231 protein-coding genes, 1 other RNA gene and 1 pseudogene (1 of these 233 cut by a window edge) are annotated in these 230,686 nt (G+C 32.2%); 127 read left to right on the top strand and 106 right to left on the bottom strand.

What is annotated here, in order from left to right; all coding sequences use genetic code 11:
• From WNY78_RS09975 to WNY78_RS09960, 4 genes are all read right to left on the bottom strand, one after another.
• A protein-coding gene (locus WNY78_RS09975) for a hypothetical protein (protein ID WP_342873052.1) crosses the window boundary here: on the bottom strand, positions 1-408 show its 5' portion. It extends 195 nt beyond the left edge of the window; only the first 408 of its 603 coding nucleotides appear in the window; its start codon is at positions 406-408; its stop codon lies beyond the left edge, outside the window.
• A gap of 153 nt (positions 409-561) precedes the next feature.
• Positions 562-1,551: an MlaD family protein gene (locus WNY78_RS09970; protein WP_342873051.1), complete on the bottom strand. Its 990-nt coding sequence runs from the start codon at positions 1,549-1,551 to the stop codon at positions 562-564.
• Entirely contained in the window at positions 1,548-2,318 is a 771-nt protein-coding gene (locus WNY78_RS09965; RefSeq protein ID WP_342873050.1) for an ATP-binding cassette domain-containing protein, read from the bottom strand. The genes WNY78_RS09970 and WNY78_RS09965 overlap by 4 nt, the downstream gene beginning before the upstream one ends.
• On the bottom strand, positions 2,315-3,088 hold the full coding sequence (locus tag WNY78_RS09960; RefSeq protein ID WP_342873049.1) for an ABC transporter permease: 774 nt from the start codon (positions 3,086-3,088) through the stop codon (positions 2,315-2,317). Before WNY78_RS09960 ends, WNY78_RS09965 begins: the two co-directional genes overlap by 4 nt.
• Before the next feature lie 122 nt (positions 3,089-3,210).
• Between WNY78_RS09960 and WNY78_RS09955 the strand changes: the two genes are divergently transcribed.
• Together WNY78_RS09955 and WNY78_RS09950 are read left to right on the top strand one after the other, a co-directional pair.
• On the top strand, positions 3,211-3,480 hold the full coding sequence (locus WNY78_RS09955) for a heavy-metal-associated domain-containing protein (RefSeq protein WP_342873048.1): 270 nt from the start codon (positions 3,211-3,213) through the stop codon (positions 3,478-3,480).
• Between the two features lie 38 nt (positions 3,481-3,518).
• A complete protein-coding gene (locus tag WNY78_RS09950; RefSeq protein ID WP_342873047.1) occupies positions 3,519-4,457 on the top strand; it encodes a L,D-transpeptidase in 939 nt (312 codons plus the stop codon).
• Between the two features lie 14 nt (positions 4,458-4,471).
• Here WNY78_RS09950 and WNY78_RS09945 read toward each other — a convergent pair whose 3' ends face one another.
• The 3 genes from WNY78_RS09945 to ssrA form a co-directional block, all read right to left on the bottom strand.
• On the bottom strand, positions 4,472-5,470 hold the full coding sequence (locus WNY78_RS09945) for a 2-hydroxyacid dehydrogenase (protein WP_342873046.1): 999 nt from the start codon (positions 5,468-5,470) through the stop codon (positions 4,472-4,474).
• A gap of 214 nt (positions 5,471-5,684) precedes the next feature.
• A complete protein-coding gene (locus tag WNY78_RS09940; protein WP_342873045.1) occupies positions 5,685-6,776 on the bottom strand; it encodes a formylglycine-generating enzyme family protein in 1,092 nt (363 codons plus the stop codon).
• 371 nt (positions 6,777-7,147) lie between these two features.
• Positions 7,148-7,543: a transfer-messenger RNA gene (gene ssrA / locus WNY78_RS09935) on the bottom strand.
• A gap of 237 nt (positions 7,544-7,780) precedes the next feature.
• Here ssrA and WNY78_RS09930 point away from each other — a divergent pair.
• From WNY78_RS09930 to WNY78_RS09920, 3 genes are all read left to right on the top strand, one after another.
• On the top strand, positions 7,781-7,993 hold the full coding sequence (locus tag WNY78_RS09930) for a DUF2945 domain-containing protein (RefSeq protein WP_342873044.1): 213 nt from the start codon (positions 7,781-7,783) through the stop codon (positions 7,991-7,993).
• A gap of 102 nt (positions 7,994-8,095) precedes the next feature.
• The gene (locus tag WNY78_RS09925) at positions 8,096-9,301 is read left to right on the top strand and encodes an NAD(P)-dependent oxidoreductase (protein ID WP_342873043.1); all 1,206 of its coding nucleotides are present in this window, start codon (positions 8,096-8,098) and stop codon (positions 9,299-9,301) included.
• A gap of 63 nt (positions 9,302-9,364) precedes the next feature.
• Positions 9,365-10,063 carry an SDR family NAD(P)-dependent oxidoreductase gene (locus tag WNY78_RS09920; RefSeq protein WP_342873042.1) on the top strand — a complete coding sequence of 233 codons (699 nt, stop codon included), beginning with the start codon at positions 9,365-9,367 and terminating at the stop codon, positions 10,061-10,063.
• A 133-nt stretch (positions 10,064-10,196) separates the two neighbouring features.
• Here WNY78_RS09920 and WNY78_RS09915 read toward each other — a convergent pair whose 3' ends face one another.
• The 11 genes from WNY78_RS09915 to WNY78_RS09865 form a co-directional block, all read right to left on the bottom strand.
• Positions 10,197-10,694, bottom strand: a complete 498-nt coding sequence (locus WNY78_RS09915) for a hypothetical protein (RefSeq protein ID WP_342873041.1) — start codon at positions 10,692-10,694, stop codon at positions 10,197-10,199.
• Between the two features lie 93 nt (positions 10,695-10,787).
• Positions 10,788-11,495, bottom strand: coding sequence for a hypothetical protein (locus tag WNY78_RS09910; protein WP_342873040.1), 708 nt, complete (start codon positions 11,493-11,495; stop codon positions 10,788-10,790).
• Positions 11,496-11,501: 6 nt separating this feature from the next.
• A complete protein-coding gene (locus WNY78_RS09905; protein ID WP_342873039.1) occupies positions 11,502-12,158 on the bottom strand; it encodes a DUF1361 domain-containing protein in 657 nt (218 codons plus the stop codon).
• Entirely contained in the window at positions 12,146-12,529 is a 384-nt protein-coding gene (locus tag WNY78_RS09900; RefSeq protein ID WP_342873038.1) for a DUF2809 domain-containing protein, read from the bottom strand. Before WNY78_RS09900 ends, WNY78_RS09905 begins: the two co-directional genes overlap by 13 nt.
• Positions 12,526-13,155 carry an ElyC/SanA/YdcF family protein gene (locus WNY78_RS09895; RefSeq protein WP_342873037.1) on the bottom strand — a complete coding sequence of 210 codons (630 nt, stop codon included), beginning with the start codon at positions 13,153-13,155 and terminating at the stop codon, positions 12,526-12,528. Before WNY78_RS09895 ends, WNY78_RS09900 begins: the two co-directional genes overlap by 4 nt.
• Before the next feature lie 5 nt (positions 13,156-13,160).
• Positions 13,161-13,448, bottom strand: a complete 288-nt coding sequence (locus WNY78_RS09890; protein ID WP_342873036.1) for a hypothetical protein — start codon at positions 13,446-13,448, stop codon at positions 13,161-13,163.
• Positions 13,441-13,950 (bottom strand): Coq4 family protein, encoded by a 510-nt coding sequence (locus WNY78_RS09885; protein ID WP_342873035.1) that lies wholly within the window; start codon positions 13,948-13,950, stop codon positions 13,441-13,443. Before WNY78_RS09885 ends, WNY78_RS09890 begins: the two co-directional genes overlap by 8 nt.
• Positions 13,947-14,321, bottom strand: a complete 375-nt coding sequence (locus tag WNY78_RS09880; protein ID WP_342873034.1) for a hypothetical protein — start codon at positions 14,319-14,321, stop codon at positions 13,947-13,949. The genes WNY78_RS09885 and WNY78_RS09880 overlap by 4 nt, the downstream gene beginning before the upstream one ends.
• Positions 14,321-15,724 carry a DUF4153 domain-containing protein gene (locus WNY78_RS09875; RefSeq protein WP_342873033.1) on the bottom strand — a complete coding sequence of 468 codons (1,404 nt, stop codon included), beginning with the start codon at positions 15,722-15,724 and terminating at the stop codon, positions 14,321-14,323. The genes WNY78_RS09880 and WNY78_RS09875 overlap by 1 nt, the downstream gene beginning before the upstream one ends.
• 61 nt (positions 15,725-15,785) lie before the next feature.
• Positions 15,786-16,082, bottom strand: coding sequence for a transcriptional regulator (locus WNY78_RS09870; RefSeq protein ID WP_342873032.1), 297 nt, complete (start codon positions 16,080-16,082; stop codon positions 15,786-15,788).
• Positions 16,083-16,157: 75 nt separating this feature from the next.
• Positions 16,158-16,790 carry a hypothetical protein gene (locus WNY78_RS09865; RefSeq protein WP_342873031.1) on the bottom strand — a complete coding sequence of 211 codons (633 nt, stop codon included), beginning with the start codon at positions 16,788-16,790 and terminating at the stop codon, positions 16,158-16,160.
• Positions 16,791-16,881: 91 nt separating this feature from the next.
• Between WNY78_RS09865 and WNY78_RS09860 the strand changes: the two genes are divergently transcribed.
• Positions 16,882-17,241: a DUF1801 domain-containing protein gene (locus WNY78_RS09860; RefSeq protein ID WP_342873030.1), complete on the top strand. Its 360-nt coding sequence runs from the start codon at positions 16,882-16,884 to the stop codon at positions 17,239-17,241.
• 139 nt (positions 17,242-17,380) lie between these two features.
• Here WNY78_RS09860 and WNY78_RS09855 read toward each other — a convergent pair whose 3' ends face one another.
• The 4 genes from WNY78_RS09855 to WNY78_RS09840 are packed head-to-tail and all read right to left on the bottom strand — an operon-like array spanning position 17,381 to position 20,004.
• Positions 17,381-17,854, bottom strand: a complete 474-nt coding sequence (locus tag WNY78_RS09855) for a GNAT family N-acetyltransferase (RefSeq protein ID WP_342873029.1) — start codon at positions 17,852-17,854, stop codon at positions 17,381-17,383.
• A gap of 3 nt (positions 17,855-17,857) precedes the next feature.
• Positions 17,858-18,718 carry a hypothetical protein gene (locus WNY78_RS09850; protein ID WP_342873028.1) on the bottom strand — a complete coding sequence of 287 codons (861 nt, stop codon included), beginning with the start codon at positions 18,716-18,718 and terminating at the stop codon, positions 17,858-17,860.
• 52 nt (positions 18,719-18,770) lie between these two features.
• Positions 18,771-19,595 carry a 3-deoxy-8-phosphooctulonate synthase gene (gene kdsA, locus WNY78_RS09845; RefSeq protein WP_342873027.1) on the bottom strand — a complete coding sequence of 275 codons (825 nt, stop codon included), beginning with the start codon at positions 19,593-19,595 and terminating at the stop codon, positions 18,771-18,773.
• A gap of 49 nt (positions 19,596-19,644) precedes the next feature.
• On the bottom strand, positions 19,645-20,004 hold the full coding sequence (locus WNY78_RS09840; protein WP_342873026.1) for a hypothetical protein: 360 nt from the start codon (positions 20,002-20,004) through the stop codon (positions 19,645-19,647).
• A gap of 324 nt (positions 20,005-20,328) precedes the next feature.
• On the opposite strand from WNY78_RS09840, the gene typA reads away from it, so the two are divergent.
• The 4 genes from typA (at position 20,329) to WNY78_RS09820 (ending at position 25,273) form a co-directional block, all read left to right on the top strand.
• Positions 20,329-22,128, top strand: coding sequence for a translational GTPase TypA (typA, locus tag WNY78_RS09835; protein WP_342873025.1), 1,800 nt, complete (start codon positions 20,329-20,331; stop codon positions 22,126-22,128).
• 85 nt (positions 22,129-22,213) lie between these two features.
• Entirely contained in the window at positions 22,214-22,429 is a 216-nt protein-coding gene (locus tag WNY78_RS09830) for a hypothetical protein (protein ID WP_342873024.1), read from the top strand.
• Positions 22,413-23,792: a class I SAM-dependent methyltransferase gene (locus tag WNY78_RS09825; RefSeq protein ID WP_342873023.1), complete on the top strand. Its 1,380-nt coding sequence runs from the start codon at positions 22,413-22,415 to the stop codon at positions 23,790-23,792. Before WNY78_RS09830 ends, WNY78_RS09825 begins: the two co-directional genes overlap by 17 nt.
• A 2-nt stretch (positions 23,793-23,794) precedes the next feature.
• Complete coding sequence (locus WNY78_RS09820; RefSeq protein ID WP_342873022.1) at positions 23,795-25,273, top strand: hypothetical protein; 1,479 nt, start codon at positions 23,795-23,797, stop codon at positions 25,271-25,273.
• Positions 25,274-25,279: 6 nt separating this feature from the next.
• On the opposite strand, the gene WNY78_RS09815 is transcribed toward WNY78_RS09820, so the two are convergent.
• Both WNY78_RS09815 and WNY78_RS09810 read right to left on the bottom strand, forming a co-directional pair.
• Positions 25,280-26,431, bottom strand: coding sequence for a glycosyltransferase (locus WNY78_RS09815; protein WP_342873021.1), 1,152 nt, complete (start codon positions 26,429-26,431; stop codon positions 25,280-25,282).
• Positions 26,415-27,722 (bottom strand): hypothetical protein, encoded by a 1,308-nt coding sequence (locus WNY78_RS09810; RefSeq protein WP_342873020.1) that lies wholly within the window; start codon positions 27,720-27,722, stop codon positions 26,415-26,417. The genes WNY78_RS09815 and WNY78_RS09810 overlap by 17 nt, the downstream gene beginning before the upstream one ends.
• A gap of 214 nt (positions 27,723-27,936) precedes the next feature.
• Between WNY78_RS09810 and WNY78_RS09805 the strand changes: the two genes are divergently transcribed.
• From WNY78_RS09805 to WNY78_RS09785, 5 genes are read left to right on the top strand one after another with little or no spacing between them, the layout of a single operon-like run.
• Positions 27,937-28,788 (top strand): FemAB family protein, encoded by an 852-nt coding sequence (locus tag WNY78_RS09805; RefSeq protein ID WP_342873019.1) that lies wholly within the window; start codon positions 27,937-27,939, stop codon positions 28,786-28,788.
• Positions 28,781-29,908 (top strand): DegT/DnrJ/EryC1/StrS family aminotransferase, encoded by a 1,128-nt coding sequence (locus WNY78_RS09800; protein WP_342873018.1) that lies wholly within the window; start codon positions 28,781-28,783, stop codon positions 29,906-29,908. Before WNY78_RS09805 ends, WNY78_RS09800 begins: the two co-directional genes overlap by 8 nt.
• Positions 29,909-31,210, top strand: a complete 1,302-nt coding sequence (locus tag WNY78_RS09795; protein ID WP_342873017.1) for an O-antigen translocase — start codon at positions 29,909-29,911, stop codon at positions 31,208-31,210.
• Between the two features lie 22 nt (positions 31,211-31,232).
• The gene (locus tag WNY78_RS09790) at positions 31,233-32,531 is read left to right on the top strand and encodes an O-antigen translocase (protein ID WP_342873016.1); all 1,299 of its coding nucleotides are present in this window, start codon (positions 31,233-31,235) and stop codon (positions 32,529-32,531) included.
• A 4-nt stretch (positions 32,532-32,535) separates the two neighbouring features.
• On the top strand, positions 32,536-33,102 hold the full coding sequence (locus WNY78_RS09785; protein WP_342873015.1) for an acyltransferase: 567 nt from the start codon (positions 32,536-32,538) through the stop codon (positions 33,100-33,102).
• Between the two features lies 1 nt (position 33,103).
• Here WNY78_RS09785 and WNY78_RS09780 read toward each other — a convergent pair whose 3' ends face one another.
• Positions 33,104-34,243 carry a glycosyltransferase gene (locus WNY78_RS09780; protein WP_342873014.1) on the bottom strand — a complete coding sequence of 380 codons (1,140 nt, stop codon included), beginning with the start codon at positions 34,241-34,243 and terminating at the stop codon, positions 33,104-33,106.
• A gap of 92 nt (positions 34,244-34,335) precedes the next feature.
• On the opposite strand from WNY78_RS09780, the gene WNY78_RS09775 reads away from it, so the two are divergent.
• Complete coding sequence (locus tag WNY78_RS09775) at positions 34,336-35,136, top strand: glycosyltransferase family A protein (RefSeq protein ID WP_342873013.1); 801 nt, start codon at positions 34,336-34,338, stop codon at positions 35,134-35,136.
• Entirely contained in the window at positions 35,126-35,521 is a 396-nt protein-coding gene (locus WNY78_RS09770; RefSeq protein WP_342873012.1) for an FdtA/QdtA family cupin domain-containing protein, read from the top strand. The genes WNY78_RS09775 and WNY78_RS09770 overlap by 11 nt, the downstream gene beginning before the upstream one ends.
• Here the strand turns inward: WNY78_RS09770 and WNY78_RS09765 are convergent.
• A complete protein-coding gene (locus WNY78_RS09765) occupies positions 35,504-36,445 on the bottom strand; it encodes a glycosyltransferase family 2 protein (protein WP_342873011.1) in 942 nt (313 codons plus the stop codon). The genes WNY78_RS09770 and WNY78_RS09765 overlap by 18 nt on opposite strands.
• Positions 36,442-37,329: a glycosyltransferase family 2 protein gene (locus WNY78_RS09760; RefSeq protein WP_342873010.1), complete on the bottom strand. Its 888-nt coding sequence runs from the start codon at positions 37,327-37,329 to the stop codon at positions 36,442-36,444. Before WNY78_RS09760 ends, WNY78_RS09765 begins: the two co-directional genes overlap by 4 nt.
• 249 nt (positions 37,330-37,578) lie before the next feature.
• Between WNY78_RS09760 and WNY78_RS09755 the strand changes: the two genes are divergently transcribed.
• Entirely contained in the window at positions 37,579-39,204 is a 1,626-nt protein-coding gene (locus WNY78_RS09755; protein ID WP_342873009.1) for a hypothetical protein, read from the top strand.
• 8 nt (positions 39,205-39,212) lie between these two features.
• Here the strand turns inward: WNY78_RS09755 and WNY78_RS09750 are convergent, their stop codons facing one another.
• Entirely contained in the window at positions 39,213-39,896 is a 684-nt protein-coding gene (locus WNY78_RS09750) for an ATP-binding cassette domain-containing protein (RefSeq protein WP_342873008.1), read from the bottom strand.
• Positions 39,897-40,287: 391 nt separating this feature from the next.
• Here WNY78_RS09750 and WNY78_RS09745 point away from each other — a divergent pair, with 391 nt between their 5' ends.
• From WNY78_RS09745 to WNY78_RS09725, 5 genes are all read left to right on the top strand, one after another.
• Positions 40,288-43,308, top strand: a complete 3,021-nt coding sequence (locus WNY78_RS09745; protein WP_342873007.1) for a tetratricopeptide repeat protein — start codon at positions 40,288-40,290, stop codon at positions 43,306-43,308.
• A 4-nt stretch (positions 43,309-43,312) separates the two neighbouring features.
• A complete protein-coding gene (locus WNY78_RS09740; RefSeq protein ID WP_342873006.1) occupies positions 43,313-45,031 on the top strand; it encodes a TonB-dependent receptor in 1,719 nt (572 codons plus the stop codon).
• A 110-nt stretch (positions 45,032-45,141) separates the two neighbouring features.
• Entirely contained in the window at positions 45,142-48,078 is a 2,937-nt protein-coding gene (locus WNY78_RS09735) for a T9SS type A sorting domain-containing protein (RefSeq protein WP_342873005.1), read from the top strand.
• A 145-nt stretch (positions 48,079-48,223) separates the two neighbouring features.
• Positions 48,224-49,843, top strand: coding sequence for an amidohydrolase (locus WNY78_RS09730; RefSeq protein WP_342873004.1), 1,620 nt, complete (start codon positions 48,224-48,226; stop codon positions 49,841-49,843).
• A 200-nt stretch (positions 49,844-50,043) separates the two neighbouring features.
• Positions 50,044-50,349, top strand: coding sequence for a GIY-YIG nuclease family protein (locus tag WNY78_RS09725; RefSeq protein ID WP_342873003.1), 306 nt, complete (start codon positions 50,044-50,046; stop codon positions 50,347-50,349).
• Between the two features lie 239 nt (positions 50,350-50,588).
• Here WNY78_RS09725 and WNY78_RS09720 read toward each other — a convergent pair whose 3' ends face one another.
• Positions 50,589-51,293, bottom strand: a complete 705-nt coding sequence (locus WNY78_RS09720) for a class I SAM-dependent methyltransferase (protein ID WP_342873002.1) — start codon at positions 51,291-51,293, stop codon at positions 50,589-50,591.
• A gap of 56 nt (positions 51,294-51,349) precedes the next feature.
• On the opposite strand from WNY78_RS09720, the gene WNY78_RS09715 reads away from it, so the two are divergent.
• From WNY78_RS09715 to WNY78_RS09685, 7 genes are all read left to right on the top strand, one after another.
• Positions 51,350-51,844, top strand: a complete 495-nt coding sequence (locus tag WNY78_RS09715; RefSeq protein WP_342873001.1) for a YkgJ family cysteine cluster protein — start codon at positions 51,350-51,352, stop codon at positions 51,842-51,844.
• 7 nt (positions 51,845-51,851) lie between these two features.
• Positions 51,852-52,751 carry a hypothetical protein gene (locus WNY78_RS09710; RefSeq protein WP_342873000.1) on the top strand — a complete coding sequence of 300 codons (900 nt, stop codon included), beginning with the start codon at positions 51,852-51,854 and terminating at the stop codon, positions 52,749-52,751.
• A gap of 5 nt (positions 52,752-52,756) precedes the next feature.
• Positions 52,757-53,596, top strand: a complete 840-nt coding sequence (locus WNY78_RS09705) for a sterol desaturase family protein (RefSeq protein WP_342872999.1) — start codon at positions 52,757-52,759, stop codon at positions 53,594-53,596.
• Positions 53,596-54,468: a glycerophosphodiester phosphodiesterase family protein gene (locus WNY78_RS09700; RefSeq protein ID WP_342872998.1), complete on the top strand. Its 873-nt coding sequence runs from the start codon at positions 53,596-53,598 to the stop codon at positions 54,466-54,468. Before WNY78_RS09705 ends, WNY78_RS09700 begins: the two co-directional genes overlap by 1 nt.
• 296 nt (positions 54,469-54,764) lie before the next feature.
• Positions 54,765-55,418, top strand: a complete 654-nt coding sequence (locus tag WNY78_RS09695) for a hypothetical protein (RefSeq protein ID WP_342872997.1) — start codon at positions 54,765-54,767, stop codon at positions 55,416-55,418.
• Between the two features lie 161 nt (positions 55,419-55,579).
• On the top strand, positions 55,580-56,005 hold the full coding sequence (locus WNY78_RS09690) for a hypothetical protein (protein WP_342872996.1): 426 nt from the start codon (positions 55,580-55,582) through the stop codon (positions 56,003-56,005).
• 218 nt (positions 56,006-56,223) lie between these two features.
• A complete protein-coding gene (locus WNY78_RS09685; protein WP_342872995.1) occupies positions 56,224-57,057 on the top strand; it encodes a hypothetical protein in 834 nt (277 codons plus the stop codon).
• A gap of 116 nt (positions 57,058-57,173) precedes the next feature.
• Here the strand turns inward: WNY78_RS09685 and WNY78_RS09680 are convergent, their stop codons facing one another.
• Positions 57,174-58,415: a DUF1343 domain-containing protein gene (locus WNY78_RS09680; protein ID WP_342872994.1), complete on the bottom strand. Its 1,242-nt coding sequence runs from the start codon at positions 58,413-58,415 to the stop codon at positions 57,174-57,176.
• 45 nt (positions 58,416-58,460) lie between these two features.
• On the opposite strand from WNY78_RS09680, the gene WNY78_RS09675 reads away from it, so the two are divergent.
• The 4 genes from WNY78_RS09675 to WNY78_RS09660 all read left to right on the top strand — a co-directional run bounded on the left by WNY78_RS09675 (position 58,461) and on the right by WNY78_RS09660 (position 62,294).
• On the top strand, positions 58,461-59,699 hold the full coding sequence (locus WNY78_RS09675; RefSeq protein ID WP_342872993.1) for an FtsX-like permease family protein: 1,239 nt from the start codon (positions 58,461-58,463) through the stop codon (positions 59,697-59,699).
• Positions 59,700-59,934: 235 nt separating this feature from the next.
• Entirely contained in the window at positions 59,935-60,915 is a 981-nt protein-coding gene (locus WNY78_RS09670; RefSeq protein WP_342872992.1) for a cysteine synthase family protein, read from the top strand.
• Between the two features lie 96 nt (positions 60,916-61,011).
• The gene (locus tag WNY78_RS09665; protein ID WP_342872991.1) at positions 61,012-61,641 is read left to right on the top strand and encodes a hypothetical protein; all 630 of its coding nucleotides are present in this window, start codon (positions 61,012-61,014) and stop codon (positions 61,639-61,641) included.
• Positions 61,620-62,294 (top strand): hypothetical protein, encoded by a 675-nt coding sequence (locus tag WNY78_RS09660; protein WP_342872990.1) that lies wholly within the window; start codon positions 61,620-61,622, stop codon positions 62,292-62,294. Before WNY78_RS09665 ends, WNY78_RS09660 begins: the two co-directional genes overlap by 22 nt.
• Positions 62,295-62,510: 216 nt before the next feature.
• On the opposite strand, the gene WNY78_RS09655 is transcribed toward WNY78_RS09660, so the two are convergent.
• Complete coding sequence (locus WNY78_RS09655) at positions 62,511-63,029, bottom strand: NUDIX hydrolase (protein ID WP_342872989.1); 519 nt, start codon at positions 63,027-63,029, stop codon at positions 62,511-62,513.
• Between the two features lie 212 nt (positions 63,030-63,241).
• Here WNY78_RS09655 and WNY78_RS09650 point away from each other — a divergent pair, with 212 nt between their 5' ends.
• From WNY78_RS09650 to WNY78_RS09635, 4 genes are all read left to right on the top strand, one after another.
• Complete coding sequence (locus WNY78_RS09650) at positions 63,242-67,222, top strand: FG-GAP-like repeat-containing protein (protein ID WP_342872988.1); 3,981 nt, start codon at positions 63,242-63,244, stop codon at positions 67,220-67,222.
• Between the two features lie 8 nt (positions 67,223-67,230).
• Positions 67,231-67,833, top strand: coding sequence for a SprT-like domain-containing protein (locus tag WNY78_RS09645; RefSeq protein ID WP_342872987.1), 603 nt, complete (start codon positions 67,231-67,233; stop codon positions 67,831-67,833).
• Positions 67,834-67,864: 31 nt separating this feature from the next.
• On the top strand, positions 67,865-68,947 hold the full coding sequence (locus WNY78_RS09640) for a mannose-1-phosphate guanylyltransferase (protein WP_342872986.1): 1,083 nt from the start codon (positions 67,865-67,867) through the stop codon (positions 68,945-68,947).
• A 79-nt stretch (positions 68,948-69,026) separates the two neighbouring features.
• The gene (locus WNY78_RS09635) at positions 69,027-70,526 is read left to right on the top strand and encodes a DUF389 domain-containing protein (protein WP_342872985.1); all 1,500 of its coding nucleotides are present in this window, start codon (positions 69,027-69,029) and stop codon (positions 70,524-70,526) included.
• Here WNY78_RS09635 and WNY78_RS09630 read toward each other — a convergent pair.
• Both WNY78_RS09630 and WNY78_RS09625 read right to left on the bottom strand, forming a co-directional pair.
• Positions 70,523-71,290 (bottom strand): ATP-binding cassette domain-containing protein, encoded by a 768-nt coding sequence (locus tag WNY78_RS09630; protein WP_342872984.1) that lies wholly within the window; start codon positions 71,288-71,290, stop codon positions 70,523-70,525. The genes WNY78_RS09635 and WNY78_RS09630 overlap by 4 nt on opposite strands.
• A complete protein-coding gene (locus tag WNY78_RS09625; protein ID WP_194508009.1) occupies positions 71,287-72,027 on the bottom strand; it encodes an ABC transporter permease in 741 nt (246 codons plus the stop codon). The genes WNY78_RS09630 and WNY78_RS09625 overlap by 4 nt, the downstream gene beginning before the upstream one ends.
• Positions 72,028-72,228: 201 nt before the next feature.
• Between WNY78_RS09625 and pafA the strand changes: the two genes are divergently transcribed.
• Both pafA and WNY78_RS09615 read left to right on the top strand, forming a co-directional pair.
• Positions 72,229-73,890, top strand: coding sequence for an alkaline phosphatase PafA (pafA, locus tag WNY78_RS09620; RefSeq protein ID WP_342872983.1), 1,662 nt, complete (start codon positions 72,229-72,231; stop codon positions 73,888-73,890).
• Positions 73,891-73,900: 10 nt separating this feature from the next.
• Positions 73,901-74,710 (top strand): DNA/RNA non-specific endonuclease, encoded by an 810-nt coding sequence (locus WNY78_RS09615; protein WP_342872982.1) that lies wholly within the window; start codon positions 73,901-73,903, stop codon positions 74,708-74,710.
• Between the two features lie 75 nt (positions 74,711-74,785).
• On the opposite strand, the gene WNY78_RS09610 is transcribed toward WNY78_RS09615, so the two are convergent.
• Together WNY78_RS09610 and WNY78_RS09605 are read right to left on the bottom strand one after the other, a co-directional pair.
• A complete protein-coding gene (locus WNY78_RS09610; RefSeq protein WP_342872981.1) occupies positions 74,786-75,643 on the bottom strand; it encodes a glycosyltransferase family 2 protein in 858 nt (285 codons plus the stop codon).
• Positions 75,644-75,648: 5 nt separating this feature from the next.
• Positions 75,649-76,476, bottom strand: a complete 828-nt coding sequence (locus WNY78_RS09605) for an FkbM family methyltransferase (protein WP_342872980.1) — start codon at positions 76,474-76,476, stop codon at positions 75,649-75,651.
• A gap of 161 nt (positions 76,477-76,637) precedes the next feature.
• Here WNY78_RS09605 and WNY78_RS09600 point away from each other — a divergent pair, with 161 nt between their 5' ends.
• Positions 76,638-79,808 (top strand): T9SS type B sorting domain-containing protein, encoded by a 3,171-nt coding sequence (locus WNY78_RS09600; RefSeq protein ID WP_342872979.1) that lies wholly within the window; start codon positions 76,638-76,640, stop codon positions 79,806-79,808.
• Position 79,809: 1 nt separating this feature from the next.
• On the opposite strand, the gene WNY78_RS09595 is transcribed toward WNY78_RS09600, so the two are convergent.
• Both WNY78_RS09595 and gcvP read right to left on the bottom strand, forming a co-directional pair.
• A complete protein-coding gene (locus WNY78_RS09595; RefSeq protein ID WP_342872978.1) occupies positions 79,810-80,868 on the bottom strand; it encodes a ketoacyl-ACP synthase III in 1,059 nt (352 codons plus the stop codon).
• 107 nt (positions 80,869-80,975) lie between these two features.
• Positions 80,976-83,828: an aminomethyl-transferring glycine dehydrogenase gene (gene gcvP, locus WNY78_RS09590; RefSeq protein WP_342872977.1), complete on the bottom strand. Its 2,853-nt coding sequence runs from the start codon at positions 83,826-83,828 to the stop codon at positions 80,976-80,978.
• Positions 83,829-83,950: 122 nt separating this feature from the next.
• Here gcvP and WNY78_RS09585 point away from each other — a divergent pair, with 122 nt between their 5' ends.
• The gene (locus WNY78_RS09585) at positions 83,951-84,784 is read left to right on the top strand and encodes a hypothetical protein (RefSeq protein ID WP_342872976.1); all 834 of its coding nucleotides are present in this window, start codon (positions 83,951-83,953) and stop codon (positions 84,782-84,784) included.
• Here the strand turns inward: WNY78_RS09585 and WNY78_RS09580 are convergent.
• From WNY78_RS09580 to WNY78_RS09515, 14 genes are all read right to left on the bottom strand, one after another.
• Positions 84,767-85,018: a glycine dehydrogenase gene (locus WNY78_RS09580; RefSeq protein WP_342872975.1), complete on the bottom strand. Its 252-nt coding sequence runs from the start codon at positions 85,016-85,018 to the stop codon at positions 84,767-84,769. The genes WNY78_RS09585 and WNY78_RS09580 overlap by 18 nt on opposite strands.
• Before the next feature lies 1 nt (position 85,019).
• A complete protein-coding gene (locus tag WNY78_RS09575) occupies positions 85,020-85,571 on the bottom strand; it encodes a sigma-70 family RNA polymerase sigma factor (protein ID WP_342872974.1) in 552 nt (183 codons plus the stop codon).
• 155 nt (positions 85,572-85,726) lie between these two features.
• Positions 85,727-86,332 (bottom strand): DUF2071 domain-containing protein, encoded by a 606-nt coding sequence (locus WNY78_RS09570; RefSeq protein WP_342872973.1) that lies wholly within the window; start codon positions 86,330-86,332, stop codon positions 85,727-85,729.
• 5 nt (positions 86,333-86,337) lie between these two features.
• Positions 86,338-87,237 carry a TIGR01777 family oxidoreductase gene (locus WNY78_RS09565; protein WP_342872972.1) on the bottom strand — a complete coding sequence of 300 codons (900 nt, stop codon included), beginning with the start codon at positions 87,235-87,237 and terminating at the stop codon, positions 86,338-86,340.
• Entirely contained in the window at positions 87,237-88,061 is an 825-nt protein-coding gene (locus WNY78_RS09560) for a hypothetical protein (RefSeq protein ID WP_342872971.1), read from the bottom strand. The genes WNY78_RS09565 and WNY78_RS09560 overlap by 1 nt, the downstream gene beginning before the upstream one ends.
• Positions 88,058-88,396: a hypothetical protein gene (locus tag WNY78_RS09555; protein ID WP_342872970.1), complete on the bottom strand. Its 339-nt coding sequence runs from the start codon at positions 88,394-88,396 to the stop codon at positions 88,058-88,060. Before WNY78_RS09555 ends, WNY78_RS09560 begins: the two co-directional genes overlap by 4 nt.
• A gap of 36 nt (positions 88,397-88,432) precedes the next feature.
• Entirely contained in the window at positions 88,433-88,846 is a 414-nt protein-coding gene (locus tag WNY78_RS09550; protein ID WP_342872969.1) for a hypothetical protein, read from the bottom strand.
• A 15-nt stretch (positions 88,847-88,861) separates the two neighbouring features.
• Positions 88,862-89,227 (bottom strand): hypothetical protein, encoded by a 366-nt coding sequence (locus WNY78_RS09545; RefSeq protein ID WP_342872968.1) that lies wholly within the window; start codon positions 89,225-89,227, stop codon positions 88,862-88,864.
• Positions 89,228-89,268: 41 nt separating this feature from the next.
• On the bottom strand, positions 89,269-89,547 hold the full coding sequence (locus WNY78_RS09540; RefSeq protein ID WP_342872967.1) for a hypothetical protein: 279 nt from the start codon (positions 89,545-89,547) through the stop codon (positions 89,269-89,271).
• 55 nt (positions 89,548-89,602) lie between these two features.
• Positions 89,603-90,106: a MarR family transcriptional regulator gene (locus WNY78_RS09535; protein WP_342872966.1), complete on the bottom strand. Its 504-nt coding sequence runs from the start codon at positions 90,104-90,106 to the stop codon at positions 89,603-89,605.
• Between the two features lie 107 nt (positions 90,107-90,213).
• A complete protein-coding gene (locus WNY78_RS09530; protein WP_342872965.1) occupies positions 90,214-92,247 on the bottom strand; it encodes a M3 family metallopeptidase in 2,034 nt (677 codons plus the stop codon).
• A gap of 3 nt (positions 92,248-92,250) precedes the next feature.
• A complete protein-coding gene (locus WNY78_RS09525) occupies positions 92,251-93,084 on the bottom strand; it encodes a hypothetical protein (protein ID WP_342872964.1) in 834 nt (277 codons plus the stop codon).
• Between the two features lie 185 nt (positions 93,085-93,269).
• Positions 93,270-93,752, bottom strand: coding sequence for a 5-(carboxyamino)imidazole ribonucleotide mutase (purE, locus tag WNY78_RS09520; RefSeq protein WP_342872963.1), 483 nt, complete (start codon positions 93,750-93,752; stop codon positions 93,270-93,272).
• A gap of 2 nt (positions 93,753-93,754) precedes the next feature.
• The gene (locus tag WNY78_RS09515) at positions 93,755-94,912 is read right to left on the bottom strand and encodes a 5-(carboxyamino)imidazole ribonucleotide synthase (protein WP_342872962.1); all 1,158 of its coding nucleotides are present in this window, start codon (positions 94,910-94,912) and stop codon (positions 93,755-93,757) included.
• 173 nt (positions 94,913-95,085) lie between these two features.
• Between WNY78_RS09515 and WNY78_RS09510 the strand changes: the two genes are divergently transcribed.
• From WNY78_RS09510 to WNY78_RS09490, 5 genes are all read left to right on the top strand, one after another.
• Positions 95,086-96,195, top strand: coding sequence for an adenylate kinase (locus WNY78_RS09510; protein WP_342872961.1), 1,110 nt, complete (start codon positions 95,086-95,088; stop codon positions 96,193-96,195).
• Positions 96,196-96,236: 41 nt separating this feature from the next.
• Complete coding sequence (gene obgE / locus WNY78_RS09505) at positions 96,237-97,235, top strand: GTPase ObgE (RefSeq protein ID WP_342872960.1); 999 nt, start codon at positions 96,237-96,239, stop codon at positions 97,233-97,235.
• Between the two features lie 31 nt (positions 97,236-97,266).
• Positions 97,267-97,977, top strand: coding sequence for an ion transporter (locus WNY78_RS09500; protein WP_342872959.1), 711 nt, complete (start codon positions 97,267-97,269; stop codon positions 97,975-97,977).
• Positions 97,978-98,435: 458 nt separating this feature from the next.
• Positions 98,436-98,960: a DUF4136 domain-containing protein gene (locus WNY78_RS09495; RefSeq protein ID WP_342872958.1), complete on the top strand. Its 525-nt coding sequence runs from the start codon at positions 98,436-98,438 to the stop codon at positions 98,958-98,960.
• Between the two features lie 84 nt (positions 98,961-99,044).
• The gene (locus tag WNY78_RS09490; protein WP_342872957.1) at positions 99,045-99,593 is read left to right on the top strand and encodes a DUF664 domain-containing protein; all 549 of its coding nucleotides are present in this window, start codon (positions 99,045-99,047) and stop codon (positions 99,591-99,593) included.
• Between the two features lie 47 nt (positions 99,594-99,640).
• Here WNY78_RS09490 and WNY78_RS09485 read toward each other — a convergent pair whose 3' ends face one another.
• On the bottom strand, positions 99,641-100,039 hold the full coding sequence (locus tag WNY78_RS09485) for a DoxX family membrane protein (protein ID WP_342872956.1): 399 nt from the start codon (positions 100,037-100,039) through the stop codon (positions 99,641-99,643).
• A gap of 560 nt (positions 100,040-100,599) precedes the next feature.
• Between WNY78_RS09485 and WNY78_RS09480 the strand changes: the two genes are divergently transcribed.
• From WNY78_RS09480 to WNY78_RS09460, 5 genes are all read left to right on the top strand, one after another.
• The gene (locus WNY78_RS09480) at positions 100,600-101,358 is read left to right on the top strand and encodes a retropepsin-like aspartic protease (protein WP_342872955.1); all 759 of its coding nucleotides are present in this window, start codon (positions 100,600-100,602) and stop codon (positions 101,356-101,358) included.
• Positions 101,359-101,502: 144 nt separating this feature from the next.
• Positions 101,503-101,802 carry a PDZ domain-containing protein gene (locus WNY78_RS09475; protein WP_342872954.1) on the top strand — a complete coding sequence of 100 codons (300 nt, stop codon included), beginning with the start codon at positions 101,503-101,505 and terminating at the stop codon, positions 101,800-101,802.
• Positions 101,803-102,051: 249 nt separating this feature from the next.
• Positions 102,052-102,561 (top strand): hypothetical protein, encoded by a 510-nt coding sequence (locus tag WNY78_RS09470; protein ID WP_342872953.1) that lies wholly within the window; start codon positions 102,052-102,054, stop codon positions 102,559-102,561.
• Positions 102,562-102,604: 43 nt separating this feature from the next.
• Positions 102,605-103,663: a histidine kinase gene (locus tag WNY78_RS09465; protein ID WP_342872952.1), complete on the top strand. Its 1,059-nt coding sequence runs from the start codon at positions 102,605-102,607 to the stop codon at positions 103,661-103,663.
• Complete coding sequence (locus tag WNY78_RS09460; protein WP_342872951.1) at positions 103,660-104,403, top strand: LytTR family DNA-binding domain-containing protein; 744 nt, start codon at positions 103,660-103,662, stop codon at positions 104,401-104,403. Before WNY78_RS09465 ends, WNY78_RS09460 begins: the two co-directional genes overlap by 4 nt.
• Here the strand turns inward: WNY78_RS09460 and WNY78_RS09455 are convergent.
• Positions 104,400-110,528 (bottom strand): MG2 domain-containing protein, encoded by a 6,129-nt coding sequence (locus WNY78_RS09455; RefSeq protein ID WP_342872950.1) that lies wholly within the window; start codon positions 110,526-110,528, stop codon positions 104,400-104,402. The genes WNY78_RS09460 and WNY78_RS09455 overlap by 4 nt on opposite strands.
• 277 nt (positions 110,529-110,805) lie before the next feature.
• Here WNY78_RS09455 and WNY78_RS09450 point away from each other — a divergent pair, with 277 nt between their 5' ends.
• From WNY78_RS09450 to WNY78_RS09425, 6 genes are all read left to right on the top strand, one after another.
• Positions 110,806-111,759: a hypothetical protein gene (locus WNY78_RS09450; protein WP_342872949.1), complete on the top strand. Its 954-nt coding sequence runs from the start codon at positions 110,806-110,808 to the stop codon at positions 111,757-111,759.
• An 81-nt stretch (positions 111,760-111,840) separates the two neighbouring features.
• A complete protein-coding gene (locus WNY78_RS09445) occupies positions 111,841-113,196 on the top strand; it encodes a Mur ligase domain-containing protein (RefSeq protein WP_342872948.1) in 1,356 nt (451 codons plus the stop codon).
• Between the two features lie 120 nt (positions 113,197-113,316).
• Positions 113,317-114,708 carry a hypothetical protein gene (locus tag WNY78_RS09440; RefSeq protein ID WP_342872947.1) on the top strand — a complete coding sequence of 464 codons (1,392 nt, stop codon included), beginning with the start codon at positions 113,317-113,319 and terminating at the stop codon, positions 114,706-114,708.
• A 117-nt stretch (positions 114,709-114,825) separates the two neighbouring features.
• Positions 114,826-115,467 carry a hypothetical protein gene (locus WNY78_RS09435; RefSeq protein ID WP_342872946.1) on the top strand — a complete coding sequence of 214 codons (642 nt, stop codon included), beginning with the start codon at positions 114,826-114,828 and terminating at the stop codon, positions 115,465-115,467.
• Between the two features lie 13 nt (positions 115,468-115,480).
• Positions 115,481-116,119, top strand: a complete 639-nt coding sequence (locus tag WNY78_RS09430) for a hypothetical protein (RefSeq protein WP_342872945.1) — start codon at positions 115,481-115,483, stop codon at positions 116,117-116,119.
• Between the two features lie 10 nt (positions 116,120-116,129).
• Entirely contained in the window at positions 116,130-116,765 is a 636-nt protein-coding gene (locus WNY78_RS09425) for a hypothetical protein (RefSeq protein ID WP_342872944.1), read from the top strand.
• A gap of 65 nt (positions 116,766-116,830) precedes the next feature.
• On the opposite strand, the gene WNY78_RS09420 is transcribed toward WNY78_RS09425, so the two are convergent.
• Both WNY78_RS09420 and WNY78_RS09415 read right to left on the bottom strand, forming a co-directional pair.
• Positions 116,831-117,424 carry an FMN-binding negative transcriptional regulator gene (locus tag WNY78_RS09420; protein WP_342872943.1) on the bottom strand — a complete coding sequence of 198 codons (594 nt, stop codon included), beginning with the start codon at positions 117,422-117,424 and terminating at the stop codon, positions 116,831-116,833.
• Between the two features lie 31 nt (positions 117,425-117,455).
• On the bottom strand, positions 117,456-117,899 hold the full coding sequence (locus tag WNY78_RS09415; protein WP_342872942.1) for a DUF1569 domain-containing protein: 444 nt from the start codon (positions 117,897-117,899) through the stop codon (positions 117,456-117,458).
• 60 nt (positions 117,900-117,959) lie between these two features.
• On the opposite strand from WNY78_RS09415, the gene radC reads away from it, so the two are divergent.
• Genes radC through WNY78_RS09385 form a run of 6 tightly spaced genes read left to right on the top strand, consistent with a single transcriptional unit; the run spans position 117,960 to position 123,633 of the window.
• The gene (radC, locus tag WNY78_RS09410; protein ID WP_342872941.1) at positions 117,960-118,658 is read left to right on the top strand and encodes a DNA repair protein RadC; all 699 of its coding nucleotides are present in this window, start codon (positions 117,960-117,962) and stop codon (positions 118,656-118,658) included.
• 24 nt (positions 118,659-118,682) lie between these two features.
• A complete protein-coding gene (locus WNY78_RS09405) occupies positions 118,683-119,993 on the top strand; it encodes a polysaccharide deacetylase family protein (RefSeq protein ID WP_342872940.1) in 1,311 nt (436 codons plus the stop codon).
• A gap of 48 nt (positions 119,994-120,041) precedes the next feature.
• Positions 120,042-120,731 (top strand): YjjG family noncanonical pyrimidine nucleotidase, encoded by a 690-nt coding sequence (locus tag WNY78_RS09400; protein ID WP_342872939.1) that lies wholly within the window; start codon positions 120,042-120,044, stop codon positions 120,729-120,731.
• Between the two features lie 57 nt (positions 120,732-120,788).
• Complete coding sequence (locus WNY78_RS09395) at positions 120,789-121,349, top strand: hypothetical protein (protein ID WP_342872938.1); 561 nt, start codon at positions 120,789-120,791, stop codon at positions 121,347-121,349.
• Between the two features lie 3 nt (positions 121,350-121,352).
• Complete coding sequence (locus WNY78_RS09390; protein WP_342872937.1) at positions 121,353-122,765, top strand: DUF5723 family protein; 1,413 nt, start codon at positions 121,353-121,355, stop codon at positions 122,763-122,765.
• On the top strand, positions 122,758-123,633 hold the full coding sequence (locus WNY78_RS09385; protein WP_342872936.1) for a hypothetical protein: 876 nt from the start codon (positions 122,758-122,760) through the stop codon (positions 123,631-123,633). Before WNY78_RS09390 ends, WNY78_RS09385 begins: the two co-directional genes overlap by 8 nt.
• Here WNY78_RS09385 and WNY78_RS09380 read toward each other — a convergent pair.
• Positions 123,630-124,910, bottom strand: a complete 1,281-nt coding sequence (locus WNY78_RS09380; protein ID WP_342872935.1) for a replication-associated recombination protein A — start codon at positions 124,908-124,910, stop codon at positions 123,630-123,632. The two genes, WNY78_RS09385 and WNY78_RS09380, sit on opposite strands and share 4 nt — an antisense overlap.
• Before the next feature lie 81 nt (positions 124,911-124,991).
• Here WNY78_RS09380 and WNY78_RS09375 point away from each other — a divergent pair, with 81 nt between their 5' ends.
• The gene (locus WNY78_RS09375) at positions 124,992-125,741 is read left to right on the top strand and encodes a rhomboid family intramembrane serine protease (protein ID WP_342872934.1); all 750 of its coding nucleotides are present in this window, start codon (positions 124,992-124,994) and stop codon (positions 125,739-125,741) included.
• Here the strand turns inward: WNY78_RS09375 and rlmB are convergent.
• The 7 genes from rlmB to WNY78_RS09340 form a co-directional block, all read right to left on the bottom strand.
• On the bottom strand, positions 125,738-126,472 hold the full coding sequence (gene rlmB / locus WNY78_RS09370; protein ID WP_342872933.1) for a 23S rRNA (guanosine(2251)-2'-O)-methyltransferase RlmB: 735 nt from the start codon (positions 126,470-126,472) through the stop codon (positions 125,738-125,740). The genes WNY78_RS09375 and rlmB overlap by 4 nt on opposite strands.
• Before the next feature lie 62 nt (positions 126,473-126,534).
• Positions 126,535-128,178, bottom strand: coding sequence for an aryl-sulfate sulfotransferase (locus tag WNY78_RS09365; protein ID WP_342872932.1), 1,644 nt, complete (start codon positions 128,176-128,178; stop codon positions 126,535-126,537).
• A gap of 175 nt (positions 128,179-128,353) precedes the next feature.
• Positions 128,354-129,397, bottom strand: a complete 1,044-nt coding sequence (locus WNY78_RS09360; RefSeq protein WP_342872931.1) for a hypothetical protein — start codon at positions 129,395-129,397, stop codon at positions 128,354-128,356.
• Positions 129,398-129,410: 13 nt separating this feature from the next.
• Positions 129,411-130,274, bottom strand: coding sequence for a hypothetical protein (locus WNY78_RS09355; RefSeq protein ID WP_342872930.1), 864 nt, complete (start codon positions 130,272-130,274; stop codon positions 129,411-129,413).
• Between the two features lie 14 nt (positions 130,275-130,288).
• Positions 130,289-131,806, bottom strand: coding sequence for a SusD/RagB family nutrient-binding outer membrane lipoprotein (locus tag WNY78_RS09350; protein ID WP_342872929.1), 1,518 nt, complete (start codon positions 131,804-131,806; stop codon positions 130,289-130,291).
• A gap of 4 nt (positions 131,807-131,810) precedes the next feature.
• On the bottom strand, positions 131,811-134,921 hold the full coding sequence (locus WNY78_RS09345; protein WP_342872928.1) for a SusC/RagA family TonB-linked outer membrane protein: 3,111 nt from the start codon (positions 134,919-134,921) through the stop codon (positions 131,811-131,813).
• A gap of 117 nt (positions 134,922-135,038) precedes the next feature.
• A complete protein-coding gene (locus WNY78_RS09340; protein WP_342872927.1) occupies positions 135,039-136,727 on the bottom strand; it encodes a POTRA domain-containing protein in 1,689 nt (562 codons plus the stop codon).
• Between the two features lie 325 nt (positions 136,728-137,052).
• Between WNY78_RS09340 and rpsL the strand changes: the two genes are divergently transcribed.
• From rpsL to eno, 34 genes are all read left to right on the top strand, one after another.
• Positions 137,053-137,427, top strand: coding sequence for a 30S ribosomal protein S12 (gene rpsL / locus WNY78_RS09335; protein WP_010181934.1), 375 nt, complete (start codon positions 137,053-137,055; stop codon positions 137,425-137,427).
• A gap of 80 nt (positions 137,428-137,507) precedes the next feature.
• Positions 137,508-137,984 carry a 30S ribosomal protein S7 gene (gene rpsG / locus WNY78_RS09330; RefSeq protein ID WP_028871100.1) on the top strand — a complete coding sequence of 159 codons (477 nt, stop codon included), beginning with the start codon at positions 137,508-137,510 and terminating at the stop codon, positions 137,982-137,984.
• A 6-nt stretch (positions 137,985-137,990) separates the two neighbouring features.
• Positions 137,991-140,117: an elongation factor G gene (fusA, locus tag WNY78_RS09325; RefSeq protein WP_342872926.1), complete on the top strand. Its 2,127-nt coding sequence runs from the start codon at positions 137,991-137,993 to the stop codon at positions 140,115-140,117.
• A gap of 11 nt (positions 140,118-140,128) precedes the next feature.
• Positions 140,129-140,434 carry a 30S ribosomal protein S10 gene (rpsJ, locus tag WNY78_RS09320; protein ID WP_007650482.1) on the top strand — a complete coding sequence of 102 codons (306 nt, stop codon included), beginning with the start codon at positions 140,129-140,131 and terminating at the stop codon, positions 140,432-140,434.
• 144 nt (positions 140,435-140,578) lie between these two features.
• Entirely contained in the window at positions 140,579-141,196 is a 618-nt protein-coding gene (gene rplC, locus WNY78_RS09315) for a 50S ribosomal protein L3 (protein WP_342872925.1), read from the top strand.
• A complete protein-coding gene (rplD, locus tag WNY78_RS09310; RefSeq protein WP_342872924.1) occupies positions 141,196-141,825 on the top strand; it encodes a 50S ribosomal protein L4 in 630 nt (209 codons plus the stop codon). The genes rplC and rplD overlap by 1 nt, the downstream gene beginning before the upstream one ends.
• A 6-nt stretch (positions 141,826-141,831) precedes the next feature.
• The gene (gene rplW / locus WNY78_RS09305) at positions 141,832-142,122 is read left to right on the top strand and encodes a 50S ribosomal protein L23 (RefSeq protein ID WP_040278745.1); all 291 of its coding nucleotides are present in this window, start codon (positions 141,832-141,834) and stop codon (positions 142,120-142,122) included.
• A gap of 10 nt (positions 142,123-142,132) precedes the next feature.
• Positions 142,133-142,960, top strand: a complete 828-nt coding sequence (rplB, locus tag WNY78_RS09300) for a 50S ribosomal protein L2 (protein ID WP_342872923.1) — start codon at positions 142,133-142,135, stop codon at positions 142,958-142,960.
• Between the two features lie 10 nt (positions 142,961-142,970).
• Positions 142,971-143,249, top strand: coding sequence for a 30S ribosomal protein S19 (gene rpsS / locus WNY78_RS09295; protein ID WP_028871106.1), 279 nt, complete (start codon positions 142,971-142,973; stop codon positions 143,247-143,249).
• A 5-nt stretch (positions 143,250-143,254) separates the two neighbouring features.
• Positions 143,255-143,662, top strand: coding sequence for a 50S ribosomal protein L22 (gene rplV / locus WNY78_RS09290; protein WP_321225024.1), 408 nt, complete (start codon positions 143,255-143,257; stop codon positions 143,660-143,662).
• An 8-nt stretch (positions 143,663-143,670) separates the two neighbouring features.
• On the top strand, positions 143,671-144,390 hold the full coding sequence (gene rpsC, locus WNY78_RS09285; protein WP_342872922.1) for a 30S ribosomal protein S3: 720 nt from the start codon (positions 143,671-143,673) through the stop codon (positions 144,388-144,390).
• Positions 144,391-144,409: 19 nt separating this feature from the next.
• On the top strand, positions 144,410-144,829 hold the full coding sequence (rplP, locus tag WNY78_RS09280; protein WP_342872921.1) for a 50S ribosomal protein L16: 420 nt from the start codon (positions 144,410-144,412) through the stop codon (positions 144,827-144,829).
• A gap of 12 nt (positions 144,830-144,841) precedes the next feature.
• On the top strand, positions 144,842-145,033 hold the full coding sequence (gene rpmC, locus WNY78_RS09275) for a 50S ribosomal protein L29 (RefSeq protein ID WP_040278737.1): 192 nt from the start codon (positions 144,842-144,844) through the stop codon (positions 145,031-145,033).
• 18 nt (positions 145,034-145,051) lie between these two features.
• A complete protein-coding gene (gene rpsQ, locus WNY78_RS09270) occupies positions 145,052-145,309 on the top strand; it encodes a 30S ribosomal protein S17 (protein ID WP_040278735.1) in 258 nt (85 codons plus the stop codon).
• A 2-nt stretch (positions 145,310-145,311) separates the two neighbouring features.
• Positions 145,312-145,680, top strand: coding sequence for a 50S ribosomal protein L14 (gene rplN, locus WNY78_RS09265; RefSeq protein WP_028871112.1), 369 nt, complete (start codon positions 145,312-145,314; stop codon positions 145,678-145,680).
• A gap of 11 nt (positions 145,681-145,691) precedes the next feature.
• Positions 145,692-146,003: a 50S ribosomal protein L24 gene (rplX, locus tag WNY78_RS09260; protein WP_342872920.1), complete on the top strand. Its 312-nt coding sequence runs from the start codon at positions 145,692-145,694 to the stop codon at positions 146,001-146,003.
• 2 nt (positions 146,004-146,005) lie between these two features.
• Positions 146,006-146,557, top strand: coding sequence for a 50S ribosomal protein L5 (gene rplE / locus WNY78_RS09255; protein ID WP_342872919.1), 552 nt, complete (start codon positions 146,006-146,008; stop codon positions 146,555-146,557).
• A 3-nt stretch (positions 146,558-146,560) separates the two neighbouring features.
• On the top strand, positions 146,561-146,830 hold the full coding sequence (gene rpsN / locus WNY78_RS09250; protein WP_055442873.1) for a 30S ribosomal protein S14: 270 nt from the start codon (positions 146,561-146,563) through the stop codon (positions 146,828-146,830).
• 102 nt (positions 146,831-146,932) lie between these two features.
• Positions 146,933-147,331, top strand: coding sequence for a 30S ribosomal protein S8 (gene rpsH, locus WNY78_RS09245; RefSeq protein ID WP_040278731.1), 399 nt, complete (start codon positions 146,933-146,935; stop codon positions 147,329-147,331).
• Between the two features lie 18 nt (positions 147,332-147,349).
• Positions 147,350-147,892 carry a 50S ribosomal protein L6 gene (gene rplF, locus WNY78_RS09240; protein ID WP_342872918.1) on the top strand — a complete coding sequence of 181 codons (543 nt, stop codon included), beginning with the start codon at positions 147,350-147,352 and terminating at the stop codon, positions 147,890-147,892.
• A 10-nt stretch (positions 147,893-147,902) separates the two neighbouring features.
• On the top strand, positions 147,903-148,259 hold the full coding sequence (gene rplR / locus WNY78_RS09235; RefSeq protein WP_342872917.1) for a 50S ribosomal protein L18: 357 nt from the start codon (positions 147,903-147,905) through the stop codon (positions 148,257-148,259).
• A gap of 6 nt (positions 148,260-148,265) precedes the next feature.
• Positions 148,266-148,790, top strand: coding sequence for a 30S ribosomal protein S5 (gene rpsE / locus WNY78_RS09230; RefSeq protein ID WP_028871119.1), 525 nt, complete (start codon positions 148,266-148,268; stop codon positions 148,788-148,790).
• Between the two features lie 12 nt (positions 148,791-148,802).
• Positions 148,803-148,985 (top strand): 50S ribosomal protein L30, encoded by a 183-nt coding sequence (gene rpmD, locus WNY78_RS09225; protein ID WP_342872916.1) that lies wholly within the window; start codon positions 148,803-148,805, stop codon positions 148,983-148,985.
• Between the two features lie 9 nt (positions 148,986-148,994).
• Positions 148,995-149,447, top strand: a complete 453-nt coding sequence (rplO, locus tag WNY78_RS09220) for a 50S ribosomal protein L15 (protein WP_342872915.1) — start codon at positions 148,995-148,997, stop codon at positions 149,445-149,447.
• A 12-nt stretch (positions 149,448-149,459) separates the two neighbouring features.
• Positions 149,460-150,815: a preprotein translocase subunit SecY gene (gene secY / locus WNY78_RS09215; RefSeq protein WP_342872914.1), complete on the top strand. Its 1,356-nt coding sequence runs from the start codon at positions 149,460-149,462 to the stop codon at positions 150,813-150,815.
• 86 nt (positions 150,816-150,901) lie between these two features.
• Complete coding sequence (gene infA / locus WNY78_RS09210; RefSeq protein WP_027126052.1) at positions 150,902-151,117, top strand: translation initiation factor IF-1; 216 nt, start codon at positions 150,902-150,904, stop codon at positions 151,115-151,117.
• Positions 151,118-151,175: 58 nt separating this feature from the next.
• Positions 151,176-151,292, top strand: coding sequence for a type B 50S ribosomal protein L36 (gene ykgO / locus WNY78_RS09205; protein ID WP_008269159.1), 117 nt, complete (start codon positions 151,176-151,178; stop codon positions 151,290-151,292).
• 2 nt (positions 151,293-151,294) lie between these two features.
• Positions 151,295-151,669: a 30S ribosomal protein S13 gene (gene rpsM / locus WNY78_RS09200; RefSeq protein ID WP_342872913.1), complete on the top strand. Its 375-nt coding sequence runs from the start codon at positions 151,295-151,297 to the stop codon at positions 151,667-151,669.
• Between the two features lie 99 nt (positions 151,670-151,768).
• Entirely contained in the window at positions 151,769-152,152 is a 384-nt protein-coding gene (gene rpsK / locus WNY78_RS09195) for a 30S ribosomal protein S11 (protein ID WP_040278719.1), read from the top strand.
• Positions 152,153-152,366: 214 nt separating this feature from the next.
• On the top strand, positions 152,367-152,972 hold the full coding sequence (rpsD, locus tag WNY78_RS09190; RefSeq protein WP_342872912.1) for a 30S ribosomal protein S4: 606 nt from the start codon (positions 152,367-152,369) through the stop codon (positions 152,970-152,972).
• A gap of 98 nt (positions 152,973-153,070) precedes the next feature.
• On the top strand, positions 153,071-154,063 hold the full coding sequence (locus WNY78_RS09185; RefSeq protein ID WP_342872911.1) for a DNA-directed RNA polymerase subunit alpha: 993 nt from the start codon (positions 153,071-153,073) through the stop codon (positions 154,061-154,063).
• Positions 154,064-154,128: 65 nt separating this feature from the next.
• The gene (gene rplQ, locus WNY78_RS09180; RefSeq protein ID WP_342872910.1) at positions 154,129-154,599 is read left to right on the top strand and encodes a 50S ribosomal protein L17; all 471 of its coding nucleotides are present in this window, start codon (positions 154,129-154,131) and stop codon (positions 154,597-154,599) included.
• A 274-nt stretch (positions 154,600-154,873) separates the two neighbouring features.
• Positions 154,874-155,977, top strand: coding sequence for a glutamine-hydrolyzing carbamoyl-phosphate synthase small subunit (carA, locus tag WNY78_RS09175; RefSeq protein WP_342872909.1), 1,104 nt, complete (start codon positions 154,874-154,876; stop codon positions 155,975-155,977).
• Between the two features lie 200 nt (positions 155,978-156,177).
• Positions 156,178-157,470, top strand: coding sequence for a phosphopyruvate hydratase (gene eno, locus WNY78_RS09170; RefSeq protein WP_342872908.1), 1,293 nt, complete (start codon positions 156,178-156,180; stop codon positions 157,468-157,470).
• Positions 157,471-157,633: 163 nt separating this feature from the next.
• Here the strand turns inward: eno and WNY78_RS09165 are convergent, their stop codons facing one another.
• Positions 157,634-158,386: a DUF481 domain-containing protein gene (locus tag WNY78_RS09165; RefSeq protein ID WP_342872907.1), complete on the bottom strand. Its 753-nt coding sequence runs from the start codon at positions 158,384-158,386 to the stop codon at positions 157,634-157,636.
• A gap of 204 nt (positions 158,387-158,590) precedes the next feature.
• Between WNY78_RS09165 and WNY78_RS09160 the strand changes: the two genes are divergently transcribed.
• Positions 158,591-159,877 (top strand): citrate synthase, encoded by a 1,287-nt coding sequence (locus WNY78_RS09160; protein ID WP_342872906.1) that lies wholly within the window; start codon positions 158,591-158,593, stop codon positions 159,875-159,877.
• Between the two features lie 165 nt (positions 159,878-160,042).
• Positions 160,043-160,957 (top strand): arginine deiminase family protein, encoded by a 915-nt coding sequence (locus WNY78_RS09155; protein ID WP_342872905.1) that lies wholly within the window; start codon positions 160,043-160,045, stop codon positions 160,955-160,957.
• Position 160,958: 1 nt separating this feature from the next.
• On the opposite strand, the gene WNY78_RS09150 is transcribed toward WNY78_RS09155, so the two are convergent.
• Positions 160,959-161,870: a hypothetical protein gene (locus WNY78_RS09150; RefSeq protein ID WP_342872904.1), complete on the bottom strand. Its 912-nt coding sequence runs from the start codon at positions 161,868-161,870 to the stop codon at positions 160,959-160,961.
• A 71-nt stretch (positions 161,871-161,941) separates the two neighbouring features.
• Here WNY78_RS09150 and WNY78_RS09145 point away from each other — a divergent pair.
• Positions 161,942-162,079 (top strand): annotated as a pseudogene (locus tag WNY78_RS09145) (amidinotransferase); the annotation flags it as partial.
• A 277-nt stretch (positions 162,080-162,356) separates the two neighbouring features.
• On the opposite strand, the gene WNY78_RS09140 reads toward WNY78_RS09145, so the two are convergent.
• The 13 genes from WNY78_RS09140 to rsfS all read right to left on the bottom strand — a co-directional run bounded on the left by WNY78_RS09140 (position 162,357) and on the right by rsfS (position 174,914).
• Positions 162,357-163,619, bottom strand: a complete 1,263-nt coding sequence (locus tag WNY78_RS09140; protein WP_342873180.1) for a serine hydrolase — start codon at positions 163,617-163,619, stop codon at positions 162,357-162,359.
• Between the two features lie 193 nt (positions 163,620-163,812).
• A complete protein-coding gene (locus WNY78_RS09135; RefSeq protein WP_342872903.1) occupies positions 163,813-165,027 on the bottom strand; it encodes a hypothetical protein in 1,215 nt (404 codons plus the stop codon).
• 102 nt (positions 165,028-165,129) lie between these two features.
• Positions 165,130-165,969, bottom strand: coding sequence for a LytTR family DNA-binding domain-containing protein (locus WNY78_RS09130; protein WP_342872902.1), 840 nt, complete (start codon positions 165,967-165,969; stop codon positions 165,130-165,132).
• A gap of 192 nt (positions 165,970-166,161) precedes the next feature.
• Positions 166,162-166,935, bottom strand: a complete 774-nt coding sequence (locus WNY78_RS09125) for a hypothetical protein (RefSeq protein WP_342872901.1) — start codon at positions 166,933-166,935, stop codon at positions 166,162-166,164.
• 137 nt (positions 166,936-167,072) lie between these two features.
• Complete coding sequence (locus WNY78_RS09120) at positions 167,073-167,642, bottom strand: hypothetical protein (RefSeq protein ID WP_342872900.1); 570 nt, start codon at positions 167,640-167,642, stop codon at positions 167,073-167,075.
• Between the two features lie 174 nt (positions 167,643-167,816).
• Positions 167,817-168,896, bottom strand: coding sequence for an NADH:flavin oxidoreductase (locus tag WNY78_RS09115; RefSeq protein WP_342872899.1), 1,080 nt, complete (start codon positions 168,894-168,896; stop codon positions 167,817-167,819).
• Between the two features lie 13 nt (positions 168,897-168,909).
• Entirely contained in the window at positions 168,910-170,070 is a 1,161-nt protein-coding gene (locus WNY78_RS09110) for a M28 family peptidase (protein ID WP_342872898.1), read from the bottom strand.
• Between the two features lie 28 nt (positions 170,071-170,098).
• Entirely contained in the window at positions 170,099-170,365 is a 267-nt protein-coding gene (locus WNY78_RS09105; protein WP_342872897.1) for an acyl-CoA-binding protein, read from the bottom strand.
• Positions 170,365-171,015, bottom strand: a complete 651-nt coding sequence (locus WNY78_RS09100; protein ID WP_342872896.1) for a phosphatidylserine decarboxylase family protein — start codon at positions 171,013-171,015, stop codon at positions 170,365-170,367. Before WNY78_RS09100 ends, WNY78_RS09105 begins: the two co-directional genes overlap by 1 nt.
• Positions 171,005-171,826, bottom strand: coding sequence for a phosphatidate cytidylyltransferase (locus WNY78_RS09095; RefSeq protein WP_342872895.1), 822 nt, complete (start codon positions 171,824-171,826; stop codon positions 171,005-171,007). Before WNY78_RS09095 ends, WNY78_RS09100 begins: the two co-directional genes overlap by 11 nt.
• Positions 171,827-172,432 carry an LUD domain-containing protein gene (locus tag WNY78_RS09090; RefSeq protein WP_342872894.1) on the bottom strand — a complete coding sequence of 202 codons (606 nt, stop codon included), beginning with the start codon at positions 172,430-172,432 and terminating at the stop codon, positions 171,827-171,829.
• Between the two features lie 111 nt (positions 172,433-172,543).
• The gene (ftsH, locus tag WNY78_RS09085) at positions 172,544-174,508 is read right to left on the bottom strand and encodes an ATP-dependent zinc metalloprotease FtsH (protein WP_342872893.1); all 1,965 of its coding nucleotides are present in this window, start codon (positions 174,506-174,508) and stop codon (positions 172,544-172,546) included.
• A 34-nt stretch (positions 174,509-174,542) separates the two neighbouring features.
• A complete protein-coding gene (gene rsfS, locus WNY78_RS09080) occupies positions 174,543-174,914 on the bottom strand; it encodes a ribosome silencing factor (protein ID WP_342872892.1) in 372 nt (123 codons plus the stop codon).
• A gap of 96 nt (positions 174,915-175,010) precedes the next feature.
• Between rsfS and WNY78_RS09075 the strand changes: the two genes are divergently transcribed.
• A complete protein-coding gene (locus WNY78_RS09075; RefSeq protein ID WP_342872891.1) occupies positions 175,011-175,742 on the top strand; it encodes a biotin--[acetyl-CoA-carboxylase] ligase in 732 nt (243 codons plus the stop codon).
• 32 nt (positions 175,743-175,774) lie between these two features.
• Here the strand turns inward: WNY78_RS09075 and WNY78_RS09070 are convergent, their stop codons facing one another.
• A complete protein-coding gene (locus WNY78_RS09070) occupies positions 175,775-176,170 on the bottom strand; it encodes an SRPBCC family protein (RefSeq protein ID WP_342872890.1) in 396 nt (131 codons plus the stop codon).
• A 122-nt stretch (positions 176,171-176,292) separates the two neighbouring features.
• Complete coding sequence (pyrE, locus tag WNY78_RS09065) at positions 176,293-176,937, bottom strand: orotate phosphoribosyltransferase (protein WP_342872889.1); 645 nt, start codon at positions 176,935-176,937, stop codon at positions 176,293-176,295.
• Positions 176,938-177,060: 123 nt separating this feature from the next.
• On the opposite strand from pyrE, the gene WNY78_RS09060 reads away from it, so the two are divergent.
• A complete protein-coding gene (locus WNY78_RS09060) occupies positions 177,061-177,642 on the top strand; it encodes an NUDIX domain-containing protein (RefSeq protein WP_342872888.1) in 582 nt (193 codons plus the stop codon).
• An 18-nt stretch (positions 177,643-177,660) separates the two neighbouring features.
• Here the strand turns inward: WNY78_RS09060 and WNY78_RS09055 are convergent, their stop codons facing one another.
• From WNY78_RS09055 to WNY78_RS09045, 3 genes are read right to left on the bottom strand one after another with little or no spacing between them, the layout of a single operon-like run.
• On the bottom strand, positions 177,661-178,344 hold the full coding sequence (locus tag WNY78_RS09055; RefSeq protein WP_342872887.1) for an N-formylglutamate amidohydrolase: 684 nt from the start codon (positions 178,342-178,344) through the stop codon (positions 177,661-177,663).
• A complete protein-coding gene (locus WNY78_RS09050) occupies positions 178,341-179,567 on the bottom strand; it encodes a glutamate-cysteine ligase family protein (protein ID WP_342872886.1) in 1,227 nt (408 codons plus the stop codon). The genes WNY78_RS09055 and WNY78_RS09050 overlap by 4 nt, the downstream gene beginning before the upstream one ends.
• A 2-nt stretch (positions 179,568-179,569) precedes the next feature.
• On the bottom strand, positions 179,570-181,015 hold the full coding sequence (locus WNY78_RS09045) for a RimK family protein (protein ID WP_342872885.1): 1,446 nt from the start codon (positions 181,013-181,015) through the stop codon (positions 179,570-179,572).
• Between the two features lie 193 nt (positions 181,016-181,208).
• Here WNY78_RS09045 and WNY78_RS09040 point away from each other — a divergent pair, with 193 nt between their 5' ends.
• Positions 181,209-181,646 carry a hypothetical protein gene (locus WNY78_RS09040; RefSeq protein ID WP_342872884.1) on the top strand — a complete coding sequence of 146 codons (438 nt, stop codon included), beginning with the start codon at positions 181,209-181,211 and terminating at the stop codon, positions 181,644-181,646.
• Between the two features lies 1 nt (position 181,647).
• On the opposite strand, the gene WNY78_RS09035 is transcribed toward WNY78_RS09040, so the two are convergent.
• Positions 181,648-183,369, bottom strand: a complete 1,722-nt coding sequence (locus WNY78_RS09035) for a M14 family metallopeptidase (protein ID WP_342872883.1) — start codon at positions 183,367-183,369, stop codon at positions 181,648-181,650.
• A gap of 139 nt (positions 183,370-183,508) precedes the next feature.
• Here WNY78_RS09035 and WNY78_RS09030 point away from each other — a divergent pair, with 139 nt between their 5' ends.
• Both WNY78_RS09030 and WNY78_RS09025 read left to right on the top strand, forming a co-directional pair.
• Positions 183,509-183,895 carry a hypothetical protein gene (locus WNY78_RS09030; RefSeq protein WP_342872882.1) on the top strand — a complete coding sequence of 129 codons (387 nt, stop codon included), beginning with the start codon at positions 183,509-183,511 and terminating at the stop codon, positions 183,893-183,895.
• Positions 183,896-183,942: 47 nt separating this feature from the next.
• The gene (locus WNY78_RS09025; RefSeq protein WP_342872881.1) at positions 183,943-184,875 is read left to right on the top strand and encodes an arginine deiminase-related protein; all 933 of its coding nucleotides are present in this window, start codon (positions 183,943-183,945) and stop codon (positions 184,873-184,875) included.
• Here WNY78_RS09025 and WNY78_RS09020 read toward each other — a convergent pair.
• The 3 genes from WNY78_RS09020 to WNY78_RS09010 form a co-directional block, all read right to left on the bottom strand.
• Complete coding sequence (locus WNY78_RS09020; protein WP_342872880.1) at positions 184,872-185,504, bottom strand: chromophore lyase CpcT/CpeT; 633 nt, start codon at positions 185,502-185,504, stop codon at positions 184,872-184,874. The two genes, WNY78_RS09025 and WNY78_RS09020, sit on opposite strands and share 4 nt — an antisense overlap.
• A gap of 64 nt (positions 185,505-185,568) precedes the next feature.
• Entirely contained in the window at positions 185,569-187,623 is a 2,055-nt protein-coding gene (locus WNY78_RS09015) for a tetratricopeptide repeat-containing sensor histidine kinase (protein ID WP_342872879.1), read from the bottom strand.
• 341 nt (positions 187,624-187,964) lie between these two features.
• On the bottom strand, positions 187,965-189,098 hold the full coding sequence (locus WNY78_RS09010) for a glycosyl hydrolase 53 family protein (RefSeq protein ID WP_342872878.1): 1,134 nt from the start codon (positions 189,096-189,098) through the stop codon (positions 187,965-187,967).
• Positions 189,099-189,263: 165 nt separating this feature from the next.
• On the opposite strand from WNY78_RS09010, the gene argS reads away from it, so the two are divergent.
• The gene (gene argS, locus WNY78_RS09005) at positions 189,264-191,048 is read left to right on the top strand and encodes an arginine--tRNA ligase (RefSeq protein WP_342872877.1); all 1,785 of its coding nucleotides are present in this window, start codon (positions 189,264-189,266) and stop codon (positions 191,046-191,048) included.
• 1 nt (position 191,049) lies between these two features.
• Here the strand turns inward: argS and WNY78_RS09000 are convergent, their stop codons facing one another.
• The 4 genes from WNY78_RS09000 to WNY78_RS08985 form a co-directional block, all read right to left on the bottom strand.
• Positions 191,050-191,595 carry a YfiT family bacillithiol transferase gene (locus WNY78_RS09000; RefSeq protein ID WP_342872876.1) on the bottom strand — a complete coding sequence of 182 codons (546 nt, stop codon included), beginning with the start codon at positions 191,593-191,595 and terminating at the stop codon, positions 191,050-191,052.
• 10 nt (positions 191,596-191,605) lie between these two features.
• Entirely contained in the window at positions 191,606-193,921 is a 2,316-nt protein-coding gene (locus WNY78_RS08995) for a TonB-dependent receptor (protein ID WP_342872875.1), read from the bottom strand.
• Positions 193,914-194,810, bottom strand: coding sequence for a FecR family protein (locus WNY78_RS08990; RefSeq protein WP_342872874.1), 897 nt, complete (start codon positions 194,808-194,810; stop codon positions 193,914-193,916). Before WNY78_RS08990 ends, WNY78_RS08995 begins: the two co-directional genes overlap by 8 nt.
• A gap of 343 nt (positions 194,811-195,153) precedes the next feature.
• A complete protein-coding gene (locus WNY78_RS08985; RefSeq protein ID WP_342872873.1) occupies positions 195,154-195,669 on the bottom strand; it encodes a sigma-70 family RNA polymerase sigma factor in 516 nt (171 codons plus the stop codon).
• Positions 195,670-195,979: 310 nt separating this feature from the next.
• On the opposite strand from WNY78_RS08985, the gene ffh reads away from it, so the two are divergent.
• The 4 genes from ffh to WNY78_RS08965 all read left to right on the top strand — a co-directional run bounded on the left by ffh (position 195,980) and on the right by WNY78_RS08965 (position 199,449).
• The gene (gene ffh / locus WNY78_RS08980; protein ID WP_342872872.1) at positions 195,980-197,308 is read left to right on the top strand and encodes a signal recognition particle protein; all 1,329 of its coding nucleotides are present in this window, start codon (positions 195,980-195,982) and stop codon (positions 197,306-197,308) included.
• 71 nt (positions 197,309-197,379) lie between these two features.
• On the top strand, positions 197,380-197,763 hold the full coding sequence (locus WNY78_RS08975; protein ID WP_342872871.1) for a four helix bundle protein: 384 nt from the start codon (positions 197,380-197,382) through the stop codon (positions 197,761-197,763).
• A gap of 29 nt (positions 197,764-197,792) precedes the next feature.
• Entirely contained in the window at positions 197,793-198,668 is an 876-nt protein-coding gene (locus WNY78_RS08970; RefSeq protein WP_342872870.1) for a bifunctional 5,10-methylenetetrahydrofolate dehydrogenase/5,10-methenyltetrahydrofolate cyclohydrolase, read from the top strand.
• A gap of 61 nt (positions 198,669-198,729) precedes the next feature.
• A complete protein-coding gene (locus tag WNY78_RS08965) occupies positions 198,730-199,449 on the top strand; it encodes a TIGR02206 family membrane protein (RefSeq protein WP_342872869.1) in 720 nt (239 codons plus the stop codon).
• On the opposite strand, the gene WNY78_RS08960 is transcribed toward WNY78_RS08965, so the two are convergent.
• The 8 genes from WNY78_RS08960 to WNY78_RS08925 form a co-directional block, all read right to left on the bottom strand.
• Positions 199,435-199,860, bottom strand: coding sequence for a VOC family protein (locus WNY78_RS08960; protein WP_342872868.1), 426 nt, complete (start codon positions 199,858-199,860; stop codon positions 199,435-199,437). The genes WNY78_RS08965 and WNY78_RS08960 overlap by 15 nt on opposite strands.
• 10 nt (positions 199,861-199,870) lie before the next feature.
• The gene (locus tag WNY78_RS08955; protein WP_342872867.1) at positions 199,871-200,437 is read right to left on the bottom strand and encodes a hypothetical protein; all 567 of its coding nucleotides are present in this window, start codon (positions 200,435-200,437) and stop codon (positions 199,871-199,873) included.
• Between the two features lie 77 nt (positions 200,438-200,514).
• Positions 200,515-201,267, bottom strand: coding sequence for a pseudouridine synthase (locus tag WNY78_RS08950; protein ID WP_342872866.1), 753 nt, complete (start codon positions 201,265-201,267; stop codon positions 200,515-200,517).
• Between the two features lie 17 nt (positions 201,268-201,284).
• Complete coding sequence (locus WNY78_RS08945) at positions 201,285-202,112, bottom strand: alpha/beta hydrolase (protein ID WP_342872865.1); 828 nt, start codon at positions 202,110-202,112, stop codon at positions 201,285-201,287.
• A complete protein-coding gene (locus WNY78_RS08940; protein WP_342872864.1) occupies positions 202,113-202,475 on the bottom strand; it encodes a cupin domain-containing protein in 363 nt (120 codons plus the stop codon).
• Between the two features lie 101 nt (positions 202,476-202,576).
• Positions 202,577-203,548: a YitT family protein gene (locus WNY78_RS08935; RefSeq protein ID WP_342872863.1), complete on the bottom strand. Its 972-nt coding sequence runs from the start codon at positions 203,546-203,548 to the stop codon at positions 202,577-202,579.
• Between the two features lie 62 nt (positions 203,549-203,610).
• Complete coding sequence (locus tag WNY78_RS08930) at positions 203,611-204,168, bottom strand: hypothetical protein (protein ID WP_342872862.1); 558 nt, start codon at positions 204,166-204,168, stop codon at positions 203,611-203,613.
• Positions 204,169-204,205: 37 nt separating this feature from the next.
• Positions 204,206-205,744 (bottom strand): helicase HerA-like domain-containing protein, encoded by a 1,539-nt coding sequence (locus WNY78_RS08925; protein WP_342872861.1) that lies wholly within the window; start codon positions 205,742-205,744, stop codon positions 204,206-204,208.
• A 268-nt stretch (positions 205,745-206,012) separates the two neighbouring features.
• On the opposite strand from WNY78_RS08925, the gene WNY78_RS08920 reads away from it, so the two are divergent.
• Positions 206,013-206,645, top strand: coding sequence for a 7-carboxy-7-deazaguanine synthase QueE (locus WNY78_RS08920; RefSeq protein ID WP_342872860.1), 633 nt, complete (start codon positions 206,013-206,015; stop codon positions 206,643-206,645).
• A gap of 94 nt (positions 206,646-206,739) precedes the next feature.
• On the opposite strand, the gene WNY78_RS08915 is transcribed toward WNY78_RS08920, so the two are convergent.
• On the bottom strand, positions 206,740-207,285 hold the full coding sequence (locus WNY78_RS08915) for a DUF2911 domain-containing protein (protein WP_342872859.1): 546 nt from the start codon (positions 207,283-207,285) through the stop codon (positions 206,740-206,742).
• Between the two features lie 271 nt (positions 207,286-207,556).
• Between WNY78_RS08915 and asnB the strand changes: the two genes are divergently transcribed.
• From asnB to WNY78_RS08855, 12 genes are all read left to right on the top strand, one after another.
• Positions 207,557-209,227 (top strand): asparagine synthase B, encoded by a 1,671-nt coding sequence (gene asnB / locus WNY78_RS08910; RefSeq protein ID WP_342872858.1) that lies wholly within the window; start codon positions 207,557-207,559, stop codon positions 209,225-209,227.
• 82 nt (positions 209,228-209,309) lie between these two features.
• On the top strand, positions 209,310-210,326 hold the full coding sequence (locus WNY78_RS08905) for a dipeptide epimerase (RefSeq protein WP_342872857.1): 1,017 nt from the start codon (positions 209,310-209,312) through the stop codon (positions 210,324-210,326).
• A gap of 112 nt (positions 210,327-210,438) precedes the next feature.
• Positions 210,439-211,008 (top strand): helix-turn-helix domain-containing protein, encoded by a 570-nt coding sequence (locus tag WNY78_RS08900; RefSeq protein WP_342872856.1) that lies wholly within the window; start codon positions 210,439-210,441, stop codon positions 211,006-211,008.
• A 117-nt stretch (positions 211,009-211,125) separates the two neighbouring features.
• Complete coding sequence (locus WNY78_RS08895; RefSeq protein ID WP_342872855.1) at positions 211,126-211,836, top strand: CPBP family intramembrane glutamic endopeptidase; 711 nt, start codon at positions 211,126-211,128, stop codon at positions 211,834-211,836.
• A 309-nt stretch (positions 211,837-212,145) separates the two neighbouring features.
• Entirely contained in the window at positions 212,146-214,095 is a 1,950-nt protein-coding gene (gyrB, locus tag WNY78_RS08890) for a DNA topoisomerase (ATP-hydrolyzing) subunit B (RefSeq protein ID WP_342872854.1), read from the top strand.
• A gap of 231 nt (positions 214,096-214,326) precedes the next feature.
• Complete coding sequence (locus WNY78_RS08885; RefSeq protein WP_342872853.1) at positions 214,327-215,340, top strand: DUF6588 family protein; 1,014 nt, start codon at positions 214,327-214,329, stop codon at positions 215,338-215,340.
• Positions 215,341-215,486: 146 nt separating this feature from the next.
• Positions 215,487-216,413, top strand: a complete 927-nt coding sequence (locus WNY78_RS08880; protein ID WP_342872852.1) for a malate dehydrogenase — start codon at positions 215,487-215,489, stop codon at positions 216,411-216,413.
• 129 nt (positions 216,414-216,542) lie between these two features.
• Positions 216,543-217,460, top strand: coding sequence for a hypothetical protein (locus WNY78_RS08875; RefSeq protein WP_342872851.1), 918 nt, complete (start codon positions 216,543-216,545; stop codon positions 217,458-217,460).
• A gap of 33 nt (positions 217,461-217,493) precedes the next feature.
• Positions 217,494-218,108, top strand: a complete 615-nt coding sequence (locus tag WNY78_RS08870) for a hypothetical protein (protein WP_342872850.1) — start codon at positions 217,494-217,496, stop codon at positions 218,106-218,108.
• A gap of 196 nt (positions 218,109-218,304) precedes the next feature.
• Positions 218,305-221,286, top strand: coding sequence for a protein translocase subunit SecDF (gene secDF, locus WNY78_RS08865; protein WP_342872849.1), 2,982 nt, complete (start codon positions 218,305-218,307; stop codon positions 221,284-221,286).
• Positions 221,287-221,412 (top strand): hypothetical protein, encoded by a 126-nt coding sequence (locus WNY78_RS08860; RefSeq protein ID WP_342872848.1) that lies wholly within the window; start codon positions 221,287-221,289, stop codon positions 221,410-221,412.
• 104 nt (positions 221,413-221,516) lie between these two features.
• Positions 221,517-222,041, top strand: a complete 525-nt coding sequence (locus WNY78_RS08855) for a hypothetical protein (protein ID WP_342872847.1) — start codon at positions 221,517-221,519, stop codon at positions 222,039-222,041.
• An 8-nt stretch (positions 222,042-222,049) separates the two neighbouring features.
• Here WNY78_RS08855 and WNY78_RS08850 read toward each other — a convergent pair whose 3' ends face one another.
• The 6 genes from WNY78_RS08850 to folE all read right to left on the bottom strand — a co-directional run bounded on the left by WNY78_RS08850 (position 222,050) and on the right by folE (position 226,467).
• Positions 222,050-222,556, bottom strand: coding sequence for a DUF192 domain-containing protein (locus WNY78_RS08850; protein ID WP_342872846.1), 507 nt, complete (start codon positions 222,554-222,556; stop codon positions 222,050-222,052).
• A gap of 2 nt (positions 222,557-222,558) precedes the next feature.
• Positions 222,559-223,383 carry a prolipoprotein diacylglyceryl transferase gene (lgt, locus tag WNY78_RS08845; RefSeq protein WP_342872845.1) on the bottom strand — a complete coding sequence of 275 codons (825 nt, stop codon included), beginning with the start codon at positions 223,381-223,383 and terminating at the stop codon, positions 222,559-222,561.
• A 184-nt stretch (positions 223,384-223,567) separates the two neighbouring features.
• Positions 223,568-223,804, bottom strand: a complete 237-nt coding sequence (yidD, locus tag WNY78_RS08840; protein WP_342872844.1) for a membrane protein insertion efficiency factor YidD — start codon at positions 223,802-223,804, stop codon at positions 223,568-223,570.
• Positions 223,805-223,807: 3 nt separating this feature from the next.
• Positions 223,808-224,152: a hypothetical protein gene (locus WNY78_RS08835; protein ID WP_342872843.1), complete on the bottom strand. Its 345-nt coding sequence runs from the start codon at positions 224,150-224,152 to the stop codon at positions 223,808-223,810.
• 49 nt (positions 224,153-224,201) lie between these two features.
• Positions 224,202-225,683 carry a cysteine--tRNA ligase gene (gene cysS, locus WNY78_RS08830; RefSeq protein ID WP_342872842.1) on the bottom strand — a complete coding sequence of 494 codons (1,482 nt, stop codon included), beginning with the start codon at positions 225,681-225,683 and terminating at the stop codon, positions 224,202-224,204.
• Positions 225,684-225,789: 106 nt separating this feature from the next.
• Complete coding sequence (gene folE / locus WNY78_RS08825) at positions 225,790-226,467, bottom strand: GTP cyclohydrolase I FolE (protein ID WP_342872841.1); 678 nt, start codon at positions 226,465-226,467, stop codon at positions 225,790-225,792.
• 226 nt (positions 226,468-226,693) lie between these two features.
• Here folE and WNY78_RS08820 point away from each other — a divergent pair, with 226 nt between their 5' ends.
• Both WNY78_RS08820 and WNY78_RS08815 read left to right on the top strand, forming a co-directional pair.
• Positions 226,694-227,155 carry a hypothetical protein gene (locus WNY78_RS08820; RefSeq protein WP_342872840.1) on the top strand — a complete coding sequence of 154 codons (462 nt, stop codon included), beginning with the start codon at positions 226,694-226,696 and terminating at the stop codon, positions 227,153-227,155.
• Between the two features lie 30 nt (positions 227,156-227,185).
• Positions 227,186-230,686 (top strand): PKD domain-containing protein (locus WNY78_RS08815; RefSeq protein WP_342872839.1); only part of this gene is annotated, 3,501 nt, incomplete at its 3' end.

Genomic DNA, 230,686 nt, shown 5'->3' with positions numbered 1-230,686 from the left:
AATTTCTAGACTAATTCTAAATTGTTCTATTTCAATCAAGACTAAAGCATACGCACGTTTAAATGTTTCGTTTGTTTTGATTTCTACTTCAAGTTCATGCATTGTTTTTAGCAATTGTTTTTTTTGAGCATTGAACTTTTCTAATGTTTCTGCCTTACCTAATGATAGTTGTACTCGGAGTTCGTCAAATTTAGTGTGAATAGCATCAATTTTTTCCTTCCCTGACTTAATTTTGGTTTTGTTATTGTGAATAAATAAGTTGAATTTCTTTTTAATTTCCTCATACTTATCTTGCGCCTCGGCTTTACCCAATGCTGCAGTTACTTGAAATTCCTCTAGTTCAATAGTTGTTTTTTTTAGAGCTTCTACAACCTTATCAATAAAATGAGTGTTTTGTGCTGTTTCCATAATAATTAAGATTTTTTTTATTCAATATAAATATCAACACAATTCTTCAAAATTTCTATGATATATATCAATAAGCAAAAGTTTTAAGCTTCTTTTTAAAATTTTGGTAATCTAAATTTTCTATGAAACGAGGTAGGTATAAAGATTTAAAGTTTAATTTTTCTTTTCAGCGTCTTTTTTCTCTTGTCTCTCTAATTTTCTAAAATATCCACGAGTTAAAAAATTATGCTTCAAAGCTTCCATGTTTTCATCAAATTTCTTCGTGCCTTCATTGATGTTGTTAAGCGTAGATTTTAAGCTATTTACAAGAGTCGTATCTCTTACAATATAATTATAAGTGCCTTCGCTAGAATTAAAATCATCAACGACAGAGTTAATATTCTTTAGGACACTTTCAATTTCAATACTTGATGCCTCTAGGTTGGTTACTAAATGTTTTAGTTTGTTGCCAGAGATAGAATCATTAAGTAGCATGCCCAGAACCGTATCATCATTAGTTTTAACAGAAGAGACAATGTCGTTTAATTCACCAATAGTACGTGAAGCTCCATAACTAGCGTTTTTTAGATTTATAATAGACTGTTTTAAATCATTTGCCATTATAGTATCATTGAGTAAAACACCAATCGTGCCTTTTCCTTTGGTAATGTTATTTGTGATTTTTAATAAATCGGAAGTCAATATCGCAGCATTTTCAGTACTTGTATTTAAGGTGTTTAAAATATCATCAGTTCCAATTTTACTGTAAGATTTGATGATATCTCCATTACTTATAACTTCGGAAATTCCTTTTCCCGGAACAATATTTACAATCATATTACCAACCAATCCATCGGAACCAATTGTTGCAATAGCATCTTTTTTAATATGGGTAATAATCTTTTCATCGATATTCATATCTATTTTAATGGTAGAATCATTGACCATAGTAATGTCTTTAACCGTACCAATATCAATACCTGCATAACGTACATTATTACCTTTTTGTAAGCCATTTATATTTTGAAAAAAAGCGCTGATTGTAAATGTTTTTTTAAACATATCTTGACGTTGCCCAATAAGATAAACCGCAGCTATAAAGAGAATAGTTCCTATGATAACAAAGAGTCCTAAGTTGAGTTTTTGTGAATTTGTTTGTTTCATAACGATTTATTTTTAAAGAATGCCTTTATTTTTGGGTCTTCATGAGTTGATAATTCAGCAAACGTACCAGTTGCATAATCGATACCATCAATAAGTAAAATCATACGGTCTGAAATAACTCGAGCACAATCTACATCATGTGTTATAATGAGTGATGAAGTTCCATATTTTTTCTGAATAACCTGCATGAGCATAATAATTTCTTTTGCTGTAATAGGATCTAAACCACTTGTAGGCTCATCATAAAGCATTATTTTCGGTTTTAAGATGAGTGCTCTTGCCAAGGCAACTCGTTTTTGCATACCACCAGATAATTCCGCAGGCATTAAATCGATAGCATCTTTTAACCCTACATTCTCTAAAGCTTCTATAACTATAGCTTCTCTATTGGTGTCATTCTCAAATTTTTTAGAATGTCTTCTTAGCGGAAATTCTAAATTCTCTCGTACTGTCATAGAATCATACAAAGCGCTACCTTGAAATAAAAAACCAATATCTGCACGTAAAATATCTAAAGCTTGTTGATCTAATTTTGTTATATCATTATGCATCACAGAGATAGAACCACTATCGGCTTCCATTAAGCCAACCAAACATTTTATCATTACAGATTTTCCAGAACCTGATTTACCCATAATCACCAAGTTTTCACTTTGATGAAGCTGTAAATTGAAACCGTTGAGTACATGGTTGTCTCCAAAGCTTTTGCGCAAATCTTTGATTTCTAGAACGATATCTTGTGCAGGTATTTGTTTGTTATTTGTCATAAATCAAAGAAAATATCAGTTACAAAAACAGCGATGAAATCAATTATAAATAATAATAAAGAGGTGAAAACTACAGCGGAATTTGCTGCTTTTCCAACACCAGCTGTACCTTTTTTGCAGTAATACCCTTTATAACAACCTACGAGTCCTATTGCTAAACCAAAAAAGAATGATTTAATAGTCGCTGGCATAATATCTCCAAACTCTAAAGAATTAAACACTTGATTAAAATACAATACAAATGATACATTTCCTTTTATATTTTCTACTAAAAATGAACCAAATAAAGCAACTGCATCACCAATTATAACTAATAATGGAAGTGTAAGTGTAACTGCTAGAACTCTAGTAACAACGAGAAATTTAAAAGGATTAGTACCAGAGACTTCCATGGCATCAATTTGTTCTGTAACTCGCATTGAACCAATTTCGGCACCTATACCAGACCCAATACGACCTGCACAAACTAATGCAGTTAAAATAGGTCCAATTTCTCTAACTATTGAAATACTTACCATAGATGGCATCCATGAAACAGCGCCAAATTCCATAAGAGTTGGGCGTGTTTGTAAAGTTAAAACTAAACCAATAATAAAACCAGTGATGGCTACCAATAATAAGGATTTGTTTCCCATACTGTAGCATTGGTTTAATAATTCTTTAAACTCAAATGGACGTTTAAATGTTTCCTTAAAAAAGCGACTAGTAAAATAGGATAAATCTCCTATTTCAATTAAAAACAAATCTAATTGAGCTTTAATTTTTCGCATACCTGATAACTTAATTAAAAAAGTCTTATCAAATGTATAATAATAGGGTTTTTAAAAAAATGATATATATCATTACATATTCAGGGTGTTACAGCTAACTTTATATACTAAAATAGTACGTTATGAGAACTAAAGTTCATATACAAAATCTTAAATGTGGTGGTTGTGAGAATACAATTATTAATAGACTTTCCGAAGTAAAAAATGTTAGTGATGTTGAAATTAATCAAGAAGAATCTACTGTAGCTTTTGATTATCATACAAGTCATGATTTTGAAGCAGCAAAACACTTATTATCTAGAATAGGTTATCCCATAGTTGGCAAAGAAAACAAACTAAAAACTAGAGCACAGTCTTATGTGAGTTGTGCTATAGGTAGGATTAAAAAATGATAGAATAATAATTAGAATAGAATTTAATCACAATTAATATGCAAAAAATAGGTTTAAGGATTTTTGTTGTAATCATTCTATTAGCGGTATTTAGTCTTTATAGTTTTAAAGATAATAAAGTGATAATATCTTCAAATCTAAAGAATACTCCAGTTTTAGCTCATATAGTATTACCAGATAGTATTGAAGTCACAAAGGATGTTACTATTGCAAACTATTTTGAGTATTTAGATTCTATCGTTTTTAAATATGATTCTTTAACATCCTATAAATTGACAGAACATCTTTTGGTGAGGAGAAATCCTTGGATTATAGATACCTTACAAAATACAGATTATTATAGAATGATGGCTAGAGATTCATTTGTTTATGATCAAAAAAAGTTGATTGCTTTAGCAAAGGGGAGTTTAATAGTAATTCCAGATTCAATACAAGCCAAAACATTATTTAGCGTATTTCAGAAAACAACGATTGATATTAATATTCCTGAATTTAAACTTCGTATTTATGAGGATACCATTCAACTTTATGAATTTCCAATAAGAGTAGGAAGGAATGAAAAAAAATATTTGAAGATGTCAGACAGAGTGCAGGACTTAAAAACAAAAATAGGTGAAGGTTATATAGTAAACTATGTGCGTGATGCGAGATACGCGAATCCTGTAAATAACCATGAGTATTTTGTAACCAATAGAGATGATAAAAAAGTAACTAAGTTACCTCGTATCCCTTTTATTGAAACTGAAATTAATGGGTTACGTTATGGTCAATTAATACATCCCACAACAAATCCAGAAACTTTGGGTAAAGCTTATTCTAATGGTTGTATTGGAACTAGGGAAGGAGATGCTTGGGTTATTTATTATCATGCCTCTATTAATACTAAAGTGAAAATTAGATACGATTTAAATGTAGTAAATGAAGAAGGTGATACCATTATTTTGAAAGATATTTATGGATATAATAAGAAAAACTAGTTTATAAATAGTCTTTAATTTATTTCTGTCAATTCGTTTTCCGTTTCCTTTTTTAAATCCCAACAATCCAGGTTGTATATAGTTGTCTCTGCAATATTTGAGAGTGCTTCTTCAGTTAGAAAAGCTTGATGGCCTGTTATAAGTACATTTGGCATTGCATTTAATTTCAATAAAAGATCATCATCTATTAAATGTTGAGAGTGATCTTTAAAAAAGACACCTTTTTCATTTTCATAGACATCAATACCCAAAGCTCCAATCTTACCTTTTTTTAGACCTTTAATAACATCTTCTGTGTTAATAACTGAGCCTCTTGCTGTATTAATAAGTATAACATCATCTTTCATTTCATAGATTAAATCTTCGTTAATCAATTGATAAGTTTCTGTATTTAAAGGGACGTGAAGAGAAATAATATCTGCTTTGTTGCATAAATCTACTAAAGTTGTATACTTCATATCATATGTATCAACCAAGTCGCTGTTTTCTTCAATATCATAGCCTAATAATTTACAACCAAAGCCATTCATTATTTTACTCATTACTGAGCCAATTTTCCCTGTACCAATGATACCTACAGTCTTTTTGTTTAGATCAAAACCAACGAGGTTATCTAAATTGAAATTATAATGACTCACTCGAAAATTAGATTCGATTAATTTTCTGTTAACAGCTAACAATAAAGCGACTGCGTGTTCAGCAATAGCATGAGGAGAATATGCTGGAACATTTGCTACTCTAATGTTTAACCTAGAGGCACTTCTTAAATTGACATTATCATGTCCAACGGATCGTAGTGTAATATATTTGACACCAAAATCTTTAAGTTTTTCAATAGTTATAAAATCGGCTTCATCTGCCGAAAACATTGATATAGCATCATAACCTACAGCTTTCATAGCTGTGTTAGAAGATAAGGCATCTTTAATATAATCAAGTTTGTGCTTTTTTTTGTTAGCCTCTTCTAAATACGGAATTTCAAAATCTTTGGCGCTGTAGACGAGTACTTTCATGTTGATTACTGATTATAGTTTCTATTTAAGTAAATCTATTGAAAAGGATTTGTTTTTTTTATGATATTGCTCATCTATAGTGTCAAAAGAATTCTCTTTTGATAGATTAAGAGTTCTAATAAATTGCTAAGCTATATATTTAGTACTAATAGTATTATATAAAAAAAAAGGGAACATTTATTTTTCCTTTTTTAGTTATTAATATGAATGCTTTTTATTCTTTAGAAGTTAACATGTCTGGTGTAGCAACCGTTCTAAAACCCATATGGTCAGACCCTGAATCTACCGATACACCCATTTTTGCTGAAATTCTAAAACTAGCACAGTAAGAAGCATGACATAAAAATGAACCACCTTTCATGACGTGTTCTACTTGATATGGATTATTAGGATTGAAATGTGTATCAGCGCCTTTAGGGTTTACAATAAGATTAGATGTGTCTAATTCACTATAATATTTTACACTGAAAAAATCACTCGTAATTTCCCATACATTTCCAGCCATATCGTATAATCCTATACTGTTTGGAGGATACGATTTAACCGGAGAAATAAATTCAAATCCGTCTTGAGACTCATTATTTGTAGGAAAGACACCTTGCCAAGTGTTGGCATTCGCATCTAATTTTGTTGTATCATTTCCCCAAGTAAAGATGGTGTTTGTGTTATTACCTTGGGCAGCAGATTCCCATTCCGCTTCGGTAGGTAAACGTTTATTAGCCCATTTGCAATACTCTAAAGCATCTTGGTAAGCAACATGAACTACAGGGTACTCATCTTTACCTTCTATTGAAGATTCTGGACCATCAGGATGTCTCCAATTAGCTCCAGTTTTCCATGTCCACCATTGACCATAGTTTTCCATATTTACAACAGTGTTTACATCTTTATTAAAAATTAAACTACCAGGTTGTAAAATAGAATCATGTGGTTTTGGTGTGTTTGGAGGTAATTCTTTTTTCATTTCCACCCAATCAATCTGGCCTTCAGCAATGGTCATATAGTTTGTAGCATCGACAAATGCTTTAAATTGCTTATTTGTAACTTCAGTAATATCCATATAAAAGCCATCAACAGTTACCCAATGTGCTGGTTTTTCTCTTGGCATAGCATAATTGTCAGATTGTTTAGCACCTTGCAAAAAAGTTTTTTTCTCAACCCAAACCATACCTTCAGGAGATTTAATTTTTAAAATTGGTTTAGCTTCGGGTTCAGACGATTTTTTCTCTTCTTCGTTTTTACAGGTTGAAACTAATGAGAAAAGTAATAAAACGAGAGCCAAATAAGCGAATTGTTTTTTTTGCAAACTATTTTAATTTTAAATATAATTATTCAGAATCTTTTTCTTGTTATAATAATGGATTAATTGAAAAGTAGCTCGTCAAATATTTATAATATTTATTTTTTTTATTGAAACTTAATGATGAGTAAAGGCTAAGTGGAATGCTCTAAGATAAAAAAAATATTTTTTTAAAATATAAAGATTTTTATGCATAAAGCTGTTTTTAAGCTATGCTCAATTGTAAGTCGGAGAGATTAACTTCGTTGTTCTCTAGTGCATCCAAAGTTGCAAATACAACTGTTTGAATCTACGATTCAAGTACCTAAAAACAACAAAATCCGTTCAAGCAAGCTTGACGGATTTATTTTTTCTCATTCACAGTACAGTTGTGAGTGTTGTGGAGTCGGAGAGAATCGAACTCTCGTCCAAACAAGCTATTAAAGAGCCTTCTACACGTTTAGTCTTTCATTAGGTTTTCGATTATAAGCTGGCAAAAGACAACCCACTTATAACTTATCTTCTTAATCTCGAAAGTGCGTCAAAGCGCCACACGATCTAAGTTAATATTTTCGATGCCTCTAATAAGAACGCCATTAACCAAGGCTTTCTGGAGACATTTAGCACTCCTACCTAGTAGGACGAGGCTTAATCTTACTGTGATTCAGATTATGCAGCTAAAGCGTAGTTATTCTCGCCGATTAAAAAGTTGACCTAGCCTTTTACGTGTTTCAATGTCATTACACGACGTGCTTACCATTCAATGAGTCTCGCTGTCAAAACCAGTCGACCCCATTTTAGTAATTATTTTGGCGTTCCCTTTCAGGTCAGGCTTTCGGTAGTCGCTCTCTGCGAGGAGCTCCAACAATACCTCAATCCTTAACGCACTCACCCAATGAACTGTAATAACAGTAAAAAGGTGTGCGAAATTACTAAAAATAGTAATGCAAATGCCATACCAAACCCGTTTTATAAAACTATTAAGAAAAATTGTCAGTTCTAATTCTTAATTTTAAGTAAAACTCAATAGAATGATCAAAAAAGGAACACAAGTTAAATGGAAATGGGGAAACGGAACAGCCTCAGGAAAAGTCCAAGACAGCTACACTCAAAAAGTTACTAAAACCATAAAAGGAACTCAAGTTACTAGAAGCGGAGAAGAAGGTAACAAAGCATTATATATTCAGCAAGAAGATGGAGATTATGTCTTAAAATCTGAAAGTGAAGTAGAACGTATAGATTAATCTCTTAATGCTATAATTGACTTGCTAAAACGGTAAAATCAGCTTATTTTCGTGGTCTATAAACTACGTTTCCCATTTTCGTGGGAATGAAAATAAATTTTCATGAAATTCGCTATAATCAAAGAACGTAAAAACCCACCAGATAGACGTGTGGTTTTCTCACCCGAAAAATTAAAAGAAGCACAATTACAATTTCCAGAAGCGCAATTTGTGGTTGAGTCTTCAGATATTCGCGTGTTTTCAGATGAGGCTTATAGAAAAGCAGGATTTACGGTTACAGATGATGTGTCAGACTGTGATGTGATGATTGGAGTTAAAGAAGTTCCGTTAGAGGCACTCCTTCCGAATAAAAAATATTTTTACTTCTCACATACCATAAAGAAACAACCTTATAATAGAAAGCTATTGGTAGATATGCTCAATAAACATATTGAGATGTACGATCATGAAACTATCGTTAAACAAAGTGGAGCAAGACTCATAGGTTTTGGTCGTTATGCTGGCTTAGTTGGAGCTTATAACGGTTTTAGAGCTCTAGGATTAAGAGACGGATTATTCAAACTCCCTAAAGTAGAAACGCTTGCAGATTTAGATGCCGTCAAAGCTGAGCTAAATAAAATCAAATTACCAAACATAAAAATATTACTCACTGGTACTGGGAAAGTTGCATTTGGAGCAAAAGAAATTCTAGACCATTTAAATATTAAAGAAGTTAGTGATGCATTATACTTAACATCTCAATTCACTGAGCCTGTTTATGTGATGGCTGATGTTATGGAATATGCCAAACGTAAAGATGGTAAAGTAGGAGATAAGTGGGAATTCTATAAAGATCCAACAGGTTACGAAAGCAACTTTATGCCTTACGCTAAAGAAACAGATTATTTTATTGCAGGACATTTCTATGGTAATAATGCACCTTATTTATTCACAAGAGAAGATGCTAAACATCCCGATTTTAGAATCAATTTAGTAGCAGATATTTCATGTGATATTGATGGTCCTGTGGCTAGTACAATAAAACCATCAACAATTGCAGATCCTTTTTATGGATATGATCCTCAAACCGAAAAAGAAGTTGCTTTTGATGCAAAAGGAGCAATTACAGTAATGGCTGTTGATAATTTACCTTGTGAATTACCAAAAGATGCGAGTGTAGGTTTTGGAGACATGTTTTTAGAGCATGTGATTCCTGCCTTTTTTAATGATGATGCTCGCGGAATATTAAAACGTGCTAAAATCACTACTTCAGATGGTCAATTAACTGAACGTTTTAAATACCTTCAGGATTATGTAGATGGAGAATAACATAAAAACCGCTTTAGTAACAGGAGAGCTGCCTCTGGATTAGGATTTGAGTTAGCGCTTTTGTTGGCTAGGGATGGTTATCATCTTATTTTAATTGACATCGATTCAAAAAAATTAGAAGAAGCAAAAACCAATATCCTACACATACATCATATCAAAATTGCCTTGTTGGTAAAAGATTTGAGTCTTGTGAATATTGCCCAAGAGATTTATGATGAGATTAATAATACTGAAATAGACATTATCATAAATAATGCTGGTTTTGGTATGTTTGGTACATTTTACGAAACAGATTGGGAGCGCGATTTGGAAATGTTGCATTTACATATCTTAACAACTACACATTTAATAAAACTAATTTTACCTGATATGGTAGAACGCAATGCTGGTAAAATATTAACAATATCCTCATTAGCAGCTTTTCAACCAGGTCCTATGATGGCCTTGTATTATGCTTCTAAGGCTTACCTTTTATCTTTTTCACAAGCCATTTCAAACGAATTAAAAGGTACAGGAGTTAGCGTTACTGTATTATGTCCTGGCCCAACAAAAACAGCATTTCAAGATGTGGTTTCAGAAGGCTGTAATGATAATAAGATTGGTTTTAATATGGCTTGTCCAAAAGCCGTTGCTGCTCATGGATATAAAGCAATGCATAAAGGTAAAGTTGTTGCAATACCTGGTGTTTTTAATAAGTTTCTTTCCATTTTGCCAAGAATGCTGACTAGGAATAGGACGACAAAAATTGTAAGGAGGATATAGGATAAAAATAGAGCGTCTTAAATAGAATGTAAAATATTGACTAAATTTGAGTAAAGCACATTTCCGAAGAAAAAAGAAAACATAAAAAAAGGCTTCCTATTTAGGAAGCCTTTTTTCTTTTAATGTCAAAATCTTAGTCTTCACCAAAAGTAATTAATTGTCCAGACCATTGACCTGTAATAACTGTATCATCAGTTGCAACAAGATTAAATGTCATTGATGTTGTGTCTCCACTAATAGCAATAACTACAGTGCCTTCTTGTACATTGTAGTCTGAGTCCTCATTAGTGTAAACTTCAAGATCAACATATGTAAATTCTGCTCTTGAATCAGAATACGTATACGTACCAGCAACAAGGCCATCTGCAGAGTTTGTGTTTAAGTCAAAATAAATATTAATTCCATTTTCTGTTGCAGATGTTAGTGTTACATCCCAATCAAAACTTCCATCTCCATTTTCTCCATAAGAAACTAAGCTACCTGTAGTACTTAAACTAGAAATAGTTCCTGCTATAGATACTTCATTAGATAAATTGTTTCCAGGATCATTACTGTCATCATCACTGTCACAAGATTGTAATGTTGATAATGATACTGCTAGAAATAAAATTGAGTAAATTAATTTTTTCATTGTTTTGGGTTTTAAAATTGTAGGTAAATATATACATTTTTAGTTAAAATCAAAATGACGTTTTTTTAAATTAAAATGGTTTTTATATTGTGACTAAATAGGATCATATTCAATAACCTTAGAATTAGGTACACTTAAGTCTAAATAGAAATAATGCATTTTGTCTTTTTTGTCAAATTCTCCATTACCATCTATGTCTTCTATGGTTTTAAAATAGAGTTTGTTAGCCTCTAAAATTGTTTTCCATGTTACTAAATCTTGACCGTTAGGTGATAGCTTTCTAAATCCTGTTCCGTTTAAACTACTAATGTATAGAGTCTCTAAATCATTATAATCGAGATCTCCATCTGCATTTGTGTCTTTATCTGTGAGGTTATATACAAAATAACCGTTTTCTGTTTTTTTATAAAGGTCACGAAGAAAATTCATGGAGTGAATTTTGAGTATGTTTTTAGTTAACGATTTTAATTCGTTAGAGTCTATATGTTGAAATTTTACATTTGAAATACTTCCACTAATCCTATTTTTACTAAAATTAGTAAATGAAATATTGTCTGATGTATAACTACCACTAGATCCTATATATTCAGATCTACTTTTATGAGTTGTATAATTCCCAATGGGATGAATCATATATGTAGTGCTATCTATAACAAAGGGTAGATCTGCGATAGCTACAGTTTTGCTTTCTTTTTTTACTTCGGAAACATCTTTAGTGTCATTTACTACTTTTCTATTGTCACGTTTTGTACATGCAATAAATGAAATTATAATAACGAGAAATATAATATAGTTTTTCATGAGTTTTTAAATTTTAGAGTTAGAAAAAGCCTTAAGCATCCAATAAGAAATTGCCAGAAAGCTCCCGAAAGTTAGAGTAAATATCCAAGCTTCTATATTAGGTTGAAATATGATATTAAAAATGTCTGAGAAAATATTTAATGGATTATTAATGATTTCCCAAGAGTTATGTCTTAAAAAACGTCCAAGATAAATACCAAAAGCTGTGAGTCCAAAAATTGAGAGCATCAATGGCATGATCATATTAGGTTTTAAATATCGTTTTAGGAGTTTTTCCATATCTGATAACGATAAGAAAAACAATATCAAACCATTAAAAGCAAATGACATAATCACCAATATATCTAACCATAAAAAACTTTGGTCTGTTCTTGTAAGGTGCATTAAATCTGTCACTAGATATGGAGCGTTTGGGAGAAAGAGGAGCCAAATTCCGAAGAAAATAAACAACGATATTTTATTAATTTTTTTAGGGCTTGTTAATCCTGTTGTTATGGCAAAAGGGATGATGGCAAGAAATAAATTCCACACTAAAAATAATAAGTAAAATGATTGGTGTAATTTCATTCTAATCATTAATAATACTATGCTTAGTGCCATTGAAATGGTTAATAATGAGATGATTTTAAATCTATTGAATATTAATGTTTTTATAGTTTCCATGAGCTATTTGTTTTTATGTCGATTAAAAAAATGGTGATGATGCCTAAGCTATAAGCCATAAGATCAGAAATGCTAAAAGTGCTTCCTAAAATTATAACTGCAAGCTTGTGTTCTCTAAGATTTAAATAATCTAAAAGATTAAAGAGTTGTAAAAACTCAACGCCAAAAGCAAAAATTAAAACGGCAAAAGCTACATAAATAGGTTTGACTTTTATAAAACTTCTAATAGCGCAATACAATAAAATGACCGACAAATAATCACCAAAGGTGTGTCTAATAAAACCTGTGGTTAAAAATGCTGCTATGCAAATTTCTGTAGATAATAGCAGCATGCTGGAGGCAAAAAAGGATTTGTTGAATTTGAAGGTCATTTGATTTCTATTTTATCGCCTAAAAATTTAGGTTCTACATTAAACAATACATCTATTGATGCTTTTGCTCTTGCGAGATATTCTCGAAGTTGTACTCTTAGTCCGTAACGACCAGACACATCTTTCGCATTAAAAGCTACTGCTTTCATGTCATTGTGAGTTGCTAAATAAATGGCACGTTCGTTATGAAATTGTTGTGATATGATTGTAATTGAACTCTGTCCAAAAATTTCTTTGGCTCTTATAACAGAGTCTAAAGTTCTAAATCCTGCGTAGTCTAAAAAGATGTTTTCTTCAGGAATTCCTTTTGCGATGAGGTCGTCTTTAAAGGTAGTAGGTTCGTCATAATTTGTGCTTCCGTTGTCACCACTTATGAGCACAAATTCTATTTTTTTGGCGTTGTAAAGTGCTACGGTTGCATCAATACGATATTTGTAATACAAGTTGATATTTCCGTTGGAAAGAAATTTAGCAGTCCCTAAAAGGAGTCCGACTTTATTCTCCGGAATATCATCAACCGACTCATAGATGAAGTCTTCTGCCTGAGAACTCACCATTGTATTAGTGATCATCAATCCAAATAAAATGAAAATGGCAAGAAGTAATAAGATTTTAAGTTTTTTCATACGTGTTAATCAATGAGTTTTATGACAATTAGAAAATATAGATAGGCAATTGGTATATTTATTAAAAGCACACCAATGGCTTTGACTGTTTTAATTTTATCGCTTTTAAATATTAAAACGATAAGTAGTAATACTACAGCAATTATATTGACAATAACAGAAAAATACACATAATAGTATCCCAATAATGTGATTTCAAACATATCTGTAAAACAAAGTTGAAGTATCAAAAAAATGGTGCCAATAACAAAAAATAATGTTGCTAACCAAAAGGCTGTTTTTAGTCTATCCATTAGTATTAAAAATTAAAGTGTTATACTGTTTCTTCGGAAATATCATAACTCTAAAATCGTCAATATTTACATGTAATAATTGCTTGTAATCAAAATGGTGAAAGGGATTAGCGTGTTTGCCAATATTATATGAAAGGTTGTAGTAATTGAGGTAATCTGGTAAAATTATAATACCTAAAATCATTGCTCCATAGAGATACAAGCTTCGTTTTCCGTTACCAAAACATAAACATTGTAATGCAATCTCATCTTCCACTTTTGTACCATAACCAGTTAAAGTGTGGTAGGCATCATGACGTTCTACTTTTGGTATGAGTTCAAATCCGTTTTTGTTTAAAAAATTCCCTAAATGATTCCCAAAAGAATGTGTAGGATAGGTGAGTAGCTCTTTGCGTGAGATTCCCCAAGATTCATGTTTTTTAAACAGTGTTGTGTATATGCTTTGAGAGTGTTCAAAAATCCATTCTATCAATTGTTTTCTATGTGTTCTAAATAATTTCATGTGTTAGTTTCTTTTGCGAACCAAACCCAAGATTGATTCGTGGTTATAAATGCGGACATGCAAAACGCAGAAAAATAGAGGTCAAAATCTGATACAAAAATCCCATAACAACACAACCCAAACGCAATGCATGTGTAATACGGAAAACACATTTTAAACACTTGAACTTTAGTATATGTGTTATTTTTAGCAGACCAATAAAACGGACAAATACTACCAACTATGACTATGGAAACACATAGAAATATTGGGATATAGGACAGCATTACAAATGGCATTGCTTCCAAATTAATTTCTTTACTCCCAATAATGATCCAAAAAATTACAAAGGCTAATACACTAGATTTTGCGAGGTTTGCTGGTATATTCATTAGTCTTGTGTTTTATCAAATTTGTCTGAATTGGTTAGCATTTCATAATTCCATTCTTGCCAATCTCGTTGAGATAAATCCATCATGTGATTACGATATTTAGTTTCAATTCTTTTTTTATTTGTTTCAGAGATCTCTAAATCATCTTTTAAATCATGAAGAATAATTGCGTTTCTATCGGTTAAATTGATGAGGTAATTAACGTCAAAGGATTTTGATGTTGTGAGATTGAATTTGGTAATAGTAGCATCCCAATTTATTGTGCTGCATATTAGAAGTACAACAAAAGCTATTTGTGTATTTCTTCGGAATAAAAAAGCTAGATTTTTAATTTTCAAGACTTTTAAAAATGTGGTGATAAGGCCAACAAGCGTTAGAAAAATATAGATGTGAACTCCAATACGCTTATAGGTGAGACCAAATGAAGTAATGTACATTTGATTCTTAATTGCAATTAAAACGATAAGAATGATGTTGAGTAGAATCCATGAAAAAGCGATGTTTTTGAGTAGTTTATTTTCAGCATAAAAATTAAGATTCCCTCTAAAAAAGTACAAAATAATACCAATTGCGATGATGATAGAAGCAATAAGTGTGTTGATTCCGCTATGTACATGATTTGATAATTCAGACGCTTTTGTTGTTTCAATAGAAGCGAGTGACACTACATCTGTGATAATATAAAACACCAATAGCACATTTAAAAAGCTAAGTAATGTGGTGCCTAATTGCTTTTCTTTTTTTAGTTGCTCTACAGAAAAAGTATCAGATTGTTGTAAGTCGTTTTCGGTTTCTAAATCTCTTGAAGTTGCAGGTTCTACATAAACAGGTTTTAAAATATTGCTAAATAAATAATAGCCTAAAACTGTAAATAAAACCCATTGAATATTAATGAAATCAAAGTTGATTTTTGAAACTAAATTATTGAAAATTGGGTTTCCATTTTTATACAGGAGAATAAATACAATCACAAAAACTAATGGAATACCTATAAGTTTTGCCCAATGCGTAAAGTCTATATCTTTTTTCCAATCTACTTTTTGTACATCTTCTTTGACCTCAAAATTTCTATGAAAAAAGCCAGCAACAGTTGTGTAAACACCATTAAACCATTGCACATATATTGAAGTAGAACTTTGTGAGACCGTACCAACCAATGTGAAGAATGCTGCGCAATTTGCAATTACAGCTAAACTAGAATGATTGACAAATACAAAAATGGCACTTAATACATATGCAAAAGTGTGCAATAGAATTGTTTTATTCTTAAAGGTCTCATAATTATTGATGACTAGAAAAACTATAGTTATCAAAGAGAATATGCTTAGGTTTAACCCAATGCTTCTATCATAAAATAGAATACTAAAAAGTAAGGATGCGATAATAATTGCGATTTGTTTCATGAGTGTTGATTATTAAGTTGTAAAGTACTTTGTATTTCAAAGTAGATATATAAAAAAAAGTCTATTGTCCTTTATGTATTAATTTTTCTAGTGCTTCTATATGTTTTTTGAATTCTAATTTCCCCAGTTTTGACGCAGCATAGCGCGTATTTGGTTTTCTGCCAATAAACTGTTTCTCAACAGTAATATATGCTTCTTTTTCAAGCGCTTTTGTATGACTTGCTAGATTACCATCTGTTGCTCCTAATAATTCTTTTAACATGTTGAAATCGGCATATTCATTTACCATAAGTATAGACATAATGCCTAGTCTTATTCGATGATCAAATGCTTTATTTATGTTGTTTATGATGCTCAAATTTCAGTGTTCAGTGTTTAGTATTCAATATTCAGTGTTTCGTAAAGTTAGTTAAATCTTAAGCTGATCTTAGTTTTACTTGTTAACTCTATCATATTTAAAATGCATAATCGTTCCGTAGAAAATATGACAAACACCAAAACCAAATGCCCAAAATACGAGTCCGTAACCTAAAAAGTAAGTGGATATTAAACCAATAACTATCATTGTTAACCCTAAAGATCTTACATAACCTAAGGTATACTTACTTGCATTAATCAAGGCTAAGCCATAAAAAATCATTGTTAAAGGCGCAACGTATGCATAACCACCTTTTTCCATTAAGATTAGAATAAATAAACCACCTGTTACTAACGGAATAGCAAAATTAATCAATAAACGTTTTGAGGTCGAGTCCCAAAGACTTTCATTCTGTTTTTTAGCTTTAGAAAAACTTAAAACGACACCAGTTATCATAGCCATAACTACAACAGAAAAAGCAATTATAAAAATTTGAATTAAGCGATTTTCGGTTAATATCAAAGTACGATAACCGTCAATTGAAATAATATTATTGGCATAAATAATACGATAACCTAAATATGCACCAATGAGTGCATAAATGCCAGCAAGGATTCCTGAGAGTCCACTAATAGACAAAAACCGTGACGATTTATGCATCATGGATTTGATGTCACTTATATCCTGTAAATAGTTTTTTGATTCCATTGTAAAGTACTTTGAAATACAAAGTAAATAAAATTAGTTGAATAAATCATTATAAATTTTTGTTAATTTTGAAAGTACTCAATTAAATATTATGAAACCAGCAGAAGAATATATACTTAAACAGCCTGAGCCATTCAAATCCATACTGCTGCATTTACAAATTCTAATTGAGCATACATTTCCTGAGTCTCATTTAGAATATAAGTGGAAATTACCTTGTTATTATATTGGTAAGCGACCAATATGTTATTTAAATCAAAGTAAAGATTACGTAGATGTTGGTTTTTGGCATTCGGCACATCTGACAAAATACACAGAGCATATGGTTTCTGAAAACAGAAAAGTTGTCAAATCTATGCGTTACAAAACCTTAGAAGATATTGATGACGAATTGTTTATCAATATTCTAAAAGAAGTAGAGAAGCATAAAAATAAGTCGTTTCTAAAATAGGTCTCAGTCTCAGTTTTCAGAAATTATATCATAGTTTTACTATTTCCGAAGAATTATGGAAGAGATGGACCACAAGAGTCAGCCATGCGACTTTTCGAGAAAAATAATTATGAGTAAGTTCAACTCAACAAAAAAACATCTAAAGTTCCTTAGAGAAAATAGAATACGCAAAACCTTTATTTTTATAAGATTTCTTTTGTTTTTTGATTTGTTCAAAGTAATGGGAATCAAAAAAATCAACCGAAGTTATACTAGAATCTGCATTTATGACTTCATAGCCATCTGCCATGATTTGAGATTCTACAATACGTAATAATTTAGATCCTATTGTTCGTCTTTGGTAATTTTTGTGAACGTAGAGTCCATCTAAATGGCAACCTTTAGTCACATGAGCAAACCCAACGATTTCATTTTTGTACTCTGCAACTATAAAATAGAGATTATTGATGCGTTCTTCCCAAATAGCTGTGTCTTCTGCTCCAGATGACCAAATTTCTATTTGTTTTTCAGAGTAATCTCTACTATTTATAGCACGAACCGTATCTCTAAAAATGGAAGTGATTTCTGGTAAATCGTCTAATGTTGCTTCTCTAATTTCTATATCTTTTATCATAAATTATAGTCTAAAAATTCCGCCCAATGAAATGACACGTTGTAAAAATAAAAAATGTTGAGAGGCTTTTTCGTTGGTATTACTTGTTGTTCTAATATCATTCATATTGATGTATCCACCTCTTAAATCTGTTTGGATATAAAAATGTTTAAAAAATGTAAAATTAAGTCCAACATTTAATGAAACACCATAACCTGCCAAATGAAACTCGTCATAACGTTCTTTTTGTAATAGTGTTGTATTTGTTTTTGGGTATATAATTCCTCCACCTAAACCTTCGGTAATATTTAATTGGAAAACATCTGTATTTTGAATATTAAAAAGCTTAGAAATATCATCTACTCTAGAAAATTCTAGATACACATAATTTAAACCGTTAGTATGTTCAAATATTACAAAATCTTCTGAAACAAAAGTAGCTTCATTGTTATAATTACCATTAAACTGACTTCCTTCTTCTGTATCTGGTAAATTTATATAACCATCAATAACCTTAGTTTGGTTGTCAACCATCACATATTTCATATGATCAACATTTAATGACAACGTATAATGATCAGAAATATAATACCCAAGTCTAAAGTTAGTTTGAGGTATTGTCATTCTTGTTGGATTCACATAGTCAATATGCCAACCTTTAGGTTTGTCTACTGCAGATGCATCCTGAATTATAAAATCATAATTTTCACCCTGAAATCTAATATCAGACTTTGAGAACGATTCTCGATTTCCTCCCCAACTTACAAAAAACTTGCCTTTATTAGTTGATGTATATTTTTTTTCATCTAGGTCTTGAGCATCAATAGAATTGATTGTTAAGCTTGTGATAAGTAGGATTAATAACTTAGTTGATGTTATTTTCATTAAATAATCTATGTGTTAGGATATTGATTGAGTCGTAATAAAAAGAAAGAACTTATTTATTAAAAGAATTTATAGTCTTTCTAATCGCAACCAAATTAGATAACAAGTGCTCTAGATTATCAAGATGTAACATGTTTGCACCATCGCTTTTAGCATTAGCAGGATCAAAATGTGTTTCAATAAATAAACCATCTACATTATTTACTATACCAGCTCTTGCAATAGTTTCTATCATATCTGGTCGTCCTCCTGTAACTCCAACGCTTTGGTTGGGTTGTTGTAAAGAATGTGTGACGTCTAAAACAGTTGGAGCATATTCACGCATGGTTGGTATGCCTCTAAAATCTACAATCATATCTTGGTAGCCAAACATAGTACCTCGATCTGTAATCCAAGCTTTATCGCTACCAGAATCTTTTACTTTTTGAACCGCATGTTTCATCGCTTCCGGACTCATAAACTGTCCTTTTTTTAAGTTGACCACTTTACCAGTTTTTGCAGCTGCAACAACGAGATCGGTTTGACGGACTAAAAAAGCAGGAATTTGAAGTACATCAACGTACTCTGCAGCTTTTTCAGCATCAGAAACCTCATGAATATCAGTGACTGTTGGGATATCAAATGTTTGTGATACTTTTTGAAGAATTTTAAGCGCTTTTTCATCACCTATACCTGTAAAACTATCAATTTTACTTCGGTTAGCTTTTTTAAAACTTCCTTTAAATATATAAGGAATTTCTAAAGCATTAGTAATCGTAACTACTTTTTCAGCAATACGCAAAGCCATATCTTCACTCTCAATGGCACAAGGTCCACAAAGTAAAAAGAAGTTGTTTGAATTGGTGTGCTTAAGTTTAGGTACGTATGATAATTGCATGTGCTTAAAGTTTTCAAATTTCAGCAGCAAAGATACAAATCATAGAGTATTAAAAGCTTCTCTTAAGACTATTTCTAATCATCCATAAAGCCATCACGAAATTTGCGACCACAAATATGCCACCATAAACCATAAACTGTTTGGCTTGATTAGACACGCTAATGATGTTTAAAGCATCAGAAAGGTATGCTAAAATCAAATACGATGATAAGCACACAAAGGTGATACCTAATGAGAAATTGAGTTTTTTGTTAGGCTTAATTATTTGCCATAAAAACGGAATTCCAAATAAGAGTATAGGGTAGGCTGTTAATCCGTTACTTTGGTTAACATCTGTGAACCATAACGCTATTACCGCTAAAAAATAGAGGTAAGGCACAAATTTTGAATATTTACTAATTGTTTCCATCTGTTGTGGGTTTCAGATGTAAATTGCCCAAAAATGGTTGGTTTTCAGGAGGCTATTTACTATTAATCAAAATGATAACGAAATATAACACTACAAATTATATTGATAAGCTAGTATAACATTTTATTAACTTATACTTCGGAAATTTTAACACTTCAAGACTATAGCTTCAAAATGTTTAATTGTCAATTGATTAGCCTAAAAGTAAGAGGTTTCTTCACCTTCCGAAGAACTAATAAAAATGACTATTTTAATAATTTTATAAGATTAATAATTTATACAGAAATTAACGTACCTTTGCACGCTTAAAACAAGGCATCTATTATGGCTAATATTAAAAACATTGCAATTATTGCACACGTTGATCACGGTAAAACAACATTGGTTGACAAAATCATGTATCACTGTCAACTATTTAGAGAGAACCAGAACACTGGTGATTTAATTCTTGATAACAATGATCTTGAGCGTGAAAGAGGAATTACAATTACATCTAAAAATGTATCTGTAATTTATAAAGACACAAAAATTAATATCATTGATACACCAGGTCACGCCGATTTTGGAGGTGAAGTAGAGCGTGTATTAAATATGGCAGATGGTGTTTTATTATTAGTAGATGCGTTTGAAGGACCTATGCCTCAAACACGTTTTGTTTTACAAAAAGCTATCGATTTAGGTTTAAAGCCTTGTGTAGTTATCAATAAAGTTGATAAAGAAAATTGTACACCTGAAGAAGTTCATGAAAAGGTATTTGACCTCATGTTTGAACTAGGAGCAGAAGAGTGGCAATTAGATTTCCCTACAGTGTATGGTTCTGCAAAGAACAACTGGATGAGTGATGATTGGAAAAATGAAACAGAAAATATCGAGCCACTTTTAGATATGGTTATCGAGCATATTCCTGCACCAAAAATTCCAGAAGGTAATACTCAAATGTTGATTACATCTTTAGATTTCTCTTCATTCACAGGTCGTATTGCTATTGGACGTTTAACTCGTGGAGAGTTAAAAACAGGACAAAATATCTCTTTAGTAAAACGAGATAAAAGTATAGTTAAATCAAAAATTAAAGAACTTCATATATTTGAAGGTCTTGGTCGTTTAAAGGTTGATAGTGTACAAACTGGAGATATTTGCGCCATAGTTGGATTAGAAGGATTTGAAATTGGTGATACGGTTGCCGATTGGGAAGCTCCTGAAGGTTTAAAAACGATTAATATTGATGAGCCAACAATGAGTATGTTGTTTACCATTAATGATTCACCTTTCTTTGGACAAGATGGAAAATATGTAACATCTCGTCATATTAAAGATCGTTTAGCTAAAGAATTAGAAAAAAACTTAGCGCTTAAAGTAGAAGATACGGATAGTGCAGATAAATTTATGGTTTTTGGACGTGGTGTATTACACTTATCTGTTTTAATTGAAACGATGCGTCGTGAAGGTTATGAATTACAAATTGGACAACCACAAGTAATCATTAAAGAAATTGATGGTGTTAAATGTGAGCCAATTGAAGAAATGACCATTGATTTACCAGAAACAGTGTCTGGTAAGGCTATTGAAATGGTGACGATGCGTAAAGGAGAAATGTTAAGTATGGTTGCTAAAGGTGATCGTATGGTTTGTGAATTTATGGTGCCTTCTAGAGGTATTATTGGTTTACGTAACCAATTATTAACAGCAACTCAAGGTGAAGCTATCATGGCTCACCGTTTTAAAGAGTACCAACCATTAAGAGGTGGTATTCCTGAACGTCAAAACGGTTCTTTAGTTTCTATGGAAAAAGGTCAAGCAATTCCTTACTCAATTGATAAATTACAAGATAGAGGTAAGTTTTTCGTTGATCCAGGTGAAGATATTTATGAAGGTCAGGTTATTGGAGAGAATTCTCGTGGTGATGATATGGCTGTGAATATTACTAAAACTAAAAAGATGAGTAATGTTCGTTCTTCTGGAGCAGATGATAAAGCTAAGATTGTACCTGCAATCAAGTTTTCATTAGAAGAAGCGTTAGAATACATCCAAAAAGATGAGTATGTTGAAGTAACTCCTAATTTTTTAAGGTTACGTAAAATTCATCTTACTGAGGTTGAACGTAAACGTAATAAGAATAAATAAGGCTTATTATTATAATTTAATACAATACAAAAAAGGAATCCTTATAAGGGTTCTTTTTTTGTTTTATATTTACAAAAATTCACAAATGACACATTTACTTTATTTTGATCCAGGTTTAGGAGCAATGATTATTCAGGCTATTGTTGCAGCAGTTGCAGGTGTGTTACTCTTTTCTAAAAACTTGTTGTATAAGATAAAATTGTTTTTAGGAATTTCTAAACCTAATGATGATGTATTTGATGACATTGATGTGAAAGATTCTGATATTGAAAGCAAATCAAATAGTGACAACCAACAATAGACATTCTTCATCATTTAGAGATCCATCAGGTTTTATATTCACAGATCGAGGTGTCATAAAACGTTCTATTTCTCCGCTTTATTTTGAACAATATAATGCCTTAAAATCATCAAATTTTTTTAAGAAATTGCATAATGCAGGTTTGTTGATTTCTCATGAAGAATTATCTGTTTCTAGTGAAGAAATTATAATCCAACCAGAGCAAATCTCATTCATGAATTACCCTTATGAATGGAGTTTTAACCAATATAAGGAAGCTGCTTTATTAACTTTAAAAATTCAGAAATTTGCTTTAGAGAATGGCTTTTCATTAAAAGATGCATCTGCATTTAATGTGACTTTTCATAAAGGTAAAATGGTGTTTATTGATACATTATCATTTGATTTTTATAAGGAGAATTCGCCATGGAGAGCTTACAAACAATTTATATCTCATTTTTTTGGACCATTATTATTAGCAAAATATAACGGATTAGAATCCTTAAAATTAATGAATAGCTTCATTGATGGTGTGCCAATAAAAATGGTGTCATCTATGTTGCCTTTAAAAACTAAATTGAATCCTTTTTTGTATTCAAATATTCATTTGTTGGCTAAATTTGAAGAGAAACATAATGAAGATTATAAAGGCGTCTCTAAAGAAAGTAATTTATCAAAAAAAGCACAATTAAATATTATTAAAGGGCTTTACGATTTTATAAAAAAAATGTCATTGAAAACCTCTAGTGAATGGGGAAATTATTATGACAAAACTAATTATGCTAATGATGCTTTTGATCAAAAAGCTACAATTATTGATGGATGGATTACCCAATTAGAGGCTAAAACAGTTATAGATGTTGGAGGTAATGATGGTACTTTTGTTAGAAAAATAAAACATCAGTTGCATGAAGCATTGGTTTGTGATATTGATTACAATGCTGTTGATGCTAATCATAACTATGTAAAGACGCATAAAGAAACCTATATGTTGCCTTTTGTTTTTGATGTTTTAAATCCATCAGCAAATATTGGATTTAATAATAAGGAAAGAGATTCATTTTTAAAAAGAATAAAAGCTTACGCACCAGATGTAACTATGGCTTTAGCTGTGATTCATCATATGACGTTAAGTGGAAATATTCCTTTTGAGATGTCTGCGGAATTTTTCTCAAGCTTCTCAAAACACCTTATTATAGAATTTCCGAAGAGAAATGACTCTTGGGTACAACGTTTATTAAATACAAAGGGTGAATTCAAAGCCCATTTTGATTTCTATAACATTGAAAATTTTGAGTCTAGTTATTCTAAATATTTCACTTTAGTAGAAAAAGTTGCGATTGATAATTCTGAGCGTGTGATGTATATCTATAAATCATTATAATTTTGAGAAAAGCTGTAATTGATTTTTTAAATAATAAAAAAGATTATGTCATTTTAACTGGATTAGCTGCTGGTATTTATCCTTTTTTACACTATTTAAATTCTCGCTTTTTTATATTAAATTCAACAAGGCATATCTTATTTTTTAGTACTCTATTTTTGGTCATACCTATTGTACTTGCTTATTTATTTTACTTTCTCTCGAGAAAGGTTGTTCAATTACATAAATACAGCAAATTTGTGCTTCCTTTTGTTAATATTAGCATGTTTTCTGTACTGATTATATTGATTACTCTTGGTACTAAAAAGAAACTCATTGTTTTAGCAATAATGGTTTCTGTGATTCTTGCACTATTGCTATACAAATATTTAAAGAAGATTATCGTGTTTCAGTTGATTCTGGCATTCATGTCACTAATAATCCTGATAACAAAATATTATCACTCAGCTAATGAATCTCATGATTGGATGGGACAATCTGATGATATAAACACTGTGATTTTTAAGAAAAAACCAAATATATATGTCATTCAGCCAGATGGTTATGCGAATTTTTCGGAATTAAAAAAAGGACATTATAAATTTGATAACTCTGAATTTGAATCATTTTTGGTTGGGGAGAATTTTAAGCTTTACAATGATTTTAGAAGTAATTATGTGCCTACCGTATATTCTAATAGCTCTATTTTTGGAATGAAACATCATTACTATAAAACTCAATCTAATAAAGAAAATGAAACCTATAATTTTAGACAGGATATCGTAGGTGAAAATCCAGTTTTAGATATATTAAAAGCCAACAACTACAAGAGTCACTTATTTTTACAAGAGCCTTATTTTATATTGGGAGGAATAGATTTAGGCTATGATTATTGTAATATTAATGCTAACGAAGTGTCTTATTTTTCTAATGGATTTGACATGGATAAAAATATTAAGCAAGAATTTGAAAGCCATATTGTCAATAATAAATCATCCAATAACTTTTACTTTATAGAAAAAATTAAACCTTGGCATATAAGTAATAATAAACGTCAAAGCCTAGGTAAAGATAAAGAGCGAGAAGCATATCTAAATCGTTTAGTTGAAGTTAATACTTGGCTGATAGATATGGTTACCATTATAAATAAAAATGATCCAAACAGTTTAATTGTAATTATTGCAGATCATGGCGGTTTTGTGGGTTATGATTATGAGTTAGAATCTAGAACTAAAAGTTTAGATAGAGATTTAGTTCATTCTGTGTTTACATCTGCTTTAGCTATTAAATGGCCAGATAATGATAATCCTAATTATGATAATCGTTTAAAGTCTTCAGTTAATTTATTTCGAATACTATTCTCCTACCTTAGTAATAATGATAGCTATTTGCAAAATCTTCAAGAAGATAAAAGTTACTTGATTATTGAAGAAGGTGCGCCAAATGGAGTATATGAAGTTATTGACGATGCAGGTGAAGTTGTTTTTAAAAGTTATAAGTAATTAATGCTATTTTTTTAATCCTAGAATACTAAAAAATAGACTAAATAAAATCACTTGTATCCCTAAAAGCATTGTGAATATCGCTGGTATAATAGTCCGTAATGTATTTGAAGGATTCAAATTTCCGAAGTTAGCTGCATTCCAATCTGAAAACCCTTTTACGCTTAAAATAATACCTATTAAAACCAATAGAAATCCAAAAACAAGTCCTTTTTCTAAAGTGATATGTTTGAATAAGTTTTGATAGCGATTACTTTTTGGAAGTAATTCATTTTCAACAGCAAAAACCTTTGTTAAAGCATAAAAAACAAAAAACTGAAAGCCAATTAAAATCATACTAGCTGTGTATAATAAAGTGTGAACATCTAGTGTAATATTCCCAACAGAAATTGGTTTAATGATAAGTGCTATTGATGTTATAGCACCAATAATCATGAGTAATAAACTTGGGTATAAAAATAACCATTTTGGACTATAGAGTGTTAAGAATCTAAGATGTCTCCATCCATCTGGCCAGGTGTTTAAATGTGGAGGTCTTGTTCTACCATCTTTGTGCAAGATTGTTGGAACTTCTGTAATAGATAGATTATTAAGTTTTGATTTGACGATCATTTCTGAAGCAAACTCCATTCCGGTAGTCTTTAATTTCATTTTATTGTAGGCTTCTTTTGAGAATCCTCTGAGACCACAATGAAAATCTCCAATTTTAATTTTGAAAAATAAGCGTCCAATAAATGATAAAACCGGGTTTCCTAAATATCGATGTATAAAAGGCATAGCTCCTTTTTTAATACCACCTTTAAAACGGTTTCCCATGACAAGATCAAAACCTTCTCTAAGTTTTTCTAAAAAGGGCATTAATTGTTCAAAATCGTAGCTATCATCTGCATCTGCCATGATGATGTATTTTCCTTGAGCAGCTTTAATACCTCCTTTGAGCGCATTTCCATAGCCTTTTTCGTTTACATGAATTACAGTTGCGTTGAGTTCTTTTGCTATTGAGATAGAGTTATCTGTACTGCCATTATCTGCAATAATAATTTCTCCGGAAACAGTATGTGAACTCAAGAAGCCTTGAGCTTTAGAAATGCAAATAGCTAGAGTTTCCTCTTCGTTTAAGCAAGGCATTACAATAGAAAGCTCAATTTTTGACTCCATTCTTGATTAGTTTTGTAAAGATGATCACAAAGATGAAAAATATAAGTACATAATTGTAAAAAAGATATCTCATTATTGAATGACTCGCAAAAGCTACTAACATTGCATTTGATAATGTCAATGCAGAACAGATGAATAAGAGCAAGTAAGTTTTGTTTTGAAATAGTACTTTAACAAAACTGAATAGAAAAATAAAAACAATAAAAATAAGTAATATAGATGAATAGAAACCATGAGATATATTTGCAAAATATAGCTTAATCCATGAGTTAAAATTATTAGTGATAAGGGTAAATGTTAAGGTTTTGCAGGATTTTTCAATATTATAAAATGCTTGAGCATCTGCAGTTTCAATAGTGTTAGTCTTAGTTAATTCATCGAAGTAATATGTTTTTCCTAAACTGTGTATTGTTCTATTACAAATTAGTGGTATGTTTTTATGAAAAAAGCTGTAATACTCAGTATATGAATTTAGATCGTTTTGTGAGGACATTAATAACTGTTCATTTTCTAGTTTTTGATAACAGTTTTTAAAAATGATTTTGTCATCTTCATCCTTAATATGTTGCGAATCATTTTGGTTTGACACATAAAATGCAGCCGTTGATGCGTTAACAAATCCAAAAGGTGTGGTCATAAAAATACCATCTTTTAATTTATGATATGTAGATTCTGCTAAAACAAGAACTGCAGGCATACAGATTAATAATAACAATTTAAAAATCTTAGATGCTTTTAAAAGTTGTGGTTTTTTTTCTATAAAATAGGCAAATGCAAAAATGAGAGGTGTGATAATAAATTGACCTCTTGTAAGTGCAAGTAGGATATAGAAAATAAGAGCAATTGCTAAATTTTTATAAGTATCATTTTTTATAAAGTTCAAAGATGATGCTATAAAAAAGAGATACAAAGCATAGCTAATACCTTCTGGGCAAATGTTATTTGCAACATAAAGCGGGTTAAAAAACGGGAATATCAATATCACCATTAATAATACTTTGCTAATTGTACTTAAATTGAAAATTTGTACTATTTTTTTAAAGAAAAAATTAACAGCGAAAAGACCAAAAGCACCTTGAAAAACGAGGACGCTCATGTCAAAAAAGCTAGAAAATAGAAATTTAAAAAATTTTAAAAAGAGTACATAACCAGGATGACGATATGGTAAAGCATTTAAATAACTTCTGGTATCTGGAGAATAAATGGCTTCGTTAGTAATAACAAATAAGAAGACCAACAGGTAAACAACTCTTAAAATAGTATTTTCTTTAAAAATGGATTTTAATTTCAAGAGCTTGTTTTATAGTTTTTCAAATATAAAAGATTTGAATCAAACAGATTCTAAGATTTAAAAATATTGTATTTTGTGCCTATTCAAAGTTAAAATTGCACGATCAAAGTTGAATGAGTTTAAAGTTATAAAATACAATCAAAGTCAACGTCTAGTTTGGAACACCTTTGTTTCAAATTCCAAAAGTGCTACGTTTTTATTTCATCGTGATTTTATGGAGTATCACCAAGATCGTTTTGACGATTACTCATTAATGATTTTTAAAGAAGAACAATTACTTGCTGTTTTTCCTGCAAACATTTCAGAAGCTATTGTTTTTTCACATCAAGGATTAACTTATGGTGGTTTAGTGTTTAAAAATGAGTTAAATACAAAAATTTTAGTTGAGGTATATGAAACTTTAGTAGCTTTTTTAAAAGCAGAAAACATAAAATCCATAGTTGTTAAACCTTTATTGGATTTTTATAATTTTCAAAGAACTAAATCGGTTGGATTTTGGCAAACACAGGATAATAGTGCTGTAATTAAGCGTAATATAGTATTGGCTATAGATTTTAATTCAGAGTACAAAATTCATAAAACAAAACTAAAACGTTACAAGAAATTAGAGAAAAATGGCTTTACAATTAAAGAAGGCAAACTAGAGTTTGAAAAATTTTGGAATACTATTTTAGTAAAGCGTTTAAAGGAAAAACACAACTCAAAACCTATTCATGATTTATCAGAGATTCAATATTTGCATGATAGGTTTGAGTCTGAGATTTGTCAGTATAATATTTACAACGATGAAAACCTTTTAGCAGGAATTACCATATTCAAAAAAGGTTTAGTGGTGAAATCTCAATATGGCATGGCTTCAGTTGAGGGTGAGCAATCAAACGCTTTGGATATGCTTTTTGTATATTTAATTCATAAATTTAGAGATGAAGGAATGCACTATTTTTCAATGGGTACCGTTAATGATGACTCAAAGTTAGGGTTTAGTAAAGGGATGTTAAAACAAAAACAAGAATTAGGTTGTAGCACCTATTTTCAGGATATTATTAAGGTAGAACTCAATGATTAAATTTTTAGACTTAAATAAAATTAATTCAAAATACGAAGACGAATTTTCTTCACGGTTTAAAGCGTTTTTAAAATCAGGATATTACATAAAAGGATCTGAGGTTACCCGATTTGAACAAAGTTTCGCTACATATTGTGGTACAAAGCATTGTATAGGAGTCGCTAATGGTCTTGATGCCTTAACCCTTATTTTTAAAGGCTATATAGAACTAGGTAAATTAAATCCTGGTGACGAAGTGATGGTGCCAGCAAATACCTACATAGCTACAATATTATCAATCCTGAATTCTGGACTTAAACCCATTTTTATAGAACCAGATAATGAGACTTTTAATATGTCGCCTACGGAAATTCAAAAACACATAAAACCATCTGTTAAAGCCATTTTAGTCGTTCATTTATACGGACAATTAGCCAGCATGTCTGAAATTAACACCATAGCAAAAAACAATAATCTCCTTGTTATTGAAGATGCAGCCCAAGCTCATGGAGCTGTATCCAATTCCAATACTTTGACTGCACTCAGTACAAGCGATAAAAAAGCAGGACATTTATCACATGCTGCAGGATTTAGTTTTTATCCAACTAAAAACCTAGGCGCTTTAGGAGATGCAGGAGCAGTTACCACTGATGATGATGAACTAGCAGCATGTATTAAATTGTTACACAACTACGGTAGCTCAAAAAAATATATCAATGAAAAAATTGGTACTAATAGTAGGTTAGATGAGTTACAAGCATCATTTTTAAATGTAAAACTAAAAGACTTAGATCGAGACAATGAAAAGCGTCGTGATATTGCAAAACAGTATCTAAAAGGGATAAATAATCCAAAAATTAAGCTTCCGTTTTATGACGGTTCTCATAATCATGTGTTTCATGTGTTTGTAATTAGAGTAGAAGATAGGTCTCATTTTACGAACTATTTAGATCAAAGCGACATTGGTTACCTAATTCATTATCCTATTGCACCACACCAACAAAAAGCCTTATTAGCTTATAAATCTTTATATTTGCCTATTACAGAAGCTATTCATGATACAGTGGTTAGTATTCCATTGAGTCCTGTTATGACAGCTGTAGAGATTGAAACAGTTATTAATGCCCTAAACCTTTATTAATTGAAAAACTTAATTAAGTACATTAATTCTAATGTATTATATAAAGTTGCACATCTAAACTCAGCAACTATAGTTACTAAGATTATTGCAGGTATTTTAACCTCTAAGGCAATCGCTGTTTTTATTGGTGTTGAAGGTATGGCTCTAATTGGTAACCTTAGAAATTTTTTGAGTGCCATACAATCTATTTCAATACTTGGGTTTTATAATGGAGTTGTAAAGACTATTGCTAAATTTAAAAACGATAGTGTTAATTTAAGTAAAACCTTATCTACTGCCTATTACTTATGTTTTTTTTCCACGATTTTAGTCTCATTTTTCTGTTATTATAATGCGCAATACATCAACGATTTTTTGTTTACTTCTTTTTATGATTTTGCTTATGTGATAAAAATCATGGCTTTAGCATTGCCGTTTTATTCATTAAATATGATGAGTTTTTCTATAATGAATGGTTTTTCTAATTATAAAATGTTGCTCATTGTTAATATAATTGGTCAAATTTTAGGCCTATTAGTCACCTTGCTTTTAATTTATAAAAATCATATTGATGGTGCATTAATCGCTGCTGTTGTTGCACCTTCTTTAATATTTTTAATCACCTTGGTTGGTATTATAAATAGAAGGAACTTAATGACCTATATTAAGGCAGAACATATCAGTTTTGATATTTTAAAATCATTTGGACCCTATGCTGCAATGGCGTTGGTAACAGCAATTGCTTTGCCTTTGATTTCTATTTGTATTCGTAATTATATTATTTCTGAAATTGGAATTCAAGAAGCTGGTTATTGGGAAGCAATGAATAGGATTTCTAGTTATTACTTAATGTTTATTACATCAATAATTACACTCTACATTGTGCCAAAATTTAGTAAGATCCATAGTAAAACCGAATTTAAAAAAGAGATTTTAGGGTTTTATAAATCTGTAATGCCAATATTTGGTGTAGGTTTAATAGTGCTTTATTTTTTAAAGCCTTTGGTTGTACCACTTATCTTTTCCGAAGAATTTAAACCTGTAGAGAATTTATTTTTCTGGCAGCTTTTAGGTGATTTTGTGAAGGTCTTAACACTTGTTATTTCTTACCAATTTTTAGCTAAAAAAATGTTTGCTCATTTTATCATAATTGAAGTGTTTTTAGTGGTAATGCTTTATTTTTCTAGCATCTATCTCATTGATGAGTTTGGTGTTGAAGGTGCTGTTATGGGACATTTTTTAAGTTATGTCATGCATTATGGCATTGTGTTACTTATTTTTGGAACATCGCTGTTTGGGATCATCCCAGAAGAAATAGATTAGTTTTATAAAATATTAGTCTTAAATGAAACATAAATTTAGATATGCTATTGGTAATAATTTATTATTTAGAATAGCTTCATTAAATTCATTATCTGTTTTATTAAGAGTGCTTTTGGGTTTTATTACTTCTAAACTTATAGCATTATTTATAGGTCCTTCTGGTCTTGCTATTATAGGGAATTTTCGTGATTTTTTTAATTTTAGTCAGGCATTTTCTACACTAGGTTTTAATAATGGTACTGTAAAATACGTTGCAGAATTTAAGAATAATTCCAAGAAATTAACTGAAACCTTATCTACTGTTTTTTATTTAACCCTAATAGCTGTTGTTATTTTTGCGATATTAATTTTTATAAATGCTAATTACATTTCCAATTTAATTTTCTTGAATAATGACTATTCATATATAATTAAATATTCAGCTTTTATTCTGCCAATTTATGCGTTAAAGGCTATTTTAATATCTGTTTTAAATGGGCTTTCAAAATTTAAAAAAGTAATTGTAATAACCATTATTACTCAGGTTGTAGTTATTTTTGTCAATGCATTTCTTATTTGGCAATATCAACTTCAAGGTGCATTAATTAGTATTATCACAGTAGAAGTAATTTCGTTTTTAATAATTGTTTTTTATGCTAAAAATTATTTTAATTATTTTAAATTAATTTCACTTAACAAGGTAAAAATAGATCATTTAAAAAACCTAAGTGCATTTTCATTAATGGCTTTATTTTCAGCAATTACTTTACCTTTAATTGCGGTAATCATTAGGAATTATATTATTGATGAGATTGGAGCTCCAGAGGCTGGATTCTGGGTAGCTATTCAACGAATTTCAAGTTATTATTTAATGTTTGTGACAACATTAACAACACTTTATATATTACCACGTTTCTCTCAATTAAATACTGCAGAAGCTTTTAGGAAAGAAGTGTTTGATTTTTATAAAACAATAGTGCCTATTTTTATTTTTGGATCTATCGTTATATATCTCTTGCGATATTATATTATAAAAATTGTTTTTTCTGACGAATTTGAACCAGTAACAGATTTGTTTTTTTGGCAACAATTTGGCGATCTTTTTAAAGTTCTCTCTATTGTGATTTCTTATCAGTTTTTAGCTAAAAAAATGGTTAAACATTATATTATTGTAGAATCGCTGGCTATTTTAACTATATACATGTCTAGTATATTTTTTATTGATAATTTTGGTCTGGAAGGTGTAGTGATTGCTCATTTTGTTTCCTATTTAATCCACTTTATTATTTTGTTATTTATCTTTAGAAAATCTTTATTTAGTAAAGCACTTAAATTTCTGTAAAACAATGATGAAATCAATTATTTCAAATCTTTTTTTAAGATTTAGAAAATTAAAATATAAAAGCTTTTCTAATAACAATAATGTGGATGGTGATTATCGAGCGTTACAGCCTGTCGTAGTTCGCGGACAAGGACAAATTAACTTAGGTGAAAACGTTAAGTTTGGGGTTGTTAACTCGCCTTTTTTTTATAACACTTATACTTATCTAGAAGCTAGAAACAAGGATTCAAAAATAGAGATTGGAAATAATGTTAATTGTAATAATGGACTTTCAATAACTTCAGAAAAATCAATTATTATCAAAAATAATGTACTTATTGGTTATAATTGCCAAATTAGTGATAGCAATTTTCATAACCTAGATTACAATAAACGCAAAGAAACCGATCCAGATCCTAGAGCTGTGATTATAAAGGAAAATGTTTTTATTGGTAATAATGTGACTATTTTGAAGGGTGTTGAGATTGGAGAGAACTCTGTAGTTGCAGCTGGCTCAATTGTTACTAAAAAGTTTCCTTCTAATGTTATTATTGGAGGAGTACCTGCGACAATTATCAAAGAGATCAATTAGATTATTTCTCCCAAGCTTCTAGATATTTTTTTGTTATCATTACTAAATCATGTTCTTTTTCAATAAAATCTCGAGCATTTTTTGAGATAACTTCAATTTGCTCAGGATTATTAATTAACCATTCTAGGTTTTCAACTATAGAATTCACATTTGGTTCTGCATTTATGGCTACTGTATTTTTTTCTAGTTTATAATACTCTAACCATTCCTGTTCTGCTCCTGTAAATACAACCTTTCCCTTTGCCATAGCTTCCAAAGCATTATAACCTTGATCATAGCCATACGCTTGATCTAATAAAATATGGCAATTATCATAATATTTTATGTATTCATTATAAGGTATGCTGTGAGTCGTAATAATCTCGACTCTATCTGGATATTTACGCTCTATTATTTTTAGTGCTTCAGTAAAATAATGGTTTCCTTTTTTAACTACTGCAGAGGTATTGATACCATGAAAGATTTTAATTTTTCCTGTAATTTCTTTGATTGGGATAAATTTAATTTTCTTTGTGTTTATTGCATTTGGAATAAGACCTAAGTATTTTTCATGTCCCAATAACGGTAAATGATAATCCATATCTGTTGCAATCACTCCATTGCTGTGTTCATAAATAAAATGATGTAAATCTGTGAATTCAGGATTTAAATACTGTAGCTGAAATTTATATAACTCATAAAGCGACTTATCTTCCAAATACGGACTCATAATACTATATCTAAACTTGCCTTCCATCATAAAGGTCATGCATTGATAATCTATACCACAAGACAATAAAAACAGTTTTTTATTGTGTTTCAATAATCGTTTTATAAAACGTTTTTCATAGGCGGCTTGTATGACTAAAGGTGATTCGTTAATAAGCTGAACGACATCAAACCCTTTCATTTTTTTTAAACTAAAAAGTGCTTTTAAATACACTTCTAGAGAGCCTAAATCAATAGATGTAAGTTTGTAAAAAGCAACTTTAATTTTTTTTAGAAAAGGGGAGTGAAAAGAATGATCTAAGAATATGTCAACAGGATACTTTTTAAAGCCATCACCATTGCCAACAATCACAACCTCATGACCAAGTTCGATTAGACCTTCTTTTAAAGAGTTATGGAGTCTACTATATTCGCCAACCAACAATATTCGCATAAAAAATATTACTTTTAAGCAAAAATAAGAATTCCCGTAACATAGCAATTGTTTATCCAATGTCATTACATGTTGAAATTTTAATATCTACTATGTTTAAAGAAGATTTAGACTTCTTAGAGCCTATATTTCAACATAATTCTATTGATGATTTTGATATTATTATAGTTAATCAAACCACTGATGATAAACAACTAATATCTATTAATCCTAAAATTAAGGTTATAAATTCTTTAGAGCGTGGCTCTCCAGCTAGCAGAAATTTGGCAATTAAAAATGCTACAAAAGATATTTGCTTAATGTCTGATGATGATATTGTGTATCAACCTAATTTGTTGCAGACTATTAAAAAGGCATATAGAGATTATCCTAAAGCAACATTGATTTCATTTGAAGCCATTGATGAACATGGTAAATTGTATACCAATTATTATCCTGAAGGTAAGCATAACAAGGAAACTCTTAAAAAGATTTACACTTGGGTCATCACTTTTAGAAGGTCTGTGTTTAAAGAGCATGACATTTATTTTAATCATTATTTTGGTGTTGGGTCTGTATTTAAAGGAGTTACAGAATACGTTTTTTTAAGAAATGCTTATGATAAAGGTTTATCAATGCAACATATATCTAAAACAATTGTAATGCATCCAGATGAAAGCTCAGGACGTAAAATGGGAGGCGACAATGCTATTTATGCTAGAGCTGCAATGCATCAGCGATTTTATGGTAATTTGAGTTATCTTTGGCTTGTAAAGTATATATTTTTTCTTTTAAGACATCGTTTTATTGCTATTAAAGATATTAGTGAAAAATTTTCTATCGGAATAAAAGGAATCAATAAGTATAAAGAATTAAAGACACAAGGCAAAATAGACCAGTTGCATGATTATTAATATAATTGACATCCCAAAAATTTCAGATCCACGAGGTAATCTCGCAGTTATAGAAAAAGACTGTATACCTTATGCAGTAAAAAGAGTATATTATTTATATGATGTTCCCAGTGATGCCTATCGTGGAGGACATTCACATAATGAACAACTAGAATTTTTAATAGCACTTAGCGGAAGTTTTGAAGTTGTACTCGACGATGGTAAAACCAAGCAACGTGTCATGCTTAATAAACCCAATAAAGGATTGCTTATTCCTAAAGGAATTTGGAGAGAACTCGATAATTTTTCTTCTGGAGCAGTATGTTTGGTGTTAGCTTCTGATGAATTTGATGAATCAGATTATATAAGAGATTATAAGCAATACCTTCTATCTAAAAAGGCGTAAGTTGATATGAAATGTCCTAAGTAAATTTCTAAAATTTAAAATACTCTTAATAACAAATTTAGGGCAGTTATAGATTTGTTTTTGAAACAAACTTAAATTCTTAGGCTCAATAGTGTTATATACCGATTTAGATTTAGTGGTTTCATTTTCTAATTTATATTGTATTGCAATTGCATATCGATTTAAATCCAAATAGGTTTTTAATCTTGCATTTTTGGACTCTTCATTGCTAAATGAATTTAAATCCATGTGTCGTCTAGCACTAAATAAGCTATTAGTTAGTTTGTGATGAGCATTTAAGTTATGTGTAACACTAACGCTGTTATCAAATGCAGTTGGATATTGTAAAGCAATTCTAATCCATGCATCTGTGTCTTCTCCAGAATTATAATCTTCATTAAAATAACCAACACTTTCAAAAATAGATTTGTGAATAGCAACACTTGAGCTGGAGGCTAAACTGTTTATGACACTATGGTAAAAATAATCGTTAATGAGGCCATCCCATTTTTTGTTCTTCGGAATATCTTTGTATTGAGAATCAATAATCGTTTGTCCTTTTATTTTATTGTAAGCCTTACAATATAAGCCACAATTAGGATAAGATTCAATTAGAGATTTTAAATCGTGTAAATGTTGAGGTTTCCAAATATCATCTCCATCTAAAAAGGCAATATACTGTGCTGAAGCATTTTTTATCCCAAAATTTCTAGCATGAGAAACGCCCTTGTTTTCTGTTGTATAGATTCTAATTCGTTTATCGCTAAATTTTTCTACTTGATTCAAACTATTATCTGTAGAACCATCATTAATGATTATAACTTCAAAATCAGCAAATGTTTGAGCTAAAACACTAGATATCGTATCAGTGATTTCTTGTTCTTTGTTATAAAGCGGAATGACGACCGAAAAAAAAGGATTCATGAGTTTAAATCTTGATAACAAATGTAACTCAATTTATAAAACTGTAGTAAACGTATGTTAGGCTTGCTACTGAGAAGATTCTTTTTGAAACGGTTTTTAAAAGATTTGTAAATAAACGAGAATAGATAATTAAGCCTTAACTTTTTTAATGTTTTATAAGTGTTATAAAGTGAGTTGTCTGTTTGTAAATCCTTTTTTGAGTCCAAATTTAAAAGTGTATTAACAGATTGCTCAATTTTATGTAGATAAGTCTCATTAGGTTCAAAACCTAAATGATACACTTCATTATCAATATGATGTACCTTAAGCTGGTTACTTTTTAATAAGGCTCCAAAGACGTTGTCATAACCATATCCTCTTTGAGTTATTTGTGAGTTAAGTTCTAAGAAAACCGTTTTTTTAATCATAAAATTAGCCGAAATCACAATTTTATATGGTGTTTTGTTTCTTACTGAAGCTAAAACTTGTTCGTTAGATGATCCATACGTCCAACGTAACATGTAATCATCTTTTGGTTTTTGTGACTTGTATGCAAAGCCACCATATATAGCATCAAATTTAGAAGGTAATAAGGATGTGTAGTTTGAAATAAAGTGATCTAATTTTGGCATCACATCTGCATCCAAAAATAAAAGCCATTCGTAAGTTGCTTGTTCTGCCAAAGCTTGCCTTGTAGCTACTCTTCCTAAGTTTTCATTTGATAATTTATATGACGTGTTTTGGAGTTGATCAATTTCCGAATTAATAATACGTATACTTTTTTCAGAATAATCGTCAAGACATAAAATTTCAAACTCAATTTGACTAGACATTAATTGCTCATGAAGTACATTCACAAGCGCTCTAATATCATAATTATAAACAGGAATAAGTACTGATAGCATATAGACATCTAATTTCCCAAAAATACACTTTTTATGGTATTAACTATTTCGATTACTTATTTTTGGTACTGAACTCATCTTGACTTTTTGTTTTAAACCGAAAAATTTAGCTTTTGTACAGTAATGAAGGTATTTTTCTTAACATAGCATCGCTACGTTTATAAAAAATGACGAAATTAGAGTGCAAAATGGAAGTTTTGCAGGTAAAAGAACAAGTCAAGTTGAGTTCTTAATTGAAATTAAAAGGTTATGGTAAGAAAAACGCTTTATATCTTATGTTATTTTGTTGGACTGTATGTAAATGCTCAGGAGGAATTTCATGTGTTTCCAATAGATGATATAAAGTCACCTGGAACGTCTCAAGGAAATGGATCATTAACGCAACCTTGGGATTTGCAAACAGCACTTAGTCAAACAACTGATATTGTTAATTCTGGAGATACAATTTGGATCCATGAAGGTGTTTATAATGGAAGATATATGAGCACACTTCAAAGTACAGAGTCTAATAAATACATAACTGTTTCTGGCTTTAAAGATGAGAACGTCATTTTAAATGGTAATGTTGATTCTAAATTAGGATCTGTTTTAGTGGTAAAAAGTAAGCAAGTAATTTTTATGAATTTTGAAATTACTTGGTTAGGAAATTATTCTAGAGATCAAAAAGATAACAATTTTAAATCCTGTATTGGAGTTGAGCACCTAAGCGGTGTGAACTGTAAGTTTTACAATTTAAAGATACATGACTTACCAGGTTTAGGGTTTGGGTCATGGAAAAATACTGCAGGAACCATCATAGAGAATTGCATGATTTATAATAACGGTTTTATTGCAAAAAACGGAAATGGAATAGGAGAAGGAATGTACGTTCAAAATAAATCTAATGAGATTAGATTAATAAAAAATAACATCATTTTTAATAACTATTATAAAGGTATAGAAGTATGGTCTGCAGGTAAAAGAGCTGACTATGAATTTGTAAAAAATATTACCTTAGAAAACAATGTTGTATTTAATAATGGATCACCTTCTGGCAGATTTAGAGATAATTTAATTATTGCATCAGATGATAGAAACGGTATTAATATCGCAAAAAATATTACTGTATTAAACAATGTGTTTTATCATAATACAAGTGGGTCTAATGGTTCCATATTGGGAGATGCACCTTCACTTACTTTAGGTTTTAATACATATGCTCCTATAGAAAATGTAACTGTTGAAGGTAACATTATCACTGGTGGTTATAATGCTTTCAGAATTTTGCTAGTAAAATCCATGCAGTTCAAAAATAACATTGTTTATACTGGTAACGTTCAAGTAGATCCTAGTATTTCAGATTATTTTCAAAATTGGAATTTTAAATCAAATACGTTTTATAGTCATTTAAAAAAGCCTTACAGAATTACAAAAGTTAAAGATTATTCATTAGCGACTTGGAATGAAACCTTTAATTTAGATCAAAATAGTGTAATTAAAAAAACTAAAGATTTTAATTTAAATCCTGTTTTGCATTTTTCAAGGCATAGTCAAAATGATCAAAAATTTACGCTTACATTGTTTAATAAAGAAGGAAACACTGTTTCGGTGGATTTTACGGAATATAACTTCGAAAATAATCTAACTTATAAAATTTATGATGTAGAAAACCCAAATGTGGTTTTAAAATCTGGTACGCTTTCCGAAGATAAAAAAATTGAATTCCCAATGGATAATCAAAACTTTGAGAAGCCAAAGTATAACTCAAAAGCTATAAAAACAATATCAAATTTTGGTGTATTTATTGTGGAATTTGAAAATAATATCCCTTCGGAAATATCTACAGAAAAGAAAGATAGCGCCTTTAAAAGGTTTTTTAAATGGCTAGGCTTTTGATAATTCGTTTAACTCTTACGTTGTACAACCTCAAACACTTTATTTTCATCACACTTTAGTGTTTTGCTAGGATATTTTAAGAGTAAAGCATAATCGTGAGTTGCCATTAAAATAGTATTACCATTGTTATTGATGTCACGTAACACTTCCATAACTTCAATACTCGTTTGCGGATCTAAATTACCAGTAGGCTCATCTGCTAAAATAAGTTCAGGATCATTTAATAAAGCTCTGGCTATTGCAATTCGTTGTTGTTCTCCACCAGATAACTCGTGAGGAAATTTAAAGCCTTTGGTTTTCATATCTACCTTATCTAAAACAGATTCAATACGGTCTTTGATTTTTGTTTTATCCTTCCAACCTGTAGCTTTTAAAACAAATTCTAAATTATTATTAATCGTTCTGTCTGGTAATAATTTAAAATCCTGAAATACAATACCTAATTTTCGTCTCAAAAACGGAATATCTTTCTCCTTCATCGTTCTTAAATCGTAATCTACAACATGACCTTCGCCTTCGGTAAGTTGTAAATCACCATAAAGCGTTTTCATAAAACTACTTTTTCCACTTCCTGTTTTACCAATGAGATACACAAAGTCACCTTTGTTCATTTCAAAATTAACATCAGCTAACACCATACTATCGCCTTGATAGATAGATGCATTTTTAAGTTGTAAAACAGTTTCAGACATGATTAATATGAAGATTTTAATAGAAATGTAAATGTATTATAAAAAAATGATATTCTAGTTTTCAGTCACAGTTTTCAGTATCAGTTCTCATCTTTATACAAATTCAAAATTATAATGACTATTTAAACTATCATAAGAGTTAGCCGTCAGAGTAAACACATGCTATTTTGCGTCTTAGTGCCTTTGCGAGAGGAATTAAGCAAGAGAATGTCTTAAGAGTAAACCATAAAAGTAAATCATAAGAGTGAACACAACTCAATAAAAAACATCTGTACAACAAACAACTCAACAAAAAAACAAATTATTAATAACCTTGTGTATAATTATGGCACAGATTATGCGTTATAGCTTAGAGATAAATTATCTTTGACATCAATTAAAATCGAACTTAATGACTTTCAGAAAAATAGGTTTTTTACTTGGCTTTTTACTGTTTGCTTTGCAGATACAAGCACAACAGACTGCAACATATACCAGTGATTTGGTAGACTATCAAAAAGCATTGACACTTTATAATAATCAGCAATATCAGGCAGCACAATCGCTGTTTGAATCTATTAAAGATGATGCTCCAAATGAAACTTTAGAGTCAGATTGTGCATATTATATTGCCAATTGCGCAGTACGACTTAATCAACAAAATGCAGATGATTTAATTCAGGATTTTGTAGATAATTATCCAACAAGTACTAAAAGAAATACAGCTTTTTTAGATGTAGGTGATTACTATTTTACAAATGGTAAATATGCCTATGCAAGAAAATGGTACGATAAAGTTGATGAAAATAGCATGGCTAGAACAGAACGTGATAAGTTCAACTTTAATTACGGCTACACGTTATATTCTACAGGAGATGAAACAGGTGCTAATAAATATTTAAATAAAGTAGTCACATCAAAAGAATATGGCTCGCAAGCCAAATATTATATTGGTTTTATGGCTTATGAAGGCGATGATTATGATAAAGCCAATGAATATTTTGATCAAGTAAGTGATGAGGAGAAATACAAAGAGAAGTTATCTTACTATCAAGCAGATTTAAATTTCAAACTAGGAAAGTTTGAAAAAGCAATTGAATTGGCCAAAGCACAATTGGATAATAGTAGTCCACAAGAAAAATCTCAGTTATCTAAAATTATAGGTGAGAGTTATTTTAATTTGGAAAATTATTCCGAAGCTATTCCGTTTTTAAAAGCCTATCAAGGTGCTCGTGGCAAATGGAACAATGTTGATTATTACCAATTAGGTTACGCTTATTACAAGCAAAATGATTTTGAAGCTGCTATTTCAGAATTTAATAAAATCATTGGAGGAGATAATAGCGTTGCTCAAAATGCATATTATCATCTAGGTGAAAGTTATATCAACTTGGATAAAAAACAAGAAGCACTAAATGCATTTAGAAATGCATCACAAATGGATTATGATTTAAAAATTCAGGAAGATGCTTGGCTAAACTATGCAAAGATTAGTTACGAGATTGGAAATCCATACCAATCTGTACCACAAGTTCTAACGAGTTATTTAGATACATATCCTGAATCAAACTACAAGGAAGAAGTCGAAACGTTATTAATCGATTCTTATATCACATCAAAAAACTATAAGGAAGCTATAAAACTTCTAGAAAACAAAAAGAGTTTTGAAAATAGAGTAGCATATCAAAAAGTAGCATTTTATAGAGGAATTGAAGTGTATAATGAAGGGGATTATACCAATGCAAAAAGCTTGTTTAATAAGTCTATCAAAGAGGCAAAAGATCCTATGTTTACAACGAGAGCTACATTCTGGAAAGCAGAAACAGATTATCACCTAAACAATTTTGATGATGCTTTAATTGGGTTCAAACAATTTGAACAGCAAGGCGAAGCTTCCGAAGTAAATGAAATCAATAATATAGATTACAATATTGCTTACACATATTTTAAACTTAAAAATTATAGTAAAGCAACAGAACATTTTCAATCATTTGTTACTAATCACAAGGACGATAAGTTGCGTTTAAATGATGCCTATTTAAGACTTGGTGATGGTTATTTTGTGTCTAGTGATTACAATAATGCTATTTCTGCTTACGATAAAGCGATTGCGATTAATGAGATTGAAAGTGATTACGCAACCTTCCAAAAAACTATGAGTTATGGTTATAGTGGTCAAGGTTCTAAGAAAATTAGCGGATTAAATTCTTTTATAAATACGTTTCCAAAATCCTCTTTGCGTGACGATGCGATGTATGAATTGGCCAATTCTTACATAAAGACAAACGAAACAGATAAAGCGATGGCAATGTATGATCGCTTAAATTCAGAATATAAAAATAGTGTATTCATCTCAAAAGCTTTATTACGTCAAGGATTGTCGTATTACAATGCTAATGATAATGAACGTGCTTTAAGTAAATTTAAAAAAGTAGCAAGTGATTACCCATCTACCGAAGAAGCTAATCAAGCAGTTGCAACAGCACGATTAATTTATATAGATTTAGGTCGAGTTGACGACTATGCAGCTTGGGTGAAAACCTTAGATTATATTGATGTCACAGATGCAGAGCTTGATAATACAGCGTATTTAGCAGCAGAAAAGCAGTATTTAGAAAATAATACAGATAGCGCAATACGTCAGTTTAATAAATATTTAAATGAATTTCCTAACGGAATCCACGCACTAAAATCTCATTTTTACGTAGCGGAAATGTACTCACAAAAAGAGTTGTCTGAAAATGCAAAACCGCATTACGAGTATGTCATAAACAAACAAAAAGGAGAATTTACAGAGCAGTCAATCGTTAAACTTTCTGAAATATATTTAGGTAACAAAAATTGGGATAAAGCCATTCCGTTATTAAAACGTTTGGAAAGTGAAGCCGATTATCCGCAGAACATTACTTACGCACAATCAAATTTAATGAATGCTTATTATCAAAAAGAAAAATATACCGAAGCTGTAAACTATGCTGAAAAGTCGCTTCAAAATTCAAAAATTGATAATAAAGTAAAAAGTGATGCACAGATTATTATTGCACGTTCTGCAATAAAAACAGGCAACGAAAGTAAAGCTAAAACAGCTTATGCTGAGGTTGAGAAAATTGCAACAGGAGCTCTCGCTGCTGAGGCTTTATATTACAATGCCTATTTTAAAAATAAAGAAGGTAAGCATGAGTCGTCAAATTCAACGGTTCAAAAATTAGCTAGAGATTACAGTAGTTATAAATACTATAGCGCAAAAGGATTAGTCCTAATGGCAAAAAATTATGATGCCTTAGGTGATGCCTTTCAAGCTACATACATTTTAGAAAGTGTGATTAATAATTTCCCAGACTATGATGATGTGGTTAGCAAAGCACAACAAGAATTGAATAAAATTAAGACGACACAAGCTAAAACAAACTCATCTGTACAGCCTCAAAATTAATAAAATGAAAAACAATCTTAAATATATAATCCTAGCACTATTAACTTTAAATGTTGCAATCACCTTCGCTCAAGAACGTGAAAATGATAGTATTGATGGCGGAACTGTAAATGTTGTAAAACCATACACACCTACGATTAGTGATGCATTTAAAATCAAGGAATTGCCATCTTTAAACGATTCTACAACCATCAAGAAAAAGGAAATTAAGTATAACATTTTTTCAATTCCTGTAGCATCAACCTTTACACCAGCAAAAGGAAAAGCAGCAACTGTAGATAAAGAAAAGGCTTTAAAATTATATGATAATTACGCATCTTTAGGCGTAGGAACATACACTACAATATTAGGAGAAGTCTATCTTAATCATGCCATTAGTAGAACAGAACGTGTTGGTGGATATTTTAGTCATCATTCCTCTGCTGGAGATCTTGAAGGTGTGAATTTTGATAACAATTTTTCTGAAACTGGCCTTAATGCGCATTACAGCCAAAAACTTAGAGATTACTCTTGGAAAGTAGAAGGAGGCTTCCAATTACAACGTTTCAATTGGTATGGTTTACCAAACCAAGACGTAGATATTTTTGATGTAGGGCATTCTTTTTATACTGCAAATATTGGCGGAAACATCAAGTTTGATGATGCTATATTTAAAAAAGGAAGTGTGTTGTTTAGACGTTTTGGTGATGATCAAGATTCTGGAGAAAACCGCTTTACTTTAAAAACTGGTTTCGATGTGCCAGTAGCAGATGAAGTTATTAATTCAGAAGTGACTATTGATTATTTAGGAGGCTCATTTGATAGGAACTATTTTGTCGACGAAGAATTAAATTATAGTAATGTAATTTTCGGTCTTGCACCAAGCTACCAAATGAAACAAGATGATTTAACCGTTAATTTAGGTGTTAATCTTGTTTATTTTAACGATACTGAAGCAAGTGATGGGAAATTCTTTATCTATCCTAATATTACAGCGAGTTACCGTTTGGTAGATGAATTATTAATTGCCTACGGAAGTATAGAAGGTGGTTTAAATCAGAATTCATATTACGATTTTGCTCAAGAGAATCCATTCGTATCGCCAACATTATTTATCGCTCCAACAGATCAAGCCTATAACGCAACATTGGGAATCAAAGGGAAGTTGTCTAATAGCATGAGCTACAATATTAATGGTCGTTATTTTGCAGATAATAATAGAGCATTGTTTAAATCTAATCCAGATTCTGGTATTGATCGCGAGAATTATCAATTCGGTAATTCCTTCGGAATTGCTTACGATGATGTTAAAACTTTCGCAATTGGTGGAGAATTAAATGTTGATGTCAACCGAAATTTTAAACTCGGATTAAAAGCAGATTATTTTGCATATAGTTCAGATAACGAAGCCGAAGCATGGAACCTTCCGGATATTGAAGCGTCTGCCTTTTTAGATATTCAGATTGACGAGCATTGGTTCGCAGGTGCTAATTTATTCTTTGTTGGAGAACGTAAAGATCAATTTATAACAGGAGTTGGCACGTTGAGTTTGCCAGTTGTTTCAACAATAACATTAGATAGTTATTTTGATGCCAATGCGCATGTAGGTTACAAAATCACAGATCAATTATCTGCATTTGCAAAAGTAAATAATATAGCAAATCAAGATTATAATCGCTGGTTGAATTATCAAGTTCAAGGCATACAGTTTTTAGCTGGAGCTACGTATCAGTTTGATTTTTGATAGATCAACTCAAAAACTGTTTTATTTAATAGGAGGATGAATTAATAATTTTAAACCCTAACCTATTGTTTATATTTTGTAAACTTGTATGAAATTATAAACAATAGATTATGAGGAAAAATTATGTGATTTTATTATTCTCTTTGATTACATCAATATGTTTTTGCCAAGTGCCATCTAATGATTTAATTGAGAATGCAACTGTTCTTAGTGATTTCCCGTTTTTAGATGAACAGGTTAATTTACTTGATGCTACTAGTGGTGGCAGTCTTTTCTGTCTTTACAATAACAGAAAAATATTCTATAAATATCAACCTACAGAAGATATTGTTCTAGCTTCGGCTATATTGGATTCAGATGATAATGATTATGAAATTGCTTTTTTTGTTTCTAGTGTACCAAACGCAACAAATCATACGCAACTATCAAATTTGCCAGGATTAGGATGTTCAGATTATGGCAATTATTATGCTCAATTTGCTTTAACTGCTGGTAATACCTATTATGTTGTTGTAAAACAGGGTGATCTACCTATAAATGATCTAGTAGATATATCTTTCAATGTTGGTTATGATTATACAATTAATTTTCCTGATAATAGCTTAGCATTTGCTTTATCTAATTATAATATAAGTACAAGTAATCCTGGTGTCCAAATAGTAGAAGCAATGTTGGAGACTAATACTATTGATATTGCATATTCAAATATTCAAGACTTAACAGGACTAGAATATTTTATAAATGCTACGGGAATAAATATGGCAAATAACTCTATTAGTGCTATAGACTTATCACTTTTTCCCAAGTTAAAACTGCTTCGAGCGGAGAATAATGAATTGAGTAGTTTGAATATAGATGTCGTTCCATTACTAGAAGAATTAGTAATATCAGATAATCTGATATCCAATATAGATTTGACTCAAAATATTCAAATCAAAAGATTTGTAGCTCGAAATAATCAAATTACAGAAATCGATTTTGGATCAAATCCACTTGAACGTATAGATGTTTCTAGTAATGAGATTTCCAATATAGATGTAAGTAACAAAATAAATCTAAATTATTTGTTTGCAAATGATACTAATATTAGCGAGCTTGATTTAACACAGAATAATAGCTTAATACAATTGTCAATAAATGACACTAACGTTAATGAGCTTGATTTAACCCAAAACACCAGCCTAACATATTTGTCAATTTCTAACAATCAGATTACTGAATTAGATTTAAGTCAAAATGTACTGCTTGATTATATCGTAGCTAATCAATCATCTATTTCAGATTTGGATGTAACCAATAATACACAATTGTTAGAATTGAGAATTGGAATGAATAATTTAACCAGTTTTGATTTAACTCAGAATAACTTAATTGAAAAATTGAGTATATCGAGTTCAATTCAAACGTTAGACCTTACAGCAAACACAGAATTAACCCAATTAAACTTAACAAATAGTTTGTTAGCCGATTTAGATCTCAGTAATAATAGTAATTTGGAGCTTGTATACATCACAAATAGTTATTTCTTGAGACATTTGAATTTAAAAAATGGTTCCAATAATCTATTATATAATCCTAATTGTAACTCTTGTCCTAATCTTGAAGTAGTTTGTGTTGATGATATTGTATATGCCGAAAATAATTTTACACAATTGACTAACTCTAACCCAGTTTTTGTTGATGATTGTTCCATTCTTACATCTCGAAACACTATCGAAGGAACTATTGCTTTTGATTCAGATGATGATGGTTGTGATCCTGATGACATTAAGTTAGTTTCTAAAAGGGTGAACTCTTCTACAGATGATTATTTTATTACAGTATTCTCAAACGAGGATGGTTACTATAAATCTTTAGTGGCTGATGGTGTTTATTCTACTCAATTAGAAGTACCAGACTTTTTTGATTACTTGCCAAATGATGAGATGACAGAATTTTTAGATTTTAATAACATAGAGACTCTAGATTTCTGTGTTACTGATAATTCCATAATCAATGATTTAAATGTCGTTATTATCCCAGTTTCTGAAGCTCGACCTGGTTTTGATGCTAGTTATAAGATTGTTTATGAAAATGTTGGTAGTACTACATTATCTGGAAATTTAAATTTTCAGTTTGATGATACAATGCAAACCTTTTTAAATTCAACACCTTCAGAAGATGCCTCAACTTCTAACTTACTGACATTTAATTTTGCTAATATTTTACCTTTTGAAATAAGAGAAATAGATATTGAGATGAATACGTTTACACCACCAACTGTCAATGGTGATGATATTTTGAATTTCACAGCTATGGTTACAACACCAGAAGTTGATAATCAACCTGATGATAATCAATTTCAATTAGCTCAAATTGTAGTGAATTCTTTCGATCCGAATGATAAAACTGTTTTAGAAGGTAATGAAATTACTGTTGACCAAGTAGATGATTATTTGCATTACGTTGTACGATTTCAAAATACTGGTACGGCAAGTGCAATTAACGTTATCATACTTGATGAGTTATTTTATTTTCTAGATGTAAGTACATTTCAACCAATTACAGCTAGTCACAATTATACAACAAGAATTGTAAACGGAAATAAAGTTGAGTTTAACTTTGAAAATATATTGTTACCAGCTCAACAAGATGATGACGCAGGAAGTAATGGTTTTGTCGCATTTAAAATAAAACCTCATGCACAATTTATTAGTGTTGGAGATGTTATTTTGGGAGATGCTTCAATTTATTTTGATTTTAACGCACCTATAATTACTAATCAAGTTTCAACTGAAGTTGTAGATGCACTATCTTTAGAAGAAACTATTTCTGAGAGTAATAATGTCAAGCTATATCCTAATCCAACTACAGGAATTGTATCAATAAAAACTAATAATAGTTTGAATATTATATCAATCGCGATATATAGTTTAAAAGGTGAATTGTTGATGACTGTAGAAGGTTCAAATTCATATTTAGATATCCGTAACTTTGCTTCTGGAATGTATATATTAGAAATTGAAACCAATAAAGGTGTGATTAATAAACGGATTATTAAAAACTAAAAAAACATTAATAATTATAAGAGCATTTAATCTCATTGAGTAGATTGAATGCTTTTTGTATTTTTACTAAACTGAACTAAAATATAACTAATATCCTGCAAGGTTTCTAAAACCTTGTAGGTATTTTAAAACGCTTTCATAACCAATGAAAAAACTATCCATCCTCATCGTATTATTTTCAATCTTCTCGTGCTCCAAAGAAAAGCAACAAGCAGATTCTATTGTATTCAATGCTAATATCTACACGGTTAATGATGACTTCGGAAAAGCAGAAGCATTCGCCATAAAAGATGGTAAGTTTATAGAAGTAGGAACTTCCGAAGCTATAAAAGCAAAATATGCGTCAGATAATATCATTGATGCCAACGGAAAAACAATCGTACCAGGATTTATAGATGCTCATTGTCACTTTTTAGGATTAGGTTTAGACCAACTAGATGTCGATTTGGTTGGAACCAAAAGTTTTGTAGACGTCGTAAAACGTGTGTCAGATTTTCAAAATGAAAAACAACAAGACTATATTGTAGGAAGAGGTTGGGATCAAAATGATTGGGAAGAGAAAACGTTCCCGAATAAAAAATTATTAGATAAATTATTTCCTAAAACACCTGTAGCATTAATACGTATAGATGGTCACGCTACTTTATGTAATCAAGCCGCTTTAGATCTTGGAGGTATCACTATTAATAGTAAATTTGATGGAGGAGAAGTCGTAATTGAAAATGGAGAACTTACGGGAGTTTTAATTGATAATGCCGTAGATTTGGTGTGGAAACATTGGCCAGTAGGTTATACAAGAGAAGATTTTGCAAACGCTTTATTAGTTGCTCAAGACCTCTGTTTTGATTTAGGTTTAACAACTGTTGATGACGCTGGGCTAGATCAGTATGCTATTGAAATTATAGATAGTCTACATACGACTGGAGATTTAAAAATGAGAGTGTATGCAATGGCTTCTGGAACTGAAGAAAATGTTGATTATTACTTAAACAAAGGCATTATTAAAACCGACAGATTAAACGTGCGTTCATTTAAGTTTTATGCAGATGGTGCCTTGGGTTCTAGAGGTGCTTTGTTGCGTGAGCCATACAGTGATAAAGCCAATCATTTTGGATTATTAGTTACAGATTTGGAAACCTTTAATCAGCAAGCGCAAAAAATTGCAAATTCTGAATACCAAATGAATACCCATGCTATTGGAGATTCTGCCAATCATGCAGTATTACAAACGTATAACAAGGTTTTAAGCGGAAAAAACGATAGAAGATGGCGAGTAGAGCATGCGCAAGTGGTTTCTCCAGAAGATTTTGATTTGTATAAAAATGTCATGCCATCAATTCAACCAACACATGCAACTAGTGATATGTATTGGGCAGAAGATCGTTTAGGAAGTGAGCGCGTTAAAGGTGCTTACGCTTACAAACAATTGTTAAATGCCTACGGAAAAGTAGCTTTAGGGACAGATTTTCCTGTGGAACAAGTGAGTCCGTTTCTAACCTTTTATGCAGCTGTAGCAAGACAAGATTTAGAGCAGTTTCCTGAAGGCGGATTTCAGAAAGAAAACGGATTGTCTCGTGAAGAAACCTTAAAAGGAATGACTATTTGGGCAGCCTATTCTAATTTTGAAGAAAACGAAAAAGGAAGTATAGAATCTGGTAAATTTGCAGATTTTATTATTTTGGATCAGGATATTATGACTGTTGATCAAAATGAAATTCCTAAGATTATTGTGGAGCAGACGTTTGTTGGAGGTGAAGCACAATAATGATTTTTATCATGCGATATGTCATTCAGAGCGCAGCGAAGAATCTTTAATTAAAGTGAGATAATGCATATTAGATTCTTCAGTTGTACCTCCTTCTGAATGACAACGTGAACTTCAATTCTAAATTTGTAATTAAGATTGCGATATGTCATTCAGAGCATAGCGAAGAATCTTTAATTAGTTTTACTTAATTTCAAACTATGAAAACTAAAGGTTCGCATAACTATTATGTCTATATTCTAACAAATAAAAACAAGACTGTGTTATATACTGGTGTCACTAATAATTTAAAAGAAAGATTATATTCTCACAAAAACCCATTGCCATTTTCAATAGCATTTACTACTAAATACAAATGTTATTTTTTAGTTTACTATGAGCATTTTTTTGAAATTGATGTAGCAATCAAAAGAGAAAAACAAATAAAAGGATTTAGTCGATTGAAAAAAGAAGACTTAATTATGAATTTTAATTCAGAGTGGGCTTTTTTAAACGATACTATATAAAAGATTCTTCAGTCGTTCCTCCTTCTGAATGACAACGTGAACTTCAATTCTAAATTTGTAATTAAGATTGCGATATGTCATTCAGAGCATAGCGAAGAATCTTTAATTAATAAGTTAATACCATATTAGATTCTTCAGTCGTTCCTCCTTCTGAATGACAATGTAGAATTCAATTTTAAATAAGTCATTGTTAAAAAGCGATATGTCATTCAGAGCATAGCGAAGAATCTTTAATTCTACTATTTTAAACTAATCCGCACCAAAAAATCAAAATGTTCTCCATCCAACACTTTCTCACATTGTAAGCCAACACCTTCGCAAGCCAATTGTAAACGCTCAAAATCCAGATACAACCACTTCATTTTTTCTTCCTCTTCACCTTTATAACTCAAGAAATAATCTAATTCTCCATAATAATTAGCGTTGGTGTCTATCCAAAGTCCGCCATCATCATCTTCATACATATATTTAATATCTGAAGAATCGATTAAGATTTGACCTCCAGGATTTAAAAGTGATTTTAAATGATTGAGATATGCAGACACTAGAGATACCTCTTGGAAAATACCTGTGCCATTCATTAATAGAAGGATCGTATCAAACGTTTCGGTTTCTTTTAGGATGTCTTTTTGCTCAACATGTTTAACACCTCTTTGCTTTGCTACTTTTACAGCACCTTCAGAAATATCAATCGCTTTCACTTTGAAACCTTTTTCTTGTAGATAAAGACTATGACTTCCGGAGCCACAACCAACATCTAAAACGGTCCCTTTTGCTAATTGTAAAGCCTTTTGTTCTAGTTTGGGCATTTCCGAATAACTTCTAAAAAGATAGGGAAGAGGTAACTCATCTTCACCAGAGATATTAGTTGAGGTAATAAGGTCTTCGGTATAATTATTGTTGAAATAATCTTGTAAGGCTTTGCCAAAAAGGTCTTTATTCATATTTTTTGTTATACTGAATTTGTTTAAGCATCTTATAAAAGTAGTATTTTTACACCATGCAAGACTTCATAAATAATCTTCCTAAGCTCGCCAAAGATAAGCATAAGGAAAATAAAACCTTCTTTACGAAGCTTAAAAAAAAGCCGCCAAAACAGTTAGACTATATCATGCAGGAACTGCATGAAGAAGAATTTGAACGCACAGATTGTTTAGAGTGTGCCAACTGCTGTAAAACAACAGGACCTTTATTTACACCAAAAGATATTGAGCGAATTGCCAAGTCTTTTAAGATGAAGCAACAGCAATTTATTGATACGTATTTGCACTTGGATGATGAGAATGATTATGTGTTGCAATCTGTACCTTGTACGTTTTTGGGTGCAGATAATTACTGCTCTATTTATGACGTAAGACCAAAGGCATGCAGAGAATTTCCGCATACAGATAGGAAGAAATTTCAACAAATCTCAAACCTGACTTTAAAAAATGTAGCCATTTGTCCTGCTGCTTATAATATAGTTGAAGCCATGAAAAAAAATATAAAACTTTAAGGTTGTTATGAAAAAACTTATTCTAGTACTATTATGCTTTGTTTCAATATCTAGTAATTCTCAAATTAGAGAATGGAACTCCTCTTTAGATGCAGCCAAAGACTTGGCGACTATACAAGACAAGATGATTTTGATGATGTGGGAAGAGTCTACTTTGATGCCATTGCCAGTTATTGTTAATGGAGAAAATGGTAAAAAAATATTTATTGAAGATATGCTTACTAATGAATATGTCACTAATTTGATTTGGGAATATTTTATTCCTGTTGTAGTTAGTGAATCAAATTATACCGAATTATTTGATGAGATCAGAGACCATAGAAGTACAGATTATATCAATGCCTTTAATGATGATACTATTAAAATTTTAGATGTTAATGGTAATATTTTAAATGTGGAGATTGATGCTAGCGATAATTATTTAAATATTACAGATTTTATTTTAAAATATGCCCTAAATACATCTTTGATAAAAGGCGAGTTATTGGCTTATAGAGAGAATAAAAATTTCTATTCTACATTTAGGTTAGCAGCAGGTTATGTTGATATGGCCTCCTTTGTGCTTCCTAAAGTGAGACCAGAAATGATAGCATTGTCTGATATTTATTTTAATGAAGCGCAAGTCTTTTTAGATCAAGGTGCTATTGAGAAATCTGAGTTATACTTGCAAAAAATCAATCTTCAAAAAATTAAGCAACAATTAGTTCTCAATAAACCTAGAAAAGTTTTAAGACAATTAAAACGCTTAGATTCTAACATTCTTAATGCTAATGAGGCTGAAATTGCTTTTTTATATTTTACAGCTCATCTTTTATTAAATGATGAAAAAAGCGCAAGTGAGTGGCGAAATAAACTTTCTTTAGTAAATTTGAAAAAAGCCAATCAGATAATAATCTCAAATGAATAAGTTTCATGGAAACCATAATTAATTATTTTGAAACGATACCTACGCTTCATAGAAGTTTAATTTTGGTTGGAGGACTCACACTATTCTGGTTATTAGAAGGAACATTGCCATTATTTAATTTTAAATATAAAAAATGGAAGCATGCAGCTCCTAATTTGTTTTTTACACTCACGACTATCATTGTAAATTTCACTTTAGCATTTACACTTGTCGCAACATCAGATTGGGTGAGCATCAATAATTTTGGCATCATTAATTGGATTCCAAATTTACCACTTTGGGCTTATGTATTTCTTGGTGTTTTGTTGCTAGACTTTTTTGGAGCCTATTTAGCGCACTATGTAGAACATAAAGTAAAACCATTGTGGATGGTGCACTTGGTACATCATTCAGATCATAACGTTGATACAACAACAGCAAATAGACATCATCCATTAGAGAGTATTATTCGTTTTGCATTTACCTTATTTGGCGTTTTTATTGTTGGTACACCAATTGCTATCGTATTTTTATATCAATCACTTTCATTAGTAGCAACTCAGTTTACGCATGCAAATATTAAGTTACCTAAAAAAGTAGATAAAGCCTTAAGTTATATTTTGGTATCTCCAGATATGCACAAAGTTCATCATCATTATATGTTGCCTTATACCGATTCTAACTACGGAAACATCTTCTCAATATGGGATCGTCTTTTTGGTACGTTTATGACCTTGGATAGAGAAACCATTGTATATGGTGTAGATACATTTCCAGATGAAGAAGCTAATGGTAAAATAGGTGAACTTCTCAAGCAGCCGTTTCATAAATACCGAAAACCAACAACCATAAAACCACAAGATTAATGCGTTATTTCTGGATATTTAGTTTTGTTTTATTGTATAACTGTAACTCTCAAAAATCAATGGATATTCAAGGTCATAGAGGTTGTAGAGGCTTGTATCCCGAAAATTCTATACCAGCATTTAAAAAAGCATTAGACCTAAAGGTACACACTTTAGAGATGGATTTAGTTATTTCAAAAGATCATAAAGTTGTCGTGTCTCATGAGCCATTTATGAATCATGAGATTGCTTTAGATCGCTTCGGAAATGAGATAACTCCAAAATTAGAAACCTCATTCAATTTATACCAAATGACATATGATAGTATTAAATTATATGACTGCGGAAGCAAAAAACATCCAAGATTCCCATTTCAGAAGAAAGAAAAAGTTTATAAACCACTATTCACAGAAGTTATTGATTTAGCTGAACGTGAGTCTAATAATACCATATTTTATAATATTGAAATCAAGAGCATGCCAGAATATGATGGTATCTACACACCAAAAATTCAAGAATTTGTTCAATTAGTTCTCAATGTTGTAGAAGCTAAAGGGATAAGCAATAGAGTGATTATTCAATCTTTTGACGTAAGAGCTTTAGAAGAAACCAAACTGCAAAATCCAGAGCTTAGTATCGCATTACTTGTTGATGAAAATGAGATTATCGATACTAAACTTACAACACTTTCTTTCAAACCAGAGATTATTAGTCCGTATTTTAAACTCCTTGATCAAAAAAGTGTTTTACAACTTCAAAACGACGGATTCAAAATCATTCCATGGACCGTAAATGAAATTGGAGATATCAACCTTATGTTTGACATTAAAGTTGATGGTATAATCTCAGACTTTCCAGATAAAGTTATCCAAGTAAAAAACTTAAAAAATTAATTCACATCGTTTAAGTGTTCATTTTAAGCGACTTAGGCAGGTTGTTTTTCAATAAAATTTCTGCTAAATGTGTTATTGGTCTATTTTTTATGTAAGAGTATTCCATTCATCGTTACTTTTCAATAGTACATCTAAGATATTAATATGGCATCGAAGTTGCCTTTAACTTTGTAGTGTACAGATGTTGATTTTCCGCTTAAAACTAAAAGTCAATTTAAGTACATAACATAAATTAATCCATACCCTCAAAACGAGGTTGGAAGTATTTTTAGTTTAATCTTTAAATGACCCCAATCATGAACAAGTTAACTATCCTTGGCGTGCCAATAACTCGCCTATGCGTAATAGTGATTTTTCTACTTATGAGTAATAGCAATGCTTTTGCTCAAGAAGAAATATTCACTTCCATTAGAAAGAACATCAATCCGTTAGCTTATGAACTCGATCATAATCTTTCAGAAAATCAGGATTCTTTACTTTTAGAAAGCAAATATTTATTTAAGAAAGTTCGCTTTATTAGTAAAACTACAGAAAAAGTTTTTGACTTTAAACCTGCAGTTAAAAGTGCTAAAATTACATTAGAAGAATTACCTCTAGGTAAATATACAGTGATGTTTTATCAAGCAGATAAGATTATCGTATTTCAAGTAGATAGATTGTTGCCCTTTGATTATGTGTCTCCATTAGAATCTGATATGGCAGTTGCAGCTCTTGCAGATGTGGTCTTAGAAGACGATGATATTGCAAGTATCACTACAGATTTTGATTCAGAAATGGATAGTGCTGCTGCAAGTGTAGCTAATAAAAACACTGATAAAGAGTATGAAGCTTTTGAAGAAAAAGTGAATATGAGTTATAATCTTTCTGAAAAAGATCGCTCAAAAGTTCAAACAAGAGCAGAATATAGACGAACAAATTTGAGACCTAACGGAAAACCGTACGTCGATTAATTGACTTCTTAACCCAAATCAACTCGAACGAACTATACTTCGGTTTAATTTACCGTTCATGGATTTTTTTGCCCTATAACCAAAAAAGAAATTAGCTTTAAGGTTCGGGATTATAAAAAAGCTATTAGTTCATTATTGTTGACGTTAACCAACGTTAGGACATGAGACCATTATTTTTTGTAATTTTTTTTAGTTTAATATCTTCATTAAACACTACTACACAAGCACAAAACGACTTTGCTAAACTTGAGAAAAATGTCAACGTTAGAGCCAAAGGTTTAATCCAAACACTCAATACAACTAAAGATACTTTAATACTTAAAAGTGAATTTGTAATTCATAAACTATATTCGGTAAGTGAACAAAGCGAACGCGAAATTGACTTGAATATTGGAGAAAAGTCTATTGAAATCCCTTTAACTAATTTAACTAAAGGAAAACATGTTTTTGTTGCTGTTCAAGGTAGATTGAGAATTGTTTTTAAAGTTATATTATTTGAAGATGACGAGATGTTATTGGCTATGAATGACAAGAAACCTATGAAAAAAAAAGCTAAAGCTCGGTTACTTAAAAATGAGAGAGAGTAGCATGTAATTTGTCAATGTCATCCATCAATAGTTTAACTAATGCAAAAATATTAGATAAACTTTTTTTGTCTTTTTCTCACATTCTCAAATTTTTTTAGTCCAATGTATATAAGACGTGCCATCAATCAAGTTGAAAATAATTTGATGATGATTGTTTAAAAAACATGAAGTTTGTCTAAAATATGTATGTTTGTCACTTAACAATTAAACTAGATAGAATGAAAAAATTATTAGCCTTTATATTTGTAATGTGCGTTTTTAATGCTTGTAGTGATAGTGACTCGGCAAACGATGGAGATAACGGTGACGATGACCCACAAGGCACGCAAATATATGATGCTCCTTTAGTGAGGTCTTATGTAACTTATACATCTCAAAACTCAGTATCATTAAACGGTTTTATTGATCATTCTAATTTTGCTTTTCCTGAGTCAGATTCTTTTAAAAGAGGTTTTATATTTAGAGCTGGAGACCAGAATGATCCAAGTAATGACCAAGTATTTGAACTTGAAGGCGAAGTAGATTACTATAATGGTTTTTATTATTTCGATTATGCTATTGATGGGTTACAACCTAGTACAACCTATTATTACACTGCATATACAAGAAATGGTGATAGTGAAAAAATGGATTGGGAAGAATTTACAACTTCTGAAATCTCTTGTAGTTACACACAAAATAACTATTATAGTATTGATGGTGTTTGGAAAAATGCTAATGTAGAAGTTATAGATCCTCAATGTTGTGTAGACGGTAATGTCGGATTTAGATTTGGTAATTGGCCAGATATATATGAAATTAATTTTAATGAAATTGATAATGGTTATCCAATCACAGGTCAGTATTTTGGAGAAGATTATGAGTTTGATATCAGTTACATTCAAAGAGAACTGGTAAGGTCTACGAATCAAGTTTTAATTGGAAGTCGATCAACTCCAGAAACAGAGCTATTTGTTGAAAATGATGGAGTGATCATAACTTTAATTTTCTGTAATACTGTTTTAAGAGATGGAACCGTTTTAAACGGAAAAGTTTCTGCTGATATTCTTTAAGCTAAAAAAATTAAATATTACAAAGAAAAAACACTACTCGACTTGGGTAGTGTTTTTTTTTATTTTTAGATCCTTTGAAATTAATATTCAATAACAGAAATACTTTAGATTTTTACTCAGTTATAAATCAAATATTTTGCCCTTGTTTGTTTATAACGCTTCAACCCATCAGCCCAAGTATCTTTAATCTCTTTCTCAGAAACACCAGATTCAATTTGCATTCGCAGAGCCTTTGTACCAGCAAGCTTAGTAAAGTAATCATTAAAAAACACGGTTTTGTCAATAGAGTTTTTATAAGCATTAATCAAATAACTCAAATCGATTTGATTAAGATTTTTGTGCTCACTTAAATCCTCACCATAACACAACACACCATCATGTTTTGGGTGTTTAGAACCTTCATTTGGCATTGGGATATATTTAAAACTATAAACCGTTTTATCCAAATACGGACTACCATAAATCTGAAACTGTTTAGAAGTACCACGACCAGCATTCACATTTGTGCCTTCAAAAAAGCATAGGCTTGGATAGAGGTTAATTGATTTGTCGTTGGGTAAATTAGGCGATGGTTTTATAGGTAAATTGTATGTTTTATCATGTGTATAATTCTGCATCTCAATAATAGTAAGATCACATTTAGCTTTATTCTCCAACCAGTCTTCACCATTAATCATTTTTCCATATTCTCCAATCGTCATCCCATGAACAACAGGTATGGGATGCATCCCTACAAAACCTTTGTGTTCTGGTTCTAAAATAGGACCATCAATATAATTCCCATTTGGATTAGGTCTATCTAAAATAATAATAGGAATATTAGCTTCTGCGCAAGCTTCCATGACATAATGCAAACTAGATATATAAGTATAAAAACGTGCTCCAACATCTTGTATATCAAAAACAACAACATCTAAATCTGCTAATTGTTCAGGATATGGTTTTTTGTTTTTTCCGTAGATAGATACAATTGGTATGTTAGTTTTGGTGTCAACACCATCTTTTAATAATTCACCAGCATCAGCTTTACCTCTAAACCCATGTTCAGGAGCGAAAACTTTTATGATGTTGATATTTCGTTGTAGTAAACTATCAACAATATGAGTATAATTGTCATTACGAGAAGCTTGTGACGAACCAATTTCTTTATAAACCACACTTGTCTGATTTGCAACAATCCCAACACGTTTTCCTTTTAATAAAGGTAGATAAGCATCCGTTCGATTCGCTGCAACAATAATTTGATTTTCTTCTTGCGATTGCTTTTCATTATCAGCAACTACTAATCTTGAATTTTGAATTTTAGACTTTGAATCGTTTCCACAAGAAATCAACACCAAAACAAACATAATAATCATTGGGAAAACCCTATTTTTGAATTTCGATAAACGCATATAATAATTTTGAATTACGAGTTTTTTATAGCTAAACGCATTATTGGTAGTAAAGCGTATAAAAGTAGTGTTTCGGCACCAATAATAAAAATTGGTATTGCTGCAATTGCTATTGGTATAGTCGTGATGCTTATTGCTATTGCTACTGGTTTAGGACTTCAAAAAAAGGTGCGAGAAAAAGTTGTTGCGTTTAATGGACACATCACGATAAATAATTATGACACCAATGAGTCTAATGAATCTATCGTACCAATTTCTATAGATCAAGAGTTTTATCCGCAATTTAATTCCGTAGAAGGGATTAAACATATTCAAGGTGTTGCAACCAAATTCGGCATCATTAGAACCGAAACCGATTTTGAAGGCATTGTTCTCAAAGGTGTAGGTAATGATTATGATTGGACATATTTAGAAGATTTTTTAGTAGAAGGTGAGTTGCCTTTGTACGAAGGGAAACTCAGTAACGACGTTGTGATTTCAAGCTATCTTGCTAATAGATTACAATTCAAAGTTGGTGATACATTTGAAACTATGTTTGGGAAAGAGAGTATCGATGACATTCCTTTTCAACGGAAATTTAAAGTTGTTGGGATTTTCAACTCCGGATTTCAAGATATTGACAAAAACTTCATGATAGGTGATTTGAGTCACATTCAACGCATGAACAAATGGGAAAAAACCGAAGTTGGAAACTTTGAGGTCTATCTCGAAGATTTTATCCAGCTTTTAGAGAAAGAGCAACAAATAAGAGACCAAACACCATCACATTTAGACACACAAACCATAGAAGAGAAATTTTACACAACCTTTGAATGGATTAAAATATTTGATAATAATACCTACGGAATAATCGCCATAATGATTATTGTCGCAGGAATAAACATGATTACAGCTTTATTAGTCCTCATTTTAGAACGTACCCAAATGATTGGAATTTTAAAAGCATTAGGCAGTAGTAATTGGAGTATTAGAAAAGTGTTTTTATATAACGCAACCTATTTAATTGGTTTGGGCTTGCTTTGGGGAAACATTATTGGCTTAGGTTTGTTATTTGCTCAGCAACAATTTGAACTCCTAAAATTCCCAGATCCTGAGCAATATTATGTCTCTGTGATTCCTGTGCATATTGGTTTGGATTATATCATACTTCTCAATATTGGGACGTTTATCGCGTGTTTTTTGATGTTACTAATTCCGTCCATTATAATCTCTAAAATTTCTCCAGTTAAGGCGATTAGATTTGAGTAGTTTTTAATTAGGACGTTACCCTTTATCACTTTGTGGTGATAAAGCGTCAGGCTGTCCGTTATATCTTTTTATCGTACCTCAAAAAAGGATGCCACTTCCATCCTTAACGCGAACCAACTCTACTTGAAGTAAAGTTATATGAATTTTAGAGCTATGTCTTGAAGTGCTAATATTTCCGAAGAAAATAATATTAAATCTCAAGTTTTAATTACTTTTGCAACGTAAAATAATGACTATGCAATACGCAAAAAATATTCTAGAAACTATTGGTAATACACCTTTAGTGAAACTAAATAAATTAACAGCAGACTTACCTTGTCTGGTGCTTTCAAAATACGAAACCTTCAATCCAGGAAACTCAACAAAAGACCGTATGGCTTTAAAGATGATTGAGGATGCAGAAGCAGACGGTCGATTAAAACCAGGTGGAACAATCATTGAAGGAACGTCTGGAAACACTGGTATGGGACTGGCTTTAGCAGCTATAGTAAAAGGGTATAAATGTATTTTTGTGATTAGCGATAAGCAATCAAAAGAAAAAACAGATGTATTAAGAGCGCATGGAGCAGAAGTTGTTGTTTGTCCAACAGATGTTGAACCAACAGATCCAAGGTCTTACTATTCTGTTTCTAAACGTTTAGGAGAAGAAACACCAAATTCTTGGTATGTCAACCAATATGATAACCCAAGTAATGCCAAAGCACATTATGAAAGCACAGGTCCAGAAATTTGGAAACAAACCGATGGTAAGATCACCCATTTTGTAGTAGGTGTTGGTACTGGTGGAACAATTTCTGGTGTTGGTAAATATCTAAAAGAACAAAATCCAGATATAAAAGTTTGGGGAATTGATACATATGGTAGTGTGTTTAAAAAATACCATGAAACCGGAATTTTTGATGAAAAAGAAATCTATCCTTACGTGACAGAAGGTATTGGAGAAGATATACTACCAAAAAATGTAGATTTTTCTATCATTGATGGTTTTACAAAAGTAACCGATAAAGACGCAGCAATTTACACACAAAAACTAGCTTTAGAAGAAGGTATGTTTTTAGGTAATAGTGCAGGAGCAGCTATAAAAGGGTTATTACAATTAAAAGAACATTTTACAAAAGATGACGTCGTTGTTGTGTTATTTCATGATCATGGAAGTCGTTACGTAGGTAAAATGTTTAATAATGATTGGATGCGTGAGATGGGTTACATCGAGTAGATATTCATATAGTAATAGTGTTAAAATACCCTTTATAGGGTATTTTTTTTTGACAATATATAACCTAAAATTGTATCATAATCAAACACTATTATTATGAAAACATTAAAACTTATCGTTTTACTCATTTCAGCATTTTTTTTACAAAGTTGTTGTTCTTTATTTAAGACAGATTGTCCGCCATGCGAAGATATCCAGCAAGGAGCAGAATTAGCAGATTTATTATTAGATGATTTTGAAAGTATAATTGTTCAAAATGAAGAAGAAGGATCTGTTGCGTATGATATTATTCATACCATTGTTAATCTTGCTACCAATTTTGAATGCCCAGAAGAAGTAACGAGCGCAGGAAATCATATGGATAGATTGCAACTAATTTATAGTGAAGATGAAAATTTCACTAATCCAGTTGTTGTAGAATCCCAAACAGCTAATGTTAACCAAACAACAAACGCGAATGATAACTATCAAGTAGTGAGCGAAATTGCTTTTCAGACTGCTGGCTTCTATATCATAGATAATTCTATTGATAACACCAATCTTGTACCAGAAAGAAATGAGGCTAATAATAATGATGAAAATGCTTTAGGTGCGAGATTAAGCAAAACAAGTTTCTCTTCCTACACTGTAATTCATATTACTGAAACCATGCTACAATCAACTACCAAAAAAGTGACATCTAAAAACCCAAAATACATAAGCAAATGGAACGTAAGTGTTTATTAAATAAAAAAATAGGTATAGTAATATTCTTTACGTTACTACAAAGCTGTTGTTGGTTTAATGATGATTGTGATGAGTGCTTTGAAGATGCAAACTTATGGTTTCCAGAAACTGTAACTAATATAGAAATTACAAGAACATTACAACCAACTTTTATAGGCAACCAATTTTATCCAAATGGGACTTCGGTAGGTGTTTTTAATAATGTTTTTGTGTATAACGAGTTTTTTTCTGTTACGAAATATGTTCAAGGAATCAATCAGAATGTGATCTTCTTTTGGAATAGAGATACACCTCCAAACTTTTCAAATTTAGAGGATGGTGAGATAGTCACGTACTATAAAACAGTTGTAAACCGTCGTTTTGACAATAGTTTGGAATGTGCTTTTGCTAATGTTGAAGAGGTTAAATCTATTTTAGAAGTGCGAGTAAGAACTAATGATACAGGAGAGATTATAGGTCAACGAGAAGTAGAACAAACGATTTTTAATATTCCTTCTGGTCAATATGGGACATTCCATTATAGCTTTGAGTTTCTAGCTTGTGGCAATTATGAATTTGACATACAAATAGATCCAGAAGGTCAACTAAGCGAAACATCTGTAAATGATAATAATTATTCTGAGGTACAAGAAGATTTCGGATTCTGTTTCTAATATTTTACTTTAAATCAATATAATCAAGGAGCACTTCAAAAGATTGCTCTTTTTTGTTGACTATTAAGTAAGCTATTTCTTCTTGATATGACGTGTAATAAATTTAAGTAAGTGTTGAATAAAGTTTTGATTTTTTTGGAAGTGTTCGTCTAATTTTGGATATGGACTGTTAGAAGAAATTAGGCTATTTTTTTTAACAAAGTTTAGTGCATAGTTTTAACCAATACGCTCAGCAATAAGCTTTAATAAAAACGTTTCTCGTTCAATAGACATCCCTTTTTTATCACTTGTAGCCATAGTAGTGGTATTATGTTTTATAGCTTCATGGATATTAATCCAAACCGCTTTCATACCATTATTTATTTCATAATGCTCTAATTTTGAGTTGCCTAATTCTTTGTCTATATCACATGTATAGCAATAAGAAATCATATGCTGTACATCATAATCTGGTTTATACCAAGGTCTATACTCTTCGTAAATGCCAAATGGTTTAATGTTTCTAATAGAAACCGCACCAGTTTCTTCATTAAGCTCACGCATCATGCCTTCAAATTTGTCTTCGCCCAAATCTAAACCTCCACCAGGAAGACTGTAATCTTCATATCTTTCAGTGTACATCAATAAAATATTATGACCTTGTATAGTGATACTTCTTGTGGCTAGCCTTCTCACAATAGATTTGTTTTCTAAAGTTTTTATTTCAGGATGATAATGGGTTTTTAAATGTTGCATTTATTTAGGATGTCTAATTATTGAATTGACAAGAGTCAAAGTTAAACTGTTTTTCTAATATATCCTGCACTCTAATCAGGAATATGAGGCATTAAGTTGTTTTATATATAGAGCTAATATTTAGCGCTGATTTATTACCTTTATAAAAATTTGTTGACGTGGATTTAAGACTACAAACTAACATGCTAACAAGTATGTTAATCTTTCTTTTTTTGACTTATTCTTCATTACTTAATGCACAAACATTTGAGCAAGTTCAAGTGGCTTCAGGATTAGGGGATTTAGAAAACAATAATGGTGTTGCAGTTGCAGATTATGATAACGACAACGACCTCGATATTTTTGTCGTGGCTTGGGCTCAAGATGTTGAAGGTGACGAGACAACCCAAAGTAAACTCTTTAGAAATAATAATAATGGCACATTTACAGATGTTACAGCACTTGTAGGTCTAACTAATTTGCATCCTGTGATCGATGAGATTGATGATTTTTATGGACTCAAAGGATTTAAACATGGAGTATCTTGGGGAGATTATAATAATGATGGTTTTCCAGATTTAGTGTTTACACATGCTAATAAACTCCAACTCTTTATCAATCAAAACGGAATCTTTACAGAAGTTACAGAAGGTGCAGGACTTACACAATTTAGTAATTGTAGACATACAGGAGCAACATGGTTTGATTATAATAATGACGGTTTTCTAGATTTATATGTTAGCGACTGGGATTTTTGTGAAACCAATTCATTGTATCTAAATAATACAAACGGAACCTTTTCTAATGTTACCCAAGAAACCAATATGCAAGACACTGGGATCTATGCAAGTTATATGGCAGTACCTTTTGATTTCGATGATGATGGTTGGATGGATTTATATGTCTCTAATGATTTGTCGAAACCAAATAGTTTGTTCGTCAATCAAGATGGCAACACTTTTATAGAAAAAGCGCAACTATATGGACTCGACAATATGGTTGATGATATGGCAATTGCCCTTAGTGATTTTAATCTGGATGGCGCTTTTGATATTTTAATTACAGCAAGAGAAAATAATGACCTTTTTGTAAATGTTGGAGATAATACGTTTTTAGAACAATCATTGTTGTATAATATTACTGAAACAGGTTGGGCTTGGGGAGCGAAATTTGCAGATTTTGATCTGGATAGTGATGAAGATTTAATTATCGTTAACGGCTATGAATTCCAAACCAATGGAGCTCAAAACAATGCATATTTTAAAAATTTAACTGCGGAAGGCTTAACTGGCTTCGATGATATTTCCGAAGAAATAAATTTCAACGCACTCACCATGAGTGTAGAAGCCATAGATTGGGATTATGACAATGATGGCGATTTAGATATTTATGTCACCAACTCAGACCAACCATCAATACTTTATGAAAACAAACTCCTTAATTTTGATGAAGAAAGCACGTTAAAGTGGTTTAAAGTAAATCTTCAAGGGACCATTTCAAATAGAGATGCGATTGGAACTAAATTAACGTTGCGAACAAATGATCGTAATTATATTAGACATTATACAGGTGTTGGATTTTTATCTCAGAGTTTACAAGCAGTTCATTTTGGATTGTCTGATGATATCCAAATAGATAAACTAGAAATCAAATGGCCTTCAGGATTGGTTGAAATTCATGAAAATTTAGATGAGAATACAACTATATTAGCAATAGAAGGTGAAGGGTTTACCGTTTTAGACATTCTGCCAAGTCAAAAAATTTATGGTTGTTTAGATCCGTTTTCATGTACTTTTAATCCAGATGCAACTATAGATGATGGCTCTTGTACGTATCTGGATGCTAATGAAATCTCTGGAGCTACTAGTTCAGGATTTTTCAGAATAGAAGATTATAACTATCCAATAGAAATGGGATCTACTGCAAATTGGACAGTTGTAGGAGGTGAAATTGTAAATGGTCAAAACACAAGTACAGTATCAGTAAAATGGGGTTTGAACGAAACAGGAACCATCAGTGTTAGAGAGAATAACGGTAATTGTTTTAGTGAAGCACAAGAGTTATCAGTACAATTAAGTGCTAATGATCTTCCTGATGATGTTTCAATCGCAAGATTATGGAACGAAGTCTTGCTTGAAGCTATTAGAAATGATTTTGCTAGACCAACGGTTCATGCTCGTAATTTGTTTCATACAAGCGTTGCTATGTATGACATTTGGGCAATATATGATGACGAAGCAAAACCCTATCTTATAGGTAATACTGTAAATAATTTTTCTACGGAATTATTAGAGTTTACACCTGTAGAAAGTATAGAGGAATCAAGAAAAAAAGCAATTAGTTATGCCATGTACCGTTTGTTATCCTACCGATTTCAAAACTCGCCAAATGCTGAAGAATCTCAGCAACTCTTTGATTTAGTCATGCAACAATTAGGTTACGAAACCACTTTTGCAGTATCCACTTTATATCAATTTGGAAATGCAGCAGCTCTTGGAAATTATGTAGCAGAGACGATGATTAACTACGGAAATGGTGATGGCTCAAGAGAGTTGGAATCTTTTAACAATGCGTATTATAGTTCTATAAATGAGCCTTTAGGTCCAGCTGTTCCAACGACCACGTTAATGAATGATCCTAATCGTTGGCAACCCTTAAGTTTGGATACTTTTATTGATCAAAGCGGAAATTTAATTGAAGGATCTGTTATAGAGTTTTTAAGCCCAGAATGGGGAAATGTGTATCCTTTTGCTATGACTTCGGAAGATCAAGTGACCTATTCAAGAGATGGAGATTCTTATAAAGTATTTAACGATCCTAGTGATCCTCCATATTTAAATCAAACGACTAATGACGCATCTAGTGATGCATACAAACTTGGGTTTTCTATGGTTTCCATTTGGGGTTCTCATTTAGATCCTAGTGATAATGTGCTTTGGGATATTTCGCCTTCCGCAATTGGAAATACAGATATTAATGACTTCCCAACAAATTATAGTGACTATCCAAATTTTTATAAGGTCATTGAAGGAGGAGATATTGGTCAAGGTCATGCTGTTAATCCAGTTACTGGTCAGGCTTATGAATCTCAAATCGTGCCTAGAGGTGATTATGCAAGAGTTTTAGCAGAGTTTTGGGCAGATGGTCCAGATTCTGAAACACCTCCAGGACATTGGTTCACAATTTTAAATTATGTGAATGAACATCCACTATTACAAAAGAAATTTGAAGGCGAAGGTGCTATTCTTGATGATTTAGAATGGGATGTGAAATCTTATTTTATTTTGGGAGGAGCAATGCATGATTCGGCAATTTCGGCATGGAGTATAAAAGGATGGTATGATTATGTGAGGCCAATTTCAGCAATACGACATATGGCGCTTTTAGGTCAAAGTACAGATGAAACACTTAGTAATTATAATGTTGCAGGAATTCCGTTATTAGACGGTTACGTAGAGGTTGTTGGTGAAAATGATCCTTTAGTTGGAGAAGAAGGTGTTAACTTTATGAAAATAAAATTATACACATGGAGAGGTCCAGATTATATTGAAGATGAATCTATAGATGATGCAGGAGTTGGTTGGATTCTTGCCGAAAATTGGTGGCCATATCAAAGACCAACATTCGTTACACCTCCATTTGCAGGTTTTGTTTCTGGACACTCTACATATTCTAGAGCAGCTTCAGAGGTAATGACAAAAATAACAGGAAGCGCATTTTTCCCTGGTGGTTTAGGAGAGTTTACAGCCAAAAAGAATGATTTTTTAGTATTTGAGGAAGGACCTTCCGTAGATATAAAATTACAATGGGCAACCTATAGAGATGCGTCTGACCAAACGAGTTTGTCACGTATTTGGGGAGGAATTCATCCACCAGCAGATGATATTCCTGGTCGATTTATTGGAGAAAAAGTAGGTAATGATGCCTTTGCATTTGCAGTGCCATATTTTAGTGGAGACGCAATAGTTAATAACAATACAGAGCAATTTATATATCCAAATCCTGTGATTAATAATGAAGTGTTTATTACAAATTCGGCTCAGGATGATAGCATTACGATTTTTGATATTAGAGGCAGACAAGTGAATATACTTAAAAAGGAATTTAATGAATTTGGCAGTGTAACAAGACTTGTTATTCCTGAGGGAACTGCTGCTGGACTGTATTTTTTGAATATAAATGCTAATTCAAAACTATTAATCGTTAAGAGTTAATCATTTATATGCAACATACACTTTTAGAGTATATTCCAGAAAAGGCTATTCCAGAAATTATTGAGCTTTTAGATCATGACAAACTAAGTGTCAAGGTCAAAAGTGAGCGTAAAACAAGACATGGCGATTATAAACGTTTGCCTAACGGAAATCATCAAATCACAATAAATTCTAACTTAAATCATTATCGGTTTCTTATTACATTGATTCACGAAATCGCTCATTTTGAAGCTTATAAAAATTACGGTAGATTTATAAAACCTCATGGAATAGAGTGGAAACGCACATTTCAGCATTTAATGTTACCTTTTATTAATCCTGAAATTTTCCCATTAGAACTTTTACCATTGTTGGCTAAACATTTTAAGAATCCAAAAGCGTCTAGCGACACAGATGTTAAACTCGCCTATGCTTTAAAGCAATTCGACGTGCCAAACGATAAAACATTTATTTTTGAAGTACCTTTGCATACCTCTTTTAAAATATACAATGGTCGTGTATTTCAAAAAGGCGAAAAACGACGCACACGTTATGAATGTGTAGAAATTAAAACGGGTAAAATATACTTGTTTAATGCAAATGTAGAAGTTGATTTAATAACTTCTAATTAATTTAAATAAAGCGTAAATAGACATAAAATAGATGCAGAATAAAAATTATTACGCCATATTAATGGCAGGAGGAGTAGGGTCGAGGTTTTGGCCTGTAAGTACACAGGATTTTCCGAAACAGTTTCATGATATGTTAGGAACTGGAGATACATTAATCCAAAAAACATTTAATAGGCTTGCAAATTTAATTCCGAAGGAAAATATCTTCATTTTAACCAATGAACGTTATAACGATTTGGTATTTGAACAATTGCCTGAAGTTACTAAACGTCAAGTGGTTTTGGAGCCTGCAATGAGAAATACGGCACCATGTATTCTATATGCAGCTTTAAAAATACAGAAAGAAAACGAAGATGCTGTAATGATTGTTGCACCAAGTGATCACTGGATTGAAGACGAAGATGCCTTTACCGATAATGTGCAGCAAGCCTTTGATTTTTGTTCTAAAAATGATGCGTTAATGACGTTGGGTATACAGCCTGCATTTCCAAATACGGGATATGGTTATATAGAGTATGATAAATCTTCAGAAGAAAACATTAAAGGAGTAAATCAATTTAGAGAAAAGCCAGATTATGAAACTGCAAAATCGTTTATAGAACAAGGGAATTTTCTATGGAATGCAGGAATTTTTATGTGGAGCGTGAGTAGTGTTGTTAAAGCATTTAAAGCTAATCAGCCTAAATTATTTAGTCTTTTTGAATCTGGAATTGACGTGTATAATACTGATTTTGAAGACGATTTTATTAGAGATAATTATGGTAAGGCAGAAAATATTTCGGTGGATTATGCGCTCATGGAACAATCCAACAATGTTTTTGTAATTCCAGCAACATTTGATTGGAATGACCTTGGTACTTGGGGAAGTTTATATGATAAATTAGATAAGGACTCTGATGGTAATGCTGTTGTTAATGCCAAAACATTAACTGAGGATGCGTCTGGTAATATGATAAGAACCAAAGCAGATAAAGTAGTTGTGGTTGATGGATTACAAGATTACATAATTGTTGATAAAGATGAAGTTTTGCTTATCTTTCCGAAGACAAAAGAACAAGATATTAAAAAAGTACTCCAAAAAGTAAAAGATAAATTTGGAGAGCATTATGGTTAATTTTTAGAGATTCAATCATCAAAATTGACAAACTCAATTATTTGATATATTTTAAAATACGTTTTTAGACATGTAATGAATGGAAGAGAATAAAGAAAATAAATTCAATTTTTCTGAAAAAGAAAATCAGCAATCTACTAATGAGATGAATAAAGAGAATGCTGTAGAAGAAAAAAAAGAAGCGGTTAAAAAAGATGCACAAGGTTTGTGGAAGAGTATCACAACCTTTTTAAATGAACTTCTTGATTTTAGAGATGATACAGATCGTGATGCTACTATTCAGGCGATAAAAGAAGATGTGCCATTTAAAGGCGCAACGGCTTGGATTTTAGTATGTTCTATAATGGTGGCTTCGGTTGGATTAAACGCAGATTCTCCTGCAGTTGTTATTGGAGCCATGTTAATTTCTCCACTAATGGGACCAATTTTAGGAGTTGGTTTATCTATTGCTATTAATGATATTGATACTTTAAAACGGTCGTTAATTAATTTAATAACAATGATTGTACTTAGTTTACTAACTGCATTTTTGTTTTTCTATTTCTTTCCGTTAAGTAATGATACTTCAGAGTTATTAGGTCGTGTTAGTCCAGATATAAGAGATGTTTTAATAGCATTTTTTGGTGGTTTAGCACTTATTATTGCGCGAACAAAAAGAGGAACAATTGCTTCTGTAATATTTGGTGTAGCTATAGCAACTGCTTTAATGCCACCTTTATGTACCGCAGGTTATGGATTAGCAATAGGGAATTGGACTTATTTTTTAGGAGCAATGAATTTGTTTACGATTAATACCATATTTATTGCATTAGCAACTTTTATCGTTTTAAAGCTATTAAGGTTTCCTATGCTTAAATATGCAAATTCTGCTAAACGAAGAAGAATTGCAAGGTTTGCTGCTCTTGTTGCAGTAATCGTTATGATATATCCTACAATTACGTTTTTAAGAGTGTTAAAGGATAGTGGATTAGATAATGATTATAAGTCATTTATAGAAAATGAGGTTGAATCAAATCGTGATCTTTGGTTTCAAAATGGCATTCATGACTGGGACAAAAAAACCATTGATTTATATTTTAATGGAGAGGTTTCTGATCAAATGGTTACTAACCTAGAAAATAAGATTAAAAATTATGATAAAATCAAAGACTTTAAATTAGAGGTTAAGGGTAATAAAACAAGAGGTTTTGATAAAATATCTGATGCTTATGATAGAGCTATTAGAGACTTAGACCAAAAAGATTTTATAATTGAAGGTCTTCAAAAACAAGTGGGAGAACTTCAAGATAATATTACAAACTTAAACAAGCAAATAGAATCAAAAAGTGCATCTGTCAGTGCAATATCATTTACAAATTTAACTCGTGACGCCAAAGTGAGGTTTAATGATTTAGAATATTTTGGATATTCTAAAATGTTAGAATCTAAAGATTTTATAAATATTGATACTGTTTCCGTTGCAAATGTAAGATGGAAAGTGTCTCTTGAAGATAGTGTTGTTTTAGCTAAAGAACGAGATCTACAAGTTTGGCTTAAAAAGGAGTTGAAAGTAGATACTGTAATGATTAGAAGAAATTAACCTTTCTCTTCCAAATACATTTGACGCACTTTTTTAAATAATTCTGAAGAATATACAAAGTCTGTTACGACTTCATTATCGGTTTTAAAGATGTTGTCTTTTGAGCCTTCCCATGCTTTAAGACCGTCTTTTAAGAATACAATTTTCTCACCAATTTCCATTACAGAATTCATGTCATGAGAATTGATTACAGTTGTGATATTATACTCGTCGGTAATTTCCTGGATTAAATTATCAATAACAATTGCTGTTTTTGGATCTAGTCCAGAGTTAGGTTCATCACAAAATAAATACTTAGGATTATTTACAATTGCTCTTGCAATTGCAACACGTTTTTGCATTCCTCCAGAAGCCTCACTAGGCATTTTTTGATGTGCGTTTTCGAGATTAACACGTTTTAAAACAAAGTCTGCACGTTCTTCCATTTCGCTTTTACTTTGCTTAGTAAACATTTGCAGTGGGAACATCACATTCTCAAGAATTGACATAGAATCAAAAAGCGCACTACCTTGAAATACCATACCTATTTTAGCTCTAAGGTTACGTTTTTCATCGTCTGTAAGACTAGAGTAAGCTTTGCCATCGTAAAGGATTTCTCCTTCTTCAGGAGTAAATAATCCCAGGAGACATTTTAGGAATACTGTTTTTCCTGAGCCACTTTGTCCAATGACTAAACTTGTTTTTCCTTTCTCAAAAGTTGTAGATATACCTTTTAAAATATGAGCATCTCCAAAAGACTTATGTATGTTTTTGACTTCTATCATTTGGCAAGAAGGAGTTGAGTTAATATATAATTTAAAAGGATAATAGCGACACTAGTCCAAACAAAAGAGGTTGTACTAGCTTTACCAACCTCGAGAGCTCCACCTTTCATGTAAAATCCGTAAAAAGATGGTATTGTTGCTAAAACAAAAGCAAAAACAAAGGTTTTAATAAATGCATAAATAATATGGAATGGTATAAAATCCATTTGGATACCTGTAATGAAATCATCTAAAGTCCCAAAGCCACCAAATATTACTGCAGCCATTCCTCCTAAAATTCCTAAAAACATAGCAATAGAAATCACAAAAGGGTATAACATTAAAGCGATAAATTTTGGAAATACAAGATAATTTAAAGCATTGATACCCATAACTTCTAAAGCATCTATTTGTTCTGTAACTCTCATCGTACCAATACTAGACGTGATAAATGAACCCACTTTACCAGCCATAATAATGGATATAAATGTAGGAGCAAACTCTAAAATAATAGATTGTCTAGTAGCAAAACCTATGAGATATTTAGGGATTAACGGATTGTCAATATTCAAGGCCGTTTGAATAGTCACAACACCTCCAACAAAAAATGAGATAAATGCCACAATACCAAGTGAGCCAATAATTAAATCATCAATATCTTTTAATATTAATGTACGCATAACCGACCATTTGGTAGGTTTACGAAACATCTCAGCAATCATTAAAAAATAAGCACCAATATTATGGAGGTATGACATAGTAAAATTTGTTATGGTAAAAGTAAAAAAATAGAGAGACTTATTTAACGTTAAAGTAAAAAGATGCTAAACAAAAATCTGTATTTTTGAAACTATAAATAATCATTCTAGTACAACAAGCATGTCAATAGTTCTATCATTCTATAAAATGAAGGATAACTTACAGTCTTTAAACTCAATAAAAAATATAAATCTATACCGATGAAATCTATAATTAATCTCTTAGTCGTGTTTTTGATAATTACGTCGTGTAATGCGCAAAAGCCAATTTCCGAAGTAAAAAAAACGGATTCTAATGATCAAAATAATCCTAAATTAGTGGTTGGGATTGTCGTAGATCAAATGCGTTACGATTACTTAACAAGGTTTGATAGTAAATATGGAGATGGCGGATTTAAACGAATGATCAACGAAGGTTTCAACTGTAAAAACAATCATTTTAATTATATCCCAACGTATACAGGTCCTGGACATACATCAGTTTATACTGGTACAACACCTAAATATCACGGAATTATTGGTAATAACTGGTATGATAAAGAAACCAAAGAAATGGTGTATTGCGCGCAAGATGATAATGTGCAGTCGGTTGGTACAGCTCATGATGCAGGAAAAATGTCTCCAAATAGAATGAAGACAACCACTTTTGGTGATGAGAACAGATTATTTACTCAAATGCGTGGTAAAACCATAGGAGTGTCACTAAAAGATAGAGGCGCAATTTTGCCAGCAGGTCACACTGCAAATGCAGCATATTGGTTTCATGGTAGAGATGAAGGTGTTTGGATTTCTAGTACCTTTTATCAAAATGAATTACCTAAATGGGTATCAGATTTTAATGCTTCGGAAGCTGCCGAATCTTACCTTAAAGTTTGGGATACCTATTATGATATTTCGACGTATACCGAAAGTGGAAGCGATGAGAATGCATTTGAAGGTGGTTTTAAAGGAAAAGAAAAAGCAACATTTCCTTATGATTTGGCAAAACTGAAAGATGATAATCGTGGTTTCGATATTCTAAAAGCAACTGCCTACGGAAATTCTCTAACTACAGATTTTGCTATAGAAGCTATAAAAGGAGAGCAATTGGGACAGGATAATATTACTGATGTGTTGACTGTAAGTTTTTCGGCAACCGATTATGTAGGTCATAATTTTGGAGTAAGTTCTAAAGAAATTGAAGATACCTACATTAGATTAGATAAAGATTTAGAACGCTTTTTTAAATTCTTAGATCAACAAGTAGGAGAAGGGAATTATACTGTTTTCTTAACTGCAGATCATGGTGCTGTTGAGGTGCCTTCATATTTACAGAGTATGAAAATCCCATCAGGATACTTAAATAATAAAGAGACTAGAACACGTTTTACAGATTATTTAAATGCAAAGTTTAAATCATCAGACCTTATTGAGAATATTAGTAATGACCAGATATTTTTAAATAGAAAATACATTGATAGTTTAGGGTTAAATATTAATGACGTTCAAGAAGCTATGGTTAATGAGTTGATTGGCTACAAGCATGTTGAAAAAGTGTTTTCTGCACATACCATGACGACGTCAAATTTCACGAATGGTATTGAGTCCTTATTACAAAATGGCTATAATCAAAAACGATCTGGAGATATTATTTTAGTAGCTGATCCTGCTTATATTTCCTACGGAAAAACAGGTTCTACACATGGTAGCGGATTAAATTATGACACACATGTGCCTTTATTGTTCTTCGGAAAAGGGATTAATCATGGAGAAACGTACGATAAAACAGTAATTCCTGACATTGCACCAACGATTTCGGCTTTACTTGGAATTAGTTTTCCAAATGCTGCGACTGGGAAGCCTTTAGGGTTTGTGATTGATTAGAAGCTAAACGATGACTAAAAAAACAATCTATTCCTTAATCGCAATTCTAATCATTTTTGGTGTTTATGGTTATGAACACTTTTTAAAAGTTGAAGAAACAAATGACATCATAGAATTAGGAGGAACCGTTAAAACTGATACTAACGAATATTTCTTACCAACAAGTACAACAGGTCAAATTGTACATCATGAAGGTTATTCTTTATCGTACAGTGAATCTCACGAACAAGCCGAATGGGTTGCTTACGAATTGAAAAAATCTCACCTTTCGAATACCAACTTCAAACGACCATATTTTGAAATAGATAAAGCCGTAAAAACTGGAGCTGCACATTGGAAAAACTATAAAAAATCTGGTTATGATCGTGGGCATTTATGTCCTGCAGGAGATAGAAAGTATAGTCAATTTGCACATGATGAAACTTTTTTAACGAGTAATATTAGTCCACAAGAACATAATTTCAATGCTGGTGTTTGGAACACGCTTGAGCAAAAAGTACGCTATTGGGCTAGTAAATATGATGGTGTTTTTGTAGTAACAGGTGGTGTTTTAAACGGAAATATGAAAACCATTGGAGACGAAGAAGTAAGTGTGCCAAATCAATTTTATAAAGTACTCATTGATAATAACACAGGCAAAACTAAAATGATTGCATTTTTAATGCCTCATAAAGAATCTAATCAGCCACTTTATAAGTTTGTAGTGTCTGTTGATGATATTGAAAAACTAACTGGTATTGACTTTTTTGCAGAATTAGAAGATGACTTAGAAAACAAATTAGAAGCATCTAGCGATTATAAAGGTTGGAGTTTTAATTGACGAGAATCATCATCCTCAACTGTCACACTGAGCGAAGTCGAAGTGTTGTTTCAGGATCTCATCATCAAGAATGTGTTAATCAAAATGTTTCAATTTCCCTTTCATTCCATCCCAACGTAATTTCCTAATAAATTGTCCTTGCTCTTCAGTAACCAAATGCTCGATACCTTGTTTTTTAGCTCTAAAATAGCCAGACATATAATTACGAAATAGTGTAAAGCTCTTCTTTTTGAATGCTAGTTTTACTGCGGAAATGAGCGTAATTAAAAACCCGTAGCGCATTTTGTACATCGCTTCACCTTGTAAATATTTTGACGCTTTGTTGTAGCTAATTCCTGTTGGCTTTAAATGTTTAACGTGAAGCGTTTCATCGGTTAGCAATTCCCATTTATAGTATTTTGCTAATAACTCATCAACAGTATCCCAACCCATAGAGCGTTTCAATTTTCCGATGTCTAAAAAACATTGTTTGCGATACGCTTTTAGTGCACCACGTATATGATCTTTACGTGTCAAATTTTCTAAAACCCAATCTTCATTTTTTTTGATATAACAAAACCCAGCGACCATTCCCAAACGTTCGTTGTTTTTAAAATGAGATGCTAATTGTTCTAAATAATTCTTCGGAAATATTAAATCTGCATCAAATTTGCAGATCACATCATAATCTTGGTCTAGGGTTTCTAAACCTTTATAAAAGGCGTTGATAATTTTTGAACCTGGTAAATGTGTATTGGAAGATATGTTTTCAACTACTGAAATATTAGAGTGTTTAGCTGTAAACTTCAATGCGATATCCTGAGTTCTATCTGTTGAATTGTCATTCACCACCACAATTTGTTTTGCAGGTAACGATTGATTAGCCAATGACTCTAAGGTTTGAGCAATGCTATCTTCTTCGTTATGTGCAGGAATGATGATGTAGAAGTTCAATAGTTTTAGTTTTGAATAAATTTAGATATTAAATGTGATTTAGATTTCGGCACAAAGAAACAATTTCTAACACCATCATCTAATGGTCTTTTAATCGTTTTTACTTTAGTTAAACCTAATTCAGTATGGTTGTAGAGTTCATAATCTAACTCTTTGAAAAAGCTTTCTAATTCCTCCTCAATTGTATTGAATAGGGTTTCACAAATTATAATTGGTTGAGAATTTATTATTAAGTTTTTACCAGAACTTAAAATATCTACTTCAGTACCTTCAGTATCAATTTTTATTAGGTCTATCTTATTAATTGAATTTGATTTGGCAAAATTGTCAAGAGTGTCAGCTTTTACAGTATTCTTGATAAAATTACGAGAGGTTGTTTTAGTTCCTGCATTGCCTTCTCCAGCTAAATTATACTTTATGTATTTATATTTTAGACTTTCAACTTCATAGAAATCTATGTTGCCTATTGTATTTGAAAGTGCTAAATCAATAGATTTAATCTGACTTGAAAAGTTATTAAGAACAATGTTTTTATTCAAATAATGTTTTGGTCCATTAGCCGGTTCAAATGCAAAAACTTTCATGTGAGGATTTGATTTCACACCTAATAGTGAATAATAGCCAATGTTTGAGCCAATATCTAAAAACGTATCAATGTCTTTTGAAAGGTTTTCAAATAGTTCAGAGTATTCAAAATCTTTATAACCATTCCAAAATAATAATTGCGTTAAATAACTTGTTTGATTAGTAGCTATCTTAATTAATCCTGAATCAGTCTTTAATTTTAATATTCCAGATGGTGGAATTTTAATTCCTTTAAAAAAAGATTTCAAGCAAAAATTGATGTTACGTAAGAAATAATTTACTTGATAATTGTAAATAAATTTATAAGCTAATTGCATAATTTTGATAAAATATTGCGTAAATATATGTAGATTAATTTATGAAAATTATATTCAATCTACATATATTGCATTCTATCTTAATATATACAATGAGATCTCTTATACTGTTTTTTATTTTCACTCAATTTATGTTTGCTCAAAACTATAATGTATCTAGTTTTCAGAAAATTAATGAATTGAATGGAGGCTTTATAGGAGGTTTAAATAATCAAGATAACTTAGGAGTATCGATAGATGGTATTGGGGATTTAGATGGTAATGGAGTTAATGATTTAGCTGTAGGAGCTTTTTCAGATGATGATGGAGGAATAAACCGAGGAGCTGTATGGATTCTTTTTTTAGATAGTAATGACTTTGTTATAAATCAAACTAAAATTAGTGACACAAGTGGAGGGTTTAATGGAGTTATAGATAATGAAGATCGTTTTGGTGGAGCGGTAGCTTATTTAGGAGATTTAAATTCTGATGGACTTATAGAGCTTGCGGTTGGTGCTGATTACGATGGAGATGGTGGTTTTTGGCATGGAGCAGTTTGGATATTATCTTTAAATCCTGATGGAACTGTTAATAGCCACGCTAAAATTAGTGATACTCAAGGAGCTTTCAATGGTTTTATAAATGGTGATGCTATTTTTGGAACTGATATTGAGAATATTGGAGATCTGAATGGTGATGGTATAGAAGATCTCGCAGTTGGATCTAGGAGAGATAATGATGGAGGAAATAGCGGTGGAGCCTTATGGATCTTATTTATGAATTCTGATTTCACGGTTAATAATTCACAAAAAATAAGCTCTACTGCAGGTAATTTTGGTTTGAATTTAGGTTTTGAAGATTATTTTGGAGGATCTGTTGTAAATATTGGTGATTTAAATGGAGATGGAGTTGTTGACCTTGCAGTTGGTTCATATAGAGATGATGATCAATTAAATAACGCTGGAAGTTTTTATGTTTTATTTTTAAATTCTGATGGAACCGTTAATTCTCATCAAAAAATTTCAAATTTATCAGGTGGTTTAAATTCAAATATTACATCGGGTGCACTCTTTGGTGAATCAATTGATGGTATTGTTGATATTGATAATGATGGCAAAGTTGAAGTCGTGGTTGGGGCTATGAAACAAGTAAATCCTACACTTTCACAAGAAACAGGTGGGTTTTTTATTATTGAATTAAATTCTGATGGGACTGTGTCAGAAGAGTTTTTCTATAGCTATGCAGAAAATTGTTTTTCGGGTAATTTGACAAATGGTGACTTATTTGGAGGCTCAGTATGTTTATTAAACACCGACTCTAATAATTTTAAAATTGGAGTGGGAGCTTATAGAGATAGTGAAAATGGATCTCAGAAAGGAGCTGCTTGGATTTTAAATTTAGGTGAAATTTCATTTGATTTACAATCATTTTCTAATCCATCAGGCTGTGGAACTCAAGACGGTAGTTTTAGTATTTCTGGGCTTAATTCTAATTCAGAATATACAATCACTTACAATAACGGTTCCCCACAAACAATAACACTCTTTTCTAATGCATCTGGTGAGATAACAATTTCAAGTTTAGATGCTGGAGTTTATGATAATATTTTAGTTACTGAAACATTGACGGGTTGTAATGATAATTTGGCTCAGGTTGAATTGATCGCTACTGGCCTAATGGCAAATATTACTTTCACCAATCCCTCAGGATGTGGTTCTGATGATGGAACCATTGTTATTACTGGGTTAAACCCTAACTCAAATCATACTTTCGATTATACCTACGAAGGAAATCTAGAAAGCATATCCTTAGTTTCAGATTCAAATGGAACAGTTACAATATCAAACTTAACTGCAGGAATTTATAGTGCTATAATCATTACAGAAGAGGCAACGAGTTGTAGTGATGATATAGGACAAGTTGAACTAATGACAATATCGCTTTCAGCCACTATTACATCAACAAATCCTTCCGATTGTGGTATTGATGATGGTGTTATTGTAATCTCAGATTTAAACGGAAATTCAACCTACACGATTACTTACGATTTTGAAGGTACATTAGTAACGCTTTCCGAAGTTTCCGATGCTAGCGGAACTATTACGCTCTCAAATTTCGCTAACGGAAATTACACTTCTATTACTATTACCGAAGACGCTACGAGTTGCACAGATAATTTAGGCGAAGTTGAAATGGCATCTAATCCATTATCTGCATCAATTACATCAACAAATCCTTCCGATTGTGGTATTGATGATGGTGTTATTGTAATCTCAGATTTAAACGGAAATTCAACCTACACGATTACTTACGATTTTGAAGGTACATTAGTAACGCTTTCCGAAGTTTCCGATGCTAGCGGAACTATTACGCTTTCAAATCTCGCTAACGGAAATTACACCTCTATTACTATTACCGAAGATGCTACGAGTTGCACAGATAATTTAGGCGAAGTTGAAATGGCATCTAATCTATTATCTGCATCAATTACGTCAACAAATCCTTCAGGTTGTGATTCGGAAGATGGAACAATTACAATAACAAACATATCTCCAAATACAGAATATACGCTGACTTATAATGATGGTTTGGATCAATCCATTACTCAGATGTCAAATACTTCTGGTGAGTTTGTAGTCACTGGATTGAGTTCTGGGACTTATGATTTTATTGTTATCACAGAGAGTATCAGTGGTTGCGTAGATAATTTAGAACAAATTGTTTTAAACTCGTCTAATTTTGAAGCAGGTATATCTGCAATTAGTCCAACAAACTGTGATCTTAGTGATGGAACAATTTTTATTTTCAATCTTACTCCAAATACAGAATATACACTGACTTATAATGACGGTTCAAATCAATCTATAACGCAAACATCTGATGATAATGGTTTTTTCGTAGTGTCAGATTTGAGTACTGGGCTTTATAGTGATATCATGATGTTGGATATCGCAAATAATTGTACTGCCGATTTAGGGATTATTGAACTGGACTGTATTACAACTTTTGATTGCTTTGAGACGAAACTATTTTTCACACCAAATGGAGACGGATATAATGATTATTGGCATTTGGTATCACCATCTAATGAGTGTAAATATATCTTGTACATTTTTGATAGATATGGTAAGTTGCTAAGAACATTAACACCTAATGATAGTAAATGGGATGGAACATATAATGGAGCCATTATGCCATCCAATGATTATTGGTATTTAGTAAAATATAGAAATTTTGAAGGTGCTGACTTGGAGTTCAGATCTCATTTCAGTTTAAAAAGGTAATTTACTGTTTATAAACAATAGCATTAATATTCATTCCAGCACCAACACTAGCAAACATTATAACATCACCTTTATTGATATGTTGATCTTTAAGCTCACCTTTTAAAATCATATCATAAAGTGTAGGAACTGTAGCTACACTGGAGTTACCAAGTGTATTTATAGTCATTGGCATGATTCCTTTTGGCATTTGCATATCGTGAAGTTTGTAAAAACGTTTTACAATAGCTTCGTCCATTTTTTCATTAGCTTGATGAATCAATATCTTTTTAACGTCTTTAATAGAATAGCCACTTTTATCTAAACACGATTTTAAAGCTAAAGGAACATTTGTTAATGCAAATTCATAGATTTTACGACCATACATTTTGATGTATCGACGTTGGTCTGTAGTTTCTGGATGGTTTGTTTTTCCGAAGAAAATAAAATGTGCTTCATCTAAAGCGTAAGTTGCAGATTCGTGTGAAATGATGCCGCCTTCTTCAGTAGATTCTTCAACAATAACTGCTCCTGCACCATCACTATAAATCATAGAATCACGATCATGTTTATCAACAACACGAGATAAAGTTTCAGATCCAATGACCAAACAGCGTTTTGCTATACCAGAAGCAATAAAAGCTTTAGCTTGGATGACACCTTCAATCCAACCAGGACATCCAAATAATAAATCGTAACCAACACATTTAGGGTTTGTAATTTTCAATAAATGCTTAACTCTAGATGCAATACTAGGTACAGTATCACTTTGTTCTGCATCATGTTTTACGTCACCATAGTTATGTGCAACGATGATATAATCTAATGTTTCTTTGTCTATGTTAGCATCTGCAATCGCTTTTTTCGCAGCATAAAAAGCAATATCAGAATTTAATAATTCTGGTTTTACGTAACGTCGCTCTTGAATACCAGTGATTGCTTTGAATTTCTCAACAATCACTTCATTAGGGCTATTTATAGTAGAACCGTCTGCATTTAAGAATTCATGTTTAAAAAAATCTTCATTCTTCTCAATGCGACTAGGTATAAAACTTCCAGTTCCAGTTATTTTAATACTCATAAATTATAGTTTCCTTTTAAGAAATAATCAAACATGACAATATACTAACATTAAATTACATGCTAATGTACAAAGTGTAAATTATACGATGTCCAAAATTCGTATTGTTATGCTTCTTCCATATACGCTTCTATTGGAGCGCAAGTACAGATAAGGTTTCTATCACCATAAGCATCATCTACACGACGAACACTAGGCCAAAATTTATTATCCCTAACATACTCTAATGGGAATGCAGCTTGCTGACGAGTATATGGTAAATCCCAATTATCTGCAGTAATCATTGCCAAGGTATGTGGTGCATTTTTAAGTGTATTATTGTCATCTTCTTTAGAAACGCCATCAATTTCATGCTTGATTGATATCATAGCATCACAAAAACGATCCATTTCTTGTTTACTCTCACTTTCAGTAGGTTCAATCATCATAGTTCCTGCCACTGGAAAAGAAACTGTTGGTGCGTGAAAACCGTAATCCATTAAACGTTTTGCGATATCTACAACTTCTATTCCGTTGGCTTTAAAATTACGACAGTCAATAATCATCTCGTGTGCTGCTCTTCCTTTTTCTCCAGAATATAATGTTGGATAATGGTCTTTTAAACGTTCTTTAATATAGTTTGCGTTTAATATGGCAATTTCTGTAGCTTTTTTAAGTCCTCTGTAACCTAACATTTTTATATAGCCATATGAAATTAAACACGCTAAAGCAGAGCCATATGGTGCTGCTGAAATTGCTGAAATAGATTGATGACCACCAGTTTTTATAATTGGATTGCCAGGTAAAAAAGGAACTAATTGCTCTGCAACACAAATTGGTCCAACTCCAGGTCCACCTCCTCCATGAGGAATAGCAAAGGTTTTATGTAAATTTAAGTGACAAACATCTGCGCCAATGTTTCCAGGATTGGTTAAACCAACCTGTGCATTCATGTTGGCACCATCCATATAAACTTGACCACCATTATCATGGATAATTTTGGTAATATCTTTAATAGCAGATTCATAAACTCCGTGTGTAGAAGGATAAGTGACCATTAAAGCCGATAAATTATCTTTATGTAATTCTGCTTTTTCTCGTAAATCATCAACATCTATATTTCCATTTTCTGATGCTTTTGTAACCACGACTTTCATACCAGCCATAACAGCACTTGCAGGATTTGTTCCGTGAGCAGACGATGGAATTAAGCAAATATTTCTATGGTGATCTCCACGAGATTCGTGATACGCTTTTATAACCATTAATCCAGCGAACTCACCTTGAGCTCCAGAATTAGGCTGTAATGATGTTGCAGCAAAACCTGTGATTTCGGTTAATTGGTTTTCTAATGCATTAAGCATTAATTTATAACCTATAGGCTGATCAACAGGAACAAACGGATGAATATTTCCCCAATTAGGTGTGCTTAAAGGCAACATTTCTGCTGCTGCATTTAATTTCATAGTACAAGACCCTAATGAAATCATCGAGTGATTTAATGCTAGATCTTTACGTTCTAAAGATTTTATATAACGCATCAATTCAGTTTCAGAATGATAGGTATTAAAAACATCTACCGTTAAAAAATCTGACTCACGTTTTAAATGCTCTGGTATGGTTGTATTTGCTGATCTTTTTTCAATTCTATCTGTAGTGTTTTCTGTTACACTTTCAAAAATGTCAATAATTTCGTTTAAATCTGAAATTGAAGTTGTTTCATTTATCGAAATCGTAACGGTATTAGTATCTGGATAGTGAAAATTGACTTCTCTCTTTTCAGCTTCATACTTTGTTTTTACAGCATCAGCTTTAATTTGAATTGTATCAAAATAATGTGAATTTACTTGCTCTAAGTCCAATTTTTCTAAAGCATTTGCTAGAGTAGCAGTAGAGTCTTTTATAGTATCAGCAATATGATTTAAACCTTTAGGTCCATGATACACTGCATACATTCCAGCCATAACAGCTAAAAGTACCTGTGCTGTACAAATATTAGACGTTGCTTTATCTCTTTTAATATGCTGCTCACGTGTTTGTAATGCCATACGTAAAGCGCGATTATCATTCACATCTTTTGTAACACCAATAATACGTCCTGGTACATCACGTTTATATACATCTTTAGTCGCAAAATAGGCTGCATGAGGACCACCATAACCCATTGGGATTCCGAAACGTTGTGTAGTACCTACAACAACATCTGCACCAAATTTCCCAGGAGCTTCCAATTTAACCAAACTTAAAATATCTGCTGCAACAGCTACTTTTATGTTTTCAGCATTCGCTTTTTCTATAAACGATTTAATGTCTGTTATTTGTCCGTTTTTACCAGGATATTGTAATAGTGCTCCAAAATACTCGTCAGAAAGATTATACTCAGCTTCATTTCCAATGATGAGTTCAATACCAATTGGATTTGCTCTAGTTTCTAGAAGATCAATGGTTTGAGGTAATACTAAATCTGAAACAAAAAACTTGTTTACGTTTCCTTTCTTTTGATCACGAGTTCTAACAGAAAAGAGCATTCCCATAGCTTCAGCAGCAGCTGTACTTTCATCTAAGAGCGATGCGTTTGCAATTTCCATACCTGTAAGATCAATAATCATGGTTTGAAAATTAAGTAAAGCTTCTAAACGACCTTGAGCAATTTCTGCTTGATAAGGTGTATAAGCTGTGTACCAACCTGGATTTTCTAATATATTACGTTGAATAACAGCTGGTAAAATGGTTGGGTGATAGCCAAGACCTATATAGGTTTTGTATATTTTATTAAGCTTAGATAATTCGTTAATATGAGATGAATACTCAAATTCACTCATAGCTGCTTCTAAATCTAAATGGTTATGAAGACGAATATCATCAGGAATAGTTTCAGAAATAAGTTGCTCTAAATTATCAACACCAATGGCATCAAGCATTAATTTTTGATCCACTTCTCTTGGACCAATATGACGTAGTGAAAAATCTGCAGTATTCATTAAGTTATTTGAGTTGTGTTATGTGTTGCAAAATTAATGAAATATTAACCTTATTTTGTTAATGAAATTGAAACTTTTCAACCAATATTAGGGGTTATTAACAGTTTGTCTACTTTTGTATAATGCGTGTGCTTAAAACCATTTTTGATTTTTATATTAATAGTAGTATCCATGTTGCTTTAGCAGTATTTGCTTTGTCATGGGTAACGTTGCTACAATTTGGTATTGAGTACGATGGAAACATACTCTTTTTTATTTTTTTTGCATCTATTACAGGATATAATTTTGTGAAGTATTTTGGTTTGGCGAAATTTCATCATCGCAGTTTGGCTCAGTGGTTAAAAACGATTCAAGTATTTTCCGGAATTTGTTTTATAATAATGTGTTATTTCGCTTTTAAGCTAGAGTATATTACATTAATATATATTGGTTTTTTTGGCTTAGCAACATTTTTATATGCGATTCCTATTATCCCAAAAAAGATATTTTTAGACAAGCATAAAAACTTAAGAAGTATTGGAGGTCTCAAAGTCTATATCATTGCAATAGTTTGGTCTGGTGTTACTGTTTTTTTACCATTACTCAATAATCATATTGCAATTACTGATGACATCATTATCACGACGTTACAACGTTTTATTTTTGTTTTGGTATTGATGTTTCCTTTTGAAATAAGAGATTTAAACTTTGATAGTTTGAAATTAGCGACTATTCCGCAGAAAATAGGTATAAAGCAAACTAAAATTGTAGGCTTAATATTATTGGTTATATTTTATGTTTTGAATTATTTTAAAGATGAAATAGACGCTGAATTTTTATTGAGTGCTTTAATAATTTCATCAATCACTCTATTGTTCTTAGTTTTAGCAAAACAACATCAAAATAAATATTACAGTGCTTTTTGGGTGGAGAGTTTACCCGTATTTTGGTTGGGAATTTTACTTATGTTTAGCTAATTCCTTTTGAAAAGCAGATTGTAAACTTTCTTTAGAAGCAGGATCTAAAGTCACTTGTTTATTTGAAACCAATTTAGTCAATTTTGTATTGTTCTTGGTATATTTTCTACACGCTTTACAATACAATAAGTGAATATTTAATTTAATTTTCTCCCAAAGTGTAGCTTCTTTGTATTGTGTTTTATCACAAACATGATTTGCTTCTTCACATGGGATTATAATTTTTGTACTCATTTTAAAACCAATTTTTCTCTAGGCAACTTGCCATAGCAGTTCTTGCTCTATGGATTATTACCCAAAGGTTAGACGCAGTAATATTCAATTCATTACAAATGGCTTCAGTTTCATAGTTTAAGATTGTTTTCATCTCAAAAACTTGCGCTTGTTTTGCTGGGAGTTTTTCCAAACAGTTATCAATAGCTTGGCCTAATTCTATGTTTTCAATAGTATCTTCAGCAGTTTTATCAAAAGGATCAGCAACACGTTCTTCTAACCAATCACCTTCGTTTTCATCACTGTTGTAGGTCATTCTAACTTCAGCTTTTCCTTTTTTAGAATTGATTTTACGGTAGTGATCTATAATTTTTCTTTTTAATATCGAAATGAGCCAAGTACGTTCACTCGCTTCTCCTTTAAAATTTTTCATAGATTTTAAACCAGCAACAAAAGTGTCCTGAACTAAATCTTGAGCAATCTCTCTATCATTAACACGTGTTATCGTGTAATTAAAAAGATAATCGGAATATAATTTAATCCATTGATTAGGATCTATGACGTGTTTAGGCATTTATTGTTTTGAAAAAAATGAATTCATCAAAAATAATGTAAAAATGTCATTTATTCTAATAATTACTTATGGATGGTTTTTTTGTTTTTAACACTAACTTCAGAACCTTCAGCAAGAATAATAGATGTAGGTTTGACGTTTTTTAGATGTTTAAATTACAATCCATAATTAGCTTCAAAATCTATATTAATAGTATAATTTTTTACTTTTAATTGTCGCCAAGAAGGATGTACAACTTCATATTCAAAAGTTTTGTTTTTGTGTTTAGTGTATCCAAAATAGTGTTCTGTTATAAATTGCTCTTCAGAATTTTCTGGTATTGAGATAAACTCAGTTTCAGTTTCAACAGAAATAGATTGCCATCTATCTTTCAATTTCCATTGGTATTCAAAGCTTTTTGAAGTCTCACTATTTGTCCATTGGTGTTTCATTTCCGCAGTAAAATAATGCTCATGATATATAGAATTAGCGACTAAAGTAATTAACGGTTTGGGTACAATTTCTTTTATAAAAACCACACCACGTTCTCCATGTCGTTGCACATAAAATCTCAGGTTGACCTCCTCAAAATTGACATGATAAGGTAACTTTATGCCTAGCACTTTGGTGTCCATAAATAGAAATCCAACGATGCTTACAAAGTATTTACCGTTATAGCTATCTAATTCTGTTCCTAATGGTACAAAGGGTTTTAAGATTTTTGGATCTACCTCGTAATTGATAAGGATGAGGTTTTTCCAGTAGGCTTTTAAAAATGTCATAGTTATTAATTTATAAGGTCATCTAAGGCAATTTCGATATCTGAATGTATGAAGTTGAATCCATTTCTTAATAAACGGTCTGGTATGACGTTTCTGCTTTTTAAAACCAATTCTGGTTCTGTGCCAATGAGTTTAGCTCCTAATCTAATGAGCCATTCTGGTTGAGGAATCCCAAAAGGGACTTTCATTACTTTTCTAAAAGAAGACATCAACGTTTTATTGTTTGTAGGATTAGGAACTGCTAAATTGAAATTTCCATCAAGTTCCTCATTTTTAAATAAAAATTCAATTGCTCTTGCGAAATCTAGTTCATGAATCCAACTCACTTTTTGATTTCCTGAGGCTTGTTTTCCTCCTAAACCAAATTTAACGAGATTTTTTAAAGGCTCTGTTGCTCCTCCATGTTTTCCCATGACAATAGAAGTTCGCAAAGCTATTTTTCTCGTTTTTGGGTTGGTGATTGAGTAAAACGCTTGTTCCCAAGATTTAGCGATGTTCATAGAAAAGTCATCACCAATCTCTCCAGTTGCTTCAGTCATTTGTTTGTCTGTAGAATGTCTGTAAATCGTCGCAGTAGAAGAGTTAAACCATACTTTTGGCGGATTCTCACAAAGATTAATTGCTAATCCTAATGCATGAGTTGAGTCTACACGAGAATCGAGAATTAGTTTTTTGTTAGCGTCTGTATATCTACAATCTACAGATTTCCCTGTAAGATTTATGAGCACATCGGTTTGTTCTAAAGTTTTTGTCCAATCTTCAAGATCTTTTGCATTCCAATACAAATCATTTTCACGTTTTACGGTTCTAGTTAGTATGTAAACTGTATTGCCTTTTTTTGTAAAGTAGTCTTCTAGAACTTGTCCTAGAAATCCGCTACCACCAGCTATTGTTATTGTTGTCATTAGTTTAAAATTAGAATGGTTAAAACAATGAGAATTCTGTATAGCACCCAAGTGTAACTTAGAAAACTCGGTAATTTGAGTAATTTAATACGTCTATAATGCTCTATGAACATGATTAACACGGTAATTCCAAATCCTATTATAAAAATGGTTTCTGAAATTTCAACCATCCAATGTATTAGCAATAAAGGTACTAATAGCAAACTGCCCATAAGTGAAATGGTCATCACATTTCCGAAGTAATTAAGAATCGTTTTTTTATCTAATTTATAGATAAGCAACCCTTGAAATAACAACTGACCAATAGTGATAAAACCTTCCCTCATTAAAGAACCTTGTGGAATTATCGAAAGGTTTTTAGAAAAATAATACAAAGTAAACATGGTTACAACTATAGAAAATAGAATATAAAGCAAACGATACTTCACATTAAAACTTGGTACACATTGTAGCTCTTTTGTTGTGTTTTCCTCACTTGGAATAATTACTTTCCGGTTATATGAAATAAAAGAATACAACTTTTTTAATAGAAATTTCACAGGTTTTATATGTCCGATTTTTTCAATTATTGGGAATCTAAATCCAAGAACTTTCAGTAAACTATCAATCCCATAAATCACCGTTTTGTTTTTGTTGTCTACCAAAGCGATTTCATTTGATGCACGTTCTAGGTTAATGAAATTTTGACTTTCCGAAGAAATTGTGCTGTATGGCTGTCTTCCGTTTTGATCTAACATTCCTGTTTTTATAAAACCAGAGGTATAAACTTGACATAACGGACAATCCTCATCATAAAGCAGTGTGTGGTGTTCTAGTGTTTTCATTGTTTTTGAATTAAATAGGTGATGTAAACAAAATAGCTTGCTATTAACATTGGTATAAATGAAATCAATATTAATGTTATAGATTTTTCAAAATGCAAGAACTTAAATAAAGAAGCTATAGTTAATATCATCATTCCTGCTAATGCAATGTATAAGTTTAGATAACTTTTAATTTTCTCAGAGTTTTCTCTGCCTCTGCAGATTAAAAAATATATGAGTTGAATAATCCCGAAGAAAAACTGAAATGTCAACCCAAGAAATACACCATCTTCAAGTGTGTAAGCAATTACAGTTGCCAGATAAAAGAAAACGTTGCTGTAAAATAATATTTTCATTGTTTTCAGATTTATATTTAACTTCAGATTCAGTTTCTACTGTTCATCTCTAACATCATAAACAGGTGTCTTTATAATTTTTTTGTTGCCTTGTCTAGACTTACGACGTCCTCTAAAAAAGAAGAATAAGTTGATGAAAAGCATCACACCTAAGTAGATGGAGAAGCCTCCAATTTTCTTACTCAAAATCTCGATTAGTGTTTGTGAGCTCATTTCCGCAGTGCTAGAATAACTAATTTTTAAAATGAGTAAAGCCCAACCTATATTGATGAGATAAAAACCAATTTCAAATAGTTTATTGGTTGCAAGTGCAATATCTTCTTGTCCTTTAAAAATATCCAGCATAAAGTATTTACCGTTTTTAAAAAGCATTTTAGAAACATAAATCGTGAGTATGATTACGATTGGTAAATAAATGAGGTAACCGATGATGATTTTAGAATTTTCCATGATGTAATATTTAGTTTATTGTTTTGATTTATTGTTTAAAGTTTTTGATTTTACGAGATAGTTAAGGCAGAGCACATTGTTATAATGTAAAATGGCTAAGCCAATAATTATGATGCCTAAATGTTCGCTTAATATGCTTAGCATTTCGGTTAGATTATTGACTTTTTCCCAATAAGCAAGCGTGATTATTGCATAACCTAGATTTGTGAGATAGTAACCAATAAGCAAAAGGTTGTTAATTGGTTTTACAATGGTTTCATCTTGTTTGTATAAATGCAATAGAAATACTTCGCCATGTGTGTAAAACATCCACCCAACTTTTACCATAATCACAGCGATGATTGGTAAGTAAATGCAATATGTGAGGATGTTGTAGTTCATTATTGTTGTTTTAAACTTTCAGAAAATATTGAAAGTAACTATTAAATTTTTTTAGTGTGAATGGTGTAGGTTAATAAAATCATTAAGCCCAAGATTACTAAAAATTGCCATCCAAAAGGATTGCCTTCCCAAACCAGAAAAAAGATTGCTACAACAGTGAAATAGATGTAGATTAATTTTTCCTTCGGAAATGCGATAAAAAACAAAACCGCAGCTAAAATTTGAAGAATTCCAGTGAGCATCAACCCGTAACCAAGCCAAATTAAACAAAGTAGTGCGATGATATTTATAACTTTAGATATGTGTAATACAGTTTTCATAGTTTATAGTATTATAGAACTTTCAGAAATTACTGAAAGTATGGTTTAAATTTTTTTATTTGATGAGTTTGAGCACAGACTTAGTAATCCAGTTTTGTTTTTGAGTTACCATTTTGTTAATCATATCGTCTGCAGTTTGTGTTAAATCGTGTAATGCTTTAGTTTGTTTTATGAGTTCTTTGGTTTTTTCTGTTCCGTCATCTGTAATAGAGGAGACCTCTTTTAATACTTTAATAACTGGCTGAATTTCTCTACGACTACGTTCTTTAGCAATCACTCTTGCCAATTCTTGTACATCTTTTTCTGTCGTAAAATACTCTTTACGTTCTCCTGGAATGATTTCTTTGGTTACAATTCCCCAATCCATTAACTGTCGTAAATTCATGCTTGTATTACCACGAGAAATTTGAAGATCTTCCATAATGTCTTCCATAGACAAAGGTTTTGTAGAAATAAAAAGTAATGCTTGTATTTGTGCCATTGCCTTATTAATTCCCCAAAGCGTACCTAGACTTCCCCAAGTACTTACAAATTTCATTTTAGCTTCGTCGTAATTCATGTGTGTTGTTTTACATGACAAATATATTAAATATTTTAAACTTTCAATAATTATTGAAAGTTTATTTTTAAAATAAACCGAAAACAATAGTCATCGATCATATTTTATTATTTCGCAATCAATCCAGCACGTTTAAGCAACGCATCTGGTCTTGGTTCTTGTCCTCTAAAACGTTTGTATAAAGTCATAGGGTCATCAGTACCACCTTGTGATAATACGTAATCCTTGAATTTTTCAGCAACATCTTTATTAAAAACACCTTCTTCTAAGAAATACTCAAAGGCATCTGCATCCAAAACTTCTGCCCATTTATAACTATAATATCCAGAACTGTAGCCACCTTGAAAAATATGAGAGAATGATGTACTCATGCAATTTTCTTTAACATCAGGATAGAGTTTAGTATTAGCAAAAGCTTCTAGTTCATGAGCTTTTACATTCGTTATTGATGTTGGATCTTGTCCATGCCAAGACATATCTAAAAGTCCGAAACTAATTTGACGTAGTGTTTGCATCCCTTCATGAAAGGTTGCAGACGCTTTAATTTTTTTAATGAGTTCCATTGGAATGACTTCTCCAGTTTCATAATGGGTTGCAAATAACTCTAGCGCTTCTTTTTCATAACACCAGTTTTCTAGAATTTGAGAAGGCAGCTCTACAAAATCCCAAAACACACTTGTACCAGATAAACTAGGATACGTTGTATTTGCCAACATACCATGTAACCCATGACCAAACTCATGAAATAAAGTAGTAACTTCATTAAAGGTTAGGAGAGAAGGCTTACTTTTTGTTGGCTTAGTAAAGTTGCACACATTAGAAATATGTGGTCTATCATTCACTCCGTTTTTAATGTATTGTGGTTTGTAAACGGTCATCCATGCACCATTTCGTTTTCCTGGTCTTGGGAAAAAATCTGCGTAAAAAATAGAAACTAAATTCCCTTTAGTATCTGTAACTTTATATGTTAAAACATCTTCGTGATATTTATCTATCGTATCAATTTCTTCAAATTTTAAATCAAATAAACGCTCAGCAATAGTAAACACACCATCAATGACATTCTCTAATTTAAAGTATGGTTTTAATTGCTCATCATCTAAACTGAACAATTTTTGCTTCAATTTCTCAGAATAATATGAACCATCCCATTTTTCTAGTCTATCAATCCCATCCAAATCTTTTGCAAATTGCTCTAAGTTTGCAAATTCTTTCACTGCAGCAGGCTTTGCTTTTTCTAAAAGTTCGTTTAAGAAACGCTCTACCGTTTCTGGAGTTTTTGCCATTCGCTCTTCTAAAACAAAATGCGCATGTGTTTTGTATCCTAATAAATTAGCACGTTCGTAACGTAATTTTGCAATTTGCAACACATTGTCTTGGTTGTCTAATTCATCACCTTTAAATGCTTTTGCACCAGCAGCAATAGCGAGTTCTTTTCGAAGTTCGCGATTATCTGCATAGGTCATAAACGGAATATAGCTTGGATAATCTAAAGTAATCAACCAACCGGTTTTATCTTTAGATTCTGCTAATTGTTGCGCAGCTTCTTTAGCACCTTCTGGTAATCCAGCCAAATCATTTTCATTGGTGAGATGCATTTCATATGTGTTGGTTTCGGCTAATATATTTTCGCCAAATTGTAATTTCAACTTACTCAATGTCTTATCAATCTCACGAAGTCTTGTTTTCTTTTCTTCGGAAAGATTAGCACCATTTCTAGAGAAGCTTTTATATTTTTTATCGAGAAGAGTACGCTGCTCAGTCGTTAAATCTAAATCAGACTTTTGATCATAAACAGATTTTACACGTTTAAATAAATCTTCATTTAGTGTGATGTCATTGCCAAATTCTGAAAGTAGAGGAGAGACTTCTTGAGCAATCTTTTGAATTTCATCATTAGTCTCTGCACTATTAAGGTTGAAAAAAATGCTTGAAAGCCTGTCTAATTCTTCACCCGAAAAATCTAAAGCTTCAATTGTATTCTCAAACGTAGGAGCTTCGTTAGACAAAGTAATGGCATCAATTTCTGCTCTCGCTTTTTCAATCGCTTTTAAAAACGCAGGCATATAATCTTCGTTTTTAATTTTTGAAAAAGGAGCTGTATGGTATGGTGTGTCAAATTTAGAATTAAGAATATTCATGTGTTATTTATGCGAATTATATGTAATTAGTATGTTGTTTAAATCATCAACCAAGCTAAGATTACCGTTGGTTAATTTGTAAGTCCAGCCAAAAGGTTCATGTTCTATCTTGTAAGTTGATATTCCTTTTTCCGAAGATAAAAGAATTAATTTTTGTAGTCTGTGTCGTCGTTTAACATATATGTTATCATCATTCATTTTTACAAACTCAAAAAAACCTTTATCTTCTCTATCTTTAAATGACTTATTGGTCCACTTACCTAAAGATTCTATAACTTCTAATTGCCGAAGTTGTTTCTCGTGTTCAAATACTTTGATAAGATTGGTGCTTACTAAATCGGCACTTTCAATATTTATTTTTTTAAATAATTCCGGGTATTTTTCGTCCTGATTAAAAAGCGAATAACCATAAAAAGTAAGCGATAAGCCTTCTAGTTGATAGGCTGGAAATTGACCTCCAAAACTATCTATTGCTCCACCAATAAGTTTACAATCTAAAATAATAGGCCAAAAAGCAAGTAGTGATGTACCATTATAATTATGAGAAAAATTGAGTATTGGTACTATATTATTAGGTTTATAAATCTTCGGACTATAGGTTTCAAATAAGAGTGCAGTTCGAATCATATTGGCCAGAGAAATAGAATCGCCAGCAATTGGATCCTCTGTGTCTTGCATATATGTGACCTGATCTAAATCATGGAGTTTTTTCCAATAGGCATCAATAGTTGCTTCTGTTTTTAAATTAGAAATCTCTGTCTTGTATTGCTCTGTTGGGATTTGAGCAAAGCAATCAAAAGAAAAACTAACCAAGATAATCAAAAAAACTATTTTCATATTTTATAGAATTAATTCAAATTGTTCATAAGTATTTGAAAACCATTAACTAAACCTTAAGAATTTCATGTTAAATTATTATTAAATTTGCAGAGTTATTTAATATTACTGAAAAGAAAAATTTAATAACATTGATTAATAGCTTAAAAGTCTCGTGTAAAAACGAGGCTTTTTTTTGTTATAAATTAGCTTAAATTCTTAGAGGATTCAATCACTTTAGCTTTTAAGCTTTCTTTGTAATCAATAATAGTATTGCGTACATCTTCATTAGCTGAGCCAATAATTTGAGTAGCAAGAATTCCAGCATTTTTTGCTCCATTTAAAGCGACTGTTGCTACAGGAACTCCTCCAGGCATTTGTAAAATAGAGAGTACAGAATCCCAACCATCAATAGAATTACTGCTTTTTACAGGAACACCAATTACAGGTAAAGGTGATAACGAAGCCACCATACCTGGTAAATGTGCTGCACCACCTGCGCCTGCAATAATCACATTGATACCTCTAGAATGTGCGTTTTTACTAAAATCGAATAACTTTTCTGGTGTTCTATGTGCAGATACAATATCTACTTCTACCTCAATGTTAAACTTTTTTAGGATGTCAATGGCATCTTGCATGACAGGAAGATCACTTTTGCTTCCCATGATAACTGCTACTTTATTCATAATTATTTACTTATAACTTTAATAGTTTTCTTAACTTCTTCTGCAATGCGTCTCGCCTCATTAATATCTTCATTAACGATGGTCACATGTCCCATTTTTCGAAACGGTCGAGTTTGCTTTTTTCCGTAGATATGAGGTGTCACACCATCTAATTTCATAATGTTTTCTATGTTTTCATAGACAACATCACCAGTGTGTCCTTCTGCACCAACTAAATTTACCATAATACCTCCAACTGTGCTTTCTGTTTTTCCTAACGGAAGATTTAAAATGGCACGTATATGTTGTTCAAATTGAGAGGTGTAATTAGCTTCAATCGTTTGGTGACCTGAGTTATGTGGTCTTGGAGCTACTTCATTTACTAATATCTCATCGTTTTCTGTTTGAAACATTTCTACAGCTAAAAGTCCTACATGTTTAAATGCTTCGGAAACTTTAAGCGCGACAGCTCTCGCTTTTTCAGCAACAGCTTGGTCAATACGAGCCGGACAAATCACATACTCGACTTGGTTGGCTTCTGGATGAAACTCCATTTCTACAACTGGATAGGTTTTGACGTCACCATTTGGATTTCTCGCCACAATAACTGCCAATTCATTTTTAAAAGGCACGAGATCTTCAGTAATACATTCACCTTTTGGTAAATCATTTAAATCTGAAAGTTGTCTCACCATTTTTACACCATTGCCATCATATCCAAATTGAGCCGCTTTCCAAACAAATGGAAATTCTAATCCTCCATTCTCTATAGCATCTTCAATTTCCGATAGGTAAGCAAAACGAGAAAAGTCTGAGGTTGGTATATTATGATCGCGATAAAATAATTTCTGAGTGGCTTTATTTTGAATGATGCGTAAATTTTTTGACGATGGATAAACCTTCACGCCTTCTTTTTCTAATTTTTCAAGCGCAGCAACATTAACGTTTTCAATCTCAAAAGTTAATAAGTCCACTTGCTTTCCGAAGTTATAAACCGCATCAAAATCCATCAAATCACCTAATGTAAATTGATTACACGCTATTTTACAAGGCGCTTCATCACTAGAATCCATGACATGAGTCGTAATGTCAAATTTTCTGGTGCTGTACAACATCATTTTACCTAATTGTCCACCACCAAGAATACCGAGTTTAAAATTTGAAGAGAAATAGTTTGTCATTAGTTTTTTAGCTACATGTCACATTGAGCGCAGTCAAAATGCTTTTTAAGCAATTTCTACGCTTTTACTAAACAAAAATACACTAATTATAAAACAATATTCTAAAATCATAAATTGAAAATAGACAAACGTAAATCAAATCCGTATCTTTGGCTTTTTAAAACTTAAAAAAGGTGATTAAACTACACGATTTATACTTTAAACCTTTTATTTCTGAGCAAGAAGTAGATGCTACTGTACAACGTTTGGTAGATGAAATTGCAAATGACTTACAAGATGAAATACCAGTGTTTGTAGGGATTTTGAACGGTTCATTTATGTTTGTGAGTGATTTTGTGAAGAAATATCCAAAACCTTGTGAAGTCACATTTATTAAGTTGGCATCTTATGAAGGTTTAAAATCTACTGAAGATATTCAAAGACTTATTGGTTTAACACAAGATGTATCTGGTAGAAAAGTGGTTATCCTTGAAGATATTATTGACTCAGGAAATACTTTAGAAGAAGTACATCGCATTTTTAAAAACGAAAATGTAGACGAACTTAAAATTGCGACTTTATTTTACAAACCAGAAGCGTATAAAAAAGATTATAAATTACATTATGTAGGTATTGAGATTCCTAATAAATTCATTGTTGGCTATGGACTAGATTACGATGGTTTAGGAAGAGATTTACCAGCTATATATCAATTAAAAACAACACAACACATGACTAATTTAGTCCTATTTGGACCTCCAGGTGCTGGAAAAGGAACACAAGCTAATTTTTTAAAAGAAAAGTATAATCTAGTACATATCTCAACAGGAGATGTGTTTAGATTCAACATAAAAAACAAAACTGCTTTAGGCATGTTAGCAAAGTCTTTCATGGATAAAGGAGAATTGGTGCCAGATCAAGTTACTATTGATTTATTAAATGCTGAGGTTGAGAAAAATGCAGGAGCTAACGGATTTATTTTTGACGGTTTTCCAAGAACAAATGCTCAAGCAGAAGCCTTAGATAATTTAATGGATAGCAAAGATTCACAAATTAATGCAATGATTGCTTTAGAAGTGGATGATGAAGTCCTTGTTGGACGTTTATTAGAACGTGGAAAAACAAGTGGTAGAAAAGATGATGCTGATGAATCTATTATTAGAAACAGAATTACAGAATACTACAAAAAAACAGCAATATTAAAAGATTATTACGCAGCTCAAGACAAATATTTTGGTGTTGATGGTGTTGGTAGTATTAAAGATATTACGGAGCGATTGAATGCTGTGATTGATAAGTTATAAATAGTGCTAGTTCAACAAATATAACGCATAAATAAAAGATAATGACAGAAGGTAACTTCGTTGACTACGTAAAAATACAAGTATCCTCTGGAAAAGGAGGGCAAGGCTCTGCACACTTACATCGTGAAAAATATATAGAAAAAGGCGGTCCAGATGGAGGAGATGGAGGACGTGGAGGTCATATTATTATCCGCGGAAGTTCTAATCTTTGGACGCTTTTACATTTAAAATTCAAACGTCATGCACGTGCTGGTCATGGATCTCACGGAAGCAAAAGTAGAAGTACAGGAGCTGATGGAGCAGATGAATATTTAGATGTGCCTTTAGGAACTGTTGTAAAAGATACAGAAACTGATGAAACACTTTTTGAAATCACTTATGATGGTGAAGAGCAAATTGTTGCTCAAGGTGGTCGTGGAGGTTTAGGTAATTGGCATTTCAAAAACTCACGTAATCAAACGCCTCGTTATGCACAACCTGGTGAAGACTTAGAAGAAAAGAGAGTAACACTAGAACTTAAAATTCTTGCAGATGTTGGTTTGGTAGGTTTTCCTAATGCTGGGAAATCAACTTTATTATCTGTGATTACATCTGCTAAACCTAAAATCGCAGATTATGAGTTTACAACGCTTAAGCCAAATTTAGGAATCGTAGAATATCGCGATTACCAAACATTTGTTATGGCAGATATTCCAGGGATTATTGAAGGTGCTGCTGAAGGTAAAGGTCTTGGTCACTATTTTTTACGTCACATAGAACGTAACTCAATTTTACTATTTTTAATTCCTGCAGATGCTAAAGATATTCGTAAGCAATACGATATATTGTTAGATGAACTCAAGCGTTACAATCCAGAGATGTTAGATAAAGAACGTATGATTGCGATTTCTAAAAGCGATATGTTGGATGACGAACTTCAAGCTGAAATGAAAGTACAGTTAGATAAAGAACTTCCAATACAATACATGTTTATTTCCTCTGTAGCTCAAAAAGGGATTATGGAATTGAAAGATAAACTCTGGAAAATGTTGAATGACTAATAATTAACAACCTAGTTTTAGTGCTATTGCAATGAAAAAACAGATTAAGAGTATTGTAGAAATTAATGAAAATTCATTAAGTCGTTATTTTTCTCTGTTTATTCAAGCGTTGATTTTAATCTCAATTGTCACATTTTCTATGGAGACAATTCCAGATTTAGAGCCACAAACTAGATCTATTCTTCGTGCAGTAGAAATATTTTGCGTTATTGTATTTACAATAGAATACCTTTTGCGAATCTATGTTGCAGATAGCAAATTGAAATTCATTTTTAGTGTTTTTGGAATTATTGATTTTCTAGCTATTCTTCCATTTTATTTGTCTTTTGGTGTGGATTTAAGATCCTTGCGAGCGTTACGTTTTTTAAGATTGTTTAGAATATTTAAGTTGGTTCGTTATAATCGTGCTATGAACCAATTTACGAAAGCTATTAAAATGGCTAAGGAGCAAATACTTCTATTTTTCTTTATTACACTTATTCTTATTTATTTCTCTGCAGTTGGGATTTATTATTTTGAAAACGAAGTGCAGCCAGACCATTTTTCTTCAATTTTTGATAGTTTATGGTGGGCAATTATCACATTAACTACTGTAGGTTATGGTGATGTGTATCCCATAACTGTAGGTGGTAAAGTATTCACTTTTTTTATTCTTATGATTGGTTTAGGTATTGTTGCAATCCCAACAGGAATTATCTCTTCAGCATTGACAAACTCTGTAGATTCTAAAGATCAAGAGTAATTTTATTTTATCTAATGTGTTCACTTAGCTTGTCTTTATGGACGTTACCCTTTTCCGTAGAAAAACTACAAAGGGTCAGGCTCTCACAAGTCGCTATCAAAGATGAGCTCCAACAATTGCTCCATCCTTAACGCACTGCTCAAGTAAATTAGTCAACATGGAATAATTTTTGCTACTTTTAAACCTGAGTTCGAGCTAAGATTTAATTTTCAGAACCCTAAGAAAAGGTGAGATTTGAAGTGTAAAATTATTTCGATATCATGATATTGTAATAATTTTATACGATAAGATTGCATTTTTTTAGGGTTTCTAAAAGATTTGATGAATTTTCTCCAATTTTTGTCATAATTTCTTAAATTAACTAGTTAGTCCTTTAAAATTACAACTACAAATTGAATAAAAATTCATTCAAACTGAAAACAAATATTAGTTCGAACTCAGGTTAAAATAAAAAAGCAATGAAAAATTTATATTTATTACTTACTGTCATATTATTGACCTCTTGTTCTTCAATACGAGTCGATTATGATTATGAAAAAACGCGAGACTTTACACAATACAAAACTTATAACTACTTCTCAGATGTGAAAATAGGTATGAGTGAATTAGACTCAAAACGTTTGTTTAAAGCATTAGATGATGCTATGCAGCTAAAAGGTTATACGTTATCACAAACACCAGATTTTTTTATCGATATTAAATCTAGCGAATTTCAGCAACAACGAAATAACAACCTTGGAGTAGGTGTTGGTGGCTCTGGAAGAAATGTAGGAGGTGGAATTTCAATAGGATTACCAATTGGTCAAAGCCAACTAGGTAGAGAAATTGTTTTTGAGTTTGTAGATGAAAGTAATAACCAACTCTTTTGGCAAGCAATCTCAGAATCAAATTACAAACCAAACGCATCTCCCGAAAAACGTGAAGCTCAATTTATAGCGCTTGTAAACAAAGTGTTAGAAGGATTTCCACCGGATAAAAAATAGGTATTTGTAAGTTAAGGTCTTGTTAATGACATACTTTTGAGATTGTAATTGTTTTATTTTTAAAATGAATTTAAAACATCAATCATGAAAAAATTATTAGTATTTGTATTAGCGCTTAGCTTGTATTGCAACACTTCTGCTCAAAATACAGTAGAAGCTCCTAAAGGGTTTTCTAATGATATAGGACAAATGATATCTATGTTAGATAATCTAAAGTCTAGAGTAGAACGTCATGTTGTAAGTTTAGATCAAAAAGGAACAGATTTTCTTTTAGATGAGAATGCTAATAGTCCAGGAGCAATTATTTATCATCTCGCAGCTACCGAAGCCTATTATCAAGTCTATACTATTGAAGGTAGAGGTTTTAATAAAGAAGAAGCTAAAAAGTGGGATACTGCTCTAAACTTAGGAGAAAAAGCGCGACAAGAATTTAAAGATAAACCTATTTCATATTATATAGATTTGTATGATGAAGTGCGACAACAAACTAAAGTTTTACTTAAAACAAAAGATGATGCATGGTTTAAAGAAATGAATGGTAATATGAGTAACCATTGGGCTTGGTTTCATGTGATGGAACATCAAGCCAATCATATGGGACAATTAGCATTAATCACAAAACGATTGAAATAAAAAAAAGAGCCTTTTTTAAGGCTCTTTTTTATTTATAACTATAACAACTATTCGTTGTTATTCAATAAATTGGTATAGGTCAAAGATTTAAATCGATCTTTATAACCATATAATACAGCAATATTAAGTACTAATAATACTAATGCTCCTGCAATATTTGCTTGGTCTAAAACGGCATGAAATAAAACAGCATTTACAGATACACTCATTAATATCAATGCTAATAAAGCTCCAAATTTGTTCAAGATTAGAGCTAATCCTGCAACAATTTCAACAATGGCAACCAATACCATTGTTTTAGAATTTACTAATGCTCCAAAATAAGCCATTGCCTCTTCGCTCATGCCTTCTGGTGCTGGTAAAAATTCAAAAAATTTATTTAGTCCAAAGACTAAAACGAAAAGTCCGAGTATAATTCTCAAGACCATAAATACTTTAGGGTTCATAATGTTTGTTATTAGTTAGTAAATAAATATAGTGATTTATACTATATGATTGCCTTTGTCGATAAAACGATTACTACCTAACAGTATGAATTATAAGAGATTCTTCGTTGCACTCTGAATAACAATAAGCATTATAATTTACCACTGTGTATGATAAAAGCATTTTGTCATATAGAAATAAGCACAACTAAAGAATCTCAACGATACAAGAAGTATTTTGTGTCATAACGATGTGTTTCTAAATCTGTTTTCCGTTTACATATTTCATTTTACCGTTTAACATATTTTAGATTTTTACTCAAATATGATGCTGTAGTTTTATCATGTCATTAATAAAATAATCTCAATACAAATATTAAAAATCATGAAAAATTACATTAAAAAAAATAAGTACATCTCCAATGCCATCACATTGTTAGGAACATTGTTGTTACAAGCAAAAGCGATAAAAGGAACTTGGACAGGAGAATTAAAAATTTAAGATATAACCTTAACTATTATAGAAAGAATTAACGAACATTTATTCATCACAAAACTTATTATTTAAACAAACTTTAATTATGAAATTAAACAAATTATTTTATCCGCTAATAACATTAATATTACTATCAAGTTGTGCAGGTTCTAACATTGACAAAATATTGAAACAAGGAAATGTGCTTCAAGAAAATTTTAAAACTACAATACCCTTTACGTATGTCAACGGTTGGATTATTTTAGAAGTAGAAATTCAAGATAAAGCTTACAATTTTCTTTTAGACACAGGTTCTTCAAACTTAATTACTAAAGAGTTAGCTGAAGAGCTAAATGTAAATATCTTAGGTTCTGAAGAAATAAAAGATGTAAATGCCAAAGAAGTTTCAGCAGAATATACTAGAATTAATAATATTAAAATTGGAACTATTGATTTTCAAGAAACTATAGCCGCAGTAGTTGACCTTAATAAAATAACTGAGATCAGCTGTACTAAAATAGATGGGTTTATCGGGTCTAATTTAATGAGAAAGGCAGTTTGGGATTTCGATTTTCAAAACCAATTAATTACGATAACGAATGACGAAAAAAACTTAGACATTCCTACAGAAACAATAGCGTCTAAATTATATATAGGAACTGCAGGAATTCCATCTATTACATTAAAAATTAATGGAAAAAAGGTGTTAAATAATACCGTGGATTTTGGAAATTCAGGAACTAATTTATTGCGAATAGACCATTTTAAAAAACAGTTAGATGCTAAGTTAATTACGAAGTATGTAGAAGGTTCTCAAAAAAGTTTTGGCGGTTTTGGTCGTTCAGAAAATAAACCATTTTACTAAACACTTATTGATGAATTAAAAATAGGAGATCATACTGTTAATAATGTATTTACAAGTGTGAAAAGCGGAAGTGGTAACAATTTAGGTTTGGCATTCTTTAAAAATTATAGAGTAATCTTAAATTGGAAAAATAAAAAAATAAAAATGATAGAAATCTCTAAAGCAGGTAATGACACTTATAAAAGTTATGGGTTTTCCACGATGTATGAAGATGAAAACGTTTATGTAAATGCCATTGTCGAGACCTCTAATGCATCAAAATTTTTAAAACAAGGAGATGTAATATTAAATATAGATCGTATTAATTATACTAAAGTTAAACAAGACCATTATTGTGATATTTTGAGTAACGGTTTTGATAATATAACAGACCAATTATCCATTACAATATTTAGAGATGGAAAAGAACTAACTTTTGAATTACGAAAAACAGAATTACTTTAAAAAAAAACCAAACATCTAAAAAAATAACCAATCAACAAAGAGGTTGAACAGAACAGTTGTTCAACCTCTTTTTAATAAGGTTTTCCGTTCGGCATAACCTATTTACCGCTCGTCATAATTTCATAGGAATATTTCAAGTAGGATCTTATTTTTATACTCAATCAAATAAACAAACAGTATTATGATCACAATAATTAAAGCAATTCTAGACATTATCATCACCCTTTTTCTGAATTAAAAACTATAATTATGAAACTCAATAATTCAAAAACAAAAGACGATTTTCAAAAGCAACTTCAAACATTTAAATCCCTATTAAAGGGGTCTGTAATGGCAAAATTATCTTGCTTTATAATTATTATAGTGTCTTTAAAAATCATTTATCTATCACGAGATCAGACGTTAGAGGTAGTTTTGTTGAGTATAGGGATTTTAGGTCTCGCTTACTATATGATTAAGTATTTATCATTAATTGGTATTAAGCAGAAATCGTATACGCAAACATCATTAATTTCGAGTATTTCAACGTTTAAAAGCTACATGAAAAAGCGAAAAAAATACGAAATGTATTTTATGAGTTTTTGGATGTTATCTATTTTACCGTTTGCCATATCTTTTTTGGAGTTAAAAGGTCAGGCAATTTTGGTTACGATATGCTATATTGCAGTGAGTTCATATTTTGGGAATTTAGCCTATAAAAAAGTTGATAAAATAGTTGAAGGATTAGAAACCGAAATGGAAATAATTAACCGTTTTTAAGAATCAGTTTATAACGCTTATATAATTTATGACCCATCACTAAATGAAGTTAATTACAAATTACAAATACTGGATTTTAAATTTCATAGGATGGATTGCCTTTGCATTTTTGATGCTTACCCTAGATAAAATTTCTTATTCCGAAGGTGTCGGTACGAACCGCTTTTACTATTTAGTTACAGAAGGTTTTACATGTGGGTTTTTAGGTTTTATTTTGTCTTTTATAATTCTGTTTTATTTAGAGAATTATTTCAATGTCGCCAATTTCACCAAAAAGGATGTCGTTAAACTGATCGCTGTGTTTATAGTGACACAAGTCATCTATCATCTTTTGCTTTGGCCAACCCTTAGTATTCTTATACATTATTTTTTAGAAAGAGATTCAAGTATTACATTTTTCATGAAAATGACCAATGTGCCACATTTTACTACGTATTTTATTGTGTGGTTATTTGTCGTTTTTACTATAAAAATTTATTATTATCTCAATACAATTAAGTTGCGTCAAGCACAATTACAGACTAGCTTAAAAGAATCTCAATTAAACACGTTGAAAGGGCAAATCAATCCGCATTTTATGTTTAACAGTTTAAATAATATTAGAGGGTTGATGTTAGAAGATGTTGATAAAGCACGAAGTATGCTCACGAGTCTTTCTGAAACTTTACGTTATTCACTTACAAAAAATGATGTGAGCTCAATTGCACTTGAAGATGAGTTAGAAATGGTAGATAATTATGTGGAGATTTCTAAAATTCAGTTTGAGGATCGTTTACAATTTGAAACTCATATTGATGACCAATCATTGACAAAGCAAATTCCGCCAATGATTATCCAAATGCTGATTGAAAATGCCATTAAACACGGGATTTCAAACTTAAAAAGTGGAGGAAAGGTGGTATTGACTACAGAGGTTACTTCAGAATTTTTAAAAATAGAAGTCAAGAACTCTGGCACAATTAAAACACATGTAAACTCCACCCAATTAGGTCTAAAAAATATTGAGCAACGCTTGGATTTATTGTATTCAAACAAGGCAACTTTCAATATAAAGGAAATAGAAAATCAGGTGATTGCTACTATAAAAATACCATTGTTATGATCACTTTAAAAGCTGTAATTGTTGAAGATTCTCGTTTAGCTCGTAATGAGTTAAAAGAGTTGATAAAAACACATCAAGAGATTGAACTTTTGGGAGAAGCAGAAAATGTAGATGAGGGTTTTAAACTTATCAATGAGACGAAACCCGATTTGTTGTTCTTGGATATTAATATGCCAGAAAAAGATGGTTTTGAGCTTCTTGAAATGCTCGATGATGTTCCCATTACTATTTTTACAACAGCTTTTGATGAATATGCTATAAAATCTTTTGAGTACAATGCTTTTGATTATTTATTGAAACCAATCAATCAAAAACGATTTTCAAAAAGTATAGAAAAGGTTATTGAGAGTGCAACAAAAGATTCAGAAATTAAAATTTCCGCAGATGAAACTAAAGAGGATGTTTTAAATCTCGATAAACAAATATTTATTAAGGACGGAGAAAAGTGTTGGTTAGTCAAAATTCAAGACATTACACTTTTTGAAATTGTAGGTAATTATACACGTGTCTTTTTTGAAAACAACAAACCTTTGATTTATAAATCTTTGGCACAGATTGAAGAAAAACTCCCATCAGATGTTTTTTTTAGAGCTAATAGGCAACAGATTATAAATATCCATCACGTTAAAAAAGTGATCTCTTGGTTTAACGGGAAATTAAAAATAGAAATGCAATCTGGAGAAGAAATTGAAATCTCCAGACGACAATCTTATTTATTTAAAGAACAGTTAAGTTTCTAATCAACCTTGATTCTCACGCCTTCACTATGACTGCTAAATTCTGGAGCATACATACTTTGAATCGTCGTAATCCCATTACTCATATCTCCTTCATTATTTACTCTTAAATCATATTCAAAAACGTAAACGCCTTTTGGTAAATAATCAAAAAAGAAGTTGGTTGATGCATCTTTTGTTGCCTCGTAATAACCTAATCCGTCTTGATATTTATACTGAGACATGACATTTACTGGTTCTAATCCTGCAGCTCTCATATCTTTCATATGGATAAATTCCATAGCACGATCACTACGAAGTTCTATGCGAACTCTTACCAAATCGCCAACTTTTAAATCGGTTTCTGGTGTGATTTCTGTGATTTGCTCTCCAGTATCTGTATTGGTTTTCTTAAACAGTTTTTTACTCAGTTTCAAAGGCGTTTCTGTCCCGATAGCTATCGGGATGATTTTATCTAAATCCTCAAAATATTGCCAGTATAAACTTCCCCAAGCAATGCCATCACCTTTTTTAGTTAATTTCACGGTTGCCATGTCTGGTTCAATTTCCGAAGAATTCCAACTCGTTTTAAAATACCCAGTTCCAGCTTCTACCTTAACATCTTCTAATTTTGAAGGCTCAATTTGTTGTCCGCCAATCACGATATCAACCATGTCTGTAACGCTTAGCCAATCGCTACCTTGAAGTAGTAATGCGTAAACAGCTTCGGTTGTAGCCTTAGTGGTTTTCCAACGGTTGGTTTGCTTGTTTTTAAGTAACCAGATTTTTAGATTGTCAATGTCTTCGAGATTTTTCGCTTCGCTCTGAATGACACTTCCAGCTTCGGAAAACGTCTCAATCAACAAGGCTTGCGTTTCAATTGGAGCTTGATACCAATACCAAGAATTCGTGTTTTCTTTCCAATACATTCCTAATTCTTCCGAAGTAATACTCGTTTCACGCAACGATTCTAAAATTTTTGCAGATGTGCTTTCATCATCCATTCTATGTAACACTAACGTCATTAAACCTTTGGCATATAATGCACGACTCAGCCAGTATTTCTGGATTTGCGTCTGGTAATAATCTGTAATCTCTTGGACTTGCTTCGATTTTTTTATCTCCGGAAAAAAGCTACGCATATACAAATAGTGCAGTTGCGTGTAGCTCAGGTGATCTTTACTTAAATCAACATCTTTATTATACTTTTTTATGTCTTTATATTCTTGTACAAACTCAGCATCTAAGTAAGCGATTGCTTTTTGAATCATTTGGTTTTCTTCAGACGCTTCGACTCCGCTCAGCGTGACATTTAGTTTATCTAAATGCCCAAAACCAGTAATAATGTGCTGAGTGATGTAACGGTTTGGTCGTCCTCCATTAAACCAAGACCATGCACCATTACTCATTTGTCCGTTTTTGAGTTTACGCATTGCAGAGTCTAACTCGTTATTCATTTTGTTTAAATCGAATAGTAGAGCAATACGTTTTTTCTGTTCGGTTTCACTTTGAGCATCTCGTAACCAAGGTGTTTCCTGAATTAAAATAGATTTCAATTCTTGGTTCTTTTCCAAATTAGATAATAATGCATCTGTGTTTCTCCACTGGTTGAAAACCTCCTGAATTCTCGGGTTACTATTCGCAATATGACTTGCTAAAGCATTGGCATAATAACGACTAAAGGTTTGTTCGTTACACTCATAAGGATACTCCATTAAATATGGTAAAGCTTGTACGGCATACCAAGCAGGATTTGATGTCATTTCTAATGTTAACTTATGATGCTTAAGCGTTGTAGATGTTGTCGTTGCCAACTTATCTAAAGTAAACGTTCGTGTTTCATTACTCTTAATCCACATTGGCAACGTTTCTGTCACCAACATTCTATTACTCAATACTGGTAACGCATTTTGTTCTCCATCACTAAAATCACCTGCTTTTGCTATGATTTTGTATTGTACAGCGTCTACATCAAATGGGATTTCGAGATTCCAAGTGACGTTTGTATTTCCTTTTGCTGAAACTTTAAATCCTAAATCATTATAAGCGTTTGAAAGTTTACCGTCAATAGACTCTCCTGTAAGCGCATCAAATAACTGAAGCACTGCAACACCTTCTAGTGCACCTTCAGTGAGATTAGCAATTTTAGTTCTGATACTAATTTTATCACCTTCTCTCAAAAAGCGAGGCGCATTTGGGATGACCATCAATTCTTTTTGAGTTATAGTTTCTAGCGACGTAGTTGCGCTTTCTAACGATTTTGTATGCGCTAATAATTGTAATTTCCATTTGGTCAAAGCCTCAGGTGTTGTGAAACTAAAACTTACATTGCCATCTTTATCGGTTTGTAACTGCGGAAAAAAGAAAGCAGTCTCTTGAAGATTCTTGCGGATTTTTACGTCGTCGAAGTTTTGTTTTTCTTTATCCTTTTCAGTGATTTCAGCAATTATTGCTCCTCCACTTTGTTCAGTTTTACTATTAAAAACAATAGCTTTTTTACTTGCTGAATCCATTACCATTACCGTTTCTAATTCTTCATCTGCTTCCATTAATGACATTGCTTCTTCCCTAACTTGAGGTGAGGATAATGAATTTCTTCCTCTAATTATTACTGTTTTTCCATACCCAAAATACATCCCGAAGAAATTTAAAGCATCATAATTTTGAACGCTATAATTTCTAGACCCTTTTTGTAAATTGTTAACTGTAAACGGATTCATTGTAAAACTCCTCCCAGAATTTGATCTATACGACGAATAGTAAGAGGGTTGTTGAATTGGATTAAACGACCAATTATGACTTTTAAATTGATCTAAAGAGGCATCATACATACTTGCTAACAATTCTGCAGCGACTTTATCGCCTTTTGGCCCTTTGATTTTAAAACGCCAAGTTTCATCGGTTCCTGGTTGTAATTTATCTCTAAAGGTTTGTGTTTCTATTTCTAAATCTGTTTTAGGATAAGGCACATTGATATTTAAGCTTCCGTTATTGAAACTGTTTTTAAATGCATAACTATAATGCACCACAAAACCACCTAAATCTTTTGCAGATACAGGGATTTTTATCGTTTGTTTATTGTTATTAAGTGCAATGATTTGCTTGCTTATAATGTCATGATCTTTCTCAATTTCTATAGTAAGAAATAACCCTTCCGCAGAAGAACCAATTACAAGTTCTACAGTATCATTAATTCCGTAGGACGATTTATTAGTCGTAATATTAAAGAGCTGATTATCTGCTAAGGTGTTGTCATCGTTGCTGTAAACCATAGTTTGAGCTTCATCTTTAACGGCTTGACCAAAACGATCTTTACTTTCTAAAATGACGATGTAAGCTCCAGATTTCCAACGTTTGATTTTACCTAGTTGGAGTTCTTTGGAGGTTTCAGTATTAAAATCTTTATCATAAACAAGTTCGCCTTTCTCCCAGTTTTTAGAATCATGTTCATTGGTATAGGCTTCATTTGGAAACATGGTTTTAAACTCAGCTTCAGTAAACTCCTGATAATCTGGAGCTGCCCAAGGACGAGGTCTTAAAACAGCATTTGGTGCTTTAAGTTTATAGATTTTAATGTTTCCTTTTGCAGAAACAAACTCACCATTTAGATTTCTGGTATCTATAGAAAACATTTGTTTGCTATCATCTTTATCTAATTGGTTGGCGATATTAATTTGAGCAGTCAGCGCATGATACCCAACATTTACGGTTGTAGTTGCACTGCGAGTTTCGCCATTGATATCTGTAATATCTGCTGTGATTTCATAACTAAACGTTGGTAACGCAGATTTATCTTGTGTGGCATCTGGTATGGCTTTAAAGTCTATTTCAAACTTACCATCTGCATCAGTGGTCGTTTCTCCATGCGTAATTTCTTGTGGCTCAGAATTAAAATGAGGTCTGTACCAATAGTACCATCTTGGATATTGCACTTTTCTATGTACTCGATACACCACTTTTGCATCTGTAATATTGCTGCCTGCGTACGCAATCGCATTTCCGTTTACGGTAACGGTATCATTAACTTTATAAGTTTTTGTAACAGGTGTAAATTTAGCTTCAAATTTTGGTCTTTTATATTCTTCTACCGAAACAGATTGATAGGCATTTAAGTTGTTATCACCTTTGAGTCTTATTGAGAAATCGCCTGTTAAACCATTATTTGGAATGATAAATTCTCCAGCAACAGATCCGAATTCATTAGTTGCTAATTCTAAAGATTTGACTTCTTCGCCATTAGTATTGTAGAGTGTAACGTTAACAGTTTTATTGGCTAAAACTTCGGTTTTGTTGGTATTGGTTGTCATTGCAATCGCTTTAAAATATAGCGGTTGACCTGGTCTGTAGATGCTTCTGTCAGTAAATATAAATCCTTTGTAAAGGGTTTTGTTAGAATTATTATTTCCGTAGTCATAATAACGGTTGAGGTGTAAGCTTTCAAATAAAACAGTATCATTATTGGCTTTAATTGTGAGTTTTATTTGAGAACGATTGTACTCTGCTTTTTTGACTAAAAATTCGCCATTGACATCTGTAATGTATTTGTCTGTTTTATAACTTCCGTTATAATTTTTAACGTATTCTAACGTAATATTTGCGTTTTGTACAGGTTTTCCGTTTGTTCTATCAATTATTTGATAAGTGACATCTCCTTTATCTTCTTTTTGAATATAAGCAAGATTTGAAACTTGAATCTCTTTAAACGCATACGTTTTGTTGTCGTTTTGAACTTGACCAAAGATGATGTAGCGTCCGTTTTTTAACTTCGGAATTGCAATTTCTGTACGATGTTGCTGGTAATCATTTTCGTCTTTTAAATTAGAAGTCCAGCTTTCTATCGCTTTCATGTTATTTAAAATCTTAAGTCGTTCTTCAGTTTGATTATACGTTCGAATGACTTTTAACTCAGCATCTGTAACCGTTCCAATTTTAAATTGAATGTTGTTTAGGTTTTTGTACGTAATTAGTGAGAGGGCATTCTCGTTTATAGGCAGCACATCTTCAGTAAATATTTGTAGGGATTGCGCTAGTATTTGAGATTTTAGAATGTTGCATTTATCTGCACCTTGACTTTTTGGATATTTAGCGATGACAGTTTCACAAAGTTGTAATGCTTCTTTAAGTTTCCAACGATGTGTATCATTCGTTTTTGGTTGATAACTATTACCTTGTGTTTGATAAACTTTTGCAATTTCATAATCGTATAATGCAGCTACACTATTGTTTGCAGCATTCCATTTTTTACTTTCCTGACCTAAAGTTTCTAGTAAAAGATGCTCTTTATTATCAAAAATGCCATGTTGCGTAACAAAGGTTAAACGTTCTAGATTTACGTCTGCAAGTGCTTGAGGTGATTCATCCTGTAAATGAAATTTAATTAAGCTTTTATAAATCTTTAAAGCGTTTAATTGTAAAGACATGGTGTCTTTAGATTCTAATCGCATCACTGCAAAATCACTAGCTTTCCCAATAAGAGCTGGATTATTAATTTCAAATTTATAAGCAGGTCTGGTGATATTAGTTTCAGAAGTTTTATAGAAATTTAAGGCTTGATGTGATAGCAAATCAAAAAGCGTAGGTCTGTAAATTTTAGAATTGGTTTGAGAGATAATGATTGCTTCAAAATCCTCTAGATTGGTTTGTTGGAGTATGAGTCCGTTTTGTAAAGACTGCTCATAATTTTTGTGAATTTCCTCAAATAAAGTCTGCAAATCCCATGTTCTAAAATCTACTTCAGTAGTTGCAGAGTCTGTTGAATTATCAATTTTCGTTCGATTATAAAACTTCCATCTATTTTGAGTGAAATACTGCCAATATAATGTAGCCAACATATTTTGAAGCACATTTTTTGTAGGCGATTCACTTTTTGAAATCGCATCTTTAAACTCACCAATAATTTTAAATTGCGCTTCATCTTCTAGTATGAGTGCATATTTACTTCGGAAAAGTAACGTCTTAACTTCCTGAGGTGTATTCTTGCTAGCTTTTGCTTTTTTCTCAATAGTTTCAACAATTTTCAATGCAGATTTTGGCAAACCTTGACTTTCAAACTCATCGACTTCTTGCCAAAGTTTGGCATAGTCTTCGGTTTGAGCATTAGAGAAATTTGCAAATAATATGATCATTAGTATGCTTATAATTGGCTTCATAATTTTAATTTTAGGAAAACTAATCCTTTATTCTTCCGAAGAAAACAACAAATGAGTGATTGTTTTGTTTGGATGAGTGAAGTTAGTAATTTTTATAGTGAACTCCTTATCTTTGCTTTTTGAAAATCAAAAATAATACCATAATAAAATCAAAAATCTTTTGGTATCTTTTTTGCGTAAGTATTGATATGAAACGAGCATGCGAAATATAAATCAAATTCATAATTTATTATTAGCAAAAAGCATGTGATCGTTAATAAATAATATATATAAACACATGAAGTATTTAATATCTTTTTTCTTATTTCCCGTTGTTATGTTTAGTCAGTCGTCATTAAATGATGCCAAAAAACTCATTGATAAAAAAGAGTTTAAAAAGGCAGAACAACTACTTTCTCAATACGTTAAAAACAATCAAAACGATCTAGAAGCTATAGAACTATTTGGCGATGCCTATGGTCACCAGAAAAAATGGGATGAGGCAATCGTTCAGTATAAAAAATTAGTAGAAGGAAAACCAAGCGAAGCGAATTTTCATTATAAATATGGTGGTGCTTTAGGAATGAAAGCGCTTAGTGTGAGTAAATTAAAAGCACTCGGTATTATAGGCGATGTTAAAGATGCCTTTTTAAAAGCGGCAGAATTAGATCCAAAACATATTGACACACGTTGGGCTTTGGTAGAATTATACATGCAATTACCAGGCATTGTTGGAGGCAGTAAAAGCAAGTCTTTTAAATATGCTAATGAATTAGAAGCGCTCTCAAAAGTAGATGGCTATTTAGCAAAAGGGTATATCTATGAATATGATGACGAACCAGAATTAGCAGAGAAATATTACAAATTAGCTATAGAAACAGGAGGTTCACTAACTTGTTTTGATAAACTTACCGGTTTATACGAAAAGGAAAAACAACCAGATAAAGCTATCAAAAATATTGAAGCCTCTGGAGAAAAACATCAGCGTAACGCGATGCATTATCAAATTGGGAAAGTGTGTGCAGAGTATAATATTGAGTTAGATAAAGGCGAGAAATGTTTGCTAACTTATATTGAGAATTATTCTGCTAAAGACGGAGTACCAAAAGCTTGGGCTTATTATAGATTGGCGCAGATTTATAAATTCAGAAAAAATAAGGAAGATGCTTTAAAATGGATTGATAAGGCGATTATAGATTTGCCTGAGATTGATGTTTTTGAGGAAGAGAAAACAACGATTCAAGGTTTATAAACTTCTAATTAAAAGTTATCTATTTAGACTTTATACTTAACTCTTCAATTAGTATATTTGAACGTCTAGAAAACACAACACATGAACGTACATTTTATAGCTATTGGAGGAAGTGCAATGCACAATCTTGCCTTAGCACTTCACAATAAAGGATATCAAGTTACAGGAAGTGACGATACTATTTTTGAACCTTCAAAATCTAGGTTAGATGCCAAAGGATTATTGCCTGAAGCATTTGGTTGGTTTCCAGAAAAAATTACATCAAATTTAGATGCTATCGTTTTAGGAATGCACGCTAAAGCCGATAATCCAGAACTTTTAAAAGCACAAGATCTCAATCTTAAAATTTATAGTTATCCAGAATTTCTTTACGAACAATCCAAGCACAAAACGCGTGTTGTTATTGGAGGAAGTCACGGTAAAACAACTATAACATCTATGATTTTACACGTGATGCATTATCATGATCGTGATGTTGATTATATGGTTGGTGCACAATTAGAAGGTTTTGATGTGATGGTAAAACTCACTGAGGATAATGATTTTATCGTGTTAGAAGGTGATGAATATTTAAGTTCACCAATTGACAGACGACCAAAATTTCACTTGTACAAACCAAATATTGCATTAATGAGTGGGATTGCTTGGGATCATATTAATGTGTTTCCAACGTATGTGAATTATGTGGAGCAGTTCTCCATATTTGTAGATAGTATTGTACAAGGCGGAAGCATAAATTATAACGAAGAAGATTCCGAAGTAAAACGAGTGGTTGAAGCAAGCGAAAATCAAATTCGTAAAATTGCATATCAAACGCCTGAATATAGAGTTGAAAACGGACAAACATTATTAGCAACACCAGAAGGTGATTTGCCAATTGAAGTCTTCGGAAAACATAACCTCAATAATCTTGCTGGTGCCAAATGGATTTGTCAGCATATGGGAATTGACGAAGATGATTTTTATGAAGCTATTTCTACATTTAAAGGTGCAAGCAAACGCTTAGAGAAAATTGCTGAAACTTCTAACAGCGTCGCCTATAAAGATTTTGCACATTCACCAAGTAAGGTTGAAGCAACTACAAACGCTGTAAAAGAACAGTACGAAAATAGAACTTTAGTGGCTTGTTTAGAATTACATACCTATAGTAGTTTAAATGCCGAATTTCTAAAAGAATACAAAGGCGCTCTCGATGCTGCAGATGTTGCTGTTGTTTTTTACTCGCCTCATGCAGTAGAAATCAAAAAACTAGAAGAAGTCACTCACCAGCAAATTGCTAACGCTTTTGAGCGTGACGATTTGATTATTTATACCAATCCAGAGGATTTTAAATCGTTTCTGTTTTCTCAAAACTTTGACGATAAAGCGTTGTTGTTGATGAGTTCTGGTAATTATGGTGGATTAGATTTTGGAGAGGTTAAAGATCTTTTTCTGTAAGATTTGTCATTCTGAACTTGTTTCAGAATCTCATTAGAAATTGAATTATATTACTTATAACCTCAATAATTATGTAACAATTTTACTTATTTCTTTACAAATTGTTATAATAAATCTTTAATGAAATTCAAAAGGCGATTTTATGATGATAGCATAAATCTTAGAAACTTATCTAGGAAAAAGTTGTTGGTTTATACTATTGTTGCTGTTTCTTTTGCATTTATAATTTACAGTTTTCTATATGTAATGAGGGAATATTTCAGAGTCATGTCTTTTGACTATGGATTATATCCTAATATCCTCAGTGAAGAGAGTAGAAATTTCTATAATTTATTCTTAGCTGCACTCTCGTTAATTTTTAGTAATTCATTAGTAATTAGCTTTATTTTTGGAAGCACTCAGAAGACTATGTCTAAGAAGAGCCTGAAGCGAAGAAGAATTCTTATTGACCAAGTTTTCTTGAATTTAAATTTTTGTTACTGGTTTGGGAAATTGTGTTTATTGCTTGGAGTATTTTCATTTTGTTGTATTGATTTTAAGCTTCCAATACTTTTTAAGTACTTCACCATAGTTTTAATTATTGTTTTATATCTTGAATCATGGAAATCTTTGAGTCGAGTTTTAAGACCTAAAAGATTGAAATATTTGTCAATACATGCTTTGCTCTTTTGTTTGATTTCATTCGGTTTAAGTAAGATTGATATAGTCAATTACAAAGCAATTGATAAAATGGCTTTGGAATCGAATCCAATTGTAGATTTACCTAATTCTTTCTTTAATCAAGAGCGAAATAGAAGATATTATCCAAGTGTTACTTTCAAAATATTTCGAAATGAAAATAACAAAATCACTATTAGAAATGAATTTAATGAAGAGATAGAAATTCAGGATATTTTTAATGAGATTAATAGAGTACGCAATTCCATAGCGAGAGAAGAACTTATAGATTATTTGGAAATTAGAATTTCCGCAGAAAAGGATGTAGAGCTCAATTATATTAAACAAATTGAAGCAGCTTTTTATTCTTATGGTCAGTATAGTATAACTTATAATGTATTCAATGAAGATGAGCTAACCCGAAGATTTAAACAAACAGGTTTTAGTAAAAGAATAACTCCAGATGTACTTCAATTTAGACCTAAAGAAAAATCTTATTATCCACCAATGGTGGAACCAATTCCATACAACCCATCATTTAAAGACACTTTAAATGTATTCGTAGAAAAAATAATAATTATTGATAGTTTGATTGTTCCTAATGAGCAGTTAATTGAAAAATTTAAAAATCAATTTAATCAAGATAATGCTGTGAACTTTATTGTTTCTAGTGAAACAACTTATGAAGATTATATAACAGTTTTATCAGCTTACTTTAAGGCAGTGCATGAGCTACGTGAAAAAGAACAAACAGAATTTTATGAATATAGAGATTATAATGCATTCTATGAAGAACAGAAAAAACTCAGAGATAAATATCCAATAAGGACTATTGAAAGTTATAACAAAAAATAATTTTCTTCGGAAATATAATAACTAGTAGATTGTCACGTTATTCCTACAATCAACCAAACCAACAACTCTATTCTACACAACTACGTTTATTAATCAATTTCAAACCAATTTATTATTATGAAACGTATTCTTATCACAGTATGCCTATTCGCATGTTTATTTTCATGCTCAAACGACGATTCTATCACACCAGAAACTCAAGATCCTGGTTTTTATGCTTTAACTGTTGGTAACTCTTGGGTGTATAAAAGCCTAAGATATGATTTTAATGGTGAGGCTTATACAGATATAGAAATTATAGATTCAGTTTCTATTGTAGGTACAGAAAATATTTTTGGAAATTCCTACTTCAAATTTAGAACCAAAACGAGTGGAAGTCCAGATGAAGAAGCATTATGGAGTAATGCAAATGGTATTATGTTTGAGTTTTTTAGAGAAGTTGATGGGAGTCTTGTCAATGAAAATAATCAAATTGTTTTTACAACCACAGATTATACAGAACAAATCATTAATGCCCAAGATTGGGGAACTGTTTTTGAGATATTAGTAGAAGACTTAGTAACAGTAGATGTTCCTGCAGGAACATTTGAATGTTTTAACAAACAACGTTATGCAGAAACCTCAGGTGGTGTGACATTACCTTCTTTAGATAATATTTATTACGCAGAAGGCATTGGTTTAATTTATGATACTAAATCATTTGCAACACGAGCAACACCAGAAGTAATAAGACGATTAGATTCTTACAATGTTCAATAAAAATAAGACAAAAATGATTCAAAAAATTTCAATATTAGTACTTATAACACTGTGTTTGTCTTGCTCAAGTGATGACTCTATAGCACCTGAAACTCAAAACTCCAATTTCTATGCCTTAACTGTTGGTAATTCATGGATGTATGAAAACTTCCAATATAATGAAGAATATCAAACCTATGAAGAAACAGGTGTTATAGATAATATTACTATAACAAGTATTGAGAATATCTTAGGAGATGACTATTATATCTATAAAACTGTAACTACGGGAAATGATGATGAAATCCCGTTTTGTAATCCTAATGGAGAAAAGGAAGAATATATCAGAGCATATGAAGGTTATTTAATTGATAATACTTCAAGAATAAGATTTGTAAATAATGTCTTTGAACCTATTTTAGATCGGGAATATTCAAATGGAAGTTTATATTTTCAACTAGAGCAAGAAACAGAAACTGTTACTACAACAGCTGGTACTTTTGAGTGTCAAAAAATGTATCGCTATTTTGATCACAACGAAGAGGGAATTTGGAATGGTCGTCATTATTTCTATTATGCAAATGGTGTTGGATTAGTAATGGAAACACCTACATCATTTGCTGCTGAAATTCCTAATATAGAAAAACGTTTAATTTCTTATAATGTTCAATAAATCAGTAATTATGAAAAAATTTATATTTATTTCAATAGTACTAATGATGTTTTCATGCTCAAAAGATGATTCTCAAACACCAGAAACAACTGACTCTAATTTTTACGCTTTAACCGTTGGTAATTCTTGGGAGTACAAAAATTATAGGTACGATCAAAACACTCAAACTTATGAAGACACAGGAGTTGTTGATGCCATAAGTATTATCTCTACAGAAGTCATTGACGGAAACACCTATTTTAAATTTAGACGTTTAACAACAGGTAATGAAGATCAAATTACCTTTTGTAATCCCAATGGAGAACATTTTGAATACTTAAGAGAATCTGAAGGTAATCTCATATTGAGTACAGGTGAAGTTAAATTTACAAATAACGATTACACAGTTAGAATTGTAAGCGAAAATAGTTGGGGAAATATCGTAGAACAATTAACAGAAGATACTACAATACTCAATGTTGAAGCAGGAACTTTTGATTGTATAAATTCTGAACGCTATGCAATTTTACCAGATGGAGAGCAATCGTCAGGCTTAGATCGCTTTTATTATGCAGAAGGCATTGGTTTAATTTATGATACAACTTCATTTGTATCTAGTGATGTGCCAGTGATTATTAGGCGTTTGGATTCTTATAATGTTCAATAAATAATAAATAATAAATAAACATATTAAAATTTTAAAGTCTCAATCCATTAAGAATTGAGACTTTTTTATTTAAAAACGGTATCTAAAAATTGTTTCACACTTTCTTGATTTGCACGAATCAATTCTGTACGAGCATATTGTATATCCTTAGGTTTTTTATCCTGAGATAATTTGAATTTTCCTTCCCAAGACGTGATTTCAATCTCAAACATTTTTATGTAATCTAAGTTTCTATCTAATCTAGGATTATCAGGTTCTAACACGTATTTGTGGTCTGGAGCTTCGAGAAACTCAGTCATAGTTATTAAAGATTGTTTTAAAGCTGCTTTGCTTTCTATAGCGTTTACCGTTCCTTTGAGATGTAGTTTGATGTAGTTCCAAGTTGGTAATTGTGTCGTGCTATAAATACTCGGCGAAATGTAACATTGAGGTCCAGAGAACAAAATAGTAATGTCACGATTACCTTTTAAAAGTTTGGCTTGCGGATTATAAATATCAATATGACCAATCAACTTTTCGCCATCTAATATTAATGGCAAATGTGTAATTAATGGTGCATTATGTTCTACGGAAATGAGCGTAGCCAGAGGATACGTCTTAATAACTTCAATTAAATGCGCTTTGTCGTTGTCTTGATGATGCTTTGGTGGATAGTTCAATTGTGTGTAATTTTTTATTATACTAAATTATTTAAACACCAAACTGTTTTAAATGATGATCTAGATGTTTGTATTGCATTTCTCCCCATTGTTGTGCTGTAAAATAACCAAATGCAGGATGCGGATTCCATTCTGATTTATCACGATGAGAAAATGCTTCATCAATTAATGTTGTGAGTTGTTCTTTTTCCGAAGAAAAATCTTTAGTATCATTAGTTTTTAGAAACTTTGCTGTTGGTAATCCTTTTCGCCATGGCTTATCATTGTACAGCGATTTCTTAAAAAAGACTTTGGCAAACCAACTAGGTTTTAGTCCATAATTGTTTTTTTCTAGTTGTATATTTATAGGGCCTTGACAATGCCATAGCATTTGGCTAACATCCATTTTGCCCCAATTTGCTACAGAATTTTCATCAAGATTGTTTAATCTCTTCATGATTTCATCATGAGCTTCAAGTGTAAATAAAGATTTCATATTTGTCTTATTTAATCTAATTTAATTGCACCAGAAAGTTACAATATATATCTTTAGGACATGACAGAAAAATCGGAATCGTTTTCGATAAAAAATTGGTCGCAAGATGATCAACCAAGAGAGAAGCTTAGAGACAAAGGAAAATCTACTTTGAGTGATGCTGAACTTGTTGCCATACTTTTAGGTTCTGGCAATAGGGACGAAAGTGCTGTTGCTTTGAGCAAGCGTATCTTGGCAAGTGTTGATAATAATCTCAATGCACTTGGGAAACAATCATTAAAGCAATTGATGACTTTTAAAGGGATTGGAGAAGCTAAAGCCATTTCTATTGCTGCAGCTATGGAGTTGGGAAGACGACGTAGAGGAGAAGAAGCGTTGCAACAGCAAAAAATTACATCTAGCGCATCTGTTTTTGAATTCATGCAACCCATAATTGGAGAATTACCTCATGAAGAATTTTGGATCGTCTATCTCAACAATTCTAATAAAGTACTTCAAAAAAATCAATTGAGTAAAGGTGGTATCACTGGCACTTTGGTTGATGTGAGATTAGTGCTTAAAACTGCTTTAGAAGTTGGAGCAGTAGGTTTAATTTTGGCACACAATCATCCATCAGGAACTTTGAAACCTAGTGAAGCCGATAAAAATCTGACACAAAAATTAAAAGTAGCAGCTCAAAGTTTAGACATAAAAGTCCTAGATCACTTAATTATCACCGAAAAAGCATACTTTAGTTTTGCTGATGAAAATATATTATAATTTTACTGAATATTCAACACACATTTGCTACTAGTCTACACACATAAAATTACACCAAGAGTACGATATGCGTTTAAGCATCTATGTACTAGAATTCTTGGAATTCCAGTGTCTTTTACGACAACTATTGAAGACTTTATTGCGCACGATAGTATAAAAATGTCTTACACTAGACAACCATTAAGTAATGAGTTATTTATTAGAAATCACGAGTTGCTTTATGAGCAAGGCTTATCAGATTTAGATATTAATGTGCAAGATTGGAATGGTACAAAATGCTTTTTTCCAACAGGTGATAAAAGCGCATTACCTTTTGATATTTTTGCAGCTTCTTTTTATTTATTAAGTCGTTATGAAGAATACCTTCCGCATGTAAAAGATGATTATGGACGTTTTACAGCTACGGAAGGTTTAGCCTACAAATCCAATTTCTTAAAACAACCTGTAGTCGATATTTGGGCTTACAGTCTTAAAGCTATTTTAGAGCAAAGGTTTGAAGATTTTACATTTCCGAAGAGAGCCTACAACATACAACCCGTTATAGACGTGCCAATGGCATATTACTTTAAGCAAAAGGGATTGTTACGAACCGTTGGAGGAGGTTTGGTAGATTTGTTTAGGTTTAAATTGCGACGTGTGTACCAAAGATTTTTAGTTTTATTTGGTTTTAAAAGAGATCCTTACGATACTTTTAAATGGATTATAAATAAACAAAAACAATATAAATTTAAGTTTATAGTATTCTTTCTAATTGGCGATTATTCTACATACGATAAAAATATCAATATCAATAAAAAGAAATTTGTATCGCTTATAAAGTCTGTTGCAGATTATTGTAAAGTAGGGTTGAAGGCGTCTTATTTTTCTTTAGATGATATCACGATTCTCAAAAAAGAAAAGAAAAAATTAGAGTACATAACCAATTATGAATTGGAAGCCACTAGAAATTCCTTTTCAAAAATAAATTTACCTACGTCTTATCGTAATTTGATTGAGCTGGAAATCAAAAAAGATTTCACAATGGGTTATTTAGAGCATTTTGGTTTTAGAGCTGGCACATGTACACCGTTTTTGTTTTATGATTTGGATTATGAAATACAAACTCCACTGCTCATTAATTCGTTTCACTGTATAGATCATGCCTTATTAAAATTTCATTCTCAGTTAGATAAAAAGGAAGAATTGCAGCGTTTAATTAATACTGTAAAACAAGTGGATGGGACGTTTACGCCTGTTTTTCATAATTACTCTTTTGGAAATGATCCAAAATGGAATGGCTTTAAAAAATTATTTACTCAAATTTTAGATTCTGTTGATGATTCGCAATCAGTCTAGTTTTTAAAAGTTATTGAATACTATTAATTCAAATCAATTTATTTACAAATGAAGTTAAACGGAATTAAACATATATTTTTTGATCTAGACCATACGCTATGGGATTTTGACAAAAACTCTGCATTAACATTTGAGAAAATATTTGAAGTTCATGCTTTAGATCTTGCTACAAATGATTTTTTAAAAGCTTATGAGCCTATAAATTTAGACTACTGGAAATTATATAGAGAAGAAAAAATTGATAAAGTGAGTTTGCGTTATAAGCGTTTAAAAGATACGTTTGATGCTGTAGGTTTTAGAGTTTCAGATGATGTTATTAATCAATTATCAGAAGATTACATCACATATCTAACAACATTTAATCATCTTTTTGATGGTACTTTAGATCTTTTAGATTATTTACAACCAGTTTATGATTTACATATTATCACTAATGGTTTTGAAGAAGCACAACAACGAAAAATGGATAATGCCAATATTTCTAAATATTTTAAAACCATTACAAACTCTGAAACTGCAGGAGTAAAAAAACCAAACCCAATAATTTTTAATCACGCATTGCAAGTGTCTAATGCAAAACCAAGCGATAGTTTAATGATTGGAGATAATTATGAAGCTGATATTTTAGGAGCTATTGATGTAGGCCTAGATGTTATTTTATTTAATTATCACAACTACAATGCAGAACCACATATCAAACAAGTTAATCAACTTTTGGATTTAAAAAAGTATCTTTAAGGGAATTGGTATACTTATTTAAAGCGAAATACGTTTTAATATTAAGATCAAAACCTTATGAATAGATTAAAATCGCGATATCTATTATTTCTTTTAGTAAACGTTTTACTATTACATTCTTGTGTAAGCGATGTAGATTTTGAACAGGCAGAAAATATTGTGCCTACACCAACTCTTGAGTCCAGTTTGATATTCTCAAGTCTAGAGGCTCCCAATTTTATTGATGATACAACGCAACAAGAACGTTTAGTTGTAACAGATACGACACGTTTAGAATATATAAATTCCGATTTTTTTGTAGACCAATTAGCAAAGACTAATTTAACGTTTCAATTTACAAATAGCCTAAATAGAGATTTTAGTATTGATTTTGTTTTTGTAAATGATAGCAATGAGCAACGCTATAGTGCTCATGTTGATGTGCAAGCTGGTCAGCCAAATATTCCAATTCAAGTAACATCTAATTTTTTAATTGAAGAACCAGATTTGTCTATTTATGAAGAAGCTACAACATTAATTTATAGAATTACGTTACCACCAACTTCAAATCCTATTGAAGCTTCCAATTTGGGTGTTTTAAAATTAGAGTCTAAAGCCACATTTTATTTTGAATTATAATGTATGCGATTATTCGTCACGTTCATATTATTTTTTACGGGTTACATGGCTCCATGCCAAAACAAAGAAGTGCTTTATGATTTTAATGATATTCCGCAAACGCTGAGCTTAAATCCAGGAGCAGATATTGAATTTGATGCACATTTCGGGATCCCATTATTATCACAATTTCATTTTAGTTTTGGCAGTTCTGGAGTAACAGCTTATGATATTTTTAAAGACGATGGTGTAGATATCAATACTAAAATTGGTAAGGCGATTACTTCACTTTCAAACAAGGATTATTTTACAATCAATCAACAATTAGAAATCATAAATGGAGGTTGGAGACATGATGATAACACTTATTTTTCCTACGGAATTTACGAAGAAGCAGATATGATTCTCTATTTTCCGAAGGATTTAGCAACGCTCGTTTGGGAAGGCAATGCCAATTATATTGGTAAACCGTTTTCTTTAGGTGATATTAGTTTAAAAGCAGAACTGTTATCTGTTTTTCACTTCGGAATTAATAAAAAACTGAGCAAAAAATTAACCGTTGGAGCGAGAGCAAAAATATATTCTAGTATTGCAAATGTGAACAGTACGAATAACTCAGGAACTTTTACAACGAGACCAAGTACCACAGGAGATAATTTCTATGAACATACATTTCAATCCTTAGATGGAGTGCTCCAAACCTCTGGTGTTGCATCGTTGTTGGCTGATGATAATTCAGATGTTAGCCAAGATATCAAAGCCTTAAGAAAACGTGTATTACTTGGTGGTAATTTAGGATTAGGTGTCGACCTTGGCTTCACATATCAACCTAAAGATCAACATGTAATTACAGGAAGTATTATAGATTTAGGTGCAATTTTTCATTCTAAAGATGTAGAATCCTATCAACTTAAAGGGTCATACACGACAGAAGGTTTAGATCTCATATTTCCGCAGTTAATAAATTCCGAAGGCACAACACCTTACTGGCAAAATTTGGAGGATGAGTTTGATGAGAGTATTAAAATAGATACACTTTACACCAAATATACAACTTGGCGTTCTACAAAATTGAATGCATCTTATCGTTTTAACTTCGGAAAAGGAATAGGTCAAGACTGTGATTGCTATGCTGGCAGTAAGCCATATCTAAACTCAGTTGGATTGCAATTATTTACTGTATTTAGACCCAAACGTCCACAAGTTGCTACGACCGCTTTTTACTACAGACGTGTATTTGATTTCTTAAAATTTAAAGCCACATACACAGTTGATGATTTTTCTGCTCATAATGTTGGATTAGGAGCATCATTTCATATTGGAGCGTTTAATATGTATCTCACAGGAAATAATTTGTTCGAATTGCAAAATATTTCTAAATCTCAAAGTGTATCTTTACAATTCGGAATGAACTTAATTTTTGATTCAAATGACTAGATTACTTTACATACTACTATTTTTTATTGGTTTTCAAACGCAAATGAGTGCTCAAGCCTCAGTAAATGATTATAAATACATAATTGTTCCAAAACAGTTTGAGTTTTTAAAATCTCCAGACCAATACGAAACGAGTTCGTTAACTAAGTTTTTATTTAATAAATATGGCTATACTGCATTTTTTGAAGATGAGGATTTGCCAGAGGATTTGAGTAAAAACAGATGTTTAGCTTTACGTTCTCATATCCAAAAAAACAAAGGCTTTTTGGCAACCAAACTTCAAATTGATTTAAAAGATTGTAATGGTAATATTATAATGAGCTCTGTAGAGGGTTCAACTAAAGTAAAAGAATACAAAAAAGCATTTCAAATTGCCATTAGAGAAGCGTTTGTCACTTTTCAATTTCTAAATTATGAATATGTTGCTAATGAAGATGTAAAAGCGTCTGGAACGCGTGTTGATAATTCTTCCGAAGCAAAAGAAATTGAAAAATTAAAAAAAGAGGTAGAAGCTTTAAAAGCTAAAAAGGAGGAAATGAAGACGATGATTTCCGAAGAAAAAAAGGAGATTATTGCTTTAGAAAATAAGCCTAAAGAAGAAGTTAAACAAATAATCGAAGCAACTGTAGACCTCGAACCTGAGTCTTCTCCAAAATCTGAAATTCTTTACGCTCAACCAAAACCAAACGGTTATCAAGTGGTGGATATGACACCTAAAGTTGTCATGTTTTTATTAGAGACATCTAAATCTGATGTTTTTATGGTAAAGGATGAAAATGCTATTGTTTATAAAGAAGATGGTTTTTGGTATCTATCAAAATACAATGGAGATAAAGTAACGTTGTCGCAACTTAATCTCAAATTCTAATAGTCATATTTATCTTTCCAACGGGTTTTTAAAAACTCACGTTGTGCATTTTCTCTAGCGTTATTTCCTGGATTGTAAAGCTTTGTGTTTTTGATGTCTTCTGGCATAAATTCATGCGCTACAAAATTATTGTCGTAGTTGTGCGCATATTGATAATTGTCACCATATCCCAACTCCTTCATAAGCTTTGTTGGCGCATTTCTAACAGAAAGCGGCACAGATAAATCTCCAGTGTCTTTAACCAATTGTTGCGCTTTACCTATCGCTTCATAAGCAGCATTACTTTTTGGAGACGTCGCTAAATAAGTTGTGCATTGACTTAAAATAATACGAGATTCTGGATACCCAATTACAGAAACAGCTTGAAACGCATTATTTGCAATGACCAATGCTGTTGGGTTGGCATTACCAATATCTTCACTAGCTAAAATTAATAAACGTCGTGCAATAAACTTTACATCCTCACCACCTTCAATCATTCTTGCTAACCAATACACAGCTGCATTGGGATCACTACCACGAATAGATTTTATAAATGCTGAAATTATATCGTAATGCTGTTCTCCAGATTTATCATAGCGTACAATATTATTTTGAACACGTTGAGAAACGATATCATTTGTAATGACTATATTTTCTTTTTTATCAAATGAGGTGATGATAAGTTCAAATATATTGAGGAGCTTTCTTCCGTCACCTCCAGATAATCTAATTAAAGCTTCAGTTTCTTTAAGTTCAATGTTGCGTTCTGCAAGTAAAGTGTCTTCTTTGAGTGCACGATTTAAAAGCGCTTCTAAATCTTCTTTTGAAAACGAGTTTAACACATAAACCTGACAACGAGATAGGAGTGCAGGTATCACTTCAAAACTTGGATTTTCTGTTGTAGCTCCAATTAAAGTTACCCAGCCTTTTTCTACAGCTTGTAGTAAAGAGTCTTGTTGAGATTTACTAAATCTATGAATCTCATCAATAAATAAAATTGGATTTTTAGTTGTGAATAAACCACCACTTTGTTTGACTTTGTCTATAATTTCTCTAATGTCTTTAACTCCACTATTTATAGCACTTAGCGCAAAAAAAGGTCGTTTAGACTCATTAGCTATGATATTTGCTAAGGTTGTTTTTCCAGTTCCTGGTGGTCCCCAAAAAATCATTGATGCTATGACACCTTGATTTAATTGTTGTGTCAAAACGCCAGTTTTACCAACTAAATGCGACTGACTGATATAGTCATCAAGCGTTTGTGGACGTAATCGTTCTGCTAAAGGTTCATTCATAATGTAAAATTACAAAAAACCAATGTGACAATATTTCATAGTTTTGTTAAATGGAGAGCAATTTGCTAACAAAGATATAATATGAGCAATAATCAAGAACAATTTAAATATTCAACAAGTGTCATTGTTTATCCTTTGATTTTTGTGCTTTCCATTTGGATCGTATTTTGGATGCAAGTGAGATTTTTTCCGAAGATAAAGCGTTTAGGCGTTTATCCACAAGAGGTGGAAGGATTGTTGGGGATTTTTACTAGTCCGTTTATTCACGCAGATATTGAGCATTTGTACCATAATAGTATTCCGCTTTTTATCTTATCTGCTGCTCTTTTTTATTTCTACAGAAAAATCTCTTGGAAGGTTATATTCTTCGGAATTTTACTTTCTGGCTTATTTACTTGGGTTATTGGCAGGCCAGCAAATCATATTGGAGCCAGTGGATTAGTTTATGTATTAGTAAGCTTTATATTTTTTAAAGGAATATTCGCAAAGCATTTTCGTTTGATTGCCTTATCGTTAATTGTTATTTTTCTCTACGGAAGTATGATTTGGTATGCGTTTCCTATTAAAGAAGGTATGTCTTGGGAAGGGCATCTTGGTGGATTACTCTCAGGATTATTATTCGCTATAATTTTTAGGAAAGCGATTGCAAAACCAGAACGTTATGTTTGGCAGCAGCCAGATTATAATGAAGATGATGATCCTTTTTTAAGGCAATTTGATGAGAATGGTAATTTTATTGATTATGTAGCGCCAGAAATAGAGGAGGAGCCAATTTCCGAAGAAAATAACCCTCAATATAATTACACTTTTAAAGAAAATAAAGACGATTAACGACGTTGTCTAACAGCTTCATATAAAAAAGCACCACAAGCTACAGACACGTTTAAAGATTCAATCTCTCCTAAAATTGGTAGTTTTGCTCTTTCATCTGATACCTTTAAAACTGATGGATTGATCCCTTTACCTTCAGATCCCATAATAATAGCACATGGTTCTTTGAAAGATACATCGTATACAGTATTATCTGTTTTTTCGGTCGCAGCTATGACTTTAATTCCGCTTGCTTGCATATGAAAAACTGCATCTTTAATATGATCAACTTTGCATATAGGAATTTTAAAAATAGCACCTGCACTCGTTTTAATTGCATCACCATTTACAGGAGCACCACCTTTTTTCTGAATAATAATACCAGAAACACCAGTGCATTCTGCTGTACGAACAATGGCTCCAAAATTACGAACATCACTTAATTGATCTAATAACAAGAATAACGGCATTTTCCCAGATTCTAAAACACCTGTAACCAAATCTTCAATATTATGGAATGTAATTGGCGCTATTTGAGCAATTGCACCTTGATGATTACCCTTTGTTAACCTGTTTAATTTTTCAACAGGCACATAAGAACTATTTAATCGCTCTTTTTTTAGTAACTGTTCTAACTCAGTAAATAGCTCACCTCGTAACCCTTTTTGTAAAAATATTTTATCAATATTTTCACCAGATTTTATAGCTTCAATAACTGCTCTAATACCAAAAATGGTTGTTTCTTTTTCCATGGCTCAAAGGTATAAAAAAACCATTCTAAAATTAGAATGGTTTAATCAATTATGTTGTTCTATTATTTTTTGATGATTTTTTTACTAATAGTTCTATCTCCAGCGTAAATTTTCACGAAATAGATTCCCGTTTTAAATGCCGAAATATCTATTGTAGAATTGTGTTTAACTTCAATTACCTTTTGACCTAGAATAGAATACAGTTCAATTTTATCAATGGCTTCTCTTGAGTTTATGTTGATATAATTAGATGCAGGATTTGGATATATGTTTAGATTAACAAAATCTTCATCTGTAACACTTAAATTCTCACAATCAGATAGGTCTGGATTTAATTCTATAGGTGGTCCAGGAGTTAAATCTCTTCCAATAAAAGCAGGGAAATCTGGTGCATATTTAATTGCTCTAAACAGAATACCTGATGGATTAGGCACATCACCTTGAGTGTCTACTGTTCCAGTATTACTGTTTACAGGATTCCTATATTTCCATACAATAGTGTCATTAACATCTATTTCAAAAATATTACCCTGTCTACCTTCGCAAATTAATATATTTCCGTTTGGTAATTGTTGAGCACTACTTACAATGGCTGAGTAAAACTCTGAAGGATCTGTTGATTGATCTGAATAGGAGTAATCAACAGACATTGGGCCAAAAGCAGTGTTTGGTGTGTATTCATAAAATCCAGGTGCTGTAGTTGGAGGGTTTACAATTATAGCTTCAGAATATTCTGGAGTTCTACCATCTCCATTATTGAAAATCATAAGTTTCCCTTCGTTATTTAATCCTTCTGCAATAAAATGTGGGTAATGTTGACCGTATAACATACGATCAGCTTCAGTACCTTGTTGGTAAGCCTGTGGATTTCCCCAACGATATAATAGATCACCACCTTTACCATAATTACCTCCTGAACTTGTTGCTGATTCTGCTGTAGTTGTAGAATGGTCAATAATATAAACCTCACTTAGATGTCGAGAGCTCATTACTATTTGGTCTAAATCTTCGTTATATTGTATTGAATTAAAATGTAACCAATTAGCAGCTCCGTTAAGACCATTTAAGAAATTAATATCAATTTTTCCAGGATTTAAAGCAATATCTCCAAAATTATCTTTTAGATTATCAAAATCTTGAACAAGATGATCTTTTGCGTTCCATTCCCAAATAATATTTCCTTGATTAGTGCCAACGGGTTCTACCTCTATAACTTGCTCGCTGTAAAGGTTAGATTGGGTTAACAAATTTGGGTCTCTTCCTTTAGCAATAGCTTCTGCTTCAGTCATAACAGTTGCAGCTAAAATTAAAACATTACCGTTTGGCATTGGAAATATATCATGATGTTGTCTAAATTGATTAGAGCTATATGTATATGACCATAAAAGATTATTATCCCAATCAAAAAGTTCTACAATACCTCCTTGACCTCCAAATGTTATATTGCTACTACCATCATTTAATCGTCCTGCTCTGAGTAAATTTCCGTTAGGTAAAAGATATACTGCGTTACCAGGTGAATAAGTACTATTCCACTCATTGACAACCTCACCGCAATTATTAATTAAGAATGATTTTGTGTTTGTTGTAAATAGTGTGTAGGCATTAAATACATTTTCATTGATAAACGTAGTGCCAACGGTATTTTGTGCGTGAGAAAATGAAAAGAACAAAAGAGTTAAAAATAGGAGTAGTCTTCTTATCATAGCTTAATTTTTTTATAAATATAATTGTAACTTATTAAAAAAACCTATCATAAATAGATAAAAAGAGTAAATTGAAATATATTTTAACATTTAGATTTGTGCAAGATTTAATTATTTAAAACAAAAAAACCATCTCAAGCGAGATGGTTTTTTTACACGTATTAGTGTTAGAAGATTAGTTTTTTAAGACTCTCTTTTCTTCTAATGATAATCTGTAATCTGCAAATCGACCTTGAGCAATTTGAGTATTATTACTATCTGTAATGGTATATGTATTTCCATTTTTTTCTACGGAAAAAGACGTAATTGCATTGTCGTTACCATCATTAAGTCCGCCATCGTTTAATGGAAACAGTGATGATAAATCAACAGATTCTAAAAAGACACCATCTTTCATGAAATCTATGGTAACTGGAACATTATTACCATCTACAGATGTATTTCCGTTGGCAGTCCAAAAACTAGCATCAATGGTATAAATGCCATCAGCATCTGAACTTAAAATTGTTAATTGTTCAGGACAATCATTATAACTTGTTTGCACGTAATTGCCGTCATAAATTAATTCGAGATCTAAATCTAAACCAGTATTAATATCGCAAGGATCTGCTGCACTATCTAAATAATCTCCAGCCCAGTTTAATCTTGTGACTAAATCATTACCTACGTAGTCATTGATTATTATACTTATATCTTCTTGTATCGTTGCTTGCATTAATGAAGTAGCAGACAATCTTAAGTTTACTGTTTTAGAGCCCTCTTGTATAAAGTCTTGAAGAGTTTCAATATTTAATTCTATTGTTTCAGTAAAAGCTGGGAAAGACGCAATATATCCTGATCCTCCTTGATATCCGTATTCAAAATATCCAGATTCAAACCACGTTGGATAAGGGACTTCTATAGCTTCAAATTGTACTCTATCATAGAACCCATTACCAGTTGTAGCATCTCCATCGGTAGGATTTGCAGTGACAACAGGATTGCCATCTGCATCTAAAACATCAATTCTAATGTCTATTTTTTCTGAAACTCCATATTCTACATCTATTGAGAAAACGGCAGTTTCACCTTCAGTAACTGTAACAGAATTACTCATTACTGTTAATGCTGGTTTTCCTCGTCTAGCAATTGAATCATCGTCTTCACATGAAAAGGTAACAAGACCTAACAGGAACACTATAATTAACGAGTAACTTATTTTTTTGTGTATATTTTTCATATTATTTATAGTATTAAAGTGGTGTATAAACTGAAACTCCATTTTCGGTATATGCTTCACAATACCAAGAGATTGTTACAACACCAGTATTTGGATCTACTGAATTGATTCCTCCAGATAAAGGTATTACTGCTCCCCATTGATCGGTTTGACCACTCCAAGAAATGTCTCCACAGTTTTCTGTAAATTCTACATCAAAACTTGTTGGTCCAGTTCCATAAGCTGCAACATAAGGTCCTACAGTGTAGAGTCCTCCAGAAAAATCGACTACGTTATATAGGCCATCTCCTAAAGCTTCAATCTCTACGTCCATGGTATGTGTACTAAAGTTTGGTAAGAAGTCATGAAAGCCATAGGTTGTTGTTACGCTATACATACCTCCAATATCAGAAAAACAAATCCCATTAATAGTAATTGTTAGTGTTTGAAATTGTGCACCTACCACTGCATTATTATCTGCTGAAGTGATATTTAAAATTAAAATTTTCGGATCGTCGATATTGATGTTTTCCGAATAAAAATTAATATCAAGTGTTGCATACTCTCTGTTTTCTTCAATAGTAATAGATTGAGAACCATTTACAAAATCAAAGTCTGTACCTGCAACAGCTGTAGAGGTTTGATCTACTTCAAAATTTACAGTAATACTTGGATTACTTGAAAAATCATTTCCACCTAGTAATACTATATTTTCACTAAACATGTTTACAGCTCCATCGGTAAGAAATGCAGGAGCAGACTCACTGTTATTAAAACCAACCACATAAGGTGTGGTGGCTAAATCAGCTTCTAATTGCTGTGGTTCATCGTCTATGTTACATGAGACCATAAGTCCAGCACTTAGAATTGTTATTAGAATAAATTTAATTTTTTTCATTTTCATTTTTTTTTTTAGTTAACGTCCCAAAAAATCGAAGTATTAAATGCTGAATCTACATTTTGATTGTAAACACTAACATTTGCTGAATTTCCTGTGTATTCTGATGTTGGATATAATAATCGAATTGGTCTGTTTGGTCTGTTTGTGATATCTGGAAGTGGCATATTACTTGGATATCCTGTTCTTGTATATTCAATCCAAGTTTCAGCTCCATTAGTTCCTCCTAGATCGATCCACTTTTGAGTTATGATTGCTTCAAGCTTATCTGCTGTGCCATCCCAACCAATACCACTTACATTATTTGCGATGTTTAGGTAATTACCTATTGAAGCTCCTAATCTATTATGTGATGCTTGAATAGCACTTTCAAATAGTCCTTTAGCATTTCCTGAGGATAATAATCCTTTGAAAACTGCTTCCGACTGTAAGAAAAGCGATTCAGATGCTGTCATTATATAACCATCTTGTTGTGGAGAACTTAATAAACCAGGTCCAATTCTAGAAGGTTGATCACCTCCTCCTTGTGTGTTTCCTTGGATGGCACTTTGTCCAGCTCTAGGTGTATATAATCGCTGTAACCTTGAATCTGAAACACCATTAGTTGTTCCATTTAATAATTCAACTAAATATGTTGTTGGTCCAGCTCTTAGGTTAGAGAACGTCTCATTTGCTGTGTCTCCAAATTGTCCAGCTGCATAACCAAAAGTTTCTACAAAAGGATTCATTCTATCTACTTCATCAGAATAACCAGGATTAATTGTAACATCGTCTCCCATACCTAAAAATTCGGCATTATTAAGTGATGCAAATTCTGTATTGAGAATGGTTTGTAAATCTGGTGTGGATTGTGCTGCATCAGACATACGTAACAATAGTCTAAGTTTTAATGTGTTTCCAAATTTAATCCACTTATTCATGTTTCCGCCCATTATGACATCATTTGATCCCATAGGGACTGCTGTACTTTCATCTGTATTTTGAATTTGAGCTATAGCATCATTCACATCGTTAATTAGAGCTACGTATACATCTATTTGATCGTCATATTCAGGAAATAATAAATCGCCACGTTGATGAATATCAGTAAAAGGAATATCTCCATACATATCTACTAAATATTGAAAATAGAATGCTCTGTATATTTTAGATGCGCCTTTAAAATAATCATAATTATGATCATAATCATTAGTGATAATTTGAGTTAAGTTTCCAGTTCTAGCCATTAAGTTATCCCAAATATCATCATAAAAATCTGTAGTTAATTGATATTGAAATTCTTCAAAATATGGTGCCTGAACCTGTTGTGCATTACCAGACCAAGTTGCTAACATTGTATTGCCTAACTCATTCATAGAACTCATTAAAGTCTCTGAAGGAACAGTAAAAGCACCAGGTAAAATTACTTCTGGTGGTAATTGATCTATGGCCACTCCATTAGGATCTTCATTAACAAGTACATCGTTACAAGAAAATGTAAGAAATAGCAGTGCCAATGACAGTGTGTATTTTATATTATTTATGTTTTTCATTTTCTTAAAAGTTAAGTTTTACATTCATTGAATAAAATTTAGTTGGAGGCGTTTGACCGTATCCACCTATTCCAGATCCAATTTCAGGATCATTGTATCCTCTATTTTCTTTAGGAAGTACTACAAGTAAATTTCTTCCACTGATACCAATTGATAAACCTTGAATAAATGTGTTTTCTAAAACTTTACTAGGTAACGCATAGCTAAGAGCAACTTCCCTAAGTTTTAATGCAGTAGCGTCAAGTACAAAGTTTTCATCTACTCCAGTGAAATCTCCACTTTGAACAAAAGATTGGTATTGTGCATAAGCTGTTGGTCCTCCATAAGATGGTCCTGTTAGTACCGTAGTATTTGTTGTTCCTGATCCTATAACTGTGGAGTTAGGAAAAATAAAGTGTCCTCTTCCATTTTCCGCAGTAATAAAACTACGACCTTGTCCAGTTAAGTTATTGTAAATTCCAGAGTAGAACACATGTCCTGTTCTAAAATCTGCAACAGCACTTAGTCTAAACCCTTTGTAGGTAATATCTGTTCCAAAATTTAAAATATAATCTGGAGTTGTTTTACCAAGTACTTTTAATCCAGACGCTGTTCTAGGTGAACCATCAGGATTTAAAACGACTCTACCTTCTTCGTCTCTTTCATAAGCACTACCTCTAATTAAAGGGAATTCTTGTCCTTGGATGGCATAAATTCCAGGAGAACCACTACCAAGAATATCTGCATCATCAGTAATTTTTGTAGCTATTGTTTCTTGAGATGCATAGCCAAAGTTTAAGTTCCATCTTAAATCATCTGTTTTAATAGGAGTTAAACCTAAATCAACTTCATAAGCATTTGTTTGAGTTTCACCTACATTGATACCTGCACTAAATACGCTGGTAGCAGATGATACTGAAGCACTTAAAATTTGATTGTCATTGGTGTAGAAAGAATAACTACCATCTAGCGTAATTCTGGGAATTCCACCACGCTTCAGCAGTTCTAAATTTAGATTAGCTTCTAAGGTGTTAATGAATTCAGGCTCAATTGCATTATCAAAAGTTGATGAAGGAATAATAAAAGAGTTAACTCCACCAGGATATGGAAATGCAGCAGGTCTAAAACCTGTATCAAATAAATCATGTGATCCTAATGCTGAAATGTTAGCAGTTTTAACATAACCACCAGATATTTTCATTCTGTGTAAAAAGTCAGACTTAATGTCTGGAAAAGCTTTTGTAGGTATAAATGAGGCTCCTACTGAATAGTAGAAAAAACCAATGTCTCCAATTTTTCTACCAGCAGATTGTAATCTAGAATCCCATTCTTGACGTCCAGTTAAATTTAAAAATAAATAATCTTTATAGCTTAAATCTATATTAGCAAAAATACCTTGTTGCCTACTAATTGAGCTAAAATCGGAAACAGAAACACCACTAGAGATATTTTCTACGGTATATAATCCAGGTAGGGTTAGGATATCTCCTGCTGTTGTTAGAGAGAACCCTCTACTTTCTGTACTATTAAAACCAACTAATGATTTTAATTCAATGTCTTCAGTTAATTGATAATTGAAATTTGCAATTAAATCTGTGTATAGTGTTCTAGAGTTGTTACTTGTTACACTTAAAGAGGATTGAATATCTCTACTATCTCCAGTTACAGTGTATTCAGATACGTATGCATTTGCATATGTAAAGCCTTTTCCACTATTTGTAACAACATTACTTCTTAGTACTGCGCTAATGTTGTCATTGAATTGGTAAGATAGTTCTGCAGATAAATCTGACCTTGTATTTTCAGAAAGTGATCTTTGATTATCTTTAACCCAATACGGACTATTACCAAAGGCAGTCCAGTGATCACTATTACTTCCAGAGTTAAACTCTGTAACATCTATATCACTAGGTAATTGTGCTAATTCTGTATAAACTCCACTGAGGCGAACATTTCCGTTGTTATCAAAAATTGTACTTGCAACATTTTGATCTTCATTAGTAAAACGAATATTTCCAGACATAGAAAATTTACCAAATGTCTTTCCTGCACTCAATGCAAAAAAGTCTTTTTTGTAGTTGTCATCTGGTATTAGACCATCTGTATTTCTTCTATTTGCCGTAAGAGAATAAAAACCTTCACTATCTCCACCTGAAAGCGTCAAAGTATTTTGAATGGTTGTACCTGTGTTAAAAAAGTCTTTCATATTATCCTTTTTAAATTCATAGGTACTATATGTGTAGTCATTAACTGTTGGGTAAGGTAAACCTACTGGTTGAATAGAACCATCATATTCTGGTCCCCAAGACCCTTGATCAAAGGCATCAATTTCTCCCCAATATCCTTTACCATATCTATCTTGTAATTGTGGCAAAAAGCCAATATCTTCTAAAGTAAGTGTAGTAGAATACGAGATATTAAGTTTGCCTTGATTTTTTGTTCCTTTTTTTGTGGTTACAATGATAACACCATTTCCTCCACGAGATCCATAGAGAGCAGCTCCATTAGGTCCTTTTATAATGTTGATAGATTCTATAATTTCAGGGTCTAAATCAGACAATATTGTTGCCGAAGAAATAACATTGTCAATCACAATAAGAGCAGAATTTGATCCAGAGAGTGATCGTGTCCCTCTCAATCTAATAGTTGTAGAAGGATTCACACCTGTATTGGTTGTGTTAATCTGTAAACCTGAAACTTTACCAGCTAAAGATTGAACTGCATCTGGATTATTTGCCGACGTGATTTCTTCTGCCTTAAGATTTTCATAGGCAGTAGTAATTTCATCGGGCTTTCTTTTAATACCCACTGCAGTTACAATGACTTCGTCTAATGCATCTGCATCTTCTAGCATTGTAACGTCTATTGTATTAGATTCACCAACTTTGATTTCTTGTGTTTTCAAACCAACATAAGAGAATATCAAAATATCTCCAACGTTACTTTTAATAGTATAAACACCATCAAAGTTCGTTTGTGTACCTGTTGAGGTACCTTTAACAATAATGTTGACTCCTGGAAGAGGTACAGCAGATTGATCTGTCACTGTTCCAGTAATTGTTTTTTCTTGTGCAAGCGTAAGTTGCACAGCTAACAAGAGTAATAGTGTTAGCGCTTTACTGAGAGTTTTTTTCATATTTGTGAGTAATTAAATTGGTCTTCTTTCAAAGTTCTAAATAAAAAGTTAAGAAACCAATAATATGTGGGTGTTTTTTGTTAAATTATTGAATAACACATTTTGCGACCATATAAATCAAAATGTAGTAGTCAGACTCAAGTGAATTTTAGAATCAGATAATTTGAATTTTTGATTTTCGGTTTTACCACTAGTATAATTAAATCGAAATAATCCAGCTTTAGTAATAAGTCCAAATCCAAATCCAAACCCGAAGAGTTTTTCTTTTTGATTAGCCAACTGATTTTCAAAATAAGCAGCGTCAATAACAGAATGTACATAAATAGAGTTATTGAGTTTATATCTATACTCTGTATTAAGAACCGCATATAAATTTGCGATTAAACTATTTTCTTCAAATCCGCGAATAGAGTTTATACCACCAAAGCGAGGTAGTTCGTTTTCTAAATAAGTGTCAGAGATTAAGTAGTTAGAGCTTATTCTGCCGTAGATACTATTCTTATCATTAAGGTTAAAGATTTTAAATGTATTGATATAAAAATTAGATTGTTTTTCATCGATGTTTTCATAAGTTCTATTTCCGAAGCCAGTAGAGATATCAAACAAAAAATTTACAGGAAAAAGAAGATTATAATTTTGACGCTCTGTAAATGTGTAATTAATAAAGTATTGATTAGAAGTGAAATCTGTAATTAATGCAGATGGAAGGTCGAGTAGGTCTGTAGATTGAACAGATGATATTCCACCAGAAATAACATGTTTGCTATTAATTTGATAATTTAATTTAGCGGCTTGAGTCACCGTAACAAATGATGAATCTCTTTTAAAAATATTCAAATTCAAATCGATGCCAACAGGAGTGTTAAATATATAAGGCGCTTTTAATCTTAAATCAAAAGTCTGCTGTTCACTTTCATCGCTCTTATATAAAAGTTTTAAAGATTCTCCATAATTCAAATTATTTGTCAAATTCAAATCCAAATACCCATCAAATTCAATCTTGTTTGTTGTCTCATTAGTACCAAACCCTAAGAAGCCATCAAAGGTGTTGCTCCTAGATTTTTCTATGTACATATATAATATGGTAGAATCTTGAGAGAAAAGTACTTCAGGATCTCTTTTTTGATTAGCAAAAGGTAAATCGTTAAACGCCCTTGTCTTTTGTTTAATTTTATCTAAGCTAAAGGTTTGTCCGGTTTTAATTTTTAGATACCGTTTAATAAAGGACTTAGGGAATTTTTCATAACCTTTCAAAACAAGTTTATCTATAGTTCTAGAGTTTAATTTAGAAACAGTTAGTGAGCCTTTTAAATTTTTAGTGTCCATCTTTTCGATATCAGTAACAATTAATGAACTAAAGGGATTTCCTTGATTGGCCATTTGCGTGTTAATAAAACTCAAAGTAGATTCAACATGTTCAATAGGAATAATTAAATCATTTTTTTTGTCTAAAAATCCAGTCAACTTTAAAATAGGTAAACTCACCAAATCATTATGCGAAATAGTAATAGATTCATATTTATTTTTTATACTGAAATGTGCCAGATAAGAAGAATCGGTCTGTTTAGTGAAGCTAAGTTGCTCGGTTTCTATAAAGCCTACTCTGATTAATTTTTTTTTCAGTTCAGCGACTTCGGCCGCTATTGAAGAATAATCTTGAAACGTTTTTTTGTAACCTATAGAATCTATCGTTTCCGTTTCATTTTCCGAAGAACCAATACATGTAAGGTTTAAGTTTTGACCATTACTATATGTGATACACATTAAAAATAGGAGTGCAATAAAAAGGTGTTTTATTTTTGGCATCAAAAATTCTATTATTCAAATCTAACGCAAAATTAGTATCAATACCATACAAATCATGAATTTGCTATTAAAGAAAATGATAATTTTTTTCTTTAGTATAAATATTAAAGTAGCGTATAGTTTACGTTAAGGTCTGTTTTTCTGTTGAGATATAAAGTAAAAAAGTGTGTTTTATTGTATTCAATTTAATATTAATATCGTAATAGTTTAACTGCGTATAAAAAAACTTTCTAAAATTAATCGTTCGGTGTTTGAATAATAGATATTTATTTCTACCTTTGCAGCCCTCTAAAGAGAGGATTTAATAAAAATTATATAGAAATATATGCCAACAATTTCACAATTAGTACGAAAAGGAAGAGCCAAAATAACCAAGAAGAGTAAATCGGCTGCTTTAGATTCGTGTCCACAAAGACGTGGTGTGTGTACTCGTGTTTATACAACGACACCTAAGAAACCAAACTCAGCAATGCGTAAGGTAGCAAGGGTTCGTTTAACAAACGGAAAAGAGGTTAATGCATACATCGGTGGTGAAGGACACAATTTACAAGAGCACTCGATAGTATTGGTTAGAGGTGGAAGGGTAAAAGATTTGCCAGGAGTTAGATATCACATCGTTCGTGGTGCCTTAGACACAGCAGGTGTTGCAGGTAGAACACAACGTAGATCTAAGTATGGTGCAAAACGCCCTAAGAAGTAAAACAAGTTAAGAGTTATCGGTTATGAGTGCGGAAAGCATTAATAACTAACAACAAACAACTAAACACTCAAAAAGAAGACATGAGAAAAAGAGCAGCAAAAAAGAGACCGCTTTTACCAGATCCAAAATTTAACGACCAGTTAGTAACTCGTTTCGTTAATATGATGATGTGGGATGGTAAGAAGTCTGTCGCTTTTAAAGTATTCTATGATGCAATTGATATTGTAGAAGCAAAAAAAACAGACGAAGAAAAAACAGCTTTAGAAATCTGGAAAGATGCCTTATCTAACGTTATGCCTCACGTAGAAGTACGTAGTCGTAGAGTAGGTGGAGCAACATTTCAAATTCCAATGCAAATTCGTCCAGATCGTAAAGTATCTACAGCTATGAAATGGTTGATTAGTTACTCAAGAAAAAGAAATGAAAAATCTATGCCACAAAAATTAGCTGCTGAAGTTTTAGCTGCAGCTAAAGAAGAAGGAGCGGCTGTTAAAAAGAGAGTTGATACTCACAAAATGGCAGAAGCAAATAAGGCATTCTCTCACTTTAGATTTTAATAAGATATGGCAAGAGATTTAAAATACACAAGAAATATAGGTATTGCTGCGCATATTGATGCAGGAAAAACTACGACTACAGAACGTGTTCTTTATTATACAGGTGTTTCTCACAAAATTGGTGAAGTACATGATGGTGCTGCAACAATGGACTGGATGGAGCAGGAGCAAGAAAGAGGTATTACAATTACTTCTGCTGCAACAACTTGTACATGGCAATTTCCATTAGAAAATGCAAAGCCAACTCCTGATACAAAAGGATATCACTTTAATATTATTGATACTCCTGGTCACGTTGATTTTACTGTAGAGGTAAATAGATCATTACGTGTATTAGATGGTTTAGTATTCTTATTTAGTGCAGTTGATGGTGTTGAGCCACAATCTGAAACTAACTGGAGACTTGCAGATAACTATAAAGTGCCTAGAATTGGTTTCGTTAATAAAATGGACCGTCAAGGATCTGACTTTTTAGGTGTTTGTCAACAAGTAAAAGATATGTTGAAGTCTAATGCTGTGCCAATCGTTTTAAACATTGGTGATGAAGAAGACTTTAAAGGTATTATAGATTTAGTTAAGAACAGAGCTATTGTTTGGCATGATGAAACGCAAGGGGCAACTTTTGACGTTATTGAAATACCAGAAGAGCTTAAAGCTGAAGCTAGAAAATATAGAGCACTACTTATTGAAGAAGTAGCTAGTTACGATGAGAATTTATTAGAAAAATTCATGGAAGATGAAAATTCTATAACTGAAGACGAAGTGCACGCTGCACTTAGAGCTGCTGTTATGGATATGGCTATCATTCCTATGATTTGTGGATCTGCGTTTAAAAATAAAGGTGTACAGTTTTTATTAGATGCTGTTTGTCGTTACTTGCCTTCTCCAATGGATAAGGAAGGTATTAAAGGAATGAATCCTGATACTGAAAAAGAAGAAATTCGTAAGCCAAGTGTTGATGAGCCGTTTGCTGCATTAGCATTTAAGATTGCTACAGATCCTTTCGTAGGACGTTTAGCATTCTTTAGAGCTTATTCTGGTCGTTTAGATGCAGGTTCTTATGTGTTAAATAATCGTTCTGGTAAGAAAGAGCGTATCTCTCGTATTTATCAAATGCATGCTAATAAGCAAAATGCAATTGATTATATCGAAGCTGGAGATATTGGAGCTGCTGTTGGATTTAAATCTATCAAAACAGGAGATACATTAACAGATCAAGATCATCCTATCGTTTTAGAATCTATGGATTTTCCAGACCCAGTTATTGGTATTGCGGTTGAGCCTAAGACAAAAGCTGATGTTGATAAATTAGGAATCGGTTTAGCTAAATTAGCTGAAGAAGATCCGACATTTACAGTACGTTCAGATGAAGCTTCAGGACAGACTATTATTTCTGGAATGGGAGAACTTCATTTAGATGTAATTGTTGATCGTTTAAGAAGAGAATTTAAAGTTGAGGTTAACCAAGGTCAACCACAAGTTGAATATAAAGAAGCTATTACTGCTTCTGCAGATCATAGAGAAGTTTATAAGAAACAGTCTGGTGGTCGTGGTAAATTTGCTGATATCGTATTTACGGTAGAACCAGCAGATGAAGGTGTAGTAGGTTTACAGTTTGAATCTGTAATTAAAGGTGGTAACGTTCCTAAGGAATTTATCCCTTCAATAGAAAAAGGATTTAAGCAAGCAATGATAAATGGACCATTAGCAGGTTACGAAATTGATTCTATGAAAGTGACTTTAAGAGATGGGTCATACCACGATGTGGATTCTGATCAATTATCTTTTGAATTAGCTGCTAAGTTAGGGTTTAAAAACTGTGCTAGAGCTGCGAAAGCAGTTATTATGGAACCTATTATGAAACTTGAGGTGATTACACCTGAAGAGAATATGGGTGATATAGTAGGTGATTTAAATAGAAGAAGAGGTATGATGGAAGGTATGGGTGACAGAGCTGGAGCAAAAACCGTAAAAGCTACTGTACCACTTTCTGAAATGTTCGGTTATGTAACCACTTTAAGAACATTATCTTCAGGTCGTGCAACATCAACAATGGAATTTTCACACTATGCAGAAACTCCTAAAAATATTTCAGAGGAAGTTATTGCAGCAGCTAAAGGAGTTGAATCGTAAATCTTAATAAAATGAGTCAAAAAATCAGAATAAAATTAAAATCTTACGATCACAATTTAGTAGACAAGTCTGCTGATAAGATTGTAAAAACAGTAAAAAGTACTGGTGCTGTAGTAACTGGACCAATTCCATTACCAACACACAAAAAGATTTTCACTGTATTACGTTCACCACACGTAAATAAGAAGTCTAGAGAACAATTTCAACTAAGCTCATACAAGAGATTACTTGATATATACTCTTCATCTTCTAAAACAATTGATGCGTTAATGAAACTTGAATTACCAAGTGGAGTTGAAGTAGAGATTAAAGTGTAAGTGAATCTTATCGCTTAATTGATAAAAGCGAAAACATGTCCTGAGCTGCGTGCAAAGGAAAAACGGTAAAAATACAATTCAAGGTCGAATGTATTTTCGGCCTTGAGTTTTTAATAAATAGTAATAATAAATAAATTAATAATTATGTCTGGGTTAATAGGAAAAAAGATCGGTATGACCAGCATTTTCGATGAAAACGGGAAGAATATTCCTTGTACAGTAATCGAAGCTGGACCATGTATCGTTACCCAAGTCAGAACCGAAGAGGTCGACGGGTACAGTGCCCTTCAACTTGGTTTCGATGACAAGACAGAGAAAAGTGCTACTAAAGCTGAAATTGGTCACGCCAAAAAAGCTGGTACTTCTGTTAAGAGAAAAGTCGCGGAATTTCAAGGATTTGAGGGAGATTACAAATTAGGAGATGCAATAACAGTAGAGCACTTTATAGAAGGTGAGTTTGTTGATGTTGCAGGAACTTCTAAAGGTAAAGGTTTCCAAGGTGTTGTAAAACGTCATGGATTTGGTGGAGTTGGACAAGCAACGCATGGTCAACACAACCGTTTAAGAGCTCCAGGTTCTATTGGTGCTGCTTCATATCCTGCGAGAGTATTTAAAGGAATGAAAATGGCAGGACGAATGGGTGGCGAAAGAGTGAATGTTGAAAATTTAAGAGTCTACAAAGTAGTTGCTGAAAAGAACTTAATTGTGGTTAAAGGATGTGTTCCAGGACACAAAAACTCTTATGTAATTATTCAAAAGTAATGAAAGTAGCAGTTTTAGATATAAACGGAAAAGACACAGGTAGAAAGGTAGACCTTTCTAAAGATGTGTTCGCTATTGAGCCTAATAATCATGCAGTTTACTTAGATGTTAAGCAATATCTTGCTAACCAACGTCAAGGAACGCACAAGGCAAAAGAAAGAGCAGAAATTTCTGGAAGTACACGTAAGATTAAAAAACAAAAAGGTACTGGTACTGCAAGAGCAGGTAGTATTAAATCTGGTGTATTTAGAGGTGGTGGACGTATGTTCGGACCAAGACCAAGAAATTACAGCATTAAGCTGAATAAAAACCTGAAACGTTTAGCACGTAAATCAGCGTTAACTATGAAAGCTAATGATAAGGATATCGTTGTTTTAGAAGACTTCAATTTTGAGGCTCCAAAGACGAAAAACTTTACAGCTGTATTGAAAGCACTAGATGTACAAAACAAAAAATCTTTGTTTGTGTTGGGTGCGTCAAATAATAATGTATATTTGTCATCACGAAATTTTAAAGGCGCTGAAGTTGTAATGAACTCAGAATTAAGCACTTATAAAATTTTAAACGCAAATAAATTAATTCTTCTAGAGAGTTCTTTAGAAGGAATTGAATCGAACTTAAGTAAATAGAAGACAATGAGTATCTTAATTAAACCTATCATCACTGAAAAAGCGACAACTAATAGTGAGTTGAATAACTGCTTTACGTTTCAAGTGAACACCAAGGCGAACAAGGTAGAAATCAAAAAAGCAGTTGAAGCTGCTTATGGTGTCTCTGTTGAAAAAGTTCGTACTATAAATGTCCGTCCAGATCGTAGTACTAAGTTTACAAAAACTGGTATTCAACATGGTAAAACAAATGCTGTTAAAAAAGCAATTGTACAACTGGCGGAAGGTGAAGTAATTGATTTATACACTAACATGTAATTAGACAAGAATGTCAGTAAGAAAATTAAAACCAATCACATCAGCTCAGCGATTTAGAGTAGTAAATGGATTCGATGCCATAACTACTGATAAGCCGGAAAAGAGTTTACTCGTACCGAATAAAAGGTCTGGTGGTAGAAACAATCGAGGAAAAATGACAATGCGCCAAATTGGTGGAGGTCATAAAAGAAAGTATCGTATTATCGATTTTAAAAGAGACAAAGCAGGAGTTCCTGGTGAAGTAGCTTCTATTCAATACGATCCAAACAGAACAGCTTTTATCGCATTATTGAATTATCAAGATGGTGAAAAGCGTTACATCATTGCACAAAATGGTTTACAAGTTGGGCAAAATGTAGTTTCTGGAAGAGAAGGAGTAGCACCAGAAATTGGTAATGCTATGCCATTAAGCGAAATACCTTTAGGTACTATAATTTCTTGTATTGAATTACGTCCTGGACAAGGAGCAGTAATGGCAAGAAGTGCAGGAGCATTTGCTCAGTTAATGGCAAGAGACGGTAAGTTTGCAACAGTAAAGTTACCATCTGGAGAAACAAGAATGATTCTTTCAGATTGTTTAGCTACAATTGGAGTTATTTCTAATTCTGATCATCAATTAACTGTATCTGGTAAAGCAGGTAGAAGTAGATGGTTAGGTAGAAGACCAAGAGTAAGACCAGTGGTAATGAATCCAGTTGATCACCCAATGGGTGGTGGTGAAGGTAAATCTTCAGGTGGACACCCAAGATCTAGAAATGGTATTCCAGCTAAAGGATTTAGAACACGTTCTAAAACAAAAGCGAGTAATAAGTATATTGTAGAACGTAGAAAGAAATAATTAAGATAATATGGCACGTTCATTAAAAAAAGGACCTTACATCCATTATAAATTGAGTAAAAAAGTTGATGCTAATGTAGCATCTAACAAAAAGACGGTAATCAAAACGTGGTCTAGAGCCTCTATGATTTCTCCAGATTTTGTTGGACAAACTATTGCAGTTCACAACGGACGCCAATTTGTACCAGTTTATGTAACTGAAAATATGGTAGGTCATAAATTAGGAGAATTTTCACCAACACGATCTTTTAGAGGTCACGCAGGTGCAAAAAATAAAGGTAAAAAATAGTAGCTATGGGAAGTCGTAAAAAACAAATGGCAGACGCTATTAAGGAAGACAGAAAGAAAGTTGCATTTGCAAAATTAAATAACTGTCCTACCTCACCAAGAAAAATGCGTTTAGTTGCAGATTTGGTAAGAGGAAAAGAAGCTGAAAAAGCATTACAAATATTAAGATTTAGCTCTAAAGAAGCGTCTAGACGCTTAGAGAAATTGTTGTTATCAGCAATTGCTAACTGGCAAGCTAAAAACGAAGATGCTGATATTGAAGAAGCAGATTTATTTGTACAAGAGATTAGAGTTGATGGAGGATCGATGTTAAAGAGATTACGTCCAGCACCTCAAGGTCGTGCACACAGAATAAGAAAAAGATCTAATCACGTTACAGTTGTGATTGGAGCTAAAAATAACACACAAGCTTAAATAGAGATATGGGACAAAAGACAAATCCAATCGGAAATCGTTTAGGAATTATCAGAGGATGGGAATCTAACTGGTATGGTGGAAATGATTATGGTGATAAACTTGCTGAAGACGATAAAATCAGAAAGTATATTCATGCTCGTTTATCAAAAGCTAGTGTATCTAGAGTTATTATTGAGCGTACGCTTAAACTTGTAACCGTTACTATCACTACTGCTAGACCTGGTATTATTATCGGAAAAGGTGGACAAGAGGTAGACAAGTTAAAAGAAGAGCTTAAGAAAATTACTGGAAAAGAAGTTCAGTTAAACATCTTTGAAATAAAGAGACCTGAACTTGATGCATTCTTAGTAGGATCAAGCGTAGCTCGTCAAATTGAAAATCGTATTTCTTACAGACGTGCGATCAAAATGGCAATTGCTGCAGCAATCAGAATGAATGCTGAAGGAATAAAAATTCAAATTAGTGGTCGTTTAAATGGTGCTGAAATGGCACGTAGTGAACACTATAAAGAAGGACGTATTCCTTTGTCTACTTTTAGAGCTGACATTGATTACGCTTTAGTTGAGGCACATACTACTTATGGTAGATTAGGTGTTAAAGTGTGGATTATGAAAGGTGAAGTATACGGAAAAAGAGAACTTTCTCCATTAGTTGGCTTGTCTAAGAAACAAGGTGGTAAAACAGGAGGACGCGGTCGTGATAACAAATCTCGTCGTAGAAAGTAATTTTTAAAGAAAAGTAAAAATGTTACAACCGAAAAGAACAAAATTTCGTAAAGTCCAAAAAGGACGTATGAAAGGAAATACCGGAAGAGGTTACACACTTTCCAATGGTATGTTTGGTATAAAATCTATGGATTCAAATTTCTTGACATCTCGTCAAATCGAAGCTGCGCGTATTGCTGCAACTCGTTACATGAAGAGAGAAGGTCAATTATGGATTAAGATATTTCCAGACAAGCCAATTACTAAAAAACCTTTAGAGGTTCGTATGGGTAAAGGTAAAGGTGCTGTAGAATATTGGGTAGCTGTAGTAAAACCAGGAAGAATTTTATTTGAAGTTGGTGGAGTGCCAATGGAAGTTGCAAAGGAAGCCTTAAGATTAGCTGCACAAAAGTTACCAGTAAAAACTAAGTTTTTAATGGCTCGAGATTACGAAGCTTAATTTATTGATATTATGAAACAATCAGAAATTAAAGAATTATCAGTAGCTGAGTTACAAGAGAAACTTGGTGAAACTAAAAAGAGTTATGCAGACCTGAAAATGGCACATGCAATCTCTCCATTAGATAATCCAATTCAGTTACGAAACGTTAGACGTTCAGTAGCACGAATTGCAACAGAATTAACTAAAAGAGAAATACAGTAATTGTATTCTGGCTGAAAGATGGAAAAAAGACATTTAAGAAAAGAACGTATAGGAATTGTTACTAGTAACAAAATGCAGAAATCAATTGTGGTTGCTGAAGTTAAAAAAGTAAAACACCCTATGTACGGAAAGTTCGTTTTGAAAACAAAGAAATATGTTGCTCATGACGAAACAAACGATTGCAATATTGGAGATACTGTAAAGATCATGGAAACAAGACCTTTAAGTAAATCAAAATGTTGGAGATTAGTAGAAATAATTGAAAGAGCGAAGTAATTATGGTACAACAAGAATCAAGATTAAAAGTAGCTGATAACACTGGAGCAAAGGAAGTTTTAACTATCCGTGTTCTAGGTGGTACAAAGAGAAGATACGCTTCTATTGGAGATAAAATTGTTGTCTCAGTAAAAGATGCTACTCCTAATGGAAACATTAAAAAAGGAGCAGTATCAACAGCAGTAGTTGTTCGTACTAAAAAAGAAGTGAGACGTCCAGACGGATCTTATATTAGATTTGATGATAATGCTTGTGTACTTTTAAACCCAACGGGTGAAATGAGAGGAACACGTGTATTTGGACCAGTAGCTAGAGAACTTCGTGATAGACAATTCATGAAAATTGTATCATTAGCACCAGAAGTGCTTTAATGACTAATAAAATGACAAAGTTTAAAATTAAATCAGGAGATACTGTTAGAGTAATAGCTGGAGACCATAAAGGTACAGAAGGTAATGTTATCAAAGTATTAAAAGATAAAAACAAAGCCATCATTGAAGGCGTTAACATGGTTAAGAAACATACTAAACCAAGTGCGCAAAACCCTCAAGGTGGAATTGTAGAAAAAGAAGCACCAATGCATATATCTAATTTATCATTGTTAACATCGAAAGGTGAAACAACAAGAGTAAGTTATAAAATGGAAGGTGATAAGAAAGTAAGATTTTCAACAAAATCAAATGAAGTAATATAGTTATGACTTATATTCCAAGATTAAAACAAGAGTACAAGGACAAAGTAGTTTCTGCTCTTACAGAAGAATTCGGATATAAAAACGTAATGCAAGTTCCTAAACTTACTAAGATAGTTATATCTAAAGGTGTTGGTGCTGCAGTTGCTGATAAAAAATTAATTGATCATGCTATTGATGAATTAACAATGATATCTGGTCAAAAAGCTGTTGCTACATTATCTAAAAAGGATGTTGCATCTTTCAAATTACGTAAAGGTATGCCAATTGGTGTAAGAGTTACGTTAAGAGGAGAACAGATGTATGAGTTTTTAGATCGTTTAGTAACTTCTGCATTACCTCGAGTTAGAGATTTCAACGGTATTAAAGCTAAAGGTTTTGATGGTAGAGGGAATTATAACTTAGGTGTTGTTGAACAAATTATCTTTCCAGAAATAAATATTGATAAAATCAATAAAATCTCTGGTATGGATATTACTTTTGTAACATCTGCAGATACAGATAAAGAAGCAAAATCGTTATTAACTGAAATGGGTTTACCTTTTCAAAAGAACTAAGATATGGCTAAAGAATCAATGAAAGCCCGTGAGGTAAAAAGAGCAAATACAGTAGCTAAATATGCTGAAAAACGTAAAGCTTTGAAAGAAGCTGGAGATTATGAAGCACTACAAAAGTTACCAAAAAATGCTTCTCCAGTTAGAATGCACAACAGATGTAAACTAACAGGAAGACCTAAAGGCTACATGAGAACTTTTGGTATTTCACGTGTAACATTTCGTGAGATGGCAAACCAAGGTTTGATTCCAGGTGTGAGAAAAGCATCATGGTAAATAAAATCGTTTTATAACGATTTCAAAAATAATTATAAATTGGTTTTAGGTTCGATTCCGAAGAAACGGAAGCTCGAAAACCACTACCGCAAATTAATATAAATGAATACAGATCCAATTGCTGATTACTTAACAAGAATCAGAAATGCAGTGAAGGCCAACCATAGAGTTGTTGAAATTCCTGCATCAAACTTAAAAAAAGAAATGACTAAAATATTATTCGATCAAGGATATATTTTAAGTTATAAATTCGACGATTCTAGTGTACAAGGAACAATTAAAATCGCTTTGAAGTATAACAAAGAAACTAAAGAGTCGGTTATCAGAAAAATTCAAAGAATCAGTACACCAGGTTTACGTCAGTATGCTGGAGCAAATGAAATGCCAAGAATCCTTAACGGTTTAGGTATTGCAATTGTTTCTACATCAAAAGGTGTAATTACAGGTAAGCAAGCGCATAGAGACAATGTAGGCGGTGAAGTATTGTGTTACGTTTACTAATAATAAAGCAGAAAGAACATGTCAAGAATAGGAAATAATCCAGTAGCAATAGTAGAAGGTGTTACAGTTGATGTTAAAGATAGCTTAGTTACAGTAAAAGGTAAATTAGGTGAATTAACACAACCATACGATACTGTTGAAATCAAAGTTGAAGACGGAAACGTGCTTGTAACAAGATCATCAGATAATAAAGAACAAAAAGCTAAACACGGTTTATACAGATCTTTAATGCACAACATGATAGAAGGTGTATCTAAAGGATGGACTAAACAATTAGAACTTGTAGGTGTAGGTTATAGAGCATCTAACCAAGGTCAAAAATTAGATTTGGCTTTAGGATTCTCTCACAATATCGTATTAGATATTGCACCAGAAGTACAAATTGAGACCATTTCAGAGAAAGGTAAAAACCCAATAATAAAATTAACATCTCACGATAAACAATTAGTTGGACAAGTCGCTGCGAAAATTCGCGGATTTAGACCACCAGAGCCTTACAAAGGTAAAGGTGTTAAGTTTGTTGGTGAAGAATTAAGAAGAAAAGCAGGTAAATCAGCTTAAAAAATTAGTTATGGCATTAACAAAGAACGAAAAGAGACTAAGAATAAAAAGCAGAATCCGTAAGGTTGTTTCTGGTACAGAAGCAAGACCTAGATTAGCTGTTTTTAGAAGTAATAAAGAAATCTACGCTCAAGTTGTAGACGATGTAACAGGTAAAACTTTAGCTGCAGCATCTTCAAGAGACAAGGATGTAGTTTCTGCAAAAGGAACTAAATCAGAAAAAGCTGCCCTAGTTGGTAAAGCTGTAGCTGAAAAAGCAATAAAAGCTGGTATTAACACAATATCTTTTGATAGAGGTGGATACCAATATCACGGAAGAGTAAAATCATTAGCTGAAGGCGCAAGAGAAGGCGGACTTAAATTTTAAGACACTATGTATCAGAAATATAAAAACGCAGAACTAGTAAAACCAAGTGGAATTGATCTTAAAGATCGTTTAGTTGGTGTTCAAAGAGTTACTAAAGTAACAAAAGGTGGTAGAGCTTTTGGTTTTTCAGCGATCGTAGTGGTTGGTGATGAAGCTGGAGTTGTAGGTCACGGTTTAGGAAAATCTAAAGATGTAGCTACTGCTATTGCAAAAGCTGTTGAAGATGCTAAGAAAAATTTAGTTAGAATTCCTATTATTAAAGGAACTTTACCTCACGAACAAAAAGGTAAATTTGGTGGAGCAAGAGTAAATATTATTCCTGCTGCTCCTGGTACAGGTGTAATTGCTGGTGGTGCTGTGAGAACAGTTTTAGAAGCAGTTGGTATTCACGATGTATTATCTAAATCTCAAGGATCTTCTAATCCTCATAATGTAGTAAAAGCAACTTTTGATGCTTTATTACAATTAAGAGACGCAAGAACAATTGCAAAGGATAGAGGTATTTCTCTTGAAAAAGTATTTAACGGTTAATCCAATAGGACGATGGCAAAGATTAAAGTAACAAAAGTAAAAAGCGCAATAAATCGTACGCAAAACCAAAAGAGAATTTTAGAATCTCTTGGTTTAAAGAAAATTGGTCAAACCAAATTGCACGATGCGTCTCCAAGTATACTTGGAATGGTAAGTAAAGTTTCACATTTAGTTTCTGTAGAAGAAACAAAATAATAAGATACAATGAACTTAAGTAATTTAAAACCAGCAGAAGGTTCTACAAAGAATCAAGGTAAAAGAATAGGTAGAGGACAAGGTTCTGGAAAAGGTGGTACTGCAACACGTGGTCACAAAGGAGCAAAATCTCGTTCAGGTTATTCTAAAAAATTAGGTTTCGAAGGTGGTCAAATGCCACTACAAAGAAGAGTTCCTAAATTTGGATTTACAAATATTAACCGTGTAGAATATCAAGGTGTAAACTTAGATAAATTACAAGAGTTAGTAGATAACAAGAAAATAAAGGATGCAGTTGATTTTCAAACTCTAGTTGAACTAGGTTTGGCGGGAAAGAATGAAGTAGTGAAAATTCTTGGTCGTGGTGAATTAAAATCAAAATTAACAGTAACTGCTCATAAATTTACTGCTTCAGCAAAAGCTGCAATTGAAGCTGCAGGTGGAGAAGCTGTAACTTTATAAGAACACTTTAGTATGAAAATAATAGATACATTAAAAAATGTTTGGAAAATAACCGAACTAAAAGATAGAATCATTCTTACGCTTGGTTTACTTTTAGTGTACCGTTTTGGTGCTCAGGTTGTTTTACCAGGTATTGATGCAAATCAACTTGGAGGTTTAGCTGATGGTACTGATGGAGGTATATTAGGAATTCTTAATATGTTTACTGGTGGTGCCTTTGCAAATGCTTCAGTTTTTGCACTTGGTATTATGCCTTACATTTCGGCTTCTATTGTAGTACAGTTAATGGGAATCGCTATTCCATATTTACAGAAATTACAAAAAGAAGGAGCGAGTGGACAAAAGAAGATTACTCAAATCACACGTTGGTTAACAATCATCATTTGTTTATTCCAAGCACCAGGATATTTGGCTAGTTTACAGCCTGCCTTTGGGATTCCTTCTTCAGCATTTTTGTTAGGAACAGGTCCTCAATTTTACATCTCTTCAGTAATTATATTAGTTACAGGATGTATCTTTGCAATGTGGTTAGGAGAAAAGATTACAGATAAAGGTATTGGTAATGGTATATCATTATTAATAATGGTTGGTATTATTGCAACGTTACCATCATCATTTATACAAAATGCAGCATCTCGTTTAGATGGTGGAGGAAATGGTGGTTTAATGATGATCTTAATTGAACTTGTAGTTTGGTTTGTAATCATATTAGCATCTATCATGTTAGTTATGGCTGTTCGTAAAATTGCAGTTCAATATGCAAGACGTACTGCTTCTGGTGGATATGAGAAAAATGTTTTTGGAGGTAATAGACAATTTTTACCTTTAAAACTTAATGCTTCTGGTGTAATGCCAATTATCTTTGCTCAGGCTATTATGTTTGTACCTAGTTTAATTGGAAAATCTATGGGTTCTTCAAGTGAAGTTGGTCAATGGATGCAATCACAGTTTAACGATCCTTTTGGATTGTGGTATAATGTATTGTTTGCTTTCTTAATCATTGTCTTTACATATTTCTATACTGCGATTACTGTTCCTACGAACAAGATGGCAGATGATTTAAAAAGAAGTGGTGGTTTTATTCCAGGTATTAGACCAGGAACAGAAACATCAGAGTATTTAGATAAAATAATGTCTCAAATAACATTACCTGGTTCTATTTTCTTAGCACTTATTGCTGTGTTCCCAGCTATTATAGTTAAGATCATGGGTGTTCAAGGTGGTTGGGCATTATTCTTTGGTGGCACATCGCTACTAATTATGGTTGGAGTTGCAATAGACACGATGCAGCAAATTAATTCATACTTGTTGAATAAACATTATGATGGTTTGATGAAGACTGGAAAAAACAGAAAAGCAGTAGCTTAAATGTAATACAAATTTAGAGGTTTATCTTCGGAAAATTTTTAGGCAAGGTATTTGCTAATCCAAGGCTAAACACTAAAATATATAATATGGCAAAACAAGCAGCAATAGAACAAGACGGATCAATCATTGAAGCATTATCAAATGCGATGTTCCGAGTTGAACTAGAAAATGGTCACATTGTGACAGCACACATTTCAGGTAAAATGCGTATGCATTACATTAAATTGTTACCTGGAGATAAAGTAAAATTAGAAATGAGTCCTTATGATTTAAGTAAGGCTCGCATAACTTATAGATACTAAATAGCAAAGTGAAACCTTGAGGTTCCATTTTGTTTTAGTAAATAATTAATAATCAAAGATGAAAGTAAGAGCATCAGTTAAAAAAAGAAGTGCCGACTGTAAATTAGTCCGCAGAAAAGGTAGACTTTACGTCATTAACAAAAAGAATCCTAGATTCAAACAAAGACAAGGGTAATTATGGCAAGAATTGCAGGTGTAGACATACCAAAACAGAAAAGAGGAGTAATCTCTTTAACTTATATCTACGGAGTAGGTAGAAGTAGAGCAGTAGAAGTTTTAGCAACAGCTAAAGTGGACGAAAACATCAAAGTAGAAGATTGGACAGATGAGCAAATTGGAGCAATCCGTGACGCTGTTGGATCTTATACTATAGAAGGTGAATTACGTTCTGAAACACAATTAAACATTAAGCGATTAATGGATATTGGATGTTACAGAGGTATTCGTCATAGAGCTGGACTTCCATTAAGAGGTCAGAGAACTAAAAACAACTCTAGAACTAGAAAAGGTAGAAGAAAAACTGTTGCTAACAAGAAAAAAGCAACTAAATAATAAATAGTCTTTAGTCTTTAGACGTTGGAAAGAATCTGTTTGAAATTTAACGGTTTAGGATTCTAGCGACTATTAACTAATACTAAAAGCTAAAATAATATGGCAAAGTCAAGTACTAAAAAACGTAAGGTTATAGTAGACGCTGTTGGAGAAGCACACATCGCTGCATCTTTTAACAACATCCTTATTTCTTTAACAAACAAAAAAGGTGACGTTATTTCATGGTCATCAGCTGGTAAAATGGGATTTAGAGGTTCTAAAAAGAACACACCATATGCTGCTCAATTAGCTGCAGAAGATTGTGCAGGAGTAGCAAAAGAAGCTGGATTGAAAAAAGTGAAAGTATACGTAAAAGGACCAGGTAACGGTAGAGAATCTGCAATAAGATCTCTTCATAATGCAGGTATCGAAGTAACAGAAATTATTGATGTTACTCCATTACCACATAATGGTTGTCGTCCTCCAAAAAGAAGAAGAGTATAATCTGAAATAACCTCAGATACTGCGCAATATATTATTGCGCATTTACTTTTAAAATATGATAAACTAATATTAATGCATTTATGTATGATATTAGTTTATTTTGCATAAATTTGCAAACTGAAAAATAACAAACAAGTATCAACGAGAGATCAACGTTCGTCGAAGGATAAGATTAAGACCTTAATTCACAAACACTCTCTAAACAAATTTTAAAATGGCAAGATATACTGGTCCTAAAACTAAAATAGCCCGAAAATTCGGTGAAGCTATTTTTGGAGATGATAAAGCTTTCGAGAAAAGAAACTATCCTCCAGGTCAACACGGAAACGCTAAAAGGCGTGGAAAAAAATCTGAATATGCAATCCAGTTAATGGAAAAGCAAAAAGCAAAATATACTTACGGTATATTAGAAAAGCAATTCAGAAACATGTTCAAAAAAGCAACAGCTGCTCAAGGAATCACAGGTCAAGTTTTACTTCAACTTTGTGAATCTCGTTTAGATAACGTAGCTTATAGAATGGGTTTATCTCCTTCTAGAAGTGGAGCTAGACAATTAGTATCTCACAGACATATCACTGTAAATGGTGAAATCGTAAACATTCCTTCTTACCAATTAAAAGCAGGAGATGTTGTAGCGGTTAGAGAAAAATCTAAATCTTTAGAAGCGATTCAAAGTTCATTAGCTAATTCTAGCAATGTATTTGAATGGATTACATGGAACAATGATACTAAACAAGGAACTTACGTTTCTATTCCAGAAAGAATTCAAATTCCAGAAAATATCAACGAACAGTACATCGTTGAATTGTATTCTAAATAATTAATTAATCATAGTATTGGTATTTGGCCAAAGGATTTATTTGTAATCTTCAAACTTATAATTCGCGCAACCAAATAACAATTAAAACGAAGAAACATATGGCAATTTTAAATTTTCAGAAGCCCGACAAAGTAATCATGATTGATTCTACTGAGTTCGAAGGTAAATTTGAATTTAGACCTTTAGAACCAGGTTATGGATTAACAGTAGGTAATGCACTTAGAAGAGTGTTATTATCTTCTTTAGAAGGTTTTGCAATCACATCTATTAGAATAGAAGGTGTAGATCACGAATTTTCAACAATTACTGGTGTAGTTGAGGATGTTACAGAAATGATTTTGAACTTAAAGCAAGTAAACTTTAAACGTCAAATTGATGAAGTTGATAACGAATCTGTTTCAATCTCTATCTCTGGACAAAATCAAATTACTGCAGGTGACTTCCAAAAGTTTATCTCAGGATTCCAAGTATTGAACAAAGACTTAGTGATTTGTAATTTAGATCCTAAAGTAAATATCAATATGGAGATCACTATTGAAAAAGGTAGAGGATATGTTCCTGCTGAAGAAAATAAAAAAGCTTCTGCACCAATTGGAACAATCTTTACAGATTCAATATATACTCCAATCACAAATGTTAAGTATAGCATTGAAAACTGGCGTGTTGAACAAAAGACCGATTTTGAAAAATTAGTTTTCGAAATTCAAACTGACGGTTCTATCGCACCAAAAGATGCTTTAACTGAAGCTGCTAAAATATTAATTCACCACTTCATGTTATTCTCTGATGAGCGTATCACTCTTGAAGCTGATGAAATTGCTCAAACAGAAACTTATGATGAAGAATCACTTCACATGAGACAACTATTGAAAACTAAATTAGTTGATATGGATCTTTCTGTACGTGCATTAAACTGTTTAAAAGCTGCAGAAGTAGATACTCTAGGAGACTTAGTATCTTTCAATAAGAATGACTTAATGAAGTTCCGTAACTTTGGTAAGAAATCTTTAACTGAGCTAGAAGAGCTTGTAAATGTTAAAGGTCTTAACTTCGGAATGGACTTAGCAAAATATAAATTAGATAAAGATTAATTTTAAACAATCATATTTTGCTCCTCGATTTACGAGTTTGGTAGCAAGATGATAAAACAAACGTCATGAGACACGGAAAGAAATTTAACCATTTAGGAAGACAAACTGCTCATAGAAAAGCAATGTTAGCTAACATGGCATGTTCATTAATTGAGCATAAACGTATCAACACAACTGTTGCAAAAGCAAAAGCTTTAAAACAATTTGTTGAACCAATGATTACAAAGTCAAAAACAGATACAACTCACAACAGACGTATCGTTATGGCTAAGTTAAGACAAAAGGAGTTTGTAACTGAATTATTCAGAGACGTAGCTCCAAAAATTGGTGATCGTCCAGGTGGTTATACAAGAATCATCAAATTAGGAAACAGACTTGGTGATAACGCTGATATGGCAATGATAGAATTAGTTGATTACAACGAAATCTACAACGCAGGTAAAGCTGAGAAGAAGACTACAAGAAGAAGTCGTCGAGGAGGTTCTAAACCAGCAGCTGCTCCAGTTGAAACTAAAGCAACTAACGAAGAAGAATAAATGTTAATAAGCATTTAATATATAAAGGATAATCTATTTTAGATTATCCTTTTTTTTATGGATTTTTGTGAAACTATTTTGGGCGTTACTTTTTACTCATACCTACAAGGTTTTTAAAACCTTGTAGGTATGAGTAAAAAGTCAGGCTTTCGGCAGTCGCTCTCTTCGAGGAGCTCCAACAAAGCCTCAATCCTTAACGCAGGAGAAAATTATACGATATAGTAAAAACTAAACAAACAACAACAACAACAACAACATTACAACATACGCAACAATGAAATACCAAAAACGTAAAAAGGCCTTAATCCTACTCGCAGACGGAACAATTTTTCACGGTAAATCAATTGGCAAAGAAGGAACTGCCTTTGGTGAAGTTTGTTTTAATACAGGTACAACTGGTTATCAAGAAATTTTTACAGACCCTTCATATTTCGGACAGTTAATGGTAACAACAAATGCCCATATTGGAAATTATGGTACCAAAAACGAAGAATCAGAATCTGATGCTGTTAAAATTGCTGGATTAATATGTAAAAATTTTAGTTTCAACTATTCTCGTCCAGATGGAGACAAATCATTAGAAGAGTTCCTTGATGATAATAACCTTCTAGCGATTTCAGATGTAGATACAAGAGCACTTGTAAGTCACATTAGAGATCATGGAGTTATGAATGCAGTCATCTCAACAGATGTTGAAAATGTTGAAGACTTGAAGAAGCAACTTTCCGAAGTACCAAGTATGGAAGGTTTAGAGTTAGCATCAAAAGTCTCAACTAAAGAACCATACTTTTATGGTGATGAGAATGCAACGTATAAAATTGCAGCCTTAGACATTGGGATTAAAAAGAACATTCTACGTAATCTCGCAAAACGAGATGCTTACATCAAAGTGTTTCCATACAATTCAAAATTTGAGGATTTAGAAGCATTCAAACCAAACGGTTATTTCTTATCTAATGGTCCTGGAGATCCAGAACCTTTAGTAGAAGCGCAAGCAGTAGCAAAAGAAATCATTAAAAGGGATTTACCATTATTTGGGATTTGCTTAGGTCATCAAGTCATTGCTTTAGCAAATGGGATTTCAACTTATAAAATGCATAATGGACATAGAGGAATTAATCATCCTGTACTAAATTTAATTACAACGAAAGGTGAAATCACATCTCAAAATCACGGATTCGCTATTAACAGAGAAGAAACTGAAAATCATCCAGATATTGAAATCACACATGTGCATCTCAACGATGACACTGTTGCAGGTATTAAACTAAAAAATAAAAATTGCTTTTCTGTACAATATCATCCAGAAGCAAGTCCTGGTCCAAACGATTCGGTTTATTTATTTGACCAGTTTATTCAAAATATGAAAAAGAACTAGTAACAAAAAAGCAATGAAACATATAATTCGTTGCTTTTTCTATTTTACGAAAACATTGTAGTTAAGTTTTATTGTAATTCTGAGTTATGTTAATTCCATATAGACCAACTATTTCGTAAATTTGACTAATCAAAATGATTAGTCATGCTGAACTCGTTTCAGTATCTTAATAATCAAATAACAATTATAAAACACATACAATGAGCATTATCATTAACATTCATGCAAGACAAATTTTAGATTCAAGAGGAAACCCAACTGTAGAAGTAGATGTGGTTACAGAAAACGGAATAATGGGAAGAGCAGCAGTGCCTTCTGGTGCGTCAACTGGAGAACATGAAGCTGTAGAGTTAAGAGATGGCGGAAAAGCCTACATGGGAAAAGGAGTTACTAAAGCTGTTGACAATGTAAATTCAATTATCGCTCAAGAATTATTAGGAGAATCTGTTTTTGATCAAAATAGAATTGATCAATTAATGATTGATCTTGATGGTACAAAAAACAAATCTAAATTAGGAGCTAATGCTATTTTAGGAGTGTCTCTTGCTGCTGCAAAAGCTGCTGCTGGTGAGTTAGGTATGCCATTATACAGATATGTTGGAGGTGTAAGTGCAAACACTTTACCAGTACCAATGATGAATATCATTAATGGTGGTTCTCATAGTGATGCACCAATTGCATTTCAGGAGTTTATGGTGATGCCTGTAAAAGCAAAAAACTTTACACATGCAATGCAAATGGGAACTGAGATTTTTCATAATCTTAAAAAAGTATTGCATGATAGAGGTTTAAGTACAGCTGTTGGTGATGAAGGAGGATTTGCACCAAACTTAGAAGGTGGAACAGAAGACGCTCTAGAAACAATAGCAAAAGCTGTAGCAAATGCAGGATACAAATTAGGTGATGATGTGATGATTGCTTTAGATTGTGCTGCTGCAGAATTTTATGTGGACGGTAAATATGATTACACAAAATTTGAAGGTGACACAGGAAAAGTTCGTACGAGTAAAGAACAAGCAGATTATTTAGCCGAATTATCACGTAAATACCCAATCCTTTCTATAGAAGATGGAATGGATGAAAATGATTGGGACGGTTGGAAATACTTAACTGAGCAAATTGGTGATAAAGTACAATTAGTTGGTGATGATTTATTCGTGACTAATGTAGAACGTTTATCTAGAGGTATTGAAAACGGAATCGCTAACTCAATACTTATTAAAGTAAACCAGATTGGGACGTTGACTGAGACGATTTCCGCAGTAAATATGGCACATAATGCAGGTTATACATCTGTAATGTCGCATCGTTCTGGAGAAACAGAAGATAACACGATTGCAGATTTGGCTGTGGCTTTAAATACAGGTCAAATTAAAACAGGTTCTGCGTCTCGTAGTGATCGTATGGCAAAATATAATCAGTTATTACGTATCGAAGAAGAATTAGATACTGTTGCTTATTTTCCAGGCTTAAATGCTTTTAAAATTAAGTAAGATAGTTTTATCTATATAAATTTAAAACCTATACGTTAGTTCGTGTAGGTTTTTTTATGTGCTTCAGAAGGAGTCATTTTTGACGACTGAAGAATCTCATTAAAAATAAAGATTCTTCGCTTTCGCATTTCGACGACGCTCAATGTGACACACTGAATGACACCTAAAAACTATAAACCAATCCATTAGTCAATTCAAATTGTGTATTCGGAATGCTCGAACTCACAGGAACCGCATCATAGAAAAAATTAAAGTTGGTTTTAAACGCCAAATTCTTGTAAATTTCAAATAGGAGTGCGGTATTACTAGAAAACCTATAGTCACTAAAAGCGTCTAATTTTGGCTGGTAATAGCTCGTACTAATGATGCTTATCGTTTCCGTAGGATACAAACTAAACGATAAATAGGCACTTCCTCTCACGTCGTTTTGTGTGCTATTGCTAATCACATCAGCAGCTTTTTCATATTCGTACATAATTAAAGTTCCTAAATAGAAACGGTAATCATCACTTTTTGAGAGTTTAAAACGCGGACCAGTACCAACCAAACCTCTAAAATCAATTTGCGAAATGGCATCGTATTGTGCTTGTACAAAAGCTTCCCACTTCACACGCTTAGAGATTTTTCTATTATAACGTAAATGCTGTGTACCTCGATTTATTAAATCGTTGTCTTCTATCTTCTGAAAGTTTAAATCATTAACAAATAGCCATAAATTTATTTGATCGTTATATTGTACATGCGCTTTATTCGCAATTCTGAAAATATCATTCTTATTTTTTATCAGTGACACATCAAGACTTACTGAGCCTGTCCATTTTGCCGAATCGGAAGTTTTTCGTAATGTTTCAACATTGACAACTTGAGAGAAGCCTGTTGCACTTAATAAAAAAATGAGATATAAAAACTTTGACATGTGCTTGATAATTAAGTCGCAAAATTAAAATTTATAATGAAGCCTCACAATTATAGATATAAGATATTTCCGAAGAAAACAATCATATATTTTGTCAATATGATAATTGTTAAAAGCATTATAAATGTACTTCGTAAATCCTTATATATTTTGTAAATTAGCATTCCGCAGAATAAAATAAATTTTAATAAAATCTTATAATAAATGTCAGATAAAGCTACACTAGAAATTGATGGACAAAAATACGAGTTTCCGTTAATTACAGGTACAGAAAATGAAGTCGCAATAGATATCAAAACCTTGAGAGGAGTTACAGGAGGTGTTACAACCCTTGATCCTGGATATAAAAATACAGGTTCTTGTGAGAGTGCTATTACGTTTTTAGATGGAGAAAAAGGAATTTTAAGATATAGAGGATACTCAATTGAGGAGTTAGCAGAAAAGGCAGATTTTCTTGAAGTTGCTTTTCTTTTAATATTTGGAGAATTACCAAATACAGAAGAACTCGAAAAATTTCATTCAGATATAAAAAAGCATGCTGTAGTTGATGACGATATTAAAAAGATTTTAGATGCGTTTCCAAAATCTGCGCATCCAATGGGAGTTTTGGCATCGTTAACTAGTGCATTAACCGCTTTTAATCCTACATCTGTGAATGTAGATTCTGAAGAAGAAATGTACAATGCTATTGTAAGAATTTTGGGTAAATTCCCAATTTTAGTAGCTTGGACGATGCGTAAAAAGAATGGAATGCCATTAGATTATGGTAATTCATCTTTAGGATACGTTGAGAATATTTTACAAATGATGTTTAAACGTCCTAATGAAGAATACACTCAAAACCCAATTTTAGTAAATGCTTTAGATAAATTATTAATTCTTCATGCAGACCATGAGCAAAACTGTTCTACATCTACAGTGAGAATTACTGGTTCATCACATGCTGGATTATTTGTGTCATTATCTGCTGGTATTTCTGCACTTTGGGGACCACTTCATGGTGGAGCCAATCAAGCCGTTTTAGAAATGTTAGAAGACATCAAACAAGATGGAGGCGATACAAAGAAATATATGGCTAAGGCTAAAGACAAGAATGATCCTTTCCGTTTAATGGGCTTTGGACATCGTGTTTATAAAAACTTTGATCCAAGAGCAAAAATTATAAAAGTTGCAGCAGATGAGGTTTTAGGAGATTTAGGAATTGATGATCCAATTCTTGATATCGCTAAAGGATTAGCTAAAGAAGCTTTAGAAGATCCATATTTTGTAGACAGAAAATTATATCCAAACGTTGATTTCTACTCTGGTATTATTTATAGAGCCATGGGAATTCCTGTAGATATGTTTACAGTAATGTTTGCTTTAGGTCGTTTACCAGGTTGGATCGCACAATGGAAAGAAATGCGTACACGTAAAGAACCAATTGGTCGTCCACGTCAATTATATGTTGGAGAAACGTACAGACCATTCAAAGAAATTAGTAAAAGATAGGCTTAAATTAAGCTAGATTAAAGAGGTTGTTTAAAAAGCTAGACTAGTGTTAGTTTGAGCGCAATCGAAAACCAAAGTTTTAGAAATAAAGCATTTCGATTACACTCAATGTGACATATTAAAAATGTTTACTTTGATACAACCTCTTTTTTTATATTTGTAACTATGATAAAACTCAACGTCAAAAATGAAACCTCTCGATTGCGAGAAGTTATTCTCGGTACAGCAATAAGCAATGGTCCAACACCAACGATTGAACAAGCTTATGACCCAAAATCTTTAGAGCATATCAAAGCAGGAACCTATCCTGTAGAAGAAGATATGGTTAAAGAAATGGAAGCCGTTGCACACGTTTTTGATAAGTATGATGTTAAAGTGTATCGACCAGAAATCATACAAGACTGTAACCAAATTTTTAGTAGAGACATTGGTTTTGTCATTGATGATATTTTTATAAAAGCTAATATTTTACCAGATCGCGAAGAGGAGCTAGACGCAATTCAATACGTGATTGATCAGATGAATCCTGAGAAAGTATTGCGTCCACCAGAGGACGTTCATATAGAAGGTGGAGACGTTCTCGTTTGGAATGATCATATTTTTATTGGGACCTATCGTGAGCCAGACTATGCCAATTATATCGTTGCACGTACCAATCTAGAAGGTGTGGAGTACATTACTAAACAGTTTCCTCATAAAACGGTTAAGAGTTTTAATTTGCGTAAATCTCAAGTCAACCCAAAAGATAATGCCTTACATCTCGATTGCTGCTTTCAACCTATTGGCACCAATAAAGCCATTTTACACAAAGAAGGTTTTTTACAAGAAGACGAGTATGAGTGGTTGCTTAATTTCTTCGGAAAAGAGAATTGCTTCATCATTTCGAAAGATGAAATGTACAATATGAATAGTAACGTATTTTCTATTTCGGAAAGCGTTATCATCTCAGAACAAAACTTCACACGATTAAACACATGGCTTCGAGAGCAAGGGTTTACAGTAGAAGAAGTCCCTTATGCTGAAATTGCAAAACAAGAAGGCTTGTTACGTTGTAGTACATTGCCTTTGGTTAGGGATTAAATTACCATTCTCTCCATTCTTCGGTGATATCAGTGTCGTCTATTTTGAGTCCAGTGCGTTCAATGGTTTTATCTATAAAAACACCCAATTCGTCACGTTCTAAGGTTTCTATAAATCCGTTATTTCTATTATTGAGTGTATTTAATTTTTTTACGAACCATTTTACTGCATTGTAAATTTGAATTCCGCTTCGTTTAGAGCAAGCTATGGTTAGTTTCTCTAAATAATCTGTAATTAGTACTTCGCTATCTTTAATAATGTTGTTGTTAAACCAGAAATCTTCAACATACTCATCAGATTTTGTATTTCTAAAAATTTCATTTTCTTTTAATGACTGTGTCCATCTTAAACAAGGTGATTCTTTGAGTATTTCGGAAAAATCAACTTCTAAATTAATGTTGTCTTTTTGAAGCTTAAGATTTTTTTTCAACTCTAAAATTTGCAATTCTTGTTGGCTAAATGCCTTTATTCTCATCCATAATAATTCATGATGACCATTAAGGGCTGTTAATATTCTTTGATGGTCTTTTTCAAACCACCATGCATATTGATAATCTTCAGGGTCTTTGGAAATCATAATAGATTTCTCTTTCGATTTTGGCTTTTTATCTAGCTTGATTATAATCGTGTCTGATGAATCTTTTAATTGTAAACCAAAAGGCAACCCTAAAGTTAAAGGTCCACCTGTAGGATCTATAGTTATTTCGTTTACTATTTTATCACCTTCGGCATTATGTTCAAAATCAATTATGATGTCATATAATTTACTGTAAAACCCTTCTGTCTCAAAAGAATCACCATCGTCATAAAATATAGTCTTCTTTCTTAATTCAATACCAGACTTTTTAAGAATGTCTTGTACTAAAGTTGATTTTAGTGGTTGGCCTAATATTGATAAAATGTCTATATTCATTAGTGTTTAGAAATCTTGTTGGTAGTGTACTAAACTAAGCAATTTATAGTTAAGTTATTATACCTTTTTTCATTTCAGAGCAAAACTTCACACGATTAAACACATGGCTTCGTAAGCAAGGATTTACAGTAGAAGAAGTACCTTATGCTGAAATTGCAAAACAAGAAGGCTTATTACGTTGTAGTACCTTACCTTTGGTTAGGGATTAGTTTACTGCTATTTTATCATGATTATGAAAATAATCTAAAACATGATCTAGTTTTTTAAACTTTGTTTCTTGTTAGAATGTGGAGTAGTTTTGTGAAATATTTACTAGGATTTTTGGGTTGGTTCGTCTAACGGTTAGTATATGAAAAGTAGGCGATTTCGAAGCACGAAACTTTCGGTTAAGCACAAACTTTGATAAGAGCCGAAACCTTGAATTTAGCATTAATTCGTCTATTTTTTATATACATTGTTATGCTATGTTTTAATTCAGTTCTTCTATTAATTAAAAAGGTCTGATTTAGAAACCTGTCTTGAAATATCATCTAATTCGTTATAAACTCCATCATCATCGGCAGTTCCAAAAAAGGCTATCACTAAATTGCGAGAAGGAGAAATGTAAAGACCTTGTCCGCTAAATCCACCTTTATAAAAATCTCCGTCTTCCATTACTTTGTCCCATTGATAGGTATTGTGACGAACAACTTCTTTATCAAGTGTGTAATTTTCAGAACCGTATGCAGTTACCAAGTGAGGACGACCTTGCTTTTGAATTTTATCAAAATATTCATTTGAAACGAAAGCATTTTCAGTTGAACGACCTTCGTTCAGAAACATATAGCCAAATCGAGCTAAATCTCGAAGTGTAGAATTAATTCCTGCGTGTGAAATGCTAGTGCCATTTGTTTGAGTAATAAATGCATCAGATTCCGCACCGATTTTTCGCCAAATTTCACGTTCAATATTTTTGGCATAAGAAAGACCTGTGATTCTCTCTATGAGGCAAGAGAGAACGAATGTGTTTACTGAAGTATATTCAAATACCTCTCCAGAGGTTTTTGCAGATGATAAGGTCTTAATGTGCTCAAAAGCATTGTCTGCGGTTTTTTCTGTTCGTTTTAGAAATCCAAGTGCTGCTTCAAATTGATAGTAACAAGTTTCAGGGTTTTCAAAAGCACCATCAACCCATTCACGACAATCAATTCCTGAAGCCATATCGAGAATGTCAATAACAGGAACGTTTTCCCATCCAGACCCTTTAAGTTCAGGTAGATAATGTTCTATCGGTTTTGTCACATCAAGTTGTTTTCTGTCTTCCAAAATTGCTATAAGAGTTGAAGCAAACACTTTAGATACTGACCAGTAAAGATGCCTATCGTTTGGAAACATTCTTGGGTAGGCTTCATATACAATACGGTCTCCTTGCAATATTATCATACCATCCACTTTCTCGCTAGTTTTGACATAGTTTTGAAGTGTCATTTGTCCTAATTCAGAAGTAACAACAAACTCCTCGATTTCTTTGCGGTAATCTTCTTTCAGGCTTTTAATATTTTCTTCTCTATTGATAATGGCGTGAGTCCAAAATTCAGGCATATTTAAAAATATATAACGAGATATTTCACCTCCATCATCCCAATTATCCAAATTCCATTGCTTAAATACGGATTGAATTTCCTTATTTGAAAAACCATCATAAGTTTGAGCAAATAAATTTGAATATGGAACAATTAATAAAAGAAGTAATAGTCTGTAATAGTACATTTTTTTCAAGGATGTTCGGTTTTTAGAAATTGAGCATAATTTGCTAGGATATCGACTGTTTCAATTGTCGATATCCGCAGCTAGACGAAGTTAGTTGTTTTATTTGATGAAATCAATACGTAGTTCTACGTATATTTTATATTTTTTTCTTCAATACAACTATTTAAATATTTTGCATATGTGTTAAGCAAGGTTAATTCTCATCAGGTTGGATCCAATCTGCATTTTGAACAAAAAACAGGTATTGCGCATAGTCTGTTGTAGATGTACCATCAATAATATCATATGCATCCCAAATAGTAATCAATTTTTTTACTTTAGTGCCTCTAGTCGAATTTAAATAAGGTGAACCTTCAGCATCTAATTTTAGTAGACTTATAGAGTTTGGCTCTGTAACTTTTTTGTAATCTGCAATGCCTTTGATATACATAAATAACCTATTGTCTTGAGAGTACTTAAATCTTGTATACGCTTTCCCTTTATCTTGCATAAACTTTGGTAGAGATCTACTCTCTACAGTTAATCTAGAGTCTACATACATGGTATTTAAACTCACCATTTTGTTAGCATAAGGTAATGTGGAGTCTTTTTTAATTAGTCCAGCAAATGTATACTTATACGCTTGTAGGGTATGAGAAAAACCAAATCCACCGTAAATATTTTTATGTTCCCATTTATTTTGAGCATATAATCTTTTAAAATTTTCATGCATAAAAATATCTCTATGTCTGGTCTTTTTATAATTAGAAAGATTGTATTCAATATTTTTTAGCAAATTCAAAGTAGTGCTGTCAAATAGGAATGTCTCTTGCTCTAGAATGGTACTCAGTTTATTTTGTGACCAAGATAGTAATGAGTCATTCTCTACATGGATATCTTTATGATAGGTCTTAGGAAGTTTCTCTTTTAATAATTTTCGTATCAGATCAAAGTCTGAAATTCTATCAATTCCTACAAGTTCAAATTTTGAAGTTTCGGGTAGTTGAGAATAATAAGCTCTCATTTTTATCCATTTATTTCTGTATTGCTCAGAAATACTTCCGATGTGAACAATCCAATTTTCTAGTATAGTTTTGAGTTCAATGTCATCAGATCCTTTTATATACTCTTGGAGATAATAGGCTTGAGCTATATCCATTTCAGCTAAATAAATATCAATAGTTATGTTTTCATTAAGTTGAGTAAACATTGCAAAATCAATTCTTGGAGATGAGTCAACTTCGTGTACTTCGCCCACCAAAAAAAGTTTGTTTTTATAAAAGTTTTCATCGAGTGAATTAAACTGAAGTGAATCGGTCATTTTAACAACTTCTGTATGTTCTTTTAAATAGTTTACATATCTACTAGAAGAGCAGCTTACGAAAAGTAATAGTGATGTTGCTAGGATAAAAAGTGTACGTGTTTTCATGTGTTTGTTTTTAAGTTCTCAACAAAGAGAAGACATAAAAACAAGAACAAAAAAAGAGTGTGACTAACGTGAAGCTTTTGGGTTTAAAATGAAGCGTTTGGGCTATTTTTGAAGCTCTAGGGACGAATTTGAAAGTCTTTTATTTAAGGCTTTGTAGTATACTTGAGAAATTGGAATCGTGTCTTCACTTACAGAAATTTTCATAAACCGTTTTCTAGCATTTCCTTCTACTGTTGTAAGATAATCTAGATTTACTAAATAAGAGCGATGTACTTGCCAGGCTTTTGGCAATTGTTTCATAATATTAGATAACGTACTTCTAAATGTTTGTTGTTCCATTCCATTTTCTGTATTAAAATAAACATCAACATAATTCTGTTGTGCTTTTGCGAAAATAAAATCGGATTCAAAAATGGTTAAAGTTTCAGATTTATTGTTTCCTACAATAGTTACTGTTTTAACTTTTTTAGGATGCTCTTTATCAAACATCGGAACTTCTATAACACCATATTTAGAGCGTAAATACAACCATAATGGAACTACGATTGGTATAAATGGCAATCCGAAGGATTTTATAAAATCCCATATTAATTCGGAAGTAAATGTAGGCAAACCACTAACCACATAAAAATGATAAAAGAAAGAAAATATATATATTAGGAAAAGTGTTGTTATGATATATAAACACTCATTTAAGATAAACCATCGGTTTGTTTGAATTTTGTAAACGTAATTTTCAATTGGGTGAACCAGTAATAACGGAATTATGATGCAAAATGCATAACCAGAGAGGATTAAATATTTATAGGCGAAACGATTACTATTGTCAAAAGGTTCTAAAGTCATTAATAAGATTGGAATAAGTCCTCCTAGTAACAAGGCAATCCAAAACGTATGTTTCCAATTTTTGGTGTATGCTATCGTTTTGTTTAATGACATCATCTTTTTTTATTCAAAAATATAATCTAAGCAATATGCTTTGTTACTGCTATTAATTTATGATTTATACTTAAAATATAAGGGAATCGACTGTTTCTCTACTGAAATAAATTCAGCACAGGTTGTCGATATACTCAACTAGACGAAGTTAGTAGATTTTTATTATAAATTCAATATGTAGATCTATGTATATTTTTATTCCTCAACTGCACTCATAGCCATAAACTCAGGATTATCACTAAAGATTGCTTCACCTTTAATGAGCCATGCAAAACCAAAGGCTTCTACTGCAACGGTTTCCATCCAAAAGGTGAGTTGATTACCAATGTAAAAATTTGCATCAATAACACCTGTAAAACCTAAAAGAATAATAATAAGAGACAACACAATGAGTACTGCGCACACTCTAAAAATTCTATTTCTAATTACTTTTTTGTGGCCACGTTGTCCTTTTGGTTTATTCGATTTTGTAAATAAGAAAAATGACATATAGGCAAGCAGCAATAAAAATAGTGCAGCAGAGACTAAATGAAAGGTTTCTCTAAAACCTGCACTAGCGTTTCCATTAATAAAGGTAACAGAGTATGCTTTTAATGTATCACAGCACTCAGTGCTTAAATTTCCTGTTGGAAAGAATACCACAAACAAAGCAAAAATGCCTGCAAAGGTTGAGATATAAAAGTCTTTTGGTGCTTTACCACTATATACAATTAAGAAAATGGCAATCACACTTAAAATCACAGTAAACACAGTTCCTGCTCTGGTATAATAATAGTGGCTTATAGATTCTATAGGTCTCGCGAGGTCAAAAAACAAAAAGGTAATAATGATTAATGCTATGAGTAATGCCATACCTAAAATACCAATGAGTTTTCTGAGCGTTTTGCTTTTTTGTAACCAGATGTCATCTTCTTTTTTGTAGTCAAGGTTAATTATATTGTTAACCTTTTTAGTAAGTGGATTTTGCATGAGTATTGATGTTAAAACTATTTGATAATGATTTAAAATAATCAGTATCAAATAGTTACTTGTTTGTGAAACGAAGTTACTAGTTTAATACATACAAAAACTACGTAGTTCTACGTATTTTAAAGCGCTAGATGATTTTACTTTTTATTCTCTTTAAGGTGTAAATGTATTTTGTAGATACTGCCTTCTTCTTCGCTAGTCACTATTTTAATAACTTGCTTTGAGGCACTGTTGTCAAAATCTGATTTTGCAACGCTAAATGTACCCAATGAGTCATCTGTGAAAACATCCCATTCCATTAAGCTTATTTCAATGGTATTAAGTACATCAGGCCAAGGTAGTGAAAGATTAGGAGCAACTGTTTCACCACTTTTAATGTCGTAATGTTTTTTGTCTTTAGGCCATATTTTACCTTTGAGAAATTTTAAGTAGAGTTGATCTCGACTACCACCTGGATTACCTAATTTTTTTGCTCCATCTGCCCAACTTTCTGCAGCTTCATTTTGATCTTCCCATTCTTCTTGAGTTGTAGAATAGACACCTCCAGCTTCTTGTGGTTTTTTACTGAGAAAAATCGCTAGTCCTTTAGCCATAAAGGAAAAAAACTTAGTTGCTCCAGCATCTAATTCTGAAGCCGTACGAACGCACTCGATTTTTTGAATTACAAGTGCATGAGGTGCATTTAATAGTTTGTTAATATCAAGCATAGTATTTTATTTTATATGCCTAAAGAATCTCATGTCGTAAAACTCCCTGAGACATAGAATTAAAAAATAGATATCTAAGCATTACACTTTAGAAATCTCAACACCAAAGATTAGTATCTGTCTTAAAACTAAATACTTATGCCGAAATTTAATTAGGTATTTCTACCTGTTTATTTATTCACGTACAAATCCGTCCCAACGTTTCATATACGTTATAAAATCAACACCTAAACCTTCTTGTTTTAAATACGCTTTAGATACTGGTGTTGGTGTTGGTTCAAAGTTTGGGTTAGCCATCACTTGTTTTGGGAAATCATGATGTAGAATTGCTGAATGACCAATAGAGACAAAATCTACTGTAGTGTCTAAAACCTTGTGAACGTCTGCTCCAGAATTGATTTTTCCGGCAACCGTCCATTTTACGTTCTTGAAATCGAGTTCCTCAAAGTGGGAGAGAAGCGATTTGTTTTGAAACGTTTCATCTTCTGGTGTTTTAAACACATCCCAAAGTGAGATATCTAGAAAATCTATTTGATTGGTATCAATGAGTTGCTGTGCTACAGTTTTCACTTCGTTAAGTTGCATTCCAAAACGTTCAGGAGATAAACGAACACCAACTAGAAATTGTGATCTACAGGCTTTACGAATGCCATCTACGATTTCAAAGATGAGTCGTGCTCTATTTTCTAACGATCCACCGTAAATGTCTGTACGTTTATTAATATCTGCACTTAAAAACTGGGTTAAAATATAACCATGTGCTCCATGAATTTCAACACCATCATAACCACTTTTTTGAGCTCTAATGGCTGCATCGATAAAGTCGTTTCGTAAGGTGTAAACTTCTTCTAATGTTAAAGCACGAGTGTTGTGTTTTTCAATTTCCGACGGACAAACAGGTTGCTCACCAATAACGTCTTCAGGAGAACGCATTCCAGCATGATGCAACTGAATCACAGCTAAGCTACCTTCTTTTTGAATCCCAGCAGCCAAACGTTTATGACCATCGATATGAGCATCTGAAAAAATCCCTAATTGACCTGTAAACCCTTTACCAATAGCTTGCACATGAGAAGCACAAGTCATAGTAAGACCAAAACCTCCTTTTGCTCGCATCGTTAACCAATGATACTCATCATTAGATAGTGTGCCATCTTCATGACTTTGAGTATTGGTCATTGGTGCCAACATAAAACGGTTAAGCATCGTAACACCACAATTAAATGTCAATGGCGTTTTTAAAGTTTTAGGCATGTTTTAAATCTGTTTATTCAACAATAATCGTTTTTACAAAACGCTTATTATCAATTTTAAAAACTGCAAAGTATTGAGAAGCAGCAATGCTGTCTAAAGAAATCTTTTGGAATTGCTCACTCAACGTATCTTGATACACTTGTTTGCCTAAAACATCAATAAGTTTAAAATCTACCGTTTGTTGTAACGGATTTTGGAATGCGATATTAATATAATTTGTTGATGGGTTAGGAGAAATACTAATGGTTTCATTAAAATGCTCTTGTTCTTCGAGGCTTAAAGTTTCAAAAGCAACCGCAAATTCTAGAGCAGCTCCAAGAGATCCTTTAATCACTTCGTAAGCATAAGCGACATCCATATTGGCAAGATTGTCGTTAGCAGTATGATTTACAGGTGATATGTTGCTTTCATATAAACCTGTGATGATTTGACCATTGTTTTCAAAAGGGATATAATCTGATGCGTAAGCATTTGAAATTTCTGTATCTAAATTAGAATATAATTCTATTAAAGTGGCTAAACTACTAGTCGCAGCACTTGAAGCTGCGTTATTTGATTGCGGATTGGTCAAATCACGCTCGCAAACCACTTTGTTATTTGTCATCCCATTGACACCTCCAACTTCATCGATATTAAAAACAAGCTTGATGTCTAAATTTTGTGGAATCACCGTATTATTAACATAATAGTTACTTCCAACTAAACCATCTTCTTCTCCAGAAAAGTGAATGAATTTAATAGAATATTCAGTTTCTACATTTTCTAAAAGCCTTGCGAGTTCTAATAATAAAACGGTTCCTGTACCATTATCATTGGTTCCAGGTCCATTAATAGTATCATAATGTGCATCAATAATTAAAAACGTATTTGGATATAATGTTCCGGTTTTAGTCACAATAATATTATTACTTGTTCCTGCGGAATAGGTAAACGGTTGCAATACCACATCTGTATAACCAAGCGCTTGGTAACGTGAGGTGATCCAGTTTTCGGTATTTGTTAAGGCTGTAGAACCAACAGTTTTGATTCCGAAACTTTCAAATGTAGTTAAATCATTAAGTACATTGGCTTGCGACGTATTAGCTACAATATCTGCGTAAAATTGATTGAAGGTTTGTGCGCTTGTTACATTTATAGCGAAAAGTGTAACAAGTAAAACAACTAATTTTTTCATGTTTTGGGTTTTGAGGTGTAAAGAGAATCTATTTTCGATATAGAAAATAGTTGTTTACCAAATCAATGTAAATGCGTTTGGCTTCATCTTCGGAAACATCTTTGATTTGAAATAGAGCATTTGTTTTAAATGCATTGATAATGGGTTTGCGACTGCTTGGTCTTTCGTAATTGTTTGTCGCTTTTTTGTAGTAGGCATACAAACGTAAAAGCATGTCTGCAGGAAAAGGTTGAGTATGCGCATTGATACGTTCTACCGCTTTATCGAATTCTATGTCTAAGGCTTTAGAAGTCATTATTTTGTAGCAATTACAGTTTCGCCTCCTTTTACTTTTTGATTTAATTCTACTTTAATGTCTGCGTCTAATGGTAAGAATACATCTACTCGAGATCCAAATTTTATAAACCCAGAATCTGAACCTTGTACAGCCTTATCGTCAACTTTTGCATAATTTACAATACGTTTTGCCAAAGCGCCTGCGATTTGTCTATACAGTACTTTTCCGAAGTTATCATTTTCGACAACAACTGTAGTACGTTCATTTTCTTCACTAGATTTTGGATGCCAAGCCACAAGAAACTTTCCTGGATGATATTTTGAGAATGTTACATTTCCGCTTATAGGATATCGCGTCACGTGAACATTGAGTGGTGACATAAATACAGATACTTGAATGCGTTTTTCATTGAAGACTTCTTTTTCAAAAACCTCTTCTATCACAACGACTTTACCATCTACAGGAGACACTGCTGTATGATCATCAAGTGACGTTAATCGTTTTGGATTTCTAAAAAACTGAAGAATTAATACTAAAACAGCTATCATCCCAATCATGAGAAGCAATCTTAACCATGAAATATCAATAAATCGATCAATCACAAGTATAGAGCCAATGACGATGACTAATGTAATGAGAATAATTTTATAACCTTCTTTATGAAACATATGTGATGAGTCTTAAATATAAAAATATAAATGGTGCGGCAAAGATAATACTATCTAAGCGATCTAGTAAACCTCCATGTCCTGGCATAATTACTCCACTGTCTTTGACTTTTGCTTGACGCTTAAATTTAGATTCTATTAAATCTCCAATGGTACCAAAGACACTAACAATAATACCTAGAAATAACCAGTGTGTAAAGGTAAGCGTTTCTGTAAAATACCAAATGAAATAACTTGCAATACATGCAAAAAAGAGTCCGCCTAAGAAACCTTCAACAGTTTTTTTAGGAGAAATACTAGGAAATAGCTTTTGTTTTCCGAAATTTTTACCCACAATATAAGCAAAGGTGTCATTAATCCAGACCAATATAAATGAGCCCAATAAGAGCAAAGGTGTAAATGTGTGCTCTAGGTTTGCAATGCATATTAGAAATACGAATCCACTAGAAAGATAAAAAGTAGTGATGATAAATCGTTTGGAGATGAATAACGGAATGGTTTTTTCTGAAAACAGATCTTTAATAAGAATAAGCTGAACAAATATGGTAATCACTAATAGTATTTGTAAGGCTTCATTAAATCCTGTAGAAGGCTTTGCTACGAAATCCCAATAGGCAAATCCGAAGTATAATACTGAAAAGATAATATATGGTACAATGCTTTTTAATTGGATAAGTTTTTTAAACTCTGCCATACAGATTAGCCCAAAGATAAAAAATAGAGCAACGACTGCATGTTGCCAAAAAAGTGACCCAATTAGAAGACAAACATATAACAATCCAGAGATAGCTCTTGTAAAAGTTTCTTTCATTTATAAATCTTCTAGAAGCAATAAATATAAGTTTTTTGAACTACTTCCATAAGTAAGGAAGTCTTTATCTTCTATCGTTTTAAAGTGTTTGATAGTTGTAATATTTGTAGGGATTTTTTCTCTGTTTTTTCCTTTAATTCCTCTAAGTCCTTCACCAATTGTTTGTACAAATTGGCTTGTGGTTGCGTAGATGACAAAGTTATCTGGTAATTCTTTTAATTTCTTTTCAGCAATTTGATTTGAAGAAATAAGTAGAGAGCCATCATCAGAAATAAGGTATTCACAGGTAGAAAAGAAAAATGAGCTTTCAGATATTCGTTTTGTTTGTTCAAGTTTAAAATCTTTAAAAAGATCTACTAATTGTGAGTCAAACATTAAAACTTTGTCATTTTCCCAATTATTTTCTATTAAAATTGATTTAAGTGAACTTTTTACTTCTTGCATATTTTCACAGTACAAGAATTTTCCACCGTTTGCTTTGAAGTTTATAGTAAATTGTTCGTCAACAGGTAGCTTGATTTCTGGCATGTATTTGCCTCTCTGTTCGCTTTTTATGTTGTCTTCAGGCGTGCTTTTTAAACCGAAGATTTTACGAAATAGACTCATGTATAGGGATAGCTATTAACCTAATTGAATTAATGTATGTCTCAAATATAAAAAAACTTAAATTAATGTGAGTCAATTTAAGTTTTTTATAAGAATATTCGTGTCAGAAAATTATTCCTCTTCTTGATCTGTTTTGACAGATTGTAATAAGCGTTCTTCAATTTGTTTTTGAAAAGGACGCTCACCAAATATTTTTTCGAGGTTATCTTTAAAAATAACTTCTTTTTCAAGCAGTACTTCAGCAAGTTCTGTAAGCTTATCTTTATTGTTTTCTAATAAGACAATTGCGCGTTGATATTGCTTCTCTATGATATCTGAAATCTCTTTATCAATCAACTCTGCAGTTTGTTCACTATAAGGTTTTGTAAACCCAGTTTCTTGACCTGAAGAATCGTAATATGTTATGTTCCCAACCTTTTCGCTAAGTCCATAAATTGTTACCATAGCTCTAGCTTGCTTAGTTACTTTTTCTAAATCACTAAGTGCACCAGTAGAGATTTTATTAAAAATTACTTTTTCTGCAGCACGACCACCTAAAGAAGCACACATTTCATCTAGCATTTGTTCTGGACGAACAATTAGGCGTTCTTCTGGTAAATACCATGCAGCTCCTAATGATTGACCACGAGGTACGATTGTTACTTTTACTAAAGGTGCAGCATGTTCTAACATCCAACTTACAGTTGCATGGCCAGCTTCATGATAAGCGATTGCTTTTTTCTCTTCAATAGTAACAATTTTATTTTTCTTTTCTAGTCCACCAACAATACGATCTACAGCATCTAAGAAATCTTGTTTATCTACAGCTTTTTTACCATTTCTTGCAGCAATTAAAGCCGCTTCGTTACAAACGTTTGCAATATCTGCTCCAGAGAAACCTGGTGTTTGTTTTGCTAAGAAATCGACATCTAATTTTTCGGCTTGTTTGATAGGTCTTAAGTGTACTTCAAATATTTCTTTACGTTCTCTAACATCTGGTAGATCAACAAAAATTTGTCTATCAAAACGTCCAGCACGCATTAATGCTTTATCTAAAACATCTGCTCTGTTTGTTGCTGCTAATACAATGACGTTAGTATTGGTGCCAAAACCATCCATTTCTGTTAGTAATTGGTTAAGCGTATTTTCACGTTCATCATTAGAACCTGAGAAATTACTTTTACCACGAGCACGACCAATAGCATCAATCTCATCAATAAAGATAATTGCTGGTGATTTTTCTTTGGCTTGTTTGAATAAGTCTCTCACACGAGAAGCTCCAACTCCAACAAACATTTCTACGAAATCTGATCCAGATAATGAAAAGAAAGGCACTTTTGCTTCTCCAGCAACTGCTTTTGCTAATAAGGTTTTACCTGTTCCTGGTTGACCGACTAATAATGCTCCTTTAGGAATTTTACCACCAAGTGATGTGTATTTTTCTGGGTTTTTCAAAAAGTCTACAATTTCTTGTACTTCTTCTTTAGCACCTTCTAAACCTGCAACATCTTTAAATGATGTCTTTACGTCTGTCTTTTCGTCAAATAGCTTGGCTTTAGATTTTCCTATGTTGAAAATTTGACCTCCAGCGCCACCGCCTCCACCACCAGACATACGTCTCATGATAAAAATCCAAACACCTATAATTAAAATGAACGGTAGTAATGAAAACAAGAGATTTCCGAAGAGATTCTCTTCTGTTTTAAAAGAAACAGGAGTAACAATATTAGGATCTTCCTTTTTTATTTTAGCAATATCTTCTTGAAATAATTGTAAATCTCCAAACTCAAATGTATAATTAGGTAACGGTGTTACTTGTGGTAAGATACTTGTTGGTTTAGATGCTTTATGAATCTCTTTTTTCTGAGCTTCTGTAGTTAAGTAAACACGAGCTTCACGATCGTTAACAATATCTAATTTATCAACATCACCTTGTGCTAAATATTCAAAAAACTGGGTTGGGTTTATTTTTTTTCCTTCACTGTTACCCATTCCAGAAAATAACTGGATTCCTAAAAATACTGCGATTACAAGTCCGTAAATCCACCAAGAATTAATCTTTGGTTTTTTACTTAAATTTTTATTGTCTTTTGCCATGTATGTCGTACCGTTAATTCGGTTTTTTTAATTTTTAATAACTTGTTTCTATTTGTGTTGTTTTTGCGTCACCCCAAAGACTTTCAATATCATAATACTCTCGTATATGCTTTTGGAATACATGAACAACAACATTAACATAATCTAATAATACCCACTCTGCATTATCGTTTCCTTCTACATACCAAGGGTTGTCTTTAAGTTCTTTACTAACCTTTCTTTGAATAGAATTAACGATGGCGTTTACTTGTGTATTAGACGTTCCTTCACAGATAACGAAGTAATCACAAACTGTATTTTCAATTTCTCTTAGATCTAAAATTGTAATTTTTTTTCCTTTTACATCTTCAATGCCAGCAATAACTGTACTTATGAGTTGATCTGGACTTGTATTTTTTTTCGCCATTAAATTGATTTAATTTTGTGCAAAGTTATTATTTTTTTGCTTCTTATAAACTCTTATTCGTCATAAGAAAATTATAATTTTTTTTTACACATTACTATGCACATAATCAAACTTAATGCCATCGACTCTACCAATACGTTTTTAAGACAATTGAGTAGTGAGAAAAAGGTGGCTAATTATACTGTTGTTGTTGCAGAATCTCAATTGAAAGGTCGTGGTCAAATGGGAACGTCATGGGATTCTCAATCTGGTAAAAACCTTATAGCTAGTGTGTTTGTAGATGTTTCTTTTTTGATAATTGATTATAGTTTTTGGATTAGTATGGCTACTTCATTAGCATTATCTAACGCGTTAAAAGACTTTCAAATTCGAAATGTCAAGGTGAAATGGCCTAACGACATTTTGGCAGACCAAAAGAAGGTCTCTGGTATTTTAATAGAGAATGTCATAAAAAATAATGCACTTCAAGCCACTATTATTGGTTTTGGGCTCAATATTAATCAAGTTCATTTTGATAATTTACCATCAGCGACCTCAATGTTGAATGTTTCAGGAGCACATAATAATATTGATAATGTGCTTGTAAAAGTCATTGAGTATTTAAAATTTTACATGAAACTCTTAAAAAATAAGCAGTTTGAAGACATAAAAAAGCTATATGAAACCGAATTATTTAGAAAAGAAAAACCTTCTACATTTGAAGATGCAGAAGGTGTTTTGTTTTCTGGTTTTATAAAAGGCGTTTCAAATTCTGGTCATCTACAAGTTTTAATAGAAGATGATATTCTCAAAGAATTTGATCTAAAAGAAGTTAAACTTCTTTATTAATCTGAATTAGATGTTAGGTTGAATTCAGGTTATTAGATCTGCGCAGGCATATTTTCAACTAAAGTTTCAATAAATTTTTTGATAGGTCCTTTAATCATCATTCCCATCATAGCATTGAATTCACCTTCAAAAATAAGCTCTACCTCACTTTGAGCAGGAGTAGGTTCTGTAATGTTTGCTGTTAATGAAAAGTCTAATTTTCCTCCAGCTGCTCCTAAAACGACTTTGTTAGGTGCTACAGCCTCTTTCTTTTTTAATACTATTTCTGGCATTCCTTTGAGAGCAAATAAAAATTTATCTGTATCGAGGACTTCAAATTTGCTAATGTTTTCTGGCATTAACTTTTCAAAGTTTTTTACATCTGCTAAAAAATCAAACGTTTCTTGAGCCGATTTATTTATAGTTGTTTTTGGTGATTCTAATTTCATGTGATAAGTTTTATTGTTTTTTTAAGGACACATGCTGTTCGCTATAAATGCTTCACTTTGATGATAGGGCTTTTAAAATGCTCGTTTCATGTGTGTAATATAATAAATTTATAGAGCTATAATCAAATAGCGTTCCATTCGCTAGGATTAGCATTCCAAAGTGCCAAAACTTCTTGTTCTTTAGCAGTTATATACTTGGTGTCTAGTGCTTGTTCTAGTAAATTTTCGTAATTACTTAAAGTGTGAAGATCTACGTTTGCAGCTTCAAAATTGTTTTTTGCAACTTCAAATCCGTAAGAAAATATAGCTACCATTCCTTTAACATTAACGTTAGCTTCCTTAAGTGCTTTTACAGCATTAAGGCTACTTTTCCCTGTGCTTATTAAATCTTCAACAACAACTACATTTTGTCCTGGCTCAACAAAGCCTTCAATCTGGTTTTGTCGTCCGTGAGATTTAGCTTCTGGTCTTACATATATAAAAGGAAGTCCAAGATATTCAGCAACTAGAATTCCTATTCCAATTGCACCTGTTGCTACACCAGCAATCACATCTACTTTTCCGTAATGAGATTCTATGTGTTTTGCTAAAGTTTCACGAATGTAAGTTCTAATTGGTGGAAAAGACAGTACAATTCTATTATCACAATAGATTGGTGATTTCCAGCCCGATGCCCAAGTGAATGGGTCACTAGGTTGCAGTTTTATAGCATTAACTTGTAATAAAACTTCGGCAGTTTGTTTGGCAGTTTCTTTGTCAAAAATCATGCTGTAAAACTACACTTTTTTTGACAAAAAGAATTTGAGAATTTAAAATAAATTATTTTAAAAAATAGTTGTCATCTCCATAAAAATGATATTTTTACTTTTTAAATTCCTACATATCTAATCATGCATTACATATTTGTAAATGATAAACCAATAGTCTTAACAACAAAAGTTGAAAAAGAAGACGGTTTTAAAAATTATCTACTTTCCGAAGTAAATATTGGTAAAGTCATAAAGAAGCTAAATTCTTCATCTTTAAAAGAAGTGAGGCTTATTGGTAATAAAGAGCATAAACTCATTAAGAAATTTTTGAAATTGCTACCAAATGTTATTGCAGGTGGTGGAAAGGTGTATAATGATAAAGGAGAGATTCTTTTTATATACCGAAATGATAAATGGGATTTACCAAAAGGAAAAACCGAGAAAAAGGAGACTATTGAAGAAACGTCATTGCGAGAAGTAGAGGAGGAGACAGGTGTGAAAGGTCTTGAGATTGTAAAACCTTTAGATACAACCTACCATATATTTAAACGTAACGGTAAACATAAAATCAAAGTGACTTATTGGTTTGAAATGAAAACCACGTTTGAGGGCAAATTATATCCGCAAGAAAATGAAGGTATTACAAAAGTAGAATGGCTTTCTCCAGAAGACAGTCAAAAAGCCTTAGAGAATAGCTATGCAAATATCAGAATCTTAGTTTAAGTTATTTGGCTATAATCATTAATGAATTACATTTTTTAGCGCCATGAGTAAAGTGTCTTTTATAAGCTGGTTCATTTGATTTGATTTTGAATATTTTTGATTGATTTCAATTTCAACTCCTATATAATTTTGTTTAAATTTTTGTCGCAAATACGTTGTGAAACCATCAGCTTTTCCCAAGTATGGATAATTAAATCTCACATTTAAGTCAGGATTTTTAGTTTTAATTTGAGATTTAAATTCTGCTGAAAACTGCTTCTCCAAGAGTATTCTAGAATCATACAATAAACCTATATCACAATCACGCTCTACACCATTTAAAGTTGGAGTGAAAGAATGAATAGAAAGATGCAATACTGTGTCGTTTTTTGAGATTAAGCTTGAAATGTTAGACTCAACCTCATTGCGATAGGGAACATAGATTGTTGAGATAATATGTTCTTTTTCTTCAAAGTTTAATGTTATACTATATTCTGAAAATAGCTGTTTATGATGCAGCGAACGATTTAATTCAATTAACAAACGACTGGTTGTACTTGATTTTGAATACACAGATAGTGGTTTCAAATATTCAAAAACATCCAGTGCACCTAAATCATAACCTCTATGCGTTTCTAAAACACTTTTATGTGCTTTAAATAGATTCAAATATTGTGACGGAATTTTATTTCCGCCATGCTCACAAGTGATAATTAATATCAATTTCCGAACAGTTGATTGGTTTCTAAACATCCTGCAAGTCTAGAATACACTGCTTTGATGTTGCCTTCGGAAATATCTTTACCAAGAGCCTTCAGAATTCTAGATGACAAGGTTCCATTTTTTAGAATGAATTCTATGGTCTTTTGGTTTTCCGAAGATATATTTATTTTAACACTGTTATACAAATGTTTCCAAACGTCTTGCATCGTTGCTTTTTCTTTAATTCCGAAAAGGGATAAATAATCAACATTGTGAACTAATGCATGCTCTCCATGTTTAATCCCTTTGTTTAAAATTTCAAATAATTCTTCCTTTTTCCAGGCTTTCTGATCTTTTAAAGTGCAAAACTTTTTATTCACTAATGCTTTTAAAACTTCAATAATCAAGATGCAAATAGCAATATCTGCTTTTGGACATTCTTGAACATCAACTAGACGAATTTCAATAGCATTCCTGTCAAAACGAGCAATAGCACCTCTGGAATTTAAAAAATGATGATCTAAAATGTTTTTGGTATCGTGAGGTTTGATTGCTTTTTTTATAGGTTCAAATATAGTAGCATAATAATCGACCTTGCTAAAAACAGCTTCAGGAATAACCATACCAGTCATCTCTGGGATTTCCTTTTGATTGGTTTTGTAGTATTCTAATCGCGAATCAAGAAAGCCTGTAACATTGCCTTCCAAAACTGGTGAACTCGCGCATAGTCCAGGAATTAATGGAAGCATGATTCTAATCGCTGCATGGAGTTTTTCAAATTCTCTATCGTCATAAAAAGGCAAGTTAATATGAGTACTTTGTACATTACTCCAACCATGACCTTTACAATCAAAAATTCTATTATAGAGCTCATAAACTTCACTATAACTGTGTTTCCATAACTGAGTATCTTTTAATGGATTCATTAAAGGATGCGAAGCAGTTGGTAATAACTGAGTGTCAATTTGCTTTAATAATTGATTGATTTCAAGGATGTTTTCATGAAATTTATCGGCAAGAGTTTCTAAATCTGCTGTCGGACCATTTGTTTTCAATTCGACTACGTGAGCCACTAATTCGTTGCTCCATGCAATGTTACCGTTGTCAATATCTGATGTGAGTGTCCCATTTTTTAACGTCAGTAATTGATCTACAACAGGTGCCACTTTAAAGTTTGAATTATTGACGAGCATATATTCCAATTCAATACCAAAAACTTCAAAAAGGTGATAATTTTTACTCATGATTATTCTAATCTAGATTTTAATGCTGATAATATTGTAGTGTAAACTTTGTCGCCATAGTAGCCATCTTCGACTCCAAAATCAATGTTTGGATTGTCGTTAATTTCAATAACCATTGGTTGATCGTTTACAACTTTAATGTCAATGCCAAATAAACCTTTGCCTATTAGTTTTGCACTTTTTATAGCCATATCCAAAACAACTTTTGGTACCTCTTCAAGAGGTAAGCAATCTGCATCTCCATCTTGATCATTCTTTTTCTTGGCTTTCCAATTATAGATTTGCCAATGGCCTTTTGCCATGTAATATTTGCAAGCAAAAAATGGTTGATTGTCAATAATACCAATTCTCCAATCATAATCTGACGGACAAAATTCTTGTGCAATGATAAGGTCTGATTCTTTTAGCATTTCTGTTACTAATTGGTCATATTCTTTTTCTGTTTTAGCTTTTTTTACACCAAAAGAAAATGTGGAATCAGGTGCTTTTAACACACAAGGTAAACCAACTTGCTTAAGAACGTCGTGTTTGTTGTCTTTGTGGATAATGACCGTTTTTGGTGTCGCAATATTAGCATTGTTCAAAGCTTCAGCCATAAAGACTTTATTACAACATTTTAATATAGCATCAGGATAATCAACAATAGCAATGCCTTCTTGTTGCGCTTTACGAGCAAAAGCATATGTTTCATTATTAACTTCTGTACTTTGACGAATAAATAGTGCATCAAAAGAAGATAATCGTGATAAATCTTTAGGCTCAATGATCTCTGCATAAATATTCATTTTCTCAGCGATTTCTAAGAATTTCTTCAAGCCTTTTGGATTACTAGGAGGTGCAGGATCATTAGGATTTACCAATATTGCTAAATCAAAATCATAGTTTACCTGTTTTGGTATATCGTAGCGTTTCTTTCCAAAATACTGGTTTGCGAAAATTTGAACGGTCTCAAAATGTTCTTGAGGAATTTCTGATTCTGAAATGGCTCTAATACTCTGTACAGTCCACTTTGTATTATAACTAAACTTCACTCTTAAAAAAGGAACTTGAAAGTGTTTGTAAAATAAACTACTTAACTCCTTATATTTTTGAGCCACATTTTGACCAAAATAAATACTCAATGTAAACTCACGAGATTTTATGTTTTTTAAACTCTGCTGGATTACATCATCAAATTCATCTGAGACAATCCGAACCAATTTTAATGCTCGTAGATCTACAATGTTTTTGACGGTTGGGATTGGTAAATGCTCTCTAGCTTCGGCTAAAAGCGAGACATAATACCCTTTAGATTGGTAAGAATAATCTTTACAAAGGTTAAATATTCTAGCTTTTTTAAGTTGCGAAAACTTAGGGTTAGTAAGATATTCTTGAGAGGAAATTACTGTAATATTCTCAATCAAAAAGTTCCACTTTTGTGGTTGATCGACAACAATGTATTTATTCATGCATGACGCTTAAAAGCGATATAATTTTAAACAAATTTATATAATTTTAGTATTGCTTTTACAAAAGGTAAAAAATAAATTTAGAACACATAAATTGTTGTTGTTTAGTGATTTGTTGTATGTGAATTTTAAGCATTAATTGGTTATTTATCTTTTATTGTTTAAATTTAAGAGTAAACAAAACAATGTTAATATGAAAAAAATAGTACAACTCTCTGTATTTCTTATTGTGGTTTCAATCTCTTTTAGTTTTGCTCAAAGCCCAAGTCAGTTTAAAGGAGAAATGATTAGTGAAATTGCACCATCAGACTTTAAAAACTACAATGACAAAATTTTAGTGGTTCCTGCTTTTAGAGCTTCAGGTACTACGAAATGGTTGACTAAACAATTTGATAAAAATTATGGTAAACCATTTCATGTTGTTGAGGTTAAAGAAATCTCTGATGGATTAGAGCTCGAGGAGTACCCAATTGATGAGTACAAATACATGGTGTTTATTCAAAGTTCTAAAAATTTCTCAGGCAATACAGCTTATTCATTTCAACTTGTAGATAGAAGTACTCAAACGGTATATTATCACCATAAATCTGGTAATAGTCTCAAAAAATATATTAAAAAAATTTTAGAGTAAGTTAGTTAATACGATACACAGGATACTGCAAATGGGACTTTTCATAATGTTCACTTTGTTTGTGTAACCAATCTAGCTGTGCATACCAATTATTAGCAAATCCTTGATCATTTGTTTTTTTGAGGTTGAAATCTTTATTTAATTTTGGGTTTTTAGTTAATAATTCTTCCGCTTTGTCTTCCCATACATATGGAGAAAAACCTTCCTTTTGTTGTAAAATTGTATCAAAAAAGTTCCAGCTAAAAAATGAATCTGTAGCTTGAGGCTCTAATGTTTCTAATAGATATCTAAATCCGTTTTGATTGGTGTTAATTAAATAATCACCTTTAAAGAATGTTATTTTTTCTTCGGAAACATCTAACTCTACATTATAGTGAGAATAATGACCTTCATACGCTTGTTTTCTTGTTTGGTAGTTTTTAATTTGATAAGATTTCACGGTTAACGTCGTGTCATTTTTGAAGCGCGTCATTTCTATGTTATTCAACTCTAATAGTTCAATAACGTTCCACCAACCTTGCGGAATTATATACGCTTCAGGAATCTCAATATCCAATGTTGAAGTCATATAATTTTTATAAGTCACAGGTTTTGTAAACGGTTTGCTAGTATCATATTTTAGTCGCTTTGCACCAGTTATGCTGCTTTCAATCATGTTACCTTCAAACCCTTTAAAATTTAAGGTTGTTGTTTTTGTAGTATCAATTATCCATTGTAAAGAATATGTGTTTTTGTTTCTCAAGTTTGTAACTGCATTTTTTCGCAATGCTGAAATGTGCTCACCTTCATTCTCAACAATTTCAATCATACTTTTCATAAGCTCATATGTGCCTTCAACACGTTTTTTGTATGGTTTTAACATATGCGTTTCTACCATCATACCAAATGTATTCCATAATGTTGTGTAACCTGTAGAATAACGAGGAGAATCCATAAACTGACTAAAACCTTCTTCAGGAGTTCTATTAAACACATTGACGTATGGTGTAACATCCCAAGCTTTTTTTGCTAGTTTTTCTTCCAGTTGAGGCATCATTTTAGTGTGGAGAAAATCACCTAGTTCACCACCTAATTTATTATGCTGTGTAAATAAATGCGTTAAAGTATATTGATAATCTGCTCCATTGCTTACATGATTGTCAATAAAAACATCTGGTTGAATTAGATGATAAATTTGAGCAAATGTTCTAGCGTTTTTTGTGTCAGATTTTATAAAATCTCTATTCAAATCATAATTACGAGCATTGCCTCTAAAGCCATAAGCTTCTGGACCATTTTGATTGGTTCTAGTTGTAGAATTTCGATTTAAACTTCCTCCAATATTATAAATTGGGATGGTGACTAAAACTGTAGATTTAGGCATATCAATTTTGCCTTCAACAATATCACGAAAAAGCATCATAGTAGCATCAATACCATCAGATTCTCCAGGATGAATCCCATTGTTAATTAATAGCATACGCTTGGTGGTTCTAATTTCAGAATAATTAAAATTAGCATCTGGATTTAGAGTTATAATATGTAGTGGTTTTCCAGAATCTGTCTCACCAATACTATCAATGTTTACTTCGGAAAATGTATGAGCCAAGTTCTCGTAAAATGCTATAGTTTCGTTATAAGTTGCTGTCTCTAGACCTTTAGATATTTCAAATTGAGTTGTAAAATCATAAGTTATTTTTTCTGGTTTAGACGAACAGGACCAAATAAATAATGTCAAAATCATTAAAACTATTTTGGTTAAATACTGATTGTTAGTTAGATATGTTTTATTGTTCATATGTTGTTAATTTCTTTATAGGTGACAACTCATATTACTTCAAAGTTAAGCTAAATTTGATTTATCCCTCAAAACTAATAGCTAAATGAAAGTTTTTATTCTTCCCTTTGGGAAAATTAATATTATCCATAATACTATTGCCGAAGTCATTATTAATGAAGGCGTAGTTATGGATCTTGATATGGTAAATCAATACCATGATTTTTTATTACAAAATCTAAAAAGTCCTTTTTCCTTACTAGTGAATAAAGAAAATTCGTATTCATATAAATTTGACGCACAACTAAAAATTGCTAATCTAAGTGAGATTAAATCTATGGCTGTTGTTATCTATAATCTAAGTGCAGATATGGCTACTCAAATTCTAATAGATATAAATAAAGGTAATGATTGGAACATAAAGTTATTTAATGAAAGACAGATGGCTTTAGATTGGTTGCTTTTTGATGATAATAAAAAAAATGCAGTATAAATTCTTTACTTATTTTATTTAATTTAGCGGTTCCATAATTTATATCAATGTCACAAACTACAAATACTATTTTGATGATTCGTCCTGTAAACTTTAGGATGAATGAACAAACTGCTGTTAATAATTATTTTCAAGAAGATCTCGATATTAAAAATGCTGAAATTAATGCAAAAGCACAAGTAGAGTTTGATGATTTTGTAGAAAAATTACGAGCAATTGGAGTTAATGTTATTGTTGAACAAGATGATAAATTAATGGATACACCTGATTCTATTTTTCCAAATAACTGGGTGAGTTTTCATGAAAATGGAGATGTAGGACTCTATCCAATGTTTGCTGAAAATAGAAGGAAAGAAAGGCGTGATGAGGTTTTTATTCGTTTAGAAGAAGAAGGTTTTCAAATTAACAATATTATAGATTATACAAGTGCTGAAGATGAAGGTTACTTTTTGGAAGGTACTGGAAGTCTACTTTTAGATCGTATAAATTCTAAGGCTTATTGTGCATTATCACCAAGAGCAGATGAAGAATTATTTATAGAATTTTGTGAAGATTTTGAGTATACACCAATTGTGTTTACCGCAAATCAAAACGTTGATGGTAAACGTTTAGCCATCTATCATACAAATGTAATGATGTGTTTGGCTGAGCAGTTTTCTGTCATTTGTTTGGATACAATTGATGATAAAAAGGAACGAAAAAATGTTGTTAAGAATCTTAAACAAGACGGTAAAGCAATAATAGAAATTACTGAAAGTCAGATGCATCAATTTGCTGGTAATATGTTACAAGTAAAAGGGGAAAATGATCAACGTTATTTAGTAATGAGTAAGGCTGCTCATGATAGTTTAACTTCTAAACAGGTTGCAGATATAGAGAAATTTTGTCCAATCTTATCAAGTTCTCTAGAAACTATAGAAACATGTGGAGGAGGAAGTGCTCGTTGTATGATGGCTGAGGTTTTCTTACCTAAGGCTTAGTCGAGTTTGTTAAAAATATAACCTCCTTTTTCGGCTCCCCAAATATATTCGTCCTTGTCATCAAAACCTCTATCCCAAGAGATAATTTTGTCTTCCATAATTTCAACTTCACTCGTTGCATATGAAGCTCCATAAAGTGAGCTTTCACAAGTCTTTTTACCAGTTTTGCCTTTGTAATAATTTGGTTCTATTCGTTTTAAAACCACTTCACATCCTTCTTTTTTAGTCACGTTATCCATGCTAAGTGTGTCAAAAGATTCAGGAGATTTCCATTTTCCAATCCAAAGTGAGTCATTTTCAATAGTGTAAATTGCAGAACTAAATATGCTATCATTTAATTTGACAACCTCATAAATACGCTGTCTATATGGCTTGTCTTGTTTTGAATTAAGCGCTTGCTCCACATACAAAAAGTTTCCTTTGTCTTTCCAGATTGGATACATATGCAAAGAGATATTAAAATAGGTCGAATCAACTTGTGACTGTATTTCAGAATCAAAAGACCCTTGCATCAATGAGAATAGTTCTGGTAAGTGATTTGTAGTTGTTTTTTCTTCGGAAATTTTAGTGTCTTGGTTTTTACAGCTAAAAACAGAAAGTAAGAGACATAAAATGATAAATCTGTGCATTATAATTGGTTTAGAAAATGAAGATACCAAAAATAATTCTATGTAATTAAATTTTGAAATTTAATTATTTTTTAGGTTCAACTTTAGGAAGTTCAACATAGAATTTAGTGCCTATTCCTGGTGTGCTTTCTACCCAAATTCTACCATTATTAAGTTCTACTAATTCTTTACAAATTGTTAGACCTAAACCTGTACCTTTTTCATTACTTGTTCCTCTTGTTGTAAAAGTTCCGCTTTGAAATAATTTATCAATATTTTCTCTAGAAATACCAACTCCTGTATCTTCAATACATATTAAACTCTTCCCATTAAGATCAGAATTTGAAACCGTTATAGAATCACCTACACGTGTAAATTTTACAGCATTTGTAATTAAATTTTGAATTACAATTTCAATCATACTTTTATCTGCATAGATGAAATCTCTATGTGACTCATCAATAAGAATTATACGTTTTTGCTCAACTTTTTGTTCAACTAAACTGATCTTATTTTTAAATATATCTTGAATATTAAAGAGTTCTGCTTTTGGTTCTAAATTTTGCATTTGAGACTTAGACCAATTTAAAAGATTGTAAAGCAATTGAGAGGCGCTGTCTGCATTTTCACTAAGTTCTGGCACTAAGTCATAAAACTCTTCACGAGAAATACCATCTTCTTTTAATAAATCTATAAATCCTTTAATAGACGAAATAGAATCTTTTAAATCATGTGATACAATAGAAAACAATCTATCTTTTACATGATTTACTTCTTCAAGATGTTTAGTTTGTTCTGCAAACTCGACATTTCTCAATTGTATTTCTTTATTCTTATCCTGAAGTTCTTGATTGAATTTTAAAGTATTTTTTCGTTTTAAATAAATCAATAATAATATGGTTGATACTATTAAAAATGCTGCTCCTAGAACATATGAAATTGCTTTTAGTTTTTTAAACTCAATAGCCTCTTTCTCATTCTGTTCTTGAATTGCTAACGTATTAAAATCTTTAATTTCTTCTATAGGTTCTACTTCAATAGGTTTAGTGATAACAGGAATGACAGGTTGATTTTCTTTGTCTAGTTCTCTTTTTAAATTAAAATATTTTCCTTGCCAGAAAAACGCATTTTGAAACTTTCCATTGATAGAATCAAGTTGTTTATGCAAGTTGTAGTTTTTAAGAAGTTCGGGTTTGTTATCAATTTTAGTTGCAATAGTATAGGCTTCATCAACTTGAATTTCAGCAGTTTTTAAATACCCTTGTTGGATGTTTAATTCACTAACTGCATTCAATGCTCTTAAAACACCATCGTCATTTTTTATTTTTCTATTAAACTTTAAACCTTCTACTAAATACTCAGCAGCTTTGTCGTAATCTTTAAAACGTAAGTATTCTGCACCTATACGAGGTAAAATTTCACCTTTGAGTGTTTGATCTGTTTTTGGGTTGATGAGCTTTAATACCTTTTCATAGTATTCAATAGCTTTTCTGTGTTCTTTTCTTTCAGAATATAAGGTAGCAATATTACGAGTTGATGTTTTTATTCCAATACTATCTTTTAATTGTTCTCTTACACTTAATGCTTTGATGTTAAACTCTAAAGACTTATCTATTTGGTGTGTATTGTAATAAGCTTCAGCAAGATTGTTATAAGCAGAGCTTAATTCATTTTTTAGATTTCTAGTTTCAAAAGTTTGAATGGCAGATAACGAATGTTGTAAACCAATACCATAATTACCACGCTTAATCTCAATTAATCCTATACTGTTATTCACTTTAGCAATTCCTAAGGTATCTCCTAACTGACTATAATATCTTCGTGACCTATTATAACCGTCAATAGCATTATAGTAATCATCGTTGTGAGCGTAGATTAAAGCTTTGTAATAATTGACATCTGCAATGCCTTTAGTGTGATTTAGAAACTTAGACAAACGTTCAGTATTGTCTATATAGGTAAGGGCTTTTTTATAACTTTTAGCGTCGTAGAGTGCTTTAACCAAGCGTAAAGACGTTTCAACTTTTGATGAATCTTGTTTTTGATAAGCTAATTCCACAGTTAGACTGTCGATTTCATTTGTTTGTGAAAAACAAAAAATCGACGTACATAAAACAGCTAAAGTTATTAACTGCTTCATTGTTTAATTAGGGTATCAACAATTGCAAAATTATTTGTACACGAAACTTCCTTTGTAGTTAGGTAGTTAGAGTGTTGAAATAATAATGTCAATCTCAATAAAGATTGATTATTAAATTTCATCAACGTTTGGGACTTTGATTAATAGCAATTCAAAAATGTAAAAAAAGGTTCTGAAACCCTAATTTTTAGGTTTTAATACCTATAAATTAGTTAAAGTGAATCTTTGAAAATTTAAAAACATCGACGAATAGATAAACGGTAAAAATCATAGAAAAACAGCACTTTACTCGATGAAATGCAAAAACACTACTAAATACTAGTTAAATAACAGTAAATCAATTAGTTGTTATTGAAAACGTCTAGAGCAGGTAAAGCTTTATGATCAAAATCAAATAGGCATTGATTTTCCCATGCACTTCCTCCAGATACACTTGAATCATTATCAGGAAAAGTAACCCAATCTGGAGCCCAATAACAAAATCCAATACCTCGATTTTCTGGAATATTCTTAATAGTAGTAATAAGCCATTCCATATAAGCTTTTTGGCCTTCAGGTGTAGGAGAGAATTCAGGGATGGTTTGATTAAGGCTTCCTATATAATTGTTTTGGTTGTCGTCCCATTGCAATGTAAAAGGGTAAGCAATTTCTACCAGTAAAATATCTTTTCCGAAGGTCGTAGCAAGCAAATTCAGTGAATTAGCAACAAGGTTTAAGTCTTTAGTTTGATATTGCGGATAATAAGACAAACCAATGATATCAAAATCAACAGCAAATGGTTCTAACTCATTAAAAAAATAAATTGAATTTTGGACATTAGAATGATGCAACATAATTTTAATAGTGTCATCAGTATCAACATCTCTAACAGCTCTAATCGCTTCTCCTACCAAAGCAGCATAATTTCCCCAATTATTAGAGAACTCGTCCCATACTTTCCCATAGTTCCATAAAAAACCACTATCAGTTTCATTACCAATTTGAATGATTTCAGGTAATGTATTTTGATTTTTTAATTGCGTAACCACATCTTTTGTATACTCATATATCGCAATTCTAATTTCACTTTCAGTCAAGTTTTGCCATGCAGCAGGAGGTGTTTGAGTTCCAGGATCTGCCCAAAAATCACTGTAATGGAAATCTAATAAAAAATTAGCGCCTGTATTTTTTATACGAGTCGCATAGGCTTTCACATCATTTAAAGTGTTTTCACCATTTTGCGATGTGTGCCACAGTTTAAGCCTTAACAAATTGGTGCCTTTATTTGTAACGTAGTCCAATAAGTCAATAGAAGTACCATCTGTATCTCTATAAGTTACATTATAATCTTCTAATTCAGATTGAAATGATAAATCCATCCCTTTGTAAAAAACAGGTGTTGGATCTGGAGGCATTAGGTCTTCTTCAGTTGTGTTATCTGATGAATTACAAGATATAATTGTTAGTGATAGTAGTAAAAATTTAAAGTATTTCATGTTCAAATTTAATCATATTTAACTCAGAATCTAAAATAGAGATTTTTGTGTAATCATAAGAATAAAAGTAATGATTTGACCTCGAAAAATAAGCAATAAACCACATGTAATATCTTAGAATTTTAATAAAAAGTATATCTTTGCAGACTTAAAATCCATTCCAAAATGAATCTTCAAGAGACACTCTCACATAATGTAAAACAGGCTATTAAATCTGTTTTTAATGCAGAATTAGAATCGGTAGAATTTCAAGCAACACGTAAAGAGTTTGCGGGTGATATTACTGTAGTTGTGTTTCCAATGTTGAGAGTTGTAAAAGGTAATCCTGTGCAAATTGGAGAGCAAATTGGTCACTACTTGGTTGAGCACGTTGAAGAAGTTAAAGCATTTAACGTTGTAAAAGGGTTTTTAAATATTGAAATTAATGATGCCTATTACATCAATTTTTTCAATGATATTAAGGATCAATCTCAATATGGATTTGCAACACCAAATTCAAAAGGAAAAGCTGTGATGGTAGAGTATTCCTCACCAAACACTAATAAACCTTTGCATTTAGGTCATGTTAGAAATGTGATTTTAGGCTATAGCGTTTCTAATATTTTAAAAGCGTCAGGTAAAAAAGTTTATAAAACTCAAATTATTAATGATCGAGGAATTCATATTTGTAAAAGTATGTTGGCTTGGAAACGCTTCGGAAATGAAGAAACTCCACAATCGTCAGGTTTAAAAGGCGATAAGCTGGTAGGGAATTACTACGTAAAATTTGATCAAGAATATAAAGCTGAAATACAAAAGCTCATTTCCGAAGGACAAACCGAAGAAGAGGCGAAGAAAAATGCACCTTTTTTATTAGAAGCTCAAGATATGCTGCTCAAATGGGAAGCTGGAGATTTAGAAACCGTCGCACTTTGGGAGAAAATGAATTCCTGGGTTTACGAAGGTTTTGATGCGACTTATAAAAGTATAGGTGTTGATTTTGATAAATTATACTACGAAAGTCAAACTTACCTATTAGGAAAAGAGTTTGTTGCCGAAGGATTAAAAACTGGTGTCTTTGTCAAAAAAGAAGATGGTTCAGTTTGGTGTGATCTAACTGAGGATGGTCTGGATGAAAAAATCGTATTACGTAGCGATGGAACTGCAGTTTATATGACTCAAGATATTGGTACAGCAATCCAACGTGTTAAAGATTTTCCGGATGTTGGAGGCATGGTTTACACAGTTGGTAACGAACAAGAATACCATTTTCAAGTGTTATTCTTAATCATCAAAAAACTCGGTTTTGAATGGGCAGATAATTTATACCATTTAAGTTATGGGATGGTAGATTTACCTTCAGGAAAAATGAAGAGTAGAGAAGGTACTGTTGTTGATGCAGATGATTTGGTAGATGAAATGGCGCAGACTGCTGGAGAGATTTCTGAAGAATTAGGAAAGCTTGATGGTTATTCACAAGAAGAAAAACAAGAATTATACAAAACGATTGGTTTAGGTGCTTTAAAATATTTCATCTTAAAAGTAGATCCTAGAAAACGTATTTTATTTGATCCTAAGGAATCTATAGATTTTCAAGGAAATACTGGTCCGTTTATTCAATATACCTATGCTAGAATACAATCTATTTTACGTAAATCTAATGTAGATACTAGTGTTAAACTCAATACAGACGAAGTGTCTTTACACGATAAAGAAAGAGAGCTTTTAAAACAATTAGAGTTATTCCCAGAAGTGATTCAAAATGCTGCAGATCATTACAGTCCTGCATTAATTGCAAATTACACTTACGATTTAGTAAAAGAATTTAATTCGTTTTACCAAAACGTCTCAATTTTAGGTGCAGATACCAAAACTGAAAAAATATTTCGTGTTCAATTAGCACAATCTGTAGCCAATGTTATTAAAAACGGATTTGGTTTATTAGGGATTAATGTGCCTGAACGTATGTAGGTTAAAATTCTCCTTTGTGAGCGATAGCTTGCTTCACATGAGCTAAGTGATGATTGCTATGCCAAGCGTAAGTGCCAATAGTTTCATCAATACGAAAACGTTTACCATGTTCAGGATGTACAAATTCTCGAGACATTTGTTCTTCGGAAATGTGCCTCAATAACTGACCTAATTTAGCATGAAGTCCTTTTAGTAAAGACAAACTATGTTCTGTATTATCATCAGTACTATCAACAAGATTTGCCCATCGATCTTCATAATATGGTTTTATGATTGGTGAATCTTCAGTGAGTGCTAATTTGAATCGTATAATGCTGTTCATATGACTATCTGCACAATGATGAAGGACTTGTTTAATATTCCAACCATCTGGTCTGTATGTCCAATTTAAAGCTGCTGTAGATAGATTTTTTGTAGCATTTTCAATTTCCGAGGGGAAACGTTCAATAGCATTAATCCAAGTGTTTATCATTTCTGAAGTAATAACCTCTGGTTTTTGAAATTCTCCAATTGGGAAACGTAAATTATATAATTCTTCTGAAGTCATAATTGTTGATTTAAAACCGTAATCTAAAACTTACATTTGGCGTGATTCCTAAAGATAAATTATCAATTGATACGATATCTCCATCAGTGTTTTCTACAAAATAGGTATTGATTACATTTTTTCTATCAAAGAGATTCCATATCGAAGCTCCAATGGAAGCATCTAATTTGTTTGTGAATTTTAATTGATAGGTTGCAGATATGTCTGTTCTAAAATAATCACTTATTCGAGTACTATTTGGAGAGGAATAATCAATTTGAGTATTGGATTGGTTTTGGAGTTCTAATGGTATGGTTTGAGGTTTGCCAGAATGCCAATTAAACCCTAAAGCAAATTTTAAATTATCAAAATCATAGGTGCTCGCAAATGTCAGTGCATGACGTACATCAATATTATTTGGAAACGGATTGCCAGCATTTAAATTATCAAAAACATAGTCGTTTTTACTATAAGAATAACTTAACCATGTACTAAAATAATCAAACTGTTTATTGATTAAAAAGTCGATTCCTTTGACCTGAAATTTACCAATCTCTTCTACAAATTGAAACTGGTTTTGAAATCCTTGACTTTGTGTAGTGATACCTTCTACATCTTTAATAAAGGCTTCGATGCTTATGAGTAATTTGTTTTTATTATAATGAATTCCACCAGCAGCTTGTACACTTTTAATGATTGGGATGTTTTCGTTGTTAGATAAAATCCATCGACGTTTTTCTATCCCTAGAAAATCATTTTGTAAATCTATAATTTGAGAGGTGGTTTGACTTTTTAATTCGGCTAAAAACTCCAATCTAAAATCATTGTTTAATTTATGACTTACTGATAATCTGGGCTCAGTAAAAAACTCTGAAAATTTTTCAATAAAATTAGTTCTCAAACCTATTCTTGCATAGGTGTTTTTGTTTACTGAGGTGAATTCTGCTTCGCCATAAATGGAATGTGTACGAACCACTTCTTTAATAAATTGCTCTGTATTTGGGTTGTCTGTGTCTTCTGCATTGCTAATTATAACTTCACTAAATTGGTAGCCACCATGTACTTTTAAATTATCATCAATATGATTAGTTGCATTTATTTTTATCCCTAAGTCGGAAACTTTATTATCCTGATTTGTACGTTGGTCATTAGCTATATTAAAGTTTGTAGCTTTTAAATCGTAATTGGTATAATAAAATTGAGCAGTTGTAGTGATTTTGCTATTCCAGTATTTTAAATATTCAAAACCTGTTGCAAAATTATTTTGTTCTAATTCATTTTTTAATGGAATTCCAGAATTGTCATTAGCTTGTTGATCATAAGTTAATCTGTTATTAATCGTTAAAAAATTAAATCGAAATTGATCTTGATCTGTAATGTCATACAAAAACTTTGTAGCGATATCATAAAAATAGAAGCGTTCGTTATTTGAGATGACTTCAGAATTTCCTTGTTGCGGATTAGAAAAATCACTATCCTGAAATACACGTTGCAGATATTGATCGTAGGTTGGTGTGAAAATAAAATCGGTTACAGATCGTCTTGCAGAGACTTGAATTTCTGCTTTATCATCAAGGGGAACTTTTGCAAAACCATCTGCATGGATAAGGTTGAAGCCAGCACCAGCTTTAAATTCTTGATCTAAACTATTAGAGAGTTGCATGTCTATAACACTAGAGACTCCATCACCAAATTTGGCGCTAGTACCATTTTTGGAGACATTAACTTCTTTTGTTAAATAAGGATTAAATGCAGAAACCAAACCGAAGAAATGTCCAGATTGGTACATTTTTATACCATCCCAAAGGATGAGATTTTGATCGTGAGTTCCTCCACGAACATTAATATTAGAGACACGTTCATCAATACTCATAACTCCTGGTAAGGCTTGGATGGTTTGTAGAATATCTGGTTCTAAAAGTCCTGGAAGAATTCCAAAATCTTCGGTTTTGATATTAATTTTACCATCACTTCGTTTTGAAATGCCTTTAGTTAAGAAGTTTGTAATAACAACTTCTTCAAGTTTTTGAGTGATAAAATTACTAAACGGATTAGATCGCAGTGAAATGACAACACTAGTATCATTGAGGATGATGAAATCGAGATTTGTTTCAGATTTTAAATACTCTAATGTGTCTTCTAGTGATAATGTTTCCGAAGGTAAAACGACACTTTTATTAGCTATAGTTTGATCTAAAAAGGTGAAATTTATACTAAATCTAGTTTCAAGTATGCTGAGAACTTCTGAGAGCGCAAGCTTGTTTTTTAAATTTGATTGTGCAAAACTGCTACTCAAATTCAAAACTAATAAAATTATAAAAAGAGAGCGTACACCTTTTTTATTCACGTTTCAGCCTAATGATATTATCCGTTTTACTATACTTTAATTGCAAAGGTAAAGTAATAGATTTTAAGGCAATTTCAATATCATTATGTATAAAACTTCCAGTAAAATTTTGAGAATCGTTGATATTGTCGATTTCAATCGTCACATTATATTGTCTTTCAAATTCAGCAATAACTTCTCGGTAAGGCATACTTTTAAAAGTACTCTTATGGTCTAACCATGATGGATGCTTTAAGTTTTCTTTTTCGGTAGCAATATATTTCCCATCAATTATTAAAAAAGTATCTCCTGGAAGGAGTGTCATATTTTTTTCTTCGGAAGTAACTCCAACTTTTCCTTCGTAGCATATAACTTCGAAAAAGTCATTTCGTTGCTTCACATTAAATTGAGTACCGAGAACTGTAACTGTTCCCATACTAGTTTCTACATCGAATTTTTTTCCTTTAGCAACCTTGAAAAAAGCTTCACCATTTAAGGTTAAATTTCGATTGTTGTCCCAATTAGACTCATTAAATGTGATAGATGACATTGCATTTAACTCTACATGAGATGCATCTGGTAATGCTATAGATTTTTGTTGTGATGCAATGGTGTTAGATGTTGTATCTAAAGTTGTTGTATAAAAATAGATCCCAAAACAAACCACTAAAATTGCTGCTATTTTTGAAAGCGTAGCGACTAATTTATTTGGTTTCTTTTTTATTGAATTAATAGATGACCATACGTGTTCTAATGCTTCATCTTCATTAATCGAATCTGCTTTAAAACCAATAAGGTCTTGGTCTAATTTAATTAGACTTGGGTAGTCTTCAAGCTGTTTAAAAGCTTCAAGTTCTGTAGGGTTTAGGTTATGGTCTAACCATTTTTGTATGAGGTCTTCTCTGTTCATTGTATTCTATTCAACTATATAACAGCTTACTATTTAAAATTCCTACCCTTAAAATTTAAGTTTATAGTCGCAGTCTCAGTTTTCAGTTGCTTATTATTGTATTAGTTACTCCAAATTTCTCGGGATTATTTATCATGTAATTTATTAATTTACCGATTTCAATATTTTGATTTGTTAAATTCTCTTGTTGTAATATATTCGCAAGCTTTTGTAAAGTATAACCAAGTATTAGTTTCGGAGTTCTCTTCATCATTATCTGTTAATTTACTTATAAAATTATAAATTAAAGATTAATGTTTAAACAATTGAGTTCTGTGACTGAGCACTGCGACTGCATACTTTTTTAAAGTTCATCAATATCTTTCCTTAACTTCTTTAAAGCTCCATAGATTCGTTTTTCTACTGCTTTTGTTGAAATATCTAATAATGCAGCTATTTCTTTAAACCGTTTACCTTCAACTCTATTCATTAAAAATGCAACGCGTTGTGCTTCCGTGAGTCCTGCAATTGCTTTTTCTAATTTTGCTTTGTATTCTTTTTCTTGGAGTAGAAATTCCGGATTTATATTCGTGCTATTTTTTGGAATAATTTTTCGATGTCTTAATACTACTTTTTGATGTGCAAACTCGTTTAGCATGAGGTTATTTGCCGTAGTAAATAAAAAACTTTTTGCTTTATTCTGCGGAATTTTAGCACAATTCTCCCACAATTTTACAAATGCTTCCTGCATTTTGTCTTGCGGATTTAACTGACTGCCAAATTTGTAGTAGAGAAAGTCGTGTAAATCTTTAGAGTGTTTTCTAAAAATAGACGAGAACAACTGTTCTTCGCATATATGTTCCTTGAGCGGTTTTGACATTTTAGTTTTTAGTTGTGGCTAAGTTAGGAAATAGAAATTGAAATCGAAATTTAACTTGTAGTTGAAGTTACAGCTCAATTTGAAACTTTGAATTTAAAATTTTGAATTTTTTAAGGTAGGAGTTTTATGTTTTTATTTGTTCTATTAAAAATTAGTAATCGTTGATGAAACTCAACAGTTAGTTTTAGTTTTTAGTTGGTTAAAAAAGGATTGTTGGTCATAGCAATCCTTTTTTGTGTTTAATTTTGATTTGCACTTCATAAATACATCACAAATCGCTAAATTTGTCCCTTTAAAATTCTACAAGAATATGTTTAATAATTTAAGTGAAAAGTTAGATAAAGCGTTACACGTACTAAAAGGTCATGGTAGCATTACAGAAGTAAACGTTGCAGAAACCTTAAAAGAGGTTCGTAGAGCACTTTTAGATGCCGATGTTAACTTTAAAATTGCTAAAGAATTTACCAATAGAGTAAAAGAAAAAGCATTAGGTCAAGATGTATTGACGAGTTTGCAGCCAGGACAATTAATGGTTAAACTTGTTAAAGATGAGTTGACAGAATTAATGGGTGGAGATGCAGAAGGAATTAACCTTTCTGGAAATCCGAGTGTGATATTAATGTCTGGTTTACAAGGTTCAGGTAAAACGACGTTCTCTGGTAAATTAGCCAATTATTTAAAAAACAAAAAAACTAAAAAACCATTACTAGTAGCCTGTGATGTTTATCGTCCTGCTGCGATTGATCAATTACATGTTGTTGGAGAACAATTAAAAATTGATGTTTATAGTGATAAAGGTAATAACGATCCTGTCGCTATTGCTCAAGCTGGTATTGCTCATGCAAAAGAAAATGGTCACAATGTTGTTATTATTGATACAGCTGGTCGTTTAGCAGTTGATGAAGCGATGATGACTGAGATTTCTAATATTCATAAAGCCATCCAACCACAAGAGACATTATTTGTAGTTGATTCTATGACTGGTCAAGATGCTGTGAATACAGCTAAAGCCTTCAACGATATTCTAAATTTTGATGGTGTTATCCTTACTAAACTCGATGGTGATACACGAGGTGGTGCAGCAATTTCTATTAAATCTGTTGTAAATAAACCAATCAAGTTTATTGGTACAGGAGAGAAGATGGAAGCAATTGATGTGTTCTATCCATCACGTATGGCAGATCGTATCTTAGGAATGGGTGATGTTGTATCTTTAGTTGAAAGAGCTCAAGAGCAATATGATGAAGAAGAAGCTCGTAAGATTCAAAAGAAAATTGCAAAAAATCAATTCGGTTTTGATGATTTCTTGAAGCAAATACAGCAAATCAAGAAAATGGGTAATATGAAAGATCTTATCGGAATGATTCCTGGAGCAGGAAAAATGATGAAAGATGTTGATATTGATGATGATGCATTTAAAGGTATTGAAGCAATTATTCATTCTATGACTCCTGATGAACGTTCTAACCCTTCGGTTATTAACGCAAGTAGAAAGAAGAGAATTGGTAAAGGGTCTGGGACTTCGGTACAAGAAGTTAATCAGCTTTTAAAACAATTCAACCAAATGAGTAAGATGATGAAGATGATGCAAGGCGGAAAAGGAAAAGCAATGATGCAAGCAATGAAAGGCGCACGTTAGAAAAGTTCTCAGTCGCAGTTGCAGTTTACAGTGCGCAATTTTTTAAACAAACATCTTATAATTAATAAAAAATGGATTTCAAAAAACTATTAGCATATCAAAAATCTTTTGATTTGGCTATGCAGATTTTTGAGATTTCAAAATCCTTTCCTAAAGAAGAAACCTATTCGTTAACAGACCAGATAAGAAGAAGTTCTCGTTCTGTAAATGCAAATATGGCTGAAGCTTATAGAAAAAGAAGATATCCAAAACATTTTATAAGTAAATTAACAGATAGTGATGGCGAAAATTCTGAAACTAGTACATGGTTAGACTTTGTTCTCAAATGTAATTATATTTCTGAAATTCAACATACAAATCTAACTTCGCAAAATATTGAAGTAGGTAAATTAATAAATTACATGATAAATAATCCAACAAAGTTTGGAGTAACTAACATAACAGTAAGCAACTGAAAACTGCGACTGCAACTGAAAACTATATTATGACAATCCTCGACGGTAAGAAAGTAAGCAACGACATTAAAAACGAAATCAAGGCTCAAGTTGATAAAATGAAAGCTAAAGGTGAAAAAGTACCACATTTGGCTGCAGTTATTGTTGGAAATGATGGTGCAAGTTTAACTTATGTTGGTAGTAAAGTTCGTGCTTGTGAACGTGTTGGATTTGAATCTACAATGGTTCGTTTGTCAAATACAACAAGCGAAATAGAATTGTTAGATAAAATTGAAGAACTAAACCAAAATGATGATATTGATGGTTTTATTATTCAATTACCATTGCCACCTCAAATTAATACACAAAAAGTATTGATGGCTGTAGACCCAAGTAAAGATGTTGATGGATTTCATCCTGAGAACTTCGGAAAAATGGCTTTAGATATGAGTACGTTTATTCCTGCAACTCCATTTGGTATTTTAGAGCTTATGGATCGTTATGGTGTTGAAACTAAAGGAAAACATACCGTTGTAATTGGAAGAAGTCATATTGTTGGACGACCAATGAGTATCTTAATGGGACGTAAAGGATTTCCTGGAAATTCTACAGTGACATTAACACATAGTCACACAAAAAATATAACACAAATTACATCGCAAGCAGATATTATTATTTCTGCTTTAGGAGTACCAAATTTCTTAAAAGCTGAAATGGTAAAAGATGGTGCTGTCATCGTTGATGTTGGAATTACGAGAGTGCCAAATGAGAATTCTCCAAAAGGATATGTCATAACAGGTGATGTTGATTTTGTGAACGTGAGTAAGAAAGCGAGTTATATTACACCAGTTCCTGGAGGTGTTGGACCAATGACCATTGCAATGTTACTTAAAAATACATTGTTGGCTCGTGAGCAACGCATGTAAGTTTCTTCTTATTCTTAACGAAGCCGAGAATCTATTTCTGGATTAAATTTTATATTGCAGTATGATTACATTAAGTGCTGCTATAGATCGTGTTCAAATTCTAAGTATAGAACATCTCATTCCTATTGGGTTAGCAATAATTATAGCAATAGCTTTAATTACATATGCAAGACGTGTTTCTGCGGAAAGTCAGTATCGCAACATTCATTCTATCGCAATTTTTATTTCAGTAACGGTAATTGCATTTCATGTTTATAGTATGTATAGTACAGACTATAATATGAGAACAGATTTGCCTCTATACTTGTGTAGTCTCCTCGGAATCATAATTCCAATTTTCACCTACTACCGAAAGTATTGGATGTTTGAAATTCTAATCTTCTGGATTATCGCTGGAACCTTACAAGGTGTCATTACACCAGATATTGCAGAAGGATTTCCTAGTCTAGATTATTTTAGATATTGGATTGTTCACTTAGGTTTGTTGACCATTATATTTTACAGTATTTTAGTTTTAAAACTAAAACCTAAGCTTAAAAGTGTTTTTAAATCTTTTCTTGCATTACAGGTTTATGTAGTATTGATGATTATTATCAATTACGTTTTAGATGCTAATTATTTCTATTTGAATAGAAAACCAGCATCAGCTTCGGTATTAGATTATTTTGGAGATTGGCCTTATTATATTATTGTGGGTCAGTTGATCATAATCCCATTGTTTCTCTTAATTTACTTGCCCTTTTATATTTCCGAAGTAAAGAAAAAATCACTTAGCAAATAATTGATTGAGATCCTTAAATGCTTTAAATTCTAGAGCATTTCCTGCAGGATCTAAGAAAAACATTGTTGCTTGTTCACCTGTTTGACCTTTAAATCTAATGTAAGGTTCTATAATAAAATCTACATTTTTGTTGGCTAATGTTTTTGATAAATCATGAAACGTGTCCCAAGGTAAAACAACGCCAAAATGTGGTACAGGAACAGATTTGCCATCAACAGCATTGGTGTGGATATCTTCTTTGTTTTTAGCTTTATAATGAATAACGAGTTGATGACCAAAAAAGTTGAAATCTACCCAATGGTCGCTACGTCGTCCTTCTTCACAATTTAGGATTTCTTTATAAAACGTTCTACATTCTTCTAGATTATGAACAGGAATTGCGAGATGAAAAGGAGCTATATTAGTGTTCATGGTTAACTAATTAGTCTTTGGTTCTTATGCATTCAATTTTCCAAAAAGCAAACGTCGTTGTTTCAGTTTTGTCAACCCATTCGCCAACCCATTTATAACCTTTATCATTAATCTCGTAAAATGTGAGTCTAGAAAAACCATCTGTACCATTAGGAGCTTTTTGGTCTTTATACAATACGATATTTCCATCTTTAGTTGTGTTGCCTTCCCATGTGGAAAGCTTAGTTGTTGGTGTACCAGACGCATAATAATGTACATACCACTTACTACTATCTGCAATAAATTGTCTTATACTTCCAGAATGTTTTCCATCTGCTTTTAAAGTTTCATCTTGTACAGCCATACCGTTCATGATGTATTTCCAATTCCATGTCATGTCTATTGGTTCTGCCCAACTTCCATCTTGATTTCTTGAAGTGGATTTGCAATTGCATAAACCAATTAAGGCTTGATAGTCTTTTGTTTGCTCTGGTGCTGTAGGATTTACTTTTCCGAAGGGAAATGATTTTGAAGGTTCATATTCATTTTGTGAGAATCCGAAAAATGAACACAGTAAGAGAATAATTGAAAGTCGCATGATTATAGTTTTCCTTAAAGTTAATTATGTGACTTTAATTGTTTTAGTGATTTATGAATAAATTAACAAGTATATAACTATTGTTTTGCTTTATTTTCTTGGTAGGTTTTTGTAGAAGAAGTAAGTAAATCATTTAAAGTTTCAAATTCTTCTTTAGTCAATTCACGGTATTCTCCAACAGGAACGTCTAAGGGTATGTTCATGATACGAACACGTTTTAAAGTCTCCACTTCATAGGTTAAATATTCACACATACGACGAATTTGTCTGTTTAGACCTTGAGTTAAAATGATACTAAACGTTTGTGAATCAATTTTTTTAACCACACATTTTTTAGTGGTTTTTTCTAAGTCTTCTAGATATATTCCGCCAGCCATACGTAAAAGAAACGTTTGAGATATGGGTTTGTCCACTCTAACAATATATTCTTTTTCATGATTGTTACTGGCACGTAGAATTTTGTTTACAATATCTCCATCATCTGTTAAAAGGATTAAACCTTCACTTGGTTTATCTAATCGTCCTATTGGGAAAATACGTTTAGGATAATTTATAAAGTCTATAATGTTATCTTTTTCAACACGAGTATCTGTAGTGCAAACGATGCCTACTGGCTTATTAAATGCTAAATAAACAAACTCTTGATTTGTGTTTTCAATGCGTTTACCATCAACGTGGACTTCATCTGTTGGAGATATTTTTGTTCCCATTTCTGGAACTGCACCATTTATAGTAACGCGTCCAGCATCAATGAGTTTGTCTGCTTCTCTTCTAGAACAGTAGCCAACTTCACTAAGAAATTTGTTGATTCGTTTTAAATTTTCTGACATGTAGCAAAATTACAAAACTAAGTAGTAATAAAATCGATTATATGATTGTTTACGTCATCATGTCTTAATCCATGACCAAAACCTTCTGTAGTAATAAGTTTAGAGGTTTTATAGAAATTTTTAAAATCTTCTGCATCGTTATAAGGGATGATTTTATCTTTTTTATCATGAATTAATAAACCATCAATAGTTGTTTCTTCCAAAAAACGAGCAGCATTAAAATAGTCAGGCTTTTGATTGAAGCGTTCATAAATAAGCTCATCCATTGTTTTTGAAACACGAGAATTGTAACTCATCATGTTTACATATCTACTAAATACACCTGTAAAATTTGAAGGAGCTCCAAGTAATACTAATTTATTTACTGTAGATAATTGATATTTTTTCTGAAAAAAAGCAGTCGCCATTCCTCCAACGGAATGTCCGATAATAATATTGGCATTAAATTTTTTAGCCACAACATTAATACACTCTGAATACAAAAGTGCATTAAAAATACGACCACTAGTTTTACCATGACCAGGAGCATCTAAAGAAACGACATTGTAATCTAATGCTTTAAGTTTTGTTATGAGATCTTTCCATCTTACTGTATTGCTTTCCCAACCATGAGCTAATAACACAGTTTCTTTTTTACCTAACCAGCGATACGTCATAATATTGACATCTTCATAATTAACATCTTCTAAAAAAGCAGTTTGTAGAAAGTCTTTTTCAGGTTCTTTTAATTTGATTCGACGAGGTTTTGAGAAAAGAGTTAAAGCCATTCGTCCAGCAAGTCGAGGAGAAATATAACTTATTAGATTTATAAATGAGCCTACTATTTTTACAATGATATTTTTCATTTATTCTTCTCTATTAACAAGGTTCATAGAAAAAGCAGGTGTGCAAATAGCGATATATTGGCAAGCAATAGTAAATGGGTTGGAATATTGAACTCTAGTGTTCTTTTCGATTTTAATAGATTGGCCAGCTTCAAGAACGATCGTTTCACCATCTATTATAAATTGTTTTTTACCTTTAATTATATAGGTGTATTCATCAAATGCTGGAGTTTGAAAAGGTTCACTCCAACCAGCAGGTGCAATCATATGTGCAATGCTTATTTGAGAGTTTCCATCTGTAGCATTACCGAAATGTTCTTCGATAATCTTTCCGTCAGTAGTAGGAACAAGAAATGGAGAGTTTTGTATTTTATATTTTTTCATTTATAATTATGTATTCTCCCTAAATTATTTAATTTAAATTTCAGCAACTTAATATTTATTTGTAGTTGCACACTAAAGATATTAATATTTAAACTTATATTTTATTTTAATGGTTTCTTTTTTATGGTTCCGCCTCTTAAATCTTTTACTACATTCATAATGATAAAAGCATTTTTATCGATTTTATCGATTTCAGTATTGAGTTTTGGTAATTCTAATCTCGTAATTATAATGTAAATAACAGATTTGTCATAATGTGTGCTATCATTTTTATAACCGCCTTTTGCTGGAGAAATTGTGCATGCTCTACCTAATTTTTCGGTTAGCACTTTTCTTATATCGTCATGAAAATCTGAAATTATAGTCACACCAATATATTCTTCTACACCATCAACAACAAAATCTACTGTTTTGGCAGCAGCTAAATAGGTTAGAATAGCGTACATAGCAGTTTCAATAGATAGAACATAAGCACCAAAGGAGAAAATAATCACATTTATTAGTAAAAGAACATCACCAATTGAAATGCCTAATTTTCTACTCATGAAAATGGCTAATACCTCAGTACCATCAATAACGCTTCCACCTCTAATTGCCAACCCTATTCCTAAGCCTAGGAAGAATCCACCAAAAATTGCGATCAATAATTTGTCTTCAGTAATTACTGGGTAATCAACGAAGTGAACTACAATTGCTAAAAATGCGATGGCTATAATACTTCTTAATGCAAACTTTTTATTTATAGTTTTAGTCGCTAATAAAATAAAAGGAAGGTTAATAATAACCAACAATATACCAAGCGGTAAATTGGTAACGTTTTGTAGTAAAAGCGAGATTCCTGTTGCACCACCATCAATAAATTGATTAGGCAATAGAAATCCTTTTAATCCAAATCCAGCCGCAAAAACTCCTATTATGATAAATATGTATTCTTTAACTGCGTGTACTAATTCTACTTGTAAATTCTTTACTAATGGAGCAATCTGAATATTTGTAGCAGCTTTAGTACCCTTTTTGTCTGCAAGACGCTTTTGAGCAATATTAACCAGTATTTTTGAAATAAATGGATTCATAGTTTTTAAACTGGTCTTATGTGAAAGTGTTTATTGTGGTTTTAGATGAAATCAAAAATGTTTTACCAATGTATAATAAAGTATTTAATCTTAGCAGTATCAGGAATTTGAACAGGTTCAATATTAAGTGACATATCAAATCTCAAATTCGCAGGTAATTCTTTTTTATCTATTGTAAATGATGCATTAATCTCATTTACAGAAATAACTATAGTGTTAATAAGATTATTTATACTTGAAATCTTGTAAGCATCATTAATATCTTTAAAGGTACTTAACGTAGAAATGCTCTTTTCGGTTTTGTATTTTTCACTTAAAATTCTAACACTCTCAATTACAGATGTAGAGTCTAAAGCTTGACTAGGAGTGAGGCTTAATAATTTTTTACCTGTTGAAGAATAAATATCAAAGTCATTGTTTTGACCTGTGAATTCGTCTCCTTTAATAGAAGGTTTCACAATAGAGTCTTTTGCAAAAACTATTTCTAAATCTTTAACTTGTGTAGAATCTGTTAATAATCCAATACTATGTTTTGTTATTAAAAATGGGTTATGTTCTTTTTCCTTAGTACAACTTAATAGCAATCCGGTTAAAATGACAATGGTAATTAGGTGTTTCATATAGATTTTAAAAATGAATGTTTAAATGTTTTATTTGTTATCTAAGCATTTTGGTTAAAATACCAAGAACACTTCTAATTACGGTAGGACTTGTCAAAACTTTAACGATTGGATTTTGACGCGTGCTTCTGCTGCGAGATCTTGATGCTTTTTGTTTGCTTTCAGCTTTTTCGAGTGCTTCCTTTTCTTTTCGAGCTTTTTCTTTAGCTTCTTCGGCTTCTGCTACTTCAATCTTTTTATTGAGCATTTCATAAGCACTATGTCTGTCTATTTCTTCGTTATATTTTTTTGCAAGTTTAGATTTTCCTAACAAATCAGAAAGCTCTAAATCTGTAAGTATATCCATTCTACTCATAGGAGCACGCATCATTGTTGCAGCGAGAGGTGTAGGTCTTCCTTTTTCATCTAAAGCAGATACTAAAGCTTCTCCAATACCTAGCGATGTTAAAACATCTGCAGTATCGTAGAATTCTGTATCTGGGTAATTTTGAGCAGTCAGTTTAATAGCTTTTCTATCTTTTGCAGTAAAGGCTCTCAACGCATGTTGTACTTTCAAACCTAATTGACCTAAAACAGCTTCAGGAACATCTGTCGGGTTTTGAGTGACAAAATACAATCCAACACCTTTACTTCGTATGAGTTTTACAATACTCTCAATTTGATTAAGTAATGCTTTTGAAGCTTCATTAAAAATTAAATGAGCTTCGTCAATAAACATAATGAGTTCTGGTCGTCCGCTATCACCTTGTTCAGGAAATGTAGAGTATATTTCAGCCAAAAGGCTCAACATAAATGTAGAAAATAACTTTGGCTTATCTTGTATGTCGGTTAGACGAATAATGTTTATATAACCTCTTCCGCTATCATCAACACGTAATAAATCGTCAACTTCAAATGATTTTTCACCAAAAAACAGTTCACCACCTTGTTGTTCAATTTCAACTACTTTTCTTAAGATTGCTCCTGTAGAAGCAGTTGAAATTCTTCCGTAGGCTTCAGTAAATTCTTCTTTACCTTCTTGTGTTGCGTATTGAAGTATCTTTTTAAAATCTTTTAAATCCAGTAATGGTAATTTATTATCATCACAATATTTAAATATAACAGCAACAACTCCAGACTGAGTTTCAGTTAAATCTAAAATACGAGACAACAAAACAGGCCCAAACTCACTAACAGTTGCACGAAGTCTAACACCATCTTGTTCAGATAATGTCATCACTTCTACAGGAAATGATTTTGGATCAAACGGTAATCCAATTTTTTTGTGACGTTCATCAATTTTAGGATGACCAGGACTTGGTTTTGCCAACCCACTCAAATCACCTTTAATGTCCATCAATAACACAGGAATCCCTTTCTCACTCAAATTCTCTGCAAGTACTTGAAGCGTTTTAGTTTTTCCAGTACCAGTAGCGCCAGCAATTAAGCCATGTCTATTCATCGTTTTTAAAGGTACATTCACAAAGGCATTAGTTAGCGTTTCGCCATCCAACATTGCAGATCCTAAAGTGATATATTCTCCTTTGTTTATGTTTCCTTCTGTGATTTCCTTTAAAAAATCGTCCGTTCTACTCATGTTTCAAAATTTGTATAAAAATAGTGTAATTTTAGTCAAGTTTAAAATGTACTAAAATGAAAAAAAACTCAAAAGTATAGCTAAATTTTTTACTTCGGAAATCGTCTGCATTTAGCCACTTAGTTTAGCTTTATATTTTTGTTATAGAATACGGTTGGGTATTTCTATAGAAATAAAATTGCATTAAAAAGATTAAGGAATCTAGTTCTCAAAATATACTGAAAACTGAATACTAAAAACTGCCTACTATTTAATATCTTTGCAAGCTATGACAAGAACAGAACGACAAGTACTTATTGATAAAGGATTACTTTTACCATTAATGGAAGAGTTTTATACCATTCAAGGTGAAGGATTCCATAAAGGAACAGCTGCTTATTTTGTTAGAATTGGTGGTTGTGATGTAGGTTGCCATTGGTGTGACGTTAAAGAAAGCTGGTTAGCAGAATTACATCCTCCAACCGAAACAGAGAAAATTGTTGAAAATGCTGTTAAATACAGTAATACGATTGTGGTTACTGGAGGAGAACCATTAATGTGGGACATGAACCCATTAACGACTCAGTTAAAAGCCAAAGGTGTACAAACTCATATTGAAACATCTGGAGCATATGAATTATCTGGTACTTGGGATTGGATTTGTTTGTCTCCTAAGAAAATGAAATTACCAACCGAAAAAGTATATGATAAAGCTCATGAGCTAAAATGTATCATATATAATAAGGATGATTTCAAGTTTGCAGAAGAACAGGCAGCAAAAGTAAATAAAGACTGCATATTGTATTTGCAACCAGAATGGAGTAAACGTGATAAGGTCGTTCCACAGATTGTAGATTACGTGATGGCAAACCCAAAATGGAAAGTGTCTTTACAAACGCATAAGTATTTGAATATTCCATAAATTGACTAATAGTAACATTTCTGTTTATATAAAAAAAAAAAGTCCCAACTATAAGTTAGGACTTTTTCATAATATCTATTTACTAGAGGCTTTTTTACTTCGTAAAAGGAACAGCAACTCTAACAGTATCCCATCCTAAATGCATGTGAACACCATCTTTAGATTCTGTAAAAGCCATACTAAATGCTTCTAATGATTCTTTTCCTTCTGTTACAGGTACAGTTATTCTAGCTACATCATTTTCTTGTTTGTAGAAATAGCTTCCCCAAACATTTAAGTCTTTACTTATAATAGCAGTCCATTCTTTTTCACCAGGAATAACATAAAATGTATATGTACCAGGTGCAATTTTAGTGTCTCCTAAAGCCATTGTCGTGTAGAGTGTTAATTCTGCAGCTTCATTAGCTCCAGTTCTCCATACTTCACCATTTGGTGCTAACTTTTCTAATGAACGTCCATTAAGTTGAGGTCTGCTATAAATAACTTTAATTAATTTGTTGGCTTCTTTGTAGCTCGTAGGAAATGAAGCTCCATCCATTGGGCTTTTATCCATTGGTGCAAATTCTTGAGCATTTATGTTTAAAGAAATTAACATAATAAATGCCATAACGACAGTTGAAATAATTGATTTTGTTTTCATTTTTGTTTTAAGTTTAAGTGATTTTATAAAGATAAACCTCGTAGGTTTAATTACAATATCTAAAGTCGTAAACTGATGTTAAAGTTTACATTTTTAAGTAAAATAATGTGTTTTTAAAACAACTTGGTTTTAATATTATTTAAAAATTGTATTTATTGTTTCGAATTGTAACCAATAAATGTATTTGTGTTTTAAATATGTAATACTAATCTCATATTTGTCCAATCAATTTGAATACTTAATTAGAATTATAAAATAAAGAATAAAAGATATGTGCGGAATTGTATGTGCGTTTGACATAAAACAAAAATCGGAAGATTTAAGACCTCAAATCCTAGAAATGGCAAAAACTATTCGTCATAGAGGACCAGACTGGAGCGGAATTTATAGCGACGAGAAAGCGATATTAGCTCACGAACGTTTAGCGATTGTTGATCCTGCTTCAGGAAAACAGCCGCTTTTTAGTCCAGATAAAAAACTTATTCTTGCTGCTAATGGAGAAATTTATAACCATCGTGAACTACGTAAGCAGTTTCCAGATTATAAGTTTCAAACAGAAAGTGATTGCGAAGTTATTTTAGCATTATATCAAGAAAAAGGAGCAGACTTTGTGGATGAGATGAACGGTATTTTTGGTTTTGCAATTTATGACACCGAAAAAGATGAATATTTTGTAGCTCGAGATCATATGGGAATTATTCCATTATATATCGGTTGGGATCAAAACGGAACTTTTTATGTTGCTTCAGAATTAAAAGCGCTAGAAGGTGTTTGTACCAAAATTGAATTATTTCCTCCAGGACATTATATGTCAAGTAAAGATGGGAAGTTCGTTAAATGGTACAAACGAGATTGGACAGATTACGACGCAGTAAAAGAAAACGAAACAAGTATTGCAGAAGTAAAGGAAGCTCTAGAGGCAGCAGTTCACAGACAATTAATGAGTGATGTGCCTTATGGTGTGTTACTTTCTGGTGGATTGGATTCTTCTGTCGTATCAGCAATAGCAAAAAAATATGCACAAAAACGTGTAGAATCTGATGATACGTCAGACGCTTGGTATCCGCAAACACATTCATTCGCTGTAGGATTAGAAGGTTCACCAGATTTGGCTGCTGCACAAAAAGTGGCAGACCATATTGGAACTGTGCACCACGAAATAAAATTTACAATCCAAGAAGGTTTAGATGCTATAAAAGATGTTATCTATAATATTGAAACCTATGATATAACAACTATTAGGTCTTCAACACCAATGTATTTAATGGCAAGAGTTATTAAGTCAATGGGAATAAAAATGGTGTTATCTGGAGAAGGAGCAGATGAAATTTTTGGAGGTTATTTGTATTTTCATAAAGCACCAAATGCTCAAGAATTTCATGAAGAAACGGTTCGTAAATTAGATAAATTGCACATGTATGATTGTTTGAGAGCTAACAAAAGTTTAGCAGCTTGGGGAATTGAAGGTCGTGTACCATTTTTAGATAAAGAATTTATGGATGTTGCCATGAGAATAAACCCACAAGACAAAATGATTAATGGAGAACGCATGGAAAAATGGGTGATTCGTAAAGCATTTGAAGATATGCTACCAGAAAGTGTTGCATGGAGACAAAAAGAACAATTTAGTGATGGTGTTGGTTATAGTTGGATTGATACATTAAAAGAAATTGTAGATAAAGAAGTAAGTGACGAGCAAATGGAAAATGCAAAATTCCGTTTCCCTATTCAAACACCACAAAATAAAGAAGAGTTTTATTATCGTTCAATTTTTGAAGGACACTTCCCAAGCGATGCTGCTGCAAAAAGTGTACCTCAAGAAGCAAGTGTAGCTTGTAGTACAGCAACTGCTTTAGAATGGGATGAAGCGTTTAAAAACATGAATGAGCCCTCAGGAAGAGCCATTTCAAATGTGCATGATAAGGCTTATGTGAAAGCATAAGAATAACTTATATGTTGATTAATAGCAGAGAAGACCAATGGAAACATTGGTCTTTTTTTATTGAAAATTGTATCTTTAAAAAGTGAAATTAGAAATAAAAGTACTTCCGTTTCAATTAGAATTAGCACAACCATTTACAACGTCTCGCTATACGGTAACGACACAAAATACGGTTGTGGTTAGTATTTCCAATGGAGAATATACTGGTTATGGAGAAGCTACAGCAAATCCGTATTATGAAAGTACCGTTGAGAAAATTCAGGCTTCCGTAGCTTTAGTCAAAAACAGAGTTGAACGTAGTTTTGGTTTAGAGCCTTCATTATTGTGGGAACAAATTGAACCCTTTTTAAAACATGATTATTTTACATTATGTGCAGTAGATTGTGCGTATTGGGATTTCTATGCGAGATGCCACAATAAAACCATTCGAAGTTTTTGGAGTGTTGATGATGCTGAAAATCCGTTGACAAATTTTACTTTAGGTATCGATTCTATTTCAGTAATGAAACAGAAAATCCTTGACAAACCATGGCCAATTTATAAGATCAAATTAGGAACAAAAGACGATGTTGAGATTATTGAATCGCTTCGAGAAATAACAAATGCTAAATTTAGAGTCGATGCTAATTGTGCATGGTCTGTTCAAGAAACGACAGGTAACGCCTTGAAAATGAAGAATCTAGGAGTTGAATTTATTGAGCAACCATTAAAAGCAACAGATTGGGATAAAATGAAAATCTTAAAGCAAGAAAGCATATTGCCAATTATTGCAGATGAAAGTTGTCAAAGGCTTGAAGACGTTTATAAATGTGTAGATACTTTTCATGGTATTAATATCAAACTTATGAAATGTGGTGGATTCACACCAGCTCTAAAAATGATTAAAATAGCTAGAGAACATAAATTGAAAATTATGGTAGGTTGCATGACAGAATCTTCGATTGGGATTTCAAGTCTAGTCCAATTAGCACCACTTTTAGATTATATTGATGCAGATGGAGCCATGCTTCTCAAATCTGATATTGCAAATGGAGTTGCATTTAAAAATGGTAAAATTTTATTTTCTTCGGAAAATGGCTCAGGTGCCAACCTTTTGTAAATTATTACTACAAACCCTAGTAAAACCTATAAATGACAGATAGGTGACATTTATATGACGTGTTAAAAACCAAGACTACTCTTTATATTTGCACCAGCAACATTAATGTAAGATGAAGAATCAAACACTCAAAGAAAATTTATTGTATCAACGCAAGTTAAAAGGGTATACACAAGATGAACTTTCTGAAAGAACTACTGTTGGAGTTAGAACAATACAACGTATTGAAAAAGGAGAAGTGCAACCGCATTTGCAGACTGTAAAATTACTAGCTGTAGGATTAGATATTGAAGTGGATGATTTGTTGGTTTTAGATAATCCAAAAGAAGAGGTTATCAAAAGAAAATGGATGTTGTTTCTTCATGGCTCTCCATTTTTTGGATTGATTATTCCATTTGCCAATGTATTGTGTCCTTTGTTTATTTGGATTAACAAAGCAGAAGACAATAAAATATACGATGAACATGGTAGAGCAGTAATAAACTTTCATTGTACCCTCAATCTATTATTAATAATATCGTTACTGTTGTTTTTTGTTTTTCCTGGATATAATTATTTTGTTACAGCAGCAGTTTTTCTTTTTGGTATTGTTTTCAGTATAAAAAATTTAATGTCTGCGTTGAATTCTCAAGCATATTACTATCCATTATCTATTTCTTTTTTGAAGCCTAAGTCAGCTTAATTTTTTTAATTTAAATCAACTTTATTCACTATGAAAAATAAATTCATACAGACGCTGTTTGCTCTAACTTTACCTGTAAGTTTCATTGGTATACTAATTATTTTAAATATCGTTCCAATGAAGTCAATAAGTAAATATGGACTTGGAGGTATACTACTTACTTGTATTGCCTTTCTCATAACATATATTGCAGTAAAGAAAGATAAAAAGACATTTAATGATAGTGGTTTTAGATGGGAAAGAAAAACACCTGTAAGATTTACAGTTGGATTTATTATTGGTATTCTAATAACGGTACTCATGCTCATCATTATGATAAGCTTTACAGATTTAGAAATTAATTATAATTTTAATTCAAACGTTCCATCAATATTATTCTGGCTGCTAGCATTTTTTCCATTAGCATTAATGGAAGAAATCATTTTTAGAGGCTACGCTTTTACCAAGATTAATAATAATTGGGGATTATGGCCTGCTCAAATATTGCTAGCACTTCTTTTTACATGGTATCATGATTTTACTGGATTAACGTTTTTCAATCAATTACTTGGTCCAGGAATTTGGGCATTAATTTATGGGATATCTGCAATTTGGTCAAAAGGAATTGCTTTTCCAACAGGATTACATATGGCTATAAATGTTGTTTTAGCATTAGTTGGCGTTAAAGATAATAAGCCAGGTTTATGGATTATTGATTTTGCAAAAGAGATCACACCAGACTTATTAGCTCAAACAGAAATGATGGGATTAGTTTTACAATTATGTATTCTTATAATAGGAGTTATTCTCACGGAATTTTACAGAAGAAATAAGCTGAAAAGCAGTTAAAAACTAACGTTCGTTTATTTCAAATAATAGCTTGTAAAGCATTTTGTGAATTCAGCACATTTCCGAAGATGTTAAAAAACGTCAAAATTTAATTTAAGCTGTTTTTTAGGCGATTTAAGAGCGTTTTAAGTAATTAACAAATGTTAATAATTATTGAAGCCTATAGATAAAAAGCTTTTAAATAGCTTTGTTATTTCGTATCTTTGTTTGTACTCGAAAGGATGCAATATGCATCTTTTTTTGTGACATGTAAAATTCAAATTTTTACAATAGAACAAGAATTAGATATTTCAAAATAAATCAGAATTTATGAGCGAAAAAAGAGAAGAGTTTAACAAGGATAATTATTCGGCAGATAGTATTCAAGCCTTAGAGGGAATGGAGCACGTACGTATGCGTCCTTCTATGTATATTGGAGATGTTGGTATACGTGGTTTACACCATTTAGTTTATGAAGTTGTTGATAACTCAATTGATGAAGCATTAGCTGGTCATTGTGATAATATTACTGTAATTATAAACGAAGATAACTCGATTACTACTGAAGATGATGGTCGTGGTATTCCTGTAGATTTACACAAAAAAGAAGGTGTATCTGCTTTAGAGGTTGTAATGACCAAAATTGGAGCAGGTGGTAAATTTGATAAAGATTCTTATAAAGTTTCTGGTGGTTTACATGGTGTTGGTGTAAGTTGTGTAAACGCATTATCTGCCCATTTAAAAGCAACTGTTTACAGAAAAGGAGACGTTTGGGAGCAAGAATATGAGCGTGGTAAAGCCATGTATCCTGTAAAAAAGGTTGGTACAACTGATAAAAGAGGAACCATTGTCACGTTTAAACCTGATCCAACGATTTTTACGCAAACTTTAGAGTATAACTATGATACGTTAGCGAGTCGTTTACGTGAATTAGCGTATCTAAATAAAGGGATCACTATTCATTTAGTGGATAGACGTCATAAAAAAGAAGATGGTGAGTTTGAAGGTGAAACTTTCCATTCTACGGAAGGTTTAAAGGAATTTATAACATTTCTTGATGCAACAAGAGAGCCTTTAATGAAAGACGTTATTGCTTTTGAAGGTGAAAAAAATGGAGTACCTGTTGAGGTTGCCATGATTTATAATACTTCTTATGCTGAAAATCTACACTCATACGTAAACAATATTAATACGCATGAAGGTGGAACACACTTATCTGGTTTTAGAAGAGGCTTAACGCATACACTTAAAAAATATGCAGATGCTTCAGGAATGTTAGACAAATTAAAGTTTGATATTCAAGGTGATGATTTTCGAGAAGGACTTACTGCTATTATTTCGGTAAAAGTTCAAGAACCACAATTTGAAGGACAAACCAAAACTAAATTAGGAAACAGAGAGGTTTCTGCATCTGTAAGTCAGGCAGTTTCTGAAATGTTAACAGATTATCTAGAAGAAAATCCAGATGATGCTAAGACCATTGTTCAAAAAGTAATTTTGGCTGCTCAAGCACGTCACGCTGCACAAAAAGCTCGAGATATGGTGCAACGTAAAACAGTTATGAGTATTGGAGGTTTACCTGGTAAACTAAGTGATTGCTCTGAACAAGATCCTGAAAAATGCGAAATCTATCTTGTTGAGGGAGATTCGGCAGGTGGAACAGCAAAAATGGGAAGAGACAGAGCATTTCAAGCTATTTTGCCACTAAGAGGTAAAATTCTTAACGTAGAAAAAGCAATGACTCACAAGGTTTTTGAAAACGAAGAAATCAAAAACATATTCACTGCTTTAGGTGTTACTATTGGTACAGAAGAGGATAGTAAAGCGCTTAACTTATCTAAATTAAGATATCATAAAATTGTGATAATGTGTGATGCCGATATTGATGGTAGTCACATTGAAACACTTATTTTGACGTTCTTCTTTAGATATATGAAAGAATTGATAGAAAACGGTCATATCTACATCGCAACTCCACCTTTATTTTTAGTTAAAAAAGGAGCGAAAAAAGAATATGCTTGGAATGATGAAGAGCGTTTAGCATTGATGGAACAATATGGCGATGGTGCAAAAATCCAACGTTATAAGGGTCTTGGTGAGATGAATGCTATACAACTTTGGGATACAACAATGAATCCTGAGTTTAGAACATTACGTCAAATACAAATAGACAATAGTGCAGAAGCAGACCGTGTATTCTCAATGTTAATGGGTGACGAAGTGCCACCACGTAGAGAATTTATCGAGAAAAATGCTATCTATGCAAATATTGATGCATAAATAATATAGTTTTATTCTGGTGCACTGAGCTTGTTAAAGTGCATCGAAACAAAACCAAATTAAAAGCAATTACGTATATAAACGTAGTTGCTTTTTTTTATTCGGAAATATAACAGATTTCACTATTCGTTTAATTTGTTAATATCCCGACAAAAAGTAATTTTAATCGTTTAAATACGTTAAATCAATATCTTTTATTAATTTTGGACATCCATAAAACCTACAAATCTCATGAAAAAACAAATATTAATACCAATGGCTTTTCTAGCTGTATTAGCAGTAAGAGCACAAGAAAATGTAAACGATTTATTAGCAGCAGGTATCTCTGATGCACAACGATTTACTAAAGATTATATCGCACCAGCTTCTGAAGGATTAGGCTATGGGATGAATAATGGTTGGTTCAACAATGCGAAATCACCAAAAAAATATAGTTTTCATCTCTCTATAATTGGAAACGTAGGTTTTATAAAAGATGAGAAAAAGGCTTTTCAAATGAATGTTGCCGATTACGAAAATATAAGATTTGAGGATGGTAGTTCATCAAAAATGGTAGCCACAGCTTTAGGACACAACGATCCAGATATTAGAGTTATTATTACTTATGATGATCCTATCTTCGGAAATCAAGAAACTACCTTAGTGTTGCCAACAGGAATAGGAGCAGAAGGAGTAGATCTAATACCTACAGGTTTTTTACAAGCTGGTTTTTCGCCATTTAAAGGCACACAAATTAAAGGACGCTTTATTCCTAAGATTGAAACAGAAGACGCTAAATTAAGTTTATATGGTTTCGGATTACAGCAAGAATTCACAAGTTGGTTGCCAGCAGATAAAATATTGCCTGTTGCGATTTCCGGACTTGTGGCTTACACGCATATGGATGCAAGCTATGATTTTACAGATGCAGAGTTTGTAGAAGGAGAAAATCAACGTGTAGAAACAGATGTGAATACATTGTTATTTGAACTCATTGTAGGTACAAACTTAAAGATCATCAATTTTTATGGTGCAGTTGGTTATATCACAGGAACTTCTACTACAGATTTACTAGGAACCTATAGAGTTACAGATGGTTTTCTTTTTTCCGAAGATATAAATGATCCGTTTTCCGTAGAAAATGATATTTCAGGAATAAGAGGAACTGTTGGTGCTAATCTGCAATTGGGATTTTTTGGTTTAAATGCAGATTATACAATTGGAGAATTTGATAGTGCAACGCTTGGAATAAACTTCTCGTTCTAATTCAAATTATTAAATCATAAATTATTCTAAAAGCGCAAGATTTTCTCTTGCGCTTTTTTCTTTAACACTGTTAAAATTCGTAATTTTACACTTAAATTAACAACCTGTCTACCGAACAGGCAGGCACAAATAAAAACATAATTAAAATGAAGGTAACAGTAGTTGGAGCAGGAGCAGTAGGCGCAAGTTGTGCAGAATACATTGCAATTAAAGATTTTGCAAGCGAAGTAGTGATCTTGGATATTAAAGAAGGTTTTGCTGAAGGTAAAGCAATGGATTTAATGCAAACAGCATCATTAAATAATTTTGATACAAAAATAACAGGAAGTACTAGTGATTATTCTAAAACAGCAGGATCTGATGTTTGTGTAATTACTTCTGGAATTCCTCGTAAACCAGGTATGACTCGTGAAGAGCTAATTGGTATCAACGCAGGAATTGTTAAAATGGTGTCATCTAGCTTAATTGAGCACTCTCCAAATACAATTATTATTGTAGTTTCAAATCCAATGGATACAATGACATATTTAGTTCATAAAACTACAGGTTTACCAAAAAATAGAATTATTGGAATGGGTGGAGCATTAGATTCTGCACGTTTCAAATATAGATTAGCAGAAGCTTTAGGAGCTCCTATTAGTGATGTTGACGGAATGGTAATTGGTGGTCATAGCGATAAAGGTATGGTGCCATTAATTGGTAAAGCAGCAAGAAACAGTGTAAAAGTTTCTGAGTTTTTGTCAGAAGAACGTATGGATCAAGTGGTGCAAGATACTAAAGTAGGTGGAGCAACCCTTACTGGTTTATTAGGTACATCTGCTTGGTATGCTCCAGGAGCAGCAGTATCTGCAATGGTACAAGCTATTGCTTGTGATACAAAAAAGATTTTCCCATGTTCTGCTTTATTAGCAGGAGAATTTGGATTAAGTGATTTATCAATTGGTGTACCTTGCGTTTTAGGTGCTAACGGAATTGAAAAAATTGTTGAAATTAGCTTAACAGATGCTGAAAAAGCAAAATTATCAGAATCTGCTGAAGGTGTAAAAGCTACTAACGGATTGTTAGAATTATAATCAAATTGCTTTTTTAAATATGTATACAGAGCAATCTGTCACATTGAGCGGAGTCGAAATGCTTTAAAAGTTTAAAACTTAAAGCTTCTCGATTCCGTTTTTTAGTTATTAATAATTTAGTTTTTTAATATGATTAAGAATTTACTAGTCCTAGTAGTAGTATCTCTTCTTTTTTCCTGCGGAAATGTAACACCAAAACATAAATACACTGTTATTTATGAATTTGAAAATCTTGATAAAATAACGGATAATGAAAAGTTGGGTACTGTCGAAGTTTTAAATAAACGATTAGATCAATTTGCCTCTAATTATGATGTTATACTAAATAATAAACAGCAAATACAAATCAATCTAAGTACAAATTTAGAATTGGAAGCTGTTAACGACATAGTAACTAATTCTGGTAAGTTAGAATTTTGGGGATGCTTTAAAGCTAGTGACATTGGTCCGTTTTTCACTATAATGATGGATTTGATTAAAGCAGAAGATGATACTTCTATTAAATCATTTGAAACATTGTCTGGTCCCATTTCTGGTGGAGTTTTAAGTTTAGCTTCAACAGATGTTGAACTTTTTGAAAAGACATTTCAGAATAAAGAAATTTTAGCATTATTACCACCAGATATGAAAAGAGCAAAATTTATTTTTGGTCAACCTGTTGATGGACGAGTAGATTTATATGTAGTTAAAACACCACCAAATGGATTAGCATTTGTAAATGAAACACATATTACAGATGCTCGACAAACCTATACTCAGACGAATCGACCTTCAATATCCATGGAAATGAATAAAAAAGGAGCAGAGCGATGGGAACGTATGACAGGAATTGCATATCAACAACAATCTCAAATTGCTATGGCTTTAAATGATATTGTTTATTCTGTACCAACAGCATCTTCTGGAGTAATCAAAGGTGGTAAAACTGAGATTTCTGGAAACTTCACGTTACAAGAAGCACAAGATTTAGCACTTATTTTTGGTTCTCATAAACGTATCCCAAAGCTAAAGTTCGTTAACTCATCTGCTATAAACGACGAACAGTAATCCTGTTTTCTTTATTTTTTATATATTTGGCGCATGAACTCGAGATGGTACATTAGTATTCTCATTATAACTTTAACCTTTTTAGGTAGCATAGCTAGGACACAGCAAGTTGCAACACCTAATCAGGAAATAGTACTTCAGTTTTCATCAATAAACGTCTCTACTCAAGATACTCAAAATGCAATTGCTAATCTTAAAGAGCAGTTAGAGGTTGCAGGTGTTAATGAAATTCAGGTTCAGACACTTAGTGACGGACAATTAAAAATATCGTATTTCAGTAATGCTGATGTTGAGAGCATAAAAGCGTTATTATCAAATGAATGTGATCTAGATTTAGGTTATGTTTCTAAAAGCGATAAACAAAGCCATACACCTTCCGAAGAAAAAAATATAGCATACAATTTTGATGTGTATGAGATTCAGCAAGGTGATGACGTTTCAGAATTAGATGGAAAGTTAGCGTTAGAGGTAAAAGCACAAGACGATAGAATATATAATCCTAATGTTTTTGCTTCCAACCAAGACGTAAAGATTGAGACTAAAGAATGCATAGAAAAGGTTGCTTACAAATTAAGTAGAACCGTTTCAATTGCCACAGATAATAACTCTTATAAAATCCCAGAGGTTCGTGCAGGACCTGTCATCTAGGGATTTACTTTTTTAGCGATAACGCAATTAGATGTTCCAAGACACTTCCGTAGATATACTAAAAGTAAAACGTATATCAATTATCAAAGTATAGCTGTAAACGCTATACAACACACATATTACATAAAAACAATTGTCAGATAAACCGTAAATACTATATTTGCGCGTTAAAAAATTTGACCTAAACAATAAAATAATGCAAAACAAAGGACTAGTAAAGCTTTTTGCAGTGCTATTTGGATTGGTGAGTATTTACCAATTATCATTTACATTCAAAAACAACCAAATCGACAATGCTGCAAAAACATATGCAGAAAGTAAGTATGAGAATTCAGATGCCATTAGTGCAGCTGAAATTCACTATGTAGATTCTTTATCTAACATAGAAACTTACAACATAGGAATTGCAAGTTTCACAGGTAAAGAAGTGAAAGAGAAATCAATGAACCTTGGTCTTGACCTTAAAGGAGGATTAAATGTAATTCTTCAAATCTCGGTAAAAGATATCTTAGTAGGTTTATCTAATAAAAGTAAAGATCCTGCTTTTAATAAAGCGCTTCTTGATGCTGAAGAAATTCAAAAAGATGCTCAAGAATCATATCTTGAATCATTCTTTACAGCTTGGGATAACGTAAAAGGTGACCAAAAATTAGCATCACCAGATATTTTTGCAAACAGAGATTTAGATGATGTAATCAACATCTCTATGACTGATGCAGAAGTAAAAAAGAAATTAGAAGAAAAAGTTGACGAGTCTATCGTTTCAGCTTTTGAAGTATTACGTAAACGTATTGACCAGTTTGGTGTAACATCACCAAATATTCAACGTTTAGGGAATTCTGGACGTGTATTGGTAGAATTACCAGGTGTGAGAGATGTAAAACGTGCTACAGATTTAATTACAAAAACGGCACAATTACAATTCTGGGATGTTACTAACGGACAAGAATTAGGTGGTTTCTTTGCATTAGCAAATGAAGCTCTTAAAACAAAATTAGGAGTTAATGAAGTTGAAGAAGCTGCAGTAACTCAAGATACTACTTCTACAGATAGTACTGTTGATGATTTATTAGGAGATACAACTACAGATTCTACTGCGATAAACCAAGTAAATCCAATGTTTGATTTATTCAGTGTTCCAAGATCTGGTGGTATGTTAGGCTTGAAATTAGAAGACGTGGAAACGTTTAAGTCTTATATAGCAATGACAGAAGTAAAGTCTCTTCTTCCTGCAGATGCTCGTTACACAAGATTCGCTTTTGGTTTACCAACAGTAGATGCAGAAACAGGTGTTGAGTATGTAGATTTATACACATTAAAAGGAAATAGAGATAACGAACCAGAATTAAGTGGAGGAGTTGTTACTGATGCTCGTCAATCTTATACGCAAGCAAACAAACCTTCTGTTTCAATGCAGATGAATGCTAAAGGATCTAAAATCTGGGAAGAAATTACAGGAAGAGCAAACGCTCAGGGAACTCAAATTGCAATTGTTTTAGATGATATCGTGTATTCTGCACCACAAGCTACAAGTGGAGCTATTTCTGGTGGAAACACAGAAATCTCTGGAAACTTTACAGTAAAAGAAGCAGAAGATTTAGCAAACGTATTAAGAGCTGGTAAATTACCTGCAAGAGCAGAAATTGTTCAAGCTGATCAAGTTGGACCATCTTTAGGTAAAGAAGCTATTGATAGTGGTACTATATCTTTCGCATTAGCATTATCATTGGTATTACTTTGGATGATTATGTACTACGGTAAAGCTGGTATCTTCGCAGATATTGCTTTATTATTAAACATCTTATTAATCTTTGGTGTATTATCAGGATTAGGAGCTGTATTAACATTACCTGGTTTAGCTGGTATTGTATTAACAATTGGTATGTCTGTAGATGCAAACGTACTTATATTTGAGAGGATACGAGAAGAGCTCGGTAAAGGTAAATCGCAAAAAGAAGCAGTAAAAGATGGTTTTGCAAATGCATTATCTTCAATTTTAGATGCGAACATTACAACAGGTTTAACTGCTTTAATCTTATTTGTATTTGGTACAGGACCAATTAAAGGTTTCGCAACGACATTATTAATCGGTATTTTAACGTCATTATTTACTGCAATTTTCATTACTCGTTTATTAGTAGATTGGTATGTGAATAGTGGTAAAAAATTAGATTTCTCGACGTCTATAACTAAAAACTTATTTCAAAATAATAATATCAACTTCATCAGCAAACGTAAAATTGCTTATGTGATTTCGGGTATTATGATCTTAGTAAGTTTAGGGTCTTTATTTACAAATAGTTTAGATCAAGGTATTGATTTCGTAGGTGGTAGAACATACCAAGTACGTTTTGTAGATGCTGTAAGCTCTGAGAAAGTTGCAGAAGATTTAACTGCTAAATTTCAAAGTGTAGAAGTAAAAACAATTGGTAGTGCTAATCAATTAAAAATCTCTACAAAATACAAAGTAGATGAAAATTCTGTTGAGGTAGATGAAGAAGTTAAAATGATGTTGTTTGAAGGATTAAAACCTTACTTACCTGCAGGAGAAACTTTCAAAGATTTTTCTGAAGCTAAAGATGATGTTGGTATTGTGCTTTCTAGTAAAGTGAGTCCAACTATTGCAGATGATATTAAGAGAGAATCATTATTAGCTGTCTTAGGATCGTTATTAGTAGTATTCTTGTATATCTTATTCCGTTTCAAGAAATGGCAATTCTCAATTGGAGCTGTAACTGCAGTATTCCATGATGTTATTATCGTATTAGGTATTTTCTCATTACTATATAAATTCATGCCATTTAGTATGGAAATTGATCAAGCGTTCATCGCAGCAATTTTGACCGTAATTGGGTACTCTCTAAATGATACCGTTGTTGTATTTGATAGAATTAGAGAAGAATTACTAGAACGTGGTGGCTTCAAAGGAGGTAAGAATATTAACTCTGCAATCAACAGTACATTAAGTAGAACATTAAATACATCATTAACAACATTAGTGGTGTTATTAGCAATGTTCATCTTTGGTGCAGAATCTCTTAGAGGATTATTATTTGCATTAATCGTTGGTGTAGTAGTTGGTACATACTCTTCTGTATTTATCGCAACACCAATCATGTATGATACATTAAAGAATAAAGGTATTGATCCTTTAAAAGAAGATGAAGACAACAAGTAATTGTCATTCACATTTCTTAAAAAAGCCATTTCTTCGGAAATGGCTTTTTTGTTTTTAATCGTTTTTTTCTTCGGAAATGTGCCTCACTTGTCATTCCGAATGAGGAACGAAGAGGAATCTCACTAGTTGTAAATTATATGTTTTTGGAAGCATACTAGACAGAAAGTTTAATCAAAATTACTGTAACAGCTTAAACCTTTTTCCATCCATAAAAGTATAAAGATCGTTCTATGATTAAAAACACACTTATTATTATTTCGCTTTTCGCACTGTCATTTTCGAATGCTCAAAGTGGTGAAGAACAAAAGCGAGAGCGCTATAAAAACAATTTTAAGGATGTTCTATTCTCTCCAGGAATTATTGTGCAACATGAAACATTTCTAGATTTTAATATGGCTATAGGAGAGGTGACTGTTATTAATGGAAAAATTCCTTTAATAGGTTTTGACGGATTTAGAATAGGATTCGAGACCAATTTAAGAGATCGAAATAATCACACAATTGCTCCAAAAATAGGATATGAGATATCTGCGACATTAGTTGTGGTAAGATTATCTATGGTTAATTACTTTCAAAATGGAAATTCAGAATTTAGACTACTTCCAGAGTTAGGTCTGAGTTTTAACGGTTGGGCAAATCTAACCTATGGTTACGGTATTCCTTTTAATAACGGAAATCTTAATAATGTAAGCAGTCACAGAGTGGGATTAAGTTTCAATTTAGATAAACGATTAAAAGAACCATTATTCAACTAACTTAAATATTAATCTATAGTCGTAAACTCAATACGATCACCTTTTGCTAAACTCCATGCATCACTCATGCCAGCATTAACTTCAAGAACATATTTTGCTGGAGCTTCAGATGGTAAAGATGTTTCATTCATAGGTTGTGCATTTTTTTGAATACTCACAATGGTTTTATCTTCAGCAATAAAAATAATGTCTAAAGAAATTTCGGTATTCTTCATATAAAATGAACGATAATCAACGTTTGGAAATATAAATAACATTCCTTGATTTTTATGCATGCTTTTACGATACATTAAACCTGTTTGGGTAGAATATTCATCGTCTGCAATTTCAATATCTAATGAGGCTAACAGTGAGTCTGAAGTTGCTTTTTTAAGTTGAAGTTCGCCTTCTTTCTTAAATTTGACTTCAACTTTTTTTACTTCGGAAGTTTTACGCTCCTCTTTACATGAGGATAGTTGTAAAGCTACATTTCCGAAGAACAAAAAAATAAAAATCTTAAGGATAAAACGTTTCATGATTAGCTCACTTTTGTTTTTGGCTTGTAAAAAAACATAAAGTATAAACCTACTATAATCATTGGGATACTTAGTAGCTGTCCTGTGTTTAGTATCCAGTCTGCACGTTCAGGATTTTGAGCCTCTTTTACGAATTCTACAAAGAATCTTACAGTCCATAATAACACCATAAATAAACCAAATAAGAACCCTTCTTGCTCACTTTTTTTAGTTTTCCAATAGAAATACCATAACGCTAAGAATACAAAAATATAGCATATGGCTTCATAGAGTTGCGCAGGATGTCTTGAGAAATCTTCACCTAATTGTTTAAAGATTACACCATAATCACTACCTGTTGGTTTACCTATAATTTCAGAATTTATAAAATTTCCTAATCTTACAAATACAGCTCCAGAGGCAACAGGAATGACTACACGATCTAAAATCCAAAGTACCGTTTTATGTAATACCTTTTTATTGTAAATATACATTGCGATAATCATGGCAATTGCTGCACCATGACTTGCTAAGCCCATAAAACCTGTGAATTCAAATCCGCCTTTAAATTTAAAAGGTAAGAAGATGCTAAAAAAATCTTCGGTAATAAGTTCTCGTTGATAAAAAATCACGTGACCTAATCGAGCACCAAGCATAATCCCAATTACAGCATAGATAAATAAAGAATCTAAAGACTCATCACTTTGACCTTCGTGCTTATAAATACGTTTCATGATTTGTAAACCAAGGATAAATGCAACAATCCACATCACACTATAATAATGTAACGTAAAAAAACCTAAATCTAATCCTTTAGAAGGATCCCAAACCATATCAAGAGCAATCATAAAATTTATTTTGAAGTGATAAAGATACTATTATTGAATAAACTAGAGTTGTTGTTAAGATAGTTTTAATCTTCTTTTTCTGGAACTGAATCATAACCAGATTTTCCCCAAGGCGATGGAGCGAAAACGAAAATGTACAGTGTACATTTTTAGCGAACAGGCGAGTTGGCGCTTAAGCAAATTTTTAGTTGTCATCCTTATCCGGAACTGGATCGTAGCCACTTCGTCCCCAAGGATGACAACTAAAAATTCTAATTATAGCTAGTTTTCCACCTTTCCATAATCCGTGTTTTTCTAACGCCTCTTTAGTATAATGCGAACACGTAGGTTGAAATCTGCATGTAGCAGGAGTAAAAGGTGAGATTAAAGTTTGGTAAACTTTAATCAAAAGGAGGAAAGGGTATGTTAAGATTTTTTTCAATGACTACATTTCTAAAAGTTTATAAAGTAAGCTGTCAGAATCTTTTATGATTAATATGGTATCATTATTAGCTTTCTTAATTAATTTATAGGGTTTATTGATATCTTCAATTTGTTTATAGATAACATAATCTTTGTTTTTAATATCAATACGAGGACAATTTTGAGTAAGTACAATGCTATCATTCAGTAAAATAACACCTTTGTGTCTATAGATTCTAGTAATATCTAATTTTATTTCAGATTCAATTTTTAATGACTTGTCTTCGCTTTTATTGCATGAACATATCAATAAACTTGCACATAGACATGTAGCAAATATTTTAATTGTTGATATTGTTTTTTTCATAACCTTAAGCAAGTCCTTTGCATATGAAAGGATTTAGCATAATATGTTACTAGTTAGTCGAGAATGTTGTTCCATCCTTTCCATCATTTAATTGAATACCTTTTGCTGCTAATTCATCACGAATTTTATCAGACAGAGCAAAATCTTTATTAGCTCTGGCTTCTTGTCTTAATTGAATCAACAATTCTACAGCGCCTTCTAATTTACCAGCTCCATTTGAAGCTGTTTTTGTGTTCTCTAAACCTAATACGTCATAAGTGAATTCTAACATCGTTTTTTTAAGGAGTTCTAAGTCTTCAGCAGTTAATGAAGCAGCACCAGTTTTTATTTGATTGATATGTTTTGAAGCTTCAAATAAGTGTGCGATTAATATTGGCGAATTAAAATCGTCATTCATCGCATCATAACAGTTTTGACGCCATGTTTTAACATCAAAAGAAGAGTTGGCTCCAGGTTCTAATTCATCCAATAAATTAACAGCATCCATTAATCTGTGGAATCCTTTTTCACTAGCTAATAAACCATCATCTGTTAAATCCAAAACGCTTCGGTATGAAGACTGCGCATTAAAAAACCTGATGACACTCGGGCTATATCCTTTAGACATAATATCATTTTTTCCACTTATTAATTCCGCAGGATTAATAATATTTCCGGTGGATTTAGACATACGTTGTCCGTTCATTTGTAGCATATTAGCATGCATCCAATAATTTACAGGAGCAATACCTTTTGCAGCTTCACTTTGAGCAATTTCACATTCGTGATGTGGGAATTTTAAATCCATTCCACCACCATGAATATCAAAATTATCACCAAGGTATTTGGTGCTCATTGCAGTACATTCTAAATGCCACCCAGGAAAACCATCACTCCAAGGCGAAGGCCAGCGCATAATGTGTTGAGGTTCGGCACGTTTCCATAGTGCAAAATCTTGCGGATTCTTTTTATCACTTTGTCCATCCAAAGCTCTTGTGTTATGGATGAGGTCTTCGAGTTTACGTTTGCTTAAAATTCCGTAGTTATTTGTCTCATTAAATTTATGAACATCAAAGTAGACAGATCCATTAACCACATAACCAAAACCGTTATCAATGATCGTTTTAATTAATTCAATTTGCTCAATAATATGTCCAGTAGCAGTAGGTTCTATACTTGGTGGTAAAAAGTTAAATGTGTTTAAAATATTATGAAAATCAACAGTATAACGTTGCACGACTTCCATTGGCTCAATTTGTTCTAAACGTGCTTTTTTTGTGATTTTATCTTCACCAACATCTGCATCATTTTCTAAATGTCCAGCATCTGTGATATTTCTCACATAACGTACTTTATATCCTAAATGCTTTAAATAACGAAACACCATATCAAACGACATAAATGTTCTCACATTTCCTAAATGCACATTACTATAAACAGTAGGTCCACAAACATACATGCCAACATAACCGTTTTCTATAGGTTTGAAAATCTCTTTTTTTCCACTAAGTGTATTGTAAATTTGTATAGTCTGCTCTTCGTACAAGTGCATAGTGTTATGTGTTTAGTTTTTTATTCTGAAATATCTTTTAAGCAGTCAAAGCTAGCAATTTATTTTTTTCCAGTCTACCTATATATAGTTTCCGAAGAAAGAAGGATTAAAACGCAGTATCTAGACTTATATAATCAAGGAACTCTCTTTTGGTTTCTTTGGTTTTAAATAGGCCACCAAACTCAGAAGTTACAGTGCTACTAGCCACATCTTTAATACCTCTAGAATTAACACATAAATGCTTAGCGTCAATTACACAAGCAACATCTTGAGTATTTAAAACTTTTTGAAGTTCTTTAACAACTTGAATGGTCAATCGTTCTTGTACTTGAGGACGCTTTGCGAAATAATCTACAATTCTATTCATTTTTGAAAGTCCTACAACTGTACCATTTGAGATGTATGCTATATGAGCTTTCCCAACAATAGGTAACAAGTGATGCTCGCAAGTTGAATAAACAGTAATGTTCTTTTCAACAAGCATTTCTCCATACTTATATTTATTATCAAATGTTGAAGCGCTAGGTTTTTTTGCAGGATCAAGTCCACCAAATATTTCATTGACAAACATTTTAGCAACTCTATTTGGTGTGCCTTTAAGACTATCATCTTTCAAATCAAGACCTAAAGTTTCCAAGATATGTCTCACATTATCTTTAATGATATCTATCTTTTCAGTAGATGTTAGCTCAAAAGCATCTTTTCGTAAAGGGGTTTCAGACGTTGCGCCAATATGGTCGTCACCAATAGCATCATAATCTTGTATATCTTTTTCTATTTTCATTTGTTGTTTTCCGAAGCAACCGTAATTACTATTATTTAAAATTATAATTTCTCACATTTAAAATGAGAATGCAAAGATAAGCAATAAAAAAAAATGAATAAAGGGTAGGGGTTTTTAAATTTAACATGTTATATACCTATAATCGGAATCAGTTCACATGACATCCGATTTAACAGTTTATTTATTAAAATTTTCTTAAATTCCGCTTCTTAAAAAAAAGACTATTATGAATCCAAAATTTCTGTTCCCTCTAATATTGATTGTAACACTATTAGTATCCACTTCACTATTTTCACAATCTAGAAAACAAAAAACAGTTACTTATAATACTAATGTGAATTCGCCATTAACAAGTGCAGAATTAGCTTTAGTAAATGAAGTCTATGGTAATACTGTTAATACTAATGTATTAGATAAACCACAGCGCTTAAAGGATATTAAAAACATTCTTCGCAATAGAGTTGAAATTAAAAATGTGCCTAATCCTAGTGATCAAAAAACATGTACGTTATTGTCTGAAGTTTTGCTAATGGATTATTATGTTTCAGATTTGCAACGCGACACTAATTTTAACCCTCAAAATTTCAATCCGTTAAAGTATTTATTTAATTATAATTCTTATGGAACACATATGTATAGAGTAGATAATACCAATTACTTTATCATTATCAAATCTCAACATAAATAAAATTTTAATTATCCATTTATAACTATAGCTATGAAAAAAGCACTACTCATAATTTTTACTTTATTTTCTTTTAGTACATACGCTCAGGATATTCTCATGCAAAATGGTACAGTGACTGGTTGTTCTGGTACATTCTACGATTCTGGAGGATCTGGAGGAGCATATGCAAGTAATGAAGATTTAGTAATAACAATATGTCCTGATATGCCAGGACAATTAGTAACATTAGAATTTACAGCTTTTAGTACACAATTGGGTGCAGATGTGATGACTATTTATAATGGTGATAGTGTTGCTTCACCTGTATTTGGTACATTTGATGGAGCAAATTCACCAGGTTCAGTTACTGCTACTGAAGATAATGGATCTGGATGTTTAACCATTCAATTCGTGTCAGATGCTGCAGGAACGACCACAGGTTGGGCTGCAGATGTGTCTTGTTTTACACCTTGCCAAACTATAGTATCTCAATTAGATTCTTCAACACCAGCTCCAAATGGAGACGATTATATTAGAGTATGTCCTGGTGAAGATATTACTTTAACTGGTAGTGGTGTTTTTGAATTTGATGGAACAGGAGCTACATATGAATGGGATTTAGGAGATGGTAATACGGTTGCAGGACAAACTGCCACATTCTCTTATGCTACACCTGGTGTTTACATAGTAAACCTTAATATTAGAGATGCAAATACCGATTCAGATCCTTTGGGATGTGCCAACACTAATTTAATAAATCAAGTGATCCAAGTTGCTACTTTACCTAGTTTTTCTGGTACTGGAGCTGCAAATACAGATTTGTGTTTTGGAGAAACAACTACCATAGATGGAGTTGTAACACCAACTCTTTTTGCTAATGATTGTACACCACCAGTAAGTGGTACAACATTTTTACCAGATGGTTCTGGTGCAGTATACACAACATGTATTACTGTAGATTGTTTTGAATCTAATCAAGTATTAACAGATGTTAATCAACTTATTGATATCTGTGTAAATATGGAACATTCATATTCAGGTGATTTAGATATAAGAATTATTTCTCCAAATGGACAAGAAGCCGATTTATTTACACAAGCAGGTGGTGGTACTTATTTTGGAGGTGCAAATGATGATGGAGGAAATGATCCAGGAGTAGGAGCAGATTATTGTTTTTCAATGTCAGCAACAACTTTGTTAGAAAATGCTAATACAATTACAGCAGGTACTAATCCGCCAAATAATTCATGGGAACCTGGTACATATCTACCAGTAGACTCTTTTGCTTCATTAATAGGTAGTCCTTTAAACGGACAGTGGTGTATAGAAATTGTAGATAACCTTAGTATTGACAACGGTTATGTGTTTTCTTGGGGATTAAACTTTGATCCTAATATTCAGCCACCAGAATTATCGTTTACACCAGTTATTACTTCTGAAGGTTGGGATGCAGATCCTTCTATAACAAACATTACAGGTACTACAATTACTGTAGCACCTTTAACAGCAGGAACACATTGTTATACGTATAGAGCAACAGATGATTTTGGTTGCGAATATTCTGAAGAAGTATGTATTACAATGGCAGAAGATATTACGGCAGATGGTGAACCAGATGTTGCAACAATTTGTAATGGAGATGATGCAGTTTTTAATATTACAGGTACAGCAAATGCTTCTGTAACATATACAATTAATGGAGGAGCTGTACAAACAGTGGTGCTAGATGGAACAGGTAATGCCAATGTGACAATAATTGCTCCTGCTATTGACCAAACTATAAATATCATTGATGTTTCATTAGGAACACCTGATTTAATAGGAAATGCACAAACAGCAGTTGGCGGTTTTGATTCTGCAAATGCAACAGGGCCAATAGATCCTATAGGTACTCCTGCTACTGCAGCTAATTGTGCTAGAATCACTTCTGCTGAACCTCTATTAACATTAACGTTGGCAGATAATGTTCCTGTAGGGACAGATATATTAATAAGCCTAGCTAAAAATAATGTTACTGGTGATATGGTCATTTCAGATGGTGTCGCTAATTTAACTTACAATACAGGTACAGAAGATGTTTTAGAACAGATCACATTTACTACAGGAGCTTCTACTAATACATTAACGTTTACTAGAAGTGAGGGACAACTTTGGATTGATGGTGTTGAATATACTATACCAGGAAATCTTTGTACAGTTCTAATAGACGATACTGAAACTATTACTGTAGGTGCTGTGTTTGATACATCTTTTAATATGACAGCAACATGTGATGGAGGAACCGCAACTGTTACAGGTGATGTGGGAGGTGTTTTTACTTTTGAAGATCCACAACCAACAGATGGAGCAGTGATAGATGCAGATACAGGGACTATTACAGGTGGCACTTCAAACACAACTTATACAGTACTTTACGAATTTGCTAGTGCTTGTAGTCCAGGTACAATGCAAACAGTAACGGTACTTCCTTCTGGTGATGCATCTTTTACTTTAACACCTACGTGTGATGGGGCAACAGCAACCATTACGGGAGATTCAGGTGGTGTGTTTGCATTAAATCCAGTACCAACAGATGGAGCAGATATAGATCCAACTACAGGAACTATTATAGATGGTGTTCAAGGAGCTTCTTATACAGTAGAATATTCAGTTACAGGAGCGTGTCCAGCTTTAAATTCAGAGTCGGTAACAGTATTACCATTTGAAGATGCTAGCTTTACATTAACTCCAACTTGTCAAGGAGCAACAGCGGTTGTTACAGGAGATACTGGAGGGACTTTTGCTTTCAACCCAGTGCCAACAGGAATTGCAACAATAAATCCAACTACTGGATTAGTAACAGGAGTTTCAGGAGAAACCTATACGGTAGAGTATACGACTTCAGGACCATGTCCAGAAACAACAAGCCAATCGGTAACAGTTTTTCCTTTGGAAGACGCTTCGTTCACATACACACCAAGTTGTACAGGAGCAATCGCTACAGTTACAGGTGATGCTGGAGGAGTCTTTACATTTAATCCAGATCCAACAGATGGAGCTATATTAAATTCAGCAACTGGAGAAATTACCAATGGAGGTTCAGGAACTTCTTATACAGTTGACCACACGACAACGGGTAACTGTCCAGAGACTGTAACTCAAACTGTGACTGTTTTTGCTGAAGATGATTCTAGTTTTACACTATCACCAACATGTGATGGAGCAACTGCAACTGTAACGGGATTACCAGGTGGAACATTTACATTCAATCCAAATCCTGCAAATGGAGCAACTATAAATTCAGCAACAGGAACTATTTCAGGTGGTCCGTTTGATGCTGTATATACTGTAGATTATACAACTAATAATGGTACATGTCCTACAACAACTACTCAATCTGTGACATCATACTCACAACCAATAATAGTTGACCCAACACCATTAGAAGTTTGTGATGATGGAACACCAGATGGTATTACGAGTATCGATTTAACGTTAAAAAACGTTGAAATCACAGATAATAATCCAAATTATTCAGTTAGCTACCATATTGATTTAGCAGATGCAGAAGCA

The organism is Psychroserpens sp. AS72 (genome assembly GCF_038900375.1).
In the GTDB taxonomy this organism is placed as follows: Bacteria; Bacteroidota; Bacteroidia; order Flavobacteriales; family Flavobacteriaceae; genus Psychroserpens.
Note: the sequence above shows the minus strand (reverse complement) of the source record. Positions and strands in the feature narration are given on the sequence as shown.

Bases quoted from the DNA above. Each gene is read 5' to 3' on its own strand.
- WNY78_RS09700 (WP_342872998.1), top strand. From the start codon at position 53,596: ATGCGTTATTTCTGGATATTTAGTTTTGTTTTATTGTATAACTGTAAC.
- WNY78_RS09780 (WP_342873014.1), bottom strand. From the start codon at position 34,243: ATGCGAATATTGTTGGTTGGCGAATATAGTAGACTCCATAACTCTTTA.
- rpsS (WP_028871106.1), top strand. From the start codon at position 142,971: ATGGCACGTTCATTAAAAAAAGGACCTTACATCCATTATAAATTGAGT.
- WNY78_RS09380 (WP_342872935.1), bottom strand. From the start codon at position 124,910: ATGAATGAACCTTTAGCAGAACGATTACGTCCACAAACGCTTGATGAC.
- WNY78_RS09385 (WP_342872936.1), top strand. From the start codon at position 122,758: ATGACTAGATTACTTTACATACTACTATTTTTTATTGGTTTTCAAACG.
- WNY78_RS09600 (WP_342872979.1), top strand. From the start codon at position 76,638: ATGAGATCTCTTATACTGTTTTTTATTTTCACTCAATTTATGTTTGCT.
- WNY78_RS09485 (WP_342872956.1), bottom strand. From the start codon at position 100,039: ATGAACCCTAAAGTATTTATGGTCTTGAGAATTATACTCGGACTTTTC.
- WNY78_RS09100 (WP_342872896.1), bottom strand. From the start codon at position 171,015: ATGTTTCATAAAGAAGGTTATAAAATTATTCTCATTACATTAGTCATC.
- WNY78_RS09445 (WP_342872948.1), top strand. From the start codon at position 111,841: ATGAACGTACATTTTATAGCTATTGGAGGAAGTGCAATGCACAATCTT.
- WNY78_RS09830 (WP_342873024.1), top strand. From the start codon at position 22,214: ATGACACATTTACTTTATTTTGATCCAGGTTTAGGAGCAATGATTATT.
- WNY78_RS09515 (WP_342872962.1), bottom strand. From the start codon at position 94,912: ATGACAAACTATTTCTCTTCAAATTTTAAACTCGGTATTCTTGGTGGT.
- WNY78_RS09495 (WP_342872958.1), top strand. From the start codon at position 98,436: ATGAAAAATTTATATTTATTACTTACTGTCATATTATTGACCTCTTGT.
- rplC (WP_342872925.1), top strand. From the start codon at position 140,579: ATGTCTGGGTTAATAGGAAAAAAGATCGGTATGACCAGCATTTTCGAT.
- WNY78_RS09705 (WP_342872999.1), top strand. From the start codon at position 52,757: ATGGAAACCATAATTAATTATTTTGAAACGATACCTACGCTTCATAGA.
- WNY78_RS09130 (WP_342872902.1), bottom strand. From the start codon at position 165,969: ATGATGTCATTAAACAAAACGATAGCATACACCAAAAATTGGAAACAT.
- rpsL (WP_010181934.1), top strand. From the start codon at position 137,053: ATGCCAACAATTTCACAATTAGTACGAAAAGGAAGAGCCAAAATAACC.
- WNY78_RS08855 (WP_342872847.1), top strand. From the start codon at position 221,517: ATGATTAAAAACACACTTATTATTATTTCGCTTTTCGCACTGTCATTT.
- WNY78_RS09185 (WP_342872911.1), top strand. From the start codon at position 153,071: ATGGCAATTTTAAATTTTCAGAAGCCCGACAAAGTAATCATGATTGAT.
- WNY78_RS09455 (WP_342872950.1), bottom strand. From the start codon at position 110,528: ATGAAGCCAATTATAAGCATACTAATGATCATATTATTTGCAAATTTC.
- WNY78_RS09425 (WP_342872944.1), top strand. From the start codon at position 116,130: ATGAAAAAATTTATATTTATTTCAATAGTACTAATGATGTTTTCATGC.
- WNY78_RS09910 (WP_342873040.1), bottom strand. From the start codon at position 11,495: ATGAAAAACTATATTATATTTCTCGTTATTATAATTTCATTTATTGCA.
- pafA (WP_342872983.1), top strand. From the start codon at position 72,229: ATGAAATCTATAATTAATCTCTTAGTCGTGTTTTTGATAATTACGTCG.
- WNY78_RS09815 (WP_342873021.1), bottom strand. From the start codon at position 26,431: ATGGAGTCAAAAATTGAGCTTTCTATTGTAATGCCTTGCTTAAACGAA.
- rplE (WP_342872919.1), top strand. From the start codon at position 146,006: ATGACTTATATTCCAAGATTAAAACAAGAGTACAAGGACAAAGTAGTT.
- WNY78_RS09465 (WP_342872952.1), top strand. From the start codon at position 102,605: ATGAAGTTAATTACAAATTACAAATACTGGATTTTAAATTTCATAGGA.
- infA (WP_027126052.1), top strand. From the start codon at position 150,902: ATGGCAAAACAAGCAGCAATAGAACAAGACGGATCAATCATTGAAGCA.
- WNY78_RS09565 (WP_342872972.1), bottom strand. From the start codon at position 87,237: ATGACAACAATAACAATAGCTGGTGGTAGCGGATTTCTAGGACAAGTT.
- folE (WP_342872841.1), bottom strand. From the start codon at position 226,467: ATGAAAATAGAAAAAGATATACAAGATTATGATGCTATTGGTGACGAC.
- WNY78_RS09615 (WP_342872982.1), top strand. From the start codon at position 73,901: ATGACTAAAAAAACAATCTATTCCTTAATCGCAATTCTAATCATTTTT.
- rpmD (WP_342872916.1), top strand. From the start codon at position 148,803: ATGGCAAAGATTAAAGTAACAAAAGTAAAAAGCGCAATAAATCGTACG.
- WNY78_RS09150 (WP_342872904.1), bottom strand. From the start codon at position 161,870: ATGAATATAGACATTTTATCAATATTAGGCCAACCACTAAAATCAACT.
- lgt (WP_342872845.1), bottom strand. From the start codon at position 223,383: ATGATTGCTCTTGATATGGTTTGGGATCCTTCTAAAGGATTAGATTTA.
- cysS (WP_342872842.1), bottom strand. From the start codon at position 225,683: ATGCACTTGTACGAAGAGCAGACTATACAAATTTACAATACACTTAGT.
- WNY78_RS09930 (WP_342873044.1), top strand. From the start codon at position 7,781: ATGATCAAAAAAGGAACACAAGTTAAATGGAAATGGGGAAACGGAACA.
- WNY78_RS09785 (WP_342873015.1), top strand. From the start codon at position 32,536: ATGATGAAATCAATTATTTCAAATCTTTTTTTAAGATTTAGAAAATTA.
- WNY78_RS09155 (WP_342872905.1), top strand. From the start codon at position 160,043: ATGATAAAACTCAACGTCAAAAATGAAACCTCTCGATTGCGAGAAGTT.
- WNY78_RS08990 (WP_342872874.1), bottom strand. From the start codon at position 194,810: ATGAACAGAGAAGACCTCATACAAAAATGGTTAGACCATAACCTAAAC.
- WNY78_RS09770 (WP_342873012.1), top strand. From the start codon at position 35,126: ATGATTATTAATATAATTGACATCCCAAAAATTTCAGATCCACGAGGT.
- rplO (WP_342872915.1), top strand. From the start codon at position 148,995: ATGAACTTAAGTAATTTAAAACCAGCAGAAGGTTCTACAAAGAATCAA.
- WNY78_RS09655 (WP_342872989.1), bottom strand. From the start codon at position 63,029: ATGCAACATTTAAAAACCCATTATCATCCTGAAATAAAAACTTTAGAA.
- asnB (WP_342872858.1), top strand. From the start codon at position 207,557: ATGTGCGGAATTGTATGTGCGTTTGACATAAAACAAAAATCGGAAGAT.
- WNY78_RS09735 (WP_342873005.1), top strand. From the start codon at position 45,142: ATGAGGAAAAATTATGTGATTTTATTATTCTCTTTGATTACATCAATA.
- WNY78_RS09500 (WP_342872959.1), top strand. From the start codon at position 97,267: ATGAAAAAACAGATTAAGAGTATTGTAGAAATTAATGAAAATTCATTA.
- WNY78_RS09440 (WP_342872947.1), top strand. From the start codon at position 113,317: ATGAAATTCAAAAGGCGATTTTATGATGATAGCATAAATCTTAGAAAC.
- WNY78_RS09665 (WP_342872991.1), top strand. From the start codon at position 61,012: ATGAAAACATTAAAACTTATCGTTTTACTCATTTCAGCATTTTTTTTA.
- WNY78_RS09580 (WP_342872975.1), bottom strand. From the start codon at position 85,018: ATGAGTACAAAAATTATAATCCCATGTGAAGAAGCAAATCATGTTTGT.
- WNY78_RS09450 (WP_342872949.1), top strand. From the start codon at position 110,806: ATGAAGTATTTAATATCTTTTTTCTTATTTCCCGTTGTTATGTTTAGT.
- rplD (WP_342872924.1), top strand. From the start codon at position 141,196: ATGAAAGTAGCAGTTTTAGATATAAACGGAAAAGACACAGGTAGAAAG.
- WNY78_RS09715 (WP_342873001.1), top strand. From the start codon at position 51,350: ATGCAAGACTTCATAAATAATCTTCCTAAGCTCGCCAAAGATAAGCAT.
- WNY78_RS09875 (WP_342873033.1), bottom strand. From the start codon at position 15,724: ATGAAACAAATCGCAATTATTATCGCATCCTTACTTTTTAGTATTCTA.
- WNY78_RS09360 (WP_342872931.1), bottom strand. From the start codon at position 129,397: ATGAAAAATATACACAAAAAAATAAGTTACTCGTTAATTATAGTGTTC.
- WNY78_RS08930 (WP_342872862.1), bottom strand. From the start codon at position 204,168: ATGAAACACCTAATTACCATTGTCATTTTAACCGGATTGCTATTAAGT.
- WNY78_RS09525 (WP_342872964.1), bottom strand. From the start codon at position 93,084: ATGAAAATAGTTTTTTTGATTATCTTGGTTAGTTTTTCTTTTGATTGC.
- pyrE (WP_342872889.1), bottom strand. From the start codon at position 176,937: ATGATTTTTGACAAAGAAACTGCCAAACAAACTGCCGAAGTTTTATTA.
- WNY78_RS08965 (WP_342872869.1), top strand. From the start codon at position 198,730: ATGATTACATTAAGTGCTGCTATAGATCGTGTTCAAATTCTAAGTATA.
- WNY78_RS08970 (WP_342872870.1), top strand. From the start codon at position 197,793: ATGACAATCCTCGACGGTAAGAAAGTAAGCAACGACATTAAAAACGAA.
- ykgO (WP_008269159.1), top strand. From the start codon at position 151,176: ATGAAAGTAAGAGCATCAGTTAAAAAAAGAAGTGCCGACTGTAAATTA.
- rplB (WP_342872923.1), top strand. From the start codon at position 142,133: ATGTCAGTAAGAAAATTAAAACCAATCACATCAGCTCAGCGATTTAGA.
- WNY78_RS09945 (WP_342873046.1), bottom strand. From the start codon at position 5,470: ATGAAAGTACTCGTCTACAGCGCCAAAGATTTTGAAATTCCGTATTTA.
- WNY78_RS08945 (WP_342872865.1), bottom strand. From the start codon at position 202,112: ATGAAAAATATCATTGTAAAAATAGTAGGCTCATTTATAAATCTAATA.
- WNY78_RS09400 (WP_342872939.1), top strand. From the start codon at position 120,042: ATGAAGTTAAACGGAATTAAACATATATTTTTTGATCTAGACCATACG.
- WNY78_RS09730 (WP_342873004.1), top strand. From the start codon at position 48,224: ATGAAAAAACTATCCATCCTCATCGTATTATTTTCAATCTTCTCGTGC.
- WNY78_RS09165 (WP_342872907.1), bottom strand. From the start codon at position 158,386: ATGTCAAAGTTTTTATATCTCATTTTTTTATTAAGTGCAACAGGCTTC.
- WNY78_RS09395 (WP_342872938.1), top strand. From the start codon at position 120,789: ATGAATAGATTAAAATCGCGATATCTATTATTTCTTTTAGTAAACGTT.
- rplN (WP_028871112.1), top strand. From the start codon at position 145,312: ATGGTACAACAAGAATCAAGATTAAAAGTAGCTGATAACACTGGAGCA.
- WNY78_RS09970 (WP_342873051.1), bottom strand. From the start codon at position 1,551: ATGAAACAAACAAATTCACAAAAACTCAACTTAGGACTCTTTGTTATC.
- WNY78_RS09905 (WP_342873039.1), bottom strand. From the start codon at position 12,158: ATGGAAACTATAAAAACATTAATATTCAATAGATTTAAAATCATCTCA.
- WNY78_RS09415 (WP_342872942.1), bottom strand. From the start codon at position 117,899: ATGAAATCTTTATTTACACTTGAAGCTCATGATGAAATCATGAAGAGA.
- WNY78_RS09885 (WP_342873035.1), bottom strand. From the start codon at position 13,950: ATGAAATTATTTAGAACACATAGAAAACAATTGATAGAATGGATTTTT.
- WNY78_RS09595 (WP_342872978.1), bottom strand. From the start codon at position 80,868: ATGAGTATTAAAATAACTGGAACTGGAAGTTTTATACCTAGTCGCATT.
- WNY78_RS09560 (WP_342872971.1), bottom strand. From the start codon at position 88,061: ATGAAAACACTAGAACACCACACACTGCTTTATGATGAGGATTGTCCG.
- WNY78_RS09045 (WP_342872885.1), bottom strand. From the start codon at position 181,015: ATGAATAAATACATTGTTGTCGATCAACCACAAAAGTGGAACTTTTTG.
- WNY78_RS09890 (WP_342873036.1), bottom strand. From the start codon at position 13,448: ATGGATAGACTAAAAACAGCCTTTTGGTTAGCAACATTATTTTTTGTT.
- rpsG (WP_028871100.1), top strand. From the start codon at position 137,508: ATGAGAAAAAGAGCAGCAAAAAAGAGACCGCTTTTACCAGATCCAAAA.
- WNY78_RS09535 (WP_342872966.1), bottom strand. From the start codon at position 90,106: ATGAATTACGACGAAGCTAAAATGAAATTTGTAAGTACTTGGGGAAGT.
- WNY78_RS09645 (WP_342872987.1), top strand. From the start codon at position 67,231: ATGCAACATACACTTTTAGAGTATATTCCAGAAAAGGCTATTCCAGAA.
- WNY78_RS08985 (WP_342872873.1), bottom strand. From the start codon at position 195,669: ATGTCAAAACCGCTCAAGGAACATATATGCGAAGAACAGTTGTTCTCG.
- rpsD (WP_342872912.1), top strand. From the start codon at position 152,367: ATGGCAAGATATACTGGTCCTAAAACTAAAATAGCCCGAAAATTCGGT.
- WNY78_RS08875 (WP_342872851.1), top strand. From the start codon at position 216,543: ATGATTAAGAATTTACTAGTCCTAGTAGTAGTATCTCTTCTTTTTTCC.
- WNY78_RS09490 (WP_342872957.1), top strand. From the start codon at position 99,045: ATGAAAAAATTATTAGTATTTGTATTAGCGCTTAGCTTGTATTGCAAC.
- WNY78_RS09860 (WP_342873030.1), top strand. From the start codon at position 16,882: ATGAAACCAGCAGAAGAATATATACTTAAACAGCCTGAGCCATTCAAA.
- WNY78_RS08950 (WP_342872866.1), bottom strand. From the start codon at position 201,267: ATGTCAGAAAATTTAAAACGAATCAACAAATTTCTTAGTGAAGTTGGC.
- rpsE (WP_028871119.1), top strand. From the start codon at position 148,266: ATGTATCAGAAATATAAAAACGCAGAACTAGTAAAACCAAGTGGAATT.
- WNY78_RS09750 (WP_342873008.1), bottom strand. From the start codon at position 39,896: ATGTCTGAAACTGTTTTACAACTTAAAAATGCATCTATCTATCAAGGC.
- WNY78_RS09840 (WP_342873026.1), bottom strand. From the start codon at position 20,004: ATGGAAACAATTAGTAAATATTCAAAATTTGTGCCTTACCTCTATTTT.
- argS (WP_342872877.1), top strand. From the start codon at position 189,264: ATGAATCTTCAAGAGACACTCTCACATAATGTAAAACAGGCTATTAAA.
- WNY78_RS09460 (WP_342872951.1), top strand. From the start codon at position 103,660: ATGATCACTTTAAAAGCTGTAATTGTTGAAGATTCTCGTTTAGCTCGT.
- WNY78_RS09925 (WP_342873043.1), top strand. From the start codon at position 8,096: ATGAAATTCGCTATAATCAAAGAACGTAAAAACCCACCAGATAGACGT.
- WNY78_RS09060 (WP_342872888.1), top strand. From the start codon at position 177,061: ATGCATTACATATTTGTAAATGATAAACCAATAGTCTTAACAACAAAA.
- WNY78_RS09345 (WP_342872928.1), bottom strand. From the start codon at position 134,921: ATGAAAAAAACTCTCAGTAAAGCGCTAACACTATTACTCTTGTTAGCT.
- WNY78_RS09430 (WP_342872945.1), top strand. From the start codon at position 115,481: ATGATTCAAAAAATTTCAATATTAGTACTTATAACACTGTGTTTGTCT.
- WNY78_RS09540 (WP_342872967.1), bottom strand. From the start codon at position 89,547: ATGAAAACTGTATTACACATATCTAAAGTTATAAATATCATCGCACTA.
- ftsH (WP_342872893.1), bottom strand. From the start codon at position 174,508: ATGGCAAAAGACAATAAAAATTTAAGTAAAAAACCAAAGATTAATTCT.
- rplP (WP_342872921.1), top strand. From the start codon at position 144,410: ATGTTACAACCGAAAAGAACAAAATTTCGTAAAGTCCAAAAAGGACGT.
- WNY78_RS09765 (WP_342873011.1), bottom strand. From the start codon at position 36,445: ATGAATCCTTTTTTTTCGGTCGTCATTCCGCTTTATAACAAAGAACAA.
- WNY78_RS08960 (WP_342872868.1), bottom strand. From the start codon at position 199,860: ATGAACACTAATATAGCTCCTTTTCATCTCGCAATTCCTGTTCATAAT.
- WNY78_RS08900 (WP_342872856.1), top strand. From the start codon at position 210,439: ATGAAGAATCAAACACTCAAAGAAAATTTATTGTATCAACGCAAGTTA.
- rpsC (WP_342872922.1), top strand. From the start codon at position 143,671: ATGGGACAAAAGACAAATCCAATCGGAAATCGTTTAGGAATTATCAGA.
- WNY78_RS09040 (WP_342872884.1), top strand. From the start codon at position 181,209: ATGAAAAAAATAGTACAACTCTCTGTATTTCTTATTGTGGTTTCAATC.
- WNY78_RS09090 (WP_342872894.1), bottom strand. From the start codon at position 172,432: ATGAGTCTATTTCGTAAAATCTTCGGTTTAAAAAGCACGCCTGAAGAC.
- rpsN (WP_055442873.1), top strand. From the start codon at position 146,561: ATGGCTAAAGAATCAATGAAAGCCCGTGAGGTAAAAAGAGCAAATACA.
- WNY78_RS08835 (WP_342872843.1), bottom strand. From the start codon at position 224,152: ATGAAAAAAACAATATCAACAATTAAAATATTTGCTACATGTCTATGT.
- fusA (WP_342872926.1), top strand. From the start codon at position 137,991: ATGGCAAGAGATTTAAAATACACAAGAAATATAGGTATTGCTGCGCAT.
- WNY78_RS09745 (WP_342873007.1), top strand. From the start codon at position 40,288: ATGACTTTCAGAAAAATAGGTTTTTTACTTGGCTTTTTACTGTTTGCT.
- WNY78_RS09670 (WP_342872992.1), top strand. From the start codon at position 59,935: ATGCAATACGCAAAAAATATTCTAGAAACTATTGGTAATACACCTTTA.
- WNY78_RS09695 (WP_342872997.1), top strand. From the start codon at position 54,765: ATGAACAAGTTAACTATCCTTGGCGTGCCAATAACTCGCCTATGCGTA.
- WNY78_RS09025 (WP_342872881.1), top strand. From the start codon at position 183,943: ATGTCACAAACTACAAATACTATTTTGATGATTCGTCCTGTAAACTTT.
- WNY78_RS09680 (WP_342872994.1), bottom strand. From the start codon at position 58,415: ATGATTATTATGTTTGTTTTGGTGTTGATTTCTTGTGGAAACGATTCA.
- WNY78_RS08885 (WP_342872853.1), top strand. From the start codon at position 214,327: ATGAAAAAACAAATATTAATACCAATGGCTTTTCTAGCTGTATTAGCA.
- WNY78_RS09135 (WP_342872903.1), bottom strand. From the start codon at position 165,027: ATGAAAACACGTACACTTTTTATCCTAGCAACATCACTATTACTTTTC.
- WNY78_RS08915 (WP_342872859.1), bottom strand. From the start codon at position 207,285: ATGAAAACAAAATCAATTATTTCAACTGTCGTTATGGCATTTATTATG.
- WNY78_RS09355 (WP_342872930.1), bottom strand. From the start codon at position 130,274: ATGAAAAAAATTAAATTTATTCTAATAACAATTCTAAGTGCTGGACTT.
- WNY78_RS09000 (WP_342872876.1), bottom strand. From the start codon at position 191,595: ATGACTTCAGAAGAATTATATAATTTACGTTTCCCAATTGGAGAATTT.
- rplV (WP_321225024.1), top strand. From the start codon at position 143,255: ATGGGAAGTCGTAAAAAACAAATGGCAGACGCTATTAAGGAAGACAGA.
- WNY78_RS09850 (WP_342873028.1), bottom strand. From the start codon at position 18,718: ATGAAAATAACATCAACTAAGTTATTAATCCTACTTATCACAAGCTTA.
- WNY78_RS09960 (WP_342873049.1), bottom strand. From the start codon at position 3,088: ATGCGAAAAATTAAAGCTCAATTAGATTTGTTTTTAATTGAAATAGGA.
- WNY78_RS09110 (WP_342872898.1), bottom strand. From the start codon at position 170,070: ATGAAAAAATTAGTTGTTTTACTTGTTACACTTTTCGCTATAAATGTA.
- rpsH (WP_040278731.1), top strand. From the start codon at position 146,933: ATGAATACAGATCCAATTGCTGATTACTTAACAAGAATCAGAAATGCA.
- WNY78_RS08920 (WP_342872860.1), top strand. From the start codon at position 206,013: ATGACAAGAACAGAACGACAAGTACTTATTGATAAAGGATTACTTTTA.
- ffh (WP_342872872.1), top strand. From the start codon at position 195,980: ATGTTTAATAATTTAAGTGAAAAGTTAGATAAAGCGTTACACGTACTA.
- rpsJ (WP_007650482.1), top strand. From the start codon at position 140,129: ATGAGTCAAAAAATCAGAATAAAATTAAAATCTTACGATCACAATTTA.
- WNY78_RS09435 (WP_342872946.1), top strand. From the start codon at position 114,826: ATGAAACGTATTCTTATCACAGTATGCCTATTCGCATGTTTATTTTCA.
- WNY78_RS09855 (WP_342873029.1), bottom strand. From the start codon at position 17,854: ATGATAAAAGATATAGAAATTAGAGAAGCAACATTAGACGATTTACCA.
- WNY78_RS09955 (WP_342873048.1), top strand. From the start codon at position 3,211: ATGAGAACTAAAGTTCATATACAAAATCTTAAATGTGGTGGTTGTGAG.
- WNY78_RS09120 (WP_342872900.1), bottom strand. From the start codon at position 167,642: ATGCTTGATATTAACAAACTATTAAATGCACCTCATGCACTTGTAATT.
- WNY78_RS09880 (WP_342873034.1), bottom strand. From the start codon at position 14,321: ATGAATATACCAGCAAACCTCGCAAAATCTAGTGTATTAGCCTTTGTA.
- WNY78_RS09480 (WP_342872955.1), top strand. From the start codon at position 100,600: ATGAAATTAAACAAATTATTTTATCCGCTAATAACATTAATATTACTA.
- WNY78_RS09160 (WP_342872906.1), top strand. From the start codon at position 158,591: ATGTCAGATAAAGCTACACTAGAAATTGATGGACAAAAATACGAGTTT.
- WNY78_RS09790 (WP_342873016.1), top strand. From the start codon at position 31,233: ATGAAACATAAATTTAGATATGCTATTGGTAATAATTTATTATTTAGA.
- gyrB (WP_342872854.1), top strand. From the start codon at position 212,146: ATGAGCGAAAAAAGAGAAGAGTTTAACAAGGATAATTATTCGGCAGAT.
- WNY78_RS09800 (WP_342873018.1), top strand. From the start codon at position 28,781: ATGATTAAATTTTTAGACTTAAATAAAATTAATTCAAAATACGAAGAC.
- WNY78_RS09550 (WP_342872969.1), bottom strand. From the start codon at position 88,846: ATGGAAAATTCTAAAATCATCATCGGTTACCTCATTTATTTACCAATC.
- rlmB (WP_342872933.1), bottom strand. From the start codon at position 126,472: ATGGAAAAAGAAACAACCATTTTTGGTATTAGAGCAGTTATTGAAGCT.
- rplX (WP_342872920.1), top strand. From the start codon at position 145,692: ATGACAAAGTTTAAAATTAAATCAGGAGATACTGTTAGAGTAATAGCT.
- gcvP (WP_342872977.1), bottom strand. From the start codon at position 83,828: ATGAATACTGCAGATTTTTCACTACGTCATATTGGTCCAAGAGAAGTG.
- purE (WP_342872963.1), bottom strand. From the start codon at position 93,752: ATGAATAAAGTAGCAGTTATCATGGGAAGCAAAAGTGATCTTCCTGTC.
- rpsQ (WP_040278735.1), top strand. From the start codon at position 145,052: ATGGAAAAAAGACATTTAAGAAAAGAACGTATAGGAATTGTTACTAGT.
- rpsM (WP_342872913.1), top strand. From the start codon at position 151,295: ATGGCAAGAATTGCAGGTGTAGACATACCAAAACAGAAAAGAGGAGTA.
- WNY78_RS09350 (WP_342872929.1), bottom strand. From the start codon at position 131,806: ATGAAAAACATAAATAATATAAAATACACACTGTCATTGGCACTGCTA.
- WNY78_RS09575 (WP_342872974.1), bottom strand. From the start codon at position 85,571: ATGCCTAAACACGTCATAGATCCTAATCAATGGATTAAATTATATTCC.
- WNY78_RS09390 (WP_342872937.1), top strand. From the start codon at position 121,353: ATGCGATTATTCGTCACGTTCATATTATTTTTTACGGGTTACATGGCT.
- carA (WP_342872909.1), top strand. From the start codon at position 154,874: ATGAAATACCAAAAACGTAAAAAGGCCTTAATCCTACTCGCAGACGGA.
- obgE (WP_342872960.1), top strand. From the start codon at position 96,237: ATGACAGAAGGTAACTTCGTTGACTACGTAAAAATACAAGTATCCTCT.
- kdsA (WP_342873027.1), bottom strand. From the start codon at position 19,595: ATGCAATTATCATACGTACCTAAACTTAAGCACACCAATTCAAACAAC.
- WNY78_RS09625 (WP_194508009.1), bottom strand. From the start codon at position 72,027: ATGTCATACCTCCATAATATTGGTGCTTATTTTTTAATGATTGCTGAG.
- radC (WP_342872941.1), top strand. From the start codon at position 117,960: ATGACAGAAAAATCGGAATCGTTTTCGATAAAAAATTGGTCGCAAGAT.
- typA (WP_342873025.1), top strand. From the start codon at position 20,329: ATGGCTAATATTAAAAACATTGCAATTATTGCACACGTTGATCACGGT.
- WNY78_RS08850 (WP_342872846.1), bottom strand. From the start codon at position 222,556: ATGAAACGTTTTATCCTTAAGATTTTTATTTTTTTGTTCTTCGGAAAT.
- WNY78_RS09755 (WP_342873009.1), top strand. From the start codon at position 37,579: ATGGTAAGAAAAACGCTTTATATCTTATGTTATTTTGTTGGACTGTAT.
- WNY78_RS09105 (WP_342872897.1), bottom strand. From the start codon at position 170,365: ATGACTTCTAAAGCCTTAGACATAGAATTCGATAAAGCGGTAGAACGT.
- WNY78_RS08935 (WP_342872863.1), bottom strand. From the start codon at position 203,548: ATGAATCCATTTATTTCAAAAATACTGGTTAATATTGCTCAAAAGCGT.
- WNY78_RS09760 (WP_342873010.1), bottom strand. From the start codon at position 37,329: ATGCTATCAGTACTTATTCCTGTTTATAATTATGATATTAGAGCGCTT.
- WNY78_RS09895 (WP_342873037.1), bottom strand. From the start codon at position 13,155: ATGAAAAAACTTAAAATCTTATTACTTCTTGCCATTTTCATTTTATTT.
- WNY78_RS09545 (WP_342872968.1), bottom strand. From the start codon at position 89,227: ATGAACTACAACATCCTCACATATTGCATTTACTTACCAATCATCGCT.
- WNY78_RS09070 (WP_342872890.1), bottom strand. From the start codon at position 176,170: ATGAAATTAGAATCACCAAAAACAACTATAAATAAATCGGCTCAAGAA.
- WNY78_RS09965 (WP_342873050.1), bottom strand. From the start codon at position 2,318: ATGACAAATAACAAACAAATACCTGCACAAGATATCGTTCTAGAAATC.
- WNY78_RS09530 (WP_342872965.1), bottom strand. From the start codon at position 92,247: ATGAATATTCTTAATTCTAAATTTGACACACCATACCATACAGCTCCT.
- WNY78_RS09010 (WP_342872878.1), bottom strand. From the start codon at position 189,098: ATGAAATACTTTAAATTTTTACTACTATCACTAACAATTATATCTTGT.
- WNY78_RS09720 (WP_342873002.1), bottom strand. From the start codon at position 51,293: ATGAATAAAGACCTTTTTGGCAAAGCCTTACAAGATTATTTCAACAAT.
- WNY78_RS09710 (WP_342873000.1), top strand. From the start codon at position 51,852: ATGAAAAAACTTATTCTAGTACTATTATGCTTTGTTTCAATATCTAGT.
- rplQ (WP_342872910.1), top strand. From the start codon at position 154,129: ATGAGACACGGAAAGAAATTTAACCATTTAGGAAGACAAACTGCTCAT.
- secDF (WP_342872849.1), top strand. From the start codon at position 218,305: ATGCAAAACAAAGGACTAGTAAAGCTTTTTGCAGTGCTATTTGGATTG.
- WNY78_RS09075 (WP_342872891.1), top strand. From the start codon at position 175,011: ATGCACATAATCAAACTTAATGCCATCGACTCTACCAATACGTTTTTA.
- WNY78_RS09635 (WP_342872985.1), top strand. From the start codon at position 69,027: ATGGAAGAGAATAAAGAAAATAAATTCAATTTTTCTGAAAAAGAAAAT.
- WNY78_RS09050 (WP_342872886.1), bottom strand. From the start codon at position 179,567: ATGAGTAAAAATTATCACCTTTTTGAAGTTTTTGGTATTGAATTGGAA.
- WNY78_RS08975 (WP_342872871.1), top strand. From the start codon at position 197,380: ATGGATTTCAAAAAACTATTAGCATATCAAAAATCTTTTGATTTGGCT.
- WNY78_RS08880 (WP_342872852.1), top strand. From the start codon at position 215,487: ATGAAGGTAACAGTAGTTGGAGCAGGAGCAGTAGGCGCAAGTTGTGCA.
- WNY78_RS08870 (WP_342872850.1), top strand. From the start codon at position 217,494: ATGAACTCGAGATGGTACATTAGTATTCTCATTATAACTTTAACCTTT.
- WNY78_RS09035 (WP_342872883.1), bottom strand. From the start codon at position 183,369: ATGATTTTGACATTATTTATTTGGTCCTGTTCGTCTAAACCAGAAAAA.
- WNY78_RS09900 (WP_342873038.1), bottom strand. From the start codon at position 12,529: ATGACCTTCAAATTCAACAAATCCTTTTTTGCCTCCAGCATGCTGCTA.
- WNY78_RS08940 (WP_342872864.1), bottom strand. From the start codon at position 202,475: ATGAAAAAATATAAAATACAAAACTCTCCATTTCTTGTTCCTACTACT.
- WNY78_RS09015 (WP_342872879.1), bottom strand. From the start codon at position 187,623: ATGAAGCAGTTAATAACTTTAGCTGTTTTATGTACGTCGATTTTTTGT.
- WNY78_RS08925 (WP_342872861.1), bottom strand. From the start codon at position 205,744: ATGAGTAGAACGGACGATTTTTTAAAGGAAATCACAGAAGGAAACATA.
- WNY78_RS08955 (WP_342872867.1), bottom strand. From the start codon at position 200,437: ATGCGACTTTCAATTATTCTCTTACTGTGTTCATTTTTCGGATTCTCA.
- rpmC (WP_040278737.1), top strand. From the start codon at position 144,842: ATGAAACAATCAGAAATTAAAGAATTATCAGTAGCTGAGTTACAAGAG.
- WNY78_RS09950 (WP_342873047.1), top strand. From the start codon at position 3,519: ATGCAAAAAATAGGTTTAAGGATTTTTGTTGTAATCATTCTATTAGCG.
- WNY78_RS09805 (WP_342873019.1), top strand. From the start codon at position 27,937: ATGGAGTATCACCAAGATCGTTTTGACGATTACTCATTAATGATTTTT.
- WNY78_RS09115 (WP_342872899.1), bottom strand. From the start codon at position 168,896: ATGCCTAAAACTTTAAAAACGCCATTGACATTTAATTGTGGTGTTACG.
- WNY78_RS09915 (WP_342873041.1), bottom strand. From the start codon at position 10,694: ATGAAAAAATTAATTTACTCAATTTTATTTCTAGCAGTATCATTATCA.
- WNY78_RS09375 (WP_342872934.1), top strand. From the start codon at position 124,992: ATGAGCAATAATCAAGAACAATTTAAATATTCAACAAGTGTCATTGTT.
- WNY78_RS09470 (WP_342872953.1), top strand. From the start codon at position 102,052: ATGAAACTCAATAATTCAAAAACAAAAGACGATTTTCAAAAGCAACTT.
- WNY78_RS08895 (WP_342872855.1), top strand. From the start codon at position 211,126: ATGAAGTCAATAAGTAAATATGGACTTGGAGGTATACTACTTACTTGT.
- WNY78_RS09775 (WP_342873013.1), top strand. From the start codon at position 34,336: ATGTTTAAAGAAGATTTAGACTTCTTAGAGCCTATATTTCAACATAAT.
- WNY78_RS09585 (WP_342872976.1), top strand. From the start codon at position 83,951: ATGCGTGTGCTTAAAACCATTTTTGATTTTTATATTAATAGTAGTATC.
- WNY78_RS09865 (WP_342873031.1), bottom strand. From the start codon at position 16,790: ATGGAATCAAAAAACTATTTACAGGATATAAGTGACATCAAATCCATG.
- WNY78_RS09030 (WP_342872882.1), top strand. From the start codon at position 183,509: ATGAAAGTTTTTATTCTTCCCTTTGGGAAAATTAATATTATCCATAAT.
- WNY78_RS09660 (WP_342872990.1), top strand. From the start codon at position 61,620: ATGGAACGTAAGTGTTTATTAAATAAAAAAATAGGTATAGTAATATTC.
- rplW (WP_040278745.1), top strand. From the start codon at position 141,832: ATGAGTATCTTAATTAAACCTATCATCACTGAAAAAGCGACAACTAAT.
- rplR (WP_342872917.1), top strand. From the start codon at position 147,903: ATGGCATTAACAAAGAACGAAAAGAGACTAAGAATAAAAAGCAGAATC.
- WNY78_RS09685 (WP_342872995.1), top strand. From the start codon at position 56,224: ATGAAAAAATTATTAGCCTTTATATTTGTAATGTGCGTTTTTAATGCT.
- rsfS (WP_342872892.1), bottom strand. From the start codon at position 174,914: ATGGCGAAAAAAAATACAAGTCCAGATCAACTCATAAGTACAGTTATT.
- WNY78_RS09020 (WP_342872880.1), bottom strand. From the start codon at position 185,504: ATGCACAGATTTATCATTTTATGTCTCTTACTTTCTGTTTTTAGCTGT.
- WNY78_RS09365 (WP_342872932.1), bottom strand. From the start codon at position 128,178: ATGATAAGAAGACTACTCCTATTTTTAACTCTTTTGTTCTTTTCATTT.
- WNY78_RS09740 (WP_342873006.1), top strand. From the start codon at position 43,313: ATGAAAAACAATCTTAAATATATAATCCTAGCACTATTAACTTTAAAT.
- WNY78_RS08820 (WP_342872840.1), top strand. From the start codon at position 226,694: ATGAATCCAAAATTTCTGTTCCCTCTAATATTGATTGTAACACTATTA.
- WNY78_RS09555 (WP_342872970.1), bottom strand. From the start codon at position 88,396: ATGAAAATATTATTTTACAGCAACGTTTTCTTTTATCTGGCAACTGTA.
- rplF (WP_342872918.1), top strand. From the start codon at position 147,350: ATGTCAAGAATAGGAAATAATCCAGTAGCAATAGTAGAAGGTGTTACA.
- secY (WP_342872914.1), top strand. From the start codon at position 149,460: ATGAAAATAATAGATACATTAAAAAATGTTTGGAAAATAACCGAACTA.
- WNY78_RS09475 (WP_342872954.1), top strand. From the start codon at position 101,503: ATGATAGAAATCTCTAAAGCAGGTAATGACACTTATAAAAGTTATGGG.
- eno (WP_342872908.1), top strand. From the start codon at position 156,178: ATGAGCATTATCATTAACATTCATGCAAGACAAATTTTAGATTCAAGA.
- WNY78_RS09630 (WP_342872984.1), bottom strand. From the start codon at position 71,290: ATGATAGAAGTCAAAAACATACATAAGTCTTTTGGAGATGCTCATATT.
- WNY78_RS09095 (WP_342872895.1), bottom strand. From the start codon at position 171,826: ATGAAAGAAACTTTTACAAGAGCTATCTCTGGATTGTTATATGTTTGT.
- WNY78_RS09125 (WP_342872901.1), bottom strand. From the start codon at position 166,935: ATGCAAAATCCACTTACTAAAAAGGTTAACAATATAATTAACCTTGAC.
- WNY78_RS09725 (WP_342873003.1), top strand. From the start codon at position 50,044: ATGAAAACTAAAGGTTCGCATAACTATTATGTCTATATTCTAACAAAT.
- WNY78_RS09340 (WP_342872927.1), bottom strand. From the start codon at position 136,727: ATGCCAAAAATAAAACACCTTTTTATTGCACTCCTATTTTTAATGTGT.
- WNY78_RS09570 (WP_342872973.1), bottom strand. From the start codon at position 86,332: ATGACATTTTTAAAAGCCTACTGGAAAAACCTCATCCTTATCAATTAC.
- WNY78_RS09640 (WP_342872986.1), top strand. From the start codon at position 67,865: ATGCAGAATAAAAATTATTACGCCATATTAATGGCAGGAGGAGTAGGG.
- WNY78_RS09140 (WP_342873180.1), bottom strand. From the start codon at position 163,619: ATGTACTATTACAGACTATTACTTCTTTTATTAATTGTTCCATATTCA.
- WNY78_RS09690 (WP_342872996.1), top strand. From the start codon at position 55,580: ATGAGACCATTATTTTTTGTAATTTTTTTTAGTTTAATATCTTCATTA.
- rpsK (WP_040278719.1), top strand. From the start codon at position 151,769: ATGGCAAAGTCAAGTACTAAAAAACGTAAGGTTATAGTAGACGCTGTT.